Annotated in this window: 222 protein-coding genes, 8 tRNA genes and 2 pseudogenes (2 of these 232 cut by a window edge); 80 read left to right on the top strand and 152 right to left on the bottom strand. The window is 62.3% G+C overall.

Going from position 1 to position 223,613, the window contains the following annotated elements; genetic code table 11:
• Window positions 1-332 carry the start of a phospholipase gene (locus GA0004734_RS10435; protein WP_092933488.1) on the bottom strand. It extends 565 nt beyond the left edge of the window, so the window shows 332 of its 897 coding nt (coding positions 1-332); it begins with the start codon at window positions 330-332; its stop codon lies off the left edge, out of view.
• Between the two features lie 145 nt (window positions 333-477).
• Between GA0004734_RS10435 and parE the strand changes: the two genes are divergently transcribed.
• Window positions 478-2,598: a DNA topoisomerase IV subunit B gene (parE, locus tag GA0004734_RS10430; protein WP_092936165.1), complete on the top strand. Its 2,121-nt coding sequence runs from the start codon at window positions 478-480 to the stop codon at window positions 2,596-2,598.
• 28 nt (window positions 2,599-2,626) lie between these two features.
• Here parE and GA0004734_RS10425 read toward each other — a convergent pair whose 3' ends face one another.
• Window positions 2,627-3,085, bottom strand: coding sequence for a GNAT family N-acetyltransferase (locus GA0004734_RS10425; protein ID WP_092936163.1), 459 nt, complete (start codon window positions 3,083-3,085; stop codon window positions 2,627-2,629).
• Between the two features lie 223 nt (window positions 3,086-3,308).
• Here GA0004734_RS10425 and GA0004734_RS10420 point away from each other — a divergent pair, with 223 nt between their 5' ends.
• Window positions 3,309-3,791 carry a hypothetical protein gene (locus tag GA0004734_RS10420; RefSeq protein WP_245292390.1) on the top strand — a complete coding sequence of 161 codons (483 nt, stop codon included), beginning with the start codon at window positions 3,309-3,311 and terminating at the stop codon, window positions 3,789-3,791.
• 34 nt (window positions 3,792-3,825) lie between these two features.
• Here GA0004734_RS10420 and GA0004734_RS10415 read toward each other — a convergent pair whose 3' ends face one another.
• Both GA0004734_RS10415 and GA0004734_RS10410 read right to left on the bottom strand, forming a co-directional pair.
• Complete coding sequence (locus GA0004734_RS10415) at window positions 3,826-4,848, bottom strand: NAD-dependent epimerase/dehydratase family protein (RefSeq protein ID WP_092933486.1); 1,023 nt, start codon at window positions 4,846-4,848, stop codon at window positions 3,826-3,828.
• 144 nt (window positions 4,849-4,992) lie between these two features.
• Window positions 4,993-6,120, bottom strand: coding sequence for a DUF2336 domain-containing protein (locus GA0004734_RS10410; protein WP_092933484.1), 1,128 nt, complete (start codon window positions 6,118-6,120; stop codon window positions 4,993-4,995).
• 75 nt (window positions 6,121-6,195) lie between these two features.
• Here GA0004734_RS10410 and GA0004734_RS10405 point away from each other — a divergent pair, with 75 nt between their 5' ends.
• Window positions 6,196-6,858 (top strand): hypothetical protein, encoded by a 663-nt coding sequence (locus GA0004734_RS10405; protein ID WP_092933482.1) that lies wholly within the window; start codon window positions 6,196-6,198, stop codon window positions 6,856-6,858.
• A 32-nt stretch (window positions 6,859-6,890) separates the two neighbouring features.
• Here the strand turns inward: GA0004734_RS10405 and GA0004734_RS10400 are convergent, their stop codons facing one another.
• Both GA0004734_RS10400 and GA0004734_RS10395 read right to left on the bottom strand, forming a co-directional pair.
• Complete coding sequence (locus GA0004734_RS10400) at window positions 6,891-7,493, bottom strand: flavin reductase family protein (protein WP_092936159.1); 603 nt, start codon at window positions 7,491-7,493, stop codon at window positions 6,891-6,893.
• Window positions 7,494-7,503: 10 nt separating this feature from the next.
• On the bottom strand, window positions 7,504-8,088 hold the full coding sequence (locus tag GA0004734_RS10395) for a nitroreductase family protein (protein ID WP_092933480.1): 585 nt from the start codon (window positions 8,086-8,088) through the stop codon (window positions 7,504-7,506).
• Window positions 8,089-8,437: 349 nt separating this feature from the next.
• Here GA0004734_RS10395 and GA0004734_RS10390 point away from each other — a divergent pair, with 349 nt between their 5' ends.
• The gene (locus GA0004734_RS10390; protein WP_092936157.1) at window positions 8,438-9,427 is read left to right on the top strand and encodes a hypothetical protein; all 990 of its coding nucleotides are present in this window, start codon (window positions 8,438-8,440) and stop codon (window positions 9,425-9,427) included.
• 121 nt (window positions 9,428-9,548) lie between these two features.
• Here the strand turns inward: GA0004734_RS10390 and thrS are convergent, their stop codons facing one another.
• The 3 genes from thrS to GA0004734_RS10375 all read right to left on the bottom strand — a co-directional run bounded on the left by thrS (window position 9,549) and on the right by GA0004734_RS10375 (window position 12,521).
• Entirely contained in the window at window positions 9,549-11,540 is a 1,992-nt protein-coding gene (gene thrS / locus GA0004734_RS10385; protein WP_092933478.1) for a threonine--tRNA ligase, read from the bottom strand.
• Window positions 11,541-11,700: 160 nt separating this feature from the next.
• Window positions 11,701-12,054: a membrane protein insertion efficiency factor YidD gene (yidD, locus tag GA0004734_RS10380; RefSeq protein ID WP_092933476.1), complete on the bottom strand. Its 354-nt coding sequence runs from the start codon at window positions 12,052-12,054 to the stop codon at window positions 11,701-11,703.
• Between the two features lie 2 nt (window positions 12,055-12,056).
• Entirely contained in the window at window positions 12,057-12,521 is a 465-nt protein-coding gene (locus GA0004734_RS10375; RefSeq protein ID WP_092936155.1) for an iron-sulfur cluster assembly scaffold protein, read from the bottom strand.
• A gap of 370 nt (window positions 12,522-12,891) precedes the next feature.
• On the opposite strand from GA0004734_RS10375, the gene folE reads away from it, so the two are divergent.
• The 3 genes from folE to GA0004734_RS10360 all read left to right on the top strand — a co-directional run bounded on the left by folE (window position 12,892) and on the right by GA0004734_RS10360 (window position 15,250).
• Window positions 12,892-13,509 (top strand): GTP cyclohydrolase I FolE, encoded by a 618-nt coding sequence (gene folE, locus GA0004734_RS10370; RefSeq protein ID WP_092933474.1) that lies wholly within the window; start codon window positions 12,892-12,894, stop codon window positions 13,507-13,509.
• A 174-nt stretch (window positions 13,510-13,683) separates the two neighbouring features.
• Window positions 13,684-14,136 carry a phosphoribosyl-AMP cyclohydrolase gene (gene hisI / locus GA0004734_RS10365; protein ID WP_092936153.1) on the top strand — a complete coding sequence of 151 codons (453 nt, stop codon included), beginning with the start codon at window positions 13,684-13,686 and terminating at the stop codon, window positions 14,134-14,136.
• Between the two features lie 127 nt (window positions 14,137-14,263).
• Entirely contained in the window at window positions 14,264-15,250 is a 987-nt protein-coding gene (locus tag GA0004734_RS10360; protein ID WP_175386308.1) for a patatin-like phospholipase family protein, read from the top strand.
• Between the two features lie 29 nt (window positions 15,251-15,279).
• Here GA0004734_RS10360 and GA0004734_RS10355 read toward each other — a convergent pair whose 3' ends face one another.
• The gene (locus GA0004734_RS10355) at window positions 15,280-15,708 is read right to left on the bottom strand and encodes a CBS domain-containing protein (RefSeq protein WP_092933470.1); all 429 of its coding nucleotides are present in this window, start codon (window positions 15,706-15,708) and stop codon (window positions 15,280-15,282) included.
• A 107-nt stretch (window positions 15,709-15,815) separates the two neighbouring features.
• Window positions 15,816-16,718, bottom strand: a complete 903-nt coding sequence (locus tag GA0004734_RS10350) for a rhomboid family intramembrane serine protease (RefSeq protein WP_092933468.1) — start codon at window positions 16,716-16,718, stop codon at window positions 15,816-15,818.
• A 279-nt stretch (window positions 16,719-16,997) separates the two neighbouring features.
• Here GA0004734_RS10350 and GA0004734_RS25945 point away from each other — a divergent pair, with 279 nt between their 5' ends.
• From GA0004734_RS25945 to GA0004734_RS10320, 6 genes are all read left to right on the top strand, one after another.
• Window positions 16,998-17,639 carry a PAS domain-containing protein gene (locus tag GA0004734_RS25945; protein ID WP_175386306.1) on the top strand — a complete coding sequence of 214 codons (642 nt, stop codon included), beginning with the start codon at window positions 16,998-17,000 and terminating at the stop codon, window positions 17,637-17,639.
• A gap of 71 nt (window positions 17,640-17,710) precedes the next feature.
• Window positions 17,711-18,319, top strand: a complete 609-nt coding sequence (locus GA0004734_RS10340; protein ID WP_092933466.1) for a PilZ domain-containing protein — start codon at window positions 17,711-17,713, stop codon at window positions 18,317-18,319.
• A gap of 532 nt (window positions 18,320-18,851) precedes the next feature.
• Window positions 18,852-19,463 carry a transglutaminase-like cysteine peptidase gene (locus tag GA0004734_RS10335; RefSeq protein ID WP_092933464.1) on the top strand — a complete coding sequence of 204 codons (612 nt, stop codon included), beginning with the start codon at window positions 18,852-18,854 and terminating at the stop codon, window positions 19,461-19,463.
• A gap of 299 nt (window positions 19,464-19,762) precedes the next feature.
• The gene (locus tag GA0004734_RS10330) at window positions 19,763-20,518 is read left to right on the top strand and encodes a hypothetical protein (protein WP_245292389.1); all 756 of its coding nucleotides are present in this window, start codon (window positions 19,763-19,765) and stop codon (window positions 20,516-20,518) included.
• A gap of 167 nt (window positions 20,519-20,685) precedes the next feature.
• On the top strand, window positions 20,686-22,134 hold the full coding sequence (locus tag GA0004734_RS10325; RefSeq protein ID WP_092933460.1) for a D-alanyl-D-alanine carboxypeptidase: 1,449 nt from the start codon (window positions 20,686-20,688) through the stop codon (window positions 22,132-22,134).
• 118 nt (window positions 22,135-22,252) lie between these two features.
• Window positions 22,253-22,522 (top strand): hypothetical protein, encoded by a 270-nt coding sequence (locus tag GA0004734_RS10320; RefSeq protein ID WP_092933458.1) that lies wholly within the window; start codon window positions 22,253-22,255, stop codon window positions 22,520-22,522.
• A gap of 76 nt (window positions 22,523-22,598) precedes the next feature.
• Here the strand turns inward: GA0004734_RS10320 and GA0004734_RS10315 are convergent, their stop codons facing one another.
• Both GA0004734_RS10315 and GA0004734_RS10310 read right to left on the bottom strand, forming a co-directional pair.
• Complete coding sequence (locus tag GA0004734_RS10315) at window positions 22,599-23,027, bottom strand: DUF1489 family protein (protein WP_092933456.1); 429 nt, start codon at window positions 23,025-23,027, stop codon at window positions 22,599-22,601.
• A 50-nt stretch (window positions 23,028-23,077) separates the two neighbouring features.
• The gene (locus GA0004734_RS10310; protein WP_092936149.1) at window positions 23,078-24,478 is read right to left on the bottom strand and encodes an L-serine ammonia-lyase; all 1,401 of its coding nucleotides are present in this window, start codon (window positions 24,476-24,478) and stop codon (window positions 23,078-23,080) included.
• 169 nt (window positions 24,479-24,647) lie between these two features.
• Here GA0004734_RS10310 and GA0004734_RS10305 point away from each other — a divergent pair, with 169 nt between their 5' ends.
• Window positions 24,648-25,331: a DUF599 domain-containing protein gene (locus GA0004734_RS10305; protein ID WP_092933454.1), complete on the top strand. Its 684-nt coding sequence runs from the start codon at window positions 24,648-24,650 to the stop codon at window positions 25,329-25,331.
• A 51-nt stretch (window positions 25,332-25,382) separates the two neighbouring features.
• Window positions 25,383-26,381: a heparan-alpha-glucosaminide N-acetyltransferase gene (locus GA0004734_RS10300; protein WP_092933452.1), complete on the top strand. Its 999-nt coding sequence runs from the start codon at window positions 25,383-25,385 to the stop codon at window positions 26,379-26,381.
• Window positions 26,382-26,449: 68 nt separating this feature from the next.
• On the opposite strand, the gene GA0004734_RS10295 is transcribed toward GA0004734_RS10300, so the two are convergent.
• Together GA0004734_RS10295 and mgtE are read right to left on the bottom strand one after the other, a co-directional pair.
• Complete coding sequence (locus tag GA0004734_RS10295; RefSeq protein ID WP_092936147.1) at window positions 26,450-26,836, bottom strand: MerR family transcriptional regulator; 387 nt, start codon at window positions 26,834-26,836, stop codon at window positions 26,450-26,452.
• A 108-nt stretch (window positions 26,837-26,944) separates the two neighbouring features.
• Window positions 26,945-28,372 carry a magnesium transporter gene (gene mgtE, locus GA0004734_RS10290; RefSeq protein WP_092933450.1) on the bottom strand — a complete coding sequence of 476 codons (1,428 nt, stop codon included), beginning with the start codon at window positions 28,370-28,372 and terminating at the stop codon, window positions 26,945-26,947.
• Window positions 28,373-28,712: 340 nt separating this feature from the next.
• On the opposite strand from mgtE, the gene GA0004734_RS10285 reads away from it, so the two are divergent.
• Entirely contained in the window at window positions 28,713-29,213 is a 501-nt protein-coding gene (locus GA0004734_RS10285) for a peptide deformylase (protein WP_092933448.1), read from the top strand.
• A 79-nt stretch (window positions 29,214-29,292) separates the two neighbouring features.
• Here the strand turns inward: GA0004734_RS10285 and GA0004734_RS10280 are convergent.
• A tRNA-Leu gene (locus GA0004734_RS10280) sits at window positions 29,293-29,377 on the bottom strand.
• Between the two features lie 283 nt (window positions 29,378-29,660).
• Here GA0004734_RS10280 and lipB point away from each other — a divergent pair.
• Complete coding sequence (gene lipB / locus GA0004734_RS10275; protein WP_092933446.1) at window positions 29,661-30,416, top strand: lipoyl(octanoyl) transferase LipB; 756 nt, start codon at window positions 29,661-29,663, stop codon at window positions 30,414-30,416.
• Here lipB and GA0004734_RS10270 read toward each other — a convergent pair.
• Window positions 30,379-31,263 carry a DMT family transporter gene (locus GA0004734_RS10270; protein ID WP_092936145.1) on the bottom strand — a complete coding sequence of 295 codons (885 nt, stop codon included), beginning with the start codon at window positions 31,261-31,263 and terminating at the stop codon, window positions 30,379-30,381. The genes lipB and GA0004734_RS10270 overlap by 38 nt on opposite strands.
• A gap of 294 nt (window positions 31,264-31,557) precedes the next feature.
• On the opposite strand from GA0004734_RS10270, the gene GA0004734_RS10265 reads away from it, so the two are divergent.
• The 10 genes from GA0004734_RS10265 (at window position 31,558) to GA0004734_RS10220 (ending at window position 38,549) form a co-directional block, all read left to right on the top strand.
• Window positions 31,558-31,953, top strand: a complete 396-nt coding sequence (locus GA0004734_RS10265) for a helix-turn-helix domain-containing protein (RefSeq protein WP_092933444.1) — start codon at window positions 31,558-31,560, stop codon at window positions 31,951-31,953.
• A 78-nt stretch (window positions 31,954-32,031) separates the two neighbouring features.
• Window positions 32,032-33,159, top strand: a complete 1,128-nt coding sequence (locus tag GA0004734_RS10260; protein WP_092933443.1) for an S-(hydroxymethyl)glutathione dehydrogenase/class III alcohol dehydrogenase — start codon at window positions 32,032-32,034, stop codon at window positions 33,157-33,159.
• Window positions 33,159-33,641: a GNAT family N-acetyltransferase gene (locus GA0004734_RS10255; RefSeq protein WP_092933441.1), complete on the top strand. Its 483-nt coding sequence runs from the start codon at window positions 33,159-33,161 to the stop codon at window positions 33,639-33,641. The genes GA0004734_RS10260 and GA0004734_RS10255 overlap by 1 nt, the downstream gene beginning before the upstream one ends.
• Entirely contained in the window at window positions 33,638-34,081 is a 444-nt protein-coding gene (locus GA0004734_RS10250; protein ID WP_092933439.1) for a YaiI/YqxD family protein, read from the top strand. The genes GA0004734_RS10255 and GA0004734_RS10250 overlap by 4 nt, the downstream gene beginning before the upstream one ends.
• A 4-nt stretch (window positions 34,082-34,085) precedes the next feature.
• Entirely contained in the window at window positions 34,086-34,751 is a 666-nt protein-coding gene (locus GA0004734_RS10245) for a DUF1345 domain-containing protein (protein ID WP_092933437.1), read from the top strand.
• Window positions 34,752-34,784: 33 nt separating this feature from the next.
• The gene (fghA, locus tag GA0004734_RS10240; protein WP_092933435.1) at window positions 34,785-35,618 is read left to right on the top strand and encodes an S-formylglutathione hydrolase; all 834 of its coding nucleotides are present in this window, start codon (window positions 34,785-34,787) and stop codon (window positions 35,616-35,618) included.
• Window positions 35,619-35,679: 61 nt separating this feature from the next.
• Window positions 35,680-36,057, top strand: coding sequence for a fluoride efflux transporter CrcB (gene crcB, locus GA0004734_RS10235; RefSeq protein WP_092933433.1), 378 nt, complete (start codon window positions 35,680-35,682; stop codon window positions 36,055-36,057).
• A gap of 65 nt (window positions 36,058-36,122) precedes the next feature.
• The gene (locus tag GA0004734_RS10230; RefSeq protein WP_092933431.1) at window positions 36,123-37,109 is read left to right on the top strand and encodes an RluA family pseudouridine synthase; all 987 of its coding nucleotides are present in this window, start codon (window positions 36,123-36,125) and stop codon (window positions 37,107-37,109) included.
• The gene (locus GA0004734_RS10225) at window positions 37,109-37,765 is read left to right on the top strand and encodes an HAD-IA family hydrolase (protein WP_092933429.1); all 657 of its coding nucleotides are present in this window, start codon (window positions 37,109-37,111) and stop codon (window positions 37,763-37,765) included. Before GA0004734_RS10230 ends, GA0004734_RS10225 begins: the two co-directional genes overlap by 1 nt.
• Window positions 37,758-38,549 carry an ATP12 family chaperone protein gene (locus tag GA0004734_RS10220; RefSeq protein WP_092933427.1) on the top strand — a complete coding sequence of 264 codons (792 nt, stop codon included), beginning with the start codon at window positions 37,758-37,760 and terminating at the stop codon, window positions 38,547-38,549. The genes GA0004734_RS10225 and GA0004734_RS10220 overlap by 8 nt, the downstream gene beginning before the upstream one ends.
• A gap of 3 nt (window positions 38,550-38,552) precedes the next feature.
• On the opposite strand, the gene sugE is transcribed toward GA0004734_RS10220, so the two are convergent.
• The 34 genes from sugE to rpsL form a co-directional block, all read right to left on the bottom strand.
• Complete coding sequence (gene sugE / locus GA0004734_RS10215) at window positions 38,553-38,867, bottom strand: quaternary ammonium compound efflux SMR transporter SugE (protein ID WP_092933425.1); 315 nt, start codon at window positions 38,865-38,867, stop codon at window positions 38,553-38,555.
• Between the two features lie 101 nt (window positions 38,868-38,968).
• Window positions 38,969-40,285 carry a replication-associated recombination protein A gene (locus GA0004734_RS10210; protein ID WP_092933423.1) on the bottom strand — a complete coding sequence of 439 codons (1,317 nt, stop codon included), beginning with the start codon at window positions 40,283-40,285 and terminating at the stop codon, window positions 38,969-38,971.
• A complete protein-coding gene (locus GA0004734_RS10205) occupies window positions 40,282-41,610 on the bottom strand; it encodes a DegQ family serine endoprotease (RefSeq protein ID WP_092936143.1) in 1,329 nt (442 codons plus the stop codon). Before GA0004734_RS10205 ends, GA0004734_RS10210 begins: the two co-directional genes overlap by 4 nt.
• Before the next feature lie 469 nt (window positions 41,611-42,079).
• Window positions 42,080-42,505, bottom strand: coding sequence for a 50S ribosomal protein L17 (gene rplQ / locus GA0004734_RS10200; RefSeq protein ID WP_092933421.1), 426 nt, complete (start codon window positions 42,503-42,505; stop codon window positions 42,080-42,082).
• Between the two features lie 191 nt (window positions 42,506-42,696).
• Window positions 42,697-43,707, bottom strand: coding sequence for a DNA-directed RNA polymerase subunit alpha (locus tag GA0004734_RS10195; RefSeq protein ID WP_092933419.1), 1,011 nt, complete (start codon window positions 43,705-43,707; stop codon window positions 42,697-42,699).
• Window positions 43,708-43,807: 100 nt separating this feature from the next.
• On the bottom strand, window positions 43,808-44,197 hold the full coding sequence (gene rpsK, locus GA0004734_RS10190; RefSeq protein WP_062468256.1) for a 30S ribosomal protein S11: 390 nt from the start codon (window positions 44,195-44,197) through the stop codon (window positions 43,808-43,810).
• Between the two features lie 232 nt (window positions 44,198-44,429).
• On the bottom strand, window positions 44,430-44,798 hold the full coding sequence (rpsM, locus tag GA0004734_RS10185) for a 30S ribosomal protein S13 (protein ID WP_062596570.1): 369 nt from the start codon (window positions 44,796-44,798) through the stop codon (window positions 44,430-44,432).
• A 242-nt stretch (window positions 44,799-45,040) separates the two neighbouring features.
• Entirely contained in the window at window positions 45,041-45,637 is a 597-nt protein-coding gene (locus GA0004734_RS10180; RefSeq protein ID WP_092933417.1) for an adenylate kinase, read from the bottom strand.
• Window positions 45,634-46,974, bottom strand: coding sequence for a preprotein translocase subunit SecY (gene secY / locus GA0004734_RS10175; RefSeq protein ID WP_092933415.1), 1,341 nt, complete (start codon window positions 46,972-46,974; stop codon window positions 45,634-45,636). Before secY ends, GA0004734_RS10180 begins: the two co-directional genes overlap by 4 nt.
• Window positions 46,975-47,290: 316 nt before the next feature.
• Window positions 47,291-47,773: a 50S ribosomal protein L15 gene (gene rplO / locus GA0004734_RS10170; protein WP_092933413.1), complete on the bottom strand. Its 483-nt coding sequence runs from the start codon at window positions 47,771-47,773 to the stop codon at window positions 47,291-47,293.
• A gap of 13 nt (window positions 47,774-47,786) precedes the next feature.
• A complete protein-coding gene (gene rpmD / locus GA0004734_RS10165) occupies window positions 47,787-47,987 on the bottom strand; it encodes a 50S ribosomal protein L30 (protein ID WP_092933411.1) in 201 nt (66 codons plus the stop codon).
• Window positions 47,988-48,000: 13 nt separating this feature from the next.
• Complete coding sequence (gene rpsE, locus GA0004734_RS10160; RefSeq protein ID WP_062468268.1) at window positions 48,001-48,570, bottom strand: 30S ribosomal protein S5; 570 nt, start codon at window positions 48,568-48,570, stop codon at window positions 48,001-48,003.
• Window positions 48,571-48,761: 191 nt separating this feature from the next.
• Window positions 48,762-49,124: a 50S ribosomal protein L18 gene (rplR, locus tag GA0004734_RS10155; RefSeq protein WP_062468270.1), complete on the bottom strand. Its 363-nt coding sequence runs from the start codon at window positions 49,122-49,124 to the stop codon at window positions 48,762-48,764.
• Window positions 49,125-49,136: 12 nt separating this feature from the next.
• Window positions 49,137-49,670: a 50S ribosomal protein L6 gene (gene rplF / locus GA0004734_RS10150; protein WP_092933409.1), complete on the bottom strand. Its 534-nt coding sequence runs from the start codon at window positions 49,668-49,670 to the stop codon at window positions 49,137-49,139.
• 42 nt (window positions 49,671-49,712) lie between these two features.
• Complete coding sequence (gene rpsH / locus GA0004734_RS10145; RefSeq protein ID WP_062468274.1) at window positions 49,713-50,111, bottom strand: 30S ribosomal protein S8; 399 nt, start codon at window positions 50,109-50,111, stop codon at window positions 49,713-49,715.
• A 12-nt stretch (window positions 50,112-50,123) separates the two neighbouring features.
• Complete coding sequence (rpsN, locus tag GA0004734_RS10140; protein WP_062596576.1) at window positions 50,124-50,429, bottom strand: 30S ribosomal protein S14; 306 nt, start codon at window positions 50,427-50,429, stop codon at window positions 50,124-50,126.
• A gap of 31 nt (window positions 50,430-50,460) precedes the next feature.
• The gene (rplE, locus tag GA0004734_RS10135; protein WP_092933407.1) at window positions 50,461-51,021 is read right to left on the bottom strand and encodes a 50S ribosomal protein L5; all 561 of its coding nucleotides are present in this window, start codon (window positions 51,019-51,021) and stop codon (window positions 50,461-50,463) included.
• On the bottom strand, window positions 51,021-51,323 hold the full coding sequence (gene rplX / locus GA0004734_RS10130) for a 50S ribosomal protein L24 (protein ID WP_062596578.1): 303 nt from the start codon (window positions 51,321-51,323) through the stop codon (window positions 51,021-51,023). The genes rplE and rplX overlap by 1 nt, the downstream gene beginning before the upstream one ends.
• A gap of 13 nt (window positions 51,324-51,336) precedes the next feature.
• Complete coding sequence (rplN, locus tag GA0004734_RS10125) at window positions 51,337-51,705, bottom strand: 50S ribosomal protein L14 (RefSeq protein WP_062468282.1); 369 nt, start codon at window positions 51,703-51,705, stop codon at window positions 51,337-51,339.
• A gap of 443 nt (window positions 51,706-52,148) precedes the next feature.
• Window positions 52,149-52,385 carry a 30S ribosomal protein S17 gene (gene rpsQ, locus GA0004734_RS10120; RefSeq protein WP_062596579.1) on the bottom strand — a complete coding sequence of 79 codons (237 nt, stop codon included), beginning with the start codon at window positions 52,383-52,385 and terminating at the stop codon, window positions 52,149-52,151.
• Between the two features lie 12 nt (window positions 52,386-52,397).
• The gene (rpmC, locus tag GA0004734_RS10115) at window positions 52,398-52,598 is read right to left on the bottom strand and encodes a 50S ribosomal protein L29 (protein ID WP_092933405.1); all 201 of its coding nucleotides are present in this window, start codon (window positions 52,596-52,598) and stop codon (window positions 52,398-52,400) included.
• Window positions 52,599-52,609: 11 nt separating this feature from the next.
• Window positions 52,610-53,023 (bottom strand): 50S ribosomal protein L16, encoded by a 414-nt coding sequence (gene rplP, locus GA0004734_RS10110; protein ID WP_062601052.1) that lies wholly within the window; start codon window positions 53,021-53,023, stop codon window positions 52,610-52,612.
• A gap of 38 nt (window positions 53,024-53,061) precedes the next feature.
• A complete protein-coding gene (rpsC, locus tag GA0004734_RS10105) occupies window positions 53,062-53,793 on the bottom strand; it encodes a 30S ribosomal protein S3 (protein ID WP_062468290.1) in 732 nt (243 codons plus the stop codon).
• Window positions 53,793-54,182 (bottom strand): 50S ribosomal protein L22, encoded by a 390-nt coding sequence (gene rplV, locus GA0004734_RS10100; protein WP_092933403.1) that lies wholly within the window; start codon window positions 54,180-54,182, stop codon window positions 53,793-53,795. Before rplV ends, rpsC begins: the two co-directional genes overlap by 1 nt.
• Before the next feature lie 2 nt (window positions 54,183-54,184).
• Window positions 54,185-54,463 carry a 30S ribosomal protein S19 gene (gene rpsS / locus GA0004734_RS10095; RefSeq protein WP_092933401.1) on the bottom strand — a complete coding sequence of 93 codons (279 nt, stop codon included), beginning with the start codon at window positions 54,461-54,463 and terminating at the stop codon, window positions 54,185-54,187.
• Between the two features lie 16 nt (window positions 54,464-54,479).
• Window positions 54,480-55,316, bottom strand: a complete 837-nt coding sequence (rplB, locus tag GA0004734_RS10090; RefSeq protein ID WP_062596582.1) for a 50S ribosomal protein L2 — start codon at window positions 55,314-55,316, stop codon at window positions 54,480-54,482.
• 59 nt (window positions 55,317-55,375) lie between these two features.
• On the bottom strand, window positions 55,376-55,669 hold the full coding sequence (locus GA0004734_RS10085; RefSeq protein ID WP_062468296.1) for a 50S ribosomal protein L23: 294 nt from the start codon (window positions 55,667-55,669) through the stop codon (window positions 55,376-55,378).
• The gene (rplD, locus tag GA0004734_RS10080; protein ID WP_092933399.1) at window positions 55,666-56,286 is read right to left on the bottom strand and encodes a 50S ribosomal protein L4; all 621 of its coding nucleotides are present in this window, start codon (window positions 56,284-56,286) and stop codon (window positions 55,666-55,668) included. Before rplD ends, GA0004734_RS10085 begins: the two co-directional genes overlap by 4 nt.
• On the bottom strand, window positions 56,286-56,981 hold the full coding sequence (rplC, locus tag GA0004734_RS10075; protein WP_062468299.1) for a 50S ribosomal protein L3: 696 nt from the start codon (window positions 56,979-56,981) through the stop codon (window positions 56,286-56,288). Before rplC ends, rplD begins: the two co-directional genes overlap by 1 nt.
• Before the next feature lie 173 nt (window positions 56,982-57,154).
• A complete protein-coding gene (rpsJ, locus tag GA0004734_RS10070; RefSeq protein WP_003507767.1) occupies window positions 57,155-57,463 on the bottom strand; it encodes a 30S ribosomal protein S10 in 309 nt (102 codons plus the stop codon).
• 140 nt (window positions 57,464-57,603) lie between these two features.
• Window positions 57,604-58,779 carry an elongation factor Tu gene (tuf, locus tag GA0004734_RS10065; protein ID WP_092933380.1) on the bottom strand — a complete coding sequence of 392 codons (1,176 nt, stop codon included), beginning with the start codon at window positions 58,777-58,779 and terminating at the stop codon, window positions 57,604-57,606.
• A gap of 69 nt (window positions 58,780-58,848) precedes the next feature.
• Window positions 58,849-60,948 carry an elongation factor G gene (fusA, locus tag GA0004734_RS10060; protein WP_092933397.1) on the bottom strand — a complete coding sequence of 700 codons (2,100 nt, stop codon included), beginning with the start codon at window positions 60,946-60,948 and terminating at the stop codon, window positions 58,849-58,851.
• Between the two features lie 30 nt (window positions 60,949-60,978).
• The gene (gene rpsG / locus GA0004734_RS10055; RefSeq protein ID WP_018325882.1) at window positions 60,979-61,449 is read right to left on the bottom strand and encodes a 30S ribosomal protein S7; all 471 of its coding nucleotides are present in this window, start codon (window positions 61,447-61,449) and stop codon (window positions 60,979-60,981) included.
• Between the two features lie 57 nt (window positions 61,450-61,506).
• The gene (gene rpsL / locus GA0004734_RS10050) at window positions 61,507-61,878 is read right to left on the bottom strand and encodes a 30S ribosomal protein S12 (protein WP_003507760.1); all 372 of its coding nucleotides are present in this window, start codon (window positions 61,876-61,878) and stop codon (window positions 61,507-61,509) included.
• 549 nt (window positions 61,879-62,427) lie between these two features.
• Between rpsL and GA0004734_RS10045 the strand changes: the two genes are divergently transcribed.
• Window positions 62,428-62,724, top strand: a complete 297-nt coding sequence (locus tag GA0004734_RS10045) for a transcriptional regulator (RefSeq protein ID WP_092933395.1) — start codon at window positions 62,428-62,430, stop codon at window positions 62,722-62,724.
• Between the two features lie 102 nt (window positions 62,725-62,826).
• Here GA0004734_RS10045 and rpoC read toward each other — a convergent pair whose 3' ends face one another.
• From rpoC to tuf (GA0004734_RS09985), 12 genes are all read right to left on the bottom strand, one after another.
• Window positions 62,827-67,032: a DNA-directed RNA polymerase subunit beta' gene (gene rpoC, locus GA0004734_RS10040; protein WP_092933393.1), complete on the bottom strand. Its 4,206-nt coding sequence runs from the start codon at window positions 67,030-67,032 to the stop codon at window positions 62,827-62,829.
• Between the two features lie 193 nt (window positions 67,033-67,225).
• Complete coding sequence (rpoB, locus tag GA0004734_RS10035; RefSeq protein ID WP_092933391.1) at window positions 67,226-71,365, bottom strand: DNA-directed RNA polymerase subunit beta; 4,140 nt, start codon at window positions 71,363-71,365, stop codon at window positions 67,226-67,228.
• A 265-nt stretch (window positions 71,366-71,630) separates the two neighbouring features.
• The gene (gene rplL / locus GA0004734_RS10030; RefSeq protein ID WP_092933389.1) at window positions 71,631-72,008 is read right to left on the bottom strand and encodes a 50S ribosomal protein L7/L12; all 378 of its coding nucleotides are present in this window, start codon (window positions 72,006-72,008) and stop codon (window positions 71,631-71,633) included.
• Window positions 72,009-72,067: 59 nt separating this feature from the next.
• Window positions 72,068-72,589: a 50S ribosomal protein L10 gene (rplJ, locus tag GA0004734_RS10025; protein ID WP_092933387.1), complete on the bottom strand. Its 522-nt coding sequence runs from the start codon at window positions 72,587-72,589 to the stop codon at window positions 72,068-72,070.
• A 329-nt stretch (window positions 72,590-72,918) separates the two neighbouring features.
• Complete coding sequence (gene rplA / locus GA0004734_RS10020; protein WP_062693455.1) at window positions 72,919-73,617, bottom strand: 50S ribosomal protein L1; 699 nt, start codon at window positions 73,615-73,617, stop codon at window positions 72,919-72,921.
• A 1-nt stretch (window position 73,618) separates the two neighbouring features.
• Window positions 73,619-74,050, bottom strand: a complete 432-nt coding sequence (rplK, locus tag GA0004734_RS10015; protein WP_092933386.1) for a 50S ribosomal protein L11 — start codon at window positions 74,048-74,050, stop codon at window positions 73,619-73,621.
• A gap of 229 nt (window positions 74,051-74,279) precedes the next feature.
• Window positions 74,280-74,810, bottom strand: coding sequence for a transcription termination/antitermination protein NusG (gene nusG / locus GA0004734_RS10010; RefSeq protein WP_062594498.1), 531 nt, complete (start codon window positions 74,808-74,810; stop codon window positions 74,280-74,282).
• Between the two features lie 16 nt (window positions 74,811-74,826).
• A complete protein-coding gene (gene secE, locus GA0004734_RS10005; RefSeq protein WP_062594489.1) occupies window positions 74,827-75,027 on the bottom strand; it encodes a preprotein translocase subunit SecE in 201 nt (66 codons plus the stop codon).
• Window positions 75,028-75,263: 236 nt separating this feature from the next.
• Window positions 75,264-75,339 (bottom strand) — tRNA-Trp (locus tag GA0004734_RS10000).
• A 148-nt stretch (window positions 75,340-75,487) separates the two neighbouring features.
• Window positions 75,488-76,147 carry a hypothetical protein gene (locus GA0004734_RS09995; RefSeq protein WP_092933384.1) on the bottom strand — a complete coding sequence of 220 codons (660 nt, stop codon included), beginning with the start codon at window positions 76,145-76,147 and terminating at the stop codon, window positions 75,488-75,490.
• Window positions 76,148-76,420: 273 nt separating this feature from the next.
• Window positions 76,421-77,335 (bottom strand): NAD-dependent epimerase/dehydratase family protein, encoded by a 915-nt coding sequence (locus GA0004734_RS09990; RefSeq protein WP_092933382.1) that lies wholly within the window; start codon window positions 77,333-77,335, stop codon window positions 76,421-76,423.
• Window positions 77,336-77,530: 195 nt separating this feature from the next.
• On the bottom strand, window positions 77,531-78,706 hold the full coding sequence (gene tuf, locus GA0004734_RS09985) for an elongation factor Tu (protein WP_092933380.1): 1,176 nt from the start codon (window positions 78,704-78,706) through the stop codon (window positions 77,531-77,533).
• Window positions 78,707-79,076: 370 nt separating this feature from the next.
• On the opposite strand from tuf (GA0004734_RS09985), the gene GA0004734_RS09980 reads away from it, so the two are divergent.
• Complete coding sequence (locus tag GA0004734_RS09980; RefSeq protein WP_092933378.1) at window positions 79,077-79,316, top strand: DUF378 domain-containing protein; 240 nt, start codon at window positions 79,077-79,079, stop codon at window positions 79,314-79,316.
• Window positions 79,317-79,416: 100 nt separating this feature from the next.
• Here the strand turns inward: GA0004734_RS09980 and GA0004734_RS09975 are convergent.
• Both GA0004734_RS09975 and GA0004734_RS09970 read right to left on the bottom strand, forming a co-directional pair.
• Window positions 79,417-79,490, bottom strand: a tRNA-Gly gene (locus GA0004734_RS09975).
• 25 nt (window positions 79,491-79,515) lie between these two features.
• Window positions 79,516-79,600: transfer RNA gene (locus GA0004734_RS09970), tRNA-Tyr, on the bottom strand.
• 233 nt (window positions 79,601-79,833) lie between these two features.
• Between GA0004734_RS09970 and GA0004734_RS09965 the strand changes: the two genes are divergently transcribed.
• Window positions 79,834-80,712, top strand: a complete 879-nt coding sequence (locus GA0004734_RS09965; RefSeq protein ID WP_092936141.1) for a TrmH family RNA methyltransferase — start codon at window positions 79,834-79,836, stop codon at window positions 80,710-80,712.
• 68 nt (window positions 80,713-80,780) lie between these two features.
• Window positions 80,781-80,856 (top strand) — tRNA-Thr (locus GA0004734_RS09960).
• Between the two features lie 201 nt (window positions 80,857-81,057).
• Here the strand turns inward: GA0004734_RS09960 and GA0004734_RS09955 are convergent.
• Entirely contained in the window at window positions 81,058-81,525 is a 468-nt protein-coding gene (locus GA0004734_RS09955) for a hypothetical protein (RefSeq protein WP_092933375.1), read from the bottom strand.
• Window positions 81,526-81,709: 184 nt separating this feature from the next.
• On the opposite strand from GA0004734_RS09955, the gene GA0004734_RS09950 reads away from it, so the two are divergent.
• The 4 genes from GA0004734_RS09950 (at window position 81,710) to GA0004734_RS09935 (ending at window position 84,584) form a co-directional block, all read left to right on the top strand.
• Window positions 81,710-81,931: a hypothetical protein gene (locus GA0004734_RS09950; RefSeq protein ID WP_092933373.1), complete on the top strand. Its 222-nt coding sequence runs from the start codon at window positions 81,710-81,712 to the stop codon at window positions 81,929-81,931.
• Window positions 81,932-82,093: 162 nt separating this feature from the next.
• Complete coding sequence (locus tag GA0004734_RS09945; RefSeq protein ID WP_175386302.1) at window positions 82,094-82,957, top strand: SDR family oxidoreductase; 864 nt, start codon at window positions 82,094-82,096, stop codon at window positions 82,955-82,957.
• 284 nt (window positions 82,958-83,241) lie between these two features.
• Window positions 83,242-84,015: an NAD kinase gene (locus tag GA0004734_RS09940; RefSeq protein WP_092933369.1), complete on the top strand. Its 774-nt coding sequence runs from the start codon at window positions 83,242-83,244 to the stop codon at window positions 84,013-84,015.
• A 95-nt stretch (window positions 84,016-84,110) separates the two neighbouring features.
• A complete protein-coding gene (locus GA0004734_RS09935; RefSeq protein WP_245292503.1) occupies window positions 84,111-84,584 on the top strand; it encodes a hypothetical protein in 474 nt (157 codons plus the stop codon).
• 72 nt (window positions 84,585-84,656) lie between these two features.
• On the opposite strand, the gene prfB is transcribed toward GA0004734_RS09935, so the two are convergent.
• The 3 genes from prfB to GA0004734_RS09920 all read right to left on the bottom strand — a co-directional run bounded on the left by prfB (window position 84,657) and on the right by GA0004734_RS09920 (window position 89,968).
• A protein-coding gene (prfB, locus tag GA0004734_RS09930; protein WP_165910660.1) for a peptide chain release factor 2 occupies window positions 84,657-85,788 on the bottom strand; the annotation gives its coding sequence in 2 pieces (ribosomal slippage) (window positions 84,657-85,718 and window positions 85,720-85,788; 1,131 coding nt in all).
• A gap of 97 nt (window positions 85,789-85,885) precedes the next feature.
• Window positions 85,886-88,339 carry a penicillin-binding protein 1A gene (locus GA0004734_RS09925; protein ID WP_092933363.1) on the bottom strand — a complete coding sequence of 818 codons (2,454 nt, stop codon included), beginning with the start codon at window positions 88,337-88,339 and terminating at the stop codon, window positions 85,886-85,888.
• 453 nt (window positions 88,340-88,792) lie between these two features.
• A complete protein-coding gene (locus GA0004734_RS09920) occupies window positions 88,793-89,968 on the bottom strand; it encodes an N-acetylmuramoyl-L-alanine amidase (RefSeq protein WP_245292502.1) in 1,176 nt (391 codons plus the stop codon).
• Window positions 89,969-90,817: 849 nt separating this feature from the next.
• Between GA0004734_RS09920 and GA0004734_RS09915 the strand changes: the two genes are divergently transcribed.
• On the top strand, window positions 90,818-93,979 hold the full coding sequence (locus GA0004734_RS09915) for an Rne/Rng family ribonuclease (RefSeq protein ID WP_092933359.1): 3,162 nt from the start codon (window positions 90,818-90,820) through the stop codon (window positions 93,977-93,979).
• Between the two features lie 227 nt (window positions 93,980-94,206).
• Here the strand turns inward: GA0004734_RS09915 and GA0004734_RS09910 are convergent, their stop codons facing one another.
• Window positions 94,207-95,367, bottom strand: a complete 1,161-nt coding sequence (locus GA0004734_RS09910) for a pyridoxal phosphate-dependent aminotransferase (RefSeq protein ID WP_092933357.1) — start codon at window positions 95,365-95,367, stop codon at window positions 94,207-94,209.
• Between the two features lie 223 nt (window positions 95,368-95,590).
• Between GA0004734_RS09910 and GA0004734_RS09905 the strand changes: the two genes are divergently transcribed.
• The 5 genes from GA0004734_RS09905 to aat all read left to right on the top strand — a co-directional run bounded on the left by GA0004734_RS09905 (window position 95,591) and on the right by aat (window position 99,496).
• Complete coding sequence (locus tag GA0004734_RS09905) at window positions 95,591-96,358, top strand: DsbA family protein (protein WP_092933355.1); 768 nt, start codon at window positions 95,591-95,593, stop codon at window positions 96,356-96,358.
• Window positions 96,359-96,487: 129 nt separating this feature from the next.
• Window positions 96,488-96,931, top strand: coding sequence for a type II 3-dehydroquinate dehydratase (gene aroQ / locus GA0004734_RS09900; protein ID WP_092933353.1), 444 nt, complete (start codon window positions 96,488-96,490; stop codon window positions 96,929-96,931).
• 18 nt (window positions 96,932-96,949) lie between these two features.
• Window positions 96,950-97,405: an acetyl-CoA carboxylase biotin carboxyl carrier protein gene (gene accB / locus GA0004734_RS09895; protein ID WP_092933351.1), complete on the top strand. Its 456-nt coding sequence runs from the start codon at window positions 96,950-96,952 to the stop codon at window positions 97,403-97,405.
• Window positions 97,406-97,409: 4 nt separating this feature from the next.
• Entirely contained in the window at window positions 97,410-98,759 is a 1,350-nt protein-coding gene (gene accC / locus GA0004734_RS09890) for an acetyl-CoA carboxylase biotin carboxylase subunit (protein WP_092933349.1), read from the top strand.
• Between the two features lie 122 nt (window positions 98,760-98,881).
• Complete coding sequence (gene aat, locus GA0004734_RS09885; protein WP_092933347.1) at window positions 98,882-99,496, top strand: leucyl/phenylalanyl-tRNA--protein transferase; 615 nt, start codon at window positions 98,882-98,884, stop codon at window positions 99,494-99,496.
• 144 nt (window positions 99,497-99,640) lie between these two features.
• Here aat and GA0004734_RS09880 read toward each other — a convergent pair whose 3' ends face one another.
• From GA0004734_RS09880 to GA0004734_RS09845, 8 genes are all read right to left on the bottom strand, one after another.
• Complete coding sequence (locus GA0004734_RS09880; RefSeq protein ID WP_245292501.1) at window positions 99,641-100,045, bottom strand: DUF2155 domain-containing protein; 405 nt, start codon at window positions 100,043-100,045, stop codon at window positions 99,641-99,643.
• Between the two features lie 345 nt (window positions 100,046-100,390).
• Window positions 100,391-100,786, bottom strand: a complete 396-nt coding sequence (locus GA0004734_RS09875; RefSeq protein ID WP_092933345.1) for an NADH:ubiquinone oxidoreductase subunit NDUFA12 — start codon at window positions 100,784-100,786, stop codon at window positions 100,391-100,393.
• A gap of 136 nt (window positions 100,787-100,922) precedes the next feature.
• Window positions 100,923-101,417 carry a GNAT family N-acetyltransferase gene (locus GA0004734_RS09870; RefSeq protein ID WP_092933343.1) on the bottom strand — a complete coding sequence of 165 codons (495 nt, stop codon included), beginning with the start codon at window positions 101,415-101,417 and terminating at the stop codon, window positions 100,923-100,925.
• 2 nt (window positions 101,418-101,419) lie between these two features.
• Window positions 101,420-102,922: an Asp-tRNA(Asn)/Glu-tRNA(Gln) amidotransferase subunit GatB gene (gene gatB / locus GA0004734_RS09865; protein ID WP_092933341.1), complete on the bottom strand. Its 1,503-nt coding sequence runs from the start codon at window positions 102,920-102,922 to the stop codon at window positions 101,420-101,422.
• Between the two features lie 120 nt (window positions 102,923-103,042).
• A complete protein-coding gene (locus GA0004734_RS09860) occupies window positions 103,043-103,543 on the bottom strand; it encodes a GNAT family N-acetyltransferase (protein WP_092933339.1) in 501 nt (166 codons plus the stop codon).
• Between the two features lie 39 nt (window positions 103,544-103,582).
• Complete coding sequence (gene gatA / locus GA0004734_RS09855) at window positions 103,583-105,064, bottom strand: Asp-tRNA(Asn)/Glu-tRNA(Gln) amidotransferase subunit GatA (protein WP_092933337.1); 1,482 nt, start codon at window positions 105,062-105,064, stop codon at window positions 103,583-103,585.
• Window positions 105,065-105,131: 67 nt separating this feature from the next.
• Entirely contained in the window at window positions 105,132-105,419 is a 288-nt protein-coding gene (gatC, locus tag GA0004734_RS09850) for an Asp-tRNA(Asn)/Glu-tRNA(Gln) amidotransferase subunit GatC (protein ID WP_092933335.1), read from the bottom strand.
• A gap of 99 nt (window positions 105,420-105,518) precedes the next feature.
• On the bottom strand, window positions 105,519-106,223 hold the full coding sequence (locus GA0004734_RS09845; RefSeq protein ID WP_092933333.1) for a metal-dependent hydrolase: 705 nt from the start codon (window positions 106,221-106,223) through the stop codon (window positions 105,519-105,521).
• A 131-nt stretch (window positions 106,224-106,354) separates the two neighbouring features.
• Here GA0004734_RS09845 and ruvX point away from each other — a divergent pair, with 131 nt between their 5' ends.
• Window positions 106,355-106,846: a Holliday junction resolvase RuvX gene (gene ruvX / locus GA0004734_RS09840; protein ID WP_092933331.1), complete on the top strand. Its 492-nt coding sequence runs from the start codon at window positions 106,355-106,357 to the stop codon at window positions 106,844-106,846.
• Here ruvX and GA0004734_RS09835 read toward each other — a convergent pair.
• From GA0004734_RS09835 to GA0004734_RS09830, 3 genes are all read right to left on the bottom strand, one after another.
• Window positions 106,786-107,121, bottom strand: coding sequence for a DUF6105 family protein (locus GA0004734_RS09835; protein ID WP_092933329.1), 336 nt, complete (start codon window positions 107,119-107,121; stop codon window positions 106,786-106,788). The genes ruvX and GA0004734_RS09835 overlap by 61 nt on opposite strands.
• Window positions 107,118-107,291 (bottom strand): hypothetical protein, encoded by a 174-nt coding sequence (locus GA0004734_RS25940; protein ID WP_175386300.1) that lies wholly within the window; start codon window positions 107,289-107,291, stop codon window positions 107,118-107,120. The genes GA0004734_RS09835 and GA0004734_RS25940 overlap by 4 nt, the downstream gene beginning before the upstream one ends.
• Before the next feature lie 129 nt (window positions 107,292-107,420).
• Complete coding sequence (locus GA0004734_RS09830; protein ID WP_092933327.1) at window positions 107,421-109,070, bottom strand: acyl-CoA dehydrogenase family protein; 1,650 nt, start codon at window positions 109,068-109,070, stop codon at window positions 107,421-107,423.
• Window positions 109,071-109,280: 210 nt separating this feature from the next.
• Here GA0004734_RS09830 and GA0004734_RS09825 point away from each other — a divergent pair, with 210 nt between their 5' ends.
• Genes GA0004734_RS09825 through dprA form a run of 4 tightly spaced genes read left to right on the top strand, consistent with a single transcriptional unit; the run spans window position 109,281 to window position 113,340 of the window.
• Window positions 109,281-110,240, top strand: a complete 960-nt coding sequence (locus GA0004734_RS09825) for an aspartate carbamoyltransferase catalytic subunit (RefSeq protein WP_092933325.1) — start codon at window positions 109,281-109,283, stop codon at window positions 110,238-110,240.
• Window positions 110,237-111,523, top strand: a complete 1,287-nt coding sequence (locus tag GA0004734_RS09820; RefSeq protein ID WP_092933323.1) for a dihydroorotase — start codon at window positions 110,237-110,239, stop codon at window positions 111,521-111,523. Before GA0004734_RS09825 ends, GA0004734_RS09820 begins: the two co-directional genes overlap by 4 nt.
• A 23-nt stretch (window positions 111,524-111,546) precedes the next feature.
• Window positions 111,547-112,161, top strand: a complete 615-nt coding sequence (gene plsY / locus GA0004734_RS09815) for a glycerol-3-phosphate 1-O-acyltransferase PlsY (RefSeq protein ID WP_092933321.1) — start codon at window positions 111,547-111,549, stop codon at window positions 112,159-112,161.
• Between the two features lie 6 nt (window positions 112,162-112,167).
• The gene (gene dprA / locus GA0004734_RS09810; RefSeq protein WP_092933319.1) at window positions 112,168-113,340 is read left to right on the top strand and encodes a DNA-processing protein DprA; all 1,173 of its coding nucleotides are present in this window, start codon (window positions 112,168-112,170) and stop codon (window positions 113,338-113,340) included.
• On the opposite strand, the gene GA0004734_RS09805 is transcribed toward dprA, so the two are convergent.
• Window positions 113,269-113,526, bottom strand: coding sequence for a hypothetical protein (locus GA0004734_RS09805; protein WP_092933317.1), 258 nt, complete (start codon window positions 113,524-113,526; stop codon window positions 113,269-113,271). The genes dprA and GA0004734_RS09805 overlap by 72 nt on opposite strands.
• Window positions 113,527-113,935: 409 nt before the next feature.
• Between GA0004734_RS09805 and topA the strand changes: the two genes are divergently transcribed.
• From topA to rpmG, 6 genes are all read left to right on the top strand, one after another.
• Entirely contained in the window at window positions 113,936-116,653 is a 2,718-nt protein-coding gene (topA, locus tag GA0004734_RS09800) for a type I DNA topoisomerase (protein ID WP_092936139.1), read from the top strand.
• A gap of 138 nt (window positions 116,654-116,791) precedes the next feature.
• Complete coding sequence (rnr, locus tag GA0004734_RS09795) at window positions 116,792-119,029, top strand: ribonuclease R (protein ID WP_245292500.1); 2,238 nt, start codon at window positions 116,792-116,794, stop codon at window positions 119,027-119,029.
• 80 nt (window positions 119,030-119,109) lie between these two features.
• The gene (locus tag GA0004734_RS09790; protein WP_092933315.1) at window positions 119,110-119,517 is read left to right on the top strand and encodes a DUF983 domain-containing protein; all 408 of its coding nucleotides are present in this window, start codon (window positions 119,110-119,112) and stop codon (window positions 119,515-119,517) included.
• Complete coding sequence (locus GA0004734_RS09785) at window positions 119,517-120,221, top strand: NUDIX hydrolase (RefSeq protein ID WP_092933313.1); 705 nt, start codon at window positions 119,517-119,519, stop codon at window positions 120,219-120,221. Before GA0004734_RS09790 ends, GA0004734_RS09785 begins: the two co-directional genes overlap by 1 nt.
• A gap of 9 nt (window positions 120,222-120,230) precedes the next feature.
• The gene (locus tag GA0004734_RS09780; protein ID WP_092933311.1) at window positions 120,231-121,415 is read left to right on the top strand and encodes an MFS transporter; all 1,185 of its coding nucleotides are present in this window, start codon (window positions 120,231-120,233) and stop codon (window positions 121,413-121,415) included.
• Window positions 121,416-121,505: 90 nt separating this feature from the next.
• A complete protein-coding gene (gene rpmG, locus GA0004734_RS09775; protein WP_062468365.1) occupies window positions 121,506-121,673 on the top strand; it encodes a 50S ribosomal protein L33 in 168 nt (55 codons plus the stop codon).
• A 555-nt stretch (window positions 121,674-122,228) separates the two neighbouring features.
• Here rpmG and GA0004734_RS09770 read toward each other — a convergent pair.
• On the bottom strand, window positions 122,229-123,596 hold the full coding sequence (locus GA0004734_RS09770) for a PleD family two-component system response regulator (RefSeq protein WP_092933309.1): 1,368 nt from the start codon (window positions 123,594-123,596) through the stop codon (window positions 122,229-122,231).
• Between the two features lie 121 nt (window positions 123,597-123,717).
• Window positions 123,718-124,089 carry a response regulator gene (locus tag GA0004734_RS09765; protein ID WP_062468369.1) on the bottom strand — a complete coding sequence of 124 codons (372 nt, stop codon included), beginning with the start codon at window positions 124,087-124,089 and terminating at the stop codon, window positions 123,718-123,720.
• Window positions 124,090-124,248: 159 nt separating this feature from the next.
• On the opposite strand from GA0004734_RS09765, the gene GA0004734_RS09760 reads away from it, so the two are divergent.
• From GA0004734_RS09760 to GA0004734_RS09750, 3 genes are all read left to right on the top strand, one after another.
• The gene (locus tag GA0004734_RS09760) at window positions 124,249-124,524 is read left to right on the top strand and encodes a DUF3572 domain-containing protein (RefSeq protein ID WP_092933307.1); all 276 of its coding nucleotides are present in this window, start codon (window positions 124,249-124,251) and stop codon (window positions 124,522-124,524) included.
• A complete protein-coding gene (locus tag GA0004734_RS09755) occupies window positions 124,521-125,186 on the top strand; it encodes a hypothetical protein (RefSeq protein WP_175386296.1) in 666 nt (221 codons plus the stop codon). The genes GA0004734_RS09760 and GA0004734_RS09755 overlap by 4 nt, the downstream gene beginning before the upstream one ends.
• Before the next feature lie 170 nt (window positions 125,187-125,356).
• Window positions 125,357-126,598, top strand: a complete 1,242-nt coding sequence (locus GA0004734_RS09750; protein WP_092933305.1) for a L,D-transpeptidase family protein — start codon at window positions 125,357-125,359, stop codon at window positions 126,596-126,598.
• 81 nt (window positions 126,599-126,679) lie between these two features.
• On the opposite strand, the gene dnaE is transcribed toward GA0004734_RS09750, so the two are convergent.
• On the bottom strand, window positions 126,680-130,189 hold the full coding sequence (dnaE, locus tag GA0004734_RS09745; RefSeq protein WP_092933303.1) for a DNA polymerase III subunit alpha: 3,510 nt from the start codon (window positions 130,187-130,189) through the stop codon (window positions 126,680-126,682).
• A gap of 327 nt (window positions 130,190-130,516) precedes the next feature.
• On the opposite strand from dnaE, the gene GA0004734_RS09740 reads away from it, so the two are divergent.
• Window positions 130,517-130,903: a VOC family protein gene (locus tag GA0004734_RS09740; protein ID WP_092933301.1), complete on the top strand. Its 387-nt coding sequence runs from the start codon at window positions 130,517-130,519 to the stop codon at window positions 130,901-130,903.
• 16 nt (window positions 130,904-130,919) lie between these two features.
• Here GA0004734_RS09740 and GA0004734_RS09735 read toward each other — a convergent pair whose 3' ends face one another.
• The 24 genes and pseudogenes from GA0004734_RS09735 to GA0004734_RS09625 form a co-directional block, all read right to left on the bottom strand.
• On the bottom strand, window positions 130,920-131,606 hold the full coding sequence (locus GA0004734_RS09735; RefSeq protein WP_092936134.1) for an ABC transporter ATP-binding protein: 687 nt from the start codon (window positions 131,604-131,606) through the stop codon (window positions 130,920-130,922).
• A 13-nt stretch (window positions 131,607-131,619) separates the two neighbouring features.
• Window positions 131,620-133,008 carry a lipoprotein-releasing ABC transporter permease subunit gene (locus GA0004734_RS09730; RefSeq protein WP_245292388.1) on the bottom strand — a complete coding sequence of 463 codons (1,389 nt, stop codon included), beginning with the start codon at window positions 133,006-133,008 and terminating at the stop codon, window positions 131,620-131,622.
• 9 nt (window positions 133,009-133,017) lie between these two features.
• Entirely contained in the window at window positions 133,018-134,346 is a 1,329-nt protein-coding gene (gene proS / locus GA0004734_RS09725; protein WP_092933299.1) for a proline--tRNA ligase, read from the bottom strand.
• Window positions 134,347-135,044: 698 nt separating this feature from the next.
• Window positions 135,045-135,314: a DUF1467 family protein gene (locus GA0004734_RS09720; RefSeq protein WP_175386477.1), complete on the bottom strand. Its 270-nt coding sequence runs from the start codon at window positions 135,312-135,314 to the stop codon at window positions 135,045-135,047.
• 134 nt (window positions 135,315-135,448) lie between these two features.
• On the bottom strand, window positions 135,449-137,119 hold the full coding sequence (locus GA0004734_RS09715) for a ribonuclease J (RefSeq protein WP_092933295.1): 1,671 nt from the start codon (window positions 137,117-137,119) through the stop codon (window positions 135,449-135,451).
• A 19-nt stretch (window positions 137,120-137,138) separates the two neighbouring features.
• Window positions 137,139-137,879, bottom strand: a complete 741-nt coding sequence (locus GA0004734_RS09710; protein WP_092936131.1) for a biotin--[acetyl-CoA-carboxylase] ligase — start codon at window positions 137,877-137,879, stop codon at window positions 137,139-137,141.
• 23 nt (window positions 137,880-137,902) lie between these two features.
• Window positions 137,903-139,342: an NADH-quinone oxidoreductase subunit NuoN gene (nuoN, locus tag GA0004734_RS09705; protein WP_092933293.1), complete on the bottom strand. Its 1,440-nt coding sequence runs from the start codon at window positions 139,340-139,342 to the stop codon at window positions 137,903-137,905.
• Between the two features lie 18 nt (window positions 139,343-139,360).
• Complete coding sequence (locus GA0004734_RS09700; RefSeq protein WP_092933291.1) at window positions 139,361-140,872, bottom strand: NADH-quinone oxidoreductase subunit M; 1,512 nt, start codon at window positions 140,870-140,872, stop codon at window positions 139,361-139,363.
• Complete coding sequence (gene nuoL, locus GA0004734_RS09695) at window positions 140,872-142,869, bottom strand: NADH-quinone oxidoreductase subunit L (RefSeq protein ID WP_092933289.1); 1,998 nt, start codon at window positions 142,867-142,869, stop codon at window positions 140,872-140,874. The genes GA0004734_RS09700 and nuoL overlap by 1 nt, the downstream gene beginning before the upstream one ends.
• A gap of 6 nt (window positions 142,870-142,875) precedes the next feature.
• Window positions 142,876-143,184 carry an NADH-quinone oxidoreductase subunit NuoK gene (nuoK, locus tag GA0004734_RS09690; RefSeq protein ID WP_062468393.1) on the bottom strand — a complete coding sequence of 103 codons (309 nt, stop codon included), beginning with the start codon at window positions 143,182-143,184 and terminating at the stop codon, window positions 142,876-142,878.
• A 30-nt stretch (window positions 143,185-143,214) separates the two neighbouring features.
• Window positions 143,215-143,829 carry an NADH-quinone oxidoreductase subunit J gene (locus GA0004734_RS09685; RefSeq protein ID WP_062596635.1) on the bottom strand — a complete coding sequence of 205 codons (615 nt, stop codon included), beginning with the start codon at window positions 143,827-143,829 and terminating at the stop codon, window positions 143,215-143,217.
• A gap of 144 nt (window positions 143,830-143,973) precedes the next feature.
• Window positions 143,974-144,465 (bottom strand): NADH-quinone oxidoreductase subunit NuoI, encoded by a 492-nt coding sequence (gene nuoI, locus GA0004734_RS09680; RefSeq protein WP_092933287.1) that lies wholly within the window; start codon window positions 144,463-144,465, stop codon window positions 143,974-143,976.
• 64 nt (window positions 144,466-144,529) lie between these two features.
• Window positions 144,530-145,573 (bottom strand): NADH-quinone oxidoreductase subunit NuoH, encoded by a 1,044-nt coding sequence (gene nuoH, locus GA0004734_RS09675; protein ID WP_062596636.1) that lies wholly within the window; start codon window positions 145,571-145,573, stop codon window positions 144,530-144,532.
• Window positions 145,574-145,593: 20 nt separating this feature from the next.
• Window positions 145,594-147,675 carry an NADH-quinone oxidoreductase subunit NuoG gene (gene nuoG, locus GA0004734_RS09670; RefSeq protein ID WP_092933285.1) on the bottom strand — a complete coding sequence of 694 codons (2,082 nt, stop codon included), beginning with the start codon at window positions 147,673-147,675 and terminating at the stop codon, window positions 145,594-145,596.
• Window positions 147,676-147,846: 171 nt separating this feature from the next.
• On the bottom strand, window positions 147,847-148,566 hold the full coding sequence (locus tag GA0004734_RS09665) for a hypothetical protein (protein WP_092933283.1): 720 nt from the start codon (window positions 148,564-148,566) through the stop codon (window positions 147,847-147,849).
• A gap of 4 nt (window positions 148,567-148,570) precedes the next feature.
• The gene (gene nuoF, locus GA0004734_RS09660) at window positions 148,571-149,875 is read right to left on the bottom strand and encodes an NADH-quinone oxidoreductase subunit NuoF (RefSeq protein ID WP_092933281.1); all 1,305 of its coding nucleotides are present in this window, start codon (window positions 149,873-149,875) and stop codon (window positions 148,571-148,573) included.
• Between the two features lie 298 nt (window positions 149,876-150,173).
• Window positions 150,174-150,962 (bottom strand): annotated as a pseudogene (gene nuoE, locus GA0004734_RS09655) (NADH-quinone oxidoreductase subunit NuoE); the annotation flags it as partial.
• 17 nt (window positions 150,963-150,979) lie between these two features.
• The gene (locus GA0004734_RS25935; protein ID WP_165906706.1) at window positions 150,980-151,150 is read right to left on the bottom strand and encodes a hypothetical protein; all 171 of its coding nucleotides are present in this window, start codon (window positions 151,148-151,150) and stop codon (window positions 150,980-150,982) included.
• A complete protein-coding gene (locus tag GA0004734_RS09650; RefSeq protein ID WP_092933277.1) occupies window positions 151,150-152,340 on the bottom strand; it encodes an NADH-quinone oxidoreductase subunit D in 1,191 nt (396 codons plus the stop codon). Before GA0004734_RS09650 ends, GA0004734_RS25935 begins: the two co-directional genes overlap by 1 nt.
• A 67-nt stretch (window positions 152,341-152,407) precedes the next feature.
• Complete coding sequence (locus tag GA0004734_RS09645) at window positions 152,408-152,791, bottom strand: four helix bundle protein (protein ID WP_092933275.1); 384 nt, start codon at window positions 152,789-152,791, stop codon at window positions 152,408-152,410.
• A 58-nt stretch (window positions 152,792-152,849) separates the two neighbouring features.
• Entirely contained in the window at window positions 152,850-153,449 is a 600-nt protein-coding gene (locus tag GA0004734_RS09640; protein ID WP_092933273.1) for an NADH-quinone oxidoreductase subunit C, read from the bottom strand.
• Between the two features lie 77 nt (window positions 153,450-153,526).
• Window positions 153,527-154,105, bottom strand: coding sequence for a NuoB/complex I 20 kDa subunit family protein (locus GA0004734_RS09635; protein WP_092933271.1), 579 nt, complete (start codon window positions 154,103-154,105; stop codon window positions 153,527-153,529).
• A complete protein-coding gene (locus GA0004734_RS09630) occupies window positions 154,096-154,461 on the bottom strand; it encodes an NADH-quinone oxidoreductase subunit A (RefSeq protein ID WP_062468417.1) in 366 nt (121 codons plus the stop codon). The genes GA0004734_RS09635 and GA0004734_RS09630 overlap by 10 nt, the downstream gene beginning before the upstream one ends.
• Before the next feature lie 343 nt (window positions 154,462-154,804).
• Window positions 154,805-154,881 (bottom strand) — tRNA-Asp (locus GA0004734_RS09625).
• Between the two features lie 444 nt (window positions 154,882-155,325).
• Here GA0004734_RS09625 and GA0004734_RS09620 point away from each other — a divergent pair.
• Window positions 155,326-155,401: transfer RNA gene (locus GA0004734_RS09620), tRNA-Val, on the top strand.
• A 96-nt stretch (window positions 155,402-155,497) separates the two neighbouring features.
• On the opposite strand, the gene GA0004734_RS09615 is transcribed toward GA0004734_RS09620, so the two are convergent.
• The 7 genes from GA0004734_RS09615 to GA0004734_RS09590 all read right to left on the bottom strand — a co-directional run bounded on the left by GA0004734_RS09615 (window position 155,498) and on the right by GA0004734_RS09590 (window position 162,212).
• On the bottom strand, window positions 155,498-157,102 hold the full coding sequence (locus tag GA0004734_RS09615) for an ABC transporter ATP-binding protein (protein ID WP_092933269.1): 1,605 nt from the start codon (window positions 157,100-157,102) through the stop codon (window positions 155,498-155,500).
• A gap of 1 nt (window position 157,103) precedes the next feature.
• A complete protein-coding gene (locus tag GA0004734_RS09610) occupies window positions 157,104-158,246 on the bottom strand; it encodes an ABC transporter permease (protein WP_092933267.1) in 1,143 nt (380 codons plus the stop codon).
• On the bottom strand, window positions 158,239-159,162 hold the full coding sequence (gene oppB / locus GA0004734_RS09605; RefSeq protein ID WP_092933265.1) for an oligopeptide ABC transporter permease OppB: 924 nt from the start codon (window positions 159,160-159,162) through the stop codon (window positions 158,239-158,241). The genes GA0004734_RS09610 and oppB overlap by 8 nt, the downstream gene beginning before the upstream one ends.
• A gap of 129 nt (window positions 159,163-159,291) precedes the next feature.
• Entirely contained in the window at window positions 159,292-160,902 is a 1,611-nt protein-coding gene (locus tag GA0004734_RS09600; RefSeq protein WP_092933263.1) for a peptide ABC transporter substrate-binding protein, read from the bottom strand.
• A 386-nt stretch (window positions 160,903-161,288) separates the two neighbouring features.
• On the bottom strand, window positions 161,289-161,447 hold the full coding sequence (locus tag GA0004734_RS25930) for a hypothetical protein (protein ID WP_092933261.1): 159 nt from the start codon (window positions 161,445-161,447) through the stop codon (window positions 161,289-161,291).
• A gap of 42 nt (window positions 161,448-161,489) precedes the next feature.
• Window positions 161,490-161,909, bottom strand: coding sequence for a DUF4174 domain-containing protein (locus GA0004734_RS09595; RefSeq protein ID WP_092933259.1), 420 nt, complete (start codon window positions 161,907-161,909; stop codon window positions 161,490-161,492).
• A 24-nt stretch (window positions 161,910-161,933) separates the two neighbouring features.
• Window positions 161,934-162,212 (bottom strand): hypothetical protein, encoded by a 279-nt coding sequence (locus GA0004734_RS09590; RefSeq protein ID WP_139056256.1) that lies wholly within the window; start codon window positions 162,210-162,212, stop codon window positions 161,934-161,936.
• 325 nt (window positions 162,213-162,537) lie between these two features.
• Here GA0004734_RS09590 and GA0004734_RS09585 point away from each other — a divergent pair, with 325 nt between their 5' ends.
• The 3 genes from GA0004734_RS09585 to GA0004734_RS09575 all read left to right on the top strand — a co-directional run bounded on the left by GA0004734_RS09585 (window position 162,538) and on the right by GA0004734_RS09575 (window position 164,756).
• Entirely contained in the window at window positions 162,538-163,977 is a 1,440-nt protein-coding gene (locus GA0004734_RS09585) for a sensor histidine kinase (RefSeq protein ID WP_245292387.1), read from the top strand.
• A complete protein-coding gene (locus tag GA0004734_RS09580) occupies window positions 163,970-164,326 on the top strand; it encodes a response regulator (protein ID WP_092933253.1) in 357 nt (118 codons plus the stop codon). The genes GA0004734_RS09585 and GA0004734_RS09580 overlap by 8 nt, the downstream gene beginning before the upstream one ends.
• Before the next feature lie 199 nt (window positions 164,327-164,525).
• Window positions 164,526-164,756, top strand: a complete 231-nt coding sequence (locus tag GA0004734_RS09575) for a hypothetical protein (RefSeq protein ID WP_092933251.1) — start codon at window positions 164,526-164,528, stop codon at window positions 164,754-164,756.
• A 41-nt stretch (window positions 164,757-164,797) separates the two neighbouring features.
• Here the strand turns inward: GA0004734_RS09575 and GA0004734_RS09570 are convergent, their stop codons facing one another.
• From GA0004734_RS09570 to GA0004734_RS09560, 3 genes are all read right to left on the bottom strand, one after another.
• Window positions 164,798-165,178, bottom strand: a complete 381-nt coding sequence (locus GA0004734_RS09570; protein ID WP_092933249.1) for a CAP-Gly domain protein — start codon at window positions 165,176-165,178, stop codon at window positions 164,798-164,800.
• Window positions 165,179-165,419: 241 nt separating this feature from the next.
• Window positions 165,420-168,914, bottom strand: coding sequence for an ATP-binding protein (locus GA0004734_RS09565; RefSeq protein WP_092933247.1), 3,495 nt, complete (start codon window positions 168,912-168,914; stop codon window positions 165,420-165,422).
• Window positions 168,914-170,188 (bottom strand): metallophosphoesterase family protein, encoded by a 1,275-nt coding sequence (locus tag GA0004734_RS09560; RefSeq protein WP_092933245.1) that lies wholly within the window; start codon window positions 170,186-170,188, stop codon window positions 168,914-168,916. Before GA0004734_RS09560 ends, GA0004734_RS09565 begins: the two co-directional genes overlap by 1 nt.
• Before the next feature lie 282 nt (window positions 170,189-170,470).
• Here GA0004734_RS09560 and GA0004734_RS09555 point away from each other — a divergent pair, with 282 nt between their 5' ends.
• Window positions 170,471-170,950, top strand: coding sequence for a MarR family winged helix-turn-helix transcriptional regulator (locus tag GA0004734_RS09555; protein ID WP_092933243.1), 480 nt, complete (start codon window positions 170,471-170,473; stop codon window positions 170,948-170,950).
• Window positions 170,951-171,049: 99 nt separating this feature from the next.
• Here the strand turns inward: GA0004734_RS09555 and GA0004734_RS09550 are convergent, their stop codons facing one another.
• From GA0004734_RS09550 to lon, 3 genes are all read right to left on the bottom strand, one after another.
• Window positions 171,050-173,242, bottom strand: coding sequence for an esterase-like activity of phytase family protein (locus GA0004734_RS09550; RefSeq protein WP_092933241.1), 2,193 nt, complete (start codon window positions 173,240-173,242; stop codon window positions 171,050-171,052).
• 291 nt (window positions 173,243-173,533) lie between these two features.
• Window positions 173,534-173,809 carry a DNA-binding protein HupB gene (gene hupB / locus GA0004734_RS09545; protein WP_062468444.1) on the bottom strand — a complete coding sequence of 92 codons (276 nt, stop codon included), beginning with the start codon at window positions 173,807-173,809 and terminating at the stop codon, window positions 173,534-173,536.
• Between the two features lie 276 nt (window positions 173,810-174,085).
• Window positions 174,086-176,506 carry an endopeptidase La gene (lon, locus tag GA0004734_RS09540; protein WP_245292386.1) on the bottom strand — a complete coding sequence of 807 codons (2,421 nt, stop codon included), beginning with the start codon at window positions 176,504-176,506 and terminating at the stop codon, window positions 174,086-174,088.
• Window positions 176,507-176,859: 353 nt separating this feature from the next.
• On the opposite strand from lon, the pseudogene GA0004734_RS09535 reads away from it, so the two are divergent.
• Window positions 176,860-177,081 (top strand): annotated as a pseudogene (locus GA0004734_RS09535) (hypothetical protein); the annotation flags it as partial.
• Window positions 177,082-177,116: 35 nt separating this feature from the next.
• Here GA0004734_RS09535 and clpX read toward each other — a convergent pair.
• The 4 genes from clpX to GA0004734_RS09515 all read right to left on the bottom strand — a co-directional run bounded on the left by clpX (window position 177,117) and on the right by GA0004734_RS09515 (window position 181,993).
• Window positions 177,117-178,394 (bottom strand): ATP-dependent Clp protease ATP-binding subunit ClpX, encoded by a 1,278-nt coding sequence (gene clpX / locus GA0004734_RS09530; protein WP_062596659.1) that lies wholly within the window; start codon window positions 178,392-178,394, stop codon window positions 177,117-177,119.
• 292 nt (window positions 178,395-178,686) lie between these two features.
• Entirely contained in the window at window positions 178,687-179,319 is a 633-nt protein-coding gene (locus tag GA0004734_RS09525) for an ATP-dependent Clp protease proteolytic subunit (RefSeq protein ID WP_092933239.1), read from the bottom strand.
• Window positions 179,320-179,468: 149 nt separating this feature from the next.
• The gene (locus GA0004734_RS09520; protein ID WP_092933237.1) at window positions 179,469-181,025 is read right to left on the bottom strand and encodes a phospholipase D family protein; all 1,557 of its coding nucleotides are present in this window, start codon (window positions 181,023-181,025) and stop codon (window positions 179,469-179,471) included.
• 53 nt (window positions 181,026-181,078) lie between these two features.
• Window positions 181,079-181,993, bottom strand: a complete 915-nt coding sequence (locus tag GA0004734_RS09515) for an endonuclease/exonuclease/phosphatase family protein (protein WP_092933235.1) — start codon at window positions 181,991-181,993, stop codon at window positions 181,079-181,081.
• A gap of 384 nt (window positions 181,994-182,377) precedes the next feature.
• On the opposite strand from GA0004734_RS09515, the gene GA0004734_RS09510 reads away from it, so the two are divergent.
• Window positions 182,378-183,643 (top strand): cytochrome P450, encoded by a 1,266-nt coding sequence (locus GA0004734_RS09510; RefSeq protein WP_092933233.1) that lies wholly within the window; start codon window positions 182,378-182,380, stop codon window positions 183,641-183,643.
• 6 nt (window positions 183,644-183,649) lie between these two features.
• Here the strand turns inward: GA0004734_RS09510 and GA0004734_RS09505 are convergent, their stop codons facing one another.
• The 4 genes from GA0004734_RS09505 to GA0004734_RS09490 form a co-directional block, all read right to left on the bottom strand.
• Window positions 183,650-183,994, bottom strand: a complete 345-nt coding sequence (locus tag GA0004734_RS09505; RefSeq protein ID WP_092933231.1) for a cupin domain-containing protein — start codon at window positions 183,992-183,994, stop codon at window positions 183,650-183,652.
• Window positions 183,995-183,998: 4 nt separating this feature from the next.
• A complete protein-coding gene (locus GA0004734_RS09500; RefSeq protein WP_092933229.1) occupies window positions 183,999-185,279 on the bottom strand; it encodes an O-acetylhomoserine aminocarboxypropyltransferase in 1,281 nt (426 codons plus the stop codon).
• Between the two features lie 270 nt (window positions 185,280-185,549).
• Window positions 185,550-186,410 (bottom strand): transglutaminase domain-containing protein, encoded by an 861-nt coding sequence (locus tag GA0004734_RS09495; protein ID WP_245292385.1) that lies wholly within the window; start codon window positions 186,408-186,410, stop codon window positions 185,550-185,552.
• A 128-nt stretch (window positions 186,411-186,538) separates the two neighbouring features.
• Window positions 186,539-186,967 carry a CoA-binding protein gene (locus tag GA0004734_RS09490; protein ID WP_092933227.1) on the bottom strand — a complete coding sequence of 143 codons (429 nt, stop codon included), beginning with the start codon at window positions 186,965-186,967 and terminating at the stop codon, window positions 186,539-186,541.
• A gap of 237 nt (window positions 186,968-187,204) precedes the next feature.
• Here GA0004734_RS09490 and GA0004734_RS09485 point away from each other — a divergent pair, with 237 nt between their 5' ends.
• Entirely contained in the window at window positions 187,205-188,041 is an 837-nt protein-coding gene (locus tag GA0004734_RS09485) for an EamA family transporter (RefSeq protein WP_175386293.1), read from the top strand.
• 6 nt (window positions 188,042-188,047) lie between these two features.
• On the opposite strand, the gene GA0004734_RS09480 is transcribed toward GA0004734_RS09485, so the two are convergent.
• Window positions 188,048-188,869, bottom strand: coding sequence for an enoyl-CoA hydratase-related protein (locus GA0004734_RS09480; protein WP_092933223.1), 822 nt, complete (start codon window positions 188,867-188,869; stop codon window positions 188,048-188,050).
• A 360-nt stretch (window positions 188,870-189,229) separates the two neighbouring features.
• On the opposite strand from GA0004734_RS09480, the gene rplM reads away from it, so the two are divergent.
• The 4 genes from rplM (at window position 189,230) to argC (ending at window position 192,294) form a co-directional block, all read left to right on the top strand.
• On the top strand, window positions 189,230-189,694 hold the full coding sequence (rplM, locus tag GA0004734_RS09475; protein WP_062596672.1) for a 50S ribosomal protein L13: 465 nt from the start codon (window positions 189,230-189,232) through the stop codon (window positions 189,692-189,694).
• Window positions 189,695-189,696: 2 nt separating this feature from the next.
• Window positions 189,697-190,170, top strand: a complete 474-nt coding sequence (rpsI, locus tag GA0004734_RS09470) for a 30S ribosomal protein S9 (RefSeq protein WP_092933221.1) — start codon at window positions 189,697-189,699, stop codon at window positions 190,168-190,170.
• 147 nt (window positions 190,171-190,317) lie between these two features.
• Entirely contained in the window at window positions 190,318-191,310 is a 993-nt protein-coding gene (gene speB / locus GA0004734_RS09465; RefSeq protein WP_092933219.1) for an agmatinase, read from the top strand.
• Between the two features lie 51 nt (window positions 191,311-191,361).
• Entirely contained in the window at window positions 191,362-192,294 is a 933-nt protein-coding gene (gene argC / locus GA0004734_RS09460) for an N-acetyl-gamma-glutamyl-phosphate reductase (protein WP_092933217.1), read from the top strand.
• Between the two features lie 86 nt (window positions 192,295-192,380).
• Here the strand turns inward: argC and GA0004734_RS09455 are convergent, their stop codons facing one another.
• Window positions 192,381-193,463 carry a COX15/CtaA family protein gene (locus tag GA0004734_RS09455; protein WP_245292499.1) on the bottom strand — a complete coding sequence of 361 codons (1,083 nt, stop codon included), beginning with the start codon at window positions 193,461-193,463 and terminating at the stop codon, window positions 192,381-192,383.
• A gap of 227 nt (window positions 193,464-193,690) precedes the next feature.
• On the opposite strand from GA0004734_RS09455, the gene GA0004734_RS09450 reads away from it, so the two are divergent.
• The 3 genes from GA0004734_RS09450 (at window position 193,691) to GA0004734_RS09440 (ending at window position 196,067) form a co-directional block, all read left to right on the top strand.
• Entirely contained in the window at window positions 193,691-193,906 is a 216-nt protein-coding gene (locus tag GA0004734_RS09450; RefSeq protein WP_092933213.1) for a DUF2842 domain-containing protein, read from the top strand.
• Window positions 193,907-193,916: 10 nt separating this feature from the next.
• Window positions 193,917-194,660, top strand: coding sequence for a metallophosphoesterase family protein (locus tag GA0004734_RS09445; RefSeq protein WP_092933211.1), 744 nt, complete (start codon window positions 193,917-193,919; stop codon window positions 194,658-194,660).
• Between the two features lie 144 nt (window positions 194,661-194,804).
• A complete protein-coding gene (locus GA0004734_RS09440; RefSeq protein WP_092933209.1) occupies window positions 194,805-196,067 on the top strand; it encodes a GNAT family N-acetyltransferase in 1,263 nt (420 codons plus the stop codon).
• 7 nt (window positions 196,068-196,074) lie between these two features.
• Here the strand turns inward: GA0004734_RS09440 and GA0004734_RS09435 are convergent, their stop codons facing one another.
• Window positions 196,075-198,312, bottom strand: a complete 2,238-nt coding sequence (locus GA0004734_RS09435) for a GumC family protein (protein ID WP_092933207.1) — start codon at window positions 198,310-198,312, stop codon at window positions 196,075-196,077.
• 201 nt (window positions 198,313-198,513) lie between these two features.
• Here GA0004734_RS09435 and GA0004734_RS09430 point away from each other — a divergent pair, with 201 nt between their 5' ends.
• The 5 genes from GA0004734_RS09430 (at window position 198,514) to GA0004734_RS09410 (ending at window position 204,581) form a co-directional block, all read left to right on the top strand.
• Window positions 198,514-199,089, top strand: a complete 576-nt coding sequence (locus GA0004734_RS09430; RefSeq protein ID WP_092933205.1) for a polysaccharide biosynthesis/export family protein — start codon at window positions 198,514-198,516, stop codon at window positions 199,087-199,089.
• A 4-nt stretch (window positions 199,090-199,093) separates the two neighbouring features.
• Window positions 199,094-200,272 carry a glycosyltransferase family 4 protein gene (locus tag GA0004734_RS09425; protein WP_245292384.1) on the top strand — a complete coding sequence of 393 codons (1,179 nt, stop codon included), beginning with the start codon at window positions 199,094-199,096 and terminating at the stop codon, window positions 200,270-200,272.
• Window positions 200,273-200,462: 190 nt separating this feature from the next.
• Window positions 200,463-202,025 carry an undecaprenyl-phosphate glucose phosphotransferase gene (locus tag GA0004734_RS09420; RefSeq protein WP_092936128.1) on the top strand — a complete coding sequence of 521 codons (1,563 nt, stop codon included), beginning with the start codon at window positions 200,463-200,465 and terminating at the stop codon, window positions 202,023-202,025.
• Entirely contained in the window at window positions 202,022-203,290 is a 1,269-nt protein-coding gene (locus GA0004734_RS09415; RefSeq protein WP_092933201.1) for an O-antigen ligase family protein, read from the top strand. Before GA0004734_RS09420 ends, GA0004734_RS09415 begins: the two co-directional genes overlap by 4 nt.
• Window positions 203,291-203,312: 22 nt before the next feature.
• Window positions 203,313-204,581: a glycosyltransferase family 4 protein gene (locus GA0004734_RS09410; protein WP_245292383.1), complete on the top strand. Its 1,269-nt coding sequence runs from the start codon at window positions 203,313-203,315 to the stop codon at window positions 204,579-204,581.
• 139 nt (window positions 204,582-204,720) lie between these two features.
• On the opposite strand, the gene GA0004734_RS09405 is transcribed toward GA0004734_RS09410, so the two are convergent.
• Window positions 204,721-205,245: a BA14K family protein gene (locus GA0004734_RS09405; protein WP_092933199.1), complete on the bottom strand. Its 525-nt coding sequence runs from the start codon at window positions 205,243-205,245 to the stop codon at window positions 204,721-204,723.
• Window positions 205,246-205,472: 227 nt separating this feature from the next.
• Between GA0004734_RS09405 and GA0004734_RS09400 the strand changes: the two genes are divergently transcribed.
• Window positions 205,473-205,549: transfer RNA gene (locus GA0004734_RS09400), tRNA-Pro, on the top strand.
• 387 nt (window positions 205,550-205,936) lie between these two features.
• On the opposite strand, the gene GA0004734_RS09395 is transcribed toward GA0004734_RS09400, so the two are convergent.
• From GA0004734_RS09395 to GA0004734_RS09365, 7 genes are all read right to left on the bottom strand, one after another.
• The gene (locus GA0004734_RS09395) at window positions 205,937-206,335 is read right to left on the bottom strand and encodes a hypothetical protein (protein ID WP_092933197.1); all 399 of its coding nucleotides are present in this window, start codon (window positions 206,333-206,335) and stop codon (window positions 205,937-205,939) included.
• Between the two features lie 472 nt (window positions 206,336-206,807).
• Entirely contained in the window at window positions 206,808-207,350 is a 543-nt protein-coding gene (locus tag GA0004734_RS09390) for a MerR family transcriptional regulator (protein ID WP_092933195.1), read from the bottom strand.
• Between the two features lie 203 nt (window positions 207,351-207,553).
• The gene (locus GA0004734_RS09385; protein WP_062468629.1) at window positions 207,554-207,892 is read right to left on the bottom strand and encodes an integration host factor subunit alpha; all 339 of its coding nucleotides are present in this window, start codon (window positions 207,890-207,892) and stop codon (window positions 207,554-207,556) included.
• Window positions 207,893-208,009: 117 nt separating this feature from the next.
• Complete coding sequence (locus tag GA0004734_RS09380; protein WP_092933193.1) at window positions 208,010-208,981, bottom strand: beta-ketoacyl-ACP synthase III; 972 nt, start codon at window positions 208,979-208,981, stop codon at window positions 208,010-208,012.
• A gap of 7 nt (window positions 208,982-208,988) precedes the next feature.
• Window positions 208,989-210,047 (bottom strand): phosphate acyltransferase PlsX, encoded by a 1,059-nt coding sequence (gene plsX, locus GA0004734_RS09375; RefSeq protein ID WP_092933191.1) that lies wholly within the window; start codon window positions 210,045-210,047, stop codon window positions 208,989-208,991.
• 217 nt (window positions 210,048-210,264) lie between these two features.
• Window positions 210,265-210,816: a YceD family protein gene (locus GA0004734_RS09370; RefSeq protein ID WP_092933189.1), complete on the bottom strand. Its 552-nt coding sequence runs from the start codon at window positions 210,814-210,816 to the stop codon at window positions 210,265-210,267.
• Window positions 210,813-211,406 (bottom strand): ubiquinol-cytochrome C chaperone family protein, encoded by a 594-nt coding sequence (locus tag GA0004734_RS09365; RefSeq protein ID WP_092936124.1) that lies wholly within the window; start codon window positions 211,404-211,406, stop codon window positions 210,813-210,815. Before GA0004734_RS09365 ends, GA0004734_RS09370 begins: the two co-directional genes overlap by 4 nt.
• 141 nt (window positions 211,407-211,547) lie before the next feature.
• Between GA0004734_RS09365 and GA0004734_RS09360 the strand changes: the two genes are divergently transcribed.
• A complete protein-coding gene (locus GA0004734_RS09360; protein WP_175386291.1) occupies window positions 211,548-212,084 on the top strand; it encodes an outer membrane protein assembly factor BamE in 537 nt (178 codons plus the stop codon).
• Between the two features lie 130 nt (window positions 212,085-212,214).
• On the opposite strand, the gene GA0004734_RS09355 is transcribed toward GA0004734_RS09360, so the two are convergent.
• Entirely contained in the window at window positions 212,215-214,350 is a 2,136-nt protein-coding gene (locus tag GA0004734_RS09355; RefSeq protein WP_092933185.1) for a sodium-translocating pyrophosphatase, read from the bottom strand.
• Window positions 214,351-214,644: 294 nt separating this feature from the next.
• Here GA0004734_RS09355 and GA0004734_RS09350 point away from each other — a divergent pair, with 294 nt between their 5' ends.
• Window positions 214,645-215,610 (top strand): bifunctional helix-turn-helix transcriptional regulator/GNAT family N-acetyltransferase, encoded by a 966-nt coding sequence (locus tag GA0004734_RS09350; protein ID WP_092936122.1) that lies wholly within the window; start codon window positions 214,645-214,647, stop codon window positions 215,608-215,610.
• 54 nt (window positions 215,611-215,664) lie between these two features.
• Here the strand turns inward: GA0004734_RS09350 and nusB are convergent, their stop codons facing one another.
• Together nusB and ribH are read right to left on the bottom strand one after the other, a co-directional pair.
• Window positions 215,665-216,150 (bottom strand): transcription antitermination factor NusB, encoded by a 486-nt coding sequence (gene nusB / locus GA0004734_RS09345; protein ID WP_092933184.1) that lies wholly within the window; start codon window positions 216,148-216,150, stop codon window positions 215,665-215,667.
• A complete protein-coding gene (ribH, locus tag GA0004734_RS09340) occupies window positions 216,147-216,608 on the bottom strand; it encodes a 6,7-dimethyl-8-ribityllumazine synthase (protein ID WP_092936120.1) in 462 nt (153 codons plus the stop codon). The genes nusB and ribH overlap by 4 nt, the downstream gene beginning before the upstream one ends.
• A gap of 170 nt (window positions 216,609-216,778) precedes the next feature.
• Between ribH and GA0004734_RS09335 the strand changes: the two genes are divergently transcribed.
• Window positions 216,779-217,297 carry a GNAT family N-acetyltransferase gene (locus tag GA0004734_RS09335; protein WP_092933182.1) on the top strand — a complete coding sequence of 173 codons (519 nt, stop codon included), beginning with the start codon at window positions 216,779-216,781 and terminating at the stop codon, window positions 217,295-217,297.
• Between the two features lie 18 nt (window positions 217,298-217,315).
• Here GA0004734_RS09335 and GA0004734_RS09330 read toward each other — a convergent pair whose 3' ends face one another.
• From GA0004734_RS09330 to GA0004734_RS09295, 8 genes are all read right to left on the bottom strand, one after another.
• Window positions 217,316-217,933 (bottom strand): riboflavin synthase, encoded by a 618-nt coding sequence (locus GA0004734_RS09330; protein WP_092933180.1) that lies wholly within the window; start codon window positions 217,931-217,933, stop codon window positions 217,316-217,318.
• Window positions 217,933-219,039 (bottom strand): bifunctional diaminohydroxyphosphoribosylaminopyrimidine deaminase/5-amino-6-(5-phosphoribosylamino)uracil reductase RibD, encoded by a 1,107-nt coding sequence (gene ribD / locus GA0004734_RS09325; protein ID WP_245292498.1) that lies wholly within the window; start codon window positions 219,037-219,039, stop codon window positions 217,933-217,935. Before ribD ends, GA0004734_RS09330 begins: the two co-directional genes overlap by 1 nt.
• 138 nt (window positions 219,040-219,177) lie before the next feature.
• Entirely contained in the window at window positions 219,178-219,651 is a 474-nt protein-coding gene (gene nrdR / locus GA0004734_RS09320; protein WP_092933176.1) for a transcriptional regulator NrdR, read from the bottom strand.
• A gap of 12 nt (window positions 219,652-219,663) precedes the next feature.
• Window positions 219,664-220,962 (bottom strand): serine hydroxymethyltransferase, encoded by a 1,299-nt coding sequence (gene glyA, locus GA0004734_RS09315; protein ID WP_092933174.1) that lies wholly within the window; start codon window positions 220,960-220,962, stop codon window positions 219,664-219,666.
• A 129-nt stretch (window positions 220,963-221,091) separates the two neighbouring features.
• Entirely contained in the window at window positions 221,092-221,286 is a 195-nt protein-coding gene (locus tag GA0004734_RS09310) for a type II toxin-antitoxin system HicA family toxin (protein ID WP_092933172.1), read from the bottom strand.
• Window positions 221,286-221,528, bottom strand: a complete 243-nt coding sequence (locus tag GA0004734_RS09305; RefSeq protein WP_092933170.1) for a DUF1902 domain-containing protein — start codon at window positions 221,526-221,528, stop codon at window positions 221,286-221,288. The genes GA0004734_RS09310 and GA0004734_RS09305 overlap by 1 nt, the downstream gene beginning before the upstream one ends.
• 127 nt (window positions 221,529-221,655) lie before the next feature.
• Complete coding sequence (locus tag GA0004734_RS09300) at window positions 221,656-222,978, bottom strand: L,D-transpeptidase family protein (protein ID WP_092933168.1); 1,323 nt, start codon at window positions 222,976-222,978, stop codon at window positions 221,656-221,658.
• Window positions 222,979-223,474: 496 nt separating this feature from the next.
• Window positions 223,475-223,613: the 3' portion of a transcriptional regulator LdtR gene (locus GA0004734_RS09295; protein ID WP_092933166.1), read on the bottom strand. It continues 398 nt past the right edge of the window; only the last 139 of its 537 coding nucleotides appear in the window; its start codon lies beyond the right edge, outside the window; it ends in the stop codon at window positions 223,475-223,477.

The raw sequence follows: 223,613 nt of genomic DNA, 5'->3' as shown, positions 1-223,613 counted from the left end.
GCGCCCACCCGGAACACATCGAGCCCGCGCCCGCCAATATCGACGGTCTCGTTCGCCTGCACGCGCTTGATTCCCAGAGAGACATAGGGCCGCTTGACGCGTCGTTCGGGGATCTCGTCCCGGCCATTGATGTCACGCATCTCGTCGTAGTCTACCGTCAGCCAGTTTCCGTCGTCGCGTGATTCCAGAATGCGACCATATCCGAAAAGGTCGTCCTTGAACGGCTTCAACGTCGCAGCGCCCGCCTCGGTGAAGCCCATGGCAAGGGCAAAAACCAGGGCAAGAGCGCGCGATGCGGCGATGCGTTTCAAAGAAAGTGTGGACCGGGCCATGTCTTGTTCCCTTTTTGATCTCTTTGGCGCGCTTGGCTCTTTCGCCGGACGGCCGGCCCTTGTATGAAGAGGCGGGCAGACGACGGACAGGCGATGCCCGACCTACAGGATCAGCCGACACATCGAAAGACGTTTGACGCACCAGATGACGGACAGCAACGACCTTTTCGCGAACACACCGCCCGCTCCCCGGAAGCCCTCCGAGCCGAAGACGCTCGACCCGACGTCGTCTGCCGGTAAGGCAGCGGATGCAAAACCCGGCGCCCCGGCGAAGGCAGAGGAACCGAAAGCAGCCACGCGTGCTCCGGGAACCCCCGCCTCTCAGCTGAAGGCCGACACGGGCGATTACAACGCGTCTGCTATCGAAGTTCTTGAAGGCCTCGAGCCGGTCCGCCGTCGCCCCGGCATGTATATCGGTGGCACGGACGAGAAGGCGTTGCACCATCTGTTCGCCGAAGTCATCGACAACTCGATGGACGAAGCCGTGGCGGGCCACGCCAATTTTATCGACGTCCATCTCGACGCCGAAGGGTGCCTCGCGGTGACCGACAATGGTCGCGGCATCCCGGTCGAGAACCATCCGAAATTTCCGGGCAAGTCGACGCTCGAAGTGATCATGACCGTGCTCCATGCCGGCGGAAAATTCGACAGCAAGGTCTACGAGACATCCGGCGGTCTGCATGGCGTCGGCGTGTCGGTCGTCAACGCACTGTCCGATGTGCTGGAAGTGGAAGTCGCGCGCAACCGGCGGCTCTATCGCCAGCGTTTCTCTCGCGGCATCCCGCAGGGCGGCCTTGAGGAACTGGGCGACGTACAGAACCGGCGCGGCACCCGCGTGCGTTTCCATCCCGACCCGGAAATCTTCGGCCCCCACGCCAAGTTCGAACCGGCACGGCTCTTCCGCATGGCCCGCTCCAAGGCCTATCTCTTCGGTGGCGTCGAGATCCGCTGGTCGTGCGATCCGGCGCTGGTCGAGGGAACGGACACGCCTGACAAGGCGGTCTTTCACTTTCCCGGCGGCTTGAAGGATTACCTCAAGGCGACGATGGGTTCCGAGTTCACGGTGACGCGCGAGATCTTCTCCGGCAAGACGGAAAAGACCGGCGGCCATGGCGCGCTCGAATGGGCCGTGACGTGGTATGGCGGCGATTCGGTCGTCCACTCCTATTGCAACACCATTCCGACGCCCGAGGGCGGGACGCATGAAGCGGGCCTGCGCATCGCGCTGACCAAGGGTCTCAAGGCCTATGCGGAGCTGACGCAGAACAAGCGCGCGGCGATCGTCACCACGGACGACGTGATGATTTCCGCCGCCGGCATGCTGTCCGTGTTCATCCGCGAGCCGGAGTTCGTCGGTCAGACCAAGGACAAGCTCGCGACGGTCGAGGCGCAGCGCATCGTCGAGAACGCGATCCGCGATCCGTTCGACCATTTCCTCGCCGGCAATCCGCAGGAAGCGGCAAAGCTTCTGGAGTGGGTGATCGAGCGCGCAGACGAGCGCGTCCGACGCCGCAAGGAAAAGGAAGTGACCCGCAAGAGCGCGGTGCGCAAGCTGCGCCTGCCGGGCAAGCTTGCCGATTGCTCGCAGAACTCGGCACTGGGTGCCGAACTGTTCATCGTCGAAGGCGATTCGGCCGGTGGCTCGGCCAAGCAGGCGCGCAACCGCTCCAACCAGGCGATCCTGCCGCTGCGCGGCAAGATCCTCAACGTCGCCAGCGCCGGTCGCGAAAAGCTGGGCGCAAACCAGCAGATCTCCGATCTCGTGCAGGCGCTCGGTTGCGGCACGCGGTCGAAATATCGTCAGGAAGACCTGCGCTACGACCGCGTCATCGTGATGACCGATGCCGACGTGGACGGAGCGCATATCGCCTCGCTGCTGATCACCTTCTTCTATCAGGAAATGCCGGAACTGATTCGCGGCGGTCATCTCTATCTCGCGGTGCCCCCGCTTTATCGCATGACGCAGGGGACGAGGACGCTCTATGCGCGTGACGACATCCACCGGGTCGAGCTGATGGAGAAGGAATTTACCGGCCGCGGCAAGGTCGAGATCGGACGCTTCAAGGGCCTTGGCGAGATGATGCCGGCGCAGTTGAAAGAAACGACGATGGATCCGGCAAAGCGCACGCTCCTCAAGGTCTCCATCGATGATGTCGATTTCGAGGGAACGCGCGACGCTGTGGACAATCTCATGGGAACCAAACCGGAAGCCCGCTTCCGCTTCATCCAGGAACGGGCTGTCTTCGCCGAAAACCTCGACATCTGATCGGCAACGTTGTGTCCGTCCCTTTTGATCAGGCGACGATCTTTTCCATGAAAAGGCTGAGCGGATCGGGCTTGTAGCTTCCGAACGGCTCGATGTCGCGGTAGCCCGCCTTGCGGTAAAGACTGATGGCTTCCGGCTGGTAGATCCCGGTTTCGAGCCGGACCGTCGTCAGTCCGGTGTCCCGCGCGGTCTGCTCGATCGCGTCCAGGAGAGACCGTCCTGCGCGCATGCCACGCGCCTTCGGGTCGACGAACATCCGCTTGATCTCGCCGCTGCCATCACCGGCCGCCACCAGCGCGCAGCAGCCGATGATGGCGCCGTCATGCCGCGCGACGAGAAACGAGACTTCCGGCTTTTCCAGCGTCTCAAGATCGACCAGATGGTTGCTCTCCGCCGGGTAAAGCGACTGGGCGTAGGCGTCCGACTGGTTGAGAAGATCGATGACGTCAGGTTGACGCGGGGGTTCTTTTCGAATGTCCAGAGTCACTTGGCTTCGTTTCCTGAGAAAGAGAATCTGCAAGGTGAAGAGCAGCAAAAGCTGCTTCAGCTGTTTCTATACCGATTCTGACAGCGATCCAGAGGGTACGATGACGGCTTGTGCGTGCTGCGGTGAAGCCAAAACGAAATCGATGACCGCTGGGATGTTCGCGCCATAATTCCGAGCTACGATTTGTTTACCATCGTCTTCGAAACAGGAGAGAGAACAGATCATGGTGACTGCAGCGCTTGTCGTGATGACGATTCTCGGATGTGACGACAGCGTCAGCCAGTGCCATTACGTCGATACGGTAAAGGGCTCATGGGAAACGGTGGCCGCCTGCGACGACCAATCCCAGCGAAAGCTCCCCGCCTATTCGAATGCCAGTTATCCGGTGATCGTCGCCATGTGCGAGAAGACCGTGGACGCATCGATTGCAACGGCAGCGGAAAACGACACCGTCGCTCCTTCCACACCCCCGCTCGCCTCCACGCCCTCGCCGGCATCCCTCCCGACAGCAGCATCTGCGAACGCACCACCCGCTCCACATCCGGCCGATGCCGCCTCTGGAGAGCGTCAGCCGCTACCCCAGCGGGCTTACGCAATGATCCGCGGCGTGTTGCCGGACACGCAGAAGATCCGCCATGCGATGTCCGTTCCCGTTCACTATCTGGGTGACGGCTATTCCTGGGTTGCAACGCGAATCGCCCGTTGACGTCCGGCGAACGGCGCCCTCGACGTGCCTGCGGTCAGATGATCAAGCCGGCAGCAATCAGGCTTGTGGCGGTTCCCGCGATGGTCTCGCGCTCCGGGCGCGTCGTCCAGCCGAGCAGGCGTCGTGCCTTTTCGCTGTTCACGCGGTTGTCGCGTCCAAGCTCCTTCACGATCATGGCAAGGCCGGGATGCATGGAGGCTGCAGCCTTGGCCGTCCAGTTCGGAACGGTCATCCCGGGCAACTTCCCCCCTCTCTCGGGAACCGCCTCGCGGAGAATGGCGACGATGTCCGCGATGCTCAGCGACTGCCCGGCGATGATGAACCGCTCGCCGATCGCGGCCTCGGTCTGGAGCGCCAAGACATGCGCCGTCGCGACATCGCGGACATCGACGATGGGCACGGAAAACTTGGGCATGGCGGGATAGCGGCCGTTCAGCAGATTGCGCACGGTCCCGACCGAGGTCGCCACCGTCTTTCCGATCATCGGACCGAGGATCATGCCCGGGCAGAGCACCGTCAGGTCGAGACCCAGCGCTTCGGCCTCGGCCCAGGCGGCGCGCTCGGCGAGCGTCTTCGACGCGTAGTAGACGGTGGCGAACTTGCCGTCCGCGTCCGTCCAGTTGCGCTCGTCATAGGGGGCCACGCCATCGCCATACATGACGGCGGCAATCGATGAGGTCAGCACGACGCGGCGAATACCGGCGTCGGCCGCTGCCCTTAAGACGCGCCGGGTGCCCTCGACAGCCGGCCGAATCACGTCCTGCGGATCGTCCGGCGTCTTGGCCGGAAAAGGCGATGCTGTGTGGAACAGAGCATCGGCACCGTTCAGCGCCGCCGACCAACCGTCATTGGATTCCAGATCCGCGAGGGCGACAGTGAGATTGTCGGCGGGCTGTCCGTGCATCTCTTCAAGAGCCATCCTTGCCTGCTTGCCGCGAACGGCCGAGCGAAAGGTTCCGCAGACAGCATAGTCCTGCCGCAAGAGGGACAGCGTCAGATGGCGGCCAAGAAACCCACCCGCACCGGTGACGACGGCTCGCCGATTCGCTTCGGACATGGAGCTTCTCCTTGTGCAATAATCTTCGCCATTTCCGGCGTCACCCATGCCTTACAGTATCCCGTCAGCAATCGGAATTCGTTGCCGGACGAAAGCCTTCCGACATGCGGCGTACTCGAGCCGATGGGACGACGCGCGCCTGTGTCAGGCCGCCTGTCGTGCAGCCAGTTGCGCGTAATCGCGGGCGAAGCGCCGCTGCTCGGCGATGGCGAGCTTTTCCACACATTCCGACAAGCCGGAGCTATCCGGCGTCTGGCGCAGGCGATGGACGAGGACTGCGGCGATGGACGCTGCGGGGAGATGGCTGCCCTGTCGTCGCTCTCTCCGCCAGATCAGGATGGCTTCTGCGAAAAGCGCACCGATCTCGCGACCAAGACCGCCCGATTCGAACAGAGCCTGGAGCGCTTGCGTCCGTCCGTCCGAGAGAATGGAGCGCACCCGCTTTTCGCCAACATGGGTCAAGTCCACGATGGCGGCTGCGAAGAAGTCGATGCGGCCATGGCAAAGTGCGTTGACCAGCAAGGCAGGCGTCAGGCGTCCGGTCGTGCGGAGTTCCGCGATCAAGGCTTTGATATCCACGTCCGCGACCTCGCCCGCCATGTCGATGGCGGCGGTTTCGCAGGCCTGCCGAGCTACACGCTGTAGGCGTTCGGTCCCGACCACGGCTTGGAGGAAAGCCACGCCGTTCAGCGCGGTGCCCACATGCTCGACCAGAACCTGCCGCGCATCTGCCGGCAGATCCTCGCGCTCCAGAAGCATGTTGCGCACGGTGCAAACATCTCCATGACGATCCGCGAGACGCTTCAGGGTTCGGCGCGAAATGTCGGCCGAGGAATTTTCGAGGAGGATCACGACCTCCGGCACACCGCCGATTTCGCCGATGGCAGCCGCCACAGTGCGAGATACCGTTTTCCGGGAGGCGATGAAGGCGCGCAGCTCGGGCGTTCCGCGCGCCGCAAGATCGATCAGATCGTCATCGGAGAGAACGGGGGAGCGGGTGGCGACGGCGAAGGCGATCTCCGGCTGGTCTTCGGCCAGCGACAGAATGATTGGACGTGGGGCGTCCCTCGCCGACGCCAGCGCTTCGGCAAGGGCCAGACGCACCTTTGGTGAGGGATCGTCCAGAAGAAAGGTCATCGCCATATCGGCTGCATGCCGGTCGATCCGGTTGCCATCCTTCGCACAATAGGCGCGCGCCAGGGCGCTGGCAGCGCGGGCGCGGTCCGTTGCCTTTGCGGTTTCGACCCAGCGGAGAAATGCTTGTATGATCACCGACGCCCCACTACGCAAAACGAACAAATGCTGATGTCGTCACGTTAAATGCGAAACGTTTAAGATTGGTTCACCATGTCGATTAACGCCAGCGAAACCGGTCCGATCGTGCGGCTGACCCCGGGCGATACGCCAGCTGACGCAGCTTTTGCCGTCGTGATCGGGTTGGAAGACCCTGTTCCGACACCGCGCCCGCAGCGTCTGCTCCTCGAGGTTAGCCTCGATGCGGTTGAGCGAGACGATACCATAGCCGTTTTCGAAACGCTCCGCCCGGATGGGATCTTGCTGCCAGACTGTCGGGGACGCGCCGATCTGCAGGCGGCGGACATCGCGCTCGGCGTGATCGAGGCCGAAGCGGGCCTTGGGGCCGGCAGTCTTTCGATCCTTGCTGTCTTCGGCACGTCACCGGCAAGTTTCCTCGGTACCGAACGCCTGTCCGGCGCGTCGGCGCGCCTGATCGCGCTGGTGCTGGACGAGGACGCACTTGCCGATGCCCTCGGCCTGCCGGGAAAGGCGGCTCGGTCCACATCCCCGGCCGTCATCATGGCGCGTGGCTACATGATTCTGCAGGCTGTGAGCGCCCGCGTACCCTGTTTCTGGTCCCTGCCCTCGGGAGAAACCGATGGGTATGCGCTGGAGCGCCTGCGCGATTCCGCGCTGGATCACGGATTCCGGAACGTGCTTTTGCGGACGGCGGCGCAATGGGTAACGCTGGGGCAAGACAGCCGCGCGGACTGATATTTTCGAGCGGGGCGTCCAACTCCTACAGCTCAGCGCTTCGGGCGAAACAGTTCGAAGACATCGCCGGCGTCGGCATAATCCATGTAGCCGAGCCGACCGACCGGACGCGCCTTCGCCATGTCGAAGCGACCGTCTCGCAAGGCTTCCTCGCGGATGTGGATGCCGACCACCTGCCCGATGACCACATGGTTTTCGGCGGGCTCGCCGGACAAGGTCTTCGGCCGGAACATCTCCGTCATCCGGCATTCGAGCGCAGCATAGGCCTCGCCGACGAACGGCGCCTGGACGAGGTTTCCATCGACCGGCGTCAGGCCGGCGGCGGCGAACTCGCTTTCCCCGTGCGGCAACGGGGCCGAGGAGCGGTTCATCGGGTCGATGAGGTCGCGGCTGACGAAGCTTGCGGTGAAGACGCCGGTCTCCTCGATATTGCGGACCGAGTCCTTCCAGCCGGAGGACGAGAACATCACCATCTTCGGCTTATCGCAGATGGCGTTGAAGAAGGAGTAGGGCGCGAGATTGAGGCTGCCGTCCTCTGCCCGCGTGCCGATCCAGCCGATCGGCCGCGGCGAGACAATGGCCTTGAACGGATCGTGCGGCAGGCCGTGGGCGTTGGTTTCGGTGGGATAAAACATCATAGAGCCCTTACGCGTCGCTGCCGACCCAGGTGACGATGTCGGAGAGTGCCGGACGCGGACGCTCCGTCGGCGGCACCTGCGGCGAGCCGACATGGATGAAGCCGGCAACCTTCTCATTGTCCCGAATGCCGAGAACCGGAAAGGCGCGCTGATCGAATGCGAACCACTCGCTCAGCCAGTTCGAGCAATAGCCGAGCGCATTGGCAGCCATCAACAGGTTGAGGCAGACGGCGCCGGCCGACATGATCTGTTCCCACTCTGGCACCTTGGCATGCGGCGCGGCCGTGCTGACGACGGCGACGACGACCGGCGCGCGGGTCAATCGCGTGTTTTCGACCTTGATCATCTCCTCGGAAAGATCCGGTTTCGCCTCCAGCGCCAAGCGGGCAAGATCCGCACTGATACGGCCACGTTCTTCGCCGCGATAAACGATGAAGCGCCACGGCGCGAGCTTGCCGTGATCGGGAACGCGCGAGGCGAGCGTCAGCATCTCCTCGATCTCCGCCTGCCCAGGTCCGGGTTCGCACATCTGAAAGGCGGGGATGGAGCGGCGCGTTGCGAGGTAGTCCTTGAGGCCGGGAGCCGTCGTCATGTCGGTCACTTTCACGGAAGCGGTCCTGCGACGGAGGCCGTCGCATGCCGGAATATCGTCTGCTGCCGACGTTATCCGCCGGCCGGAATGGCTTGGCACGAAGGCCCGAGCGTGGCGCCGCCTACCGATATGCACAACGGAAGTGCTTTAACCTTGCGCAACCCTGTACCGGTCCTGCACATTATGCAGTAGGTTGCCGCAGATGATGTCCATTGCCGGCAGCCACGAATTCGCCATACCGGCGTCTCAAGTGGAGCTACCTCGTCAGGAAGTCAACCGTATCATGCGTTACCCGGCTCTTCTTACCTGCCTGCCCTCGGCCCCTCGTCCGGGCCTTGCCCTTGCTGCCATGATTGTTTTCGGCGCGGCTGGTGGCATGGCTGGCAGCGCATGGGCGCAGGACGTGCAGGACGATCCCTTCAAGAGCTTCCCCTCGATCTCCGCTCAGCCAAAGATGCCCAAGCTAAACAGTTTCAGCCCGGTTATTCCGAGCGAAGCCGCGCACGGACCGACCACCCGCGACGTGCGGCTGGAGGCACTGCTGAAGGACAAGGGCGGCGCCGTGGAGCAGGGACTGACGTGGCGCGTGTTCAGCCCCATCCCCGGGTCCGACGGAAAGCTGCCGCTGGTGGCGACGTCGCAGGGCGGCTCGGCCGCATTCCAACTGGTGCCGGGCGAGTATTTCGTCAACGTCGCCTTCGGGCGCGCCGGCGCCACACGCAAGATTCGCGTTGCGGAAACCGGCAGCTTCGAGCGACAGGTGCTGGTGCTCGACGCAGGCGGCGTCACGCTCAACGCCGTCTCCGGCGCGGACGTGCGTATCCCGCAGGGCGAGCTTTCCTTCTCGATCTTCTCTTCCGATGTGAAGGAGGACGGCGAGCGGGCGCTGGTGGTGGCGGATGTGAAGCCCAGCACCGTCGTGCGGCTGAACACCGGCACCTATCACGTCGTGTCGAATTACGGGTCCGTGAACGCGGTTATCCGCGCCGATATCCAGGTGGAAGCGGGCAAGCTGACCGAAGCGACGATCCAGCACCGGGCGGCAAAACTGACCTTGAAACTGGTCGCTGAACCGGGCGGTGAGGCGATCGCCGACACAGCCTGGTCAATCCTAACGGCATCCGGCGACGTGGTCAGCGAAAGCGTCGGCGCCTTTCCGACGCTGGTGCTCGCCGAAGGCGACTACAGCGCCGTGGCGCGCAACAATGAGAAAATCTACCAGCGCGACTTCACCGTGACGGCGGGCGTGAATGCCGATGTCGAGGTGCTGCTATCAAACACGGCGGCGCAACCGGGCGCCCAGTCCGCAGCCGTCGCACCGGGCAACGCTCAGGACTGAGTGGCGTACGTCGCCCGCGACCTACCCCATTTTCCCCGCAACCTCCCCCACGCGCTATCTGATGTGAAAAGCCGGACCTCCCGGCCCGGCTTTTCCTTCATCTCATTATCTGTTCGAGCACTCAGACCGCTGCTGCGGCGCGTGCTTTCCTCGCTTCGGCTTTGCGGCGAAGGTCTGGCGGTGTCGCTTCTTCCACGAGGCTTGCGATCGCTTCATCGAGCGTCATCGGCGTCTGAGCCTGCGAGCCCAGACGGCGGATGTTGACCGTGCGTTCTTCCGCTTCCCGCTTCCCGCAGACGATGATGACGGGCACCTTGGTGACGGAGTGTTCGCGGACCTTGTAGTTGATCTTCTCATTGCGGAAGTCGGTCTCGACCGTGAGACCTGCCTCGCGCAGGAGTTCGGCCACTTCCTCGCCGTAGGCATCGGCCTCGGAGGTGATGGTGGCGACGACGATCTGCAGCGGCGAGACCCAGAGCGGCATGTGGCCGGCGAAGTTCTCGATGAGAATGCCGAGGAACCGCTCCATCGAACCACAGATGGCGCGGTGGATCATGACGGGCTTCGTCTTCTCCGAGTTGCTGTCGATGTAGAAGGCACCGAAGCGCTCTGGCAGGTTGAAGTCGACCTGCGTCGTGCCGCACTGCCATTCGCGGCCGATGGCGTCCTTGAGCGTATATTCGAACTTCGGGCCGTAAAAAGCGCCCTCGCCCGGCAGGATGCCGGTCTTGATGCGGCCTTCCGACTGCGCCTCGATGGTCTTCAGCACCTCCATCATCACGCTCTCGGCGCGATCCCAGAGTTCGTCGGAACCAACGCGCTTTTCCGGGCGTGTGGAAAGCTTGACCACGACCTCGTCGAAGCCGAAATCCTCATAGACCGAGAGGATGAGGTCATTGATGCGCAGGCATTCGGCAGCCATCTGCTCGTCGGTGCAGAACACATGCGCATCGTCCTGCGTAAAGCCGCGCACGCGCATCAATCCATGCAGGGCGCCGGACGGTTCGTAGCGGTGAACATTGCCAAATTCCGCAAGCCGGATGGGCAGTTCGCGGTAAGACTTCAGGCCGTGCTTGAAGATCTGCACATGGCCCGGGCAGTTCATTGGCTTCAGCGCGAAGACGCGATCGTCATCCGTATCGTCGCCCGCGACCGTCACCTTGAACATGTTGTCGCGGTACCAGCCCCAGTGACCGGACGTTTCCCACAGCGACTTGTCCAGAACCTGCGGTGCGTTGACCTCCTGATAGGTGCCGGCGAGGCGACGACGCATGTAGGCGACGAGCGTCTGGAAGATGCGCCAGCCCTTGCCATGCCAGAAGACAACGCCCGGTCCCTCTTCCTGGAAATGGAACAGATCCATTTCGCGGCCGAGCTTGCGGTGATCGCGCTTTTCGGCTTCTGCCAAAACATTCAGATAGCGGTCGAGGTCTTCCTGGGTATGCCAGGCCGTGCCGTAGATGCGGGTCAGCATCGGGTTGTTGCTGTCGCCGCGCCAGTAAGCGCCGGCGACCTTCATCAGCTTGAAGGCCGTGCCAATCTGGCCCGTGGATGCCATATGCGGCCCGCGGCAGAGATCGAACCAGTCGCCCTGATAGTAGATCTTGAGGTCCTGTCCCTCGGCGATCGCATCGACCAGTTCGACCTTGTATGCCTCACCCTTATCGGCAAACACTTGACGGGCTTTGTCGCGCGGCCAGACTTCCTTGGTGAAAGGCTTGTTGCGCTGAATGATCTCCTTCATCCGCTTTTCGATCTTCGGCAGATCGTCGGGCGTGAAGGGCTCGGCCTTGGCGAAGTCGTAATAAAAACCGTTCTCGATGACAGGTCCGATCGTCACCTGCGTGCCGGGCCAAAGCTCCTGCACGGCTTCCGCCATGACGTGGGCGGCATCGTGACGGATCAGTTCCAGCGCGCGCGGGTCTTCGCGGGTGACGATCTCGAGGCGGCCGTTTTCGACCGGATCGGACAGATCGCGCAACGTACCGTCGAGCGCGATGGCGACGGCCTTCTTGGCAAGCGATTTGGAAATCGACTCAGCGACCTCCCGGCCGGTCGTGCCGGGCGCAAATTCGCGAATGGAGCCATCGGGGAATGTGAGGGCAACGGACATGCTGTTTCTCCTATCCAGTCCCGCCAACGAATGCGGGTGGGTATGCAATGAATGGGACCGCTTGCGGCCGGTATGCGGGTGCAAGCGGTTCTTCTCTACGAACGCGCGCGGTATAAAGGCATTTGCCGAAAGTGGAAAGAGGCTGGGATTGCCGCAGACCTCAGGATCGGCGGCGCCAGGGTGCCAGCCACCGAAGTTTGCCGACAAGCTGTGGCGGCACCGGATCGAGCCCCCCCTTGCCGCCGGGGCCGCAACGGGCGATCCGGTAGAGCGTCATCCAGCTGCCGGGCCAGAGGCCGTGGCGGGCAATCGCCTCATAGCCGTACTCCGAACAGGTCGGGATATGGCGGCAGCCGTTGCCGATGAAGCTCGACAGGGTTAGCTGATAGAGGCGGATCAGAGCCATGCCGGCAAGGCGTCCCGGCGTGCGTGGGAACGGACCCCGCCAGTTGCGGCCGCGATAGGGGCCTCGTTGCCCGGCATCATGCCGGCAGTCGGCTTTGCCGTCGCACATGGTCAGGCGGTCGCCTTATCCATTTCGGACGTCTCGGATCGGGCGGCTTCCACCTGGCCGATGGCGTCCACGACCGCGTCGAAGGTCAGCATGGTCGATGCGTGCCGGGCCTTGTAGTCTTTGACGGGTCGCAGAATGCGCATGTCGGCGAACCGTCCGTCCGGCCCCTCGCCGTCTGCCTTCAGCATGGCGAGCATCGCGTCGCGCGCCGCCCGCACCTCCTCCACGCTGGCGCCGACGATGTTGCGCGCCATAATCGATGACGAGGCCTGGCCCAGCGCACAGGCTTTGACATCGTGGGCGAAATCCGTGATGTGCCCATCGACCATCCGGATGGTCACCTTGACCTTGGAACCGCACAGTTTGGAATGCGCGGAGGCCTCCGCGTCGGCGGGATCGAGCCGTCCGCTGCGAGGAATGTTTCCGGCAAATTCGAGAATGCGGCTGTTGTAAATGTCATCCATGATACGGCCATCCCGCTGGCAGGTCCGTCCGCAGGTCGAACGGGCGCAATCGATATGATTTCGCGTGGATATAAGAAGCAGGCGGAGGATTTTCTCCACCATAGCGGAAAAAAGAACCAGGGCGTCGCGTCCGGCTCTTTTACACACCTTGGCTTATATTATATGGTAGCGACGGAAAAGGCGACAGGGCAGAGCCGCTGCTGTCGCCTGTTGTTTGGGGAACCGTGCCGAACGGGAGAGAGCTTTGACCTCTCTTTCTGCAAAGCCCCGGAGCCCGCCAACGGCAGCCGAAGCTTGGCAACAGGCGACCGGTGAGTGGCGAGTTGTCCGTAAAGATCAACGTCAAGCTACGCGCCACGCAGCAGAGGCCATCATGGATGCCATCGTGAAGAATTTTCCGTCGCAAACGGACGTGGACGGTCGGCCGTCGCAGGAGGAAGCCGAGGACGCCGTTCGCGTTCTCCTGCGTTGGGCCGGCGACGATCCGCAGCGCGAAGGCCTGCTCGACACGCCGAAGCGCGTGGTGAAAGCCTATAAGGAACTCTTCTCCGGCTACGATCTCGCTGCCGAGGACGTGCTCGGCCGCACCTTTGAGGAAGTCGCCGGCTTCGATGATATCGTGCTGGTGAAGGACATCCCCTTCCATTCGCATTGCGAGCATCACATGCTGCCGGTCGTCGGTCACGCGCATGTCGCCTACCTGCCGGAAGGTCGCGTTCTCGGCCTCTCAAAAATCGCCCGCGTCGTCGATATCTTCGGTCGCCGGCTGCAGACGCAGGAAACCATGACGGCGCAGATCGCCAGTGCGATCAACGAAACACTGCGCCCGCGTGGCGTCGCCGTGATGATCGAGGCCGAGCACATGTGCATGGCCATGCGCGGTGTGCTGAAACAGGGTTCGACCACACTGACGACCACGTTCACGGGGGCCTTTAAGACGGATGCAGCGGAGCAGGCACGCTTCCTGTCGATGGTGCGCGGGTTTCGCTGATTCAGCATAGACGCAGAGTGGAGACAGGGCCGGCAACGCACTGCGTGCCGGCCGTCTTCATGTTTGGTCGCATCCTTGTCGAGCGCCATTGTCGCGCTCGCTGGCAGGCTGTAAAATCCTCGAATGACGCGCATCCGCACAGCGCGCTTGTTCGATTCAGCCGGAGTTTCCGTCATGCCTCTCGTTTTTGCCCAGCCGTCGTCCGATCATAACAAGGTTGAAGAAGGGCTCGCCTTTACGCCCCGGTTCGATTCGCACGGGCTGATGACGGCTGTCGTGACGGATGCGGAAGACGGGATGCTGCTGATGGTGGCGCACATGAACGCGGAAGCGCTGGCGCTCACCGTCGAGACCGGCATTGCGCATTACTATAGCCGCTCCCGCAAGACGCTGTGGAAGAAGGGCGAAACGTCGGGTAATCTTCAGACGGTGGTCGAACTGAGGACGGACTGTGATCAGGATGCCGTGTGGCTGAGGGTCAAGGTCGCAGGCCACGATGCGACGTGCCACACCGGACGGCGCTCGTGCTTCTACCGCTCCGTTGATATTGCCGATGGTGCGGTGACGCTCACCGTCCGCGACGATATCAGGCACTTCGATCCCGATACAATCTACGACAAGAAATGAGCATCTGCTTTTATTTAAGACAGTTCTTGCGGCTTTAAACGAAGTTTCAACGCAGTTGGCGCTGTAATGAATCAGGATAGGTCAATGTCTTCGGTTAGGCTGGGCCGTTTTGGTGGACAGGTGCCCCATGCTGAACTGGACATTCTCTCGACATGGAACGGGTGCGGAAAATCCGGCACCGCATGACGGTATGGGCAGCGCGCCTGTCCGCCACAAGCAGGAAGGAACCGGCCAGGCCTTGACCGTCGCTCCGGAAAAAACACGGATCGCGCTTGCGCTGGGCGGTGGCGCTGCCCGCGGGTGGGCGCATATCGGCGTGCTGCGCGCGCTGGACGAGGAAGGTATTCCCGTCGGCATGATCGCGGGTACCTCCATCGGCGCCCTCGTCGGCGGCTGCTATCTCGCGGGCAAGCTGGATGAGCTGGAGGCCTTCGCCCGATCTCTGACGATGCGGCGCATCGCCGGCCTGCTGGACCTAGCCATAGGCGGCGGCGGGTTGTTCGGCGGGCTGCGGCTGACCAGGCGGATGCAGGAGCATCTGGACGATGTGCTGATCGAAAATCTCGGGCGCCCTTTCGTCGCCATCGCCACCGACATCAAGTCCGGACACGAAGTCTGGCTCACTGAAGGGTCGCTGATCACAGCCTTGCGGGCATCCTACGCTTTGCCCGGCATTTTCGAGCCGATCCGCTGCAACGGCCGCATGCTGGTCGATGGCGCACTGGTCAATCCGGTTCCGGTGTCGGTGTGCCGCGCCTACGAGCAGCCGCTCGTGGTGGCCGTCAATCTGCAGTATGATCTTTATGGTCGTTCGGCGGTCATCAAGCTGCGGGCCGGCGATCCCGTCGCGCATCCCGAACCCCAGCAGACGGCGACGCCCGTCGCGCGCCTTGGCATGACCAGCGTCATGGTCCAGGCCTTCAACGTCATCCAGGATCGCATCTCGCGCGCGAAGCTCGCCGGCGATCCGCCGGACCTGTCGCTGCATCCGAAGCTGAGCGATATCGGACTGTCGGAATTCCACCGTGCCGGCGAGGCTATCGATCGCGGCTATGTCGAGACCAAGAACCGCCTGACCGAACTCAAGCGCCTGCAGGAGACCGTGCTGCGCTGATCGCGTGCCACGGCCTCCCCTTTCTCCAGTCAGCCGGCGATGTAGGCCTTGATCTCGCGAGTCTCATGCTCGATCGCGCGGATATGGCTGCGAACCGCATCCCCGATCGAGACGATGCCGACGAGGCGGCCGTTACGGGCGACAGGCAAGTGGCGGGCGCGGCGACTGTTCATGATCTCCATTACAGCCTCGATCTCCATCTCCTCTTCGCAGGTGTGGACATCCCGGCACATGACCTCTGCCACGGTCCGGTCAAGGCATTCGGCGCCATACCGCGCGACGGCGGCGACCACGTCGCGCTCTGCCAGCAGACCCGTAATCGCTTGCGCATCATCGAGCACCACGATGGCCCCGATCCGGTTTTCGGCAAGAAGCGCGACGGCTTCCCGCACCGCCATGTCCGGTGCGATGGTCACGACCTTGCGGCCCTTCTCGTCCAGTATCCTCTTCACCGTCATTCGAAACCTCCCGTTTCCGACGCGCCTGAGACAGTTTGACGCATATGGAGAATACTCCATCCGTCGTGAAAACGGAAACGCGGGCGACCGAAATTCAGGTCGGGCTTTCAGTCCTGCTGCTCGCGCTCGTTATATCCGGTCGGTGGGTCGATCAGACCGAAGAACAGGAAGCCGAAGAGGAAGCCACCGATATGCGCTTCCCAGGCAATGCCGGCACCACCATCCAGAGTGAACAAGCCAAGCCCGATGAGAAGGTTCGTGGCAAACCAGACGCCTGCAAAGAAGAGGACTGATCGATTGGACAGAGCCTCCCTTATGCTGAGGCGCGGGTTGCGATGAGCGAACTGGCGGCTGATGCGGCCGCTTGGCGAGAAGACGAAACGAGCGGCCGCCCCCATCAGGCCGGCGACGACGCCGGAAGCGCCGATGACGACCGTCATGTCGCCCCAGTGAAGCGCGAGGTGCAGCCCGACAGCCGCGATGGCGGAAAGACACCAAAAAATCGCCAGTCTGCCGGCGCCAATCCGGCGAACGACCGGCGCGCCGAAAGCGAGCATCCAGAAGGCGTTGAAGATGAGGTGTTCCCAGGATCCGTGCAGGAAGGAATAGGTGATCGGCGTCCAGAGCCATGCAAGCCCCTGCTCCGTGAGCGCATGATCGTAACGGGCGGGCAGGAAGGCGAAGTTGAAGATCAGCTCGTCATCGATCTCGACCGAGAGAAGATACATGCGCACAGCATGGATGACAACGAGAACCGTCAGTATCCAGGCGAGGCTCGATGGCAGGTTGAAGGCTGGCTCTCGAGCCGCTGTTTCAAGCGCGGGTGGTGCCGAATCATATCCGGCTTCGCTCGCACGGTCAGCCGCCTCGCGGGCCTGCCCGTCCGGAGCGCTCTTATCTTTCAGGTGCGGCTGCGGCGTGTCTCCTCCCGCGATTGCGCGTCCGTCACTCGTGTGAACTCCGGGATGTCGCGGCGTGCCGGGCGGTGGCACGTTGTCTTGGTCGGTCATGGCAATATGCTTTCGATCGTCGGATGCGAGCGGCGGTTATCTCCTGCCCGGCTGCGGCTGGCAAGCACTGCTCTCTCGCGTGGACACGCCCGTGCGGAAGACGACCTTTCCCGAGGCAATGGGTCTCTCGGCCAACTCCCGCACCGCCCCTCGCTTGACCGCTTCGTTATCCTTAACAGCCCTGTGGCACGGGACTTGCGAGGCTACAGCTGCAGAGCGCCAATACGTCCCCCATCGCTCCGATTCGGGACGGTTGTGCACCAAAGCGGGACGATCCATATGAAGACGCGCACATCCGCCGACATTTTCCGGTACTGGCAAAGCCTTCGCAACAACGGCCGCATTCCGTGCCGCGATCAGCTCGATCCCGGCGCGATCCGCCACGCCCTGCCGGATGTCTTCATCCTCGAGGACGCCGAGGCTACGCATGGCCGCGTCAATTCTCCCCGATTCCGTCTGGCGGGTACGCGCCTCTGCTCCCTGTTCGTGCGCGAACTGCGCGGCGCACGGCTCGACAGCCTCTGGTCTGCCTCTGATATGGAAGAGCTGTCCGCCGTCACGCGTCGGGTCATGATCGCAGGTGAACCCGCCGTGATCACCGCATCCGGCACAACGACGCAGGGCGAGCAACTGAATATGGAACTTGTCCTTCTGCCGCTCCGGTCACGCGATGGCCGGACCGACCGGATCTTCGGCTCGCTGACCCCCCTCTCGCGACCGGTCTGGATCGGCGCTCGCCCTCTGCCTTTCCTCTCGCTCGATCACATCAACTATCCGGATCGGAACGCGCCCGTGGCCGAGGTCGCGGCACGTGCAACGGTGGCGCGCAGCTTCGCGTCACAGACGCGCGATTCGGCGCTTCGGCAAGTGATCGCCCGGGTCATGCACCTCTCGGTTATGGACGGCGGCAAGGGTCGATAAGGTTGCATTCGAAGACTCTATTAACCCGTGTCTAGTATTCGTTATGACGCAAGGTCCATGGGCGCGTCGCGATGTTCAATTTCAATCAATCTCAAGCCGCGACGTCAAAGCCGCATGATGAAGGCGCGTTTCAGCGCGTCACCGTGAACCTCAGCGGCCGCCTGATGCTGGCCAGTCACGATGAATATGATTGTGTTGCTACGGAAATGTCGCCCGGCGACGTTTTCCTCGCCACCACCGCGCGTCCGCGGATCGGCGAACGCGTGATCGCCTATGTCGATCACGTTGGCCGCATCGAAGGTCTGGTATCACGGCTGGCCGACGGCTTCTTCACGGTCCGCATCAACGCGACCGAGCGCAAGCGCGACAAGCTTGCGGCCCAGCTCACCTGGATTGCCAACAAGCACGAACTCGGTCTGCCGGAAGACCGACGCCACGACCGACTGGCGCCGCGCAAGACCCATACGGATATCACACTCGAAGACGGCACGCGTTACGCCTGCCGCATCATCGACCTTTCGCTTTCCGGTGCCGCCGTCGATACGGAATTCCGTTTCGAACTCGGCACGCCCATGCTGCTCGGCAACATGCGCGGACGCATCGTGCGTCACTTCCAGGAAGGCGTCGCCATCGAGTTCCTGGGCGTCCAGTCCCGCGATACGCTGCGCGAATTTCTCTAAAACTCTCTTATCGACATCCGACGGATATCATCCGTCTTTGTATCGCGCGCGTTCGAACCACGCGCTGTGCGACCGGGACCGCCTGTCGACCGATAGGGATCTGACGCGCCTTTGCGGGTATATCTCATCGGTGCGGACGATGCGTCCGTGAAAAGGCAGAAAATGGCCTTTCCAGTTTATCCTAACCAGATCATGAACAAAAACGCGGCCTGTTTCCCATGACTGGACGTGAGCTTTCTTTAGAAAGTACGCACTTCCGTAGCACGGCCTCGGACGGACGGCGGACATAGGCCCTTCGGCATTTACCATTTTCCATCATCGTATCAGTGACTTACCTAAATGCCGCAGGCTCCCGCTTACCTGGATGGATCAAATTTTCGAAAAAATCGCTTCAAATACCGCTCAAATACAGATCAAATTTTCTGCGTATTTTATATTTAGTTGATCTGTATTTGTACTTTGTTTTACTTCGCATTTTTGGCTGAGGTCAAAATGTCCATGTCATTCTGTGCCTGTAACGGGGACACAGACAATGACAAAAACAAAAAGCTTCAAGGCAGGCATCTTCGGCGCACTCGGATTTCTCGCCTTGGCGACCTCCGCATTCGCATTCCCAGCCAACATGGAGACCGAGGGTCCGACCAACCCGCCTGTCGGCCATTATGAATTCTGCCGCACGGCACCGGACGAATGCCGTGCCAATCCGACCAAGGCCGCGCCGCTGGCGCTGACGCGCGAGACCTGGAAGACCATTCTCGAGGTCAATTACGACGTGAACGAACAGATCACTCCGATGACGGACAAGGAAATCTACGGTGTCGAAGAGCACTGGGCCTACCCGGATACCGTCGGCGACTGCGAGGATTATGTTCTTCTGAAGCGTCGCGAACTGATGCAGGCGGGCATCGCGCCGGGCAACCTCCTGATCACCGTCGTGCTCCAGCCGAATGGCGATGGCCATGCCGTGCTGACCGTGCGCACGGACCGTGGCGACTTCATTCTCGACAACATGCGCAGCAAGGTGCTGATCTGGTCGGATACCGAGTACACCTACCTGAAGCGCCAGGCGGTGGACAATGCCGGCCGGTGGGTGAAGCTTCAGGACGGCCGCGCCGTCGCTGTCGGCAGCGTCCAGACCCAGTAGGACCTCGACCACGCTTACTTCTACGACCCTGAGTTTGGGTCTGCATGGTGATCCCCGTCACCCGCGGCCCTCTCGGCCGGCTCCGCTGTCCCCGGAGCCGGCCTTTTTCATGCCCGGTCTCCTTTCATGCCCGGTCTGCTTTCATGTCCGGTCTGCGGCGCATCGGATTTACGTAAAATTAACCTTCTTGCCCCAGCCTGATCCGGTATCGATTTGTGGTTCGTTCATCCGTGCCCATCGATCCTGTGTCGACATGACACAGGCGCGCGCCGCGCCGGGAGGGATGCTGGGACGATCGGATGACCACTTCATCAGAGCTCGCTGCACCATCCGGAGTATCCGGCTCTGCCCTCGGGAATCCGGGCTCGCGCCTTCTCCTGCGCGCCGGCCTGATGCTCGGTCTGCTTGCTTGCCTCACGGTGGCGATCTGCGTCGGTGGGGAGCGCATCGGCACGACGCTTGCGCTCGGCGGCAACACCACCACTACGGACGACCACAATATCGTGATCGGAACGGATCACTTGCGCCTGCCATCCAATCACATCCGCTTTGCCGAGCAACGCCAGACAGGCGCTGCCGAGCGTGTCGACATCTATGCGACGTGGCCGGAGATGCAGGGCTATAGCGACGCGACGCGGAGCCGTTTCAACGATGTCACACGCACGGACGGCCTGATCTTCCTGCAGATCTCCCAGAGCACCATGTCGCGCGATATGTCGGGCCGGATCGGGCCGATCTACAGCCATCTGTTCGAGGGAAACCCGTCTGCAGGGCCTGCGGGGCTGACGGCGCACCGCATGAAGGCCGGATCAGGCTACGGCGCGGAAATCTTCTTTACCGGACCTTCCGGCGCTCCGGGTACGTCTGGAGATTACGGTGTTCGCTGCATCCTGCCGGAACGTGCGGAGCTTGCGACCAGCGCGGACTGCCAGCGCGACGTTCACGCCGGCCAGGACCTTGTTGTGCTTTACCGGTTCTCCAGCCAATTGCTGCCACAATGGCGCGCCATCGACGAGGCCGTTCTCCGTTTCGTCGAGGCGAAGCTGGTTCGCTGACGGTCATCGGCGCAGCATCGCAGCATCTGTGCCGATTTCGAAACCAATCCTTCATCATAAACCGATTGGTAACGCTGTGAGGATAATGTCTGGGGAACGGTCGTCCGTAGGGGGGCGATGCCCGGACGACAATTTTTGATCTGAGAATGAAGAGAAGCGTAGTGTCCATGCCAACATTGAACGGTTCCACCGAGCGTCAGCCGACCCCATTCTTCAAAGCGGCTTCACGTATGATCGTTGCCTCCGTCGTGGCGGTCTGTGTTTTCGCAGCACCCGCCCTGGCTGCCAATTACGCCGGCATCGTCGTCGATGCGAAGACCGGCAAGGTGCTCTACAGCGAGGATGCCGATAGCCTGCGCTATCCTGCTTCGCTGACGAAGATGATGACCCTCTACCTCACCTTCGAAGCGCTGGAAGCCGGTAAGGTCCGCAAGGACACGCCTGTTCCCTTCTCCAAGAAGGCCTCCGCCGAACCACCGTCCAAGCTCGGCGTGCGCGCCGGCCAGACGATCACTGTCGAGCAGGCCATCCAGGCGCTGGTCACGCGCTCCGCCAACGACGCTGCCACGGCACTCGGCGAGCTTCTCGGCGGCTCGGAAGACCGCTTCGCCCGGATCATGACCAGCAAGGCCCGGGCGCTCGGCATGACGCGCACCACCTATGGCAATGCCAACGGCCTGCCCAACGACCGACAGATGACGACGGCCCGCGACCAGGCACGCCTCGGCATGGCACTTCGCCAGCATTTTCCACAGTATTACAGCTATTTCTCGACCCGCAGCTTCCGCTTCGGCAAGCAGGTCATCGGCAATCACAATCGGCTTCTCGGCAATGTCCGCGGCGTCGACGGCATCAAGACGGGTTATACCCGTGCCGCCGGCTTCAACCTCGTAACCTCGGCCCAGGCCGATGGCCGCAGCATCGTCGGCGTCGTGCTCGGCGGCAAATCGGGCGGTGCCCGCGACGCCCAGATGCGGGCTCTCGTTGCCAAGTACATGCCGGCAGCCTCGCGCAGCGGCAGCGGCAATCTCGTTGCGGAGACGCAGGATGCGCCGACCCTTTCGGAAACCGAACAGCGCGCCGTCTCGACGGCAGCTGTCACCGGCGGCAGCTTTAACCTGCCCAACAGCGGTCCTCTGCCTGGCGCACGCTACAGCGAAGAAACGACCCGTAGCGTCGAAGTCGCCTACGCCGCCGAACCCAAGGTCAGCGCCAACCCGGTTCTCGCCGCCAAGCCGAACACGCTGGAAGCCCAGAGCCAGAAGCTCGCCTCCCTCGGCACCAACGCCCCGATCGACCGTCAGGTCACCAATTCCGTTGCCAAAAAGGTCTCCGAGCCCGTCACCGAAGACGAGGTCGTTGCACCGTCTTCCGGCTGGATCATCCAGATCGGCGCAACACCGGACAAGGGCCAGGCCGTGACCCTTCTCGGCAATGCCAAGGAAAAGGGCGGCAAGGCACTGTCTGCCGCAAAGCCCTTCACCGTCGCCGTCTCCAGCGGCAGCAGCCAGCTTTACCGCGCTCGCTTCGGCGGCTTCTCCAGCCAGGACAAGGCCATCAATGCCTGCTCCGCCCTGAAGAAGAAAGGCTTCGCCTGCTGGGCTGCCGCTCAGTAAACCTATCGCTCAAGGGCAGGCCGGCGTTGACGCCGACCTTCCCCGTCTTTCGAGCACCGGCACGTCCCAGTTTTGCCGGTCTCCTCCTCGGATTTGTTTTGCGTAAACGGGGTCAGTCATGTCGATGAATGAGAATGGCTCGGGAGCACCTCTGGTTCCCGACAACAAGGTCCGCCGCGCGCCGCGCCGGGGACTTCATCCGCTCCACGAGGCGGCGATGCGGATTGCAGAACTCGGGGCCAAGCCCCGATCGAAAACCAAGGATCTGGTGGGAATGCTTCTTACCCATGGCGCCCGGGCCTGGCGCTCGACGCAGCCGGATGTTTCGATCCACCTCCACGTCACGGCGCCCTCCTCACGCCGCCCGGTAAGACTTCGGATCAAGTAGCATCCGGTCAGAAGCCAACAAGAAACGCCCGCCGCGTGGTTTCCGCCGGCGGGCGTTTTCGTTCAGGTGATGTTGTTCAGAGAAGGCCGAGTTCGGTCAGTTCGCGGCGCAGCTCGCTCGGCATATCTGCCGTCTCGGAAGCGAGATCGCGCGGCGCGTCGGCTTCGGTCAGGTAGCGCCAGCCCTGAAAGGGACGCCTTGGCTGGAAATCCGTATCGATGACCTCAGGCCCGAGGATGAGATTGCAGCGCCCGATGCCTTCGCCGTCCGTGAAGGTGGTGATGTCGAGCAGGCGCTGGCGGGCCTGCACCTGGCCCTTGATAACCCAATAGAGGGAGCCGCCGTCCAGCAGTTCCTCCATCCGCTTCGGCACCATGCGGGTGGTGTGGAAGGAGTGCGGCGCGTGGCCGGCGGACATCGCGTTCAGCGCCCGGTGGGCGACCCATTCGCGCAGATCGTCGATCGACGTCGCGCCGACGCAAAGCTTGAGAAGATGCAAGGCCATGATGCCGCGTTCAACACCCTTGGCGCCGCCCCGTCAAGAGGCGTGCGTCCTCAGCACTCGACCACGTTGACCGCGAGACCGCCGGTCGAGGTCTCCTTGTACTTGTCGTGCATATCGACGCCGGTCTGGCGCATGGTTTCGATGCAGGCATCCAGCGGCACGAAATGGCTGCCGTCGCCTTTCAGGGCGAGCGACGCCGCTGTCACCGCCTTGACGGCACCGAGCGCGTTGCGCTCGATGCAGGGCACCTGCACCAGCCCTCCGACCGGATCGCAGGTCATTCCCAGATGATGCTCCAGCGCAATTTCGGCCGCGTTTTCGATCTGCTCCGGTGTCGCGCCCATGACGGCGGCAAGGCCAGCGGCAGCCATGGCCGAGGCGGAGCCCACCTCCCCCTGACAGCCGACTTCGGCACCCGAGATCGAGGCGTTGAACTTGATGATGCCACCGATAGCGGCAGCCGTCAGGAGATAGTCGCGAATGCCGTGATCATCCGCATCCTCGTGAAAATGCAGGTAGTAACGAATGGTCGCTGGCACGACGCCGGCCGCGCCGTTGGTGGGCGAGGTCACCACCCGGCCACCGGCCGCATTCTCTTCGTTGACGGCCATGGCGTAGACGCTCAGCCAATCGTTGGCCAGCAGCGGATTGACCTTGTTGGAGCGCCACTCCTGCTCCAGCTTGTCATGGATCATTCCCGCGCGGCGGCGAACCTTCAGCCCGCCCGGCAAAATACCTTCCTGCGCGAGCCCTCGCTCGATACAGCTCTTCATCGCGGCCCAGATCCGGTCGAGGCCCGCATCCAGCTCCTCGCGCGACATGGAACATTCCTCGTTCGCGCGCTTCATCTGCGCGATCGAGAGACCCGACCGCGCCGCCATCTCCAGCATCTGCTTCGCATTGGCGAAGGGATAGGGCACCTTGACGCCGCCCGGCTTGGTCTTGGAAGCGCGGATGGCTTCGAGTTCCGTGTCCGTCACGACGAAGCCGCCGCCGATGGAATAGTATATCCGCTTCAGCAGCAGGCGACCGTCCTTGTCGAAAGCCGAGAAGGACATGCCGTTGGCATGGCCGGGAAGCGGCACTTTCTTGTCGAAGACCAGATCGATCCTCGGCTGGAACCGGTAGGTCGGATGACCCGGCGGCGTGATCTCTCCCGTCCGCTCGACGGCGTCGATGATCGCGTCCATGCGGTCGGGATCCACCCTGTCGGGACGCTCGCCCATCAAACCCAGGACGACCGCCCTGCCCGAACCGTGGCCGATACCGGTATAGGCGAGCGAGCCGTGCAGGCTTGCGGTGATGGAGGCCACAGCGGCACCGGCCGGACGTGGCCAGTCCGGGGACAGGATCAGCTCCAGAAAGCGGTTGGCCGCTGACATCGGCCCCATTGTGTGGGAGCTCGACGGTCCGATGCCGATCTTGAAGACGTCGAAAACCGAAAGAAACATCGAAACCCCGATCTGCGCCGGATCTGCGCATTCCTCATGGCCGACCATAGGCCATTGCCGGCCTCTTCGGGCGGTGATCGACCGACATCCGGTGAGGCGCGCGCGACATGCAGATCCGCCCTGCTTTGCAGCATATTGCTTTTTCGGGCGAGCATGCCACAAGAGCCGCATGGTTCTGGTCGATTATATCGCGCTTATCGTGTTCGCGGCTCTATGGGGCGGCTATGTCTGGGTGACGGACCGACGCACCGTCTTCGGCCGGACGAGCCTGTCGCGGCTGATGATCGAACGCCGGCGCCGCTGGATCCTCAATTCGCTCAATCGCGACCTGAAGATGATCGACACCCAGATCATCGCCGGCCTGCAAGCCGGCACCGCCTTCTTCGCATCCACCTGCATCTTCGCGCTCGGCGGCTGCTTCGCCCTGCTCGGCCGGGCGATGGAGGCGCAGGCAATCTTCAACGACCTTCCCTATGTCTTCCAGGGTGGCCGCACGGCCTTCGAGCTTAAGGTCGGCGGTCTCACCTGCATCTTCGGCTATGCCTTCTTCAAGTTCGGTTGGTCCTACCGGCTGTTCAACTATTGCTCGATCCTGATCGGCGGCATTCCCATGCTGTCGGAAACGAAGATGGACCGGGCGTTTGCGGAACGCGCGGCCGAGCGGGCAATCCGGATGAACGTGGTGGCCGCCAAGCACTTCAATGCGGGACTGCGCAGCATTTTCCTGTCCATCGGTTATCTCGGCTGGTTTGTCAGCCCTTACATCCTGATGGGCGCCACCTGCGTCGTCATCGTCGTCCTTTTCCGCCGCCAGTTCTTTTCCGAGGCGCGGGAGGCGCTGCTGGAGCCCTGATGTTATAGGGTAAAATCCACACGTCTTTTCCCCGACTTTCGAGAATGCTCCATGTCGCAGACCTCGCCCAAAACCTCCTCGTTGCCACCGGCAGAAACGCGTCCCGCGCGCCGTCGTCTCGGCTGGCTGGATGTCGTTCGCGGCATCGCTATTCTCGCCATGGCGAGCTATCATTTCTCTTGGGATCTGGAATATTTCGGCTATCTTGCGCCGGGAACCGTCGGCACCGGGCTGTTCAAGTATTATGCGCGGGGCATTGCCAGCAGCTTCCTGCTGCTTGCCGGCTTCAGCCTCGTGCTCGGCCATTTCCCCCGCTTTCGGGGCCGACCGTTCCTGATCCGCTTTGGAAAGATTATCGCTGCCGCCGCCGTGATCAGCATCGCCACGTGGTTCGCCTTTCCCTCAGGCTTCATCTTCTTCGGAATACTTCATTCGATCGCCGCAGCCAGCCTCATCGGTCTCCTGTTTCTCCGCCTCCCGGTCGCGGTCACGCTCGTGGCGGCCGTCGCCGCATTCGTCGCGCCGCTCTACCTCCGCTCGGCTTTCTTCGATACGCCGGCGCTCTGGTGGGTCGGGCTATCGGAAACGCTGCCACGGTCGAACGATTACGTCCCGCTCCTCCCCTGGCTTGCCCCGTTCCTGACCGGCATCGCACTCGGCCGCATCGCGCTCGCCTCGAAATGGCTCGACCGGGCTGCACCTCCAGAAGGTCAGCCCAACAGACTCGCACACGGCCTTGCCTTCGCCGGCCGGCACAGCCTACCGATCTACCTCATCCATCAACCGCTGCTGTTCTCGCTGGTCGCCCTCGTCGCCATGGTCTATCCGGCACCCCGGCCCGATCCGCGACCGGCCTTCCAGTCCAGCTGTATGGCAACCTGCACCGGCGATCAGACGCAGGCTTTCTGCACGCGCTTCTGCGGCTGCACGCTCGACAGGCTGGTGGAACAGAACCTGCTCGACCCACTGGACCGGGGTCTGATCGATGGGCGCACGGATGCGCGGGTCGCCGACATTGCGGGGCAATGCACGATGAAGGCCCAGGAATAGCATCGCAAACGAAAACGCCGCGACAGACGTCTGTCGCGGCGAAAGTCATGTAACGATATTGGGCGGGATCAGGTGCCGACGCCGATTTCAGCCAGCCGTGTCAGGCAGGCTTCCTCGACATTGCTCATTTCCTCGAGCGTTTCCTCGATGTCGCGGCGCTTCTGGATGAGTTCTGTGCGCTTGTCCTCAAGCCGCTTCATCATCAAGCGGAGTTGCCCGGCCTCGCCCGGCGGCTCCTTGTAGATCTGTATGATTTCCCGGATCTCCGCAATGCTGAAGCCGATCCGCCGTCCGCGCAAAATCTCCTTGATCAGATGCCGGTCCGTCGAGCGGAAAAAGCGCGTTCGACCGCGCCGCTCGGGATGGATCAGCCCTTCGTCCTCATAAAAACGAAGCGTGCGTGTCGAGACACCGAATTCCCGTGTCAGTTCCGTAATGGTATAATACTTGTCCAAACCATGCCTCATCTGCCAGATGGAAATCTTGAGCGACATTTACGTAAAAGTCAATGCGCACGAACAGATCGACATGTATCTGCGAGAACCGCCGCGTCATGCCTCAATCTAGTGAATACCGAACCACCATGAGGCGAGGCCGAGGAACGCGAAGAAGCCGGTGACATCCGTCACGGTCGTCACGAAGACGGCCGAGGACACGGCAGGGTCCGCGCCGAACTTGTCAAGCAGCAGGGGAATGAAGATCCCGGCCAGCGCTGCGGCGATCATGTTGATCAGCATGGCTGTGGCGATGATCCCGCCGATCTCGGGGCTTTGGAACCATGTGCCCGCGGCAAGACCGATGAGGAGGCCGAACAGAGCGCCGTTGATGAGGCCGACGCCTGCCTCGCGCCGGATGACGCGGAAGGCGTTGTGGATGTCGAGATCGCGTGTCGCGAGCGCACGCACCGTCACCGTCATCGTCTGCGAACCCGCATTGCCACCCATGCCGGCGACGATGGGCATGAGAACGGCGAGCGCGACGATATGCTCGATCGCCTTGTCGAAGAGACCGATGACGGAGGCGGCCAGCATGGCCGTGAACAGGTTGACCATCAGCCAGACGACGCGCGAGCGCGACGTATCCAGGACCGTGTCGGACAGTTCTTCGTCACCGACGCCGCCGAGGCGCATGATGTCCTCCTCGGCCTCTTCCTGGATGACGTCGACGACGTCGTCGATGGTCAGCACGCCGACGAGGCGCTGATTCTCATCGACGACGGCGGCCGAAAGCAGGTTGTACTGCTCGAAAACCTGCGCCGCCTCTTCCTGGTCCATCTCGGCCGGCACCGGGTGGTTGGTTTCGCGCATGATCGATTCGATCTTCACCGAGCGCTTGGTGCGCAGGATGCGGTCCAGGTCGATGGTACCGAGCAGGCGAAAGGTCGGGTCGATCACAAAGATCTGGGTGAAGCTTTCGGGAAGCTCCGTGTCCTCGCGCATGTAGTCGATCGTCTGACCGACCGTCCAGAACGGCGGCACCGCGACGAATTCCGTCTGCATGCGCCGGCCGGCGGTCGATTCGGGATAATCGAGCGAGCGGCGCAGACGCACGCGTTCCGTAAAGGGCAGCTTTGCGAGGATCGCTTCCTGATCCTCCTGGTCCATGTCCTCGAGAATGTAGACGGCGTCGTCCGAATCCATCTCGCCGAGCGCCGCGGCGATCTGTTCGTTCGGCAGGTGCTCGACGATATCCATACGGATCGCCTCGTCCACCTCCGTCAGGGCCGAGAGATCGAAATCGTCGCCCAGCAGCGAGACCATGGCGCGGCGCTGTTCGGGATTGATGGCTTCGAGAAGGTCGCCCATTTCGGACGCGTGCAGACGCGCCACGTGCTGGCGAAGATACAGCACATCGCGGTCGGCGATCGCGGCGCCGACATGCATCAGGTAATCGGAGCGGACCGATCCGTCCTCGGCATAGATGTCGGCCCCATCATAGGCATCGTCCGCCTCGAGAACGCGCGTGTCCATGTCGTCGCCGGTGTTGCTCATCTGCCCGCCTCGCGATCGTTCAGCCGTTCCGGGCGCCGGAGCGATGCCCGGGGCTTGAGGGAAGGCTCTGCCAGTGTGTCGATGGTTACAGACCGGAAACCAGGGCCGGCCGCACTCCCTGCTAGACCATGAAAAGGCGTGGGTCTACCGAAGATGACGCGCATGCGCGCCATATCGGACAGATTTGTTCAAGCTGTTGCAAGACCTCACAAATCACCTCCGAATTTGCCTTCGCGTCTTCACAGGGCGAGGATGTCGATACGCACCGGGCACCCCGGTGATATAGGGACGAGTGGAAGCCGGCACACGTGCCGTATCCTCACGACTCCGGAGCCTTCGCATGACGATCAGACCGATCATCCCCTACCCCGACACCCGACTGAAGACGGCGGCAGAGCCTGTCACCACCTTCGACAGCGACCTCGCCGCGCTCGCCGCAGATCTGCTCGACACCATGCGCGCCGCCCCCGGCATCGGCATCACCGGCCCGCATATCGGCATCCTCAAGGCAATCACCGTCATCGAGACAGATGAGAAGACGGGTCCACGGATCTTCATCAATCCGGAGATCGTCAGCGCCTCCACGGCGACGACGCGCCACATGGAAGGCAGCGTCTCCATGCCGGGCTTCACCGACGAGGTGGAGCGGCCCACAACCGTGATCGTGCGTTATCAAACACTTGAGGGCGTCCGGCGCGAGGAGGAAGCGCAAGGTCTGCTCTCCGTCTGCCTGCAGCACGAAATCGACCAGCTCAACGGCCTCTTCTGGCTGCAGCGCCTGTCGCGACTGAAGCGGGAGAGGCTGGTGAAGCGCTATGAGAAGGCTTTGAAGATAGGATGACGGAGGTACCAGCCAATGGCATGATTGGGTCTAACCCAATGACAAGACACAAAAAAACCGGCGCAAGCCGGTTTCTTTTTGGTGCGGTCGAGAAGACTCGAACTTCCACGGGTTGCCCCACAGCGACCTCAACGCTGCGCGTCTACCAATTCCGCCACGACCGCATCGTGGTAGATGCCGAATTGCTCCGGCAGGGGTGCGTTTAGCAAAAGGATTTCGGGGGCACAAGGGCGTAATGCGGAAAAGTTGGCGGCGGTGAAAACTATTTCCGAGGTCTGTGGACAGAGCCCGGAAATGCGCCTTTAACCCTTGGTGAACACGCCCCATCTACAGGGCTGATCGGTTAGCCGGATCGCTTTTCGCAAGAGCCGTCGCTGATTTTCACTCCAATGAGCCTGCACGGCATGAGATCGCTTCGCGCCGACCGCAGCATATTCAGGACAGACCATGCAGCGCGACGCTCTCGACAGTCGTTTTCTTGCCGGGGGCGACTGTCCTCCGGTTCGGTGGCGGATCGCGGAGGGCCTGGTGCCCTATGAGGCGGCCGTGGAGACCATGGAGCGCGAGGTAGCGGCCATTGCCTCCGGCGAAGCCGACGAGCTCGTCTGGCTGGTCGAACATCCGCCGCTCTACACCGCCGGCACCAGCGCGGATGCGGTCGATCTGGTGATGCCAGATCGCTTCCCCGTCTACGCGACCGGGCGCGGCGGCGAGTACACCTATCATGGCCCAGGGCAGCGCGTGGTCTATGTCATGCTCGACCTCAAGCGGCGGCGGCAGGACGTACGGGCCTTCGTGGCGGCGCTTGAGGATCTCGTCATCCGCACGCTCTCCAGCATGAACGTCACCGGCGAGCGGCGCGAGGATCGCGTCGGCGTCTGGGTGCGCCGGCCGGAAAAGGTGCCCCTGCCCGATGGCACGCCCGCTGAGGACAAGATCGCGGCGATCGGCATCCGGCTGCGCCGCTGGGTGAGCTTTCACGGCCTGTCGCTGAATGTGGATCCCGACCTCGACCATTTCGGCGGGATCGTACCCTGCGGCATCCGCGGCCATGGTGTGACCAGTCTTGTCGATCTCGGCCTGCCGGTGATGATGGAGGACGCCGACATGCGGCTTCGGGATGCGTTCGAAGCGGTCTTCGGGCCGACGGTTGCGGATGCGGCTGTCAGTGCGCCGGCTGGCGACGCTCCCGCCAGATCATGAAGAGGCCGGACCCGACGATGATGGCGACGCCCAGCCATTTGGAAGCCGTCGGGAACTCGCCGAAGACGAGATAGCCGAGCGCCGTTGCCGCGATGATCTCGAAATAATGCAGCGGCGCCAGCACTGAGGCAGGCGCGGCCTGGAACGCCTTGACCACCATAAGGTGCCCGTAGCCCGAGATCGCGCCGAGCGCGATGACGAGCACCCAGCCGAGCGGCGTGTGTGGCAGCGACGGCACGAAATCCGCAGCCCCCATGCCATGGCCGATGGCAATCGTCGCTATCATGAACAATGTGCCGCCGACACCGGCGAAGGTCTGCATGGCGAGCGGACTGTCGGCAGCGCCGGAGGCACGGTTCATCAGGAGATAGCAGGCGAAGAGAAAGGCGCAGGCGACCGGCATCAGCGCGGTGAGACCAAACACCTGAAAGCTCGGTTGGATGACGATCATTGCGCCGAAAAAGCCGATGCCGATCGCCACCCATCGTCGCCAGCCGACCTTTTCGCCAAGGACCAGCGCCGACAGGCAGGTGAGGATGAACGGCTCGACGAAATAGATCGCGAAGACGTCGGCAAGCGGCATGTATTTGACCGACACAAAGAAGAACAGCGACGCGGCCGCGAGCAGAAGGCCGCGCAGCATGTTGTACCACGGCCTCTGCGGCACGAGGGCCTTTGGGCCGCCGAGCCGAAGCAGCATCGGCAGGGTCGCGACGAGCTGGAAGAAGAAGCGGTAGAACGTCACCTGCGCCGGCGACATGCCGAGTTCGACGGCCATATATTTGGCGATGGCATCCATGCAGGGCAGGATCATCATGGCGGCGAGCAGCAGGAGGACCCCCTGCATGACCGTGGCCGGCAGGACCATTGTGGGTCGAGCGGACGGAGATGGATGTGTCATGCGAATCAGGCTCCAGGTCCGGTGTCGGACGTGCTTATGGCAATGCCCTTGCACGGCTTTCCGCAAGGCGTGTCTCGACAGATAATTGACGCTGCAGGCTCTTTTCTTTCCCTGTCGCGGCTGTAGGCTCAGGCATAAGGAAGGCTCCGTGCATTCGCGGTCAGGAACGCGTTTCAACGGGCTCAACGCGTCGTTCCAAGGTAGTCGGCGCGGTGCCGGAGCACGATCAGGGAGAACGCCATGCGCGTATCGACGGAAGCCATGATGACAATGCTGCGGCAGCCCCGCGACACGGATACGCCCGGTGGGCGGCTCTTCCGCGCACGCGGCGCGCTCAACCTCAGCCTTGCCGATCTCGCGGAACGCCTTGTCGTTTCGCCCGATATGGTTTCGGACTGGGAACGTGACCGGAGCGAGCCGGAGGGCGAAAAGCTGGCGCTGCTCGCCGACCTGCTGGGCGTCACACCGAAATGGCTGATTGCCGGTATCGCCGAACCCTCCGGCGTCATGCTTTCACCATCGGTCGCGCAGTCCCTGCTCGATGAGTTGGCCACCGCCAAGGCGTTGCATGCGCAGACCGGCAAGGCGATAGACGTGCTTGAGACCTCGCTTCGCCGCGTCCTAAAGGGTATCTGAATCGCAAGCCCCGAATCGTGGACTTTGGTCCGCGTGACGCCACGACCAACCAAGACCTTCAAATCCAGGAGACATTTCATGGACGTTCGCGCTGCTGTCGCCGTTCAGGCCGGCAAACCCCTCGAGATCATGACCGTACAACTGGAAGGCCCACGGGCCGGCGAAGTGCTGGTCGAGGTCAAGGCTACCGGCATCTGCCATACGGACGAGTTCACCCTCTCGGGTGCCGATCCGGAAGGCCTGTTTCCCGCCATCCTCGGCCATGAGGGTGCCGGCATCGTGGTCGATGTCGGGCCTGGCGTGACGTCACTGAAGAAGGGCGACCACGTCATTCCGCTCTACACGCCGGAATGCCGCGAATGCTATTCGTGTCTGTCGCGGAAGACGAACCTCTGCACGTCCATCCGCGCAACGCAGGGCCAGGGCCTGATGCCGGACGGCACGTCGCGGTTCTCGATCGGCAAGGACAAGATCTTCCACTACATGGGCTGCTCCACCTTCGCGAACTTCACGGTCCTGCCGGAAATCGCGCTCGCCAAGGTCAACCCGGACGCGCCGTTCGACAAGATCTGCTACATCGGCTGCGGCGTGACGACCGGCATCGGTGCGGTCATCAACACGGCGAAGGTCGAGATCGGCTCGACCGCCATCGTCTTCGGCCTCGGCGGCATCGGCCTCAACGTGCTGCAGGGCCTGCGTCTGGCCGGCGCGGACATGATCATCGGCGTCGACATCAACAACGACCGCAAGGCCTGGGGCGAAAAGTTCGGCATGACGCATTTCGTCAATCCGAAGGACGTCGGCGACGACATCGTGCCCTATCTGGTCAACCTGACGAAGCGCAACGGCGACACGATCGGCGGCGCCGATTACACCTTCGACTGCACCGGCAACACCAAGGTCATGCGACAGGCGCTCGAATCGTCGCATCGCGGCTGGGGCAAGTCCATCATCATCGGCGTCGCCGGCGCGGGCCAGGAAATCTCCACCCGCCCTTTCCAGCTGGTGACCGGCCGGAACTGGATGGGCACCGCCTTTGGCGGCGCGCGCGGCCGCACGGACGTGCCGAAGATCGTCGAATGGTACATGGAGGGCAAGATCCAGATCGACCCGATGATCACCCACACGATGCCGCTCGAGGACATCAACAAGGGCTTCGACCTGATGCATTCGGGCGAAAGCATCCGCGGCGTCGTGGTCTACTGATGTCAAAGCCCGCCTACAGGGTCGATCTGCGGACGATGGATGCCTTGTCCGCAGCCGACCTTTACGCCCTGCTGAAGATGCGCGTCGATGTGTTCGTCGTGGAGCAGGAATGCCCCTACCCGGAACTCGACGGCAAGGATCCGGCCGCTTTGCACCTGCGGCTGATCGAGGGCGACGCGCTCGTCGCGTCCGCCCGGCTCGTCAAGCCTAGGCAGCCGGGCGATCCGGCCCGCATCGGCCGCGTCGTCGTGTCGCCGGAGCATCGCGGGAAGCGGCTCGGAGACGCCTTGATGCGCGAAGCGGTGTCTGCCTGCGAGCGCGTATTTCCGGGCGTGCCAATCGCGCTTTCGGCGCAGAGTCATCTGCACGCGTTCTACACCGGTTTCGGCTTCGTCGTAACATCCGACGAATATCTTGAAGACGGCATTCCGCATGTGGATATGCTGCGGCCCGCCTCACACCGATCCACGGACATCTCATGATCTACGTCGATGCCGATGCCTGCCCCGTCAAGCCCGAGATCCTCAAGGTCGCCGAGCGGCACGCCCTGCCGGTTACGCTGGTCGCCAATTCCGGGCTGCGGCCATCGCGCGATCCGATGGTGACGCATGTCATCGTGTCGTCCGGCTTCGACGCGGCCGACGACTGGATCGCGGAACGCGCAGGCCCGGGCGATGTCGTCATCACGGCCGACGTACCGCTGGCCGGGCGCTGCGTTGCCAAGGGCGCGCTGGTGACCGGGCCGACGGGCCGCGTCTTCGATGTCGCGAATATCGGCATGGCAACCGCCATGCGGGATCTCGGCGCGCATCTTCGCGAGACCGGCGAGAGCCGCGGCTTCAATGCCGCCTTCACGGCGCGAGACCGCTCGGCCTTTCTCGAAACGCTCGACCGGCTCTGCCGGCGGGCAAAGCAGGTCTGAGGTGATGGCGCGCGCAGACAGCGGTCTCGTTCCCCGGCGGCACCTGCCCTTCGCGCTGGGCGCAGTCGTCGCCGCCCTGTCGCTGCCGGTCGGCTTCATCGAGAGCGAGCGATTCGCGATAGAACTTGCCGCCGTTCTCTTCTTTCTCGTCTACCTCGTGATGATCGCAATCCGTATTCCCAAGCTCAGCGGCGCCTATCTCAAGGAGAACGCTGCCGGCACGGACGAGCCGGAGATCGTCATCCTCGGCGTCACGCTCGCCGCCGTCGTCATCTGCCTCGTCTCCCTGTTTCAGGCGTTGAACGAGAAGGACGGGGCGCCCCTTCCCGAGCAGATCCTCGCCTTCGCCTCGGTGGCGCTCGGCTGGATGACGGTGCATACGATGGCGGCCATTCATTATGCGCACCGCTACTGGAGCCCGGAGCTTTCCGATGTCAGTGCAGGGGAGGACGGCGATTGTCGCGGGCTCGATTTTCCGGGCACGGACATGCCGGGGATTTTCGATTTCCTCTATTTCTCCTTTGTCATCGGCATGACGGCGCAGACGTCCGATGTCGCGATCAACACGACGGCGATGCGCAAGATCAACCTGCTGCACGCCATCGTCTCCTACTTCTTCAACACCGTGCTCATCGCCGTAGCGGTCAATGCCGCGGTCGCCCTGCTTTGACGCATCTTCCGGTTTGCCCCAAGGGAGTCTCCCATGAAAGTCCTGTCCCAGAACGTCGCCTTCGGTGGCATGCAAGGCGTCTATTCGCATCGCTCGGAAGCCTGCGACTGCGATATGACCTTTGCCGTCTTCGTACCGCCGCAGGCGGTCAGCCAGCCCTGCCCGGTCGTCTGGTACCTCTCCGGCCTGACCTGCAGCCATGCCAACGTGATGGATAAGGGCGAGTACCGGCGACTGGCGGCCGAACTCGGCCTCATCATCGTCTGCCCGGACACCAGCCCGCGTGGCGACGACGTCGCGGACGAAGCGGCGAACTGGCAGATGGGCAAGGGCGCCGGCTTCTATCTCGATGCGACGCAGGAACCCTGGGCGCGCCACTATCGCATGGAAACCTATATCACGCAGGAACTGCCGGCGCTGATCGCCTCGCAGTTTCGCGCCGACATGAACCGACAGGCGATCTTTGGCCACTCCATGGGCGGGCATGGTGCGATGACGATCGCTCTCAAAAACCCGGATCGCTTCCGCAGCTGCTCGGCCTTCGCCCCCATCGTCCAGCCCTCCACAGCCGATTGGTCCGTCGGTGCTTTCGAGAAATATCTCGGCGCCGACAAGGCCGCGTGGCGCGCCTACGATGCCTGCGCGCTGGTCGAAGACGGCGCGCGCTTCCCCGAATTCCTGATCGACCAGGGTACGGCCGACGGGTTTCTCGAAAGCGGCCTGCGTCCCTGGTTGTTCGAAACCGTGATCGAAGGCACAGGCATTGCTCTGACGCTGCGTATGCAGGAGCGTTACGACCACTCCTATTACTTCATCTCGACCTTCATGGACGATCACCTGCGGTGGCATGCGGAGCGGCTGGCCTGATGCCGGGGACGACGGCAGTCCTCTCTCCCGCGTCGGTCCATCAGCCCGGAGGATCCGGGCGATGCTGAACGTTCTCCTCGTCGCAGTGGGCGGAGCTCTCGGCTCCGTCCTCCGTTATCTCTGCGGCGTCGCCAGCGTCCGGCTGATGGGTGCCGGCTTTCCTTGGGGCACGCTGTTCGTCAACATCACCGGGTCGTTCCTCATCGGCGTTCTTTCCGAGGTCATCGCCCGGCGTTTCGGTGCCTCGCCGGAGTTGCGCCTCTTCCTCGTCACCGGCGTTCTCGGCGGTTACACCACCTTCTCGGCCTTCTCGCTCGATGCCGCGATGCTTGCCGAACAGGGTCATTTCGGCTCGGCGGTGCTCTATGTTGCCCTCAGCCTCGTGCTTTCCGGCCTCGGCGTCTTTGCAGGTCTGGCCCTGATGCGCGCAATCGTCTAAAGCGGGCGCTTGAAGACGATGATGGATGGCAGGCCTTTGGCCGCCGAGGACGAAAGACCAGGGACATGGCGGGTATCGAGCACAAGACGGTGGAAGCCGACGAAAACGGCATGCGCCTCGATCGCTGGTTCAAGGTGCATTATCCCGGTCTCGGGTTCGGGCCTTTACAGAAGCTGCTCCGCTCCGGTCAGGTTCGCGTGAACGGCGGGCGTGTCAAATCCGACTTCCGCGTGGAAGCGGGTCAGTCCATCCGCATTCCGCCGATGGATGTCGATGAAAACCGCAAGACGGGACCGATCCCGAACCACGATCTGAAGCATTCGTCCGACCACGAGCTTCTCTCCCGCATGCTGCTGCATGAAGATGCCAAGGTGATCGTGCTGAACAAGCCGCCGGGCATCGCCGTGCAGGGCGGCTCCGGCCTCAACCGGCATATCGACCAGATGCTGGAAGCCTGGACGAGCCCGAAGGGCGAAAAGCCGCGGCTCGTGCACAGGCTCGACCGCGACACATCAGGTGTTCTGGTCGTTGCCCGTACCCGCGGCGCTGCCCAGAAGCTGACGGCCGCGTTTCGCGAGCGCGACACGAAGAAGACCTACTGGTCGCTGGTCAAGGGCGTTCCGCGCAAGCGCGAGGACAAGGTGTCCAGCTGGCTCGTCAAGGAGCAGACGCCCGATGGCGACCGGATGCGCATCGCTCGCCATGGCGACGACGGTGCGGACCATGCGATTTCCTACTACCGGGTTCTGGAGCAGGCGGGTCAGAACTTTGCCTGGCTGGAGATGGAGCCTTACACCGGCCGAACCCACCAGCTGCGCGTCCACGCCCTCCATATCGGCAATCCCATTATTGGCGACCCCAAGTACTTCGACGACGCTCCCGGCTGGAATTTCCCCAGCGGCGTCCAGAACCGCCTTCACCTTCACGCGCGCAAGATCGACATTCCCCATCCCGATGGCGGACGTCTGACGATCACGGCGCCGATGCCCCAGCATATGGTCCAGACCTGGAACCTCTTCGGTTTCGACATGGCCAATGCCGGAGAGGAATGATGCGACTCGTCCTGTTCGACTGCGACGGCACGCTGGTCGATAGCGCCGGCGTGATCCACGCGACGATGGCGCGAACATTCGAGGCCTTCGGCCTTACGCCGCCGGCACTCGAGGACACGAAATCGATCATCGGCCTGACGCTCGATATCGCGATCTCCCGGCTGACCGGCGAACCGCATGTCAACGACCAGGCACTCGCGATGACCGCGCATTACAAGGACATCTATACGGACGTCCGGGCCTCCGGCATGTCCGAGCTTCCCTTCCCAGGCATCGCCACCATGATGGAAACGCTCTCGCAACGCGACGATCTGGTGATCGGTGCCGTCACAGGCAAATCCCGGCGCGGGCTGGATATCATCCGCACATCACATGGCTTCAATTTCACCGTCTCGCGCACCGCTGACGACTGCCCGTCCAAGCCGCATCCCGCCATGGTGAGCGAATGCTGTGCGGAAGCCGGTTTCGATGCCCGCGCCACGCTTGTCATCGGCGATGCAATTTACGATATGCAAATGGCAAAGAGTGCGGGAGCGACGGCCATCGGCGTTTCCTGGGGCTATGCGCCCACAAGCGCCCTCCTTGCCGCCGGCGCCGACCATATCGTCCAGACGCCGGACGATATTCTTGCCCTGCTGGAGACTGCGCATGTCTGATATCCGCGACGAATTCACGAACACGTTCAGCGATCCTGACCCGGTTCGCCGGGCGCAAATCCAGATGCTGAAGCCTTTGCCGAAGCGTTTCTACAAGGAGGTCTCGATCGGCCGCGGCGAGGGCGACAGTTTCGCGATCCTGCTCGACGGACGCCCGGTTAAGACGCCTGCCAAGCAGGTACTGGCCGTGCCGACCGAGGGACTGGCGGAACTTCTGGTGGCGGAATGGGATGCACAGGTCGAGAATATCGATCCCGGTCTTATGCCGGTCACGCGTCTGGTCAACAGCGCGCTGGATGGCGTGGCGAAGGACATTCGCGGGGTGTTCGAGGACATTTTGAACTTTGCCGGAACCGACATGCTCTGCTACCGCGCCGACCAGCCGGAAGGGCTCGTGGGCCGCCAGCAGGCGCAATGGGATCCCATCCTCGCCTGGATGTCGGAAACGTTCGGCGCTCGTTTCATCCTTGCAGAAGGCGTCATCCACCAGCGCCAGCCACAGGCGGCCATCTCGGCCTTTGCCGAAGCGCTGCGGGCCTATGCGACGCCGCTCGGGCTCTCCGCCATCCACGCCATGACCACACTCACCGGCTCCGCCATCCTGCCGCTCGCCATTGCCGAGCGTCGCCTGAACGTGGATGAGGCCTGGGCGCTCGCCCATCTCGACGAAGACTGGCAGATCGAGCATTGGGGGACGGACGACGAAGCCTTCCAGCGCCGCGAACTTCGCTGGCGCGACATGCAGGCAGCCAATGCCGTGCTCGATTCGCTGCGAACGGCCTGAGACTCAGGCCGTCAGCTTCAGACCGGCGATACCGGCGACGATGAGGCCGATACAGCCGAGCCGAAGTGCCGTTGCGGGCTCTGCAAACAGGACGATACCGAGAATGACGGTTCCAACCGTGCCGATGCCGGTCCAGATCGCATAGGCGGTTCCAAGCGGCAAAGTGCGCAACGCCATGCCAAGGAGCGCGATGCTCGCCACCATGGCGGCAATGGTCAGGATGGTGGGAAGCGGCTTCGAGAAGCCCTCGGTATACTTAAGGCCGATGGCCCAACCGATTTCGAACAGTCCGGCGAGAAAAAGCAGAAACCAAGACATGGAGATCACTCCGGTGAGGAGCGAGGCCGTCCCCGCATTGGTTTGATCTCGCGGTCGTCCGCTGCGCACTTTATGCCATATCCTGCGAGATTGCGCAATCTTCAGCGGTCGCCGCCCCTCTCCTTGCGCAGCTTATCCCACCATTCCAGCCGCTTGCGGATGTCGCGCTCGAAACCGCGCTCGGGCGGATCGTAAAATGTCTGGCGCCCCATCTTCTCAGGAAAATAATCCTGACCGGAGAACGCGTCGGGCTCGTCATGATCGTAGCGGTAGCCATCTCCGTAACCCTCGCCCTTCATGAGCTTGGTCGGGGCGTTGAGAATATGCTTGGGCGGCAGCAGCGAGCCGTTCTGCTTGGCCGCCCGCATCGCCGCCTTGTAGGCCGTGTAGATGGCATTCGATTTCGGCGCCGTCGCAAGATAAACGCAGGCCTGCGCCAGCGCCAGTTCACCCTCCGGCGAACCAAGATAGTCATAGGCATCCTTGGCGGCATTGCAGACCACGAGCGCCTGCGGATCGGCCAGACCGATATCCTCGACAGCCATACGCACCAGACGTCGACCGAGATAGAGCGGGTCCTCCCCGGCATCGAACATGCGGCAGAGGTAGTAGAGCGCCGCGTCCGGGTCCGAGCCGCGTACGGCCTTGTGAAGCGCCGAGATCAGATTGTAGTGACCATCCTGCCCTTTGTCATAGACCGGCGCCCGACGCTGGACCACGTCCTGCAGTCCGGCAACGTCGAAAGTCTCGCCCTTCCGCGCAGCGCGCCAGACCTCTTCGGCCAGCGTCAGCGCCGCGCGCCCATCGCCATCCGCCATCCGGATCAGGCTGGCCCGCGCGTCCCTGTCGAGCGGCAACGGTTTGCCCTCAGTCGCCTCTGCGCGGCCCAAGAGTTCCGCCAGGCTGTCCTGATCATGGGAGCGGAACGTCAGCACGCGGGCGCGTGACAGGAGAGCCGCGTTGAGCTCAAAGGACGGGTTCTCCGTGGTGGCGCCGACAAGAATGATGGTGCCGTCTTCCATGACCGGCAGGAAGCTATCCTGCTGCGCGCGATTGAACCGATGGATCTCGTCCACGAAGAGCAGGGTCTGACGGCCGGACATGCGGCGGGCGCGGGCCGTCTCGAAAACCTTCTTCAGATCGGCCACGCCGGAAAAGATCGCCGAAATCTGCTCGAAAGCCAGCCCCGTCTCGCCGGAAAGAAGCCGGGCAACGGTCGTCTTGCCCGTGCCCGGCGGACCCCAGAAGATCATCGAGCCGAGGGAGCCCGAATCGATCATGCGCTGCAGCGCGCCGTCTTCCCCGGTCAGATGGGTTTGACCCGTGACGTCGGCCAAAGTTTGCGGTCGCAGTCGGTCTGCCAGCGGCCGCTTCGCCTGCATTCCCTCCGGCTCATGCGGCGCGAACAGATCGCTCATCGGAAGAACTGACGAATCCGCTGCCCATCGCGCAGGATCTCGACCCGCCAGAATGCCGGATCATCCGCCGTCGCCTTCACCAACGTCTCGGTCTTGTCGATCGGCACGCCATTGACGGCAAGGATGATGTCTTTCGGCGCGAAGCCGACACGAGCGGCGGGCGAACCCCGATTAATCGCCGTGATCACGACGCCTTCCGACGTCGCCGGCATGCGGAGCTCATCGGCAAGACGTGGCGAGAGGTTTCCGACGACGGCGCCGGCAAACGGCGTGCGGCCCTCGATTAGCCTCTCATCACGCGGTGCCGTCTCCGGCGCCCGCTCGAGCCGGAGCATGACGTCGCGCACCTTGCCGTTATCGGCGACGCTCAATCGCGCATCCTTGCCGATGCCAACGGTGGTCAGGCGATAGCCGAGTGCGTCAGGATGTTCGACCGGAATGCCGTTGACGGCGGTGACGACCTCGCCGGGGCGGATGCCGGCCTTCTCGGCCGGGCCGCCTTCAATGACGGAACTGACGAGAGCACCGCGCGCGCGATCGAGACCGAGCGCGTCGGCGACTTCCGATGTTACGGGCTCGAAGCTCGCGCCGATGAAGGGCCGCACGAAGCTCCCGGTTCCACCCTTTGCCGATTCAATGAAAACCTTGACCAGATTGGCAGGAATGGCGAAGCCGACGCCATTCGATCCACCACCGCGCGAGAAGATGGCGGTGTTGATGCCGATGAGTTCGCCCTTCATGTCGATCAGGCCACCACCTGAGTTCCCCGGATTGATCGCTGCGTCCGTCTGGATGAAGAAGCCGAAGTCGCTGCCCGGCGTCACCTGGTTGCGCGCAAGCGCAGACACGATACCGCTCGTCACCGTCTGCCCGACGCCGAAGGGGTTGCCAATCGCGAGCACAAGATCGCCCACCTCCACGCTATCCGAATCACCGAGCGGAATCGTCTGGAACGGAACATTTCCTTCAATCTTCAGCACAGCGAGATCCAGACGGTCGTCCTTCAGCACGACCTTGGATTCGAACTCACGGCCATCCGCCAGCGCAACCTTGATATCGTCAGCGCCCTCGATGACGTGATTGTTGGTGACAACGATGCCATCTGCCCCGACGATCACACCGGACCCCAGCGACGACTGCTTCTCGGAGCGGTTCGGCATGCGCTGGCCGAAGAACTGCTGCAGGAAGGGGTCGTCGGCCAGTGGAGACCGGCTCTCGACCAGCTTCTCGGCATAGACGTTCACAACGGCATTCGCCGTCTGCTTGACGAGCGGCGAGAACGACATCTGCATATCCGCCCGGCTTTCGGGGACCGCCTTCGTCATCCCGTCCGTGGCCGTGCTGGTGGCAGCTACCGGCGTCGTGACCGCACTGGTCTCCACCTGATCCACCGTTGGATAGGACACGCTAAGATCGGTCGGCGCCACAAAATGCGCAAGGAACATGATGATGACGAGGCCGGCGATACCGGACAGGACGAGCGACAATGGCGAGCGACGCATGGAGGAACCCCTGGTGAAACGAGGACTGGCCGGAGCGATTCGGATGAACGCGTGTCCACGCGAAAACTCCGGGTCGTTGTTCTATGGCATTGTCCGACGGCGAAGCGAACGCGTTCCATCCGGAAATGCTCTTGGGATGAGAAATAGGATGAAGCGCTTGGAAAGCAAAGACATCGTCTGCGGCAAAAACAAGACGCGCATTGTTCTGCCAGCCATCACCCGCGAGCAAGTCCCCAAACGAAAACAGCCGGACTTTCGCCCGGCTGTTTTCAAATGCAAAGACCTGAATCAATCAGGCCGCTTCAGCGGCTTCCGTTTCTGCGACGACACGGGCCTTGTCGGCCGCGCCCTTCGCATCAACGTCGCGATCGACGAACTCGATGACAGCGATCGGTGCGTTATCGCCCTGACGGTAGCCGGCCTTCATGATGCGAAGGTAGCCGCCATTGCGGGTGGCGTAGCGCGTTGCGATGGCATCGAACAGCTTGGCGACGACGGTGACGTCACGGATCTGCGAGATGGCCTGACGACGGGCGTGCAGGTCGCCGCGCTTGCCGAGCGTGACAAGCTTTTCAACGATCGGACGGATTTCCTTGGCCTTCGGCAGGGTCGTGATGATCTGCTCGTGCTGGATCAGCGAAGCCGCCATGTTGGCGAACATCGCCTTGCGGTGGCTGGCGGTACGGTTCAGCTTGCGGCCGGCTTTCTTGTGGCGCATGGCTATTCTCCTTTATGCAGGTGTCACTCTCTCTGGAGGACCTGCCGTTTCCTGGCACATACAGGCACCAAACCGTCTCCGGCCGGGCCTGCTGTTTGACGGGGAAAGGCAGAGTTTGGACCTGCCTTGTCTATTTTTCAAATCGCGGAATGCGAGCGGAAAACCGCTGCACAATTTTCCTCATCCCGCGATCAATACTGGTCTTCGTAACGCTTTGCGAGATCTTCGATGTTCTCGGGCGGCCATGCGGGCACTTCCATGCCGAGGTGCAGGCCCATGGAAGCGAGAACTTCCTTGATTTCGTTCAGCGACTTGCGACCGAAGTTCGGAGTCCGGAGCATTTCGGCTTCCGTCTTCTGAATGAGGTCGCCGATGTAGACGATGTTGTCGTTCTTCAGGCAATTTGCCGAGCGAACGGACAGTTCGAGTTCGTCCACCTTCTTGAGAAGCGCCGGGTTGAACGCGAGTTCGGTAACGGCTTCCTCTTCGGCTTCCTTCTGCGGCTCGTCGAAGTTGACGAAGACGCCCAGCTGATCCTGGAGAATACGCGCTGCGAAAGCAACGGCATCTTCGCCGGTCACGGAGCCGTCGGTCTCGATGGTCATGGACAGCTTGTCGTAGTCGAGAACCTGGCCTTCACGGGTGTTTTCCACCTTGTAGGACACTTTCTTGACCGGCGAGTAGAGGCTGTCGACCGGGATGAGTCCGATCGGTGCATCTTCCGAACGGTTGCGATCCGCCGGAACATAGCCCTTGCCGTTGTTGACCGTGAACTCCATGCGGATCTCTGCGCCCTCGTCGAGCGTGCAGATGACATGGTTCGGGTTCAGGATCTCGATGTCACCGACCGTCTGAATATCGCCAGCCGTGACCACACCCGGGCCTTGCTTGCGAACGACCATGCGCTTGGCATCGTCGCCGTCCATCTTGATCGCGATTTCCTTGATGTTCAGGACGATGTCGGTGACATCTTCGCGAACACCCGGGATCGACGAGAACTCATGCAGAACGCCGTCGATCTGCACGGCCGTGACGGCGGCGCCGCGAAGCGACGAGAGAAGAACGCGGCGCAGCGCGTTGCCGAGGGTCAGACCGAAGCCCCGTTCCAGCGGTTCCGCAACCAGGCTAACCTTGGTGCGACCGGAAGACGCGAACTCGACCTTGTTCGGCTTGATCAGTTCCTGCCAGTTTTTCTGAATCATATGTTTTGCCTTCCGTTCATTGCCACCATCCAGTCGTGGCAACGGAGCCCTGAAGCGCCGGCGAGAGCGATCTCCCGCCGGACCTGATGACGAGTGCGTATCAGACGCGGCGCTTCTTGCGCGGACGGCAACCATTGTGCGGGATCGGCGTCACGTCGCGGATGGATGTGATCATGAAGCCGGCGGCCTGCAGAGCACGCAGAGCCGATTCACGGCCGGAACCCGGGCCGGTGACTTCGACTTCGAGCGTCTTCATGCCGTGTTCCTGCGCCTTCTTGGCAGCATCTTCAGCGGCGATCTGAGCGGCGAACGGCGTCGACTTGCGCGAGCCCTTGAAGCCCTTCGAGCCGGCCGACGACCATGCAATGGCATTGCCCTGCGCATCGGTGATGGTGATCATCGTATTGTTGAACGACGAGTTCACGTGCGCGACGCCCGTCGAGATATTCTTGCGTTCGCGACGACGTACGCGTGTGGCTTCCTTGGCCATGTTTACCTTTCACGGATCTCTGCACCGCCGTAATTCCAGCGGCTACACCGGGGAGCCCTGCTCCCCACTTTCATCAGCAATGCCGGAACCCTTCATGGGCTGCCCGCCATCGCGGCGATATCAACGCTGCCGTATTTCCAGCAACTCCACCGAATGATGGCCAAGCCATCTTCGACATACCAAAAAGAGGCCGGTGCTTCGCACCAGCCCCCTCACCCCCGTTACCGGGAGATTATTTCTTCTTGCCGGCAATCGCCTTTGCCGGACCCTTGCGGGTGCGGGCATTGGTGTGCGTGCGCTGGCCGCGAACGGGCAGCGAGCGGCGATGACGCAGACCGCGATAGCAGCCGAGGTCCATCAGACGCTTGATGTTCATCGACGTCTCGCGACGCAGGTCGCCTTCGACCTGGTATTCACGGTCGATGGCTTCGCGGATCTGAAGAACTTCAGCATCCGTGAGCTGATGCACACGACGTTCAGCCGGAATACCGACCTTTGCGACGATTTCCTGTGCGAATTTCGGTCCGATCCCATGAATATAGGTCAGCGCGATAACAACGCGCTTTGCCGTCGGGATGTTGACGCCAGCGATACGAGCCACGTCTGTTCTCCTTGCTTCCAGTTGCCATCCGGCAATAGGTGCTTCTATGCAGCCTTGAATAGCCGTCAGTTTCAATTTTCGTTCGGAACACGGGACAAATGCCGAGCCCGGACTTCACTTGTGAAATCCGCGCCATTCCCCTGCATGTTGCGAGTTAGCGCGGTCTTTAGACGGAATCGGCCGGAAAAGTCAACTCCCGGCCAGTCCTTTTCTTGCCCAACAAGGCTTTGCGCCCGGTATCGTCAGGCCTCAGCCGCAGCCGAAGCAAGAATCTCGTTGATCTGTCGGGTAACAGTCTCGACAGGCGCCATTCCATCCAACGTCTTCAGCTGGCCGGTCTTTGCGTAATGCTGCGAAAGCGGCGCCGTCTTCTCGCGATATTCCACGAGACGCTTCTTAACCGATTCTGGATTGTCGTCCGAGCGAACTTTGCCGCCGGCCGCCAAGGTTTCAGCGACCCGATTCTCGATCCGGCGCAAAAGAGCCGCTTCATCGACCTTAAGCTCGATAACGGCATCCAGCTTCAGCCCCTTGCCCTCGAGCATCTGCCCGAGGGCGACCGCCTGCGGAACCGTCCGCGGGTAGCCGTCCAGAATGAAGCCATGCGCACAGTCGGGAGCGTCGATGCGATCCGAAACGATCTCGTTGACGATCTCGTCCGACACGAGCTGCCCCGCATCCATGACCGCCTTCGCCCGCTTGCCGACGTCGCTCTCCTCCGCAACGGCGGCCCGCAGCATGTCACCGGTCGACAACTGGGGAATGCCGAAGCGTTCCGTCAGAAGCTTGGCCTGCGTCCCCTTGCCGGCCCCGGGCGGCCCTAAAAATATCAGTCTCATCGGCCCCTCTTCCCTCCACGCAACTTCGACTTCTTGATCAGACCCTCATATTGCTGGGCGATCAGATGACCCTGGATCTGTGCTACAGTATCAAGCGTTACGCTGACAACAATCAAAAGCGATGTACCACCAAGGTAGAAGGGCACGCCCGTCTGCGCGATGACGAATTCCGGCAGGATGCAGACGAAGATCAGGTAGATCGCACCGACGACAGTGATTCGCGTCAGGACGTAGTCGATGTATTCGGCCGTGCGTTCGCCCGGACGGATACCGAGGATGAAGCCGCCGTGCTTTTTCAGGTTGTCGGCCGTATCCTTCGGATTGAACACGATCGCCGTGTAGAAGAAGGCGAAGAACGCGATCATAGCGGCATAGAGCACCATGTAGAGCGGCTGTCCGTGGGCAAGCGAGCCGACGATGGTGGTTGCCCAGCCCGGAAGCGTGGCGCTGTCTGCGAAGCCCGCAAGCGTTGCCGGCAGCAGCAGCAGCGACGAGGCGAAGATCGCGGGAATAACGCCGGCCGTGTTCAGTTTCAGCGGTAGGTGCGACGTGTCGCCCTGGAACATGCGGTTGCCGACCTGGCGCTTCGGATACTGGATCAGCAAGCGACGCTGCGCGCGTTCCACGAAGACGATGAGCGCGATAACGCCGACGACCATGATGATGATGCCGAGAATCAGCGGTGTGGACAGGGCGCCCGTGCGGCCGAGCTCGAGCGTACCGGCGAGGGCCGTCGGCAGGTGCGCGACGATACCAGCGAAGATGATCAGCGAGATGCCGTTGCCGATACCGCGCGAGGTGATCTGTTCGCCGAGCCACATCAGGAACATCGTGCCGCCGAGCAGCGAGATGACCGTGGAGATGCGGAAGAACCAGCCTGGATCGTTCACAAGACCGCTGCCGCTCTCAAGGCCGACGGCGATGCCGTATGCCTGCAGCAGGCCAAGCAGCACCGTCCCGTAGCGCGTGTACTGGTTGATGATCTTGCGGCCCTGCTCGCCTTCCTTCTTCAGCTGTTCCAGCGAGGGAACAACCGAGGTCATGAGCTGGACGATGATCGAGGCGGAGATATAGGGCATGATCCCGAGCGCGAAGATCGCCATGCGCGAAACCGCGCCGCCAGAAAACATGTTGAAAAGGCCGAGGATGCCGCCGCTCTGCCCCTGAAAGGCCTGGGCGAACGCATCAGGATTGAGGCCCGGCAGCGGGATATAGGTGCCGAGCCGGTAGACCAGCAGCGCGCCGAGCGTAAACCAGAGGCGCTTCTTGAGGTCCTCCGCCTTCGCGAACGTTCTGAAATTGAGATTGGAGGCGAGCTGTTCCGCTGCAGAAGCCATGCGATTCTCCGCGTAGCCAGTTCCGAACCCGCGGCGTCAGACCCGGCCGACTCCGGAAAAGCTTGAATTACGTTTCTGCACGACGTCTTAGAACCAAATCGATTGAAAGAGCAATCATGCGCTTGTCGATATCTCCGGGCATATCGTCACATCCGCCAAGCAGATGTCGTTCGGTCGCCTTTGGAGATCCGGCCCGGAGATGCCGGCCAACTGACCCACCTCCCCTGCCTTCTACGCCTCGCCCGCGCCTCTCGCGCGTCCTCCAGACGCAATAAACCGCCCGGTGTGTAACACCCCGGGCGGTCCGTCTTCAAGATTATTCGCTGGCAGCGACTGGCTTGGCAGACAGCAGCTTGATGGAGCCGCCGGCCTTTTCGATCTTCTCGATCGCGGACTGCGAGGCACCAGCCACTTCGATCGTCACCTTGCCCGTGAGTTCGCCGTCCGAGAGAACGCGAACGCCATCGCGAGCGCGACGGATGATGCCGGCAGCCTTCAGGGCAGCTGCATCGATCGTGGCGGTGGCGTCGAGCTTCTTGGCGTCGATTGCGGTCTGGATACGGCCGAGCGACACGACAACAAAGTCCGAACGGAAGATGTTGTTGAATCCGCGCTTCGGCAGACGACGGTAGATAGGCATCTGACCGCCTTCAAAGCCGTTGATCGCGACGCCGGAACGGGCCTTCTGACCCTTGACACCACGACCGGCCGTCTTGCCGGAGCCGGAGCCGATACCACGACCCAGACGCTTGCGCGAATGGGTGGCACCTTCGTTGTCTCTGATTTCATTCAGCTTCATAATGGTATCTCCCTCACTTCTCGTCGATAACGCGGACGAGGTGCTGGACGGACCGGATCATGCCGCGAACGGAAGGCGTATCTTCCAGCGTGCACACCCGGTGCATCTTGTTGAGACCCAGGCCGATCAGCGTTGCACGCTGGCTGGCGGGGCGGCGGATGGGGCTGCCGATCTGCTCGACAGTAACCGTCTTACCGGTGGTTTCAGTGGCCATCGTACGGACTCCCTTATTCTTCCGACGTGACGCCAGCCGCTTCGCGACGGGCCTGCAGCGTGGCGAACTTGAGGCCGCGCTGTGCCGCGATATCCTTCGGGTGCATCTGGTTTTTCAGAGCATCGAAGGTGGCGCGGATCATGTTGTAGGGGTTGGACGAACCGGTCGACTTGGCAACGACGTCGTGCATGCCGAGCGTTTCGAAAACAGCGCGCATCGGGCCGCCGGCGATGATGCCGGTACCAGCCTTGGCCGAACGCAGCAGGACCTTGCCGGCGCCGTGGCGGCCGTGAACGTCATGATGCAGGGTACGGCCGGAGCGCAGCGGAACGAAGATCAGTTCGCGCTTTGCAGCTTCGGTGGCCTTGCGGATTGCTTCCGGCACTTCACGCGCCTTGCCGTGACCGAAGCCGACGCGGCCCTTCTGGTCGCCGACGACGACGAGAGCAGCAAAGCCGAAACGACGGCCGCCCTTCACCACCTTGGCGACGCGGTTGATAGCAACGAGCTTGTCAACGAATTCGCTGTCGCGCTCTTCGCGGTTCTGGCGGTCGTCGCGAGAACCTCTTCTTTCTTGTGCCATTGTCCTTTTCCTTTTTCTTTTCCGGGTGCAATCGGCAGATTGATCGGTGCCGCCCCTCGGATGTTCGAGAGAACGGCGAATTCCCGACATGGCTTCGGCCCGGATGTACCGGGCCGGCCCGTCGTGGAAATGGGAGCCTTACTTGTCTAAGTCAGATTCGGAAAGCCGGTTCTCGACTTTCCTCATCAAACTTAGAAGTTGAGGCCACCTTCGCGGGCGGCTTCAGCCAGGGCCTTGATACGGCCGTGATAGATGAAGGCGCCACGATCGAAGACGACGTCCTTGACGCCGGCTTCGGATGCACGCTCCGCGAGGAGCTTGCCGACGGCAGCTGCTGCTGCCGTGTCCGCGCCTGTCTTCAGAGACGTGCGCAGACCGGTGTCGAGCGTCGAAGCGGACGCCAGCGTCGTGCCGGCGACATCGTCGATGACCTGTGCGTAGATGTTCTTCGACGAGCGATGAACCGACAGGCGCGGACGGCCGTTGGCGACCGCCTTGATTTGACGACGAACGCGCGAAGCGCGACGTACAAGATTATCTTTCCTGCTAGCCATTTCGCGTGATCCTTACTTCTTCTTGCCTTCTTTGCGGATGATCCGCTCGCCCGCGTACTTCACGCCCTTGCCCTTGTAGGGCTCGGGGCCGCGGTATTCGCGAATCTCTGCGGCCACCTGGCCGACCTGCTGCTTGTTGATACCCGTGACGACGATTTCCGTCGGCTTGGGAACAGCGATCGTGATGCCTTCCGGCGTCTGGTAGACGACGTCATGGCTGAAGCCGAGTGCCAGCTGCAGGTTCTTGCCCTGCAGGGCCGCACGGTAACCGACGCCGTTGATTTCAAGCTTGCGCTCGAAGCCATCCTTCACACCCTTCAGGATGTTCTCGACCATCGTGCGGGACATGCCCCACTTGGAACGAGCATCCTTGGACTGGCCGACCGGCTCGACAACAACGGCGTTGTCTTCCAGCTTTACAGAGACTTCGTCGTTCGCGACGAAGAAAAGTTCGCCCTTCGGGCCCTTTGCCGTCACCTTCTGTCCATCGACAGTCGCGGTGACACCAGCGGGAACCTGAACGGGCTTTTTACCGATACGAGACATGTTTCAATCCTGTCTGTTCGTTCTGGAGATCCCTATTCCGTATTAGAATACGGAGCAGAGAACCTCGCCGCCGACGTTCTGTTCACGAGCCTGGTGATCGGCCATCACACCCTTCGGAGTCGAAAGGATGGTGATGCCGAGACCGTTCGCGACCTGCGGAATGGACTTGACCGAGACATAGACCCGGCGGCCCGGCTTGGACACGCGGCCGATCTCACGGATCACCGACGCGCCTTCGTAGTACTTCAGCTCGATGTTGAGCTCCGACTTGCCGTTGTCGAAATCGACTTCGGAGTAGCCGCGGATGTAGCCTTCCGACTGCAGCACGTCGAGAACGCGGGCGCGGAGCTTGGAAGCCGGCGTCGTTACGTTCGTCTTGCGGCGTGCAGCGCCGTTACGGATACGGGTGAGCATATCGCCCAAGGGATCAGTCATTGTCATTTGCCCGTCTCCTTACCAGCTCGACTTCACGATACCCGGAATCTTGCCGAAATTGCCCAATTCGCGCAGGGCGATACGGGACATTCCCAGCTTCCGGTAGTAGGCGCGCGGACGGCCGGTGACTTCGCAACGGTTGCGAACGCGGGTCTTCGACCCATCACGCGGCAGGCTTGCCAGTTTCAGAGTTGCCTTGAACCGCTCTTCGATCGGAAGAGACTGGTTCATGATGGTCGCCTTCAGCTCGGCCCGCTTGGAGGCCTGCTGGGTAACCAGCTTGCGGCGGCGCTTGTTCTTTTCAACTGCGCTCGTTTTCGCCATGAAACGTAATCCTTCTGCTTGTCGTTACGGCTTACTGGCGGAACGGGAAGTTGAACTCTGTAAGCAGAGCCCGCGCTTCGTCGTCCGTCGTAGCCGTCGTGCAAACGATGATGTCCATGCCCCACATCTGATCGACCTTGTCGTAGTTGATCTCAGGGAACACAATGTGCTCCTTCACGCCCATGGCGAAGTTGCCACGGCCGTCGAAGGACTTCGGGTTCAGGCCGCGAAAGTCGCGAACGCGCGGAAGCGCGATGTTGATCAGGCGGTCCAGAAATTCATACATGCGTGCGCCGCGCAGAGTAACCTTCGCGCCGATCGGCATGTCTTCGCGCAGCTTGAAGCCGGCGATAGAGGTGCGGGCTTTGGTGACGACCGGCTTCTGGCCGGCGATCGCTGCAAGGTCGGCAGCCGCAATCGTAGGCTTTTTCGAGTCAGCCGTCGCTTCGCCCACGCCCATGTTGATGACGATCTTATCGAGCTTCGGGATCATCATTTCGTTGGCGTAGGAGAACTTCTCCCGGAGCGCCGGACGAATGCGAGCATTGTACTCGCTCTTGAGCCGCGGCTCATAGGTCTTGGTCTCAGCCATCAGATAACATCTCCCGAACGCTTGGCCACGCGAACCTTCTTGTCGCCATCGATGCGGAAACCAACGCGGGTGGCCTTGCCGTCCGTGTCAGCGATCGCGATGTTCGACAGGTGGATCGGGGCTTCCTTGTTGATGATGCCGGCTTCCTGGCTCTGGGTCTGGCGCTGGTGACGCTTCACCATGTTGACGCCACGCACGACAGCCTTGTCGTCCTTCGGCATGACCTGGATGACTTCGCCGGTCCGGCCCTTGTCCTTGCCGGCGAGTACGACGACCTTGTCGCCCTTACGAATCTTGTTCATCTCTAATCGCCCCTTACAGTACTTCTGGAGCCAGCGAGATGATCTTCATGTGGTTCTTGGCGCGAAGCTCACGCGGAACCGGTCCGAAGATACGGGTGCCGATCGGCTCTTTCTTGTTGTCGATAAGAACGGCTGCGTTGTTATCGAAGCGGATGACGCTGCCGTCCGGACGACGGATGTCCTTGGCGGTGCGTACGACGACCGCCTTCATCACATCGCCCTTCTTGACGCGGCCGCGCGGGATGGCTTCCTTGATGGAAACGACGATGACGTCGCCCACGGAAGCGTACTTGCGCTTGGAGCCGCCCAGCACCTTGATGCACATGACACGACGTGCACCGGAATTATCCGCCACGTCGAGGTTTGTTTGCATCTGAATCATGTCAGGTCGCCTTCTTGTTGTGACCGAACCGGTTGGGATCTCCTCATCGTGAAGGAGAGCCCCCTGTTCCGGCTTATGAAAATTTGCATGCGGCGCGCTGCACCCTCTTGCGAAGGGCGGCACGCCACAATGCTTTCAATGGCATTCCCAGTCCCTCGCCTCTCAAGAGAAACGGGCGGGACATGATGCGACAGCGCGGGATCGGTCTTGCCAGGGTGGTTTCCTGAAGACAGGACCTTCCGTGCGCTCAAAGCAAAAGAACGCTCGTAACCCCGAGCGTTCCGTGGCTGCTTCATACAGAGATTCTCGCCGATTACAAGAGGCGACGTCCCAAACCCCAGCCAAATTGACCAGAAGCAGGACGACCCTCGCTCTTACGAAGACGCCGCGCTTCCGTGTCTTGCGACACTGCGCGGCGCCATCGGCGTAACGTCTGGTCGAAATTAGGCCTGGGCGGAAATGACCGTCCAGGTCTTGTCCTTGGAGATCGGCGCGCATTCCTGAATGGAAACAAGGTCGCCGACCTTGAACTGGTTCTTCTCGTCGTGCGCCTTGTACTTTTTGGAGCGACGGACGGTCTTCTGGAGGATCGGGTGCGCAAAGCGGCGCTCGACCCGTACGACGACGGTCTTCTCGTTCTTATCGGAGACGACGGTGCCCTGCAGAATGCGTTTCGGCATTTTTCTTGGTCCTTAAGCCTTGGCTTCTGCCGCCTTCTGGCGGGCAATTGTTTTGATGCGCGCGATGTCCTTGCGGACCTCGTTGATGCGCGACGACTTTTCAAGCTGGCCGGTCGCCTTCTGGAAGCGCAGGTTGAACTGCTCCTTCTTCAGCTTGGCAAGCTCGTCGTTGAGCTGGTCGGCGCTGAGCGCCCGAACGTCATTGGTTTTCATGGGGCTTCTCCTTACTCCGCAATGCGCTGAACGAAGCGCGTCTTGACGGAGAGTTTCGCAGCACCAAGACGAAGGGCTTCGCGTGCGAGCTCCTCGTTGACGCCATCGATCTCGAACATCATACGACCAGGCTTGACCTTGCACGCCCAGTATTCGACGGAGCCCTTACCCTTACCCATGCGGACTTCGGTCGGCTTCGCGGTAACCGGAACGTCCGGGAATACGCGGATCCAAACGCGGCCAGCACGCTTCATGTGACGCGTGATCGCGCGGCGGGCCGCTTCGATCTCGCGCGCATTGACGCGGTTCGGTTCCAAGGACTTCAAGCCGAATTCACCAAAAGCAAGATCAGATCCGCCCTTGGCTACGCCCTTGATGCGGCCCTTGAATTGCTTGCGATACTTCGTACGCTTTGGCTGCAACATTTTTTTAATTCTCCGATATTGGCTGCCAAACGCGACTGTTACGCGTTTTCACGACGGCGATCACGATCGCGATCGCGATCACGTCCACCACTACCCTGACTGTCACTCTCGCTCGCACGGCGCTCGGAGGCCATCGGATCGTGTTCAAGGATTTCGCCCTTGAAGATCCAGACCTTGATGCCGCAGATGCCGAATGCCGTCACAGCTTCGGCAACACCGTAGTCGATGTCGGCGCGCAGCGTGTGAAGCGGAACGCGACCTTCGCGATACCACTCGGTACGGGCGATTTCGGCGCCACCCAGGCGACCGGCGCAGGTGATCTTGATGCCTTCGGCACCCAGACGCATGGCCGATTGAACCGAACGCTTCATCGCGCGGCGGAAAGCTACGCGGCGCTCGAGCTGCTGAGCGATCGACTGAGCGACGAGCGTCGCGTCGACTTCCGGCTTGCGCACTTCAACGATGTTGAGGTGCGTTTCCGAGTTCGTCATTTCCGACAGCTTGCGACGCAGCTTTTCGATGTCCGCGCCCTTCTTGCCGATGATCAGACCCGGGCGAGCCGAGTGGATCGTGACGCGGCACTTCTTGTGCGGACGCTCGATGACGACCTTCGAGATCCCGGCCTGCTTCAGTTCGTCCATCAGATACTTGCGGATCTTCAGGTCTTCGTGGAGCAGCTTGCCGTATTCGGCATTGTCAGCGAACCAACGGCTATCCCACGTCCGGTTGATGCCGAGACGGAAACCGATTGGATTGATTTTCTGGCCCATTATGCGGCCTCCCCTTTGGCTTCCACTTCACGAACAATGATCGTCAAGTGTGCAAACGGCTTTTCGATCCGCGATGCACGGCCGCGACCACGAGCGTGGAAGCGCTTCATCACCATCGACTTGCCAACGAAAGCTTCCGCAACGACGAGCGAGTCGACGTCGAGGTCGTGGTTGTTCTCGGCGTTTGCGATGGCCGATTCCAGGGTCTTCTTGACCGTGCCGGCGATACGCTTGCGGGAGAATTCAAGTTCGGCCAGAGCACGGTCGACCTTCTTGCCGCGGATCATCGCGGCAACGAGGTTGAGCTTCTGGGGGCTGACGCGGATCGTGCGCGCAACAGCCTGCGCTTCATTATCCGCCAGCCGACGTTCGGCTTTTGCCTTACCCATCGTTACTTCCTCTTTGCCTTCTTGTCCGCACCGTGACCGTAGTAGGTCCGGGTCGGAGAGAATTCACCGAACTTGTGACCGACCATGTCTTCATTGACATTGACGGGAACATGCTTGGAACCGTTGTAGACGCCAAAGGTCAGACCGACGAACTGCGGCAAGATGGTGGAGCGGCGGCTCCACATCTTGATGACCTCATTGCGCCCGCCTTCGCGAACCTTCTCAGCCTTCTTGAGAAGATAGCCGTCGACGAACGGACCTTTCCATACTGAACGAGCCATTTGTGACTACCTCTTCTTACTTCTTGCGCTGATGGCGCGAACGCATGATGAACTTGTCGGTCGACTTGTTCGAACGCGTGCGCTTGCCCTTGGTCGGCTTGCCCCACGGAGAAACCGGGTGACGGCCGCCCGAGGTACGGCCTTCGCCGCCGCCGTGCGGGTGGTCGACCGGGTTCATGACAACACCGCGGTTATGCGGGGTCTTGCCGCGCCAGCGTGTACGACCGGCCTTGCCGTCGTTAATGTTGCCATGATCCGGGTTGGACACGGCGCCGATCGATGCGAGGCAGCTCGCATGAACCAAGCGCTGTTCGCCGGAGTTGAGGCGCAGGATCGCCATGCCCTGGTCACGACCGACGAGCTGCACGTAGGTGCCTGCCGAGCGCGCCATCTGGCCACCCTTTCCGGGCTTCATTTCCACGTTGTGGATGATGGAGCCGACCGGGATGAACTGCAGCGGCATGGTGTTGCCGGGCTTTACGTCGACAGCCTTCTCGGAGGCGATGACCTTGTCACCTACGGCGAGGCGCTGCGGCGCGATGATGTAGGCCTGCGTGCCGTCTTCGTACTTGATCAGCGCGATGAACGCCGTACGGTTCGGGTCGTATTCGAGACGCTCGACCGTGCCATCAACGTCGAACTTGCGACGCTTGAAGTCGATCAGGCGATAAGTCCGCTTGTGACCGCCGCCGATGAAGCGAGCCGTGATACGGCCGAGGTTGTTACGACCACCGCTTTTGGTGAGACCCTGTGTCAGCGCCTTAACCGGCTTGCCCTTATAGAGCGAGGACCGATCGACGATGACCAGCTGACGCTGGCTCGGGGTCGTCGGATTGAAACTTTTCAATGCCATTTTCTTGTTCCCTTTTGGGTCTTTACCCGGGGGTTATGAAACCGCTCTGGGTTTAACCTTTAGAGTCCGGTGGAGACGTCGATGGACTGACCGTCAGCAAGTGTGACGATCGCCTTCTTGACATCTCGCTGCCGGCCAGCGAAGCCACGGAAGCGCTTGAGCTTGCCCTTGCGGAGAAGCGTGTTCACTGCCGTAACCTTGACGCCGAACAGAGCTTCGATCGCAGCCTTGATCTCAGGCTTCGATGCGTCCTTGGCGACGTTGAAGATGATCTGGTTCTGTTCAGAAACCAGCGTGGATTTTTCAGTGATCGACGGAGAGAGGATCACATCGTAATGGCGAAGATCCGTCACTTGAACCGCTCCTCCAGAGCCTCGATCGCATCCTTGGAAAGCACGAGCTTGCCGCGGCGCAGAATGTCGTAAACGTTGATGCCCTGGATCGGGAGAACGTCCACGTTCGGGATGTTCTTGGCCGCGAGCTTGAAGTTGTTGTCGAGCTCGGCGCCGCCGATGAACAGGGCGTTGGTCAGGCCCAGCGATGCGAATGCACCGGTCAGGGACTTCGTCTTGGCTTCCGTCGCAACCAGGCTGTCGATGATGATCAGTTCATCGGCCTTCAGCTTGGCAGAGAGGGCGTGACGCAGGCCGAGCGCGCGAACCTTCTTGGGAAGGTCATGCTCGTGGCTGCGCGTGACCGGGCCGTGAGCCTTGCCACCGCCGCGGAACTGCGGAGCGCGTGCGGAATGGTGACGAGCGCGGCCCGTACCCTTCTGCTTGTACATCTTGGCGCCGGTGCGGGAGACTTCGCCGCGCGTCAGGGTCTTGTGCGTGCCCTGTTGCTTCTTGGCGAGCTGCCAGCGGATGACGCGGGCGATCAGGTCCTTACGGACATCCAGGCCGAAGATGGCATCGGACAGGGAAACCGTGCCTGCGTCCTTACCATCCAGTGTGGTGACGGTGAGATCCATTATTCGGCTCCCTCATGTGCTGCTGCGCGGACGCCGGCCGGACGCGGAGCGTTTTCCGGAATGCCGGCCTTGATGGCGTCGCGGACGACGATCCAGGAGCCCTTGGAGCCGGGTACGGCACCCTTGACGAGGATCAGACCGCGGTCTTCATCGGTGGATACGACTTCGAGGTTCTGGGTGGTGATGCGCGTCTGGCCCATATGACCAGCCATGCGCTTGCCCTTCCAGACGCGACCCGGATCCTGATTGGAACCGGTCGAACCATGCGAACGGTGCGAGACCGAAACGCCGTGCGTCGCACGCAGACCACCGAAGTTGTGGCGCTTCATGGCGCCGGCAAAGCCCTTACCGATCGAGGTGCCGGTGACGTCAACCAGCTGGCCGGTGACGAAGTGGCTTGCCGTCAGCTCGGAGCCGACGTCGATCAGGTTTTCCGAGGTTACCCGGAACTCGACCAGCTTCGCCTTCGGCTCGACGTTTGCGGCGGCGAAGTGGCCGCGCATCGCCTTTGGCGTGTTCTTGACCTTCGCCTGGCCTGCGCCGAGCTGCACGGCGACGTAGCCGTTCTTTTCTTCCGTGCGCTGGCCCACCACCTGGCAGTTTTCCATCCGCAACACGGTCACTGGAATGTGCTCGCCGGCGTCGTTGTAGACCCGGGTCATTCCCACTTTCTGTGCAATCACACCTGAACGCATCGGTTCATTCCTCTTCAGAGTCCCTGTCGGGGGAAACCCCTTCAGCCTCTTTGTTCAAGGCTTCCGTCCGGCATTCGCGCCATTGGTCACCCGTTTCTGGAAGTCGTTGGACGGAATGTCCACGTACCTTCCTTGTTATATCCACCCGGTCCGAAGCGTTCCGGGAGGGGCCTTTAGAGCTTGATCTCGACGTCGACGCCGGCGGCCAGATCGAGCTTCATCAGGGCGTCGACCGTCTGCGGGGTCGGGTCGACGATATCGAGAAGACGCTTGTGCGTGCGCATCTCGAACTGTTCGCGGCTCTTCTTGTCGACGTGGGGCGACCGGTTGACCGTGAACTTTTCGATACGCGTGGGCAGCGGCACGGGGCCACGGACGCTGGCGCCCGTACGCTTGGCCGTCGACACGATTTCGCGCGTGGAGGCATCGAGGATCCGGTGATCAAACGCCTTGAGGCGGATGCGGATATTCTGGCCGTTCATTCGACTAGTCCTTTTTTCCGTATGGGCAACTGGCCATACGCCAAATCTTCAATTGTTACGGTCGGCCGCGTCTTGTCAAAAAGCGCAGGAACCGGGTTGTTAGCGCCCGGTCCCTGCTAGGTCAACGGCCCAGCCGCTGATTACTCGACGATCGAAGCCACGATGCCGGCGCCGACGGTACGGCCGCCTTCGCGGATTGCGAAGCGCAGCTTTTCTTCCATCGCGATTGGAACGATCAGCTCGACGGCGACGGTGACGTTGTCGCCCGGCATGACCATTTCCGTGCCTTCCGGCAGCGTCACGATGCCCGTCACGTCCGTTGTGCGGAAGTAGAACTGCGGACGATAGTTCGTGAAGAACGGCGTATGACGGCCGCCTTCTTCCTTCGTCAGGATGTAGGCTTCGGCCATGAACTTCTTGTGCGGCTTGACCGAACCCGGCTTGCACAGGATCTGGCCACGCTCGACGCCGTCACGGGTGACGCCGCGAACGAGAGCGCCGATGTTGTCGCCGGCCTGGCCCTGGTCGAGCAGCTTGCGGAACATTTCGACGCCGGTGACGGTGGTCTTGGACGTCGCACGGATGCCGACGATCTCGACTTCTTCACCGACCTTGACGATGCCGCGCTCGACGCGACCGGTCACAACCGTACCACGACCCGAGATCGAGAACACGTCTTCGATCGGCATCAGGAACGGCATGTTGATCGGACGCTCAGGCGTCGGGATGTACGCGTCGACAGCGGCCATCAGTTCGCGGATGGCGTCTTCGCCGATCTTCTTGTCCGAATCTTCGAGAGCGGCCAGAGCCGAGCCCTTGACGATCGGAATGTCGTCGCCGGGAAAGTCGTAGGACGACAGGAGTTCGCGAACTTCCAGCTCGACAAGCTCGAGAAGTTCTGCGTCGTCAACCTGGTCGACCTTGTTGAGGAACACGACGATGGCGGGAACGCCGACCTGACGGGCCAGCAGGATGTGCTCGCGGGTCTGGGGCATCGGGCCGTCGGCTGCCGAGCAGACGAGGATCGCGCCGTCCATCTGCGCCGCACCGGTGATCATGTTCTTGACGTAGTCGGCGTGGCCGGGGCAGTCGACGTGCGCGTAGTGGCGAGCCGGCGTCTCATATTCGACATGTGCCGTCGAGATGGTGATGCCGCGGGCCTTTTCTTCCGGAGCGGCGTCGATCTGGTCGTACGCCTTGTATTCGCCGAAGTACTTCGTGATCGCTGCCGTCAGCGACGTCTTGCCATGGTCGACGTGACCGATCGTTCCGATGTTCACGTGCGGCTTGTTGCGTTCAAACTTGCTCTTTGCCATTTTCGGCTCTCCATCTGTGGCCCCTTGCGGGGTTCAATTCTGTTTTAACGGGCGTCAGTCAAGCTCCGGTCACTTCTGACCGGAGTACTTCGCCTGGATTTCGGTTGCGACGTTCGACGGAACCGGTGCGTAGTGATCGAAGACCATCGAGTACTGCGCGCGGCCCTGGCTCATGGAGCGCAGGTTGTCGACGTACTTGAACATGTTGGCCAGCGGCACGTTGGCAGCGATTACCACGGCGATACCGCGGCTTTCCTGGCCCTGGATCTGACCACGACGCGAGTTCAGGTCGCCAATGACGTCGCCGACGTAATCTTCCGGGGTAACGACTTCAACCTTCATCATCGGCTCGAGCAGCTGAGCGCCGGCCTTGCGCGATGCTTCACGGAAGCAGGCACGCGATGCGATTTCGAAGGCGAGGACCGAGGAGTCGACATCGTGGAAGGCACCGTCGATGAGCGTCGCCTTGACGCCGAGCATCGGGAAGCCCGCCAGCGGGCCGGAAGACAGAACGCTTTCGATGCCCTTCTGAACGCCGGGGATGTATTCCTTCGGAATGGAACCACCGACGATCTTGGACTCGAACTTGAACTCGTCGCCATCCGGGTTGGGTTCGAAGACGATCTTGACGCGCGCGAACTGGCCGGTACCACCGGACTGCTTCTTGTGCGTGTAGTCTTCCTCGTGCTTCTTCGTGATGGTCTCACGATAAGCAACCTGCGGCGCACCGACGTTGGCTTCGACCTTGAACTCGCGACGCATGCGATCAACGAGAATGTCGAGGTGAAGTTCGCCCATGCCGGCAATGATCGTCTGGCCGGACTCTTCGTCCGTCTTGACGCGGAACGACGGGTCTTCGGCAGCCAGACGGTTGAGCGCGAGGCCCATCTTTTCCTGGTCGCCCTTGGACTTCGGCTCGATGGCGATCTGAATGACCGGCTCGGGGAATTCCATGCGCTCGAGGATGACCTGCTTCAGGGGATCGCAGAGCGTGTCACCCGTCGTGGTTTCCTTGAGGCCAGCGAGAGCGACGATGTCGCCAGCGAAGGCTTCTTCGATGTCTTCACGGGAGTTGGAATGCATCTGCAGCATACGGCCGACGCGCTCGCGCTTTTCCTTGACCGTATTCATGACCGACGTGCCCTTTTCGAGCTTGCCGGAATAGATGCGGGCGAAGGTGAGCGAACCGACGAAGGGATCGTTCATGATCTTGAACGCGAGCATGGACAGCGGCTCTTCGTCCGTTGCATGACGCTCGATTTCGGCTTCCGTCTTGACGTCGATACCCTTGATGGCAGGGATGTCGGCCGGCGACGGCAGGTAGTCGCAGACGGCGTCGAGCAGGGGCTGAACGCCCTTGTTCTTGAAGGCCGTGCCGCAGAACATCGGGTGGAACTTGACGTCGATGGTGCCGCGACGAACGAGAGCACGGATCTGATCGTTGTCAGGCATGACACCGTTCAGGTAGTTCTCCATCGCTTCTTCATCGATATCGACAACCGTCTCGATCAGGAGCTCACGATATTCCTGAGCCTTGTCCTTCATATCGTCCGGAATTTCGACGACGTCCCACTGGGCGCCGAGCGATTCGTCACGCCAGACGAGAGCATTCATCTCGATCAGATCGATGACGCCCTTGAATTCGGTTTCTGCACCGATCGGCAGCTGCATGACGACCGGGATCGCGCCGAGACGCGACTTGATCATGGATACCGAGCGATAGAAGTCAGCGCCCGTCTTGTCCATCTTGTTGCAGAAGATCATGCGCGGAACGTTATACTTCTCAGCCTGGCGCCAGACGGTTTCCGTCTGCGGCTCGACACCGGCGTTGGCGTCGAGAAGAGCGATAGCGCCGTCAAGAACGCGCAGCGAACGCTCGACTTCAATTGTGAAGTCGACGTGGCCGGGTGTGTCGATGATGTTGAAGCGACGCATGGTGCCATCGCGACCCTTCCAGTAGGTCGTGGTCGCAGCGGACGTGATGGTGATGCCGCGTTCCTGCTCCTGCTCCATCCAGTCCATGGTGGCAGCGCCGTCGTGCACTTCGCCGATCTTGTGCGACTTGCCTGTGTAGTAAAGAATCCGCTCGGTGGTCGTGGTCTTGCCGGCGTCGATGTGCGCCATGATCCCAAAATTGCGGTAGTCTTCGATTTTATATTCGCGAGCCATGATGGACTGCCTTTCGAAAATGTACGTCGATTACCAGCGATAGTGCGAGAAAGCGCGGTTGGCGTCGGCCATCTTGTGCGTGTCTTCGCGCTTCTTTACTGCGCTACCGCGATTGTTCGCGGCGTCCATGAGTTCGCCGCAGAGGCGATCGATCATGGTCGTTTCGTTGCGCTTGCGAGCTGCGGCGATCAACCAACGGATGGCGAGAGCCTGACGGCGCTCCGGACGAACATCGACCGGAACCTGGTACGTCGCACCGCCAACGCGGCGCGAACGGACTTCTACGTGCGGAGCGATGTTGTCGAGAGCCGAATGGAACACGGCGACCGGCTCCTGCTTCAACTTGCCCTGAACGGCATCGAAAGCACCGTAAACGATGTTTTCAGCAACCGACTTCTTTCCATGAAGCATGATGGCGTTCATGAACTTGGTGACAACGAGATCGCCGAACTTGGGGTCCGGATTGATCTCACGCTTTTCTGCACTATGGCGACGGGACATATGTTTCGTCTCTCAACTTTATCTTTGTTTACCCAGCGAAATGGCGCTGGCGGTCGATTACTTCGGACGCTTCGCGCCGTACTTCGAACGGCGCTGCTTACGGTTCTTGACACCCTGGGTATCGAGAACACCACGGATGATGTGGTAGCGAACGCCCGGCAAGTCCTTGACGCGGCCGCCGCGGATCATCACGACGGAGTGTTCCTGCAGGTTGTGACCTTCGCCCGGGATATAGCCGATGACTTCGAAGCCATTGGTCAGGCGGATCTTGGCAACCTTACGAAGTGCCGAGTTCGGCTTCTTCGGGGTTGTCGTGTAGACGCGTGTGCAAACGCCGCGCTTCTGCGGATTTTCCTGAAGCGCCGGTACCTTGTTGCGCTTGACCTGTGCCTGACGCGGCTTGCGGATCAGCTGGTTTACGGTAGGCATATAACCATCCCTTGCAAAATCTTCGTTACCCTCTCGGGCGGATCAATGCCGTCTCCGGCTTTTGCGTACGCGTGGAAATGCGCGAACAAGGGCCGATCCGCGTTTCAGCAGATGCCCCATGAAAAGCAGAGGACGCCGTTTTCCGGCGTCTTGCGTGCAGCATTCTTGGTCTTCGGCGTGCGTTTGAACCTTGTTTGAGGCGAACTCCAGAACGTGTCGTTCCGAACCAGCCAGCCTCACATGGGCTCCGATGAGGCGGGGTGTACTGTTTTACCCCCCTCCCGTCAAGGGCAAATCCTAAAGATTCTCCCCTCCTGTCCGGCCGAAACCCCGCAAATGCGGGGTTTCCGACGCGGGGGGACGGGTTGCGAGACGGAGTCCAGGGCAGCACGTCATCGTCCGTCATGAGAATCGGCAACAGCTTGCAGAAAGAATCGCTTCTGCTCGAAGATGCCGCGGGAACGAATTGTCGGGACCGCCGCTTTTGATATAGATCACTTCATTGGCGCTCAATGCTGCATTTTCAAAGACCCGACAAGAGGAGTCTCCATGACGGTCCTGCCCGACAACGACAACAATTCCGACGATCCCATGGTCTTCATCATCATCGGCAAGGCCTTTGAAGAGGACGGCGGCGGAGAAGGTGTCGATATTCACGTCGTGCTCCGTGCGGCCGACGATGACTCCGCTGTCCGTGAAGCTCTGAACGCTCTGGCCGAGGAAGGCTTCCTCGAGGCGGACCTCGACCAGATTGGGATGCTCGAAGGCGTGCCGGAAGATGAGCCGCATGCGTCCGCTTACAAGGGTGCGCTGGAGGGAGAGGTGGCGATCATCCGGTTCAACTGATCACGCCCGAAGTCTGAACCGCCCTCACCTTCTGAGACTTCCAAACGTCAAAAGCCGCCCGGATCGCTCCGGGCGGCTTTTTTTAGGGGTCGCGTCTGACGATTACTCGGCAGGCGCGTTCTCGCTGGCCATATCGGCGAGCATAGGCGTTGCCGTATCCGCTCCGGTCGACTTGCGGCGTTCCTCGAGGATCATCTCGTCGCGCGCCGTGGCGATGCGACGGATCTGCGTCATGGTGCCGCCGGTGCCGGCCGGGATGAGGCGGCCGACGATGACGTTTTCCTTGAGGCCCTGGAGACCGTCGGTCTTGCCGGCGATCGCGGCTTCCGTCAGCACCTTGGTCGTTTCCTGGAAGGACGCGGCCGAGATGAAGGACGGCGTTTGCAGCGACGCCTTGGTGATGCCGAGCAGGACGGGATCGCCGTAAGCCGGCTTCTTGCCCTGTTCGATCAGCTGGTCGTTGACGTCTTCCAGTTCGATCCGGTCCACGCTGTCGCCGACGATGTAGGTCGAGTCGCCGGCGTCGGTGACTTCCACCTTTTGCAGCATCTGGCGAACGATCACCTCGATGTGCTTGTCGTTGATGACGACGCCCTGCAGGCGGTAGACTTCTTGGATCTCGTTCACGAGGTAGGAAGCCAGAGCCTCCACGCCCTTGATCGCCAGAATGTCGTGCGGCGCCGGGTTACCGTCGAGGATGTAGTCACCCTTTTCGATATAGTCGCCGTCCTGAAGGTGAAAGGGCTTGCCCTTCGGGATCAGGTACTCGACCGGCTCGACACCGTCTTCCGCCGGCTCGATCAGCACGCGACGCTTGTTCTTGTAGTCGCGACCGAAACGGATCGTCCCGTCGATCTCCGCGATGATCGCATGGTCCTTCGGACGACGCGCTTCGAAGAGCTCGGCAACACGCGGCAGACCACCGGTGATGTCCTTGGTCTTGGCGCTTTCCAGCGGCGAACGTGCCAGCACATCACCCTGAGACACCTTCGTACCGGGCTCCACCGACAGGATCGCATCGACCGAGAGCAGGAACCGGGCTTCGCCACCGCGCGACAGCTTGGCAACGACGCCGTTCTTGTCCTTGATGACGATGGCCGGCTTCAGGTCGATACCCCTTGGCGTCGAACGCCAGTCGATAACCTGACGCTTGGTGATGCCGGTCGCTTCGTCGGTCGCTTCGAGAACGGAGATACCATCGACGATATCCTCGAAGTGAACCGTCCCTTCGACTTCCGTCATCATCGGACGCGTATAGGGGTCCCACTCTGCGAAGCGCTGACCGCGACGAACCTTGTCACCGTCATCCACGAAGATCTTCGAACCGTAGGCCACACGCTGCGAGGACCGTTCCACGCCGCGCTCGTCCAGGATCTGGATCGCCATATTACGGCCCATGGCGATGAGGATGCCATCGGAGTTGCGCAGCATGTTGCGGTTCTTGATCTGGATCGTGCCTTCGTACGATGCTTCCAGGAACGACTGGTCAACCACGTTTGCCGTGCCACCAAGGTGGAACGTACGCATGGTGAGCTGCGTGCCCGGCTCGCCGATCGACTGGGCCGCGATGACACCGACCGCTTCGCCCATGTTGACAGGGGTACCGCGGGCAAGGTCGCGACCGTAGCAGACGCCGCAGACGCCGGTCTGGATTTCGCAGGTCAGGGCCGAGCGGATCCGGATCGACTGGATGCCTGCCTTTTCGATCTCGACGACGTCGGCTTCCAGGATCATGCGGCCAGCATCGACGATGCGCTCACCCGTGACCGGATGATCGATGTTGTCGAGCGCCGTACGACCGAGAACGCGGACGCCAATGGAGGCAACGACCTGACCGGCATCGACAATGGCGGTCATGGTGAGGCCGTTTTCGGTACCGCAATCGACCGAGTTGACGATGCAATCCTGCGCAACGTCAACGAGACGACGCGTCAGGTAACCGGAGTTCGCCGTTTTCAGGGCGGTGTCTGCGAGACCCTTACGGGCGCCGTGGGTTGAGTTGAAGTACTCGTTAACGGTCAGACCTTCCTTGAAGTTCGAGATGATCGGGGTCTCGATGATTTCGCCCGAGGGCTTGGCCATCAGACCACGCATCCCGCCCAGCTGACGCATCTGGTTCGGAGAACCGCGCGCGCCGGAGTGCGACATCATGTAAATCGCGTTCATTGGCTTCTGACGGCCGTTGTCGTCGAACTCGACGGCCTTAATGCGGGCCATCATGTCTTCGGCGACCTTTTCAGTGGCCTTGCCCCAGGCGTCTACAACCTTGTTGTACTTTTCGCCCTGGGTGATCAGGCCGTCATTGTACTGCTGTTCGTATTCCTTCACCAGCGACTCGGTGTCGCCGACGATCTTCGCCTTGGTTTCCGGAATGACCATGTCGTCCTTGCCGAACGAAATGCCGGCGCGGCAGGCGTGGGCAAAGCCGAGCTGCATGATGCGGTCGCAGAAGATGACCGTGTCCTTCTGGCCGCAATGGCGGTAGACCGTGTCGATCATCTTGGAGATGTTCTTCTTGGTCAGCTCCTGATTGCAGACGTCGAACGGCACGTTGACGTTCTTCGGCAGGAGTTCGCCGATGAGCATGCGGCCGGGGGTCGTTTCGAAGATCTTGGAGAGCGGCTTGCCGTTTTCATCGACCGACTTGAAGCGACCGCGGATCTTGGCATGCAGCGTGACCGACTTGTTGTCGAGCGCGTGATGCAGCTCCCCGATGTCGGAGAAAGCCATGCCTTCGCCCGGCTCGTTCTGGTTCATGATCGACAGGTAGTAGAGCCCGAGAACCATGTCCTGCGAGGGAACGATGATCGGCGCGCCGTTGGCCGGGTGCAGGATGTTGTTGGTCGACATCATCAGCACGCGGGCTTCGAGCTGGGCTTCGAGCGACAGCGGCACGTGAACGGCCATCTGGTCGCCGTCGAAGTCGGCGTTGAACGCCGTGCAGACGAGCGGATGCAGCTGGATGGCCTTGCCTTCGACCAGCGTGGGTTCGAAGGCCTGGATGCCCAGACGATGCAGCGTCGGCGCGCGGTTCAGCAGAACCGGATGCTCGCGGATAACCTCGTCCAGGATATCCCAGACTTCCGGCTTTTCCTTCTCGACCAGCTTCTTGGCCTGCTTGACGGTGGACGAGAAGCCCTTGGCGTCGAGGCGAGCGTAGATGAACGGCTTGAACAGTTCGAGCGCCATCTTCTTCGGCAGGCCGCACTGGTGCAGCTTCAGTTCCGGACCGGTCACGATGACCGAACGGCCGGAATAGTCCACGCGCTTGCCGAGCAGGTTCTGGCGGAACCGGCCCTGCTTGCCCTTCAGCATATCGGACAGCGACTTCAGCGGGCGCTTGTTGGCACCCGTGATGACGCGGCCGCGACGGCCGTTGTCGAACAGCGCATCGACGGATTCCTGCAGCATGCGCTTTTCGTTGCGGATGATGATGCCGGGTGCGCGCAGTTCGATCAGCCGCTTCAGGCGGTTGTTGCGGTTGATGACGCGGCGGTAGAGATCGTTCAGGTCGGACGTCGCGAAACGACCACCGTCCAGCGGCACGAGCGGACGCAGGTCCGGCGGGATCACCGGAACGACCTTCATGATCATCCATTCCGGGCGGTTGCCGGATTCCATGAAGTTCTCGACGATCTTCAGGCGCTTCATCAGCTTCTTCTGCTTCAGCTCGGACGTGGTGTCAGCCATGTCCTGGCGCAGATCGCCGGCGATCTTCTCGAGATTCATCGAGGCGAGCATCTCGTAGATCGCTTCCGCGCCGATCATCGCCGTGAACTGATCTTCGCCGAACTCGTCGACGGCGATCATGTACTCTTCTTCCGAGAGAAGCTGGTTCTCTTTCAGAGAGGTCAGGCCCGGCTCAGTGACGATGTAGTTTTCGAAGTAGAGAACGCGTTCGATATCCTTCAGCGTCATGTCGAGAAGCGTCGAGATGCGGCTCGGCAGGGACTTCAGGAACCAGATGTGGGCTACAGGGGCAGCGAGCTCGATGTGGCCCATGCGCTCGCGGCGAACACGCGACAGCGTGACTTCCACGCCGCACTTTTCGCAGATGATGCCCTTGTACTTCATGCGCTTGTACTTGCCGCACAGGCACTCGTAGTCCTTGATCGGCCCGAAGATGCGCGCGCAGAAAAGGCCGTCGCGTTCCGGCTTGAACGTACGGTAGTTGATGGTTTCCGGCTTCTTGATCTCGCCGAACGACCACGAGAGAATCTTCTCCGGCGACGCGATCGAGATACGGATCGAATCGAAGGTCTGTGCAGGCATCTGCGGATTGAAAAGGTTCATGACCTCTTGGTTCATGCCTATCTCCTTTGGGGCAAGGCCCCTTATCATGAGCGCGGGTGGCCGGCATTTCCCGGGACGCCGGCCCCTCTGCTCGTCAAACGGATAAAACCGCATCGGGTGCGGCTCAGCGCCCTGCCCCGTCACCCCTTAGAAGGATGACCGGCAGGACCTGCGCGCGCCTGGTCGCGGCGCGCGCGTCAATCGCGTTTTATTCAGCGGCGTCCGGCAGCTGCGTCGGCTGGAGCTCTTCAAGCTTCGAGTTCTCAAGCTCGACGGACAGGCCGAGGGAGCGCATTTCCTTGACGAGAACGTTGAAGCTCTCCGGAATGCCTGCCTCGAACGTGTCGTCGCCGCGCACGATCGCCTCGTAGACCTTTGTACGCCCGGCCACGTCGTCCGACTTCACCGTCAGCATTTCCTGCAGGGTGTAGGCGGCGCCGTAGGCTTCCAGAGCCCAGACTTCCATTTCCCCGAAGCGCTGACCGCCGAACTGGGCCTTGCCGCCAAGCGGCTGCTGGGTGACGAGCGAATAAGGACCGATCGAACGCGCGTGGATCTTGTCGTCCACGAGGTGGTTCAGCTTCAGCATGTAGATGTAGCCGACTGTCACCTGACGGTCGAACTGGTCCCCTGTGCGGCCGTCGTAAAGCGTGGACTGACCGGAAACGTTCAGGCCTGCCTGCTCCAGCATTTCGTTGACGTCGGCTTCCACCGCGCCGTCGAAGACCGGCGTCGCGATCGACACACCGCGGCGTGTCTGCTCGGCCAGACGAACGATGCTATCGTCGTCGTAGTCCTTGATCGGCTCGCCCTTCGGACCGGATCCGATGACGCTGTCGATGACATCGCGCAACGGCTGGATTTCAGCCCCTGCCTTATAGGCATCGAGCATCGCGCCGATCTTGCGACCCATGCCGGCGCAAGCCCAGCCGAGGTGCGTCTCGAGGATCTGGCCGACGTTCATGCGCGACGGCACGCCCAGCGGGTTCAGAACCACGTCCACATGCGTACCGTCTTCCAGGAATGGCATGTCTTCGATCGGAACGATGCGCGACACGACACCCTTGTTGCCGTGACGGCCGGCCATCTTGTCGCCCGGCTGGATCTTTCGCTTCACAGCGACGAAGACCTTGACCATCTTCATGACGCCCGGAGGCATTTCGTCGCCGCGCTGGACCTTTTCGACCTTGTCCATGAAGCGATGCTCGAGCAGCGACTTCGACTCGTCGTATTGACCCCGCAGAGCTTCGATCTCGCCCTGAGCCTTTTCGTCCTCGACGGCGAACATCCACCACTGCGAGCGGGGATATTCGGAGACGATCGCGTTGGTCAGCTCCGTGCCCTTCTTGAAGTTCTTCGGACCTGCAACGGCGGCGTGGCCGCGCAGCATGTCGATCAGACGGGCATAAACGTTGCGGTCGAGGATCGCCTGTTCGTCGTCGCGGTCCTTCGCGAGACGCTCGATTTCCTCGCGCTCGATCGCCATCGCACGTTCGTCCTTTTCAACGCCGTGGCGGTTGAAAACGCGAACTTCTACGATGGTCCCGAACGTGCCCGGGGGCATACGCATGGACGTGTCGCGGACGTCGGAAGCCTTCTCGCCGAAGATAGCGCGCAGGAGCTTTTCTTCCGGCGTCATCGGGCTTTCACCCTTCGGCGTGATCTTGCCGACGAGGATGTCGCCCGGCTGCACTTCCGCACCGATATAGACGATGCCGGCTTCGTCGAGGTTCTTCAACGCCTCTTCCGAAACGTTCGGAATGTCGCGCGTGATTTCTTCCGGACCCAGCTTCGTGTCGCGCGCCATTACTTCGAATTCTTCGATGTGGATGGAGGTGAACACGTCGTCGCGCACGATGCGCTCGGACAGCAGGATCGAGTCCTCGTAGTTGTAGCCGTTCCAGGGCATGAACGCGACAAGCGCGTTGCGGCCAAGTGCGAGGTCGCCGAGGTCGGTCGAAGGACCGTCGGCGATGATGTCGCCCTTGTTCAGGATGTCACCGACGGTAACCAGCGGGCGCTGGTTGACGCAGGTGTTTTGGTTGGAGCGCTGGAACTTCTGCAGGCGATAGATATCGACACCGGACTTGCCGGACTCGAGATCTTCCGTTGCGCGGATAACGATACGCGTCGCGTCCACCTGGTCGACGACGCCGCTACGGCGAGCCGCGATGGCAGCGCCCGAGTCGCGGGCAACGACAGGTTCCATGCCGGTGCCCACGAACGGCGCTTCGGCGCGCAGCAGAGGCACGGCCTGACGCTGCATGTTCGAGCCCATGAGCGCACGGTTCGCATCGTCGTTCTCGAGGAACGGGATGAGAGCGGCGGCAACGGACACGAGCTGCTTCGGCGAGACGTCCATCAGGTTGATCTGGTCGCGCGGCGTCAGCATGACTTCGCCCGAGTGACGGCAGACGACGAATTCTTCCTCGAATTCGTTCTCGGCGTTCAGCACGGAGTTGGCCTGTGCGACGTGGTACTTGGCCTCTTCCATCGCGGAAAGGTAGACCACTTCGCGCGTCACCTTGCCGTCCACGATCTTGCGGTACGGGCTTTCGATGAAGCCGTACTTGTTGACGCGGGCGAAGGTTGCGAGCGAGTTGATCAGACCGATGTTCGGGCCTTCCGGCGTCTCGATCGGGCAAATACGGCCGTAGTGGGTCGGGTGAACGTCGCGGACTTCGAAGCCTGCGCGCTCGCGGGTCAGACCGCCCGGTCCAAGAGCCGAAAGACGGCGCTTGTGGGTGATTTCCGAGAGCGGGTTCACCTGGTCCATGAACTGCGACAGCTGCGAGGAACCGAAGAACTCGCGCACGGCGGCAGCTGCCGGCTTCGCGTTGATCAGGTCCTGCGGCATGACGGTGTCGATCTCGATCGACGACATGCGTTCCTTGATGGCGCGCTCCATGCGGAGAAGGCCGAGACGATACTGATTTTCCATCAGCTCGCCGACGGAACGAACGCGGCGGTTGCCGAGGTTGTCGATGTCGTCGATTTCGCCCTTGCCGTCACGCAGATCGACCAGCATCCGGACCACGGCAAGGATGTCTTCCTTGCGCAGAACGCGGACCGTATCGGCAGCATCGACGTCGAGACGCATGTTCATCTTCACGCGGCCGACGGCGGAGAGATCGTAACGCTCCGAATCGAAGAACAGCGTGTTGAACATGGCTTCAGCCGAATCCATGGTCGGCGGCTCGCCCGGGCGCATGACGCGGTAGATATCGAACAGAGCGTCCTGACGGTTCTCGTTCTTATCGACGGCAATGGTGTTGCGGATGTAGGCGCCGACATTGATGTGGTCGATGTCGAGAACCGGGATCTCATCGAAGCCCGCGCCCAGGATCACGCCGAGCGTCTTCTCGTCGATCTCGTCACCGGCTTCCAGGAAGATTTCGCCCGTTTCCATGTTGACGAGGTCTTCGGCAAGATAGTTGCCGTAGAGATCGTCGTCGGAAGCCTTGATAGCCTTCAGACCCTTCTCGGTCAGCGAACGCAGCAGACGCGGCGTCAGCTTCTTGCCGCTTTCCACGACGACTTCGCCGGTGTCGGCGTCGATCATCTCGGTGATGGCCTTCTGGCCCTTGAGGACCTCCGGCTGGAACGGAATCCGCCAGCCCTTGCCGTCACGCTTGTAGAAGGACTTCGTGTAGAACGTCTCGAGGATCTCCTCGCCATCCATGCCGAGTGCCATCAGCAGAGAGGAGACGGGGATCTTGCGGCGACGGTCGATACGTGCGTGCACGATGTCCTTGGCATCGAATTCAATATCGAGCCAGGAACCGCGATATGGAATGACGCGTGCAGCGAACAGCAGCTTACCAGACGAGTGGCTCTTGCCCTTGTCGTGGTCGAAGAACACGCCCGGCGAACGGTGCATCTGCGAAACGATGACGCGCTCGGTGCCGTTGACGATGAACGTACCGTTGTTCGTCATGAGCGGCATGTCGCCCATGTAGACGTTTTGTTCCTTGATATCCTTGACGGACTTCGCGCCCGTATCTTCATCGATATCGAACACGATGAGGCGCAGCGTCACCTTGAGCGGCGCTGCATAGGTCAGGTCGCGCTGACGGCATTCATCGACGTCGAACTTCGGGGGCTCGAACTCATAGGAGACGAACTCCAGCATGGAGGCGCCGGAAAAGTCGCTGATCGGGAAGACGGACTTGAAAACCGACTGCAGTCCCTCGTCAGGACGGCCGCCAGCCGGCTCCTTGACCATCAGGAACTGGTCGTAGGACGCCTTCTGAACCTCGATAAGGTTCGGCATTTCTGCGACTTCGGGGATTTTGCCGAAAAACTTGCGTACGCGCCTGCGACCGTTAAACGTAAGGGTCTGAGCCATCGTCGCTCCTTCAATATGTGCATCCGGGCCTGCAACGGACGGGGACCGATGGCCAGTCGACCCCGTCTAAGATGGATTGCTCAATCTCGTCTCGCGGCCCAGGACACAAAGCGCGGAATGCCGTGTCGTCCAGGTGCCGGGACCATCCTCTTGAAGAACCCATTACCAAAAAGCCGATTATGTGGGGGCTTTCGGGTAATACGTTCGAAAAACGGTCAAAGAGAGGCAGCCCTCTCGGGCCGCCTCTCTCTGTCACAAAGCCAGATTACTTGACGTCGACCTTGGCGCCAGCATCTTCGAGCTTCTTCTTGAGGTCAGCAGCTTCAGCCTTGGTGACGCCTTCCTTGACGGCCTTCGGAGCAGCTTCGACCAGGTCCTTGGCTTCCTTGAGGCCGAGGCCGGTGATCGCGCGGACTTCCTTGATGACGTTGATCTTGTTAGCGCCGGCTTCAGCCAGGATAACGTCGAACTCGGTCTTTTCTTCTTCGACGGGAGCAGCAGCGCCAGCACCGCCGGCAGCAGCAACAGCTACCGGTGCAGCAGCGGAAACGCCCCACTTTTCTTCGAGAAGCTTCGACAGTTCTGCAGCTTCCAGAACGGTCAGCGAGGAGAGGTCTTCAACGATCTTAGAGAGATCAGCCATAGTCATAGTTCCTTTTGTTCAATTCGAACCGATGTTGATATAAACAGCGAAAAACCGCCTTATGCGGCTTCTTCGTCCTTCTTGGCGTAGGCCGCGAACACGCGGGCAAGCTGGCTTGCCGGTGCTGCAACAACGCTTGCGATCCGGGTAGCCGGCGTCTGGATCATGCCCAGCAGCCTTCCACGCAGTTCGTCCAGCGAAGGCAGGGTCGCAAGCGACTTGACGCCTTCCGCATTCAGCGTTGTGGTGCCCATGGAACCACCGAGAACAACGACCTTGTCGTTGGTCTTGGCAAAATCCACGACGACCTTGGGAGCCACGATCGGATCAGTGCTGTATGCAATCAGCGTCTGACCCTTGAAGAGATCGATGATCCCTTCGGACTCCGTACCCTGAAGGGCAATCTTGGCCAGGCGGTTCTTCGCGACTTTGACGGTGCCGCCAGCTGCGCGCATCTTCGAACGAAAATCGTTCATTTGCGCAACGGTGACGCCGGCATAGTGGGCCACGACGACCGAACCGGAAGCCTTGAAGACTTCGTTCAGCTCCGTGACGAATTCGCGTTTTTCCGCTCTTTCCACTGCCTATCTCCAGTTGGCAGACCGCAATCCTGCAGGCCTGCCGGGTTTGCCTTTGCCGCGCGGGATACAAACGATCCCGCGCGACGCTCGAGGATCCTGTCCCCTGCGAAGCGCTGCGAGGCGCTCACAAGGCAAGCCGAGGTTCGAACCGATGTTTCCCTCAGCCGGAGCCTCGGGACAAATTCGGGTCTCACCCGTCTCATGCAGGCATCAGTGATTAAGGGATAACCACCTGCAATCTCGGACAGGAGTTCCGGGCCGAAGCCCGGAGATCCGGTCCCGAAGGACCGGAATTCACGTTCGGAAAGGCTTGCGCCCCACCGAAAAAATCAGGCGACGCTGAGCGTCGACAGATCGATCTTGACGCCCGGACCCATGGTCGAGGAAATCGCGATGCGCTTGACGTAGTTGCCCTTGGCACCTGCCGGCTTCGCCTTCACGACGGCATCCGCAAATGCACGGATGTTTTCTTCCAGAGCGCCCGGAGCGAACGATGCCTTGCCGATACCGGCATGGATGATACCAGCCTTCTCGACGCGGAACTCGACAGCACCACCCTTGGAAGCCTTGACGGCGCCGGTGACGTCCATGGTCACGGTACCGACCTTCGGGTTCGGCATCATGCCACGGGGGCCGAGAACCTTGCCGAGACGGCCGACGAGCGGCATCATGTCCGGGGTCGCGATGCAGCGATCGAAATCGATCTTGCCGCCCTGGACGATCTCGACGAGATCTTCGGCGCCGACGACGTCTGCGCCAGCAGCGCGGGCTTCGTCAGCCTTGGCGCCACGTGCGAAAACGGCGACGCGAACGTCGCGGCCGGTGCCGTTCGGCAGGTTGACAACGCCGCGGACCATCTGGTCGGCGTGACGCGGGTCAACGCCGAGGTTCATGGCCACCTCGATGGTTTCATCGAACTTGGCGATCGCCCGTTCCTTAACCATGCCGATAGCGTCCGACAGGCTGTAGATCTTGGTGGGATCGACGCCTTCGCGGGTCTTCTGTACGCGCTTTGCAAGCTTTGCCATCTTACGCCACCACTTCCAGACCCATGGCGCGGGCGGAGCCCTCGATCATGGTCATCGCGCCTTCGATATCGGCTGCATTGAGGTCCTTCATCTTGGCTTCGGCGATCGAACGGATCTGAGCCTTGGTGAGGGTCGCGGCAGCGCCGCCCTTGCCCGGGGTCTTGGAGCCCGAGGTGATCTTTGCTTCCTTCTTGAGGAAGTAGCTGACCGGCGGCTTCTTCATCATGAAGGTGAAGGACTTGTCCTGGAAGTAGGTGATGACGACCGGGATCGGCATGCCCTTTTCCATTTCCTGCGTGGCAGCGTTGAACGCCTTGCAGAATTCCATGATGTTGATGCCGCGCTGACCAAGTGCAGGACCGATCGGCGGGGACGGATTTGCCGACCCTGCCTTCACCTGGAGCTTGAGGTGGCCCATAACTTTCTTAGCCATTACTCTCTGCCTTTTCTCTGTCCGACCCTCGTATGCACCGTGAAGGCGCACCGTGAACCGGGCGTTCGACCGGTTTCCCGGTCACGGATGCCGTATCTCGATGAAATGCGGCGGCTGCGGTTGCGTGGTGCGGTTCCCGGATCCGGCTAAGAGCCCTTCCCCTTCCACGCGGTGGCGGCGATATCGCCGCCTGAAGATCCACCCTCAGGCGGACCGTCATTACGTCGGCTCAGACCTTTTCGACCTGAGCGAATTCAAGATCGACCGGCGTTGCGCGACCGAAGATCGAAACTTCGACCTTGAGACGAGCCCGCTCTTCGTCGACGTCCTGAACAATGCCGTTGAACGACGCGAAGGGGCCATCCGAAACACGAACCTGCTCGCCGACCTCGAAAGAAATCGAGGGCTTCGGCCGGTCCACGCCGTCCTGGACCTGACCGAGAATGCGTTCGGCCTCATGGTCGGGGATCGGAACGGGCTTATTGTCGGAACCGAGGAAGCCGGTGACCTTCGGTGTGTTCTTGATGAGATGATAAGCCTCATCCGTCAGGTTGGCGCGAACCATCACGTAACCCGGAAAGAACTTGCGCTCGGCATCGACCTTACGGCCGCGACGGACTTCGACAACCTTTTCCGTTGGAACGAGGATCTTTTCAAACAGATGGCTCAAGCCCTTTTGCTTGGCCTTCTCTTCGATCGACTCGGCAACCTTTTTCTCGAAGTTCGAATAGGCGTGAACGATATACCAACGCGGAGCCATGTTCATTCCCACTCGATTAGATGCCGACATTGAGGACGAGGCCGATGAGCCAGCCCATCAATTGATCCGCAGCAAAGAAGAAAGCCGCAGAAATGATGACCATGATAAACACCATCAGCGTGGAGATCACAGTTTCCCGGCGGGAGGGCCATGTCACTTTTGCCGTCTCGGAGCGAACCTGCTTCAGAAACGTTACGGGATTTGTCTTCGCTGCCATTGAATGCTCACGCCTTGACGGCCCGTAAAGCTGAATGCTCAGCCCCACGCGCCGCGTGTCTGTTGGACCCTACATAAAGACCGATTCTGAAAATCACAAGGACTTTCCGATCTTTTAAGCGAATTATGCCACCCAACACCGAGGGCGTCCGGCGGACTTTTTAACACGTAAAGCGCCGTCGCTTCGACAGTTACGACGCGTTTCGCCGCTATGGAATGACGCAATCACATGTGAAATGGCAGGGGCAGCCGGGCTTGAACCGACGACCTGCGGTTTTGGAGACCGCCGCTCTACCAACTGAGCTATACCCCTTTACGGCGCAGACGGAACAACTCCTGGGAGCGTATCGTCGTCGTGTCGACCGTGCGCTCCTTTAAGACGGGCGGGGCGGATTGGCAAGAGCCCTTTTCATCTTTTCGGCCGGGACCACACCCTCCGTCGAGGAATTGAACGCGCAGCCCTACCAGTTGAACGCGTAGGACAGGCTGATGCTCGCTTGTCGTTCCGTCTTGAACGGCGCAGCAAGCGCGGCTGTAACGTTCATCTTCCGCGTGACCTTCTGCTCCACGCGAACAATGTTGGAGAAGTCGAGGGTCGCGGAGGAGTAGTTTGCTTCCGCGACAAGCGCCGTTCCCGTTGCCACGGCCGACAAACGGGCCGACTGGCTAAGAACGACATTGTCGCAGCGCTTGAGATGCGCGTTGCAAAAGACGTTGACGCTGCGGCCGCGCTCCAGATCGAAGCTTTCGGTGAGGATTCGCTTTCGATCCATGCCGACATCCAGGTTGCCATTCCCCGTCCTTGGGTCGAACACACCGTCAATGGTGCGGCTGGTAACCACGGCCGTGCTCGTGCCGCGGCGAACGGCAATGCGCGCCCAGACATCGACCGGTGTGTCCTCCACGCGGCCGGAGCGGCTGGCGGCTACCGCCACGTCGGCGCCTGCGCTCGCCTCTCCTGTCACCGGAAGCTTGATACCCATCCGCAGATGCATGCCATTTTCGCCCGACTTCGTCGGCTGCCAGATCAAGCGATCCTCTGCCTGCGCAGTATAAGGGAAACTGAACGCGACGAGCGCATAGCAAGAAGCGGCAAGAGCCGTCCGGGACATCGTGATCATTTATGTGTTCCACCGTTCGGGGCGGCCAATCGATTTCCATCGACGGACAGGCCCTGTCGAAAATCCACCACCTGGAACGCGGACCGCACAGGAGACGTTGATACCGCTCGCTTCGGATGGTCCGGCGGCGGACACTTCGGGACGCAATCGTGCGTCAAAGCTTTCTTAGGATAGTCTCGGCATCTCCATCGCGAAACCCCAAAAACTTGGGGGTCATTCTCCGAATCGCGGGGCGCGATCGAACCGCGCCACGCGATGGTTAAAGTAAAGGCATCAGCTGGCAATCGGCACGTATTTCCGCCAGTCATGCTCCTGGTTGAAACCAAGGACGTCGCGGATTTTCCGGTTCGACAGGAGACTCTCATAGGTCCCGAGTTCACGCGATACCGACACATTCGGGAAGAAATCCCGAAGAAGGTCCGCCGTCGGCGTATTGGCGGACGTCGTATCGTTGGCGGCGTTGAACACCTGGAAGCCAAGGCCGTCCTTCTCGATACCGAGCTTGCAGATCTGCCCGAGATCCCGTGCATCGATATAGCTCCAGGCGATTCGCTTGCGGATGGTCGGATCGGCAAACCACGTCGGGAACATGGCATATTCATGGGGCTCGATGACGTTGCCGATACGGATCGCGTAGATATCGATCCCGAAGCGCTCGGCAAAGGCCCGTGCCGTCTTCTCGTTCAGCACCTTTGACAGGCCGTAGCTGTCCATGGGGCTGACATCGTCGTCCTCCTCCAGCGGGAACCTGCCAACGTCGCGATGCCCCTCGGCAAAGCAGATGCCGTAAGTCGTTTCGCTGGAGGCGACGAGAATCTTGCGAACGCCGAATTTCGTGGCGGCTTCGATGACGTTGTAGGTTCCGATCGTGTTGATGCGGAATGTTTCGTTGTCAGGCTTGATCAGGATGCGCGGAATGGCCGCAAAGTGGACGACGGCATCATAGGGCTGCATGCCCCTGCCCTTGCCGATCGCCGCGCGATCGAGATCGGGCATGTCGGCGTGCATGGACAATGCGTTGAAGACCTGCCCGCTATCCGTGATGTCGACAATGAGATTGGTGACGCCGGGATGCTCCAACGGTACGAGGTCGAGATTGTGAACCTCATAGCCGGCGTCCAGCAGGTACGGCACGACATGCCGGCCGGCCTTGCCGGCGCCGCCGGTAAACAGAATGCGTTTCTTCACGGTATATCCTCCAGAATGGCAAGGCGGATTTAACGCATTGTTGGCCAAGAGCAAGCGGGAGGAGACAGGCGCGTTCGAACATCCGCGTTTCCCGCTCTGAAACGAGAAAAGCGCTACCCGAAGGCAGCGCTTTCCCTGATGTCATCTGTCGATCAATGGAGCGGCATAAAAATGCCGCGCCATCGTCGTTCAGGATTACTCGACGATCGAAGCCACGATGCCGGCGCCGACGGTACGGCCGCCTTCGCGGATTGCGAAGCGCAGCTTTTCTTCCATCGCGATTGGAACGATCAGCTCGACGGCGACGGTGACGTTGTCGCCCGGCATGACCATTTCCGTGCCTTCCGGCAGCGTCACGATGCCCGTCACGTCCGTTGTGCGGAAGTAGAACTGCGGACGATAGTTCGTGAAGAACGGCGTATGACGGCCGCCTTCTTCCTTCGTCAGGATGTAGGCTTCGGCCATGAACTTCTTGTGCGGCTTGACCGAACCCGGCTTGCACAGGATCTGGCCACGCTCGACGCCGTCACGGGTGACGCCGCGAACGAGAGCGCCGATGTTGTCGCCGGCCTGGCCCTGGTCGAGCAGCTTGCGGAACATTTCGACGCCGGTGACGGTGGTCTTGGACGTCGCACGGATGCCGACGATCTCGACTTCTTCACCGACCTTGACGATGCCGCGCTCGACGCGACCGGTCACAACCGTACCACGACCCGAGATCGAGAACACGTCTTCGATCGGCATCAGGAACGGCATGTTGATCGGACGCTCAGGCGTCGGGATGTACGCGTCGACAGCGGCCATCAGTTCGCGGATGGCGTCTTCGCCGATCTTCTTGTCCGAATCTTCGAGAGCGGCCAGAGCCGAGCCCTTGACGATCGGAATGTCGTCGCCGGGAAAGTCGTAGGACGACAGGAGTTCGCGAACTTCCAGCTCGACAAGCTCGAGAAGTTCTGCGTCGTCAACCTGGTCGACCTTGTTGAGGAACACGACGATGGCGGGAACGCCGACCTGACGGGCCAGCAGGATGTGCTCGCGGGTCTGGGGCATCGGGCCGTCGGCTGCCGAGCAGACGAGGATCGCGCCGTCCATCTGCGCCGCACCGGTGATCATGTTCTTGACGTAGTCGGCGTGGCCGGGGCAGTCGACGTGCGCGTAGTGGCGAGCCGGCGTCTCGTATTCGACGTGTGCCGTCGAGATGGTGATGCCGCGGGCCTTTTCTTCCGGAGCGGCGTCGATCTGGTCGTACGCCTTGTATTCGCCGAAGTACTTCGTGATCGCTGCCGTCAGCGACGTCTTGCCATGGTCGACGTGACCGATCGTTCCGATGTTCACGTGCGGCTTGTTGCGTTCAAACTTGCTCTTTGCCATGGGTATGTTTTCCTGTGATCAATGAGATACGGCCCGGCAGGCCAGTATGCCGCCGGCCGGTTTGGGGAGGCGTTTAAGGGTTTCGAAAGAATTGCGCAAGGCCTATTTGCGCGAGAGGGAATGGCCATCGTGTCGCCCGCGAGGTGCGGGCTTTCGAGGCTGTAAATGGTGGCATGCCTTGGGGAATGCAATGCCGCCGAAACTGCCGGCAGACCGCGCCGTGTGGAGACCTCGAAAGGCCTAGGCCTGCGACGCGACGGCTCCCGCCTGTCAATACAACGGATCACGTGTGGCGTGATCCTGCGAATTGGGCGGGAACAAGGCGGGAATGCCTTAGTTCGAAGAGCACGCAACCAAGAAGGAGAACGACATGCGTGCACTCAATCTCATTACCCTCATCCTGGTCATCGTCGGTGGCGTAAACTGGTTGCTGGTCGGTATCGCCAGCTTCGATCTTGTCGCCGCGATCTTCGGCGGTCAGGATGCCGCCCTCTCCCGGATCGTCTATGTGCTGGTCGGTCTGTCCGCCCTTTGGCAGATCATGCCGCTCTCCAAGGCCTTCTCGATCGGCGAACCCGCCGCCGAAGCCGGCCACTACACCCGCACCTGATATCCGACGCAACGCTCGCAGACGGCCGCCCTTGCCCACGCATCGGCGGCCATATGCGTTGAAGCAACGGCACGAAGACGAGAAATGGGAATGGCAATGCTGGAGCGGGTAGCGGGAATCGAACCCGCGTATTCAGCTTGGAAGGCTGCTGCTCTACCATTGAGCTATACCCGCGGGGGTCTTGATCCGTGCGACAGAATGGTGGAGGGAGTTGGATTTGAACCAACGTAGGCTGAGCCAACGGATTTACAGTCCGTCCCCTTTAACCACTCGGGCATCCCTCCAGTATTCCGTCGGGATCAAGCGACCAGTTCGATCTTCGGAAGCGGTTGTTTGTGCCGCCCCTTGATCTGCGCCGGGTATATGACCGCCTCGTTTCCTCCTGTCAACACGACGTCACCAGTTTTTTCAAAAGTTGGAAATCTTCCACAGGCGATACCGGAGGCATGCTGCCAATAGGCGCGTGAGCCGCGGGAAAATGGTTTCCCTGCCAGCCCTTGCCCGATATACATTCGGCATGAGCAAAGATCCTTCCGGCGACAAGAGCGCCAAAGACACCCATTACGCAACGCTGCGCCGGGCACATCGCGATCAGAAGCGCGAGCGCGGGGAAATTCCGACGCCGCCCGAAGATCGCCGCGGAAAGGGGGGCAAGGGAGAGTGGCAGGCGCCACCGCTCGCGCCCGATCAGGTCCAGCTTTACGGCATCCATACGGTCAAGGCGGCGCTGGCCAATCCCGAACGCAAGATCGTCAGCCTTTCGGCGACCCTGAACGCGCTTGTGCGCCTGGAAATCAAGAATACTGAATCTTTGCCCTTTCCGGTGGAGATCGTTTCGCCACATGATCTCGACAAGATCCTCGGTCCCGACGCGATCCACCAGGGCGTCATGCTGGAAACGAAGCCCCTGCCCGTGCGCCGGCTTTCCGCACTGAAGGACAGCCCGCTGATCCTTGTTCTCGATCAGATCACCGATCCGCACAATGTCGGCGCCGTCCTGCGCTCGGCCGTGGCGTTCGATGCCGGTGCCGTCATCACCACCATGCGCCACAGCCCGACCGAATCGGGCGTCATGGCGAAATCCGCCTCCGGCGCCATGGAACTGATCCCCTACATCCAGATCACCAATCTTGCGGAGGCGCTCGAAGAGCTGCACGGCCTCGGCTTCCACTCGATCGGTCTTGACTCGGAAGGTCCGGCACCGCTGGAAAGCACCTTCGTCGGGGATCGCGTCGCGCTTGTTCTCGGCGCTGAAGGAAGAGGGTTGCGCCAGAAGACACGCGACACGGTCTCGGCCCTCGCCCGCCTCGACATGCCCGGCCCCATCAAATCCCTCAACGTCTCCAACGCCGCCGCCATCGCCCTCTACGCCGCACGCGCCCATCTGAAACAGTAGGCAAGCACGGCACCGGCAAACATTTCCCACTTTACACGCCGGAGGAATCTGCTAATTCCTCCGCAGCTGCCCTTATAGCTCAGTTGGTAGAGCACCTGATTTGTAATCAGGGGGTCCCGGGTTCGAGTCCTGGTGGGGGCACCACAATCTTTTATATTCTGTAAAAAAATGATAGTCGGCGCCCGTGCCCTAGTTTGGGCCGTCTGCATGCCCTGGATTTCCAATTGGCCTCGTCGGAACGGTGATTACGATCGAGGTCGTTCCATCGAACAGAACTTATCAGCCACACGAGATAGCTGCCTAGTGTTCAGCATGTTCGCAGGGCATTTTTGATCGGCAGACGGCTCACAACTCCGAAATATCCGGCCGCTGATCCCGTTCATGGTACCGCATCTTCCAATGAATGATGTCGCTGTTTTGATGCAGGACGACGAGAAACCATGAGATGGAGACCGCGCCGACGGTAACGGAAACCACCGTGGCGGCGATGTCATTGAACTCCTTAACCAGGCACTTGGCGTCGGCATCGTAGTCCACGCCGCCATCCACCTCATATGCGAAGAACGTATCGTCCGGCGTTGCAACACCGAGCAAGGCGCCACTCAGCTGATCCGCCCCCACGAGCCGGGTCGGTCTTGTCTCGGACTGTCCGTAAGCCTGAACCTGCTGAAAGCTCCAGCCATAGATGTCAATCGCGCCGCTGGCCTTCGGGTTCTTTCGCGAATAGGTGCGAAGCGTGACGGATGCCGTTCCTTTCGCGATATCGCCGACCATGGCGACGGCTTTCGGCCAATCCACTATGCGCAGGAACATGCCTTCTCCATTTTTCAGCGTCTGCCGCAGAAAACCTCGCGGCACGGACGTTCAAGGTAACGCACTCCCTGCAAAAGCATAGATGCGCTCACTCTACCCGCCGTCATACCCACGTGCCTCCGCTTGCACACAAGCCTCGCTTCAGCATTGCGGGGTAATCCTCTCCCGACAATGGGAGAGACCTGTGGCTTCAGACGATATCTGGCAGACGGCGTGGGCCATCGTTGCCGAGCATATGACGCGGGGCGAGACGGACCCGACGAAGATGGTCGCCGATGGCATTCAGCGGGAACGCGACAGCTGGCATCGCGCCAGACAAAATACGGTCTCAATTTGCGGCGAGGAAGCACGGCATGAAGAATGCCTCGTTGATCGTCACCGCCTTCGTGGCAACAGCAGCAATTAGTTATGTCGTCTTTCGGTTCGCGTTGGCGCTGGCATAGTCTCGTTTCGAGGGACAGCAGCGGAACGCTTGCCCGACGTCTCTTGCCTCGTCTTCAGAGGTCACATTGCCTGGAACGTTGTGGGGATGTTGTCGTTAGCGTCGGAACGCTTAAAGGAGACACCCATGTCAGACGCAAGTAAACCGACGCCGCCCCATCCCGAACAGCAGCAGGCCCCTCCCGGGCTGACACGACTGATGGATCCTTTGCCGGATCACGGGGAGAAGACCTACAAGGGAAATCATCTCCTCAAAGGCAAGGTTGCCCTGATCACCGGCGGCGATTCGGGCATTGGGCGGGCCGTGGCCATCGCCTATGCCCGGGAAGGCGCCGATATCGTCATTTCGTATCTGAACGAGGATGAGGATGCGGAGGAAACAGCAAAGTGGGTTCGTGAAGCCGGCCGCAAATGTGTCGTCGTGCGCGGCGATATCCAGTCAGAAGATCACTGCATCTCGCTGATCGAGAAAACCGTTGGAGAACTTGGTCGCATCGATATCCTTGTGAACAACGCCGCCTTCCAGCGAACCTATGCGGACATTTCCGACATTACCGCGGAAGAATGGGACACTACCTTCCGGACCAATATCTACGCGTCGTTCTTCCTTTCGAAGGCCGCCGCACCGCACATGAAACCGGGCAGCGCAATCGTCAATACGACGTCGATTCAGTCAAGGCAGCCCTCGCCGCAGCTTTTGGCCTATGCATCCACAAAGGGCGCGATCTCCAACTTCACGGCGGGTCTCGCCGAGATGCTGGCCGAGAAGGGCATTCGCGTGAACGCCGTTGCGCCCGGACCGATCTGGACGCCCCTCATTCCCTCGACCATGCCGGCGGAGAAGGCCGCAGAGTTCGGCAAGCAGACATTGCTCGGCCGCGCCGGACAGCCGGGCGAACTTGCGGGCGCCTATGTGTTGCTCGCATCTGATCTCGGCAGCTACATGACCGGTGCCGTGATCCCAGTCACCGGCGGCGAGATCATGATATAGGCAACTCCGTCACGCTGGCTTTCACAGACGATGCGGCCGATTTCGGCGCATCGTCTTTGGTCCCTTGCGGCAACACCGTACGCTCCGGAAACGCGTGGTGTCTCTGGTTCTACGCATGGGTGGAGACTGTAGCCGCCCGTGAGACCCTTCTGAATCCCTTCCCATGAGACGTCCTTTCTTTTCGCTATCCCTTTCATACTGTGGGATTTTATGCATGATGACCCTCGGCCGGCGTCGGCCCCGGTCGCCCTTGGCGGCTTGTCCAGGCAATGGCAAGGCACATTATGCTCCGCACCTTCGAGACGATCGCCTTTGCTCCATCCCAGACGGAAGAAGCGCAGAAGGCGGCTGCGGAACTGACGGCCATCTACGGCAATGCAGATCCTGAGGCAGCCGACGTCATCGTCGCCCTTGGTGGCGACGGGTTCATGCTGCAGACGCTTCATAAGACGATGAACACCGGCAAGCTGGTCTACGGTATGAACCGCGGCTCCGTTGGATTTCTGATGAATCGCTACAGCACCGAAAACCTGCGCGAACGGCTGGAAAATGCCGTGGAGAACGCCTTCCGGCCACTGGAGATGCAAACGCGCGACAGCGAGGGGCAAACCTTCAGTGCGCTCGCGATCAACGAAGTCTACCTCTTTCGGCAGTCCTATCAGGCTGCCAAGCTGAAGATCACGGTCGATGGCCGCGTGCGGCTGGAGGAACTGATCTGCGACGGCATCCTGCTCTCCACCCCCGCCGGATCGACCGCCTACAATCTCTCCGCGCACGGCCCGATCCTGCCGCTCGAAGCCCCGCTTCTCGCCCTGACGCCGGTCAGTCCTTTCCGGCCTCGCCGCTGGCGCGGCGCCCTGTTGCCCAACAAAGTCACGGTGGAGATCGAGATTCTCGAGACGGACAAGCGGCCGGTCAATGCGGTGGCCGATCATGTCGAAGTGAAATCCATCGTCTCCGTGCGCATTGCCGAATCTGAGGAGATGACGGCACGGATCCTGTCGGACCCGGATTATTCCTGGTCGGATCGTATTCTCGCGGAGCAGTTCTCCAACTGATTCGATTCGAGATGAATTTTATGGCAGGCTTACGCAACCGAGTGGAATCGCCTGCGGGACGAGGTCGTCTGATGATGCGTAAAGTTTGGATCGCCATGCTCGCCGGAACGACGGCTTTCTGTCCGGTAGCCCTTCGGGCGGACGACGTGCTGCCGGCGAACGTCACCTTCGTGACAAGCTCCGGGTTCTGGGAGGACAGCGGCGATCCATCCGCTGGTCTCGATCCCCGGGGCAAGGCATCTCCTGCACCTGCAAGCCCTGCGCAGAAGGGCTATTATAAGCTGATCGCCCTCCGTCAGCCTGACGGTACAGCCCATATCGTGCTGCAACAGATCGCACTCGACCCGGCCGGACCGAAGATTGTATCGTCCGCCGAGCTCGATGAATTTTCGAAAATGAAGGCGTTCGTGACCGACATCCGGCCGGAGACATCCGACGGCGTGACACAGCAGCCGGGACTGTTTGCGACCGTCTATCTGCGCACGAACCCTGCGGCGAGCGATATCGAGACCTGGACGGTGCTGATCGATGAACTCGGCGACATCCGCATCGAGCGCGAATCGAATTAGCTCTGATTGGAGCAGACAGCGTGTCGCAGTCCGCCAAGAACGCGTGGCCGCGCTTTCGCGCGGCCACCGGTATCAGTTCAGATCGTCGACCGCAGCGTCGGCACCGCCGTTCACACGGTGTGCAAGCGCTGCTTCCATGAAGTCGTTCAGCTCGCCATCGAGCACATCCGAGGGAGCCGTGCTTTCGACGCCGGTCCGGAGGTCCTTCACCAGCTGGTAGGGCTGAAGGACGTAGGAGCGGATCTGGTGGCCCCAGCCGATCTCCGTCTTGGAGGCCGCCTCGGCGTTGGCCGCTTCCTCACGTTTCTTCAGTTCCGATTCGTACAGACGGGCGCGCAGCATGTCCCAGGCCTTGGCCTTGTTCTTGTGCTGCGAGCGCTCCTGCTGGCACTGAACCACGATGCCCGAGGGCATGTGGGTGATGCGGACGGCAGAGTCGGTCGTGTTGACGTGCTGTCCACCGGCGCCGGACGACCGGTAGGTGTCGATGCGGCAGTCGCTCTCGTTGATATCGATCTGGATCGAATCATCCACGACCGGATAGACCCAGACGGAAGAGAACGACGTGTGACGGCGGGCATTGCTGTCATAGGGCGAGATGCGTACGAGGCGGTGAACGCCCGACTCGGTCTTCATCCAGCCATAGGCGTTGTGACCCTTGACGAGAAGCGTGGCGGACTTGATGCCCGCTTCTTCCCCGTCATGGATTTCCATGAGTTCAACCTTGTAACCCTGCCGTTCCGCCCAGCGCGTGTACATGCGGAGAAGCATGTTGGCCCAGTCCTGGCTCTCGGTGCCGCCGGCGCCGGAGTGAACTTCGAGATAGGTGTCGTTGCTGTCGGCCTCGCCGGACAGCATGGCCTCCACCTGACGGCGGGCCGCTTCGGTGCGCAGGCCCTTCAGCGTGTCCTCGGCATCGCGGATGATATCGGCATCACCCTCTTCCTCGCCGAGTTCGATGAGCTCGATGCAGTCCTTCAGTTGCTGCTCGAAGGCGCGCACACTATTGATGCCCTCGTCCAGCCCCTGGCGCTCGCGCATCAGCTTCTGTGCTTCCGCGGCATCGTTCCACAGGGTCGGATCTTCCGCCTTGTTGTTCAACCAGTCCAGTCGTCTTACCGCCTGATCCCAGTCAAAGATGCCTCCTCAGCAGGCTTACGGCCTGCTTGATCTCGTCGACGATATTCTCGATTTCGTTGCGCATTGTCTCTTTTTCTTGATCGTGCCGGATTACGTGCCCGTGAAATAGCGACGCCCGCCGCCGATGTAAAGGCAGCGGGCGCATCGCGATCCAGCGTGGGCTAGAACAGGCCGTTGGAGCCCGATGTGACGGCCTGGTTGGCCTGCGGCGAGGTGCGCAGGATCTCCTCCGGCGGCACATAGGCATCGGCGCCGCCGATGACCGAGAAGGTGGCAGCGGGGCCGGTGCCCGGCTTGAACGCCTCGATGATCGTATCCGGATCGCCTTCGGCTGCCGCCATGCCGGTCTTCCGGTTGACGGGCACGAGGCTCATGCCCTCGGGCGGGATGAACTTGGTGGGGCGGGTTCCCGCGAGAGCTGCCTGCATGAACTCGTTAAAGACCGGGGCCGCGAGGCTGCCCCCGGTGCCGCCGCGCCCGAGCGGGGCCGGGTTGTCGAAGCCGAGATAGAGGCCGGCCACAAGGTCGGGCGTGTATCCGACGAACCAAGCATCCTTCTCGTCGTTGGTCGTGCCGGTCTTGCCGGCCACCGGACGATCGAGCGTGACCTTTCCGGCCGCGGTCCCCCGCTGCACAACGCCTTCCATCATGGACGTGATCTGGTAGGCCGTCATCGGGTCGAGAACCTGCTCGCGATTGTCGGTCAGCGTCGGCTCGTCCTGCTCCTGCCAGTCGGGTGCATTGCAGGTTTCGCAGGTCCGCTCTTCGTGGCGGAAGATGGTCTTGCCGTAGCGGTCCTGAATGCGGTCGATGAGAGACGGCTTGATCTGCTTTCCGCCATTGGCGAGGACCGAATAGGCCGAGACCATACGCATGACGGTAGTCTCACCGGAGCCGAGCGACATGGCGAGAACCGGCAGCATCTTGTCGTAGATGCCGAAGCGCTCGGCATATTCGGCGACGATGGGCATGCCGAGGTCGTTGGCAAGACGCACCGTCATCAGGTTGCGCGACTTCTCGATGCCGAGACGCAAGGTGGACGGGCCTGCCGAACCTCCGCCATAGTTTTCGGGACGCCAGACCTGGCCGTTCTGAGCCAGTTCGAACGGCGCATCGAGAATGACCGATGCCGGCGTATAACCGGTGTCGAGCGCGGCCGCATAGACGAAGGGCTTGAAGGAGGAGCCCGGCTGGCGCATGGCCTGCGTTGCACGATTGAATTCGGATTGGCCATAGGAAAAGCCGCCGACCATCGCGAGCACGCGGCCGGTCTGCGGGTCCATGGCGACGAGGCCGCCCTGAACCTTCGGTGGCTGACGCAGGCGATAGTCGCCATCCGTCTCCAGCGCCTCGACATAGACGACGTCGCCCGGGCCGACCACGCCTTCCGGCGAGCGCGCCGTGCGGCGATTGCCCTCGGACGAGCGATAGGCCCACTGCATGTTCTTTGCCGAGATCTGGCCGGTGACGCGGTCGGGGCCGACCTTACCGGCGCCGTCCTTGGACGGCTGAATGCCGATCTCGGCACCCTTTTCATCGACCGCAAGCACGACGGCGAGCTTCCACTCGGGAACGTCGGAGAGCGCGTCTAGCTTTCCGAGGGCAACGCCCCAATCGCCACCGATCTCGATGCTTTTCAGCGGACCGTGGAAACCACGGCGCTCGTCATAGTTGACGAGACCATCCTGCAGAGCCTTGCGGGCCTCCACCTGGATCTTCGGATCGAGCGATGTGCGAACCGAGAGACCGCCTTCATACAGCGCATTGTCGCCATAGCGCTGGATGATCTGACGGCGGACTTCCTCGGCGAAATAGTCGGACGCAAAGAGATGCGAGCCACCACGGCGCACGGAAACGCCGAGCGGCTGGGTCTTTGCCTCGTCTCCGTCCGCCCGCGTCACGTAACCGTTCTCGACCATGCGGTCGATGACCCAGTTGCGGCGCTCCAGCGCTGCGGCCTCGTGACGGAAGGGATGGTAATTCGATGGGCCTTTCGGCAGGGCCGCGAGATAGGCTGTTTCGGCGATGGTCAGTTCGGTCACCGACTTGTCGAAATAGGTCAGAGCCGCGCCGGCGATGCCATAGGAGTTCAGGCCGAAGAAGATCTCGTTGAGGTAAAGCTCGAGAATGCGGTCCTTCGAATAGGCCTGTTCGATGCGGAAGGAGAGGATGGCTTCCTTGATCTTGCGGTCGATGGTCTGGTCGGCGGAAAGAAGAAAGTTCTTGGCGACCTGCTGCGTGATGGTCGAGGCGCCCACGGGACGGCGGCCGGAGCCCATGTTCTGGACGTTGACAAGGATCGCACGGCCGAGACCCATGAGATCCACGCCGGGATGCTGGTAGAAGTTCTTGTCTTCCGCCGAGATAAAGGCCGCTTTCACGCGGTCGGGGATGGCCTGGATCGGCAGGTAAAGGCGGCGCTCGCGGGCATATTCGGCCATGAGTTCGCCATTGCCGGCGTGGACGCGTGTGGTAACCGGGGGCGCATAGCTGGCCAGCACCTCGTAGTCCGGCAGGTCCTTGTTGAGGTTGCCGAGATAGAGGGCCGCTGCCGCCGCTGCGATGAGGACGAGAAAGGCGCCGGCGCCGAAGAAGTATCCAATCAGTCTGATCATCGGTTGGCTACCGGTCCCTTCGTCGTCGCTATCAAATGAAAGGCAGCGATCTCGCCGCATCCTTCCGCATGTCGTCACCCGCAGCGTCGCGGCCTATGGGCTGCGATGTCTTCGCCGCAGAACTCAAGCTCGCCCCGCATCCATGCAGACAAAAGGCAGCCGAACACACAATCCGGGTCGACATCGCGTCGATGCCATCCGTTCCGGCCTATCGGCCTCTGCCAGTCGAGCATTCATACCCGTCTGGCGATTCCCGGGCCGTCAATTTAGGCTTGAGGGATAGCGACGGGAATGTGAGGAAAATAGGGCTCTTGATCCAGTTTAGCCCGTTCGGCGTGCGGATGCCACTGCGCCTGTGGCCCGGGCGACACGAAAAAATGCAAGTCATCCTTAATTTTAAGGTCACGTCCAGTAAAGCATCCGCATCCTGACGACGGCGGCCGTCGTCACTGATCAACCACCGTCGGCCATGGCACCGCCCCGGTAGCGCCGGACGGCGGCGGCGATGCGCTCGGAGACCTTCTTGCGCCAGGCCGGATCGACCAGCAACTTCTCGTCCTCCTTGTTGGACATAAAGCCGAGTTCGAGCAGGATGGAGGGCACGTCGGCCGCCCGCAGGACCTGAAAGCCGGCGAAGCGATGGGGATTGTTGATCAGGTTGATCTGCCCTTCGAACGACGCGATGATGGAGCGTGCGAGATTGACCGAGAAGGCCTGCGTCTCGCGCCGCGTCAGGTCGATCAGGATGTCGGCGACTTCGGCCGGCTCATCGGCCAGCGGCACGCCGGCTATTTGATCCGACAGGTTTTCGCGTTCGGCGAGGCTTGCCGCCAGATGGTCGGAAGCCTTGTCCGAGATCGTGTAGACGGTGGCGCCCCGGATATCGTGCTGCTTCAGCGTGTCGGCATGCAGCGAAATGAACAGCTTCGCCTGCTTCTGACGGGCGATGAGCACGCGCTCCGAAAGCGAGAGGAATTCGTCGTCGTCGCGCGTCAGCACGGCCTTGATGCCGGGCTCGCGGTTCAGCGTCTCCGCCAATTCCTTGGCGAAAGCCAGCGTGACGGCCTTCTCTTCCATCTTTGTATCGACGCCGATCGCGCCGGTATCGATGCCGCCATGACCGGCATCGACCGCGATGACGAAGTCGCTGGAGGCGGGCGCCGGCTCATCGACCCGCGGCGCCTTGGTCAGCGCGACGCTGCCGGTCCAGGTCTGCTCGGTCAGAAGTTCGGCGAAGCGCTTCTTATCGACGCGCTCGGCATCCAGCACGAGACGAAAGCTCTTGCCGCCATCGTCGGTCTTCACGTCGGCCACGGTGATCTCGACAGGCTTCGTCGCCGTGAGGACGATGCGGGCGCTGCTTGCGCCCATGGCGCCGAATCGGATGTCCTTGAAGAGCCCCCTCGCCTGCGCGTCTTCCGGCTTCACGCCGAAGGAGGTCTCGGGCAGATCGACGATGACGCGGGGCGGATTGTCGACATAGTGAACGAAGATGTCGGGCTTCCGGTCGAAATCGACGACGACGCGCGTGCGGGCATCGTCACCGGCGATGCGCATGCCATAGGCCAGAAGCGGGCCTTGTCCGGTGACCGGTTCCGCCTGAAGAGCACCGGCCGTTCCCAACGCGATGACGACGCTTGCGAGAAGCGCCGCAAGCGCGGACGACAGGCGCGAACGAGGTTCATGACCCGATGAGGCTCGCCCTGCCTTCGGTTGTCCGCTCGTTTTCCGCCCCGTCTTCCGCTGCAAAACGCTCTCCTTGCGAACACCTCGTCCAACCCAGTTGGCCGGCACACGCCGTCCGACGCGCAGCCGTGCCGCCCGTCCGATCCGCATCCTTGCCGCATCGAGGTTAATCAAGTCTTACCGAAAGGTTTTGGCCGGCTCGGCGTGCACGAGCGAGCGCAATGCCACTGCGCCAAAACGAGACAAGCAATTCCATCAATATTAAGGCGCAAGGGCTTTTCTCTTGCCATTGTGACATGAAAACCATAAACGTAGCAGAGGTAAAAAGTGTTGACGGGATAGATTCCACGACCGGGCAGCCAAGGGGCAAAACCCTGGCGCCAGAGCATGATCGGGAAGCGGACTACGCGCTTCCGGCCGTCATGTCCTCGCAGCAAGCGTGTTTCATCCGCCGTCGCTTCACTTTTCATCGCATTCCGAATCGAGAACAATCCGGCGGTGGCCGGAAGATACGGTGTCTGACACCACGCCCCGCAAAGGGCACACTCATCGGGCCACAAGGCCTATGACTTTGGCATTCCTTGTTTGGTATCTCATGTTGACGCAGCAGGATCGGTCAGAAGCGGAAAGCACCGGAAACGGAACGCTTGCCTCTGCCGTCCGGCTGTTTGCCCATGACCGGTATCCTTCGGGAATTTATCTATCCGGCGAACGCCGTGACCTGCGTGGGGAACCGCCTCCGGGACGTCCTTTTCCTGCCCTGTCACGCTCACGCCGAGGAGCACAACCTACATGGCAGAGAAAATGCTTATCGACGCGTCTCACGCTGAGGAGACGCGCGTCGTTGTCGTACGTGGCAACCGCATAGAAGAATTCGACTTCGAGTCGGAACACAAGAAACAGATCCGCGGCAACATCTACCTGGCGAAGGTAACACGCGTCGAACCTTCGCTTCAGGCCGCGTTCGTCGATTACGGCGGCAACCGCCACGGCTTCCTGGCTTTCGCCGAAATCCACCCCGACTACTATCAGATTCCGCTGGCAGACCGTCAGGCACTGCTGCGCGCGGAAGCTGAAGACGCCCGTCGCGACGACGATATCGAGCATGTCGAGACCGGCACGGACCTCGACTCCGATGACGATGCTTCGGAAGACGAGGCAGCAGACGACGCCGAAGAGCGTTCGCCCGCTGCTGCCGTCGAAGCCTCGCCTGCCGAAGCGGAAGTGCAGGACGAAGCAGAAGCCCCGGCTGAAACGGCCGCGTCCGACTTTGCCGTTTCCGATATTGCCGATGGCGCGGCCGCCGATGCCATCGAAGGTGTCGTGCAGAGCGAAGCCCCCGCCGAAACGATCGCTGCCGAGCCGGCCGCCGTCGAAGAAGCGCCCAAGGCCAAGCCGAAGCGCGCTCGCCGCTCCAAGAAGGCCATCGCCGCTGAAGCTGCCGAGGCGGAAGCTGCTGCCGAAAGCGTTTCGACCGCCGACGGCCCAAATGCCGACAATGTGGAGACCGATGAGGGCCGCGGCCCGAACGGCGAAATGGCCGCCATGGTCGATGCCGACACGATTTCTGAAGCGCCGAGCCGCCGTCGCGGCCACGACGACGACGATGACGACGGTCACCACGAGGAAAAGGAAGTCATCGAGTCGGTTGGCGCCGAAGATGCGATGGAAGAAGTGCCGGACCGGAAGGAACGCCGCCCGCGCAAGCAGTACCGCATCCAGGAAGTCATCAAGCGTCGCCAGATCCTGCTCGTTCAGGTCGCCAAGGAAGAACGCGGCAACAAGGGCGCGGCACTCACCACCTATCTGTCGCTTGCCGGCCGCTATTCGGTTCTGATGCCGAACACGGCACGTGGCGGCGGCATTTCCCGCAAGATCACCAACCTGCCGGACCGCAAGCGCCTGAAGGAAATCGCCCGTGCGCTCGACGTTCCCCAGGGCATGGGCGTCATCCTGCGCACGGCCGGTGCCAATCGCACCAAGGTCGAGGTCAAGCGCGATTTCGAATATCTGATGCGCCTTTGGGAAAACGTTCGCACGCTGACGCTGGCGTCCACGGCGCCGTGCCTCGTCTATGAAGAGGGATCGCTGATCAAGCGGTCGATCCGCGACCTGTACAACAAGGATATCAGCGAGATCGTCGTTTCCGGCGAGGAGGGCTATCGCGAAGCGAAGGCCTTCATGAAGATGCTGATGCCGAGCCACGCCAAGGTGGTCCAGCCGTATCGCGACGTGCATCCGATCTTCTCGCGCTCCGGCATCGAAGCGCAACTCGACCGCATGCTGCAGCCGCAGGTGACGCTGAAGTCGGGTGGCTATATCATCATCAACCAGACCGAAGCGTTGGTCGCCATCGACGTCAACTCGGGCCGTTCGACCCGAGAGCACTCGATCGAGGACACGGCGCTCCAGACGAATCTGGAAGCCGCCGAAGAGGTCGCCCGCCAGCTTCGCCTGCGCGACCTTGCCGGTCTCGTCGTCGTCGACTTCATCGACATGGAAGAGAAGCGCAACAACCGCTCGGTCGAAAAGCGCCTCAAGGATCACCTGAAGAACGATCGTGCCCGCATTCAGGTCGGCCGCATCTCGCATTTCGGTCTTCTGGAAATGTCGCGCCAGCGTATCCGGGCGTCGGTTCTCGAATCGACGACGCAGGTCTGCGCACATTGCGCCGGTACCGGTGTCGTGCGGTCGCAGTCCTCCGTTGCCCTGCATGTCCTGCGCGGCGTCGAGGAATATCTCCTCAAGAACACGACCCATGACATCACCGTGCGTGCCACGCCGGAGATCGCGCTCTACCTGCTCAACTACAAGCGCTCCACGATCACCGATTTCGAGGCCCGCTTCGGCGTCGCCATCGTGGTCGAGGCGGATGCGCATGTCGGCGCGCTGCACTTTGCGATCGATCGCGGTGAAGCCGTCGAGAACCCGGTGAAGATCGAGCAGATTCTCCAGTTCGAAGCCCCTGTCGAAGACGAGGACGACGATATCGTCATCGAGGACGAGATCGAGGACGACGAGGAACTGCTGGTCGAGGCGAAGCCCGAAAAGGCCGAGCGTGCGGATCGCACAGAGCGCGAGAATGGCGACGATCAGAACGGTCGTAAGCGCAAGCGCCGTCGCCGCCGTCGTGGCGGTCGTGATGGCGAAGCCGAGACATCTGCCGATGCGGCAGGCTCCGATGTCGCTTCGGATGACGACGCCGACGACGGTGACGACGAGGACGAGGCAGATGATGCCGTGTCCGCGGATCAGATCGATGGTGTCAGCAGCGAAGACCGCCAAAAGCGCAAGCGCCGTCGTCGCGGCAAGCGCGGTGGTCGTCGCAACAAGGATGGCGAGATCGAAGCCGGGTCGGACGAAGCAGCAGCGGCGGATGCCGGTGACGCTGGCGCCAGTACCGACGCCCTGTCGCTTGCCGATGCCGTCGATGATGCGGGACACTCGGAAGAGGATGCCGTTGAGGATCAGGCGATTGCTGCGGAAGCAGACGGTCTGGCCGACGATGCGGTTGCCGAAACCGACGATCGCGGTGAAGCACCCGTTGCGCGCAAACGGAGCCGCCGCCGTCGTTCGCCACAGGATCTGGTAACGGATGTCGTTGCCCAGCCTGTGGCAGACACTGGCGAGGGTTCGACGGACGAAGCGGCGCAGGCTGCGGTCGAAGCCACGCCGGACGCCGTTGCCAGCGAAACGGCACCCTCCTCCGAGGAAGCCCGCACAGAAGAGGCATCCGCCTCTCTCGGCGAGAGCGACGAGGCCCATGTGGCGGTGGAGACGGCGGACGAAAGCCTGTCTGAAGCCTCGGACGACAAGCCGGTACGCAACAACCGTAACATCGAGACGATCGCCAGCGAACCGCTGGTCCGCTCCTCGGCAGCCTCCACCGATGAAGCGACCGAAGAGACGAAGCCCAAGAAGGGCGGCTGGTGGCAGAAGCGCGGTTTCCTCTAGGCCGCTGATGTTTGCTGAATGAACACAAAGGCCAGCCGGAGCGATCCGGCTGGCCTTTCTTGTTCTGCGCTCTCGGACTGCTGCGTGAAACCGATGAACGTTGGCACGCGCCTTTTGGCCCTGGAGTCCATGAGCTGGACGGTTACGGGCGCCTGCCGTAAACCTCAGGCTTTGAATCAAGTGGCTCCCGATCTGATTCCGCCAGTCCGTCGAACCCTTTGACCCCGTTAGGTTTTCAACCAACCCGCCATGCGCTCGATCGCGGTCTCTATGTCCGCCGGCGCGCCCGCATAGGAGAACCGCATGGCGCGGTGACCTTCGACAGGATCAAAGTCGCGGCCGGGTGTGGCCGCCACATTGATCTCGGCGAGCATCCGATGGGCGAAGGCCATGCTGTCATTGGTAAAGCGGCTGGCATCGACATAGGCATAGAACGCACCGTCCATCGGTGAGGCGATGGTAAAGCCGAGTTCCGGCAGGCGCTTGAGAAGAAGCGCGCGGTTGACCGCGTAGCTTTCCTTGTAGAGTTCAAGCTCGGCCGATGCGCCCAGCGCGGCCTCGGCGGCGATCTGCGACAGTTCCGGCGGCGAAATATAGAGGCTCTGCGCGATCCGCTCGAAGCCCCGCACCTTGTCCTCCGGCAGCACCATCCAGCCGATCCGCCATCCGGTCATGCAATAGTATTTGGAGAAGGAATTGATGATCACGGCGGCATCCGTCACGGCGAGCGCCGTCGTCTCTTTGCCGACGAAGGTCAGGCCGTGATAGATCTCGTCGGAGATGAAGGCGATGTCCTTGGCGGCACAGTAATCCGCCAGCGCCTGCAATTGCCGCCGTCCCGTCACGGTCCCGGTCGGGTTCGCGGGGCTTGCCAGCAGCACACCGCGGATCGGCCCGCCCTCGCGCAGCTCGGCGTCCACCAGCCCTTCTGGCGTCAGCGTAAAGCCGTTCGAAGCATCGGCATCGACCTCCACGACCTTGAGCCCGAGAGCGGCGAGGATGTTGCGATACGCGGGATAGCCCGGCCGCGCGATAGCGACCCGATCGCCCGGATCAAACAGCGCGAGAAAGGCGAGGTTGAAACCCGCCGACGAACCGGTCGTGACCGCAATGCGCCTTGGATCGACGGAGATGCCGTAATGCCGCTGGTAATGATCCGATATCGCGGTGCGCAGCGAAAGCGTGCCGAGCGCATCGGTATAGCCGAGCCGCCCGTGTTCCAGCGCCGCACGGGCCGCGTCGAGCGCTGCCTTGGGGGCAGGATGGCTCGGCTGTCCCACCGCCATGGAGATGACCGGGAAGCCGGCATCGCGCCGCCGTGTCGCCTCCGCCAGCACATCCATGGCATGAAAGGGTTCCACGGCGCTGCGGTGGGAAAGCGTGGTCATGGCGGCATCCTCGTTTCGCTCGGTGGATCAGGACGTCGAAGACATCCCGGTCCCGGCAGATCGCCATGGATTGCCCCAAGCGCGCCGGCTTCACAAGAGCAGCTTGTGACAAGGCGCATGCTCTCGACGTTTTGTTTTCCCCGTGCGTGTGCATGTGCTATCGCACGGAGATCGTACGCTGGCGTTTTCTCCGCGTCGGCAGCGCCATCTCAGCGAGGACCGCATGACCTTCCCCGTACGCCGACTGATCGCCGCATCGTTCCTGCTTGTCTCCACCATCGGCACCTTTGTCACCCCCGCACTGGCGCTGGACGACAAACAGAAAGCCGAGTTCGGTGCCTTCATCCGCGAATATCTGACCGCCAATCCGGAGGTCATGCTCGAGGTACAGGAGGCGCTGAAGGCAAAGCAGGCGCTGGCGCAGCAGCAGGTCGCCGAATCGGCGATCAGCGCGAACAAGGACACGATCTTCAACTCGAAATACGACGTGTCGCTCGGAAATCCGAACGGCGACGTGACCGTCGTGGAGTTCTACGACTACAATTGCGGCTATTGCAAACGAGCGCTTCCCGACATGGAAGCCATTCTCGAAGCCGACAAGAACGTTCGCTTCGTCCTAAAGGAACTGCCGATTCTCGGTCAGGAATCGCTCGACGCTCATCGGGTCAGTTCGGCCTTCCGGAAGCTCGCTCCCGAGAAGTACGGCGATTTCCACCGGGCGCTTCTGGGCGGTGAGGACCGCGCGACGGAGGAAACGGCGATGGCCGTTGCGACACGTCTCGGCGTGAAGGAAGCGGATATCCGTGCCAAGATGGTCGATCCGAGCCATGACGACGAGGTTCGCGAATCCTATACGCTCGCCAATGCGCTTGGCGTTACCGGCACGCCGTCCTACATCATCGGCAACGAGGCTGTCTTCGGCGCCGTCGGTGCCGACGATCTGGCGGCAAAGATCGCCAACATGCGCACCTGCGGCAAGACAGCCTGCTGACCTCGAGGCGACATGCCTTGTGGACAAGGCCTTAGTGAAGCGCTCGCAGCCATGCGGCGGACCCAAAAGGCTTTTTTTCAACGGACCAAACGTCTATAGCTGACGGCACGACGATAGGATGCTCACGAAATGCCAACGATTTTCGTCCTGAACGGCCCCAACCTCAACATGCTGGGCAAGCGCGAGCCCGGCATCTATGGCGGCCAGACCCTTGCCGACATCGAGGCAATGTGCGTTGCGGAGGGCGAGAAGCTCGGCCTGACGATCGACTTTCGCCAGACCAATCATGAGGGTGTGCTGGTCGATTGGTTTCACGAAGCCAGCGATAGCGTTGCCGGCATTGCCGTCAACGCCGGTGCCTATACCCACACATCGGTCGCCCTGCACGATGCGACGCGCGCCATCGGCATCCCGGTGGTCGAGCTTCATCTCTCAAACGTTCACGCGCGCGAGGAATTTCGCCATAAATCCATGCTTGCCCCAGCGGCGAAAGGCGTCATCTGCGGCTTTGGCGCGCAGAGTTACATTCTGGCGCTCAATGCGCTAAACACACTCCTTCAAACACAGAAATAAAAAGAACAAGAGGCTCTCATGGCTGACAAGAAGACCGGCATCGATCAGGCACTGATCCGCGATCTCGCCAATATTCTAAACGAGACCGACCTGACCGAGATCGAGATCGAGCAGGAAGACCTGCGTATCCGCGTCTCGCGCGCCGGAACGCCGCAATACGTGTCCGCACCGGTTCCGGCCGCCGCCCCCGTGGCTGTCGCGGCTGCTGCCGCCGCACCGGATGCCGCAGCCCGGATTTCCAAGAACGCGCTGACGGCCCCCATGGTCGGCACAGCGTATCTCTCGCCCGCCCCCGGCTCGCGTCCCTTCATCGAAGTCGGCGCCACGGTGAAGGAAGGCCAGACCGTCCTCATCATCGAAGCCATGAAGACGATGAACCAGATACCGGCGCCGCGCGCCGGCAAGGTCGTCGAGATCCTCGTGGAAGACGGCGCACCGGTCGAGTACGGCGAAGCGCTCGTGGTCATCGAGTAAGCCCATGCCCCTCATCTCCAAGGTTCTCATCGCCAATCGCGGCGAAATCGCGCTCCGCGTCCTTCGCGCCTGCAAGGAACTCGGCATCGCCACCGTTGCCGTGCACTCCACGGCCGACGCCGACGCCATGCATGTGCGCCTGGCGGATGAAAGCGTCTGCATCGGCCCGCCGCCCTCGCGCGACAGCTACCTGAACATCCACCAGATCGTCGCGGCCTGCGAAATCACCGGCGCCGACGCCGTCCATCCCGGCTACGGCTTCCTGTCGGAGAACGCGAAGTTCGCAGATATCCTCGATGCGCACGGCATCACCTTCATCGGGCCGACCGCGGACCATATCCGCATCATGGGCGACAAGATCACGGCCAAGGAAACGGCCAAGGCGCTCGGCATTCCCGTCGTACCCGGTTCGACCGGCGAAGTGCGTCCCGAAAACGCCCTGGAGATCGCTCGCGAGATCGGCTTCCCTGTCCTGATCAAGGCGACAGCCGGCGGCGGTGGTCGCGGCATGAAGGTCGCGCGCAACGAGGACGAAGTCGAGGAAGCCGTTTCCACGGCCCGATCCGAAGCGGCAGCCGCCTTCGGCAATGATGCCGTCTATATGGAAAAATACCTCGGCAAGCCGCGCCATATCGAAATTCAGGTCGTGGGCGATGGCGAGGGCAATGCCATCCACCTCGGAGAACGCGACTGCTCCTTGCAGCGGCGCCACCAGAAGGTGTGGGAAGAAGCCAACTCGCCGGCTCTCAACGTCGAGCAACGCATGAAGATCGGCGAGATCTGCGCCGATGCCATGCGCAAGCTGAAATATCGCGGTGCCGGCACGGTCGAGTTTCTCTACGAGAACGGCGAGTTCTATTTCATCGAGATGAACACCCGCCTTCAGGTGGAGCATCCCATCACCGAGGCGATCACGGGGATCGACCTCGTCCACGAACAGATCCGCGTCGCCTCCGGCGCTGGCCTGTCCGTCACGCAGGACGAAATCGTCTTCCAGGGCCACGCCATCGAGTGCCGGATCAACGCCGAGGACCCGCGCACATTCGTGCCCTCGCCCGGCACGATCACGCACTTCCACGCTCCGGGCGGTCTGGGGGTTCGCGTCGATTCGGGCGCCTATCAGGGCTATAAGATCCCGCCTTACTACGACAGCCTGATCGGCAAGCTGATCGTGCACGGGCGCACCCGCGTCGAATGCATGATGCGCCTGCGCCGGGTTCTCGACGAATTCGTCATCGACGGAATCAAGACGACGCTGCCGCTGTTTCAAGACCTGATCAACAATCAGGACATCGCAAATGGCGACTACGACATTCACTGGCTGGAGAACTATCTCGCACAGCCCGCGGAATAAAACTTCATCGGAGCGCTATCCCACCCTTTCGGGTTGTGGCGCTCCGGCTTCGCAAACGCGCTGCCCGATCCATCGGCCTTTGACCGGCACTGAGGCCTCGGGTGTGCAAACAGAGGCACAGCATGAGAGGCAGCCGCCGCAAGCAACAGGATATCACTCCCGATCTGCTGCTGCGCGCCTATTCGATCGGCCTCTTTCCGATGGCCGATTCGGCCGACGATCCCGAGATCTTCTGGGTCGAACCCGAGATGCGCGGCGTCATTCCGCTCGATGATTTCCACATCTCCCGCAGCCTTGCCAAGACGATCCGGCGCTCGCCTTTCAGCATGCGGCGCAACACTGCCTTCGAAGCCGTCATGGATGGCTGTGCCGCGCCAGCGCCAGATCGGCCCACCACCTGGATCAACGGCACGATCCGAGGGCTGTACACGGCCTTGCACATGATGGGCCATGCCCACTCGGTCGAGGTATGGGACGGCGACGAACTCGTCGGTGGACTTTACGGCGTCTCGCTGGGTAGCGCCTTCTTCGGCGAAAGCATGTTTTCCCGCCGCACCGACGCCTCCAAGATGTGCCTCGTCCACCTTGTCGAACACCTCCGCGACCGCGGCTTCATTCTGCTGGATACACAGTTCACCACGGATCATCTGAAGACGTTCGGCGCGATCGACGTGCCGAAGGCGGAATATGCCGGCATGCTCGCCGAAGCTATTGCCCAGCCGCACGCGCGGTTCTGACGCACGCCCGACAATTTCTACTGATGTAAAGAGGGTTCAGCGACAAACGCTGGTGATGTCACGTTCGATGAACGAATGAGGATTGCATCGACATACACCGCGACCAGGTGATGCGCAGTCGAGGGTCGAGTATGGAGTTAACCATTACTGGCTGTTTGAGGCACTGTCCGGGGGCGGAAGGTCGGACTTGGCTTTGCAGCTTTGCAGCCAAACATCGTAGACGGGATGCTCCACAGCATTGAGCCCAGGGCTGTCAGCGAACATCCAGCCGGTGAAGATGCGGCGAATCTTACGGTCGAGGGTAATTTCCTCGACTTCCACGAACGACGTGGTCTTTTGGGCCTCCGTGTCGTCGCGGCTGTAGCAGACGCGAGGGGTGACCTGAAGCGCACCGAACTGGACGGTTTCGCCGATATAGACGTCGAAGGTGGTGATGCGGCCGGTGATCTTGTCGATGCCCGAGAAGACGGCGACGGGATTGGCCAGACGCGCCGCATTCGTCGGAGGCGTGGTCATCACAAAAGCGGCGGCGGCGGTGGAAAGCAACAGGACAATGCGGTCGAAGGACTTGCGGCAGGTCACGACTTTGCGGTTTATCGACACGTTCCGGGTTATCCTGTTCACTGCCATTTCAGTCTCTCGCCAACGCCGACGTCCGGATCTGGTCGCTACACCCCGACGTCGCCCGTGCAAGCCCGGTTAATGTGCACCGTCCGTTTCGGCCAGCCTTTCAGATCGCGTGCACCGTGACCGTCCACGATGCTCGAGGATGGTCCCGTCGATGTAACAAGATACGGTGAGACTGCGCACGGAGCAATCTCAGCACCGGATGTAGATGCCAATCATGGCCGCGAGATGATGGTTCCGGCACATCGGCCGGAAACCGACAGTGCTTTACGAGCGGGGCGTCCACGCATCGTAGTCGCCTGTGACGCGCGGGCGTTCGCCCGGCTGGGCAAGCGAGCCCGGCGGGCGATAGGCTTGTGCCGTGCCGGTCATATTGAGGCGGTGCGGCTTCTGCCATTCGCGGGCGGCATAGGTCTCGTCGGCCGGCGAAACATCCGTGCGATGATGCATCCAGCCGTGCCAGCCCGGCGGGATCGCCGATGCCTCGGCATAGCCGTTGTACATGACCCAGCGGCGTGTCCGGCCTTCGGAGTCCTTGCCGCCTTCATAATAGGTGTTGCCGAGCTCGTCCTGCCCGACCCTCTTGCCGAAGCGCCAGGTATGAAACCGCGTCCCGATCGTCGAGCCGTTCCACCAGGTGAAAATCTGCAGAAAAGTCTTCATCGAACCGTCCTTGGACCGGCGCACGAAAGCCGCGCGCGGATGCCTTATGATTGCTTCTGCTTATGGCCTGCCGAACCGATCTTGTCCAGCCTGCCGCGTTTCTCGCAGCGTGTTTGCACTGTCTTAGCGAGCGCCCTCAGCGGGCGTCGTCCAGAACCTTTTCCATCTCCACCGTCGGCATGCCCCAGGCTTCCGAGCCCGGGCCGATCTCGGTGAAACCATGCGCCGCGTAGAACGCGATGGCAGGCGCGTTGTCGGTGACGACCTCTACCCGCATGTGTCCCGCATAGGGAAAGCAGGTTTCGAGTTCGGCGAACAGATCGCGGGCGATCCCCTGTCGCTGGAATGCCGGAAGCACGTAAAGCTGATGGAGGATGGCCGTCTCGTGCAGGGTTGGCGACATCGACGCATAGGCCATACCGCCAATGCGCTTGCCGTCGTCGGCCACCACGAACTCGCTGCCCTTGCGCTGCAGGTTCGCTTGGAGCGCCGCCACCGAGTGCCACTTGGCCGTCATCTCCGCGACCTTGTCGCCGCCATAAGTGGCGTCATAGGTCGCGTGCGCGGTCTCGCCCAGGAGGACACTGATCGCGGCAAGATCGCGTTCCGTCGCCGAGCGGACGAAAAACATGGCTACTCCTCGAGCCCGAGCTTCGCCTTGACCAGCGCCTGTACGGCCTGCGGGTTGGCCTTGCCGCCGGTGGACTTCATGACCTGCCCGACGAACCAGCCGGCCAGCGAAGGCTTGGCCTGCACCTTGGCAACCTGATCCGGGTTGGCGGCGATGATCTCGTCCACGGCTTTCTCGATGGCGCCGGTGTCCGTCACCTGCTTCATGCCGCGGGCCTCGACGATCTCGGCCGGGTCGCCGCCCTCGTTGAAGACGATCTCGAACAGCTCCTTGGCAAGCTTTCCGGAGATGACCTCGGACTTGATGAGGTCGAGGATGCCGCCGAGTTGCGCGGGGGAAACCGGAGTCTCTTCAATACCTTTACCGGCTTTGTTCAAGGCGCCCAGCAAGTCGTTGATGACCCAGTTCGCAGCCGCCTTGCCGTCGCGTCCGGCAGAGACGACCTCGAAATAATCGGCGATCGCTTTTTCCGACACGAGCACTGAAGCATCGTAGATCGACAGGCCGAGATCGCGCACGAAGCGCTCCTTCTTGTCGTCGGGCAGTTCCGGCAGATCGACCCTCAGCGCCTCGACGAAAGCCTCGTCGAATTCGAGCGGCAGGAGGTCCGGATCCGGGAAGTAGCGATAGTCATGCGCATCTTCCTTGGAGCGCATGGATCGCGTCTCGCCCTTGTTCGGGTCGAACAAGCGCGTTTCCTGATCGATCTTGCCGCCGTCTTCCAGAATCTCGATCTGCCGACGGGCCTCATATTCGATGGCTTGGCCGATGAAGCGGATCGAGTTGACGTTCTTGATCTCGCAACGTGTGCCGAACGCCTCGCCGGGGCGGCGCACGGAGACGTTGACGTCGGCGCGCATCGAGCCTTCATCCATGTTGCCGTCGCAGGTGCCGAGATAGCGCACGATGGAGCGCAGTTTCGTCATATAGGCCTTCGCCTCGTCGGACGAGCGCATGTCGGGCTTGGATACGATCTCCATCAATGCAACACCCGAGCGGTTGAGATCGACATAGGACATGGTCGGATGCTGGTCGTGCATCGACTTGCCGGCGTCCTGCTCCAGGTGCAGGCGCTCGATGCCGATTTCGATATCCTCGAAATTGCCTTGCCGATCGGGGCCGAGCGAGATGACGATCTGGCCTTCGCCGACGATCGGGTCCTTGAACTGCGAGATCTGGTAGCCCTGCGGCAGGTCGGGATAGAAGTAGTTCTTCCGGTCGAAGATCGAACGATGGTTGATCTGCGCCTTGAGCCCGAGCCCGGTGCGCACCGCCTGGCGAACGCATTCCTCGTTGATGACGGGCAGCATGCCCGGCATGGCCGCATCGACCAGTGAGACGTTGGCATTAGCGGCATTGCCGAAGGTCGTGGAGGCCCCGGAGAAAAGCTTCGAATGGCTCGTGACCTGCGCGTGCACCTCCAGGCCGACGATCACTTCCCAGTCGCCGGTGGCGCCGGGGATGAAGCGTTTCGGATCGGGCGTGCGAACGTCGACTAGGGTCATGGAAAAGCTCTTCCTGCAGGCTTCTTTTAGGTAGGTCCGGGTTAGAACAAATGCTTGAGGGGTGCAAGACGGGCGAGAATGTCCGACAGCGGTTTCAGGCGGGTCAGGCGGTCGGCAGCGTCACATGTCCCCGGCGCTTTCGACCTCGCGCAGTGTCCGGGCAAGGCCCACCTGCTCCACATCCCGATCCAGCCGAGCGAGGTAAGCGGTGGAGAACCAGGCGATCCGGAAGCCGTGATGGCGGAAGAAGGCGATGGCCGGCGCATTGCCTGCATGGGTCCGCGCCGTCATTTCCGGCAGTCCGGTGCCTTCCATATCGCGGCGTAGCGCCTCGGCCAGGGCGCTACCCAGTCCCTGGCGCTGGTGCTCCGGCATGATCCAGAGGTCGCTGACCTCGACATCCTCGTTCTCCCGCGCCGCCCAGCCGACGCTCGCGCCGCCCGTCTCGACCACGAGGGTGCGCGGCCAGCTATCGCGCAGGAAAGAGCCGAAGGAGTATTCGGCCGTGGTGCGCATCTTGGTCACATCGGCAAAGCCAACCACCGCCTGCTCCCAGGCGGCAAGGCCGATCTTCACCAGCCGAGGCACTTCATCCTCGCGTGCACCGCGTATCAGCACCATACCGTGTCCGATCCCCCACCGGTGCAAAGATCGCGCAGCCTACCACCACTTGGGCGGCGTGAAGCGTCCGGCGGCCTGCTCGATGACATGCGCGGTCTTGAACAATGTTTCCTCTTCGAACGGCTTGCCGATCAGCTGAAGGCCGAGCGGAAGACCCTTGGCGTCGAGGCCCGCGGGAACGGCGATGCCCGGCAGACCGGCCATGTTCACCGTTACGGTGAAGATGTCGTTGAGATACATCTTCACCGGATCGGCCGCGAGGTCCTGATCGGCGATGCCGAAGGCGGAGGATGGGGTGGCAGGCGTCAGGATCGCATCGACACCGGCATGGAAGGCGGTCTCGAAATCTCGCTTGATCAGCGTACGGACCTTCTGGGCGCGCAGGTAATAGGCGTCGTAGTAGCCGGCCGACAGCACATAGGTGCCGATCATGATGCGGCGCTTGACCTCCTGACCGAAGCCGGCCGCCCGCGTCTGCTCGTACATGTCGGCAATGTCCTTGCCGTCCACACGCAGGCCATAGCGCACGCCATCATAGCGGGCGAGGTTCGAAGACGCCTCGGCCGGCGCGACGATATAGTAGGCCGGCAGAGCGTATTTCGTATGCGGCAGGGAAATATCCACGATCTCGGCACCGGCATCCTTCAGCCAAGCGATGCCCTGACGCCAGAGCGCCTCGATTTCCTCCGGCATGCCTTCGACGCGATATTCCGCCGGTATACCGATCTTCATGCCCTTCAGCGACTGACCGATGGCCTTCTCATAATCCGGCACGGGCAGATCGACGGAGGTCGTATCCTTCGCATCGACGCTCGCCATCGACTTCAAAAGGATTGCCGCATCGCGGACGTCGCGCGCGATCGGCCCTGCCTGGTCGAGCGAGGAGGCAAACGCCACAATGCCCCAGCGCGAGCAGCGGCCATAGGTGGGCTTGATGCCGACCGTGCCGGTGAAAGCCGCCGGCTGACGGATGGAGCCGCCCGTGTCAGTGGCCGTGGCACCGGCGCAGAGGAAGGCCGCGACGGCTGCGGCCGAGCCGCCCGACGAGCCGCCCGGCACCCGATCATCCGTCGAGCCGGTCGCGCGCCAGGGGTTCTTCACCGGGCCGTAGTACGAGCTCTCGTTGGAAGAGCCCATGGCGAACTCGTCCATGTTCAGCTTGCCGAGCATCACGGCACCGTCGTTCCACAGGTTCTGCGTCACGGTCGACTCGTAACGTGGCGCGAACCCATCGAGAATGTGGCTGCAGGCCTGCGTGTGGACACCCTCGGTGCCGAACAGGTCCTTGATCCCGAGCGGAATGCCCTCCAGCGCGCCGGCCTTGCCGGCCGCAAGCCGCTCGTCGGAGGCCTTCGCCATCGCGCGCGCTTTCTCCGGCGTCACGGTGACATAGGCGTTCAGGGCGCCGTTCGCCGCGTCGATGGCGGAGAGATAGGCGTCGGTCAACTCAATGGCCGTGATGTCGCGGGCGGTCAGCCGGTCGCGGGCTTCGGCGATGGTGAGGTGGGTAAGTTCGGTCATGGCGAACGGGACTTTCGTAAACGGCAGGCGGGCGAAACGGACTTCGGAACGTGAGCAGGTCGGTTGTCTATTCGACGACCTTCGGCACGAGGAAGAAGTTCCGGTCGGAATTCGGCGCATTGGCGACGATATCGTCGGCCTTGTCACCGTCGGTCACGATGTCGTCGCGCTTCTTCATCGCCATCGGCGTGACCGATGTCATCGGCTCGACGCCGGTGACATCGACTTCGCCAAGCTGTTCGACGAAGCCGAGGATCGCGTTCAGCTCGCCTGTCATACGGTTGGCGTCGTCTTCGCTGACGGCGATGCGGGCGAGATGCGCGACGCGCTTGACGGTGGCGAGATCGACGGACATGGCGGACTCCGGGCCTGACGGGAAATGATCCCCCGCTATACTGACCGCGACGGGAGCGCGCAACGGGGGATTCCCTTCAAGACGCCGTTCGCGGCCGGATCAGACCGTGACCACACCGCCGACAGCGGGGACTTCGACCTTGGTGGTGGCCGGTTCCATAGCGGCGATGAAGAGGTCGGGTGTCTGGTCCACGATCGGGAAAGAGCCGTAGTGGCAGGGCAGTACGGTGCCGAACTTGAAGTAGCGCTGGCAGGCGAGCGCAGCCACGGCACCGCCCATCGTGAAGCGATCGCCGATCGGTACGAGGCCGATATCGGGCTGGTGGAGTTCCTGGATCAGCGCCATATCCGAGAAGATGTCGGTGTCGCCCATGTGGTAGAGCGTCGGTGCGTCATCGAAATGCAGCACGAGGCCGTTGGCACTGCCGAGCGAGTGCGAGACGCCATCCTCCGTGATCTGCGCGGAGGAATGCAGAGCATTGACAAAGGTCGAGGAGAAACCCTTGAGGTGGATCGTGCCGCCGGTGTTGCCCATTTCGAGCGCTGACACGCCACGTGAACCGAGCCAGGCGGCGAGGTCGGCATTTGCGACAACGGTCGCGCCGGTTTCCTTGGCAAGCGCGATGGTATCGCCAACATGGTCGCCATGCCCATGCGTGAGCAGAATATAGTCAAGACCTGCGGCCGCATCCTTGCGGGTCGATTCGTCGAAGGACGGGTTGCCCGAGAAAAACGGATCGATCAGGATTTTGGCTTTTGTCGTCTCGATATGGAAAGCGGAATGGCCGAGCCATTTGATCTTCATGACATATCTCCTGTCATCTGTAGCGGGCGCGCCCCGAACGCCAGCGGTAAAAGCTCGCTGGTGAAATTGGTGCCCGCGGAGCATATGGAACATCGACAGGCAAAGACAAAGGCCGCCGGAGAGGATTCAGCATGAGCGTGATGACAATCGAGGAGCTTGCGGGCGCGCTGTTGCCGCGTCAGGCGGTTGCCGGGCTCGATCTGGGCACCAAGACGATCGGCCTCTCGGTATCCGACCTCGGCCGGGGGCTGGCGACGCCGCGAACGGTGATCAAGCGAACGAAGTTTACGCTCGACGCGGTCGCGCTGCTGGCATTCGCCGACAAGGAAAAGATTGCCGCCTTTATCATTGGTCTTCCCGTCAACATGGACGGTTCGCTCGGTCCGAGGGCACAGGCGACACGCGCCTTCGTGCGCAATATGGAGCAGAAAACCGCCCTGCCCTTCGTCTATTGGGACGAGCGCCTGTCGACGGTGGCTGCCGAGCGGACGTTGATCGAGATGGACGTGTCGCGCGCCAAGCGGGCGGAGCGGATCGATTCGGCGGCTGCGTCCTTCATTCTTCAGGGCGCGCTGGACAGGCTTGCGTCGCTCGCTCGCGCCGCAGCGTCCTTGGACGATTGATCGCGCCTGCGACGATACCAGGAGAGAAGCGCCTTGCGCTTGCGCAGCGCTATCAAGCCAAAGACGACAAAGCTGTCGAAGATCATCGCGCGCGCCACGAGCGGCGGAATCGTCTCCGGCTCGATGCCGAGCACATTGCCGTACATCTGGAATACGAGGTCGTTCGCCTCCCGCGAGAGCATGAAGATGCCGAAGCTGATGTCGTTATAGGAGAGCGTGTACCAGCTCGTCAGGAACAGGACCGGCCCGCCCCAGAGGATCAGAAGCCACTTCATATCCGGTCTCCTCTCATGATCGCTGCGCCACGGGCTCCCAAGGCGCCGATCGATGCCACACCGCCAGTGGCAAGGACACAGGCGAGAAGAACGAATGCCGGCACGGCCACGTCCAGCGCGACAATCGCAAAGATCGACATGGGAATAAACGTCAGGGCTGCGCGCATCATGCGGGCTCCGTGCGGTTGCGATCCACAACACATGGCTCGTTAACCCTGTCCCGGCAACGTCAACCTTTTGTTAAGGTTAACGGGCGCGGAGCCGGCGCGGCATGCCGATCCATTCGTTCCAATCGATGCTCAGCTGGAAGCGGGATAGAGAAGATCGACGATCATCGCGCTGTCGAAACGCGAATCGAGCATGCCGTAGGTGGAGCGCCAGCCGGCTGCGAGCCGCGATTCCATGAAGGCATCCGCGATGCGTCCGGCACCGAGCCGGTAGAGCTCGGCGGCAGCGGCGGCAAGCGCGAGCTGCTCGACCAGCAGACGAGCCGCCCCCTCGTCGCGCTCGCAGAGCGAAATAGCAGCGCGCAGCACATCGATGGTCTTTCGCGCGGCGGGGCCGAGGTCCCGGCCGATGATCTCGAACAGGGCTTCGAACAGCTCGCGACCACGCTTCAGCACGCGCAGCACGTCGAGCGCCATCACATTGCCGGAACCTTCCCAGATCGCATTGACCGGCGCCTCGCGGTAATGCCGGGCAATCGGTCTTTCCTCGACATAGCCATTGCCGCCCAGGCACTCCATCGCCTCGGCGATAAGCGTCGGTGCGGTCTTGCAGACCCAGTATTTGACCACCGGCGTCATGATACGGGCATAGGCCGCTTCTTCCGCGCTGTCGCGTGCGCGGTCGAAGGCATCGGCAAGCCGGAAGGAGAGCGCGCTTGCGGCCGCCACATCCAGCGCCATATCGGCAAGCACGCGCGTCATCATCGGTTGCGCGACCAGCGGACGGCCAAGGACGGAGCGTCCGCGGGTGTAATGCACAGCTTCGGCGAGGCTGGCGCGCATCATGCCGGCCGAGGACAGGGCGCAATCGAGCCGCGTCAACGTGACCATGTCGAGAATCGTGGTGATGCCCCCATCGGGCGCGCCGAGGATGAAGCCGAAGGTTTCCGAGAATTCGACCTCCGAGGAGGCATTCGAGCGGTTGCCGAGCTTGTCCTTCAGCCGCTGGAACCGCAGGCCGTTCGCCGACCCGTCCTCCAGCAGGCGGGGAACGAGGAAGCAGCCGAGCCCTTCGCGCGTCTGGGCCAGCATGACGAAAGCGTCGCTCATCGGCGCGGACATGAACCACTTGTGGCCGGAAAGCCGGTAGATACCCTCGCCCACCCGCTCGGCTGTTGAGACATTCGCGCGAACGTCCGTTCCGCCCTGCTTCTCCGTCATGCCCATGCCGATGGTGACGGCGGACTTCTGCATGAAGGGCCTGTTCGAAGCGTCGTATTTTCGCGACAGGATTTTCGGCGCCCATTCCTTCTGCACCATCGGCGTCGCGGCCATGGCGGCCAGCGAGGCGCTGGTCATCGTCAGCGGGCAAAGATGGCCGCTTTCAAGCTGCGCGGTGAGGTAGAACCTTATGGCGCGGCTCTTGTGGTTGTGGCCGCGCTCGTCGGGCACGTTTTCCCAAATCGAGGAATGCAGACCCGCCGTCATGGAGCGGCGCATCAGCGCATGCCAGGCGGGATGGAAATCGACCACGTCGAGCCGCTCGCCGCGCGGCCCGTGGGTGCGCAGTTGCGGCACGCCCTGATTGGCCATGCGCGCGAGATCCTGCGCTTCCGGCGAGGTTACATAACGGCCGAGCCCGTCGAAATCGTCGCGCAACACCTTCGGCAGTCCGCTCGCGACGTCTGTCAGCAGGGGATCGGAACGATAGGCGTTGATGCCCGACCAGGGTTTCGGCTGGTTGAGGTCGTCAGGTGTCTGGTCAGGTCGAGTCACGGTCATGATCCGGTTCTAGCCGAAGTCCGGAACGTTAGGAACAGCACCGGATGCGCCCTCCCGCAAAATCGAATGTTGCCGTGATATTCGCCTTCGCGGCGCCGATGCGTGGGTGCCCCGAGCCATTGTCCTCACCTGTTCTCACGCGCTGCCTTGCCGCTCACCCGCACAGGCTCTATAGAGCGCGGCAACGCGACCATCTGAGGCGGGCTTCCCATGGATTTCTTTCCGCATCGCCATCTTCTCGGCATCAAGGGCCTGAACGAGCGCGATATCACCGGACTTCTCGATCTGGCCGACGAGGCGGTCAAAATTTCCCGTCAGCGCGAGAAGAAGACTTCGACGCTTCGCGGTCTCACCCAGATCAACCTCTTCTTCGAAGCCTCCACGCGGACGCAATCCTCCTTCGAGCTTGCCGGAAAGCGGCTCGGGGCGGACGTCATGAACATGTCCGTCGGCAATTCCTCGGTGAAAAAGGGCGAGACGCTCATCGATACCGCGATGACGCTGAACGCCATGCACCCCGACGTGCTGGTCGTGCGCCACTCCTCGGCCGGTGCCGCCGCTCTGCTGGCGCAGAAGGTTTCCTGCTCGGTCATCAATGCCGGCGACGGCCAGCACGAGCACCCGACGCAGGCGCTGCTCGATGCGCTGACCATCCGGCGGGCCAAGGGCAAGCTGTCGCGCATCATCGTCGCCATTTGCGGCGATGTGCTGCATTCTCGTGTCGCCCGCTCCAACATCCTGCTTCTCAACCAGATGGGCGCACGCGTGCGCGTGGTCGCACCGGCAACGCTTCTGCCGTCCGGCATCGCCGACATGGGCGCGGAGGTCTACCACTCGATGGAAGAGGGCCTGAAGGACGCGGATGTCGTGATGATGCTGCGCCTGCAACGCGAGCGCATGGCCGGCGCCTTCGTGCCCTCGGTGCGCGAATATTTCCGCTATTACGGTCTCGACGCTGAAAAGCTGAAAGCCGCCAGGGAGGATGCGCTCGTGATGCATCCCGGCCCTATGAACCGCGGCGTCGAGATCGCCTCCGAGATTGCCGATGGACCGCAGAGCGTCATCGAGCAGCAGGTCGAAATGGGCGTTGCCGTCCGCATGGCCGTGATGGAAGCGCTGCTCGTCTCGCAACAACAGGGCGGCCTCAACAACCAGGGTTCCCGCGCATGACCGATCTCGTCCTCACCAACCTGCGCATCATCGATCCCTCGCGCAACCTCGACGAAACGGGCGCGATCCTCATTCGCGACGGCGTGATTCTCGCCGCCGGCGGCGACGCGGCCAGCCAGGGCTCGCCTGAAGGCGCGACCGTTGAGGATTGCCGGGGCCTCATCGCCGTTCCCGGTCTCGTGGACGCCCGCGTTTTCGTCGGGGAACCCGGCGCCGAACATCGCGAGACCATCGCGTCTGCCGCGCAGGCGGCCGCTGTCGGCGGCATCACATCCTTCATCGCCATGCCGGATACCGATCCTGTTATCGACGATATCGCCCTGGTCGAGTTCGTCATGAAGACGGCCCGCGACAAGGCTGTCGTCAACGTCTACCCCGCTGCCGCGCTGACCAAGGGCCTGCACGGCACCGAGATGACCGAGTTCGGCCTTCTCAGCGAAGCCGGCGCCGTCTGCTTCACCAATGGCCGCGAGGGCCTGCACGATACGCTCGTGCTCCGTCGCGCGATGACCTATGCCCGCGAGTTCGGTATGGTGATCGCGCTGGAATCGCGCGACCAGTATCTGGGCGCCGGTGGCGTCATGAACGAGGGTCTGCTGGCGAGTTGGCTCGGCTTGTCCGGCGTGCCGCGCGAGGCGGAAATCATTCCGCTGGAGCGCGACCTGCGCGTCGCGGGCCTTACCCGCGCCGCCTACCACGCCGCGAAGATTTCGCTGCCGGAATCGGTCGATGCCATTGCGCTCGCCAAGACCCGCGGCGTCAACGTGACCTCGGGCATCTCGATCAATCATCTGTCCCTGAACGAAAACGACATCGGGGAATACCGCACCTTCTTCAAGCTGACGCCGCCGCTGCGCGGTGAGGACGACCGCAAGGCCATGGTCCAGGCGCTGGCAGACGGGCGGATCGACATCATCGTCTCCTCCCACGATCCGCAGGATGTCGATACCAAGCGCCTGCCCTTCGCCGACGCGGCCGACGGTGCGATCGGGCTGGAGACGATGCTCGCGGCCGCGCTGCGGCTTCATCATAGCGGCGAAGTCTCGCTGATGCGCCTGATCGACGCGCTCTCCACGCGGCCGGCGCAGATCTTCGGGCTCGATGCGGGTACGCTGAAGCCCGGCGCGAAGGCGGATATCACGCTGATCGATCTCGATGAGCCATGGATCGTCTCCAAGGAGGCCATCGTCTCGCGCTCGAAAAACACACCGTTCGAAAATGCCCGCTTTACGGGCCGCGCGGTTCGCACCTATGTTGCGGGAAAGTGCGTGTACAGCCTGTAGGAGGCTGACGCGAGGGGACATTCATGGACGTTTTCATGTGGCCGCTGCCGGCTCTGCCGACGCTCGGCTTCCTTCTTTTCGGCTATCTGCTCGGCTCGATCCCGTTCGGCCTCATTCTAACGCGGGCGGCCGGGCTCGGCGATGTGCGCAAGATCGGCTCCGGCAATATCGGCGCCACCAATGTGCTGCGCACAGGCAACAAGAAGCTCGCGGCCGCGACCCTGCTGCTGGATGCGCTGAAGGGTACGCTGGCCGCCGCTGTCGGTTATCATTTCCTCGGCCCGGAGGCCGGTATCGCCGCAGGGTTCGGGGCCTTTCTCGGGCATCTCTTTCCGGTCTGGCTCGGCTTCAAGGGCGGCAAGGGCATCGCGACCTATATCGGCGTGCTGCTCGGTCTCGCGCCTCCTGTCGTGCTCGTCTTTGCCGCCTGCTGGCTGATCGTCGCCAAAATCACGCGCTATTCCTCGCTGGCAGCGCTCGTCGCCACCGTCGTCGTCCCGGTAGTGCTCTTGGTCGCCGGCTATGGGCGCATCGGCCTTCTTTTCGTGGTCCTGAGCGTGATCACCTGGATCAAGCACCGCGCCAATATCGAGCGGCTGATTGCGGGAACGGAAAGCCGGATTGGCCAGAAGGGATAAGCTGCGATGAGCGACAGCGCGAAAGGCCAGACAAGCAAGGGCATCGCGCTGACGGATCGTCAAAGGATAGCCTGGCTGCGCCTCATCCGCTCCGACAATGTCGGCCCCGTCACCTTCCGCGACCTCATCAACCATGTCGGTTCCGCCGAAACGGCGCTGGAGATGCTGCCGGAACTCTCGCGCCGTGGCGGTTCAACGCGCGCCATCCGCATCGCCACGGTCGCGGAAGCCGAACGGGAACTGACGATCGCCGCCCGTTGCGGCGCGCGATTCGTCGGTATCGGCGAACCGGACTATCCGGCAGCCCTTCGCCAGATCGACGGCGCGCCGCCGCTTCTTGCCGTCAAGGGACGTGCGTCCACCGGCACCGCACCTGCGCTCGGCATCGTCGGCGCCCGCAACGCCTCCATCAGCGGCGCCAAGTTCGCCGCCATGATCGCCCGCGATGTCGGGCGGGCAGGCTATACGATCATCTCCGGGCTTGCCCGCGGCATCGACACGGCCGCCCATCGCGCGAGCCTCGACACCGGGACCATTGCGGTGCTCGCTGGCGGCATCGACAAGCCCTACCCGCCCGAAAACATAGCCCTGCTGGAGGAAATCACGCAAGGTGCGGGCCTTGCCATCACCGAGATGCCATTCGGATGGGAGCCGCGGGCGCGCGACTTCCCCCGCCGCAACCGGCTGATTGCCGGCGTGGCGCTCGGGCTCGCCGTCGTGGAGGCCGCAAGCCGGTCCGGATCGCTGATCACGGCACGCTACGCCGCCGATTTCGGACGTCTCGTCTTTGCCGTACCGGGGTCGCCGCTCGATCCCCGCTGCCACGGCACCAACGGTCTCCTGAAGGACGGCGCCGTGGTGACGACGGAAGCGCGCGACATTCTGGAGGCGCTTGCGCCGCTCAGCCGCATCGATCTGTTCGACCAGCCTCAGGCGCGCGAAGCGGAGAACGACATGGACATCGGCACCGAGAGGCGGCCCGTCGCTGTGCTACCCGGCGACCGGGAGCGCGAGGCGATCGTCGATGCGCTCGGGCCGACGCCGGTCGAGACCGACGACATCATCCGCCATACGGGCTTTGCCGCCTCGGCCGTCTATCTCGTCCTGCTAGAGCTTGATCTTGCCGGCCGGCTTCACCGCCACCCCGGCGGCCTCGTTTCTCTTGAGCCCCTTGGCTGACAGGGCGCGGCGGCCGGAAAGGAGGTCGCCCGCCTCGACATAGGCCATCTCCAAGAGGTAGCAGAGCATGTCAGCACCCTTTTCGTCCGCGACGCCACGCAGTTCTGCAAGCATCTGACGAATATAGGCAAGGCTCTCGTCGTCAGGTGTCGCGGGAACAGTAGCGTCTTTATGTACGGGCACCATGAATACGTCCTGTTGGGCTTGGCCTCGATCCCGAGCGGGCAACCGACAGCGTATGCGGCAACAACTTGTGCGGCCATCACCACTGCCTGTCCGTCGGTGCACTCTCTTCTCTCCCGCCGACGATAAAGCAAATATTCCTAATTGCAATAATAACATTATCCCTTAAAGGTTGTGGTGCGTTGTATTCCAGGCTGGCGAGCCTTCTGCCGCGACACCTTGTCGAAAGATCGTAAAACGCCTGCAAATGAACAGGTTGCGGGTCTATCGACCGTCCATGCAAACTGGCTAATTTCATGGTCGCCACTTGACCGCGACGAAATCCCCCTCCATGTCGGGGCTTCAAAAGTTCCCGGCGTGACGGCTGAGGGAAGTCCGTCACCCCTCTCTATGGTTGCTGAATCCTATGACCATGAATGTCGTCGTCGTTGAATCGCCGGCCAAAGCAAAGACCATCAATAAATATCTCGGCCCCGGCTACACGGTTCTGGCCTCGTTCGGTCACGTTCGCGACCTTCCGGCCAAGGACGGCTCGGTCAAGCCTGACGAAGACTTCGCCATGCTCTGGGAGGTGGACAGCGCGTCCGCCAAGCGCATGAACGATATCGGCGCTGCCCTGAAGAACGCCGACGGCCTCATTCTCGCGACCGACCCGGATCGCGAAGGCGAAGCGATCTCCTGGCATGTGCTGGATCTTTTGCGCAAGAAGAAGCTGATCGGCGACAAGCCTGTCAGCCGGGTCGTCTTCAACGCCATCACCAAGAAGGCCGTGCTCGACGCGATGGCCAATCCGCGCGACATCGACGTTCCCCTGGTGGATGCCTATCTGGCACGCCGCGCGCTCGATTATCTCGTCGGCTTCAACCTGTCGCCCGTCCTGTGGCGCAAGCTGCCTGGCGCCCGTTCGGCCGGCCGCGTCCAGTCCGTCGCGCTGCGCCTCGTCTGCGACCGCGAGTCGGAGATCGAGCGGTTCGTCTCCGAAGAATACTGGAACCTCTCCGCCATCCTGAAGACACCGCGTGGCGACGACTTCGAAGCACGCCTTGTTTCGGCCGACGGCAAGCGCCTCCAGGCGCGCTCGGTCGGCAACGGCGAACAGGCAGGCGACCTCAAGGCCCTGCTCGAAAGCGCGTCCTACGTCGTGGATACGGTTGAGGCAAAACCGGTCAAGCGGAACCCATCGCCGCCCTTCACCACCTCCACGCTGCAGCAGGCTGCATCCTCCAAGCTCGGCTTCTCCGCTTCGCGCACCATGCAGGTCGCCCAGCGGCTTTATGAAGGTCTCGACCTCGGCGGCGAGACGGTCGGTCTTATCACCTATATGCGTACCGACGGCGTGCAGATGGCCGCGGAAGCGATCGACGCCGCCCGCAGCGCCATCGGCGACCAGTTCGGCGCGCGCTACGTGCCGGAGAAGGCGCGCCTCTATTCGACCAAGGCGAAGAACGCACAGGAAGCCCACGAGGCGATCCGGCCGACGGACTTCACCCGCACGCCCGACCAGCTGCGCCGCTTCCTTGATGCCGACCAGCTGCGCCTCTACGACCTGATCTGGAAGCGCGGCATCGCCAGCCAGATGGCGTCTGCCGAGATCGAGCGGACGACGGTCGAGATTCTTGCCGAAAGCGGAGACCGCAAGGCCGGCCTGCGCGCCGTCGGCTCCGTCATCCGCTTCGACGGCTTCATCGCCGCCTATACGGACCAGAAGGAAGACGGCGAGCAGAGCGACGACGGCGAGGACGAAGGCCGCCTGCCGGAGATCAAGGCGCGGGAGACCGTCGCCAAGCAAAAGGTCAATGCGAGCCAGCATTTCACCGAGCCGCCGCCGCGCTATTCGGAAGCGAGCCTCATCAAGCGGATGGAAGAACTCGGAATCGGCCGTCCCTCGACCTATGCCTCGACGCTCGCAACCCTGCGGGACCGCGAATATGTCGTCATCGACAAGCGCAAGCTGATACCGGAAGCCAAGGGGCGTCTCGTCACGGCCTTCCTCGAAAGCTTCTTCCACCGCTATGTGGAGTATGATTTCACGGCCTCGCTCGAGGAAAAGCTCGACCGGATTTCGGCTGGCGAGCTGAACTGGAAGGACGTGCTTCGCGACTTCTGGAAGGACTTCTTCGCGCAGATCGAGGACACCAAGGAACTGCGCGTCACCAACGTGCTCGACGCCCTGAACGAGGAACTCGCACCGCTCGTCTTCCCCAAGCGCGAGGACGGCAGCGATCCCCGGATCTGTCAGGTCTGCGGCACCGGCAAGCTGTCGCTGAAACTCGGCAAGTACGGCGCGTTCGTCGGCTGCTCGAACTATCCGGAGTGCAACTTCACGCGCCAGCTGTCGTCCGATGGTGATGCAGAAGCGCAGGCATCGAACGAGCCGCAGGCGCTGGGCAAGGACCCGCATACGGACGAAGAGATCACGCTTCGCAACGGCCGTTTCGGCCCTTACGTCCAGCGGGGCGAGGGCAAGGAAGCCAAGCGCTCCAGCCTGCCGAAGGGATGGACACCGGCGAGCATAGACCATGAGAAGGCCCTCGCGCTTCTGTCGCTGCCGCGCGACATCGGCCAGCACCCGGAAACCGGCAAGATGATCTCGTCCGGCCTCGGACGCTATGGCCCGTTCATCCTGCATGACGGGAAATATGCCAATGTCGAGACCATCGAGGACGTGTTCTCGATCGGCCTCAACCGCGCCGTCTCGGTGCTGGCGGACAAGGCATCCAAGGGGCCAGCGGGTCGCGGGGCGGCTGTTGCCGCGCTGAAGGAACTCGGGGAGCATCCGGATGGTGGCGCCATTACCGTTCGCGATGGGCGCTATGGACCCTATGTCAACTGGGGCAAGGTGAACGCGACCCTGCCCAAGGGCAAGGATCCGACATCGGTGACGCTCGAAGAAGCCCTGCCGCTGCTGGCAGAACGCGCCGGTAAGGCGAAGCCCGTGAAGGCCAAGGCTGTCAAGGCGAAGGCTGCAAAGCCTGCCAAAGCCAAGGCTGCGACGGACGGCGACGGCACTGAGAAGGTTGCGAAGCCAAGAGCCGCCGCCAAGGCCAAGCTTGCGGCGAAGACGACGACAAAGACGAAGGCTGCTGCAAAACCCAAGACTGCGGCTGCCGCCAAGGCACAGAAGGGATAGACCGTGAGCAAATCGCCCCGCATCGGCATGAGACGGACCGCAAAACCTTCGGTCCGGCTGGCCCGTGCGGGCACGGCCCTGCCGCCTGCCGATGACACACCGATCATCCACGGCGCCGTGCCACCGCGTGACGTGCTCATGCGTTTCATCGCGGAAAATCCGGACAAAGCCTCCAAGCGCGAAATCTCAAGGGCGTTCGGCCTGAAGGGCGAAGCGCGCATCGAGCTCAAGGCGGCTCTGCGGGATCTCGAAGACGACGGTCTCGTGGAGAAGAAGCGCAACGCGCTCGTCCGGCCGGGCGCCCTGCCCCCTGTCACCGTTCTCGACATCACCACGCGCGACAAGGACGGCGAGCTTGTCGCCCGTCCGGCCGAGTGGCCCGACGATTCCGGTGTCGCACCGGCCGTTCTCATCCGCCAGTCGAGCGTTGCCAAAGCCAAGGGCAAGATGCCCGTCGGCGGCATCGGCGACCGCGTGCTGGCCAAGATCTTCCCCTCCAAGGAGCCGACCGGCCCCGCCTATACCGGCCGCATCGTCAAGGTGCTCGATCGCCGCCGCAGCGCCAATGCGGCACTCGGCGTCTTCCGTGAGATGCCGGCCGGCACCGGCCGCATCATGCCCATTGACAAGCGCGGCGAGGAGATGGACGTCGAAGCGAGCGGCGTCGGCGAGGCCAGGGACGGCGATCTGGTTGAGGTCGAAATCGTCCGCTCCGGCCGGTTCGGGCTTGCCAAGGCCGAAGTGAAGTCGATCATCGGTTCGGTCTCTTCGGAAAAGGCGATCTCCATGATCGCCATTCACGCACACGGCATTCCCTATATCTTCCCCGACAGTGTCATTCGCGAAGCGGAGGCCGCCGGTCCTGCGACGATGTCGCACCGTGAGGACTGGCGCTCGCTGCCGCTGATCACCATCGACCCGGCCGACGCCAAGGACCATGACGACGCCGTGCACGCGGAACCGGACACATCACCGGAGAACGCGGGCGGCGTGATCGTCACCGTCGCGATCGCCGATGTCTCCTGGTATGTGCGGCCGAAATCGGCGCTGGACAACGAGGCGCTGAAGCGCGGCAACTCCGTCTACTTCCCGGACCGTGTCGTCCCCATGCTGCCCGAGCGTATCTCGAACGAACTGTGCTCGCTGAAGGAGACAGTGGACCGGCCGGCGCTTGCGGTGCGCATGCGCTTTACAAGCGAAGGCCGGAAGATCGGACACACCTTTCATCGCATCATGATGAAGAGTGCGGCCAAGCTCTCCTACAACCAAGCCCAGGCGGCGATCGACGGCGCGCCCGATGACAAGACCGGCCCTCTGCTGGAGCCCATCCTCAAGCCGCTCTGGGACGCCTATCGCATCCTCACCATCGGGCGGAACCGACGCCAGCCGCTCGAACTCAATATGCCCGAGCGCAAGATCCTTCTCAAGCCGGATGGCACGGTCGATCGCGTCTTCGTGCCGGACAGGCTCGATGCGCACAAGCTGATCGAGGAGATGATGATCCAGGCGAACGTGGCGGCCGCCGAAACGCTGGAGATCAAACGCCAGCCGCTCGTCTATCGCGTCCACGATGCGCCGTCACTCGCCAAGCAGGAGACGCTGCGCGAATTTCTGGCGACGCTCGACCTGACGCTGGTCAAGGGCGGCAACATGCGCGCCAACCACTTCAATGGCATTCTTGCGAAGGCCGAGGACCAGCCCTACGAGACCATCGTCAACCAGATGGTGCTTCGCTCGCAGAGCCAGGCGGTCTACAGTCCCGAGAATATCGGCCATTTCGGCCTGAACCTGATGAAGTACGCTCACTTCACCTCGCCCATCCGGCGCTATGCCGACCTTATCGTGCATCGCGCGCTGGTAGGATCGCTGGGGCTCGGCGAAGGCGCCATCACACCGGCAGAAGAAGGCGCGCTAGAGGATATCGCTGCGGAGATCTCGACTTTCGAGCGGCGCGCGATGGCGGCCGAGCGTGACACGATCGACCGACTGATCGCCCATCATCTGAGCGGCCGCGTGAACGAGGAGTTCGATGGCCGCGTGTCCGGCGTCACGAAGTCAGGCCTGTTCATCTCCCTGCCGCAATATGGCGCTGACGGTTTCGTGCCGATCTCGACGCTCGGGCGTGACTATTTCATCTTCGACGAGGCGCATATGGCGCTGGTCGGCGACAAGACCGGTCTCGGCTACCGCCTCGGCGACGAGGTGCGGGTAAAGCTCGTGGATGCCGTGCCGTTGGCCGGCGCCCTGCGTTTTGAAATGCTGGACGAGGGCCGCAAGATGCCGACGGCGACGCGCTCCTTCCACAAGGCAGGACGCCGGGACAAGGCCGCTGCCCGCAAGGCGCCCGGCACCCGGCCACCGCGTGGGCGGCGCTGATTCCGATGACGAATGGTGGTGACATGAGTGAGAGTGGCGCACGACCGGGGGCAGAAACGCTACATCTCGGCGATGCCCCTATGACCGACCGTCCTGTCGGGCGCTCGATCCGGCGCGGGCTTCTCAACCGGTGTCCGAACTGCGGCCAAGGGCGCATGTTCGGTCGGTTCCTCAAGGTCAACGACACCTGTTCCGCCTGTGGAGAAGCGCTGCATCATCATCGTGCCGACGATTTTCCGCCGTATATCGTCGTCACGATCGTCGGCCACCTGGTGCTCGGAGGCTTCATGATGACGGAAATGCTGGTGACGCTGTCGAACTGGCAGCACCTCGCCATCTGGGTGCCGATCACGATTGCCGGCTCGATAGCCCTCATGCAGCCGGTCAAGGGCGGTGTCGTCGGGCTGCAATGGGCGTTGCGCATGCACGGCTTCGGCGGACACGAGGATCGGCCGGAAGACGAATTGCCGTCGCAGGACCGCACCTGATGCGCAGCGATGATGCCGCAACCGGCGGCACGTCCGAGGCGGTCATCCCGGCGACAAAAGCTCTGCGGCCGCGGCTTGCGGCCTCCCTCCTCCTTCTCGACCGGAGCGGCGATACCGTCCGCGTGCTGGTGGGCCGGCGCAACACGAAGCATGTTTTCATGCCCGACCTTCATGTCTTTCCCGGCGGGCGACGGGATCCGGGCGATCACAGGATCGCCTTTGCGAGCGACCTCCCGGCACCGCTGATCGATCGCCTTGTCGGCATCTATCGCGGACGCATGTCCGTATCCGCCGTCCGTGCGCTCGCGCTTGCCGCCATGCGGGAGTTGCACGAGGAGACGAGCCTTGCCGTGGGGCCGCCCTGTTCCGGCATCCTTCCCTTCCGCCCCGAACTCGACCGCCTGCGCTATGTCGCCCGCGCACTGACGCCGCCGGGGCATGTCAGGCGATTCGACACCCATTTCTTCGCGCTCTTCACCGACGAGGTCGAACTCGATCTCAGCGGACTGCAGGACAGCCGAGAGCTTGAGGACCTGCGCTGGGTTCCCGTCGGCGACCCCTCGGAGGTTTCCATCCCAGATATTACCGCGCGTATTCTCCAAGCCTTGCACACGAGGCTTGACGCCGACCCTCTGCTCGGCTTTGACGGCACCGTGCCGTATTTCCACGTCCGGAATGGACGACCCATCCGCGATCTTCTGTGAGGACACCGAATGTCTCAGACGACCCCTGGCTCGTCTCGGCCGGTTGAGGATATCCATTGGCTGTCGCTGATCGCGGCCCTTGCCGCCGTCACCACGGTCGGCATCGCCATCGGCCTTGGCGTGCCTCTCCTCAGCTTCATCATGGAACGGCGCGGCGTCTCCTCGACGCTGATCGGCCTGAACTCCACTGTGGCGGGCCTCGCCTCCATGGTCGCCGCCTCCTTCACGACACGGCTGGCACACCGGTTCGGCGTGGCGCAGGTCATGGTGGCTGCCGTGGTGCTGGCAGCTGCGCCCGCGCTCGGCTTCTATTTCGTCGAGAATTTCTGGCTGTGGTTCCCGCTGCGAATCGTCTTCCAGAGCGGCATTACCATTCTCTTCGTCCTCTCCGAGTTCTGGATCAACGCCACGGCCCCCTCGCACCGCCGTGGGCTGGTGTTCGGCATCTACGGCACCGTCCTGTCGCTCGGCTTCGCCGCCGGGCCTCTGCTCTTCTCCCTGCTCGGCAGCGAAGGCATCCTGCCCTTCGCCGTCGGTGCCGGCATTATCCTGCTCGGCGCGATCCCGATCATCATCGCCCGCAAGGAAAGTCCCGATATCGACGAGATGCCGGAGATGCATTTCCTTCGCTACGTTTACATGGTGCCGATGGCGACGGCTGCCGTCTTCGTGTTCGGCGCGGTGGAATATGGAGGCCTGTCGCTCTTTCCGGTCTACGGCACCCGCGTCGGCTTCTCCGAATCACAGGCGGCTCTGCTTCTCACCATCATGGGCGTGGGAAACCTCATCTTCCAGATCCCGCTTGGCCTCCTGTCGGATCGCATGAAGGACCGCCGCAAGCTTCTCGTGGCGCTCACCGTCATCGGCTTTGCCGGCGCGCTGAGCCTGCCCACCCTGTCGACCAACTGGTACGCGCTGGCGGCGATCCTGCTTCTGTGGGGCGGCATCATCTCCGGCCTCTATACGATCGGGCTCAGCCATCTCGGTTCGCGGCTGCACGGGCCGGAGCTGGCCGCCGCCAATGCCGCCTTCGTGTTCTGCTATGCGCTGGGCACCGTGGCCGGGCCGCAGGTCATCGGCGCCTCGATGGATGTCTTCGGCAATGACGGCTTTGCGTGGTCGATCGCCGGATTCTTCGGCCTTTACATCGTGCTTTCCCTGGTTCGCCTGGTTTATAAGCCGAAACAGGGTTGACTTTTCGGGCGCGATTTGTAGTTTCGCGCCAAGCTCGCCGGGACCTTTTTTGTGAAGTCCGGCTTTGTTATTTTAGAAGGCAGGACGACCATGGCGAAAGCTGCAAAAATCAAGATCAAGCTGCTGTCGACGGCCGACACGGGTTTCTTCTACGTGACCTCGAAGAACAGCCGCACCAAGACAGACAAGTTCAGCATGACGAAGTACGACCCGGTCGTACGCAAGCATGTCGAGTTCAAGGAAACCAAGATCAAGTAAGATCTTGTTTCTCTCAATTCAAAAAGGGCGCCGACGGCTTCGTCAGGCGCCTTTTTTGCGTCTGGGGACTTTGCTGAAAGCAGACGCTTCCTGTGCAGCCGCGACGGACATCGACATGCGCAAACGAAAAACGCCGCTCCTGAAAACAGAAGCGGCGTTGAACGGATGCCGGCCGGCACGCAGAGCGGCACGAGGAACCGCTGATACGTACCGGCCGACGACCCCACGACCCAGGAGATGCGGCGGACCTGACATCATGGGGTAACTGATCGGCTTGGGAGCGTAAGACCTCCCCTGAATAAGAACATCGGCGAGATGCAGAAGAAAATCAATGAAATCTTAAAGCTTGGTTCGCTTTGATACAGTCATGGTTAACAAGATCCACGACGTGAAGACCGATTCGGGAGAAATTGCGGCGCTTTTCTGCCGTAATTTGCCAGATGCCGCTGCAGGACCGCACAAGCGCGTGATGACGTGACGTAGCACTGTGCCACGCCTCGATGTCAATTCCGCGACGACCGACGTCCTCGATCTGCGATTCGCCGAAAGGCGGCCTCAGGCCGCGGCACCCACCACCTGGTTTCGCCCGTTGCGCTTGGCCTGGTAGAGCGCCGTATCCGCACGTTTGAGGAAACTATCGGCTGTTTCGCCGGCAGGGTCGAGCGTAGCAATTCCCATGGATGCCGTGATCGTCAGCTCTTTGCTGCGATCCTGCAACTGGAAGGGCGTCGTCTCGATGCTCGCGCGAAGGCGCTCGGCAATGGCGCTTGCGGTGCCCGCATCCGTGTCCGGCATGACCAGCACGAACTCCTCGCCGCCGAATCGGCAGGCGAGATCGGCGCCGCGGACGGTGCTGCGAAGGCGTCGGGCAAATTCGCGCAGCACCTCGTCTCCCGCATCATGCCCATGTGTGTCGTTGACGATCTTGAAGCGGTCGATATCCGTGACGCAGATCGACAGGCTGCGGCCACGCTTCGTGGCGCGCTCGATCAGAAGCTTGAGATGGTTATCGAGATAGCGGCGGTTGTGAAGCCCTGTCAGGCCATCGGTGATGGCCAGTTCGATGGTCTGGTGGACACTGAGGCGCAGGCGATCGTTGCATTGTTTGCGGCGGATCTGCGTGAGCGAGCGCGCGATCAGCTCGTTCGGATCGATCGGCCGCATGATGTAATCGGTTACGCCGAGATCGAGCGCGCGCACCACGAGATCCTCCGCCCCCTGCTCGGCCACCAGGAGAATGGGGATGTAGCGCGTCCGTTCCAGCGAACGCAGCTGCGAGCAGAGCCGCAACGGATCGTAGTCGTCGAAGTTCGCATTGACGATGACAAGGTCGAAGGGCTGCTCCGCCGCTTCGAACAGGGCTGCCTGCGGGTCGCTCATGATCGTCAGGCCGGCCAAGGGCTTGAGGGCGCGGGCGATGCGGTCCTGCGAGCTGGCACGGGCATCCACGAGCAGGACATTTCCCGGCTCGTCCGGACGTTCGGCGTTCGAAAGATCCTCGAAGCCGACGCTCTTTGCCGTTTCGGCGCGCAGGCGCAGCTCGTCGCTGACGTTCTTCAAGCGGACAAGACTTTTGACTCGCGACATCAGCTGGAGATCGTTGACAGGCTTGGTCAGGAAGTCGTCTGCGCCGGCCTTCAGGCCGCGCACCCGGTCGGACGGCTGGTCGAGCGCGGTGACCATGACGACCGGGATATGTGCCGTCTTCGGGTTCGCCTTCAGCCGCTCGCAGACCTCGAAGCCGTCGATGCCCGGCATCATGATATCGAGAAGGATGATATCGACCGGGCGGCTATCGCAGATGGCGAGCGCCTGATAGCCGTCGGAAGCCGTGAGGACGTCGAAATATTCCGCGACGAGCCTCGCCTCCAGCAGTTTAACGTTTGCCGGTATGTCGTCGACGACGAGAATGCGTGCGGTCATGCGGTCCGTCCTGTCCTATCGCCCTTCGTCCTGCTGGGCCAGAATCGGCCGGTGCGAGGGGTTACATGATCACTCGAGCGCACCATCATGGCGGCTGCGTCGCGGCAATCGCAAATGTCGGTCAACCATCGCCAAGGTAGGTCTTGATGGTCTCGATGAATTTCGGCACGGAAATCGGCTTGGAGACATAGGCCTCGCAGCCACCCTGCCGGATCCGCTCTTCGTCACCCTTCATGGCGAAGGCCGTGACGGCGATGACGGGGATGACGTGGAGTTCATCGTCTTCCTTCAGCCATTTGGTCACCTCAAGGCCGGACACTTCCGGCAGCTGGATGTCCATGAGGATCAGGTCGGGCCGGTGCTTGCGCGCTAGGTCCAGTGCCTCCAGTCCGTTTCGGGTCTGGATGGTCGTGTAGCCCGATGCCTCGATCAGGTCGCGGAAGAGCTTCATGTTCAGCTCGTTGTCCTCGACGATCATTACCTGTTTCGGCATATCAGAACCTTCCCGCGTGTACGGCCGTGGCCGGGGGTCATTCCGCCAGCTGCAAGACCAGCATTCGCGCATGACTGGTGAACAGTTAGGCCTATTTGGTTGAAAAAAAGGTAATCATAGGCCAGAAAAGCCGACGTGTTGCGGAATAGGGTGAAAACAGTGACGACAGCGGATGAGACCGCCATTGCCGTGCTCGGCTGGCTTGCGAGCGAACCCGAGCTTCTCGGCCGCTTTCTGGCGCTGACGGGTACCGATCCGACCGGTCTTCGCGGCGCCGTCGGCGATCCGGGCTTCATGGCCGGGCTGCTCGATTTCGTCATGGATCACGAGCCGACGCTGATGCAGTTCTGCGAAGCCACGGGAACCAAGCCGGAAACGGTGGCGCGCGCGCATGCCACCCTCTCCGGCTTTCGCGGCGATACGGGCAGCGCATGACCACTGAGACCCTTGATCCGCTGGCCCCCCTCTGCTTCGACCACATAGAGTTGACCGACCGACCGCTGATCGTCTGCGATATCGACGAGGTGGTCCTCGAATTCGTGACGCCGTTTCAGAGCTTCCTGAAATCCGGCGGACGGGAGCTTTTGCCCCGGTCGTTCCGCCTGCATGGCAACATCATACACTTGGAGACAGGCGAACCCGTGCCGGACGCGATGGTGCCGACGTTGCTGGAGGACTTCTTCCTGACGCAGGACACGTGGCAGACGCCCGCTTCGCAGGTGGCAGAGACGCTCGCCGATCTCTCGAGCGAAGCAGACATCGTCTTCCTCACAGCCATGCCGCCCCGCCACACGGAGGTGCGCCGGCGGCTGCTCGACCGGCACGGGCTGTCGGCCTATCCGCTGCTGGCGACCGAGGCGCCCAAGGGTCCCGTCGTCAAGCAGCTTCATGACGCGCGCGATGTCCCCGTGGCCTTCATCGACGACATTCTGCGCAATCTGGAATCCGTGCGCGAGCATGCCCCAGATTGCCTTTTGATCCGGCTGATGGCCAATGCGGAATTTCTGGCGATGGCCCCCGCACCCACCCAAGGAATCGAGAGTGCCGAGAACTGGGACGACGCCGCCCGGCTCATCCGGCAGCATTTCCTGCGCTGACGGATGTGCGACAAACTTCAGGCGGGATGGCCGTCCGACCGTTTTCCACAGACTTCACCTATTGGTGATTGAAATAGCACGCTTCGCGTTTCATTCCCCACCAGACGGCAAAGCTTCCTTAAATCTCTTTCCGTAGCCTTCACCCTGTTCGAATGATCCGGATGGTGTCGATGGTTTTGCGTTCTACTCTCGGACTCGGGCTTCTGTTGCTCGCTCTCGCCAGCACGACGGCGGTCGCCGCCGATGGAACCTCGCCGCTACAGATCGTGGTATCCAAGGACAAACAGTCCTTGGTCGTCTATGACGGCGACACGGTGGTCGCCACCTCGAAGGTCTCCTCCGGCAAGCGCGGCCATGAGACGCCGACGGGCATCTTCTCCATCCTCGAGAAGCGCCGCTATCATGAATCGAATATCTATTCCAACGCACCCATGCCGTTCATGCAGCGGCTGACATGGTCCGGCATCGCGCTTCATGCCTCCAACAGCGTGCCCTCCTACCCCGCGTCCCATGGCTGCGTGCGGCTGCCGAATGCCTTTGCAAAGTCGCTCTACAAGATGACGGAGCGCGGATTGCACGTCGTGATTTCCGATCGCCAGATCGCACCACAGCCGGTGTCGCACAGCTTCCTCTTCCAGCCGTCCGAGCCGGAACCACAGCTGCTCTCGGATGCTACGCTGCGTCCCGCCATGTCGCAGATCCCGAGCGGCAATGTGGAAGTGGCGATGAGCGAGCCGGCCGTCACAGCCCCAACGTCACCCGTCGCACGCGCCGATGACGATCGAGAGCCGATCCGCATCCTGATCACCCGCCGCGGTGCGCGCGAGCTCAACCTCGATGTGCAAGCGGCGCTGAACAGTCTCGGCTTTGATGCCGGTGTGCCGGATGGTGCGCTGGGTAGCCGGTCGATCGCTGCCATCCGCGCATTCGAACTGGCAGAAGGTCGCGAGCCCAAGGGTCGGGTAACGCCGGAGCTGGTGGACGCGCTCTTCAAGAAAGCCAATCTGCCGCCACCTGCCAACGGGCAACTTCTGGTTCGCCGCGATTTCACGCCGCTCTTCGAAGCGCCGGTGACGATCACGGAGCCGGAGATCGCGCTCGGTGCGCATTTCTACCAGTTCCAGGATATCGATGCGACGACGGGAAAGGGCAACTGGTTCTCGCTATCTCTCGACAACGTCGTCCCCAAGTCGATGAAGACGCGGCTCGGGATCGCCCTGGACGATGATGCGCTCGCCTATAACGCAGCGACACGCGTGCTCGATCGCATCCAGATGACGGCAGAGCTGCGCGAGCAGGTTGAGGACGTCCTTGCGCCCGGCTCGTCCCTCACCGTCTCCGACATGGGCCTCGGCCCGGAAACCGGCCGCGGCACGGACTTCGTGACAATCACACATCCCGCGAAGGGGTAAAGCGAACGTCCCCTCCCGATACCCGACACGGTGTAAAGGCAGGCCTGCTTCCCCGAGCGAACCCGTCAGGTCGAGAAGCCCCTACGAGATCAGTTCGACATCGATCACGCCGGGGGCTGTCTTCAAGGCGGCGGCAATCTCGGCGGAGATGCGATATTTGTCGCCCAGTTCCACCTCGATCTCGCGCTGACCATTGTCCTTGACGATGATGAAGGACACCTGTCCGTCGCCTTTCGTGTTCAGATGCGTGGCAACGGAGCGGAGCGGGCCGCTGTCGCGGACATAGACGCGCAGTGCCTTCTGCATCTGGAACGAGCGCTCCTCCAGGGATTGCAGCGTCTGGATCCGCAGGCCGATCCCCTCCGGACGCTCCTCTGCCTGCACGGTCAGCACCAGCGACTTCCCCGGCTCCAGCAAATCGCGATATTGCTGCAGCATTTCGGAAAACAGAACGGCTTCGAACTGGCCGGACGAATCGGAAAAGGTGACGATGCCCATCTTGTTGCCGGTGCGCGTCTTGCGCTCCTGCTTCGATGTGACGGTGCCCGCAAGACGTCCAGCGGTATTGCCCTTTTTCACCGACAGAGCGAAGTCGGAAAAGGTCTGGCACCGGATCTTCGCCAGAAGCTCATTATAGGTATCGAGCGGATGAGCCGAGAGGTAGAAACCGAGCACCTGGAATTCCCGCTGGAGCTTCTCCGACGCCAGCCATGGCGTGAAATCCGGCAGGCCGATCTTTTCGGGTCCTGTGGCGGCGCCCGCGCCAAACATATCGTGCTGACCCTTGAGCCTGTTCTCGTTGGCAAACTGGGCAAAACCCAGGATCCGATCCAGACCCGTGACCAGCGCGGCCCGGTCATAGCCGAAACCATCGAAGGCGCCGGCGCAGATTAAGCTCTCGAACACGCGGCGGTTCAACAGCTTCGGGTCGATGCGCAGGCAGAAATCCTCAAGGCTTGCAAAGGGCGTTTCGCCCCGCATTGCCACGATATGCTCGACGGCCGCCTCGCCGACACCCTTAAGCGCCGAGAGCGAATAGAAGATACGGTTGTCGCCCGTCTCGAAGCGGCGGAACGAGGTCTGCACCGAGGGTGGCACTACGGTGATGCCGAGCCGGCCGGCATCCTGGCGGAAATCGACCAGCTTCTCGGTGTTCGCCATGTCGAGCGTCATGGACGCTGCGAGGAACTCGACCGGATAATGTGCCTTGAGGTAAGCCGTCTGATAGGAGACGATGGCGTAGGCCGCCGCGTGGCTCTTGTTGAAGCCGTAATTGGCAAATTTCGCGAGCAGATCGAAGATCATGTCGGCCTGAGGCTTCGCCACGCCATTCTTCACGGCGCCATCCACGAAGCGCGCCCGCTGCATGTCCATCTCGGCCTTGATCTTCTTGCCCATCGCGCGGCGCAGCAGATCGGCCTCGCCGAGAGAGTAGCCGGAGAGGACCTGGGCGATCTGCATCACCTGTTCCTGATAGACGATGACGCCCTGCGTCTCCTTCAGAAGGTAGTCGATGGTCGGGTGGATCGATTCGATCTCCTCCTCGCCATGCTTTCGCGCATTGTAGACGGGGATGTTTTCCATCGGACCCGGGCGATAGAGCGCGACGAGGGCGATGATATCCTCGATGCAATCCGGCCGCATGCCGATCAGCGCCTTGCGCATGCCGGCACTTTCCACCTGGAACACGCCGACCGTGTCACCCTTCGACAGCATCTCGTAGGTCTTGGCGTCGTCCAGCGGCAGCGCTTCCAGAGCGACATGGATGCCGCGCTTGGCGATGAAATCGACCGCCGTTTTCAGCACCGTCAGCGTCTTCAGGCCGAGGAAGTCGAACTTCACGAGGCCGGCCTGCTCGACCCACTTCATGTTGAACTGCGTCACCGGCATGTCGGATCGCGGATCGCGGTACATGGGCACGAGCTTCGACAGCGGCCGATCGCCGATCACGATGCCGGCGGCGTGGGTGGATGCGTGGCGGTAAAGGCCTTCGATCTTCTGGGCGATATCGAGCAGGCGGCCGATGACCGGCTCCTTGTCGACCTCTTCCTGAAAGCGTGGTTCGTCCTCGATCGCCTTGGCGAGCGTGACGGGGTTTGCCGGATTGTTCGGCACCATCTTGCAGATCTTGTCGACCTGCCCGTAGGGCATTTCCAGCACACGGCCGACGTCGCGAAGGGCAGCGCGCGCCTGTAGCGATCCGAACGTGATGATCTGTGCCACCTGCTCGCGACCATACTTGGCCTGCACGTACCGGATGACCTCTTCGCGACGGTCCTGGCAGAAGTCGATATCGAAGTCGGGCATCGACACGCGTTCCGGGTTGAGAAAGCGTTCGAACAGCAGCGAGAAGCGCAAGGGATCGACGTCGGTGATCGTCAGCGCATAGGCGACGAGCGAGCCCGCGCCCGAGCCGCGGCCCGGACCGACCGGGATGTCCTGCAACTTTGCCCACTTGATGAAGTCGGCAACGATGAGGAAGTAGCCCGGAAACTTCATGCGCTCGATGACGCCGAGTTCGAAATCCAGCCGCTCGCGATAGTCCGTCTCACTATAGCCCGGCGACAGGCCGAGTGTCTGCATCCGCTCCTCCAGTCCCTCAATGGCCTGGCGGCGAAGTTCGCGCGATTCGGCCCGTTCTGCCTCCGCCGGATCGTCGGACGCGCCGGTGAAGCGCGGCAGGATCGGCGCGCGGGTCTTCAGCACGAAGGTGCATCGCCGCGCAACCTCGATCGTGTTGTCGAGCGCTTCCGGCAGATCGGCGAACAGCTTCGCCATCTCCTGGCGGCTCTTCAGATAGTGGTCGGGCGTCAGGCGGAAGCGCGTGTCGTCGGAGACCATGGCGTTGTGCGCCACCGCCATCAGGGCGTCATGCGCATCGTAGTCGCCCGGCGTCGGGAAGAAAGGTTCGTTGGTCGCCACCAGCGGCAGTTCCAGCCGGTAGGCGAGATCGATCATCCGGTTCTCGTGCCGCTTGTCGTAGCGCCCGTGACGCTGCAACTCGACATAGAGCCGATCGCCGAACAGCTCCATCAGGCAGCGCGCCCGCGCCTCGCCGAGCGCCGTGTGCCCTGAGCGGATCGCGATGTCGATCGGCCCGCCGGATGCCCCCGTCAGAGCGATGAGGCCGTCTGTCCCGATCTCCTTCAGCCAGGACAGGCAGATGCGGACGCTCTGGTTGCCCTCCCCGCCGAGATAGGCGCGGCTGACGAGATCGACGAGATTGACATAGCCTGCATCCGTCGCTGCAATCAGCACGATGGCCGGAAGCTTCGCGAGGTGCTGAGCATGCCCGCGCTTCTCGCCTTCGACCTCATCCTCCATATCGAGCGACAGCTGGCAGCCAATCAACGGCTGGATGCCGTCGTCCATGCATTTCAAAGAGAATTCCAGCGCCGCGAACAGATTGTTCGTGTCGGCGATGCCGATGGCCGGCTGCGCGTCGGAGACCGCCTTGCCGATGATCTTCTTGATCGGAAGAGCGCCTTCCAGCAGCGAGAACGCTGAGTGGGTTCTTAGATGGACGAACTGCGGCCCCGGCTTGTCGCCATTGCCCGTCCCACCCGCAAAGCTCACGCCCGCATCCGCCATAGGTCACTCCGACTCTTGCATGAGATGAAAGCATACGCTCTTCAGGCTGACGAAGCGACAACGGCGTCGCGTTTCTCCCCCGGAACTTGCCGAGAGAGACCTGTGCCGTCTCAGAGACCGAGCAGAAGAATGGAAAAACTGGCAACGAACATGGCGACAGAGGTCAGTGCGGCGAGATCACGGAGGAAGTCAGACATGGCATGCTCCTTTTGGTTATGTTCTTTTTATGTACTCTTTTTGTTCCTTGATCAAGAGAGCATTTTCGGCAATGGTTAAGAAAATGCGGCGGACTCGAGGCAGCATTCCAAACCTGAAACGGAGACTATCATGCTCGACCATATCGGCTTTCCCGTTCGCGATTTCGTACGCGCTGCGGCCTTCTACGACGCGGCGCTGGCACCGCTCGGCATTGCGCGGCAGTTGGAGGTTACCGTGGAGATGAGCGGCAAGGAGGCACATCTCGGCTACGGAACGCCCGGCAGTCCATTCTTCTGGATCAGCAGCGGCAAGGCGATGTCCGGCGGGCTGCACGTGGCCTTTGCGGCGCAGAATCGCGGCCTCGTAGATGCCTTCCACGCCGCAGCCATCGCGGCCGGCGGGCGCGACAATGGCGCGCCCGGTCTACGGCCGCATTATCATGCGGATTATTACGGCGCGTTCGTGCTCGATCCGGATGGATATAATATCGAGGCCGTGTGCCACGGGGCGGCATAAGGCCGCGCGGCGCACCTCAGTCCAGTTCGACGACCTTGCCGTCCTGCAGCGTGATGCGGCGGTCCATCTTGGACGCCAGGTCGTAATTGTGGGTGGCAATCATCGCGGCAAGGCCGGATTGCTTGACGAGGGCTTTCAGCGCCTCGAAGACGTAGCCGGCCGTCTCCGGATCGAGATTGCCGGTGGGCTCGTCGGCCAGGAGCACGAAGGGCGCATTGGCGACGGCGCGGGCAATCGCCACGCGCTGCTGCTCGCCGCCCGAGAGCTCCGACGGCCGATGGTCGGCACGGTGGCCGATGCGCATGTAGTCGAGCAGAGCCGAGGCGCGTTCGCGCGCTTCCTTCTTGGAGAGGCCGGCGATCAGCTGCGGCATCATGATGTTTTCGACGGCCGTGAATTCCGGCAGCAGATGGTGGAACTGGTAGACGAAGCCGATCTCGTTACGGCGGATGGCGGTTCGCTCGGTATCGCCGAGCGAACCGCATGCGCGACCATTGATCGAGACCTCACCGGCATCGGGCCGCTCCAGCAGGCCGGCCAGATGCAGCAGCGTCGATTTGCCGGTGCCCGATGGCGCGACGAGCGCGACGGTCTGCCCGCCGAGAAGGCGAAAGTCGGCGCCCTTCAGGATCGAGAGCGCCTGTTCGCCCTGGCTGTAATGGCGCTCGACGCCGGAAAGCTCTAGTGCCACGCGAGGGGCCATCATATCGTTCCTGTCACTCGTAACGCAGCGCCTGGACCGGATCCAGTCGCGAGGCCCGCCAAGCGGGGAAGATGGTTGCCAGGAACGACAGTCCGATGGCCATGCCGACGACCGCGACGGTCTCGCCGAGGTTCATATCGGCGGGCAGCTGACTGAGGAAGTAGAGTTCCGGATTGAAGATCGTCGTGCCGGAGATCCATGAGAAGAACTGCCGGATGGATTCGATATTCAGGCACACGACGACGCCGAGCGCCACACCCGCCAGCGTTCCGACGATGCCGATGGCCGCGCCCGTCATGAAGAAGATGCGCATGACCGCGCCCGAGGACGCCCCCATGGTCCGCAGGATGGCGATGTCGCTGCCTTTGTCCTTCACCAGCATGATCAGGCCCGACACGATGTTGAGTGCGGCGACCAGAACGATCAGGGTCAGGATCATGAACATGACGTTGCGCTCGACCTGCAAGGCTGAGAAAAAGGTCTTGTTCCGGTCACGCCAGTCGCTGATCAGCACCTGCCTCTGGGCCGCGTCTTCCACCGGCTGGCGCAGGCTGTCGACGAGGTCCGGCTTCTCCACGAAAAGCTCGATGGATTGCGCGATTCCCTCTGCATTGAAGTAGAGCTGCGCCTCCTCCAGCGGCATGAAGATGATCGACGCGTCATATTCCGACATGCCGATCTCGAAGATCGCGGAGACGGTATAGGACTTCACGCGCGGATTGACGCCCATGGGCGTCACATCGCCTTCAGGCGCCACCAGCGTGATGGTACTGCCAGCCTGGAGACCAAGCTGATCGGCCATGCGAGAGCCGATGGCGACGCCGCCGCCCGTCGCATAGCCGGTGAGGTCACCCGATTTCAGATGATCGGAGATCGACTTCATCTTCACGAGATCGTCGGCGCGTACGCCGCGCACGAGTGCGCCCGTCCCTGCCCCGCCGGGGCCGGAGGCCAGCGTCTGCCCCTCGATCATCGGGATCGCCATGGTGACGCCCTTGATGCCGGAAAAGCGCGTGGCCAGATCCGCGTAATTGTCCAGCGGGCCATCCAGCGGCTGCACGATCATGTGGCCGTTGATACCGAGAATGCGGGAGATGAGCTCCGTGCGAAACCCGTTCATGACAGCCATGACGATGATGAGCGTGGCCACGCCGAGCATGATACCGATGAAGGAGAAGCCGGCGATGACGGAGATGAACGCTTCCTTGCGGCGCGAGCGCAGATAGCGCCAGGCGACCAGCCGCTCGAAGGTCGAGAACGGACGGCTGGATGCAGCCTTCGACGGTTTGTCACCGGACGGCGTTTCCCTCGGCGGCGCGCCCTTCGAGGCTGTCTTCAGTCCAGCCTTGGGCGGCGTTGCCGATGCCTTTGCCGGTCTCGGGTCCGTGGAAGGGGCGCTCATGCCTTGTCCTTATTTCGCAGCGGTCAGCTTGTTGATCGCAGCTTCGATGGTCATGGTCTCGCGCGCACCGGTCTTGCGGTCCTTCAGCTCGACCTCGCCAGCCGCAACCGCGCGGGGTCCCGCGATGATCTGCGTGGGCACGCCGATGAGATCGGCCGTCGCGAACTTGGTGCCCGCCCGGTCGTCGGTGTCGTCGTAAAGCGTGTCGATGCCGGCCTTGGCAAGGGCCGCGTAGATCGTCTCGCAGGCAGCATCGCAGGCTGCATCGCCAGCCTTCATGTTGATGATAATGGCATCGAACGGCGCGACGGAGGCCGGCCAGATGATGCCATTCTCGTCATGCGACGCCTCGATGATCGCCGGCACAAGGCGCGTCGGCCCGATGCCGTAGGAGCCCATATGGACCAGATGTTCCTTGCCATCGGGGCCTTGAACCTTGGCGCCCATGGGCTCGGAGTATTTCGTACCGAAGTAGAAGATGTGGCCGACCTCGATGCCGCGGGCCGAAAGGCGCTCGCTTTCGGGAATGGCATCGAAGGCTGCCTCGTCGTGCATTTCCGACGTTGCGGCATAGACGGAAGTCCACTGGTCGAAGACAGCCTGCAGAGCAGAGACGTCATCGAAGTCCGTCGTTTCCGCCGGGATATCGAAGTTCACGAAATCGCGGTGGCTGTACACCTCGGACTCGCCGGTATCGGCAAGAATGATGAACTCATGGCTGAGATCGCCGCCGATCGGGCCGGTATCCGCCCGCATCGGGATGGCGCGCAGGCCGAGCCGCGAAAAGGTGCGCAGGTAGGCGGTGAACATCTTGCGATAGGAATGCTCGGCACCTTCCTTGGTGAGGTCGAAGGAGTAGGCGTCCTTCATCAGGAACTCGCGCGAGCGCATGGTGCCGAAGCGCGGACGGATCTCGTCGCGGAACTTCAGCTGGATGTGATAGAGGTTCAGCGGCAGGTTCTTGTAGGACTTGACCGACGAGCGGAAGATGTCGGTGATCATCTCCTCGTTGGTCGGGCCGTAGAGCATGGGGCGCTCCTGCCGGTCCTTGATGCGCAGCATTTCCTTGCCATAATCGTCGTAGCGCCCGCTTTCCTGCCAGAGTTCTGCCGACTGGAGCGTCGGCATGGAGAGCTCGATGGCGCCGGCGCGGTTCTGCTCCTGGCGGATGATGCCATTGACCTTGTCGAGCACGCGCTTACCGAGCGGCAGCCAGGAATAGATGCCTTGGCTCTGCTGGCGGATCATGCCGGCGCGCAGCATCAGGCGATGCGAGACGATCTCCGCTTCCTTGGGGTTTTCCTTCAGGATCGGCATGAAATAGCGGGACAGACGCATGAACAGGTTCCGGAGTGGCGCCTTCCGTCTAAGCACGGATTCGGGCGAAATGAGGTTTGCTTACGACCTGTGCCTTGTGCGGGGCCGTATGGACGAACAGCGGACGATGCGATCCGATCTTCGAATCCCGCAACACCCACGCTGCAGGTCTTAAACGCTTCGCGGCGGGATGAAAACCCGTGTGGGGCCGAGTGGCGCGCAGAGCCTGCGGCATAGGCAACCTGCCCGCTTTCTGCGACAGATCGAAGCAGGAAAAGGGAGCGCGAGTAACGGCAAATGACCTCTTCATGTCAATGAATATTTTTTGCTGGACTGTAGCATAAATGCAAAAAAATCAGATGACACTCGGCGGGATTTGAGTTAGTTTCAGCCCACAAAACAGGCAGGAAGATTAAATTCTTGTCGACGTCGCGGAAAAAGTCTTGGGAGGATCAGATCTTAGGCGCGGTCATACGCAGCCACCGGCAACGGTTACGGGTCACGCGATTGCTTAAAGAACAAGGCTTTTAGCCTTGTTTTTTTTTGCTTTTCGACATCTGCTTAGGGAATGATGGGCAGCGATCATCCGCCGTATGCCGACACAAGCGCCCCCTTTGCATCCGCCCGAGTATCTGCCAAACTATTGGGCAAATGCTTGGACGCGAAAAAGATCATTCAATCAGCACAAGGTTACTCGCCCTCGCCCGTTGGCTGCTTCCTCAATAGAACTTCGGTGCGAATTGCGGGATCGCGTCGATCCCGTATCCGTAGCGAACGGACAGCACATACCAGACGATATGAATCACGGCAGCCAAGATCGTCGTTAGTCCGAAAATGCGCAATGCGCGAAACCGTGCGGGAGCGCTTTCCACACTTCCAGGCACCACATCGCTCTCGTCTGCCTGCGTGCGCAAACCGATCGGCAGAACGATGAAGAGCGTCATCCACCAGATGATGAAGTAGATGGCGAAGACGGAAAAGATCGGCATGACGACATCCCGGTTAAGAACCTGACCGCTCTTATACGCCGTGGCGGGCCACGCCGGAAGTCGGACGTACATGAAAAGGCCTCCGGTGCTGCCGCGCCGGAGGCCTTTTCTGATTCACGCAGAACAGCTTGGCGTTAGGACATGCGGTTAATGAAGACGGTGACGACCGGCTTCTTGCCCCAGACATCGTTCGCCGTGCCGCGAATGGCGCGACGAACCGCTTCCTGCACCATGGCGAGATCCTTGCGACGCGCGCGCGGAATGCTCTCGACTGCGCCGAGGACCGCGTCGTACAGCGTATCGTTCATGTCCTCGCCCTCGTCGTCGAACTCGGGCAGACCGATCGGCACGACGATCGGGTCGGAGGCGAAGTCGTAGCGCGCATCGAGCACGACATTCACAGCCACGTGGCCGGCAAAAGACAGCTTGCGGCGGTCGCCGATGCCCATCTCCTGGAAGTCGCCGATCAGCCCGCCATCCTTGAAGATGCGGCCGTGCGGTGCTTCGCCGATGACCTGCGCCATGCCGGGTGCGAGCCGCAGGATGTCACCGTTGCGGACACGCGGCACATTCGCGATGCCGGACTGGAGCGCAAGCTCCATCTGCCCGACGAGGTGTGCCGCTTCGCCGTGCACCGGCACCAGCAGCTTCGGGCGGATCCACTGGTACATCTGCTTCAATTCGTTGCGGCGGGGGTGGCCCGACACGTGCACGAGCGCATCGCTATCGGTAACGATCAGGATGCCCTGTTCGATCAAGCCGTTCTTTATCTCGTTGATGGCCTTTTCGTTGCCGGGGATGGCGCGCGAGGAAAAGACGACGGTGTCGCCGGCGGTGAAGGCCACATTGCGCATCTCGTCTCGGGCGATCTTGGCCAGCGCGGCGCGGGGCTCGCCCTGGCTGCCGGTGAGGATGACCACGACCCGGTCGCGCGGGATGAAGCCAAACTCGTCTTCGCTGATGAACGGCGGAATGCCTTCCATCAACCCGACGTCCCGGGCGACCTGCACCACGCGCTTCATGGACGAGCCCATCAGCAGCACTTCGCGGCCGGCCCCCGCCGCGGCCTTGGCGATCGAACGGATACGGCCGACATTGGACGAGAACGTCGTGATCGCCACACGGCCTTCCGCTGCGCGGATGACCTTTTCGAGGCTGACGGACACTTCCTCTTCAGAGGGCGAGACGCCGTCGCGCAGCGCGTTGGTCGAATCGCACATCAGCGCCAACACGCCTTCGTCGCCCACAGCCGTGAACCGGTCACCATCCGTCAAAGGTCCGAGCGACGGCGCGTGGTCGATCTTCCAGTCGCCCGTGTGGACAAGATTGCCGAGCGGCGTGCGGATGACAAGCGCCATCGGCTCGGGGATCGAGTGATTGACGCCAACGGCCTCGACCTCGAACGGGCCGATCTGAAGGCGGTCGCCCTGCTTGAAGATGGTGATCGGCACCTCGTTGCGGCTGCGCTCGTATTGGCGCTTCGCCTCCAGCATGCCGGCCGTGAAGGGCGAGGCATAGACGGGAACATTGAGGCCCGGCCAGAGGTCGGACAGGGCGCCGTAGTGATCCTCATGCGCATGCGTGATGACAATGCCCTTGAGGCTCTTGAGCTTGTCGGCAAGGAAGCGGATGTCAGGCAGGACGAGGTCCACACCCGGAAGGTCCGGCCCCGGGAAGGTCACGCCGCAATCGACCATGATCCATTCGCGGTTGGCCGCGGGGCCGTAACCATAAAGTGCGAGGTTCATGCCGATTTCGCCTACGCCGCCGAGCGGCAGGAAAACCAGTTCGTTTTTCTCAGTCATCAGAGAATTATGCCTTGTTTCATCCGAAAAAGACATCGCCGGCGGCTATGTGCCGGCGCATGCCATTTTCATCCGTGAGAATTAATTGGCCGGAGCCGTCGATATCGTCAAAACGTCCATGGATGGACCGATCCGGAAGGTTGACCGTGATGGGACGACCGATGCCCACGGCATGCTGCCGCCAGCGCGCGATGATGTCGCCGATCCCGAGACCGCCATTCCAGATGCCGAGCGTTTCGGCCATGGTCATGAAAAGATGTGCGAAGAGTTCCTGCGGCGAGGCGGAAGACCCTTCGCTGCGCAGATAGGTCAGCGGATAAAGACCGTGGTCCGGCGCGCTGACGACGTTGATGCCGCAGCCGATCACCAGAGCATATCGCCCATCCGTAAGACGTTCGCCTTCGAGCAGAATGCCGCAGGTCTTCTGCCCGCCGATCAGGATGTCGTTCGGCCACTTGATCTCCGCAGCCCGTGCGCCTGCTGGCAGGACGGCCTGCATCGCATTGCGAACGGCCACGGCGACCGCAAGCGGTAGCGACTGGATCATCTCCAGCGGCGCGGGGTCGATCAGGAGCAGTGAGGAATAGAGATTGCCGGGTTCCGAACTCCAGGCACGACCACGCCGGCCGCGACCATCGGTCTGCCGGCCGGCTGTGATCCAGAGGTTCCCCGGATCGCCTGCGCGCGCACGCGCAAGGCACTCGGTGTTGGTGGAGCCCACCTCGTTCAGGGCGACGTGGCGGAAGTCGTCAACGGACATGCGGGTGAGCCGGCTCTGGCCGCTCAAAAGAATGTCCGGGCAGCAGCCTCGGCCGCTGCACCGATCGGTCCGCCGACGATAACATAGCCGACGATGAAGAGTCCGGAGAGGCCATAGACCAGCTTCAGCGAACCGGACGGGCGGGCGAACTCGCCGGCCGGCTCATCGAACCACATCAGCTTGATGACGCGCAGATAGTAGTAGGCACCAACGACGGAGGCGAGAACGCCGATGACGGCAAGCGCATAGAGCTTGGCTTCGATCGCCGCCATGAACACGAAGTATTTGGCGAAGAAACCGGCCAACGGCGGAATGCCGGCGAGCGAAAACATCAGGATCGTCAGCACAACGGCCATGAAGGGGTTCGTCTGCGACAGGCCAGCGAGATCGTCAACCTGCTCGACGTGGTGACCTTCCTTGCGGCGCATGGCGAGGATGCACGCGAAGGTGCCGAGCGTCATGACCATGTAGATCAGCATATAGAGAACGACACCGCGCACGCCCGCCATGGAACCGGCGGACAGGCCGACCAGCGCATAGCCCATGTGGCCGATGGAGGAATAAGCCATCAGGCGCTTCAGGTTCTTCTGGCCGATGGCGGCAAACGAGCCGAGCACCATGGAGGCGATGGAGATGAAGACGATGATCTGCTGCCAGTCGAGCTGGATGGGCTCGAACGCGGTGATGACGACGCGCACCAGCATAGCGATCGCGGCAATCTTCGGGGCGCCGGCGAAGAAGGCGGTAACCGGCGTCGGCGCACCTTCGTAGACGTCCGGCGTCCACATGTGGAACGGCACGGCCGAGATCTTGAAGGCGACACCGGCAAGCACGAACACAAGGCCGAAGACAAGGCCGAGCGAGCGGCCATCCGCCGTCAGTGCCGTTGCGATTTCCACGAAGCCGGTGTGGCCGGTGAAGCCGTAGACCAGCGACATGCCGTAGAGCAGCATGCCGGAGGAGAGCGCACCGAGGACGAAGTATTTTAGGCCGGCTTCGGTCGAACGCAGATCGTCCCGGTTCATGGCAGCGACGACATAGGCTGCGAGCGACTGTAGTTCCAACGCCATGTAGAGCGACATCATGTCGTTGGCCGAAATCATCAGCAACATGCCGAGAGTCGCGAGAACCACGAGAACCGGATATTCGAACCGGTCGAGACCGAAGATCTTCGCCTGCCCTGCCGACAGGAAGAGCGCGACGATGGATGCGAACAGGGTCAGCATCTTCATGAAGCGGGCGAAGGGATCGGCGACGAAGGCGCCGTTATAGGCGACGCCGTCGCCCGTGTTCGCCAGCAGAACGCCCGCAACGACCAAGAGCGCGATCGCTAGCCAGGTAACGAGACCGGAGGACCGTTCCCCCGTGAAGACGCCGATCATCAGGAGCGCGAGCGCACCGATGGCGAGCGTCACTTCCGGAAGCGACAGATGGAGACTAGCGATCAGAATATCAGCGTTCATGTTTCTCTCGCCCCGTCGTCAGTTTGCCGAGAGCGCAAGGGACTGCGCTGCCTGAACGGCGGTCGTGTAGTTATTGACCAGCACATCGACGGAAGCCGCCGTGGCATCGAAGACAGGCGCCGGATAGACGCCGAAGAAGATAGTGAGCACCGCGAGCGGGTAGAGGATCACCTTTTCGCGCGGCGACAGGTCGAGCAGAGCCTTCAGCTTTTCCTTCTCAAGCGCACCGAACATCACGCGGCGATAAAGCCACAGCGCGTAGCAGGCCGAGAGAATGACGCCGGTCGTGGCGAAGAAAGCGACCCAGGTGTTTGCCTGGAAGGCGCCGAGCAGGGTCGTGATTTCCCCGACAAAGCCGGAGGTGCCGGGAAGGCCGACATTCGCCATGGTGAAGATCATGAAGATCACGGCGTATTTCGGCATGTTGTTGACGAGCCCACCATAGGCCGAGATCTCGCGGGTATGTAGACGATCGTAGACTACGCCGACGCAGAGGAAGAGCGCGGAGGAAACGATGCCGTGCGACAGCATCTGAAAGATCGCACCTTGCACGCCCTGCACATTGGCCGCAAAGATGCCCATCGTCACATAGCCCATATGGGCGACCGAGGAGTAAGCAATCAGCTTCTTGATGTCCTGCTGCATCATCGCGACCAGCGAAGTGTAGATGATGGCGACGACGGACAGGGTGAAGACCAGCGGCGCAAACTGATCGGATGCGAGCGGGAACATGCCGAGCGAGATGCGGACCATGCCATAGCCGCCGAGTTTCAACATGACACCGGCAAGGATAACGGAACCAGCCGTCGGCGCCTGAACGTGCGCATCCGGCAACCAGGTGTGCACGGGCCACATCGGCATCTTCACGGCGAAGGCCGCAAAGCAGGCGAGCCAGAGCCAGGTCTGCATACCAGCGGGGAAGCCGGCCTTCAGAAGTTCGACCATGTCAGTTGTGCCGGTCTGCCAGTACATCGCCATGATGGCGAGCATCATCAGCACCGAGCCGAACAACGTGTAGAGGAAGAACTTGTAGCTCGCATAAACGCGCTCCTTGCCGCCCCAGACGCCGATAATGACGAACATCGGGATCAGGGTCGCTTCGAAGAACACGTAGAAGAGAACGATATCCAGCGAGACGAACACGCCGGTCATGACGACCTGCAGCAACAGGAAGGCAATCATGTAGGACTTGATGCGCTTTTCCACCGAATGCCAGCTGGCCAGCACGCAGAAGGGCATCAGGAAGGTCGTGAGGATGACGAACAGCATGGAGATGCCGTCGACGCCCAGATGGTAGGAAATGCCGGTGCCGAGCCAGGCGTGCCGCTCGACCATCTGGAAACCGGGGTTCGCATTGTCGAACCCGGCCCAGATGAACAGGGACAGCAGAAAGGTGACGACCGTCGTTGCGAGCGAGATGTTGAGCACGTTGCGGCGACCGGCGGCGCTGTCGTCGCGCATCAGAAGCAAGAGCACAACGCCGACCAGCGGCAGGAAGGTGACCGCCGAGAGAATGGGCCAATCGGTCATCAGAAGGAGCTCCCGAGCATCATCCAGGTAACGAGTGCGGCAATGCCGATCAGCATCACGAACGCATAGTGATAGAGGTAACCGGTCTGCAGACGCACGACACCGCGCGTGACGTCCATGACCCGGGCGGCAACGCCGTTCGGACCGAAGCCGTCGATGACCCGACCGTCACCTTCCTTCCACAGGAAGGTGCCGAGGCGCTTGGCGGGGCGCACGAACAGGACGTCGTACAGCTCGTCGAAGTACCACTTGTTCAAGAGGAACTGATAGAGGCTGCGATGCTGGCGCGCCAGCGCCTTCGGCGTTTCCGGCGACTTGATGTAGAAGTACCAGGCCGTGACGAACCCGAGCACCATGGCGATGAACGGGCTGAGAGCAACCAGAGCCGGAACATGGTGGAATTCCTCCAGCAGTTCGTTCTCAGGCGAGGTAAACAACGCACCCTGCCAGAACTCAGCATATTCGTGGCCGTAGAAATAGCCTTCGCCGAGGACACCCGCGACGACGGCGCCGAAGCCGAGCACGAACAGCGGCAGCAGCATGACCATCGGCGATTCATGCACATGATGCATGACCTCGTGGCTAGCGCGCGGCTTGCCGAAGAAGGTCATGAACATCAGGCGCCAGGAATAGAAGCTCGTGAACAGCGCGGCGATGACCAGCAGCGTGAAGGCGAAGCCCGACAGCGGCGAGTGCGATGCGTAGGTCGCCTCGATGATCACGTCCTTGGAGAAGAAGCCGGCAAAGCCGACCGGTGTGAAGGGAATGCCGACGCCAGTGATGGCGAGGGTTCCGATCAGCATCATCGCAAACGTGATTTTGATGTGCGGGCGGAGGCCGCCCATGTGACGCATGTCCTGCTCACCATCGACGGCATGAATAACCGAGCCGGCGCACAGGAACAAAAGCGCCTTGAAGAAAGCATGCGTGAAGAGGTGGAACACGGCCGCGCCATAGGCACCGACGCCGAGTGCGACGAACATGTAGCCCAGTTGCGAACAGGTCGAATAGGCGATGACGCGCTTGATGTCGTTCTGCACCAGACCGACGGTGGCTGCGAAGAAGGCGGTGATCGCACCGATCAGTGTCACGACCGTCAGGGCGGTCGGCGACAGTTCGAACACTGGCGACATGCGGGCGACGAGGAAAACGCCGGCGGTGACCATGGTCGCGGCATGAATGAGCGCGGAGACCGGGGTCGGGCCTTCCATGGCGTCCGGTAGCCATGTGTGCAGCAGAAACTGTGCTGATTTACCCATGGCGCCCATGAAGAGCAATAGTGCAACGCCGGTGACGGCATCGGCGCGATCGAGATGCATGCCGAACAGGGTGATGACCGGCTCGGCGGCGTTGGCCGCACCTTCGGCCGGCAGGTAGGTCGCGGCCGTTGCGAAGATCGTTTCGAACGAGATCGAGCCGAAGAGAACGAAGACGCCGAAGATGCCGAGCGCGAAGCCGAAGTCGCCGACGCGGTTGACGATGAACGCCTTCATGGCCGCAGCACTTGCCGATGGCTTCTTGTACCAGAAGCCGATCAGCAGGTAGGACGCGAGACCCACGCCTTCCCAGCCGAAGAACATTTGCAGCAGATTGTCGGACGTCACCAGCATCAGCATGGCGAAGGTGAAGAGCGAGAGGTAGGCGAAGAACCGCGGGCGGTGCGGATCGTGGTGCATGTAGCCGATCGAGTACAGGTGCACGAGGAACGACACCGTGTTGACGACCATGAACATGACCGCCGTCAGCGTGTCGACGCGGAACGCCCATTCCGCATCAAAGCTGCCGGTCTGGATCCAGCGCATGACGAAGACTTTGATCATCTCCGTTTCGCCAAGACCGACGTGGAAGAAGACGACCCAGGAAAGGACGGCAACGATGGCCATGAGGCCGGTGGTCACGTACTCCGAAGCCTTGGCGCCGATCTTCGTTCCGAAGAGCCCCGCGATCAGGAAGCCGATGAGCGGCAGGAAGACGACCGCTTTGATGATGGTATCCATGGCCGATCAGCCCTTCATCATGTTGACGTCTTCGACCGCGATGGAACCGCGGTTACGATAGAAGACGACGAGAATTGCAAGTCCGATGGCAGCTTCCGCCGCGGCAACCGTCAGAATGAACAGCGCGAACACCTGGCCGGTAATATCGTTGAGGAACGACGAGAAGGCGACCATGTTGATGTTGACGGCGAGCAGGATGAGCTCCACCGACATCAGGATGACGATGATGTTCTTGCGGTTGAGGAAGATGCCGAAGACGCCCAGCGTGAACAGGATGGCGCTGACGGTCAGATAGTGGGAAATACCGATTTCCATGATGTGATGTCCTTGACCTTCAGTACCGGCTCAGAGCCCCTGCCCCGGCTTGACCTTCACCACCTCGACGGCGGTGGCGGGCACGCGGGCGACCTGTTCGGAAATGTTCTGGCGCTTGATGTTCGGGCGATGGCGCAGCGTGAGCACGATCGCGCCGATCATGGCGACGAACAGCACGAGACCGGCAATCTGGAAGTAGTAGATGTAGTGGGTATAGATGACGTCGCCGAGGGCGGCGGTATTGGTACGGTCGGTCACGGCCGGGATCGGCATTGACACGGTCTTGGCGATCTCCGGCGAGAAGGTGCTGCCCGCAACGACGATGATCAGCTCGGCCGCAAGGATCAGACCGACGAGCGCGCCCACCGGAGCATAATCGAGCACGCCCGAACGCAGTTGATTGAAGTCGATGTCGAGCATCATCACGACGAAGAGGAAGAGGACCGCGACGGCGCCGATGTAGACGACGAGCAGGATCATCGCGAGGAACTCGGCCCCTGTCAGCAGGAACAGACCTGCCGAGTTGAAGAAGCACAGGATGAGGAACAGGACCGAATAGACGGGGTTCCTGGCCGAAATCACCATGAACGCCGATGCGACGGCGATGAAGGCGAAGAGATAGAAGAATAGAGTCTGCAGACCCATGACCGGTGCCTTTTTCGTCTTCCCCGGAACGGCGTACCTTTGCGCAATCCGTTCCCGGCCGACCGGAGAGGTCCGGTCGACACCCAAATTTTCAGTGTCTCGCCGCCCGGGCGGGCGACGCTTCGCCGAGATGGCGCCGTAGCCTCAGCGGTACGGCGAGTCCATGCCGATGTTGCGGGCGATTTCGCGCTCCCAACGGTCGCCGTTCGAAAGAAGGCGGTCCTTGTCGTAGTACAACTCTTCGCGCGTCTCGGTGGCGAATTCGAAGTTCGGCCCTTCGACGATGGCGTCGACCGGGCAGGCTTCCTGGCAGAAGCCGCAATAGATGCACTTCACCATGTCGATGTCGTAACGCACCGTGCGGCGGGTGCCGTCATTGCGGCGCGGGCCGGCCTCGATGGTGATGGCCTGGGCGGGACAGATCGCCTCGCACAGCTTGCAGGCGATGCAACGCTCTTCCCCGTTGGGGTAGCGACGCAGAGCATGCTCCCCGCGGAAACGCGGGCTGATGGGACCCTTTTCGAACGGGTAGTTCAGCGTCGCCTTCGGTGCGAAGAAATAGCGCATCGACAGGAAGAACGCGCCAACGAACTCCTTGAGGAACAGCGATCTGACGGCTTGCGAAATGGCGGCCATCATTTACCTCCGAATGAGCTGGCCCGGGAGACGCCAGCGACTGTCGCGAAGCTGCGGACGGGCATCAGGCCCATCCGCCGAGCTTCAGCGTAATTGCAACGATAAAGACCATGACGAGCGACAGGGGCAGGAACACCTTCCAGCCGAGACGCATCAGTTGGTCGTAGCGGTAGCGCGGCACGAATGCCTTGACCATCGCGAACATGAAGAACACCAGAGAGGCCTTCAGCACGAACCAGATGATGCCAGGTACCCAGTTGAGGAACCAGACGTCCACCGGAGGCAGCCAGCCGCCGAGGAAGAGGATCGTGGTGAGGGCGCACATCAGGCAGATGGCAGCGTACTCGCCGAGCATGAACATCATGTAGGGGGTCGAGCCGTACTCGACCATGAAGCCGGCGACGAGTTCGGACTCGGCTTCCACCAGGTCGAATGGCGGGCGGTTCGTCTCGGCCAGCGCCGAGATGAAGAACACGATGAACATCGGGAACAGCGGCAGCCAGTACCAGTCGAGGAAAGAGCCCGGCAGGCCCATCATCGTACCCAGGCCGTCACGCTGCGAATTGACGATGTCGGTCAGGTTCAGCGAGCCGACGCAGAGCAGCACGGTGACGATGACGAAGCCGATCGAAACCTCATAGGACACCATCTGTGCCGCCGACCGAAGTGCCGACAGGAACGGGTATTTGGAGTTCGACGCCCAGCCACCCATGATGACGCCGTAGACTTCGAGCGAGGAGATGGCGAGCACGTAGAGGATGCCGACATTGATGTTCGCCATCACCCAGTTGTCGTTCAGCGGAACGACGGCCCAGGCGGCGAGCGCGAGCGTCACTGATACCAGCGGCGCCAGAAGGAAGAGAACCTTGTTGGCGCCGGCGGGAATCACCGGCTCCTTGACGACGAACTTCAAAAGATCGGCGAAGGACTGGAAAAGGCCGAAGGGACCCACCACGTTGGGACCACGGCGCAGCTGCACCGCTGCCCAGATCTTGCGGTCCGCCAGGAGGATATAGGCGATGAAGATCAGGAGAGCGACCAGCAGCAGAAGCGACTGGCCGATCATGATGGCCGCCGGCCAGACATAGGTCGAAAGAAAACCGTCCATGGTGCCTTATTCTCCCGCGCTCATTCCGCTGCCGCTTTGAAATTATTGCGAGCCAGCGCCGAACATTCGGCCATGACCGCAGAAGCGCGCGCTATCGGGTTCGTCAAATAGAAGTCTTTCACCGGAGACGCAAACGCGGATTTGGTCATCTCACCGGCTTTTTGTGCGAGTGCGGCAATTTCGCCGTCAACGGCCTCGGCAATCGCGTCGACGTCGCCGAAATGCGGGAATTCTGAAACCAGCTTGCGACGCAGCTCAGTGAGCGAATCGAAAGGCAGCTTTTTACCCAGCACGTCGGAGAGAGCGCGCAGGATCGCCCAGTCTTCGCGGGCCTCGCCAGGTGCAAAGCCGGCACGGTTGCCCATCTGGACGCGACCCTCGGTGTTGACCCAAAGGCCCGACTTTTCGGTATATGTCGCGCCGGGAAGAATAACGTCGGCACCATGGGCGCCATTGTCGCCGTGCGAGCCGATATAGACCGTAAAGCCGCTGGCGCGCGCTGCCAGATCGATCTCGTCGGCGCCGAGCAGGAAGAGCACGTCCGTGCCGGTCACCATCTCATGCGCCGTCTTGCCGTTTGCGCCGGGTACGAAACCGAGATCGAGGCCGCCGACGCGGGCTGCCGCCGTATGCAGCACGGCAAACCCGTTCCACCCTTCGGAAACAGCGCCGATCGCACCGGCAAGCTTTGCAGCGGACGCGAGAACGGACGCGCCGCCTTCGCCAATCAGGGCGCCCTGCCCGATGATGATCATCGGACGCTCGGCCTTCGTCAGAACTTCATAGAAGCTGCCACGGCCGGCCAGCAGTTCGCCGAGCGAATCCGTGCCGGCGCCGAGATACTCGTAGGAATAGCGCAGTTCTGCCGCTTCGCCGATGACGCCGATCGGGAACGTGCTCATGCGGAAGCGCTTGCGAATGCGCGCGTTCAGCACAGAGGCTTCGAAGCGCGGATTTGCACCGATGATCAACAGAGCGTCAGCGTTTTCAATGCCTTGAATGGTGGGATTAAACAGATAGCTCGAACGGCCGAGCGCCGGGTCGAGCGCTGCACCGTCCTGACGGCAATCGATATTCGCGGAACCGAGCGCCGTCATCAGGCCCTTCAGCGCATACATTTCCTCGACGGATGCGAGGTCGCCGGCAATCGCGCCGATACGGTCGCCGCTGGTCTTTGCCACGGCAGCCTTGATGGCGGCGAAGGCCTCGCCCCAGTTCGCGGGCTGAAGACGACCGTCCTTCTTCACGTAAGGTCGATCGAGACGCTGCGTCTTCAGGCCATCCCAGATGAAGCGGGTCTTGTCGGAGATCCACTCTTCGTTGATCTCCTCGTTGATCCGCGGCATGACGCGCATGACCTCACGGCCGCGCGTATCGACACGGATGGCCGATCCCACGGCGTCCATGACGTCGATCGATTCGGTCTTGCCGAGCTCCCATGGACGCGCGTTGAACGCATAGGGCTTGGAGGTCAAGGCGCCCACTGGGCAGAGATCGACCACGTTGCCCTGAAGCTCCGACGTCATCGCCTGCTCGAGATAGGTCGTGATTTCCGCGTCTTCGCCACGGCCGATAAGGCCGAGTTCGGCGATGCCGGCGACTTCGGTGGTGAAGCGGACGCAGCGCGTGCAGTGAATGCAGCGGTTCATCACCGTCTTGACCAGCGGGCCGATATACTTGTCTTCGACGGCGCGTTTGTTCTCGTTGTAGCGGGTCGAGTCGACACCGAAGGCCATGGCCTGGTCCTGCAGGTCGCACTCGCCGCCCTGGTCGCAGATCGGGCAATCCAGCGGATGGTTGATCAGCAGAAATTCCATGACGCCTTCGCGGGCCTTCTTGACCATTGGGGTGGTCGTGAAGACTTCCGGGGTCTCGCCATTCGGGCCGGGGCGCAGGTCGCGCACGCCCATGGCGCAGGACGCCGCCGGCTTCGGCGGACCGCCCTTCACCTCGATCAGACACATGCGACAATTGCCGGCAACCGACAGCCGCTCGTGAAAACAGAAGCGCGGAACCTCGGCGCCGGCTTCCTCGCATGCCTGAAGCAGCGTGAAATGATCCGGGACTTCGATCTCTTTTCCGTCGACTTTCAGCTTTGCCATCTTCGCACTCAATCCTGTCCTCTTCCGCCGGTCTTCAAGCGACGGATCGATCGTCAAAGGGCCTTATCGGCCCAATCTGTCCCGAGGCCATCGGCCTCGATCATCCCTGTGGGCCACGGCCCCTAAAGCTTTGGCCGCCGTCGCCGAAACATGTCGGTTCGGCATCGGCTCTCAACTCTTTGCGAGCACCTTGGCCTGTTCGATCCACCGATCCCTAACGATACGGCCGCTCGCGCTCAACTCTCGGTCGAACCGGGCAATATCGCTCTCGTCCCAAGCCGCAATTTCGCTGAACCGCGTGACATCGAGACTTTTCAGAACCTGCTCCAGCTTCGGGCCGATGCCGGAAATCTTTTTCAGATCGTCTGCGGCCTTGCCGCGGCGGGCACGCGCAGACTTTGCAGCCGGGCTTGCCCCCTTCGCGGCCCGCGGCGAAGCCTTGGCGACGGCGGCAGAGGCTCGTGCCACCACGGCAGCCGTCGCTTCCGCAGCATCAGCCACGAGATCGGCGACCGGCTTTTCCGCAGCCTCGGCATCCGCTTTCGGCTTCTCCACCTCGGCCACGTCACCGGCAGGTTCCGTCGTCTCGGTTGCGGCAGATGCCACCCCCTGCCCTGCCTGCCGCTCTGCCTCGGCGGCTGCCTTTTGCGCCGCCTCCATGAACCCCTGCATAGCACCGAGCATAAAGCCGGCGAAGTGGCTTGCCATTCCGAAGCCCATCGCCGCTGCCGCCGCAACCGAAGCCGTGGGGTGTTGCATCAGAGGCGGCAAGGGCGGCCCGCCCTCTTTCGTCCAGCCGGCAAAGCCCGCGGGATCGCCCTTTGACGACGAAGAAGAGCCCTGCGCGTCCGCGGGACCGGCCTGCTCATCGTCATAAGGCGATGTTGACATCCTGTTACTCCGCGGCTTGCAGAACAGCGCCATGCGTGGAGGCGTTGCGGGTGTATTCATCGATCCGCGCTTCCATCTCGGGACGGAAGTTGCGAATCAGGCCTTGGATCGGCCACGCCGCTGCGTCGCCGAGCGCGCAGATCGTATGACCTTCGACCTGTTTCGTCACGTCGAACAGCATGTCGATTTCGCGCTTCTGCGCGCGACCCTGAACCATGCGTTCCATAACGCGCATCATCCAGCCGGTGCCTTCACGGCATGGTGTGCACTGGCCGCAGCTCTCATGCTTGTAGAAGGCTGCCAAGCGCCAGATGGCCTTGATGATGTCGGTCGAGCGATCCATGACGATGATCGCAGCGGTACCAAAGGACGACTTGACGTCGCGCATTCCGTCGAAATCCATCGGTGCATCGATGATATGTTCGGCTTTTACCACAGGACAAGACGAGCCGCCCGGAATGACCGCCAGCAGATTGTCCCAGCCGCCGCGGACGCCGCCGCAATGGCGCTCGATCATCTCGCGGAACGGCGTTCCCATCGCGTCCTCGAAGGTGCACGGCTTGTTGACATGGCCGGAGACCATGAACAGCTTCGTGCCGACATTGTTCGGACGGCCGATAGACGAGAACCAGCCCGCGCCGCGACGAAGGATCGTGGGTGCAACCGCGATCGATTCGACGTTGTTGACCGTCGTGGGGCAACCGTAGAGACCCATGTTCGCCGGGAACGGCGGCTTCAGACGCGGCTGGCCTTTCTTGCCCTCCAGGCTTTCGAGCAGAGCCGTTTCCTCGCCGCAGATATAGGCGCCGGCGCCATGGTGAACGAAGATCTCCATGTCCCAGCCGAGCTTGTTGTTGGCGCCGAGGAGGCCCGCATCGTAGCATTCGTCGATCGCGGCCTGCAGCGCTTCGCGTTCACGCATATATTCGCCGCGCACATAGATGTAGGCAGCATGTGCACCCATGGCGAAGCTGGCGATGACACAGCCTTCGATCAGCGTGTGCGGATCGTGACGCATGATGTCCCGGTCCTTGCAAGTGCCGGGCTCGGATTCGTCGGCATTGACGACGAGGTAATGCGGGCGTCCGTCGCTTTCCTTCGGCATGAACGACCATTTGAGACCTGTCGGAAAGCCGGCGCCGCCGCGACCGCGCAGACCGGAGGCCTTCATCTCGTTGATGATCCAGTCACGACCTTTTTCCAGGATCTGCTTGGTGCCGTCCCAGTGGCCGCGCGACATCGCGCCCTTCAACGACTTGTCGTGAAGGCCGTAGAGATTGGTGAAGATGCGATCTTTATCGTCAAGCATGGCTCAGTCCGCCGATTCTTCGAGAATATGGATCCGCCGTCAAAGCGGGTCAGTCCTTGCGTCCATTGGTCAGGCTGCCGTCGTCCGCCTCTTGGCACCGGTCGTCGGCGGCTGCCGATCCTTCCGGTGTACAAGGCTTCGCAGCCCGTGGCCAGAGCCACCGTGCGCCGGACCCGGCGCGAGGTGCCCAGCCGTTATATCATTTTGCCTCGGGCGCCGGCTTGCCGGCACCGGCCGTCAGGTCGGTCTTCTCGCCGCCTTCGGGCGTGTCCACGGATGCAGCATCCTTGGTCTCGCCACCTTCCTTCTTGGAATTGGCGGCCGACTCACTCTTGGCGGTGGCCGGCGTCTTCATCGTCGGATTTGTTTCGGCATCCGTGCTCTTCGGGCGGCCGGCTTCCGACGGGGGAACCGAAGCCCCCTCCTGCGGCGCGGGCGGTGCCGGGGGCTCGGTCACCTGATTGCGCTGCGGCGTCGGCTCTTCGGTCAGCGTCGTCAGGCCGTCGATCGGAGCGGAAAAGATGCGGTCGATCTGCGGGCCAGGGACGATCTCCGCGCCACGGCCGGCGTCGAACGTATCGATGATCTCTTCCAGACGCTCGACCGTGAGGTCTTCGTAGCTGTCCTTGAAGATCATCACCATCGGCGCATTGACGCAGGCGCCCTGACACTCGACCTCTTCCCAAGAGAGCGTGCCGCTCTCGTTCTGGGTCAGCGGCTGGCCGTGGATCTTGCGCTTGCAGAGCGCGATCAGCTCTTCCGAACCGCGCAGCATGCAGGGCGTGGTGCCGCACACCTGGATATGCGCCCGGGTGCCGATCGGCTTTAGCTGGAACTGGGTATAGAAGGTCGCGACTTCGAGAACGCGGATGTAGGGCATGTCAAGCATGTCGGCGATACTCTCGATCGCGGCCTTGGTGACCCAGCCGTCCTGCTCCTGCGCCCGCATCAGAAGCGGGATGACAGCGGACTGCTGGCGGCCTTCCGGGTACTTCCGGATCGTGGTCTGCGCCCAAGCAGCATTCGCATCGCTGAACGCGAACTGCTGCGGCTGGACGGCTACATCGGCTAGTCGACGAACGGACATTGTTACCGCACCCTATTTCAGTTTCTCGATCCGGCGAACATGCTGTTGAACAGCGGCTCGGGTCCGGAGGAATTTTGTTCGCGGCGATCGGCCGCAGCGGAAGACTGCCCGTTCGTGGCCGACTGGGCCAGGAGACGGTCGAGCGTCTGGATGACGAAGCGGCGGGCGGCGACGGAGCGGTCCAGCATCAGCGATCCACCTCCCCGAACACGATATCCAGCGAGCCGAGGATGGCCGAAACGTCGGCAAGCTGGTGGCCACGACAGATATAATCCATCGCCTGCAGATGGGCGTAACCCGGCGCACGGATCTTGCAGCGATATGGCTTGTTGGTCCCGTCCGACACGAGATAGACGCCGAACTCGCCCTTCGGCGCTTCGACAGCGGCGTAAACTTCGCCGGCCGGCACATGGTAGCCTTCGGTATAAAGCTTGAAGTGGTGGATCAACGCTTCCATCGACCGCTTCATCTCGCCCCGCTTCGGCGGAACGACCTTGCCGTCGAGCGAGGAGACCGGGCCGACCTTCGCGTCGCCCAGAAGACGATCCACGCACTGGCGCATGATCTTTGCCGACTCGCGCATCTCGATCATGCGGATGAGATAGCGATCGTAGCAGTCGCCGTTCTTGCCGATCGGAATGTCGAAATCCATGTCGGCGTAGCACTCATAAGGCTGCGACTTGCGCAGATCCCATGCGGCGCCCGAACCACGGACCATGACGCCCGAGAAACCCCAGGCCCAGCAGTCCTCGAGGCTGACGACACCGATATCGACGTTGCGCTGCTTGAAGATGCGGTTGCCGGTCAGGAGTTCGTCGATATCATCGACGGTCTTCAGGAACGGATCGATCCACTTGCCGATATCCTCGACCAGTTCGTGCGGCAGATCCTGATGCACGCCGCCCGGTCGGATGTAGGCCGCATGCATGCGCGAGCCGGAGGCGCGCTCATAGAATACCATCAGCTTCTCGCGCTCTTCGAAGCCCCAGAGCGGCGGCGTCAATGCGCCAACGTCCATGGCCTGCGTGGTCACGTTCAGCAGATGCGACAGGATGCGGCCAATTTCGGAATAGAGCACGCGGATCAACTGCCCACGGATCGGCACCACCGTGCCGGTCAGCTTTTCCACGGCGAGCGAGAACCCGTGTTCCTGGTTCATCGGCGCCACGTAGTCGAGGCGGTCGAAATATGGCAGAGCCTGAAGATAGGTCTTGGCCTCGATCAGCTTCTCGGTGCCGCGGTGCAGCAGGCCGATATGCGGATCGACCCGCTCGACGATCTCCCCGTCAAGCTCCAGCACCAGGCGCAAAACGCCATGCGCCGCCGGGTGCTGTGGCCCGAAGTTGATATTGAAGTTGCGGATGTTGTGTTCGTTCATTCGCTTCGCGCTCCGCAGTGATCAGTAAGCCGTAAGTCGTAAGCAGAGAAGTGTCGTTTCATCGAAATCACTGCTCGTTCTCCTTGCGCTGAACCGCGCGAATGAGACCACTGATCATTTTACCATTCTCTTCGCACTGTTTCAGCATTTCCTCTGAAGCATAGGCATCCATCAATCCAACGCGTTGGCAGATGATCAGATGCGTCTCGAGCTCCTTAAGAGATCCTTGTGCAACCTTCAGAAACTGAACAAAAGAACCACGGCTGTTTCGGCCATACCCTTCTGCGATATTCGCTGCGACCGAGACCGACGACCGCCTCATCTGGCTGGCCATACCGTAAATTTCCGACTTCGGAAAATCGTTGGTCAGCGTGTAACATTCGACACTGAGGTCTATAGCGGCTTGCCACACCCTGAGATCGCGGTAGGATTTGATCTCTTGGCTCTCCACGGCGGCAATTCACCCTCGTATCAAACGATCCTACTCACAACTTACGGCTCACCGAACATCACTTCGCCTTCTCATCCCCCGGCAACACATAATCCGTCCCCTCCCAGGGAGACAAAAAATCGAAGTTGCGAAATTCCTGCTTGAGTTCGACCGGCTCGTAGACCACGCGCTTGGCTTCGTCGTTGTAGCGCACTTCGACATAGCCCGTTAGCGGGAAATCCTTGCGCAGCGGGTAACCCTCGAAGCCGTAGTCAGTGAGGATACGGCGAAGGTCCGGGTGGCCGGTGAAAAGGATACCATACATGTCGTAGGCTTCGCGCTCGAACCAGTCGGCGCCGGGAAAGACGCTGCAAATCGAGGGAACGGGCTCTTCTTCCGACGTTGCGACCTTGACGCGAATGCGGAGGTTCTGTTTCGGCGACAGGAGGTGGTAGACCACATCGAAGCGCTCGGCACGCGCGGGATAATCCACGCCGCAGACGTCGATGATGTTGACGAAACCGCAGCGGGCGTCGTCGCGCAGGAAGGTCAGAAGCGCGACGATGTTCTCGCCGGTCGTCGCCAGCGTCAGATCGCCGAAAGCGATCGTCGCTTCAGCGAAAAGGGCGCCCTTGGTTTCCCGAAGGTAGGTCGCGAGGCTGTTCAGAGCTTCACTCATTTCGTGTCCTTATCCGGATGACCATCGAGACTCAGCCCCATGTGGCCTAGAATCCCCTGATCGAAGACCCCGAGGGCCTAGCGTTCGATCGTGCCCGTGCGGCGGATCTTCTTCTGCAGCAGGAGCACGCCGTAAAGCAGCGCTTCTGCCGTGGGAGGACAGCCCGGCACGTAGATATCGACAGGCACGACGCGATCGCATCCGCGCACCACCGAGTAGGAATAATGATAGTAGCCGCCGCCATTGGCGCAGGAGCCCATCGAAATCACGTAACGCGGTTCCGGCATCTGATCATAGACCTTGCGGAGCGCCGGCGCCATCTTGTTGGTCAGCGTTCCCGCGACGATCATCACATCGGACTGGCGCGGCGAGGCGCGCGGCGCAAAGCCGAAGCGCTCGGCGTCGTAACGCGGCATGGACATCTGCATCATTTCGACGGCGCAACAGGCCAGACCGAACGTCATCCACATCAGCGAACCGGTTCTGGCCCAGTTGATCAGCTCGTCGGTCGAGGTGACGAGAAAGCCCTTGTCGGCAAGTTCATTGTTGATTTCGCCGAAAAACGGATCGTTCGCGCCGACCGGCTTGCCGGTCGCGGGATCGATGATGCCCTTGGGGGCCTCGGCCACCATGGTGTTCGTGGTTGCTACTCCCATTCGAGTGCTCCCTTCTTCCATTCATAGATGAAGCCGATGGTCAGCACGCCGAGGAAGGCCATCATGGACCAGAAACCGAACCAGCCCATGCCCTTGAACGCGACGGCCCAGGGGAACAGGAAGGCGACCTCCAGATCGAAGATGATGAACAGGATCGACACGAGATAGAAACGAATATCGAACTTCATGCGCGCGTCGTCGAACGCATTGAAGCCGCACTCGTAGGCCGAAAGCTTTTCGTCGTCCGGCGCCTTGAAGGCGACTGCGAACGGCGCAGCAAGAAGCGCCAGCCCAATGACCAGCGAGATGCCGATGAAGATGGCGATCGGGATATAAGAACCGAGAAGGTCTGTCATTGTTTTGTCCCTGCCCGCGGCCGCGCCGGTGAGGCGCGGTTGGCGTCTGCCTGCAGGCCGAAAAATGTTGCAACGCCAAAGTCGTTAGCGCAGCCCGCGCCATGGCGCAAGCCTCGCATCTTGTTTTCATCCGCTCGTCCAAGCGAATGAAGAGTCTGCATATTCTGCGGTTCCGATCCACCCGTACGGCTCGCATCCGAAGCAATAGCGAGTTGCAACCTACATAGCGGTTTTCGTGGAAATTACCAGTCTTGGAGAACCCTCGAAGGGTGGAAGGGCAAAATGTCGCGGCCCTCTTTCGAGGACCGCTGATCGACATTTTCATTTTACTCTGAGAGTAAAATGGCGCGAGTGACGGGGCTCGAACCCGCGACCTCCGGCGTGACAGGCCGGCACTCTAACCAACTGAGCTACACCCGCGCATTGTTTGGAAAACCGTTCTTTTCAGTCCGTCTTCCGTGACCGTTCAGCGTTGCGCCGTTCGATGAGCGGCTGTTTACGGGGGGTTTCGGGGAGTGTCAAGCACGTTGAAATACAAAATCATGACAAACGCGAATTTCTTATCGACAACCGGTCAGTGTCTGCTCGCCTCTCCCTTCCCAAACGCCTGAAAATCAGGGCTTAGCGGCAAAAAACCTCTCTTTTTCCAAGTCTTAGAAAAAGATGCGGCTTTTCCACTATACGGGTCTCTCTCCGTAACGACCGGCAGAGAGACGCGAAAACAGGCGCTTCAACATGGTGAAAACGCGCAGAATCCCTGAAAATAGGCGCATCGGGACCAAGCCGGCAAAAAAGTTCGAAAAACCGCACCTGCGGCCTTGCGGTTTCCAGCAGTTCCGAATACATCACGCCCACCAACACGGCGGGCGATTAGCTCAGTTGGTAGAGCGCCTCGTTTACACCGAGGATGTCGGCGGTTCGAGTCCGTCATCGCCCACCATTCTTCCCCGCTTTTTTACCTCTCTTGTTTTGGCGTTATGAGCGCGGCATCGGTGCACGGCTCGCGAACGCGCGTATGCGCGTCGGTCTTGTCACATCACACCGCCGTGTAGGCGGCGCTGAGCAGGGTTTGCGTATAGGCCTGACGTGGCGCCGCAAACAGGGCGTCGGTCTCTCCTTCCTCCACAATCTCACCGTCCTTCATGACGATGACATAGTCCGCCATGGCCTTGATGACCGCGAGGTCGTGGCTGATGAAGATGTAGGAAAGCCCATGGGCATCCTGAAGGCTCCGCAGGAGGTCGATGACCTGTCCCTGCACCGAGCGATCGAGCGCCGAGGTTGGCTCGTCCAGAATGACGAGGCGCGGTTTGAGAATCATGGCCCGGGCGATTGCGATGCGCTGCCGCTGGCCGCCGGAAAACTCGTGCGGATAGCGGTTGCGGGCCTGCGGATCGAGACCGACCTCCTTCAGCGCTGCTATGGCGCGCTTGTCGCGATCGGCGCGGCTGAGAGCTGGTTCGTGGACGTAAAGCCCTTCGGTGATGATCTCGCCGACCGTCTGGCGTGGTGAGAGCGAACCGAACGGGTCCTGGAAGACCAGCTGCATCTCCCGCCGGAGCGGGCGCATCGCCTTTCGGTCGAAGCCGGCGATATCCTGCCCGTCGAAGCGGATGATGCCGGAAGCGGGAACGAGTTGCAGCAGCGCCCGCCCGAGCGTCGATTTTCCCGAACCCGATTCGCCCACGACGCCGATGGTCTGCCCTTCCCGCAGGCGGATGCTGACCTTGTCCACGGCACGAAACGTTCCGGAGCGGCTGGAGAAGAGGCCGCCACCCGTCGCGTAATCGACGGAGACACGCTGTCCGTCGAGGAGGATGGGCGCCGAGGCCTCAACCGGCGGCTTTTCGCCACGCGGTTCCGCGTCCAGCAGCATCTTCGTGTAGTCGGCCTGCGGGCGCTCGAAGATATCTGTCGTCAGCCCCTGCTCCACCACCTCGCCCCGCCGCATGACGACCACCCGATCGGCGACGTGACGTACCACGGCGAGATCATGGGTGATGAGAACCACCGCCATGCCGAATCGTGTCTGCAGCGACTGGAGGAGATCGAGGATTTGTGCCTGGATCGTCACATCGAGAGCGGTCGTCGGCTCGTCCGCAATCAGGATGTCGGGATCGTTGGCGAGCGCCATCGCGATCATGGCGCGCTGACGCTGCCCGCCGGAGAGTTCGTGCGGATAGCTGTCGATGCGCCGCCGCGGGTCGGGAATGCCGACGAGTTCGAGCAGTTCGAGGACGCGTGTCCGCGCCTGCCGGAAGCTGCCGCCGCGATGGTGGACGATCGGCTCGGAGATCTGCCGGCCGATGGTGTAGAGCGGATCGAGCGAACTCATCGGCTCCTGAAAGATCATGGTGATCTTCGCGCCGCGCACCGTATTCAGCGCCTTTATCGGCAGGCCGATCAGGTCCTGCCCACGATAGGACGCCTTTCCCGTCACCCGGCCGTTTGCGGCCAGCAGCCCCATGATGCCCATCATCGTCTGGCTCTTGCCGGAGCCGCTCTCGCCGACCACGGCGAGCGTTTCGCCGGCGCGCACGTCGAGATCGATCCCCTTGACCGCCTCGACCGGCCCATCCGGCGTATCGAACGTCACCTTGAGATCGCGGACGTCGAGAATGATGTCTTTTGGTTCCGGCATGTCAGCGGTCCCTCGGATCAAGTGCGTCGCGCAACCCGTCGCCCACAAAGTTCAGCGAGAACAGGGTGAGGACGAAGAAGATGGCGGGGAAGATGAGCAACCAGGGCGCCGACTGGATGTTGTTCGCCCCTTCCGAGATCAGCGCGCCCCAGCTCGTCAGCGGCGCCTGCACGCCGAGGCCGAGGAAGGAGAGGAAGCTTTCGAGCAGGATGACCTTGGGAACGACGACGGTGACGAAAACGACGACCGGGCCGATGGTGTTGGGGACCACGTGCCGGCGGATGATCTGCCAGTCGGTCAGCCCCAGCGCCTGCGCGGCCGCCACGAACTCCCGGCGCTTCAGCGCCAGCGTCTGACCGCGCACGATTCGCGCCATATCGAGCCACTCCACCGCGCCGATGACGAGGAAGATGAGAATGAAGGACCGGCCGAAGAAGACCACGAGCACGACGACGAGGAACACGAAGGGCAGCGAGTAGAGGATCTCGACGAAGCGCATCATGATGTTGTCGACCCTGCCGCCGAGATAGCCCGACGTCGCCCCGTAGAGGACGCCAATGCCGAGCGAGACGAGACTGGCGAGCAGGCCGACGGCCAGCGAGATCTGGCCGCCCAGCATGACGCGTGCAACGAGGTCGCGACCGTTCGAATCGGTGCCGAACAGGAAATATTCGCGTGACACGCGGCCCTCGACCACGATCGTCCGGCCGTCGTCCCGCGTTTCCGTGACCGTCGTGTCGTCGAACTCGTTGGCGCGGTCGATGTAGCGGGTCGTGCGGGGATCGATGGCCGCGTCGGAGGTGAAGGTCGCAGTGAACGTCTGCCCCTCGACCTCGAAGGCCTGAAGCGTGACGCGCGCCCGCGTCGCTGCCGATGAGATCGCGCCCTGCAGGCTGTCGGCACCCGGCCGCGGCTCGAGGCTCGGCGGCACCGAGACGTAGGAGGGAAACACCTGATCGTAGCTGTGGCTGATGAACAGCGGCCCGACAAACGAGAACAGCGCGACCAGTACCAGCACGACGCTGCCGGCCATGGCCGCGCGGTTGCGCCGGAAGCGCATCGCGGCAAGCTGGAACAGGCTGCGGCTGGCCGCTTCCGGCTGAACCGCCGGCTGTACGTTCGGCATTCGGGCAAGATCACTCATGGCGAACCCTCGGATCGAGCAGGCCGTAGAGAATATCGACCACAAGGTTGAAGACGATGACGAAGACCGCGATCAGCACGACCGTGCCCATGACCAGCGTGTAATCGCGGTTGATGGCGCCGAGCACGAAGAAGCGGCCGACACCGGGAATGGTGAACAGCGTTTCGATGACGGCCGATCCGGTGAGAAGGGCTGCGGCGCAGGGCGCGAGATAGGAGACGACCGGCAGCATGGCGGCCCGCATCGCATGCGTCACCACCACCGTTCGCGCCGGCAGGCCGTAGGCGCGTGCGGTGCGGATGTGGTCGGTGTGCAGCGCCTCGATCATGGCGCCGCGCGTCAGACGCGCAAAGACGGCCAACTGCGGCAGGGCGAGCGCGATCATCGGCAGGATCAGGTATCGCAGCGAGCCATCGCCCCAGCCACCGGCCGGCAACCAGGACAGGGTAACGGCGAAGACCAGTGTCAGCACGGGGCCGACGACGAAGTTCGGCACCGTCACGCCCACCGTCGAGAGCGTCATGATGGCGACGTCAATAAAGCTGTTCTGCCGCAGAGCCGCGAATGTGCCGGCGGCAACGCCGCCCACCAGTGCAACGCCCAACGCCCAGAGGCCGAGCTCGATCGAATAGGGCAACCCCATCCCGATCAGCTGATCGACCGTATTGTCGCGGTAGATGTAGCTCGGGCCGAAATCGCCGCGCACGACGTTGCCGAGATAGCGCAGATATTGCTGCCACAGCGGCAGATCCAGCCCATAGGCTTTGTTGAGATTGGCCATGGTCTGTGGCGAGAGCGGCCGTTCGAGGTTGAATGGGCCGCCAGGGGCAAAGCGCATGAGGAAGAACGAGATCGTGACGACGATGAAAAGGGTCGGCACAGCGCTCGCCAGTCGGCGAAAAACGAAGGATAACATGGCCTTCTCCGATGGGAGGCATCTGGTTGAAGGAACCAACCGGACCGCAAGTCTTCTCCCGCCTGTGGGGGAGAAGACCCGGGGCTTCGTCGGCATTCCCTAAAAGAGCACCTCGGGAAGCTGGCGCAATTATTCCGCAATACTCAGGTATCGGCTCGGGTGTTCGTTATTGGCGTTGTCGACCCAGCCCTTGACCTTCTTGGAAACGAGCCAAAGCTCGTTCTGGTAAAGGAGCGGCGCAACGGGCTGTTCTTGCATGAGGATCGTCTCGGCCTCGTGCAGCAGCTTGGCGCGGGCTGCCGGGTCCTTCTCGTCGTTCGACTTCGCCATCAGCGCGTCGTAGTCGGCATTGCTCCACTTGGCATAGTTGAAGGTGACGTTGCTTGTGGTGTTCATGGCGAGGAAGTTTTCCGGATCGCCGTAATCTGCCGTCCAGCCGGCACGCGCAACGGAGAACTTGCCGCCCTCCTGAAGGTAGGCGTAGTGCGAGGAGACGTCGAGATTGACCATCGTCACCTTGGCGTTGAACGCCGTCTTCCACATATCCGCGACGGCGGTCGCGACCCGCTCGTGGTTGGGGTTGGTGTTGTAGCGGATCTCGATGTCGAGCGGCTTGCCGCCCTCGCCATAGCCAGCCTCCTTCAGGAGCGCCAGAGCGTCGTCCTCGCGGTCGAGCTGGCTCTTCGTCGCGAAGTCGGCAACCGACGGCGTACCATAATCCGGCAGGCCCGGAGGAACGAAGCCATAGGCCGGCTGCTGTGAGCCGCTGTAGATTTCCTTTGCGAGGAAGTCGCGATCAATGCCCATGGAGAGCGCGCGGCGCACACGGACGTCGTCCATCGGTGCGGTGCGTGTGTCGAACACATAATAATAGGTGGCGAGCGCCGGCGAGATATGCACCTCGTCGCCGACCAGGGTCTTCAGCCGCGCGATCTGATCGGCGGAGAAATTATAGTTCACATGAAGCTCGCCCGCCTCGTAGCGACGCACGGCAGCGGCCTGATCCTCGAGCGGGTAGAAAACGACCTTGTCGAGCTTGATGTTGGCGGCGTCCCAGTGTTGCTCGTTCTTGCTCAGCGTCAGGTGATCGTTGGCAACGTGCTCGGTCAGCTTGAAGCCGCCGTTCGACACCATGATGCCCGGCTTGACGAAGTCCGTGCCGTTCTTCTCGAAGCTTGCCTTGGAAACCGGCAGAGCCGTCTGATGAGCGAGGAGTTCCAGGAAGTAAGGCGTCGCGCGCTCGAGCGTGATCTCCAACGTCTTCGCGTCGATGGCCTTCACGCCCAGCTGATCAAGAGCCAGGCCACTCTTGTTAATCTTCTCGGCATTCTTGATGGGGTAAAGGATGTTGGCATAGCCGGCCGCTGTCTTCGGATCCTCGATGCGCGACAGCGAGAAGACGAAGTCTTCCGCCGTCACCGGCGATCCGTCCGACCATTTGCCGTTTTCACGCAGCTTGAAGGTGTAAACCGTCCCGTCGTCCGAAACCGTCCAGCTCTCGGCCGCACCCGGCACGATCTCGCCCTTGGCATCATGTGTTGTCAGGCCTTCGTAAAGGTCCTTGAGGATGAACGCCTCGATGTTGATCGACGTATGGGCCTGATCGAGCGTCTGTGGCTCGCCGGCATTGCCGCGGTTCAGTACGGCCTCGGCAAGCGCAGGGCTTGCACCGAGCAAAAGCGAGCTGATCAGGGCAGCGCGTCGCAGGTGTCGTGTCACGGCAGTCAGGGGTGCGGTCATCGGTGATCTCCTTGCCCGTTTGCGCCATCAAGCTGGCGCCAAAGCGACAACAAAGGCGAAAAAATGCATAAAGGCAACCCTCTTGCAGCGCTGGATCTCCATGGACGCCGGAAGCGAAATCTCGGGTTTACAGTCCAAGCGGTTGCAGGATCGTCTTCAGGGGATATCCTCATCGTTTCCATGCTCTACGCCACGAACCGCACGAAGGCACGCTTGCACCTTACGTCAAAAGCCGTCTCTCCCTTCGCACTGATGAGACGGACGGATCTCGCTTCGCGCAGACACAGAAATGCGACAGCCGGTGGTTGCTGCCGCGTTCCTTCCGGCTTTTCGCCGACCTGAGACGTCGGACCGACGACGTGTAGGCAAACGCTGTCCGACAAAACTCACACCGACAGCGGCGGTGCGTCGTTTTCATCTGGATTGGGATTCGGCGTTTCGTCGGGCAGCCGATCGGGTTCCGGTTCCGTGATCGGCGGCATGGGTGTCGGAATCGGCGGATTGCCGGGGTTCGGCGTGGGAATGGGATCAGGCACGTTAGACATGATGTCTCCTGTCAAAATGGGTTTTGCAGCCGGTTGGACGGGCTATCGTTGGATTTCGGCCTGCCGCATCGGCATGCTGTCGATTTCGGCGAAAAGCACATCGGGATCGACCACGTCGTCAAAGCGGCTTTTCACGTGGCCGTCCTTGCCCACCAGTACCAGGGCGAAGGTACCGGGAGCGCAGGCCAGTTCCTTGCGCAACGTATGAGCCTGCGGAACGACGTCTGAGCCGAACTCGGGACGAACGTCGTTGCCATCCACCGTAAAGATCGCCAGATCGCGGTGGCGAAGCGCATCCTTGTCCCCCATCAGGACATGAAGCTGGGTATCCGACTTGAAGCCGGCAGGGTCCGCGAAGATCACGAGCACGCGTTTTTCCCACTGCAGATCGTGCAGGTTGCCGGATGTTTCTTCCGGATGAGGGCCGACGCCAAAAATCTCGGTCATCAGGGATTTCAGCATGGTCGTCTCCTTTGCTTTCACGTGTCAGTCGAACGAAGCACCGCGAGCGCCCAGCAGTTCACGCGCCAATTGACGGATCGCTTCCTCCGCCACGTCGCGATGCCAGCCTGATGCCTCAGCCTGTTTGATCAACTCCTGAAGTTCGCCCGGGATTTCAGCGCCAGCAGCCGAACCCATGCTCACTTCGCCGCTCGTCGTCACCGCGTGGAAGGCATCGCCAAGTGTTGCCTTGCAGGCCTCGACGTCCCTGTTACCCTCCATCGTTCCATGCCCGAATGTCCTCGGTTCCACATTGCTGCTCATGACCTTTAACCTCCCGCGCGCATCGGCGCACCACGCGCGCCTGCGTTACCTCTGCAACACTTGGATCGACACGATTGTTCCGGATGGCACCCGGATGGCGCCAAGAGTTGTCATGACAGCATCTTGCCAGATGACGCCGGATTGCTATTTCGTCATACCAATGAGACGAGCGCCGGTGCTGCCGCCGTCTCACCAAAAGACGGACGGACAAACGGTGGTGGGAATGGCCGAGAACAATCGGGCCGACGGGGCTGGAGCCATAAGTGGTGCAGAAGCTCCACAAGACGCATTCGCCTTCCTGGGAAAAGGCGGAGAGATCCGGCAGTTGATCCGCGAATTCGACTGGAGCGCCACGCCGCTCGGACGGGTCGAGACGTGGCCAGGAAGCCTTCGCACCGCGACCGCCCTCCTTCTTCAGTCCCCGGTGCCGATCGTCATGCTCTGGGGCGAGCACGGCATCATGATCTACAACGACGCCTACTCGGGCTTTGCTGGCAAGCGTCACCCGCAGCTTCTGGGTTCCCGGGTGCGCGAAGGCTGGGCCGAGATCGCCGATTTCAACGACAATGTGATGAAAGTCGGGCTTGCAGGGGGGACACTGGCCTATCGCGATCAGGAACTGACGCTGCATCGGCGCGGCGTACCGGAACAGGTCTGGATGAACCTCGATTATTCTCCTGTGCTCGACGAGACGGGAACGCCTGCGGGCGTCATCGCCATCGTGGTGGAAACGACGCGAGAGGTTCTGGCGCGCCAACGAATCGCCCGCGAGCACGAGCGGCTGCTCCAACTCTTCGCGCAGGCGCCGACCTTCATGGCCATGCTGCGGGGAGAGAACCACGTGTTCGAGCTGGTCAACCCGAACTACCAGGCGCTGATCGGCAACCGGGACGTGATCGGCAAGCCGGTCAGCGAAGCACTGCCGGAGCTTGCCGACCAGCGTTTTGGCGATCTCCTTGATGAGGCCTATCGCTCCGGCGAGCCTGTCAGTCGCTGGTCCGAGCGAATCGTTCTCGTCCGCTCACGGGAAGCGGGACCGGAAGAGCGCTTTGTAGATTTCGTCTATCAACCCATCACGGTCGACAGCGGCGAGGTTACGCATATCTTCGTGCAGGGATCCGACGTGACCGAGCGGGTGATTGCCGAGCATCGGCAGCGCCTGCTGGTCAACGAACTCAATCACCGTGTGAAGAACACGCTCGCCTCCGTGCAGGCGATCACGTCGCAGACGCTTCGCGGCGCCATGTCGCTGAAAGAGGCATCCGATTCCATCAACGGGCGCATTCTCGCGCTCTCGCGTGCCCACAACATGCTGACCGCGCAGAACTGGACCGGAGCCGATCTCAACGAAGTGCTGGAGACAGCGCTTGCGACGCATGACGATCCGGACCATCCCCAGCTCGACGTAACCTCCCCACCCTTGCGGCTGGAGCCACATGCAGCGCTTTCCCTGGCGCTGGCGCTCCACGAGCTCGCCATCAACGCGGCGAAGTTCGGCGCGCTATCCCGCACGGAGGGTCGCGTGGAGATCATTTGCGAGACGAGCGTGGTAGAGGACCGGGACGTCTTCCGAATGACATGGCGCGAGATCGGCGGACCGCCGGTGCACGCGCCGCAGCGGCGCGGTTTCGGGTCCCATCTCCTCGAGCGTGCCCTGCCTGCCGAGCTTTCCGGACAGGTACACATCCATCACAGGCCGGATGGCCTCGTCTTCGAACTGGCCGCTCCGCTTTCCGCCATCCGCGAAGGCGTCGGCCTTGGATAAGCTTGCCGGAAAACGCGTGCTGATCGTGGAGGACGAGATGCTGGTCGCGCTCCTTATCGAGGACTTCATTCTCCAGCTCGGCTGCGAGATCGCCGGAATGGCCATGCGGCTGGAGCCGGCCCTAGACCTTGCCCGCACGATCGATCTCGATGTGGCCATCCTCGACATCAACCTCGCGGGGAAACCGTCCTTCCCCATTGCCGAAACGCTGTTGGGGCGCGGCATACCGTTCGTCTTTGCGAGCGGCTATGGCGCGGCGGGCCTTGATGGCTCCGGCATCTCGGCACCGGTTCTGCAAAAGCCGTTCGATGTCGGCGATGTCAGACGCCTGCTGACGGCGGCACTCTGACGCCCTTCCTGTGCCGCGCTTCCGGCCCACCTGCAATGTCACGAAACGGTCATTTCCGCGTCATTGCCGTCACGTATTATCTTTCAGAACGCTTCGAAAAATTCATCGGCTCTATGATGATTGATAGGCCAGTTCTTGGAATCGCCAAGGGCGATCTGTCCTGTACAATCGCATGCCAGTCAAACCTGTGGAGATCATCATGACCACAAGGGATTTCGGTCTTGGTGCCGACAGATGCCCGGATGCTCGGCATGCCCCTCGCGGCGGTCATGCGCTGCAGCGCGTCTTTGAGGACCATTGCACGGCCGGCGCCGAAACGGGCGACGTCGCGGCGGCGCGCAGAATCCACGTCTTCCAATGCGGCATGATCAGCGAAGCCGCGCTGCAGGACCTCCTGCAGGATAGCGACCGCCGCAAACAGCGGCGATGAAATGACATGCCGCCCGACGATAGGCGCGGGCCGCGTCCTCTTCAGGTATCGACCTTTTCCTTTTCCCGCTTCGGCGCAGCGCGCTTCGGCTCTTCGGGAGCGGGCGGCGAATACGGCGTTTCGCCCTTCGGCGTCGGCGCCAATAGGTTCTTCAGCGACGAAAGGCGATCTTTGAGCAGAGGGCGGAACCGCGTTGCGCGGTAGGGCATGTCGGCTGCGCCGTAGCCTTCCGGGCCGTCGTCATTGCCACGGTTGATTTCCTCCAGCTTCACGCCGATGAATTCACCGTCGATGTAATGGCTATACGGGCCGACCCAGCGGATCGTGTAGATCTCGCCCTTGCGGATCAGCTGGTCGATCGAGACGTTCTTGAACTTGTCGTCGATGCAGACGACCTTCTGGCCGACATGGAAATTGTTCATCGCTGCCTCCGGCCCGAATGGCCACGCTCGAATGAGAAAAGCCTGCCACGCATGCGTGCTCCGGCTTCTCCTTGCAGTCACCGCCTCGTCGCAAATGCCGCAAGCGATAGCATTGAGGCAGGACTATCGTCCACGGCAGCCATGGAGATGAAAGCCGGTACGGTGCATCCGTATAGTGCCTGATGGCATCCGCCCGCAAGTCCGGCGCAGGACGTGACCTGCCGCCGGCGTCTGCATGCCCTCATAGCCGGTGCAACACCACATCCGGGCAGGCCTTGCGGGCGATCTCACAGAGGTGTTCGTGATGAGTCAGGTAGATGACCTGGCCGACGCCCGCCATATCCGCCATGAGCCGGAAGGCGTGGAAGGCGCGGGCGTCGTCGAAGGTCTCCATGATATCGTCGGCAATGAAGGGCAAGGCCTCGCGCTGGGCGCTGATCTCGTGGAAACCGGCCATGCGCAGCGCGAGATAGAGCTGGAAGCGCGTGCCTTTAGAAAGGTCTTTCGCAAGCTTGGTTGCACCCGAAGCGGAGCGGACCAAAAGGAACTCCGCCCCTTTCTCCATCTCGGTCGAGAGACCCTCATATTCCCCGCCGCTGATGGTGGCGAAGGCCGTGGACGCCCGCTGCATCATGGCGCTGCGGTGCCGCTCCCGATAGAGGCGCAACGCCATGTCGGCGGCGAGCAGGCCGGAACGCAGCCGGAGATAGGCAAGCGCCTGCTCCTCGATATCGGCGAGCACCGTGCGCCGACGCTCCTCGATATGAGCGGCCGCATCGTCGCCCGCGGCCTTTTCCAGGCCGCGCTCCGCATCGCGCAGTTCGGCATGGCGATCCTGCACCATCCGGTCGGCCTCCTCATGGCGCGCGGCGAGTTCGGCCGCCTCGCGGCGAAGCCCGTCCTCGTCCAGAGCGACGAGAACCATCTCGGCCTCATCCGCCGTGCCGACGCGCAAACGGGCGGCAAGGTCGGCCTCGGTTTCCACAATGCGTTCGCGCAGGCGCGTCCGCGCCTTTGCGCTTTCAAGGTGGGCGGCGACATCGCCGAGTTCCGTGCAGCCGAAAAAGGCAAGCATGTCGCGCTTTCCGGCCTCATGCCGCTCCAGCTTTTCGGCCAACGCCCGCGCCTCGCGTTCCCGCTCCTCCAGCTCCGTCGACAGACGGTCGAACAGCGCCTCCACATGCTCGGCGCTTGCCATCCGCCGCTGTAGCGCGGTGAAGATCGCAAGCGGATCGTCGCCGGAGGTATCGTCGATAGATGGCGAACCCAGCCGCGCGCAGCAGCTGGCGATGACGTTCGCGAATGCTGTCTGGTCGCGGCCCATCGCCTGAATGCGGTGGTCGAAATCGTTGCGCCGCTGAACCAGACGGTCGATCTCGGCAAGCACCGCAAGCGTCGGCATCACTTCGGCCAGGCTCGGCACCTCGCCGTGCGGCGCAAGCCAGAGGCCGGAGAGACGCTCGCCCCAGGCATCCGCCCATGCCGCCATCGCCGCATCGGCCGCGTCCGCATCGCCGCGGCGCGATGCAAGCGCCGCCTCCGTTCGCTTCAGGTTGTCCGAAAGGGTCCGCCCCTCGGCCGCCTCGGCCTGCGCCGCCATTAATACCCGCTCGCCAAAAGCCAGCGCCGTCTCGAAATCATCCGGCAGCGAAGCCCCATAAGCGAAAGCCGCGGCGAGCCGGGCCATGGCTCGCGCCTCGTCGGCATCCGCCTGGGCCGATTTCTGGCGCATGGCACGCAATGCGGCGCGTGTTTCCAGCGTCTTCAGCCGGCGTTGCAGCCAATCCTCCAGCCGCGCCAGCGACACATCCGCAGGGAGATTGCAGGCGGTGGCCGCAGTATTGATGGTGGCCTCCAGCACGCTACGCTCCGCGAGCAGGTCCGCGCGCTGCCGGTCGTACGCCGCCTGTCGTGCGGTCAGGTCGGCGATCGTCACCGCCAGAGCGCGGCTGCGGGCGATATGTTCGGTCTGGGTCAGCCGCAGGGCGCTCGCCTGATCGTCCTTGTCGAGCGCGCTTGCGAACCGATCGGCCGTTTCCGGCGTCAGCGCCCCCCGGTGCGACTGCCAGGCCGCATCGCGCGCAAGGCGCAGCGCCGCCACCCGCGCATCGTCGGCAAACTCCGCCTGCGCCAGAAGCGTATTCCGCTCGGCCTCAGCGGTGGCCATTTGCAGCGCGACGTCGGCGCGGCGCTCGTCGAGCCGGCGCAGGCGCTCGCTCACCGTCTCGGTCTTGAACGACCAGTCAGCCAAATCGCCTTCCGCCGGAACCGGCGCGCGTGCAAGGCTTTCGGCATCGTACCGGCCCGGCAGGGCTGCCAGCTGGTCGGCGAGAAGATCCTCGAGCCGCGCCGCTTCCTCGCGCGCGGCCTTCTGGCGGAGCGGAAAATCCTCGCGCCTCAGAGCCCGCAGCAAGTCGGACAGCGCCTGTGGATCGGCGGTCGTCTGCATCGCCGAAGCCTGTCCTGGCGGCCTCTCGCCAACCGTCCCGGCTCGCTCGACCGCGTCGCGATGAGCAGCCTCCGCCGTTGCGAACTCCCGACGGGCCGCCTCCTGCCGCTCGGACAGGCGCGCATGCGTCTCGGCCAGCGCGCGCAGCTTGCCGACGGTTGCTGCCGGAATCAGAAGCGTGGCAGGGTCCTCGTCCTCGCCGCGTCCGAGTTGCAGCAGCCGCGCGGCGAGGTCGGCGGTTACCGCCGCCCTTTCTTGCGTGCGCGAGGGCATGTCCTGCGCTGCCGTCCGGTAACGGGCTTCGAGGCCCGAGCTTTCCAGATGGCGCAGGTCGGCGCGCAGCGCGAGCACGGCCTCGTCGCGCGCGAGCAGGTCTCGCTCCTGCGTGCGGCGGGCGATATCCGCCGCGATCTGCGTCAGGCGCGTGCCGATCTCGGTTTCCGCCCGCATCAGCTCCGGCAGCATCTGATGCCAGACGGCGGGCGGGTCCGGAAGGTCGCTGAGCGTCGCAAGCTCGCCACGCAGCGTCCGCAGCCGCAGAAGGAGCGGCAGACCGTCGAGCTTCGCCTTGACCCCGTCCCACTGGACGCGCAGCCCGGCGCGGGCGGCGAGCGCCGCCTCGTGCCGCTCCGTCGCCAGATCGCGCGTCTTGCGCAGCGCGGTGTATTCCCGCTGGCTGACATCGATGGCGGCCCGCTCGTCCTTCAGCGCATCCAGCTCCGCCTTCAGCTCGGCCAGCCGGTGCTTGCGCGCCTGCGGGCGATAGAAGGCGTCTGTCCGGCCCTTGAGCTCCGCCATGACGCCGGTGAGGTCCGGCAGGCCCGAACTGGCGGAAAACAAGAGAGACCCAAGCTCGCCTTCGCTCCGCAGGATGCTCTCGCCGCCCTTTTCGATGCTGTCGTCGTCGAGCGAGAACATCAGCTGATAGGTCGCGCGATCCACCGTGCCGAAGGCATTGGCAAGAAGCCCTTCGGGCAGCGGCTGCTCGTTGGCGTCGATCAGCGTGTTCTGCTGGCGCTTGACACGAAACAGGGACTGGCCGCGTCCACCGGTTTCCACCGTCGCGCCGATGCGCATGGCGGGGTATGGATGCAGAAAATTGTAGGGGCTGCGGCCTTCGATGCCGAAGAACAGGTCGAGCACCGCCGAAAACAGCGTGGACTTGCCCGCCTCGTTCGGTCCGTAGACCAGATGCAGGTCCGGCTTGCCGGGCCGGGCCGGGCCGAAGTCGAGCTGCTTGCCGGTGAACTTGCCGTAGCGGACGAGATCGAGCGCGGACAGACGCATTATTGACCTCCCTCGCCGGCCCGCACATGCGCGAGCACCTCGTCGCTGCCGTCGCGCGCGATCTCCGCCAGAAGCGCTGCAACAGTCGCCTCGTCCGTTCCAAAGGTTTCCCGCAACTCGCGCGGCAGCTGGCCCAGAAGCTCGGCCATGAGATCGGCCGCCTGCTGGCGGAACGCGTGCGAGGCGAGCACATCGCCGTGGATCAGCGCCGACAGTTCGGCTGCGGGATCAAGACCGGGATCCGCCTCACCAACCATCTCCGGCGCGTGGCAGTCGATCTCGATCTTCTCCACCCAGCAGCCCGGCAACGCGTTGGCAAGACCCGTCACCTCATCCATCAGGAAGGCCGGATCGCGCTTCAGGCGGAAGGCGAGCGGCGTCGCGCCCGTCAGGTGCAGGCGCAGGATCAGCTGCTCGGCACCGGCCGCCGCCACGCGGCGTGCGAGCTCGTCGCTGATGCGGGCCAGAAGCTCGCGCCATTCCGCGACACCGGTAAGGCCGATCGTCGCCCGCTCGAACACCGCGCCGCCGATGCGGCGCTCGGCGTGGTGGATCTCACCGCCGGCCTCGATCGTCACAAGCGTCACGCTCTTCGCGCCCGCTTCGTTGATATCGCGGCCCTGAGGCATTCCGGGCATGACGATCAGCGGCGTTTCGCTGTGCACCAGGCGATGATGCACATGGCCAAGCGCCCAGTAGTCGAAACCATGTGCGGCAAGCTCCGCCACGCTGCAGGGCGCGTAGAGATCGTGCCCCGGCGCGCCGGCAAGGCTCGTGTGCAGCATGCCGATGTTGATGCTGTCTGCCTGCGGACCCGGGAAGGACGGCAGCAGACTGTCCGGCGCGTGCGGCTGGTCGAAGCCGATGCCGTGAATGTAGACGGCGCGGCCATCCGGTAGCATCGCTGCCTTTACTGATTTCGTGCGGTTGGAGAACACATGCACATTGTCCGGAAAGGTCAGCTCGCGGCGGATGGCGGACTGGTTGTCGTGATTGCCGCGAATGACGAAGACGCGCACCCCGGCGGCCTCCAGCCGACGCATCTCGCTCATCAGGAACAACGCCGTGTTCATCGAGGTCTGCGAACCGTCATAGAGATCGCCCGCGATCAAGAGCGCATCGACCGCCTCCGCGATACAGAGATCGACGATGGCCGTCAGCGCCGCACGGGTCGCCCCGCGGACATGCTCGGCAAGCTCGCCGTTGCGAAGCGCCAGACTGCGGAGGGGAGAATCGAGGTGGAGGTCTGCGGTGTGAACGAAGCGGAAAGCCATGCCCGACCATGGGCCTGCCGATGCATCGACGTCAATCGTTTCGGCCTGGGCGGCCCCGTCTTTCCACGGCGTCGTGCAGCTAATCGAGTGTCGATCACAGGAACCGACAGGTTCCTGTCATCGAGACCTGATATCCAGGCCAGGCCAGTGCGGAACCGACCAAGCGAGCCCCATCACAATGGCTGTGGCGCTTCCGACACCGCCGCAGGGTTTCGCGCGGCCCGCCTTGACATCCCTGTGATCGGATTTGACATGGACCCTCATAACGTCCATCTCCAGTCTATGAAAACGACCTTCGACGTCTCCGACAAGCTGTTCGAGCTCTATCATCGCGTTCATCGGCTCATCAACCAGTCGATGACGGAGGAAGGCGTGTCGCTGGCCCGCAGCAAATTTCTGTTCTTCCTGAACAAGCTCGGCCCCTGCCGCTCGACGGATATCGCCTGTGCGCTCAATTTCGCGCCGCGCACCGTGACCGAGGCGATCGACGGGCTGGAGCGCGACAAGCTCGTGGCGCGTCAGCCGGACCCTGAGGATCGCCGCGCAAAGATCGTTTCCATCACCGATGTCGGGCGTATCGCGCTGGAGGCGGCCGAGCACCCGCGCAAGCAGCTGATCGAGGAAATCTTCTCGGCACTCGATGACGAGCAACTCGATCAGTTGCATGAGATCGTCAGCAAGCTCGTCCGCCGCACCGACGAGATCCGCGAGCGGCGCGAGCAGGAAGAGGCCGTCAGGCCGGCAACGGCCGCAGAAGCCTGAGATCAGCCGCCAGGCATATATCTCACCGGCCTTGGGAGATCGGACCTGCTGCACACAGGCCCGACCTTGTGGACCCCGACGTTGCCGGGGCACTTCTCGTTACATCGCGTCGATCTTGCCGATGCTCCAGAACATCGTCTCGCCCGAGCTGTCGTCCACGCCGTCATTGTCCGTCACGACGAAGCCGGTTCCGGTTTCATCGACGGCAAAGCCCTCCACCTTGTCGAGAACATAGCCGTTCAGCGTCTTCAGGTCCGGAAGCAGATCGCGGAACTCTTCCTTGGCGACGACCGGCAGCGGGCCGCCGAGCTTGGCGGGCTTCAGCTCGGTCAGCGCCACGCGATAGATCTTCTTCAGCTTTGCTGCCTGGCCGACGAGGTTGTCGCGCTCGATGACATAGGCATAGTTGCCGTGAATGGTGATTTCGGACAGACCGACCCAGCCCTCGCCCTTCTTCTCCAGCGGATAGCGCACGGCGCCCCATTCCTCGGACTTCGGATTGTAGGAAACGAGCTTGACGAAGCCCTTCTCGTCGTCCTTCCATTCGCGCTGCACGGCCATCCACAGCGTCGTGTCATCGCCCTCGCCTGTTACCGTAATCCCCTCGAAGCCGAAGCGGGTCTCGCCCGCACGCAGGGCTTCCGGCAGGGCGATCTCCTTCTTGATCTGGCCCTTTGCATTCACCTGATAGAGCGCATGCGGCACCAGCTTGTCGGAATTGCCTTCGGAGGCGAGCCAGAAGCCGTCGGCCGTTGCGACGATGCCCTCGATATCAAGCTTCTGCGCCGGCGCGCCGTCGCGGGTGATCGTCAGAGCGTCGATGATCTCGGCCGGGCTCTTGGTCGTGTCGATGGTGAAGATGCGCGGTTCGGCGCCATAGACCGAGTCGCTGACCACATAGAGCTTGCCAGGCTGGCCCGGAACGGCCGCAAGACCGGACAATGCGCCGAAGCCGATCGGCACACCGTCCTTCTCCACGGAGCGGATCTGCGGATAAGCCGGTTTGCCCTCCTTGCGCTCGTAGATCATCACATGCGAGCGCGCCGCACCGTCCTCAATCAGATCGGCCTCGTTGGCGGTTACCAGCAGGTTGCGAGCAGGAATGGCGACGCCGCCTTCCGGCGAGATGCCCGAGGGCAGCAGTTGCAGCAGTTCGGGTTCGGCGCCCGTGTCCTTGTAGACGCCGACGAGCGATGCGCGCTCCGCCAGCACGAAGAACAACCGGTCTTGCCCGAACGTCGCAGCTTCCAGACCCTCCGGCTCGATGCCCTTGGCGGCAGAACGCTTCTCAGGGTAATGCCCGATGGCGGCAGCGGCATGCTCGAAACTTGCACCGGCCTCGTAGAGCACCTTGCCGCTCGTGTCGAAGATGGTGAAGCTGCGCGAGCCGCCCTTCCAGTCGCCCTCGTTCGCCACGACCAGCCTATCGTCATCCAGCCACTTCACGGCGTCCGGCTCCCGGGTCACGCCCTTCAGCGACCCGGTGAAGGAAAGCTTGCCGTCGCGCTTCGTATCGACCTTGTCGAGATCCACCGTGCCAGCGGAGAAATGCGAGACGATGTCGCCCGAGCGGCCGTCGAGAATGACGATATGGTTGTTCTCCTGCAGCGTCAGCGCGATCTGATCCTTGCCGTTGAACGAGACGAATTCCGGCTCAGGATCGTCTCCTCCGACATCGGCGAGACCCGTCAACGAGACGTGACGGATCGTAGCGCAGTCCGGCGTGCCCTCGGTGAGCTTCACGATGACGAGGTCGCCCGCCGGCATCTGCGGCAGCGCTCCGTCGTTCACCTTCTCGTCGCGCTCGTTTTCGATGGCGATGGCGGCGAGCGTGCGATCCTTGTTGACGGCAACCGAATCGGGCTGGCCGCCGAGTTCGCAGCTTGAAGTGACCGTACGCCCGGCAATATCGACGGCGGCAAGCATGCCCGATGGGTTGGCACGGTCGGGGCTCGTGTTAACGGCGACGAGTGCCTTGGTGCCGGCCACCGTGACCGATGTGGGCTCGCCCTCGAAGGAGACGATGCCGCCGGCCCTGGGCGCCACGGCATCCGTGATGTCGATGAAGCCGATCGCTTTCAGCGGGCTGTCGGAATAGATCAGCGTGTTGCCGTCATCCGTTGCGGTGACGATCTCGGCCGAGGTCACGGTCTTGCGGTCGGTCCCGGCCGGCAGATTGTCCGCGACGGCGAAGGACGAGATGCGGTTGAAGACGGGCTCGGCATAAGCACTGCCAGCGACCGAGGTCGCAAGAAGGGCCGCGAGTGCGGCGGTGACGGATATGGTTTTCATGAGACATCCCCTCGGCGTTCACACGGCGGTTCGGGCCGCGTCGCCGCTTGCATCGATGCACGCGGCACAATCCCGGAGTTTGTGAAGCGCCCGCATAACAGAGGAATGACAGAGACGAAAAAGGCCCGGGAAAACCCGGGCCTGAAGGTAAGGAGCGCGGCGTGAGCCGTCTCCTCTCGCGCAGCAGCGCTTTGTGGTGTTGGAGCAGCCAGTCGGCCTCCCCGATAGGGATGCGCGGCGCTCGGCTGTGACCATGGCAAGGCGAAGCGAGCCGCTTCGTCCAGATATGCCTTAGGAGTTCACAGCGTCCTTGAGGCCCTTGCCGGCCGCAAACTTCGGAACGTTGCGAGCAGGGATATCGACTTCCGCACCGGTGGAGGGGTTGCGGCCCTTGGAGGCTTCGCGGCGGCTTACGGTGAAGTTGCCAAAGCCGACGAGGCGAACGTCGCCGCCGTTCTTCAGTTCACCCTGGATCACGTCGAACAGCGCTTCGACAGACGCAGCTGCCTCTTTGTTCGTGATGCCGGCCTTTTCGGCAACAGCCGATACGAGCTCATTCTTGTTCATGTTTCCACCCTTTCAACTTGGTCCGAAACGACTTGTTTTCGGGCGGCCGCGCCAGTGTCGCAGCGGTCGCCTTGGCAACCCAATCGCGCCGAATGCCCGCAATTGCAAGGCTTTGCGGTGCATTTTACGAAAAAAGACCGGCGCAAGGGCCGGTCTTCCACTGTTTAAGCGATGAACAACGTTGCGAGGACACCCTCATCGAGCCCGAAAATCACTCGCGCCGCGCGTTCAAGGGGCTCCGGGAAAGCGGTGTTGCCACTCTCCCGGAATGCGTCCTCAATGGGCGAAGCCGGTCGTCGTTTCGTCCGTGTCCGCCGCGACCTTCACCGGCGTAACGTTCTTTGCCGGATCCCACTCGATGGCTTCCGGCATGCGAACCAGAGCGTGCCTCAGAACCTCGCCGATCATCGACACCGGGATGATCTCCATGTTGTTCTTCACATTGTCCGGAATCTCCGCCAGGTCCTTGGCATTCTCCTCCGGAATGAGCACCTTCTTGATCCCCCCACGAAGCGCTGCAAGCAGCTTTTCCTTGAGGCCGCCGATGGGCAGAACCCGGCCGCGCAGGGTGATTTCACCCGTCATGGCTACGTTCTTATCGACGGGAATGCCCGTCATGATCGAGACGATGGCCGTTGCCATTGCAACGCCGGCCGATGGACCGTCCTTCGGGGTTGCCCCTTCGGGAACATGGACGTGGATGTCGCTCGTGTCGAAACGCGGCGGCTCGATGCCGAAGTCGATAGCGCGCGAGCGGACATAGGATGCCGCTGCCGAAATCGATTCCTTCATCACATCCTTCAGGTTGCCCGTCACCGTCATACGGCCCTTGCCGGGCATCATCACGCCTTCGATCGTCAGCAGTTCGCCGCCGACCTCGGTCCAGGCCAGACCCGTGACCACGCCCACCTGGTCGGTGCGCTCGGCTTCGCCATGGCGGAAGCGCGGAACGCCCAGATAGTCGTTGATGTTCTCGGCCGTCACCTGGATGCTCGTGGCCTTGCCCTTGAGAATTTCGGTCACCGCCTTGCGGGCGAGCTTCATCAGCTCGCGTTCGAAAGAGCGGACACCGGCTTCGCGGGTGTAGGTCTGGATCACCGCCATCAGCGCGCCGTCCGTCACCGAGAATTCGGCCGGCTTCAGGGCGTGGTCGGTGATGGCCTTCGGCAGGAGGTGCCGTTTGGCGATCTCCAGCTTTTCCTCTTCGGTGTAGCCGGCGATCCGGATGACTTCCATACGGTCCATCAACGGCGCAGGGATGTTCAGCGTATTCGCCGTCGTAATGAACATCACGTTCGAAAGGTCGTATTCGACCTCCAGATAGTGGTCCATGAACGTTGCGTTCTGTTCCGGATCGAGCACCTCGAGAAGCGCCGACGACGGATCGCCACGGAAGTCCTGGCCCATCTTGTCGATTTCATCGAGCAGGAAGAGCGGGTTGGACTTCTTCGCCTTCTTCATCGACTGGATGACCTTGCCGGGCATCGAGCCGATATAAGTGCGGCGGTGACCGCGGATTTCCGCCTCGTCCCGAACGCCGCCGAGCGCCATGCGGATATATTCGCGGCCGGTGGCCTTGGCGATCGAGCGGGCGAGCGAGGTCTTGCCGACACCCGGAGGACCGACGAGGCACAGGATCGGCCCCTTGATCTTCTGCGAACGCGCCTGCACGGCCAGATATTCGACGATGCGTTCCTTGACCTTGTCGAGGCCGAAGTGATCGAGCTCAAGCACCTTTTCGGCGGCATTGAGGTCGGTCTTGACCTTCGACTTCTTGTTCCAAGGAATGCCCGTCAGCCAGTCCAGATAGTTGCGCACGACGGTGGCTTCGGCCGACATCGGGCTCATCTGACGCAGCTTCTTCATCTCGGCGTCGGCTTTTTCCCGCGCTTCCTTGGAGAGCTTGGCCTTGTTGATCTTGTCTTCCAGTTCAGCCATCTCGTCGCGGCCTTCCTCGCCGTCGCCGAGCTCCTTCTGGATCGCCTTCATCTGTTCGTTCAGATAATATTCGCGCTGTGTCTTCTCCATCTGGCGCTTGACGCGCGAGCGGATGCGCTTCTCGACCTGGAGAACCGAGATCTCGCCTTCCATGAAGCCGAGCGCCTTTTCCAGACGTCCCTTCACGCTCGTCGTTTCCAGCATTTCCTGCTTTTCGACGATCTTGATGGACAGATGCGACGCAACCGTATCGGCCAACTTCGAGTAGTCCTCGATCTGGCTGGCGGCCCCGACAACCTCGGGCGAAATCTTCTTGTTGAGCTTCACGTAGCTTTCGAACTCGGAGACGACGGAGCGCGAGAGGGCCTCGATCTCGACCGGGTCCTCGGCCGGTTCGGCCAGCGGATGCGCCATCGCCTCGTAGAATTCCTCGCGGCGCGTATAGCCGTCGATTTCCGCACGCGAGCGCCCCTCGACCAGCACCTTTACGGTGCCGTCAGGCAGCTTCAAGAGTTGAAGCACGTTGGCGATGGTGCCGATCTGGTAGATCGCAGAGGGCTCCGGATCGTCGTCGCCGGCATTGATCTGGGTGGCAAGCATGATCTGCTTGTCGGTACCCATGACCTCTTCCAAAGCACGGATCGACTTTTCGCGACCCACGAAGAGGGGCACGATCATATGGGGGAACACCACGATGTCACGCAGGGGAAGGACTGGGAAGGTCCCGCTCTCGGCTGCCGGAGACGTTTTGTTCGTCATGTCATTTCCTTTCCGTCCCGTTTCCGGGAGCGTTACCCGAAGCACGTCAAGGGTGCTTCCGGTCATCACTTTTTCCACTGTCAGAAGTGGAGGTTGCGAGACCCGTTTTCAACCCTCCGACGGCCCGACCCAGCGGCAATCGAAGCGTATCGAACAGTAGAGGCTACGTTGCTGTCGCGGACCTTGCCGCGCAACCACAAGCCTCATGATTCGAACCACCGTCCCAGACACGAACCCGTCATATCATCGCGCTGCCGGGATGATTTAGCAATGGTGGAATGAGGGGTCGAGAGAGCCTTGCACCGTGCGGCCGGATCTGCAACCGAGCGCCGTGAACATCCTGCCCGCCCCCTGGCGCGGTCCGTCGCTACATCTTCACCGTTCACGCGCTCGGCGTCGAAAAACCGACTCTGCCGAAAGACGCCGGCAACGCTCTGGCCGGCTTCATGATCGGCAGCACCGCGCTTGCGACGGCCCGCCTGACCGCCGTCTACAACAGATATGCGCCGATACAGACCGACGACGAAAAAGGGCTCGCATCGCTGCGAGCCCTTCATGCATTCGGTCATTCATAGGGTTCCGGCTGATCGCTTCGCGAGCTGGAAACAAATCACGCCGAAACGTTGGCCTTCTCGTCCGTGCGCTCCGAGTAGATGTAGAGCGGGCGGGCGGAACCCTTGACGACTTCGTCGGAGATGACGACTTCGCGCACACCTTCGAGCGTCGGCAGTTCGAACATCGTGTCGAGCAGGATCTTCTCCATGATCGAACGAAGGCCACGGGCGCCAGTCTTGCGGATGATGGCGCGCTTGGCAATTTCGCGCAGCGCGTCTTCGTGGAAGGTCAGTTCCACGTCTTCCATCTCGAACAGGCGCTGATACTGCTTGATCAGGGCGTTCTTCGGCTCCGACAGGATCTGAATCAGCGCGTATTCATCGAGGTCCTCAAGCGTTGCCAGCACGGGCAGACGGCCGATGAACTCGGGGATGAGGCCAAACTTCACCAGGTCCTCCGGCTCCAGCTCGCGCAGGACCTCGCCGACACGGCGATCTTCGGGAGACTTGACCGACGCCCCGAAGCCGATCGACGTCTTCTCGCCACGGGCGGAGATGATCTTATCGAGGCCGGCAAAGGCGCCGCCGCAGATGAACAGGATGTTGGTCGTGTCCACCTGCAGGAATTCCTGCTGCGGATGCTTGCGTCCACCCTGCGGGGGAACGGAGGCGACCGTGCCTTCCATGATCTTCAGCAGCGCCTGCTGCACGCCCTCGCCCGAGACGTCCCTGGTGATCGAGGGATTGTCGGACTTGCGCGAGATCTTGTCGACTTCGTCGATATAGACGATGCCGCGCTGGGCGCGCTCGACATTGTAGTCGGCGGACTGAAGCAGCTTCAGGATGATGTTTTCAACGTCCTCACCGACATAGCCGGCCTCGGTCAGCGTCGTTGCATCGGCCATCGTGAAGGGCACGTCGATGATGCGGGCCAGCGTCTGGGCGAGATAGGTCTTGCCGCAGCCGGTCGGGCCGACGAGCATGATGTTCGACTTGGCCAGCTCGATGTCGCTGCCCTTGGCGGAATGCGCCAGGCGCTTGTAATGGTTGTGCACGGCGACCGACAGGATGCGCTTGGCCTGCTGCTGGCCAATCACGTATTCGTCGAGAACCTTGATGATTTCCTGCGGCGTCGGAACGCCATCGCGGGACTTCACCATCGAGGTCTTGTTTTCCTCGCGGATGATGTCCATGCACAGTTCGACGCATTCATCGCAGATGAAAACGGTCGGCCCGGCAATCAGCTTCCGGACTTCGTGCTGGCTCTTGCCGCAGAAGGAACAATACAGGGTATTCTTAGAGTCACCGCCGTTGCTGCCGCTGACTTTGCTCATTTCACTTTCCTTCCAGCACGCCGCGCGTCCCCTGCGGGACGCAACGAACCACTCAAACCGCTCCGCAGACTGGCGCGCCGTTCAGCGTCAGTGCTTTGCTTCCGGGAGTACGAACCGGCCGCATTCTCACGCGGACCGGCGGCAACTTCTCTCCCACCGAAAACCGAATGCTAAAACGCGAGAACTCAACATAGCATTAACGGTCGATAGTAACGGCTTTGGTCTCGGGATAAAGACCCTTGAAAGTTACAATTGTGTCACAAATGCATCATTTGCGACACAAAAGCCATGATCAACTTTCGACGGCTGCTTCCATGGCCTCGCGAGAGGTGATGACCTTGTCGATCACGCCCCAGGCGAGCGCCTCGTCCGACGTCATAAAGTGGTCACGATCAAGCGTCTGTTCAACCTCTTCGTAGGTCCGTCCGCAATGCTTCACGTACACCTCGTTCAGGCGGCGCTTCATCTTCAAGATGTCGCGGGCATGACGCTCGATGTCGGAGGCCTGACCCTGGAATCCGCCGGAGGGCTGGTGCACCATGATGCGGGCGTTCGGCGTGGAAAAGCGCATGTCCTTGTGGCCGGCGGCCAGCAGCAGCGAGCCCATGGAGGCGGCCTGGCCGACGCAGAGCGTCGATACGGCCGGCTTGATGAACTGCATCGTATCGTAGATGGCCATGCCGGCCGTCACCACGCCGCCCGGCGAGTTGATGTAGATCGCGATTTCCTTCTTCGGGTTTTCAGCCTCGAGGAAGAGAAGCTGGGCGCAGACCAGAGTCGCCATATGATCTTCCACAGGGCCGGTGAGGAAGATGATGCGCTCCTTCAGGAGGCGCGAAAAGATGTCGTAGGATCGTTCGCCACGGTTGGTCTGCTCGACGACCATCGGCACGAGCGCCATAGCGGTATCAACGGGATTTGTCATGTCAGCCCTTCGTCTCATGAATGCGCGAACACTTCGCGTATCGGAATCATTCGAATATCTCTGCCCCTTTACATAGAGTGTCAGAGGTAGGCACTTCAAGTCGGCTGCCATCTATAACGTTAACGAGAGCCGCTTGCCCGAAAGTGGCGTCAAAGCTGGGATTCGATGGGAAGGTAGCCGATGATCGCGGCCGTCACCCGGCGCCAGAAACCGGCATCCGGCTCACGTTCCAGCATGCGGGAGCAGTGCTGCGCCTCGTCGTTCCAGCAGAGCTTACCCTTCTCGAGCGAAAGCCGGAAACTCGTGCCCGGATGGGTTTCGAGCGCGAAGATCGCATCGACATCCGCCACCAGCGACGGGCAGGTGAAAAGCACGCCCATTTCGGTGTTCAGCGAGGCGGAACGCGGATCGAAATTCATGGAGCCGACGAAAGCGCCCTTGCCGTCGATGGTGAAGGCCTTGGTGTGGAGGCTCGCGCCGCGCGACCCGAAGAGCGAGATGCGCTGCGTCTCCGTCGCTTCCTGCACCGCCTTCAACTCATAGAGTGTGACGCCCGCGGCCACGAGCTTGCGGCGGTAGTTGGCATAGGCGCCGTGGACCGCGGCAACATCGGTCGCGGCAAGCGAGTTGGTAAGGATCGCCACATCGACGCCTTTCTCCACCAGTCCGCCCAGCGCCTTCACGCCATCGGCACCGGGAATGAAATAGGGCGAGATGATCTTCACGCTCTGGCCCGCCGCCGTGATATGCGGCAGCAGTTCCTGCATCAGCCAGTTCTGGCGGCGCTCCAGATGCGCCTTTTCCGGTGGATCGGCCTTGATGGTGATGTCGCCGGTAAACCGCAGTTCGCCATTGCCGTGGAACAGGCCGGGTTCGGCTGCCGCCTGCTCCACATGGCCGAGATAATGCCGACCGCCCTTGCCGCGCGCGAGTTTGGCGAGCTTGCGGCGCAGGCGCGGAAGGTAGTGGCGATGCGGGGTGCGCAGCGAGCCGATCGGCAGCACCATGGAGCTATTCCAATAGTCGTCGAACACGCTGGCTGCCTCCTGCGCGATCGGGCCGAGCATCCACATGTCGAGATCGCGGAAATTTGCCTGCTCGGCCGCGTCGAAATAGGCATCGCCGATATTGCGTCCGCCGGCGATGACCACGCGACCATCGGCGATCCAGGTCTTGTTGTGCATGCGCCGCGTCGCCCGCAGCGGCCGCAGCATCATTTCCAGCCCGCGGCGGAACCGGTCGTTGCGTGCCCGGCTGGGGTTGAACAGCCGCACCTGAATGTTTTCATGCGCGTCCAGCGCCAGGCAGAAGCGGTCATGCAGGCCGGCATTGATGTCGTCCAGCAGAAGGCGCACCTTCACGCCGCGGTCGGCCGCCGCCAGTACCTCGCCCGCCAGAAGCCGCCCGGTGAGGTCGCGCCGCCAGTAGTAATATTGCAGATCGAGGCTGCGTCCCGCTTTGCGGGCCGAGATGGCGCGAACGGAAAATGCATCCAGGTTGTCGGACACGAGCGTGACAGCGCTCTGCCCGTCTTTCCCTGTCAGCAGCGGCACGCTCTCACGGTCGATCTCCGTCTGCCCCTCCACGGGCTCGATCGCCTTTGCCGGCTGGCCGTAGAGATGCCGGCCGAAGCGGCCATAGACGTAGATGGTGCCGAGCGCCGCCAGCACCGCCAGGATCGCAAGGGAGATGATCAGCCATTTCATGGAGCAGACGCGGGCCTCTGGGTGGGTCTGGCAGTCGGGATCGTCACGGGTGCCTATCGGGCCTGCAACGTCGTGTCCGTGGAAATCGCCTCTGTCTGTGGTGCGGCCCCCTCAGCGAGGTCTTTCCGGGTCGAAAGCGCCGCTTGCAGATCGATATGCGCCTTCAGCGGCAGATGGTCGGATGCGACGCGAGAGAGAGTCGAGTTGTGCACCTCCACATGTGTCACCAGCGTATGCGGGCTGCCCATCACCCGGTCAAGCGCCAGCAACGGGTAGCGCGAGGGGAAGCTGGGGACGGCCGAAATGGAATGGTCGAAGATGGGGCTGAGCAGCGACAGCGCCGAGCGCTTGCCGATCCGCCATTCGTTGAGGTCGCCGATCAGCAGCGTCGGTCGTTCCTCGGCCTCTTCGATGGCCGCGAGAATGGCGCGCGCCTGCTGGCTACGGGAATGCCGCAACAGACCGAAATGGGCGGCGATGATGCGCAGCGGCCCGTGCTTCAGGTCGAGATCGACCACCAGCGCACCGCGCGGCTCGACACCCGGCAGCTTCAGCTGACTGACCTTGGCGACGGCCCCTTCGCGCACCAGCAGCAAATTTCCATGCCAGCCATGGCCCTTCGGCGAGAACGCCGCGATCGGCACCGACAGCAGGTGGCAATCGCGATGCAGCCGCTCGAGATCGAGAAGCCCTGCCCGCTCGCCGAAGCGCTGGTCGGCCTCCTGAAGCGCGATGATATCGGCATCGATTTCGCAGATCACATCCATGATGCGGCCGGGGTCGAACCGCTTGTCGGTGCCGACGCATTTGTGAATATTGTAGGACGCGACCACCGTATCGCCGCGCGCACCCCCGGACGCCTCCCGCCCGGCCAGCGGTACACGACGAGCCCGCAGGGCCGCAAGCAACCCACCGGCCGTCTTACCGGCTTTCAGGACTCGGGTGGGCTTGGCTGGCTTTTGCGACATGGCGGGGCTCACCTTGGCTCTGGAATACTTCGGGTCGGGGTGGTCGTGTCCGTGTCTCTGGAGATAGCGAGGACCTGGCGCAAGACAAGGCGGCGGCAGTGCGTAGAGAGCGGCATTCCGAACATCACCAACGGCCGACGGATGCACCCGCACGACAAAACCCGTGACGCAACAGGCCGCCCGAAGGTGGGCAAGACCGTGCAAGCGGAAAGGCTGATCTTGACAAGCAACCGATCCCGACCGCCTTCTATCGCACGACCAACATTCCGGGAGCTTTGGCGCGCGCAGGCTCGACGATGCATCCTTATCTCCCGATCAAGGTCTCCTCTACCGCATCCGACCGCAAACATTCCGCGGCCCTCGCCCATACATACTGGACATGCCATGCCGACTGCCACGCTCTCCGCCCCGGCTCCCGCCATCATCGACGCTGCCACGCGGCGCGTGCGGCTCGATATCCGCGATCCCGCCTTCTACCGCGATCCGCTGCCGACCTATGCCGCCCTGCACTCCGCCTGCCCCGCCTTCTACTGGGAAGAGCCCGGACAATGGTTCTTCACGGGCTATGACCAAGTGAATGCACTGTTGCGCGACCGCCGTTTTGGTCGCCAGATCCTGCATGTAGCGACGCGCGAGGAGCTGGGCCTCCCCGATCCGAAGCCGCATCTCGCTGATTTCGACCGGCTGGAGCATCATTCCCTGCTGGAGCTTGAGCCGCCGGCGCACACCCGTCTTCGCACGCTCGTCAACCGCGCCTTCGTCTCGCGGCATGTGGAGGCGCTGCGGCCGGAGATCGCCGCGCTCTGCCACCGGCTGATCGACGGCTTCGAGAAAGATGGGCGTGTCGAACTACTGAAGACCTATGCCGAGATCGTGCCCGTCACGGTGATCGCGCGCATGCTCGGCGTGCCGCTCGACATGGCACCGAGCCTGCTTGATTGGTCGCACCGCATGGTGAAGATGTACGTCTTCAACCCCTCGGAGGAGACCGAGCACGACGCCAATCGTGCGTCGGCAGAGTTCGACGCCTATCTCCGCGGCATCATCGCCTGGAAGCGCGACAATCCCGCCGACGACCTGCTGACCCACATGATCACTTCCGAAAAGGATGGCGAGCGATTGACGGATGACGAGCTGGTCTCGACCGCTGTTCTCCTGTTGAACGCGGGCCATGAGGCAACCGTGCACCAGCTCGGCAATGCCGTCGCGACCATCCTCCAGACGGGTGCCGACCCGGCCGCACTGTTTGCCGACGACACCGCCACGGAGCGGACGGTGGAGGAATGCATGCGCACCGCCGCACCGCTCCACATCTTCCAGCGCCATGCTTTGTCCGATATCGAGCTTGAAGATGGCATCTCGCTTAAGAAGGGCGACCGTATCGGCCTCATGCTCGCGGCTGCAAATGTCGATCCGCGCCGGTTCAGCGATCCCTCGATCTTTCGCCCGGACCGCAACGAAGGCCCCCACCTCTCCTTCGGCGCCGGCATCCACTTCTGCATCGGCGCGCCGCTTGCCCGGCTGGAACTCAAGCTATCCCTGCCGATCCTCTTTCAACGCTTGCCTGGGCTGCGACTTGCGGAGACACCTGCCTTCAAGGACAGCTATCACTTCCACGGGCTGGAGCGACTGGATCTGACGTGGGGATGACGCTTCTCAAACCCGGATCACATAGTCCTTGCGAGTCGTTTCAAGCACTTCCCAGGTTCCCTTGAAGCCGGGCCTGAGGATGAGGCTGTCGCCGGTCTTCAGGTCGAAGGTCTGGCCGTCCTCGCTGGTCACCACCGAATGCCCTGAGAGGATGTGGAAATATTCCCACTCCTCATAGACGATCCGCCACTTGCCAGGCGTCGCTTCCCAGATGCCGGCATAGATGCCACCCGGGGCTTCCTCGATGTTCCGGGTGCGAAATTCCGGGTCGCCGGAGATCAGGCGATCCTCGGCCGGAGCGCCGATATCCGGCTGGATGCCGGTGACGTCGAAGGTGAGCGAAACCGTCATCAGGTCAGACCTTTGCGAGCGATTGTTCGAGATCGGCGACGATGTCGGCGGCGTCCTCGATGCCGATGGACAGGCGCACGACCTCGGGTCCCGCGCCGGCCGACACCAGCTGCTCGTCGTTCAGCTGGCTGTGCGTGGTGGAGGCCGGGTGGATGACGAGCGAGCGGGTGTCGCCGATATTGGCAAGATGCGAGAGCATCGAGACGCCTTCCACGAAGGCCTTGCCCGCGGCATAGCCGCCCTTCAGGCCGAAGGTGAACACGGCACCTGCCCCGCGCGGCGCATAACGCTGCTGCAACGGATGGTTCGGGTCGCTTTCGAGGCCCGCATAATTCACCCAAGCCACCTTGGCGTGTCCGGCGAGATAGCGCGCGACGACCAGCGCATTGTCGCAGTGGCGCTGCATGCGCAGCGGCAGCGTCTCTATGCCGGTCAGCAGCATGAAGGCGTTGAACGGCGAGATTGCCGGCCCGAGATCGCGCAGGCCAAGCACGCGGGCTGCGATCGCGAAGGCGATATTGCCGAAGGTCGTGTGCAGCACCATGCCGTTATAATCCGGTCTCGGCTCTGATAGCGCGGGATATTTTCCGGAGGCCGACCAGTCGAACGTGCCGCCATCGATCAGAATGCCGCCCATGGAATTGCCATGGCCGCCCATGAATTTCGTCAGCGAGTGCACGACGACATCCGCGCCATGCTCGATGGGCCGAACGAGGTAGGGGGTCGCCATCGTATTGTCCACGATCAGCGGCAGGCCGTTGCGATGCGCGATCTCGGCGATGGCCTCGATATCGACGAAGGTGCCGCCGGGATTGGCGAGACTTTCGATGAAGATCGCCTTCGTCCGCCCGTCGATTTCAGCTTCGAAGCTCTCGGGCGCTGCCGTATCGGCCCACCGCACCTGCCAGTCGAAGGATTTGAACGCCTGTCCGAATTGGTTGATGGACCCGCCGTAAAGCCTGCGCGCGGCAACGAAGTTGTCGCCCGGCGACATCAGCGTGTGAAACGCGATCAGCTGGGCCGCATGGCCCGACGCCACCGCAAGCGCCGCCGCCCCGCCCTCCAGCGCCGCCACGCGCTCCTCCAGCACGGCCTGTGTCGGGTTCGTGATGCGGGTGTAGATATTGCCGAAGGCCTGGAGCCCGAACAGGGACGCCGCATGATCGGCATCGTCGAAGACGAAGCTCGTCGTCTGGTAGATCGGCGTGGCCCGCGCCCCCGTCGTCGGATCCGGCTGCGCCCCTGCGTGGATAGCCAGCGTGTTGAACCCCGGTGCGTTCGTCATGTCTCGTCCTCCCTGTGGCGGGCGTGGTGTTGGGCCGCCCGATGGTGCGTCGCAAGATCGACAGACGGCCGTCGCCCCGTTCCGCCTTTGAACTGATCCTGTCCACGACACTATTCCAGACCCGGAGCTGGATCGGAAGGGGCAAACAATCGGAGCTTGGGGCGCATATCGACTTGATAGAATTGTATAGATCGTGCCGGACGCTTAGGGGCCTATGCAAGCAAAGGTTTAGGTGTCGGAATCGGTCGTTCGGCAGATGAGGCAAGCCCATCAGTCACGCAACTTGACAAAAACCGCCTCACCTTTCGGGAAACTGGTAACGCACTTTGGGAGAGGCAAGTCGGCCAAATCTGTTGGCGCTCCGACTCCCTCAAGTTCGGCATTCTTGAGTCGCGAAGCCAGTTGGTTCAGGGTTTCCCGTGACTCCCGAGACCACTCGGAAGAAAGGCGGGAAAGGTTCTGTGATATTCCCCAATAATCCCACGGTTTTAATTCCAGTCTTCGAAGGGCGGCGATTTCACGCAACAGGCTCCCGGCGAGGAACCATTCGCCACGAAGATCGAGGCTCGACACACCGAACCGCAAGGAGATCTCCGGCTGGTCTTTGATCAAGAACCAAGCATCGCTTGCCGTTAGGAACCGCTCGCATGGCACGTTCAGCGGATCGAAATCAACCACATCTAGAGCCGCAAACTCCACATCAAGCCGCTTCCATTGTCCACCATCCCACCATTCGCAGAGCCAGTGATCTTCCCAGTGTCCCGGCACCAAGTAGTCGGCAAACCCTACACGAAGGCGAGCCGGGATGCCTGCCTCACGGAATCTGCTTACTGCCAGTATAGCGAAATCGCGGCATACTCCCCCAATTTTGTTATTCGAAGGTTTTCCCGAAAATAAACCACGTTTCATTGCGAGAGACAGGATATCCGCCACAGAACGAAGTTCCAGATCGTCGACCTGCTCCGAGGCGAAACCGCGTTCCTTTGACTCAGGCCCGCGGGGATGTTGCATGAATGAGCTGACCCACTGAGCAACCACCTTAGGATCGGCATCAACGCGCGTTAGCGTTTCACTGCACGAGCCAGGTGCTGAATATATGCTTTGGGCTACATAGAAGGTTTTATGCATCATCGTCTCGTTCCACCTGAGGACCAAGACACGACAACGAGGGCAAATTTTGAGATTTTGTCAATCAGGTATTCAGCACGAAGGCCTCGATGACACCGGATGCTCCATCTACTTGGCGCATTACAACCCAATCACCCCACAAGCCTTGGATACTCAATCGCCGGGCACCGATCCATTACCACCTTGATACCACGCGCTTCGGCCGTCGCCGCCGCCGCGTCGTCGCGGACCGAGAGCTGGCCCCAGATCACCTTCGGCAGGGGATCGAGCGTCAGGATTTCGTCCACCAGCGCCGGCAGGACATAGGCGGCGCGGAAGACGTCGATCATGTCGATCGGCTCCGGGATATCGGCCAGGCTACCGTAGACGGTGCGGCCCTGAAGCTCGCGGCCGGCGATGCCCGGGTTAACAGGGTGAACGATGTAGCCCTTGCGCAGCAGAAAGCCCATGACCCGGTAGCTCGGGCGCTCGGGGTTGGCCGAGGCGCCGACGAGCGCGATCGTCCGCGTCGAGCGCAGAATGTCCTTGAGGTAGATGTCCGGGTACTGGTCGTGGTTCATAATGGCCTCCTACCCTCTTTCTGGCGTGCCTTCTTGATCTTTCCAACAGAAAAGATGACCCCGCCACCGCTGTTTCCGAAAAATTGTGCTGAGCGCCGGCAAAATTCCTGCTCACGCACGCAATCTGACAATCCCGTCATAAAACTGTCGTCCGGGCGCCTTCCGACGCTTGCGAACCTGCTTCCCTCTTGCCACAACGGACAGGCGCTTCCGCCACCCCTGCCCTTCGGTTTTCCCGTGCCGCTCGACGTCCTCCTCTTCGTTCTCTTCGGCGCCCTGCTGCATGCCGGGTGGAATGCGATGGTGAAGGCCGGGACGGACAAGTCGCTGGATGCGGCGATGATCGCGCTCGGCGCTGCCGTCATAGCCCTGCCGTTTCTGCCCTTCATGCCGCTGCCGGATGCGCGGGCGGTGCCGTTTCTGCTCGCCTCCGCCATGTTGCAGTTCGGCTATTTTCATCTCGTGGCCGCCGCCTACACCGCCGGCGATATCGGGCTCGTCTATCCGCTGATGCGCGGCGGGGCACCGCTGCTCATTGCCGCGACCAGCAGCTTGATCGTCGGGGAAAGGCTGTCCCAGGGCGCCTCCCTCGGCATCCTCGCCATTTCCGCTGGCATCTTCACGCTGGCCTTCGAGGCGCGCCGAAGCGGAACACGGGCCATCGTGATCGCGCTCGTCAATGCGCTCTTCATCGCCGCCTACACCTATGTCGATGGCATCGGCGCGCGCATTTCCGGCAATGCCATTTCCTATACGCTGTGGATGGCGCTGCTCCCGCCCGTCCTGCTCTTCGGCTGGGCGATTTCGCAACGGGGTGCCGCACCCGTGCTGCGCCACATCCGGCACAATGGGTGGCGTGGCCTTGTCGGCGGTGCCGGCTCCATCGGCTCCTACGGCATCGCGCTCTGGGCCATGACCAAGGCGCCGGTCGCAACCGTTGCCGCCCTGCGCGAAACCTCGATCCTCTTTGCGATCGTGATCTCCGTCACCGTGCTGAAGGAGCGCATCAGCGCCTTCCGTATCGCAGCCGCCTGCCTCATCGCGCTCGGCGCCCTGCTCCTGAAGCTCGCCTGACAGTTGCTAAGAGCCGGGCCAGACAGGCGTACGATTCGCCAGAAACGCCTCCATCCCCTCGACGGCATCCGGCGTCAGCGCGCTTTTGGCTTCCGCGCTTGCGGCCTCGGCATAGGCCGCCTCGCGCGACATCGACGCCTGCCGGTCGAAGGCGCCCTTCACCCCACGCTGCGCATCCTGCGATTTTGAGGCGATGACGGCGGCGTATTTGTCCACCACCTGCCGCAGATATTGCTTCGGCACGATACGGTTCACGAGGCCGAAATCCTTCGCCGTGGAAGCGTCGATCGTCTCGCCCGTCAGCAGCATTTCCATCGCCTGCTTGCGGTTGGCCGCACGGGCCAGCGCCACGACCGCGCCCATGGGCGCAACGCCGATATTGACACCCGGCGTGCAGAACGTCGCCGTATCCGTGCAGATGGCGAGATCGCACGCCGCCACCAATTCGCAGCCCGCCGCCGTTGCCAGCCCGTCGATCTCGGCGATGACAGGCTGCGGAAGCGCCGAGATCGTCGTCATGAGCCGCGCCGAAAGCGCAAAGGCCGCCACGAACGCATCATGGCCGGCATCCTCGTCTGCCCGCCGCCGGGTCAGCTCATCCAGATCGAGTCCCGCCGAGAACACCGCTCCGGTCGCCGCGAGAATGATGACGCGCACCGAGGTGTCTTCAGCCGCTGCGTCAAGTTCACCCAGCAGCGCCTCGATGACCGCGGTCGAGAGCGCATTGAGCGGCGGGTGGTCCAGCGTCAGGCGCAGCACGCTGCCCTCGCATTCCCGCAAAACGAGGTCGCGGGGCTCCTGCCGGCGCAGGGAAACGATATCGGCCATGTCGGCTCCTTTTCAGGGTGCGGAAATTCGACCTCCAGCTACGCCGCCCACTTCCGGCTTTCAAGGCAAGCGGCACCAGATGCGCTTCAAAGACGGCGGCACGCACGCGAAATATACCAGATTTATTGTGGTATTATAAAACCACATAGATAACCTATTGATTTTGCTCACTGCATCTTGGAAGCTTGTCATCCGCACCTCTTGACGTGCAAACCGGCCTGACTTTATAAGCCACCTTGTTCGGGGACGGTGACGTCCGCGTTCTCTTTGCGGGTGTTCCCTTCGGGGCTGCCACCGCAAATCAAGCAACAAAAAACGCCCGGCGGCAACGTATCGGGTCCCAAACGAAAGAGTTTCATCATGTCAACCTTCGTTCAGAAGCCTGCAGAGGTGGAGAAGAAGTGGATCCTCATCGACGCCGAAGGCCTCGTTGTGGGTCGCGTCGCGACCATCATCGCCAACATCCTGCGCGGCAAGCATAAGGTCACCTACACTCCGCATGTCGACGACGGCGACAACGTCATCGTCATCAATGCCGAGAAGGCCGTGCTCACCGGCAAGAAGTACACCGACAAGAAGTACTACTGGCACACCGGCTACCCCGGCGGCATCAAGGAGCGCACCGCGCGCCAGATCATCGAAGGCCGCTTCCCGGAGCGCGTTCTCGAGAAGGCTGTCGAGCGCATGGTTCCCCGCGGCCCGCTCGGCCGTCGCCAGATGAAGAACCTTCGCGTCTACGCCGGCACGAATCATCCGCATGAAGCCCAGCAGCCGACCGTCCTCGACGTCGCCAAGCTGAACACGAAGAACGTAAGGAGCGCCTGATCGTGGCCGACCTCTCCTCTCTGAAAGAACTTGGCACGGTCGTGGAAGCCAGCAACGCTGCTCCCGTTCATGTCAAGAAGATCGACGCCCAGGGCCGCTCCTACGCGACCGGCAAGCGCAAGAACGCCGTCGCCCGCGTCTGGATCAAGCCGGGCTCCGGCAAGATCACCATCAACGGCAAGGCTTATCCCGAGTATTTCGCGCGTCCGGTTCTGCAGATGATTCTGCGCCAGCCGATCTTCGCAGCTGCTCGTGACGGCCAGTTCGACATCGACGCCACGGTTGCCGGCGGCGGTCTGTCCGGTCAGGCCGGTGCCGTTCGTCACGGCATTTCCAAGGCGCTCACCTACTACGAGCCGGGCCTGCGTCCGGTTCTCAAGAAGGGTGGCTTCCTGACCCGCGACAGCCGCGTCGTCGAGCGTAAGAAGTACGGCAAGGCGAAGGCCCGTCGTTCGTTCCAGTTCTCCAAGCGTTAATCGCTTCGGACATCTCGGAATTGTCAAAGGCGGGGCTTCGGCTCCGCCTTTTTCGTTATTATGGCAAGCTACAATGAATATCCGGGATCTCCCTTCCCGACGACGGCGCTGATGCGGTAGTCTTCTGCGAAATCCCTTGGAGTTTCCATGACCGGCAAATCGATCGATCACGCCATCACAGCCGGTTCGCTGTTCAGCGCTGCCAGCGACCCCACCCATGCGGGCGTCCTGTCCTTCATGCGCCGCCGTTACAGCAAGACATTCACGGGTGTCGATGCCGTCGTCTGGGGCATACCGTTCGATGCGGCGACGTCCAACCGGCCGGGCGCCCGCTTCGGGCCGCAGGCCATCCGGCGCGCATCGGCTATCTTCGACAATGATCCGCAATATCCGTTCCAGCGCGACCTCTTTGCCGAGATGGCCGTGGTCGATGCCGGCGACTGCCTGCTCGACTATGGGCGTCACGACAAGACACCGGCCACGATCGAACGGGAGGCGGCCGGCATCATCGGGTCCGTGCCGTATCTGCTGACGCTCGGCGGCGACCACTTCATCACCTTGCCGCTGTTGCGGGCACATGCCGCCCGGCACGGGCCGCTCGCTCTGGTCCAGTTCGACGCACATCAGGATACGTGGCCCGACGCGGAAGGACGGATCGATCACGGCTCGTTCGTCGGAAGCGCCGTGCGCGAGGGTCTTATCGATCCCGCACGCTCGATACAGGTCGGCATCCGCACCCATGCGCCGGAGGATTTCGGCATTCGCATTCTCTATGGCGATGCCGTCGAGGAGATGAGCGCCTCGGCCATCGCGGCAAAGATCCTCGCGCAGACCGGGGGCGCCGCCGCCTATCTCACCGTCGACATCGACTGCCTCGATCCTGCCTTCGCGCCGGGCACGGGCACACCGGTCTCCGGCGGGTTTTCGAGCGCGAAGCTCCTGTCGGTCCTGCGGCAGCTGGCGCCGCTCGACATTCGCGGGTCCGACGTGGTCGAGGTGGCGCCCGCCTACGACCATGCCGATATCACCGCCATTGCCGCTTCCACCGTCGCGATGTATATGCTCGGCCTGCGCGCAGAGCGGCTTGCAAGCGGGCGGTCATCGTCGCCGGTCTGTTATCAAACTGAATCAACGACGTGATAGACTGAGTCCGGGCTTGCGCCCAACCCCTTGAACCGACGGGACAAAGACATGACGGCTAAGATCTTCATCGATGGCGAACACGGCACCACAGGGCTGCAGATCCGCGCCCGTATGGCCGATCGCAAGGATGTCGAGCTCCTGTCGATCCCCGCGGCGGAACGGCGCAATGCGGCCTTGCGCGAAGACCTTCTGAACAGCGCCGACGTCGCCATTCTCTGCCTTCCGGACGATGCCTCCAAAGAGGCTGTCGCCATGCTGGCCGGCAACAACAGCGTCCGCATCATCGACACGTCGACCGCTTACCGCGTGGCGCCCGACTGGGCCTATGGCTTTGCGGAAATGGATGCCGCCCAGGCCGACAAGATCCGCGCCGCACGCCTCGTCGCCAATCCCGGGTGCTACCCGACCGGCGCCATAGGCCTCGTGCGGCCGCTGCGGCAGGCAGGCATCCTGCCGGAGACCTATCCGGTCAGCGTCAACGCGATCTCCGGCTATACCGGCGGCGGCAAGCAGATGATCGCGCAGATCGAAGACCCAGCGAACCCCGATCCCATCACCTCGCCCGGCTTCCTCTACGGCCTGCCGCTGAAGCACAAGCATGTGGCCGAGATGAAGACCCATGGCATGCTGGGACGCACGCCGCTGTTCTCGCCCTCCGTCGGCAAGTTTCCGCAGGGCATGATCGTGCAGGTTCCGCTGTTCCTCGAAGACGTCGGCAACGGTGCGACGCTTGAGAGCATCCACGGCGCGCTCTTTGAGCATTATGCGGGCCAGTCGATCGTGGAGGTCGTACCACTGGAAACCAGTGCCGCCCTGCCCCGCGTCGATGCCGTCGAACTCGCGGGTACGGACCGCATGAAGCTCTTCGTCTTCGGCACGCCGGGCGGCGAGCACGTCAACCTCGTGGCGCTGCTCGACAATCTCGGCAAGGGCGCCTCGGGCGCGGCCGTGCAGAACATGGACCTGATGCTGTCGGCCTGAGGAGCAGCGCTCCGACTTTCGGCCGCCGCACGTCTGATCGCCTCGGAGCCCAAGCGGCACCGGGGCGTTTTTTCTTGCGGAAACGGCTACCCCCGCACCATCCGGGTTTCCGGTGGATATTCGCCGACGAAGCCGCGCCAGTGCGCGATGGCGAAGCAGAGTACGAAGAGCGCGCCTGCTTGATGCGCGACACCCCAGACGATCGGCACCTGCAGGATCAGCGTCATGATGCCGATCGAGGCTTGCATCAGGACCAGACAGGCGAGAACGACGGAGCGGCGGGCGTGGGTGGAATGCGGCGCCAGACGCAGATTGGCGATCATGTGGATCACGACCAGCGCGAGCAGGACATAGGCGCCGCAGCGGTGAACGAATTGCACGGTCTTCGGGTTTTCGAAAAGATTGCGCCAGCCAGGGCTCTGGATGAAAAGGTCGCCGGGGATCAGCGCGCCATCCATCAGCGGCCATGTGTTGTAGCTGAGGCCCGCATCCAGACCGGCGACGAGCGCACCGAGATAGATCTGGAACAGCGCCATCACTGCGATGCCGGCCGCGACCAGAATCGAATATCGCGTCGGCGGCGCGTCGTTTCGGTGCGGCGAAAGGCCCCGCAGGATCCACAGACAGGCCGAGAAGATCAGACAGGCGATGATGAGATGGGTCGCCAGCCGGTACTGGCTGACATCCGTGCGGTTGACGAGGCCCGACGAGACCATCCACCAGCCGATGAAGCCCTGAAAGCCGCCAAGGGCGAGAATACCGAGAAGCGGCAGCTTCAGCCGCCGCTCGATGCGGCCCGTCAGCCAGAAGACGGCGAGCGGCAGTGCGAAGATGACGCCAATGGAGCGCGCCAGCGCCCGGTGCGCCCATTCCCACCAGAAGATCGTCTTGAAGCCCTCGACGGTCATATCGCTGTTGACTTGGGAATATTGCGGGATCTGCTTGTAGAGCGTGAACTCCTCGTCCCACTCCGCCTCCGAAAGCGGCGGGATGACGCCGTGGATCGGCTTCCACTCGGTGATGGAGAGGCCCGATTCGGTCAGACGTGTCGCACCGCCGACAAGGACCAGCGCGAACAGCGCAAACACGACGACACCGAGCCAGATGCGGATCTGGCGACGATTACGCCGGGCGGTGTCCATCTGCCGCGTCAGCCGTTCTTCTATCATGATAGGGTTGGCACTGGTCATCGCGCTGCTCCGTTCGCCTTGCTGGCGGTCGCCGGGGACGGAAAGAGGGTGTCGTTCCGGTACAGCGTTGATTTGCATCAGTCAGGCTGGCATGACAAGGAGTGGCTTTGCGGCATGCCGTCGCGCCCCATACCGCACTGGCACCTGCGCGCGTCCTTGTGATCGTGTACAGAGCATGACCAACACTTCTGAAGGAGATTGAGACAATGCCGGTGCGCCTTCGCAAGCTGATCGGGACGATTCTCATCATCGCGCTCGTCATTTCCTACGCGCTCATCGCCACCACCTTCGCCGAACTGCTGCTTGGCGCATCGCCGTGGTGGGTGCATCTCCTCTACTTCTTCTTCACCGGCCTTCTCTGGGTGCTGCCGGCCATGCTGATCATCAAGTGGATGGAGAAGCCCGCCAAGCCGCGCTCGTGAGGTCGCGCCCATGAAGATCGCCGTCATCGCAGATATCCACGGCAATGCCCCGGCGCTCGAAGCCGTGCTTGCCGACATCGACAGCCAGGGCATCCGCGAGATCGCCAATCTCGGCGATCATCTCAGCGGCCCCATCGACCCGGCCCGCACGGCCGATCTCCTGATGGCGCGCAATATCGTCTCGATCCGCGGCAATCACGACCGCGCGCTGATCACGCTTGCCCCTGACGCCATGATCGCGACCGATCGCTTCACGCATGCAGCGCTCGATGATCGCCACTTTGCCTGGCTGCGCACGCTTGCGCCAACGCGGCACATGAATGAGCAAGGCCTTTTTCTCTGCCACGGCACGCCGGAAAGCGATCTTGTCTACTGGCTGGAGGACCTGACCGCGGCGGGTGTCGTGCACCGAGCGGATGCGGCGCGCATCGAACGCCTTGCGGCCGGCATTGACGTGCCCGTGCTCCTTTGCGCGCATACGCATATTCCCCGCCTCGTCACGCTGTCCGACGGACGGCTCGTGATCAATCCCGGCAGCGTCGGCTGCCCGGCCTATGCGGACGATGAGCCCGTGGCCCATAAGGTGGAAACCGGAACGCCGCGCGCATCCTATGCCGTGATTGACAAGCGTGCGGATGGCAGCACCGATGTCGCCTTCCGGCTCGTGGCCTACGACCACGTCTTGGCCGCCCGTCTTGCGGAGGGGAACGGCCGCCCGGACTGGGCGCGGGCGCTTGCCACAGGTTGGGTGTAACGAAGCGGCACGCCTTAACTCTGCGATAACCCCGTCTTCGGATATCGCAGCGAAGCCGCGCGAATGCGCGCAGGCTTAAGCAAACGTCAGAGGCTTTCCGGGCTAGATGCAGGCAACGCGTTTCAGACGGAGGGCTCTTTCGTGATGAATGCCCATATCAGTGCTTTTTCGATCGACACCCCGCTCGCGGGCCTACGCAGCGAAGCCAATACCGACGTGACCACAGGCGTGCCTTCGGATCTCATCGTGTCGGTGCATGTTCTGATGTCCGCGCTGGAAACGGACTGGCGGGCGCTGGAGGCCTCCAATACCGTTTCGCTGCACCAGAGCTTCGACTGGTGCGCAAGCTGGGTGGCGACGCATGTCGAGCGGCCGCTTCTGCTGCGCGGCTGGCTTGGCGATCGCACCATCTTCATCCTGCCGCTCGAGCTGGTGCGCAACGGGCTGTTCCGCACGGCCCGCTTCATCGGCGCGCCGCACAGCAATATCAACACTGGCATCTTCGCCGAGGACCTGGGCGGCCTGCCGCGCGAGACACTGGCGGAATGGGTCCGGCAGGAACTCGTCACCAAGCTTGCCCATGTCGCCGACATCGTCACGCTGGAGAAGATTCCCCTGGAATGGCGGGGCCAGCCCCATGCGCTCGCTTCCCTGCCCTCCATCCGCAACCAGAATGCCTCCTACCAGTTGCCACTGCTGCCGGATTTCGCAGCCACGCTCGCGCAGCTCAACGCCAAGCGCCGCCGCAAGAAGTTCCGCGTGTCCGAGCGGCGCATGGAGACCTATGGCGGCTATGACTACATCATCGCCGAAGGCCTCGACGAGCGTCGCGCGATTCTTGACGTGTTCCTGGCCCAGAAGGCCGCACGGTTCGAGACTCTGGGGTTGCCGAACGTCTTTCGGGACGCGCCGACGCAGGCCTTCTTGCGCGCGGCGATTTCCCATGACGGAACGGCCGAAAGCCGCCCGCTGGCGCTGCACGCGCTGCGCCTTCGCAGCGAAGCCGACACCCGCATCGTGGCCATCGCCGGCGTATCGCGCAAGGGCGACCACATGATCTGCCAGTTCGGGTCGATCGACGAGACGCTGGCCGCAGATGCGAGCCCGGGCGAACTCCTGTTTTACAGGATCATCGAGCGGGCCTGCGGCGAAGGCGTCCGCCTGTTCGATTTCGGAATCGGCGACCAGCCCTACAAGCGTTCCTGGTGCACGGTCGAAACGGCGCAATACGATATCATCCTGCCCCTCACGCTTCGCGGCCGGGTCGCGGCCGGCGTCCACCGGCTGATCGTGCGCGCCAAGCGTGCCATCAAGTCGAACCGCCAGATCTATTGCGCCGTCCAGCGGTTCCGCCAGAAGCATCAGGGCAAGACGGCGTCGGTATCGGCAGACATCGACGGGGACTGAATGCGCCTTACGCGGCGCGGCGGTCGGGCTCCGGCAGGGGCTGATCGGCAAGCTGCGCATCCATGATGTGGATGTGGTCGTAGCCGGCTTCCGCAAATTCCGTGATGATCTCGACGATGTCCTCGGCGGAAACCTCGGGCACCGAAAAGATGATCTCGACATCATGGGCGCGCGCGAGACGCGACACCGCTTCCGCGTCCGCGTCTGCACATTCGACCAGCACGAGGTCGTAGGCATCCGTCAGGGCTTCGATGACGATCTGGAGACGGTCGATCGCCTGTATGGCCACCGCCGGGTCGGCATCGCCGCGCGGAACGATATGCGCGTCCGAGCCGCGGTCCGCATGGAGCGCATCGGAAAAGGCAATCTCGTCGGCGAGCAGATTGGTGATTCCGGGCAGGTTTGCGGACATCGCCATCCAGGCCGTCGGGCAGCCGGACGCGGTAAGATCGACCAGCACGACGCGCCGCCCCTCCTCCGAGACCATCCGCGCCAGCGCCACCGTCTGACGGGAACCGGTATCGCCCGTCGGGGATACGATGAAGGCGAGCGGTACGCGATCGACGATCAATGCGGCCGCCACGTTCTCCACGAAGAAGCCGTCGATTGGCACATCGGTCGCCAATTCCTGTTCCCGAACATCTGAGGAAGATGCGGAGGAGGAGGCGACAGTGGGAACGTCGCGGGCGACCGTGTGCTGCACCGTCCCGCGCGCACTCCCGACGATCGCGGCATCCCGCCGAAAGCTCCAGCCGCGCTTCGTCCGCGGTTCCGGCGTGTTCGGCGGCACAGGCGGCATGGGTTGCGCGGAGACCGCGACCGGCACCGCGGCGGGTCCGCCGACCGGGCGCAGGGCGCGGCCGCTGAAAAGCTCCTGCAACATGATGACGACGCAGCTCAGGAGAAAGGCCGCCATTGCCGCGACGATGGTGATCGGCAGGATCTTCGGGAAGCTCGCTTCCGTCGGTTCGACGGCGCTGGAGATCACGCGCGCATCGGCCGGCGCAGCGCTGGCGCCGGTGCGGGAGCTCGCCTCGCGGTAGCGCGACAGGTATGTTTCCAGAAGCTGGCGCTGGGCCGCGGCCTCGCGTTCCAGCGCGCGCAGGCCGACCTCGTCTTCGCCGGCCTTGGCGGAAGAAGCCTTGAGCGTGTTCATCTGCTGGGTCAGCTGGCGCTCGCGCAGTTCGCCGACCTTCGCCTCGTTTTCGAGGCTTGCCAAAATCTTCTGCGTTTCCTCGCGGATCTGCGCGCGGATGCCCGTCAGCTGAGAGCGCAGAGCCTTGATTCGGGGATGGCCGTCGAGCAGCGTGGTCGACAGGTCGGCCATTTGGTTCTGGATCTGTGATTCGGACTCCTTCAGGCGCTGAATCATCGCGGAGCCCACGACCTCGTTCAGGGTCTCGGCGCCGCGGCCGCTGGACAATGCAGCGCGCACGTTCTCTGCCCGCGCCTCGGCCGTCGCCCGGTCACCGCGCACGCGGGCGAGTTCCGTCGAGATATCAGTGAGCTCGCGCGTGGCAAAGGTGCCGCTGTCACCGGAGGGCAGCAGATCGGAACTGGAGCGGTATTCGGCGATCTTCGCTTCCGCGGCCCGCACCTTCTCCCGCAGGTTGGCGATCTCGGGCTCCAACCAGCGGCTCGCCTCCGTGTTGGAATCGAGCTTCGCGCCGGCCTTGAGCGAGAGATAAATCTTCGCCATCTCGTTGGGAATGGCGGCGGCAAGCGCACTATCCTTCGAGGTAAACTGGATGCCGATGACCCGCGATTTCTCGACCTGATAGACCTGCAGCTTTTCCTGAAACTCCTTCAGCACCCGTTCTTCCGGCGGCATATCGAGCGGATTGCGCTTGAGGCCGAGCATCACGAGGATATCGGAGATGGCGGACGGGTCGGCGGTCGGGTCAAACTCCTTCAACTCGTGCAGCCGCATGTTGCGCGCCACCTGCTTGATCAGGTCCACAGACCGCAGCAGTTGGACCTCGCTCGAAATACCCGGCTCGTCGAAGGATGTGGCGCTGGCGGCGGAAGGTTGCAGTGTCATCGAGCTGAATTCCGGCTCGCGCGGCTCGATCAGCAGCCGCGCCTCGCTGTCGTAGCGGGGCGAGATCATGTGCGCTGCGGTGAAAGCAAGTGCGGCCACGGCCACCGTGGTCAGGAGTACCCGCGTCCGGCGACGCCAGATCGCACGGAACAGACCTCCGAGGTCGATATCCACGTCCTGTTGACGGTCGCTAAAGCCTGACATCCACGCACCTGCACACGAGCATTGTTGCCGCACAGGGTAAAGAAAGATGGTAACCCGAGCGTTAACGCGTGGGTGGCATAAGTCTTCCATATACTATTTTAGCGATCTCCGATTTGCACCGACCTATCGGTTCCTTTACCGGCTGTTAACCCTAACGGATCGATAACAAGATCACGTTCGTCCTTGAAACGCGAGAATCGCATGACCTTCGCACGATTGAAGTCAGGTCTGGCTTTGGGTATCGCCCTGCTGTCGATCACGATGGCAGGGTGCAGCAGCTACGAGCCCGCGCCCCGCGCCTTCAGCGAAGCCACCATTCAGCCCTACCGGCTGGATAGCGGCGACCGTCTGCGCATCAGCGTCTTCGAGCAGGCAGGTCTCACCGGTTCCTACACCGTCGATCAGGCCGGCTACGTCGCCTTCCCGCTCATCGGCTCGGTCCCCTCGCGCGGCCATACGCTGAGCGAGATGGAGACCATGATCGCGCAGAAGCTGCGCGCCGGTTATCTGCGCGACCCCGACGTGACGATCGAGGTCGATCGCTATCGTTCCGTTTTCATCATGGGCGAGGTCGGGCAGTCGGGTCAGTATTCCTACGTGCCCGGCATGACGGTGCAGAACGCTATCGCGGTCGCCGGCGGCTTCTCGCCGCGCGCCAACCAGCGGACGGTCGATGTCACCCGCAAGATCAATGGCCGCATCATCACCGGCCGCGTCTCGATTTCCGATCCGATCATGGCGGGCGACACCGTCTATGTTCGTGAGCGACTGTTCTGAGCCTATGCCGTCAACGACACAGCCCATCGAGCCGCCATCGCAAGGAAGGCCCCTCCGGATCATTCATTGCTTCCGCTCGCCGGTCGGCGGCATCTTCCGGCATGTGCGCGATCTCGCGGCCGCCCACGCAGCCGAAGGCCATCATGTCGGCATTCTCTGCGACAGCTCCACGGGCGGCGCACACGAGGAACGCCTCTTCGAGGAGATCCGGCCCCATCTGGCTCTCGGGCTCGTGCGCCTGCCGATTCGGCGCTCCATCGGTCCTTCGGACGCCAGGGCGCTCTGGGCGAGCTACAAGGAACTGCGCCAACTCCGGCCCGATATCCTTCACGGCCATGGTGCCAAGGGCGGTGCCCTTGCCCGCATGATCGGCACCGTCTTGCGGATCAACGGGTCCCGCGTCGCGCGTCTCTACTCGCCCCATGGCGGCAGCCTTCACTACGATCGCAAGACCCTGAGGGGAAAGGGCATTCTCGCGCTCGAGCGCTTTCAGGAGCACGCGACGGACGCACTCGTCTTCGTCTGCGACTTCGAGCGGCGCACCTATGAGGCAAAGGTCGGCCAGCCTCGCCCGCCGGCCGTGACGATCTACAACGGCGTCGAGGATGCCGAGTTCGTTCCCGTCGAGCCAGGGCAGGATGCCGTCGATTTCCTCTATATCGGCATGCTGCGCGACATGAAGGGTCCCGACATCTTCATCGATGCGCTGGGACGCACGGAGCGCCTTGCGGGCAGACCCTTGAGCGCCATGATGATCGGCGACGGGCCACAGCAGGAAGACTACCTGCGCATGAAACTCCATCGCGGGCTCGGACAGCGGATCGGTATGGCGCCTGCGATGCCGGCCCGGGAGGCTTTCTCCAGAGCGCGCTTCGTGGTGGTGCCCTCGCGAGCGGAGTCGATGCCCTATATCGTGCTTGAGGCCGTTGCGGCCGGCCGACCCGTCATCGCCGCGCGTGTCGGGGGAATGCCGGAGATCCTCGGGGCCGACAGCGCAGCCCTGGCCGAACCCAACGATGCGCAGTCGCTAGCCGGCATCATGCACCGCGCCCTGACGGAAGACGGCTGGGCGACCCGCACCATGCCGGATCCGGAAGCCTTCAGGGCGACCTTCTCCTCGTCGACGATGGCCGCGTCAATGATGCAGCTCTACCGGCGACTGGCGAACGACGCCGGCGGCTGAGCCTGCATGTCGGAACGACCGTTCTGCAACACCGGCGATGTCGTACGGCGTCTCACTGCACCCTGTTGAACTGACGCGGTTATTTCCCTTAACCCATTTTAGAACGGGTCGCATTGCAGTCGCTGCCGTAAACGTTTCTTAGGTCCTCCCTGCTAAGTCTTTCCGAGCCAACGGCAGGATGGGCAGCATCATGAACCAGATCGAGAAGCCGGAAACCTTCGACCCAGAGGCTTTGCGACGGCAGATCTCTGAAATCCGGACGATCTCGCGCGACGAGGTGCGCCCGGTCGAGCCGCGCAAGGAGCTGAACCCGCTGGCGCGGCGGATCGCGGCGCAGTTCCGCACCGACACCTACTCGCCCACCATGGTGCTCGGCTGTCTGCGTCTCTTCGAATTCGCAGCCCTCTTTATCATCGGCTACATCATCAACAGCCTCTACGTGGCACCGGAGTTCGGCCGCTGGGTCGAATATTGCGTCATGCTTGCCGCCAGTTCGGCGCTGACGGTCGTCTTCCTGCAGTTTTCGGACGGCTACCAGATCCCCATCCTGCGCTCGGTACCGCGTGCCCTGCCGCGTCTGCTGGGCGCCTGGACCCTCGGTTTCGGCGTCATCACCATCGTCATGTTCTTCTTGAAGACCGGCGACGCCTATTCCCGCCTGTCCTTCGGCATCTGGTTTCTCGCCGGCACGACCTTTCTCCTGATCGAGCGGGCCGTCATCGCCTTCTCCATCCGGCGCTGGGCGCGCAACGGCATGATGGAACGCCGCGTCGTCATCGTCGGCGGCGGCCAGCCGGCCAAGGACCTCATCCGCGTCCTCGAGCAGCAGACGGATAACGACATCCGCATCTGCGGCATCTTCGACGACCGCGACGAGCGCCGCTCGCCCAACATCATCGCCGGATATCCCAAGCTCGGCACCTTTGCCGAACTCATTGATTTCGCCCGCCTCGCCCGCATCGACATGCTGATCATCGCACTGCCGCTGTCGGCCGAGCGCCGTATTCTCGAACTTCTGAAGAAGCTCTGGATCCTGCCCGTGGACATCCGGTTGGCCGCCCATGCCGCCAACCTCCGCTTCCGCCCGCGCAGCTACTCCCATGTCGGCCAGGTGCCGATGCTCGACATCTTCGACAAGCCGATCGCCGACTGGGACTCTGTTGCCAAGCGCATCTTCGACGTCGTCTTCAGCATCGTCGCGCTCGTGCTCCTGTGGCCGGTTTTCATCGGCGCGGCCCTCGCCGTCAAGCTGAGTTCCCCCGGCCCGATCATCTTCAAGCAGATGCGCCACGGCTTCAACAACGAGCAGATCGAGGTCTACAAGTTCCGCTCCATGTACACCGATATGAGCGACCCCAGCGCTCGCAACGCCGTGACCAAGGGCGACCCGCGCGTCACCCCCGTCGGCCGCTTCCTGCGCAAGTCCTCCATCGACGAGCTTCCGCAGATCTTCAACGTGCTGCGCGGACAGTTGTCGCTTGTCGGCCCCCGCCCCCACGCCGTCGCCGCGCAGACGGCCGACCGGAACTATAGCGATGTCGTCGAAGGCTACTTCGCGCGCCACCGCGTGAAGCCCGGCGTCACCGGCTGGGCGCAGATCAACGGCTGGCGCGGCGAGATCGACAATGACGAGAAGATCCGCTTCCGCACCGCCTTCGACCTGCACTACATCGAGAACTGGTCGCTCTGGTTCGATCTGAAAATCCTGTTCCTCACGCCCATCCGCCTTCTCAACACGGAAAACGCATATTGAGCGCGATCGCCGCCCCTGTCGGTGTGTTCCGGCCGCAGCTGGCCGCGTTCGGGCTCATCGGCTCGGCGGCGGTTGCGTTCGGCGTATTTCTCCAGGGCTTCGTCATCGTCGAACCCGCGCCGCACGAGCTCTTCGTTGCCGGCCTCATCGGGGTCTGGGCGTTCTGCGGCCTGCGCATCTCGCGCTCCACGGCGCCGCTCTTCACGCTTCTGGTGCTTTTCATGACGGGCGGCCTCATGTCGCTGACGGTCATGGACGATCTCGACGTCGCGCCGATGTACATGGCGATCTCGGGCTTCCTCGCGATCACCTCGATCTTCTACGCCGCCATCATCGAGGCCCGCCATGAGCGGCTGAAGCTGATGTTCCGGGCCTGGGTCGCCGCTGGCGTCGGCACGGCCACGCTCGGCATCCTCGGTTATTTCGGCGCCATCCCCGGCGGCGAGGCCTTCACCCGATACGACCGCGCCATGGGCGCTTTTCAGGACCCGAACGTCTTCGGTCCCTTCCTCGTCGCCCCGTCGCTCTTTCTCATTCACGGGGTGCTGAAGGGCCGGATGATCGACCTGCCGCTGCGTGCGGTCGGCATTCTCATCATGGCGTTCGGCCTGTTCCTGTCCTTCTCGCGTGCCGCCTGGGCGCTTTATCTCTTCTCCGCCTGCATGCTCGTCTTCATCATGCTGCTGAAGGAGCGGACCGGTGCCTTCCGCCTGAAGATCTTCGTCATCGCGCTCGGCGGCGTCATCCTCATGGTGACGTCGCTGGTGGTGGCGCTGCAGATCCCGCAGGTCGCCGACCTGTTTTCCAACCGCACGCAGCTCGTCCAGGATTATGATGGCGGCCATCTCGGTCGCTTCGAGCGCCACCGCATCGGCTTCCTGATGTCCATGGAAAAGCCGCTCGGTATCGGACCTATGATGTTTTCCAAAATCTTTCCGGAGGATGAGCACAATATCTGGCTGAAGACCCTGACCTCCTATGGCTGGCTCGGCTTCGTCTCCTATGTGACACTGATCGTCTGGACGCTTTCCATCGGTTTCCGCTTCATGCTGCTGGAACGGCCGTGGCAACCCTATATGATGATTGCCTGGATCGTGCTGCTCGGGCATGTCGGTATTGGAAATGTGATCGATACGGATCACTGGCGCCATTTCTTCCTGCTTCTCGGCATCATCTGGGGTTGCGGTGCGCTCGAATACCGCTACAGCAGACGGTCGCGGGCACAGGGTCCGCACAAGACGACTTCAGAAGGCGCAGCGGCCTGACATGCCACCGCGATCGAACCTCATGACCATCCCGACCTCGACGACGGAAACGAAGGCTATCGACATGCAGGCGACCCATAGGCCGGCGACCGAGAGGCCAGAGGGATCGGCAACGCCAGCGACCGGTCCTGCCGGACTGCCGGAGACCGACGCGGATCGCGCCTCGCTGTCGATCCTACAGGTGCTGGAGCCGTCCGGCGGCGGCTCGGGCCGCCACTTCCTCGATCTCTGCCACGGGCTGTCGCGGCGCGGGCACCGTGTCGAAGCGGTCTTCTCACCGCTTCGCGCCGAGGAAAGCTTCGTGCGCGAACTGAAGTCGCTCGGCCTTCCCGCCATCCACAAGGTCGAGATGACCCGTTCGCCCGGCCGCGCCGATATCGCCTCGTGGAAGAAGCTCAACCGAATCATCTCCCGCGGCGGTTTCGATATCGTCCATGGCCACAGCTCCAAGGCCGGAGCGCTCGCGCGCCTGCGCCTCCCCGGCCGGCACGTGCCGCGCATCTACACGCCGCATGCCTTCCGCACGATGGATCCGACGCTCGGCTCCAGCGGCCGCAAGTTGTTCGGCTCGGTCGAGACCTTTCTCGGCCGTTTCCTCACCGATCACCTCATCTGCGTCTCGGAGGACGAGTATCGCCATGCCGTCGCGCTCGGCATTCCAGAGAACCGGATGTCGGTGATCGTCAACGGCGTTTCGCAGCCCGTGAAAGACATGGCGATGACGGTGCGAGCGAGCTTCGGCATCACGCCGGAAACCTTCGTCTTCGGCTTCGTCGGCCGGCTGTCGCACCAGAAGGCGCCCGAGCGCCTCATCGAAGCCTTCCGTCACGCGGCGGCAAAGCTGCCGGAAGCCCATCTCATCATGATCGGCTTTGGCGAACAGGATGCGCCGGTGCGTGCAGCCATCGCCGCGAGCGGCCTGCAAAGCCGCATCCACCTCACATCCGCCTTCTCAGGCCCGCAGGCCATCCCCGCTTTCGACTGCCTCGTCATGCCAAGCCGCTACGAGGCCATGTCCTATGTCATGCTCGAGGCCGCCGCTGCCGGCCGGCCGATCATCTCCACCGCCGTGGGCGGTGCGACGACGGCGGTGGAGGAAGGTGCGACCGGCATCATCGTTCCCAATGACGGCGACTCCACAAAGCTCGCCAGCGCGATGATAACGCTCGCCGAGCCCGCCAAATACCAGGCCTTCCGCGCTGCCGCCGATCATGCCCGCGCCCGCTTCGCCCTCGATGTCATGATCGACAAGACGGAAGCCGTCTACAAGATGCTCGGCACCCGTCGCTGACGCTGCGGGTGGCCCAATGGCCGCCTCTTCGCCTAGACGTCGCCGACCTTTTTGCCTTCCGGAAACGCAAAACGCCTGCCGTACATGCGGCAGGCGTTTGCTGTTTTGTCGGATAGCTCGTTCCAGCTCTCCGTTAGTCTTAATAGGGCGAGTTGCACAGACGGCGTGGGCCATTATAGGGCTGGTAGCTATTGTCATAGGCGCGATACGACCGATAGCGTGCCTGGCACCATGCGACGTGCGAGTTGCCGCCATAAGCACGTGTATAGCCGGGACGGACGTAACGCGGCTGCGAGTTGAGCGCACCGCCGATGATCGCACCGGCAGCAAGGCCGCCTAGCGCAAGTCCAACGCCGCGATCCCGGTAATAGCCATTGCGATAGTAGCGGTCACGGTAACGGCGATCATAGCGGTAGCCGCGGTTTCCCCGCCAATCGCGGTGGCCGTTCAGCGTGCGAAACGCACGATCACCCCGCCAATGGCCACGGTCACGGTTCCAATTCCCACGCCCGTGGTGGCGGCGGATGATAACACGATCGCGAACCTGCTGGACGTCCGTTCTCGTCTGAACCGGCTCTGTTTTCGCCAACGGCATGGCGTTCACTGGCCCGATGCCGGAAAATGCGGTGACGAGCGACACGAATGCAATGATAAGTTTCTTCATGGATGTCTCCTTCCGTAGTACGGAAGTTAGAACGCGAAGGAAGCGAAACAATATGTCGATCGCCGCCAAGACCATCACAATAGCGCGACCGGCCCCTCTTGCCCGTGGGCATCTCGACATCGGAGCCGGAAACTCCAGAGAGCCGAGCCCCAATCCACCATTTTCTCAAGCCCGGCCTATTTTCTCCTTGCACCTTCAAGCCTGAGAATATAGGCCTTCCCTCGGAACGGAATGTAGCGCAGCCCGGTAGCGCACTTGACTGGGGGTCAAGGGGTCGTCGGTTCGAATCCGGCCATTCCGACCATTTAGATCAGCCATTCGATTGGTTGAATCGAGCTCCCCCAGAGCTCGTGCCCTATACCGGGTCGTGGCCAGATCCTCTTGGCTTTTCCATATTATGACAATCGGGTGCTTGGGTGTGGAGTCTGCCTGTCGTGGAATCCGGGCGGGCGGACACACTATTTTTCAGCATAATACCGTCATTATCGCTGTATTCACACCCCCCGGCTCAGACATGGGCGAACAGGTCTTTGCAACTCCCGGATTTCCAGAAGCACTTTTCCTGTCACGGCGTCTATGTCGCTGACGGAAACTTTTCTACGCGTGAACTGTGCAGCCTCCATGACAGCAGCCCCGGGGTGACCTTGTGCCAGTCCCGGGGCGCCGAAGTCCGTAGAGCGGTGAGCGCTCGTTACGGCGTGGTGCACTTCGCGCCGGAAGCTGTCGTCGTTGCACCGGCCGGGCATGGCTGGTCTCCCGTCATCGGCGCCGTGGAGGCCGGCGGAGCCTCTGTTCCGGTACTCATCGCACCTGTGCCCGATGTCGATCCAGTTGTCCCGCTGCCACCGCTCGTCGTGGGCTGATCGCCGGTCATCGGTGCCGCGTCGTTGTTCATCGTGGCGTTGCCGGTGCCGGTCGCGCCAGCAGTCCCCGCGCCGGACGCATCGCCGCTGCCACTCGTGGTCGGCTGGTCGCCCGTCATGGGCGCAGCCCCGTTCGCGGCGCCGGACGTGCTCGTGCCGGTCTGTGCGACGGCGGTTCCGGCCAGGCTCAGGGCGACCAGTGCGGCCGTTAAATAGGTCTTTACCATTGCTCTCTTCTCCTCTGTTTACCGGCAACGTTGTCGGTATTGAGGCCCGTTTAACCGCGCCAACGGCAAGCTGTTCCGCCCGACCGGCTCTTTTCGGGCCGCTGGCGGGCAAGTGTCGGCAACCGCACCATGCGGAATGTCTGTGGAACTCTTCACTACATGGATTCACGCTCATATGACGGATCGTCGGCACGCTCGCATCGTCGGCCTTGTACGCGGTCGTTCCAACCGCCAGTCTCGCTCCCATGGCCGACCGCTCCAGACGGCGCCAGTATACGAGCCGACGCTCACGGTCGAGTTAGGGTCACCTTGAGGTTCCGGCAGGCATTCTACCGGAGCATCGTTCGCTGGTGTCCGGATCGCGCGAAGCCTGATGCAAAAACACCCTGTCGCATGGGACGCAGCGCATCCGCGCTATCGTCCCTCGCTGCACCCTTCGATACACCATGCGACATTGCCGGTGGCGGCATCGTTACCGCACCTGATCCAGCAGCCGCTTGCACTCCAGAAGGTCGTACAGCGCCTCTTGTAACAGCGCCCGGTCTTCCTTGTTAACGGAGGTCTTGCCGACGGAGACTTCGGGCATGTCGTCGGTGCCGTTGCCGAAGGAGAAAAAGCGGCGGCTGGTGGGGAGTTTCGCGCGGCCGACGATCTGGTCGTCGTCGGGCATGCCGACTTTGGGCTGCTGCTGCGACGGCGCTTCATCGTTGCTGGCTGCAGCCAGTGCCTCGACAGTGGCAAGGTCGCCGCTGGCGATGGCCGCCACGAACTTGTTGCCGTTCATCTTCAGGAGCTTCTGCACGCCCTTGATGGTGTAGCCGTGGTCGTAGAGCAGGTGGCGGATGCCCTTCAGCAGGTCCACATCCTCGGGCCGGTAATACCGTCGGCCCCCGCCCCGCTTCATGGGCTTGATCTGGATGAACCGCGTCTCCCAGAAGCGCAGCACGTGCTGCGGCAGGTCGAGATCGTCGGCGACTTCGCTGATCGTGCGAAACGCATCCGGGCTCTTGTCCATATCGTCCTCAATCACGCCAGGTGCGCCACGAGCCTTGAAAGCCGTGGCCGGGTGCCGCCGCGTCCCGATTCGGGACAGCGATCCGCTCTAGGGGCCATGATCGCACAATCGGGCCGTCTTTCAACGGCTTAGGCGAGGGTTTTCAACCGGAAAAAACGGATACGTCCTTTCGGTGCCGCGAAAACCGCCGGCACGGTTCGCCGTCAAGGTGCCGGTGCGGCCGGCTTCTGCTTGGCCTTGCGGGCCAGATGCGCCTTGAGCACGCGCTGCTTGAGCACATTGGATGCCTTGAAGGTCATCACTCGGCGCGGCGAGATAGGCACCTCCTCGCCCGTTTTCGGGTTGCGGCCGATGCGCTCGTTCTTGTCGCGCACCTGAAAGGTGGCGAACGAGGACAGCTTGACGCTTTCCCCGCGAACGATGGCGTTGCAGATCTCGTCGATGACCGTCTCGACCAGCTCGGCGGATTCAGTACGCGACAGGCCGACCTTGCGAAAAACAGCCTCTGCGAGGTCTGCTCTCGTTACCGTTTTACCGCTCATGATCCCCCACCGATGTTCTGGAATATCGATTGACGGGAAGAGTATTGCCGTTGACCACGTGGGTCAAGGCCTTCATTCCCAACGCTTTTCATCTACCAGCGCCCGCTCGCTTTTCCTCTACCAGCGAATGAGGACGGAGCCCCAGGTGAAACCGCCGCCCATGGCTTCGAGCAGAACGAGATCGCCCGTCTTGATGCGTCCGTCGGAGGCGGCTTCGTTCAGCGCCAGCGGAATGGAAGCCGCGGACGTGTTGCCGTGGAGGTCGACGGTGATGACGACCTTTTCCGGGGGGATGCCGAGCTTCTTGGCCGAGCCGTCGATGATGCGGCGGTTGGCCTGGTGGGGCACCAGCCAGTCAATGTCGTCGGCCGTGGTGCCCGTCGCGTCGAAGGCCTGCTCGATCACGTCGGTAATCATGCCGACGGCATGCTTGAAGACCTCGCGGCCTTCCATGCGCAGATGGCCGACCGTGCCGGTGGAGGACGGACCGCCGTCGACATAGAGCTTTTCGCGGTGGGCGCCATCGGAGCGCAGGTGAGCGGTCAGGATACCGCGATCCGCGATCGTGCCGTCGCCCTCCCCGGCCTCCAGCACCACTGCGCCGGCACCGTCGCCGAAGAGCACGCAGGTGGTGCGGTCGTTCCAGTCGATGATCCGGGAGAAGGTCTCCGCACCGATGACGAGGATACGGCGCGCAAGTCCCCCGCGAATATAGGCGTCGGCCGTGGCCATGGCATAGACGAAGCCGGAACACACCGCCTGTATGTCGAAGGCGGCACCGTGATGCATGCCGAGCCGCGCCTGGATATTGACGGCGCTGGCCGGAAACGTGTTGTCCGGCGTCGAGGTCGCGAGAATGATGACGTCGATGTCCGCCGGCGTCAGGCCCGCGCGGTCGAGAGCTGCGCGTGCGGCGGCTTCGCCGAGCGATGCCGTCGTTTCGCCTTCCCCGGCGATGTAGCGCTGACGGATGCCGGTTCGCTGCACGATCCACTCGTCGGTCGTGTCGACCCTCGCCTCCAGGTCACGATTGGTCACCACTTGTTTCGGAAGCGCTGCCCCGAACCCGCGAACCACAGAACGGATCATGTCTTTGTCAAACCTCACCACCGGCACCCGTCGGCGTCCCCTCGGGGACCCGGGTCGCGCGGTATTTGTCCAAGTCGGTCTCGATCTTGGCTTTCAAACCGTTGCGGACCATGTCGTAGCCGACATCGATCGCTGCTGCAAAACCTTCGGCATCCGCGCCGCCATGGCTCTTGATCACCACACCGTTGAGGCCGAGGAAGACGCCGCCATTGACCTTGCGCGGGTCCATCTTCTCGCGCAGACGGTCGAAGGCGCCTTTCGCCAGTATATAGCCGATCTTGGCCAAAAGAGTACGGGACATGGCCGCGCGCAGATATTCCGCGATCTGGCGGGCGGTGCCTTCGGCCGCCTTCAGCGCGATATTGCCGGAAAAGCCTTCGGTGACAACGACATCCACGGTGCCGCGCCCGATATCGTCGCCTTCCACGAAGCCGAAATAGTCGATGCCGTCGAGATTGGCCTCGCGGATGAGCCGGCCGGCTTCCTTGACGTCCTCCTGACCCTTCATCTCCTCGACGCCAACATTCAGCAAACCGACGGTCGGACGGTCCATCTCGAAGAGTGCCCGCGCCATCGCGCCGCCCATCAGGGCGAAATCCATCAGCTGCTGGGCGTCCGCACCGATCGTCGCGCCGACATCGAGCACGATGCTCTCTCCCTTGAGCGTCGGCCAGATCGCCGCGATCGCCGGGCGCTGGATGCCGGACATGGTGCGCAGGCAGAAGACGGACATGGCCATCAGCGCGCCGGTATTGCCGGCGGAGACGACGACGTCGGCCTCGTTTCGGTTGATCGCATCGATCGCCTGCCACATGGACGCCTTGCCGCGGCCACGGCGCAGCGCCTGGCTCGGCTTCTCGTCCATGGCGATGGCGATCTCGCAGGGGTGGAACGTGCTTGCCGCCTTGACCTTCGGATACTTCTCCAGGATCGGCAGGCAGTCTGCCTCCAGACCATAGAGCACGAATCGGATGTCGGGATGCCGCTCGAGCGCCTTGGCGGCGCCGGGGATGATGACCTGCGGACCATGATCGCCGCCCATCAGATCGAGGGAAATTCTGACCACGTGTTTCCTATCCTGCTGTCCGTTTCGTACCCGCCTGCCCGCCCGCGCCAGATCGCGCTAGCGATCGCGCATGGCGACACGAAGTGGTCCTTAACCGTTCACGCCGGGGAATGCGAGCCGATCCCGCAGTTCGGGCGGCCAGTTTTCCGCCAAAATGCCTGTTTTTTCATAAGTCATACCTGAAAAACCTATGAACAGGCGCAATTCGCTCTCGCTTTCAGTCTTTCTTCCAGTCCTTCAGGGCGGCAAATGGGTTGGGGCGCTTGTCGTCCTTCTCGGTGCTTTCGATGTGGCCCGGAAAGGCGGCACCCGCCTTTTTCGGATAGGGATCGATCGCCATCGCCGCATGCTCGGCCACCGTCTGGCCGATGTCGATCGTGTCGCCGACGAAGATATCGGGCGCATCCGGACCATCGGGATCGACCACCGTCTCGGCAGTCTCGACGGTCAGCGCGCGGGCGAGCTTCGATCCGTCCGGCACGTAGGTTGCTTCCACCGGTTCGTCGATGTGGCTTTCCACCGGCTCCAGCGTCACCACGCATTCCTGCACCAGATCCGCCATCACACGGCCCTTCACCCGTACCCCGTCCTTCTTCCATCGGGCAATCTGCAGGTCGGCCTTGAGGCTGCGGACCTCCGTCACGTTCCACTGGCGCGCCAGTGCTTCCAGCGCCTGCGCGTCGGCCTCGAGACGCAGGTTCGTCAGGCTGGCAGAAAGGGTGCTGACCTTGACCGGATGGGAATAGGCGGAGATTTCATCGGGCTTCACAGGTCATTCCTTTGTCGAGCGTCGTCTGCAGTCAAGGTTTCCGGCATCGGCAGAGCCTCAGGCGTGGGGATCGCCAACACTCCCGTCTCGACCTGATCCTCGCCGGTTGCGGTCAGCACAGCCTCGGCCGACATCATATAGGCGGCAAGGGCTGCCATCGAGGGCGCCGACCCCTCGGCCTTGGGATGAAAATTGCGCCGAAGTGCTGCCTCCAGCGCCGGCTGGTCGGCCTGGTCCAGCGCTGCGGAATAGCTCTCCAGCCGGCCATAGAACATGGAGGCCAGCTTTTTCATGCGCTTGGGCACGCTGACATCGCCGACGCCGAGTTCGCGGATCGAGTGATCGACGTCCTCGAAGAAGGCATCCACGATCTCCTGCGCGATCTCCTGCCCTGCCCGGGCGGAGGCCCGTGTGCGGCGGAAGTAGAGAATCAGCACGGCCGAGACCATTTCGAACCGTCCCATGACGGTATCGGGCACATCCATGCTTTCATAGAGCACAGGCTGGCGCGCTGCGGCCGTCAGATGGTCATACTGACGGGCGACGATCGCGGCATTGCCGTTTTTTTTGCCGAACAGGCCGAAAAACATCATTAAGCCCAACTTTCCCCGCTTCAAACACTCTGAAAGACCGGGGGCACGCGCATCGTGTTGTTGCATGATCGCGGAAGCTGGTTTACCGAAGCAGGCACGAAAAGCAATGGCGCATCTGCCGGCGTATCTTCAAGGGAGATGTCGTTGACGAGACGTTTTTTCAAGTCCGACATGCAGTTTCTAAACCGGGCGGGCCTCGCCGTCACCCTCTGCGCGGGCCTTCTGGCCGGCTGCCAGAGTTCTGGCGACCTGTTCACCGTGTCGCAGACCTATAACCAGGGCTATGTGGTGGATCAGGAGACGCTGGCGCTTGTGCCTGTCGGCTCCAGCCGCGAGCAGGTGCTGCTTTCGCTCGGCACGCCCTCGACCACCGCGACCTTCGACAACGAGGTGTTCTACTACATCTCGCAGAAGCGCCGCCGCCCGGTCGCCTTCATGAAGCCGAAGCTGATCGACCAGAGCATTCTCGCCGTCTACTTCGACAAGGACGGCACCGTATCCCAGCTCGCGCACTACACGCAGCAGGACGGCAAGGTGTTCGACATGATCTCCCGCACCACGCCGACAGGCGGCAAGGAACTCACCTTCCTCAGCCAGCTTCTGACCGGCAACGGCATCGGCAAGGGCATGGCACGTTCCGTTCTGTCGGGCAGCGGCAACAGCGGCGGCCTCTGAGCTTCATCTCGTTTCCCGTCGACAGACCGAGGGGACGACACGATAAGACCCGCAGCGCCGAGGGCACTGCGGGTTTCTTTTTGCCTTTACGCTGCTCATAGGGTTTCGGTCCGATCGACCGGAAACCGTGTCAGGCGAGAACGGCGAGCAGTAGAAGCGCCACGATATTGGTGATCTTGATCGCCGGGTTCACGGCCGGGCCGGCAGTGTCCTTGTAGGGATCGCCTACCGTATCGCCGGTGACGGAGGCCTTGTGGGCGTCCGAACCCTTGAGGTGGCGTTGCCCGTCCTTGTCGACGAAGCCATCCTCGAAGCTCTTCTTGGCATTGTCCCAGGCGCCGCCACCCGATGTCATCGAGATCGCGACGAAGAGCCCGTTGACGATGACGCCCAGCAGCGACGCGCCGAGGGCGGCGAAGGCCGAGGCCTTGGAGCCCGAGATAGCGAGCACGCCGAAATAAACGACCACGGGTGCGAGAACCGGCAGCAGCGACGGCACGATCATCTCGCGGATCGCCGCTTTGGTCAGCATATCCACCGCCCGGCCGTAATCGGGCTTGTCGGTGCCGGCCATGATGCCCGGCTTTTCGCGAAACTGCCGGCGCACCTCCTCTACCACCGAGCCTGCCGCCCGGCCGACCGCCGTCATGGCGATCCCGCCGAAGAGATAGGGGATCATGCCGCCGAAGATCAGTCCGGCGACGACATAGGGGTTGGAGAGATCGAAGGAGATCACGCCGACATCGCCGTAGTAGGGATATTTGTCGCCATTGGCGGCGAAATATTTCAGGTCGTTGGCATAGGCTGCGAACAGCACCAGCGCCCCGAGCCCGGCCGAGCCGATCGCATAGCCCTTGGTCACCGCCTTGGTCGTATTGCCCACGGCATCCAGTGCGTCGGTGGACTTGCGGACTTCCGGCGGCAGATGCGCCATCTCGGCGATGCCGCCGGCATTGTCGGTCACCGGGCCGAAGGCGTCGAGCGCCACGATCATGCCGGCGATGCCGAGCATGGCGGTGACGGCGATGCCGGTGCCGAACAGGCCGGCGAGCTGGTAGGTCGTGATGATGCCGCCGACGATGACAATGGCGGGAAGTGCCGTCGATTCGAGCGAGACGGCCAGGCCTTGAATGACGTTGGTGCCGTGTCCGCTGACGGAGGCCTGGGCGATGGAATTGACCGGGCGCTTGTTGGTGCCGGTGTAGTATTCGGTGATGACGACGATCAGAGCGGTGACCACCAGACCGAGGATGCCGCAGACGAACAGGCTCGTACCGGTGATCTCCTTGCCATCGACGGTGCCGATGACGCCCCAGCCGATGGTCACCGTCGTCGCCAGAGCGAGCCCGACGATCGACAGGAGGCCGGTCACGATCAGGCCGCGATAGAGCGCGCCCATGATCGAGCCGTTGGAGCCGAGTTTGACGAAGAAGGTGCCGATGATCGAGGTGATGATGCAGGTGCCGCAGATGGCGAGCGGATAGACCATGGTAGTAACCAGTGCCGCGCTGCCGGCAAAGAAGATGGCGGCCAGCACCATGGTCGCGACGATCGAGACGGCATAGGTCTCGAACAGGTCGGCCGCCATGCCGGCGCAGTCGCCGACGTTATCGCCGACATTGTCGGCAATGGTCGCGGGGTTGCGCGGGTCGTCCTCGGGGATGCCGGCCTCGACCTTGCCGACGAGATCGCCGCCGACATCCGCGCCCTTGGTGAAGATGCCGCCGCCGAGCCGCGCGAAGATCGAGATCAGCGATGCGCCGAAGCCGAGCGAAACGAGCGCATCGATCACCTCGCGGTCGCCGGGGGCATGGCCGAGCCCGACTGTGAGGATGAGGTAATAAAGGGAGACGCCGAGCAGCGCGAGGCCCGCGACCAGCATGCCGGTGATCGCCCCGGACTTGAAAGCGATATCGAGGCCGGCCGAAAGGCTGACGGACGCCGCCTGCGCGGTGCGCACATTCGCCCGCACGGAGACATGCATGCCGATGAAGCCGGCCGCGCCCGAGAGAACGGCACCGATCAGGAAGCCGATGGCGGCGGTGCCCGACAGCAGCATCCAGGCGGCGACGAAGACGATGGCGCCGACGATGGCGATGGTGAGATATTGGCGTGCGAGATAGGCCTGCGCCCCCTCACGGATATAGCCTGCAATTTCCTGCATGCGGGCATTGCCCTGATCGGCAGCCAGCACGGACCGCGTGGCCCAGATGGCATAGGCCACCGAAACCAGTCCGCAAAGAATTACGCCCAGTAGAACAATCATGTCGAGTGTTTCCTCCTTTGGAGACCCGCGCCGCACATTGCTCCGCTGATCCCGTCCCCGCCCTGCACCGCCTCCTCGCGACGCCGGGCCAAGGTGGAGAGTGCGGTGGAGAATCGGCAAGGTCAAGCGGGGATCGTGGGCCAATGCGGGCGATGAATTTGGAACCTGCCGTGGAAGACTTGAACATCTCCCGATGACGCGCGACTCTGCCTTTCGGCTTGAGGCATAGTCCACGTTTGACACTGACGACATCCTGATAAATAGTTGCACCATACAACTACTTTGGGGATCATCATGATATCGAGAGACATTGACGAGACCATCCGGTCCATCCGCGATGCATCCCGTGGTCTCGTGCGGGAACTCGGTTTCCTTGAGCCGACGCTTGCGGGCACGGATCTGGCGCCGTCCGGCGTTCACGCCCTGATCGAGATCGAGGCACATTCGGCAATGACAGCAAGCGTGCTCTGCACGTTGCTTGGATTGGAGAAATCAAGCGTCAGCCGTCTTGTCCGCAAACTTGTCGATGCGGGAGAGGTCAGGGAGGAAAGCAGCCATGGAGACGGACGCTCGAAATGCCTTAGCCTGACGACAAAGGGACAGGGTACCGTTGCCGCCATCCATGCTTTCGCCACATCGCAGGTTTCCGCCGCCCTCTCCCGGATGGAGGTCGCAGACCGCCTGACGGTGCTCACCGGCCTGCGCACCTATACCGATGCCCTTCATGCCGGCAGGACCGATGCCCCGGGCATCGAGCGTCCCGGCATCACGATCGAAAGCGGATATCGATCCGGCATCATCGGCAGATCGGCCGAGATACATGCGGCCTTCTATCGTCGGGTCGGCTTCGGCGCCTATTTCGAGGCCCAGGTCGCCGCAGGATTGGCCGCGTTCGTCCAGCGGCTAGACAAGCCGGTCAACGGGCTATGGTCGGCTGTGGAAAGCCTAAGAATCGTCGGCACCGTGGCGATCGACGGGGAGGATCTGGGCGCGGGCCTTGCACATTTGCGCTGGTTCATCGTCGATGATGGGCAACGCGGAGGCGGCGCCGGCCGCCGCCTTTTGAGCGAAGCCCTGTCCTTCTGCGACCGCCTGGGCTTTCGCGAAACGCACCTCTGGACGTTCCGCGGACTGGACGCGGCACGCCACCTCTACGAGGCCAACGGCTTTGTGCTTGATGACGAACAGCCCGGGCGGCAATGGGGCGAGGAAGTCACCGAACAGCGCTTCGTCCGCAAGGCGATCAGTTCTGCTCCATAGGCAGAATTCGAGACCCGAACACGGGGACCTCGAAACCTGTCTGAAGCAGGAGGCCTACTTCCGCACGTCCGTCCTGAATTGCCGCGCGATGCGGTCGAGGACCGCGTTGACGAGCTTCGGCTCGTCTTCCTCGAAGAAGGCGCGGGCGATCTCGACGTATTCGGTGACGATGACGGCCACGGGTACGTCCTTGCGCTCCGTCAGTTCGAAGGTGCCGGCGCGCAGGATGGCGCGCACCGTCGAATCCAGGCGCGAAAGCGCCCAGTCGTCCTGTAGCGCCGAACCGATCAGCGGATCGAGCTTGCGCTGGTCGCGCACCACGCCCGAAACGATCGAGCGGAACCAGGAGGCATCGGCCTTCAGGTAGGTGTCGCCATCGATTTCCTGGCCGAGACGATGCGTCTCGTATTCCGCAACGATCTCCAGCACACCGGTGCCGCCGACATCCATCTGGTAGAGGGCCTGCACGGCGGCGAGGCGGGCGGCGCCACGCTGGTTCGCCTGCTTGACGGGCGGCGTCTGTTCGTTCGGGGTGCTCACTGTTCGCCTCCGAGCCTGGCTTTCAGCGCAATCATCGTCAGGGCTGCGCGCGCGGCGAAGCCGCCCTTGTCGCCTTCCAACTTGCGGGCGCGAACCCAGGCCTGCTCGTCGTTTTCGACCGTCAGGATGCCGTTGCCGATGGCAAGGCTCTCGCTCACGGTCAGGTCCATGAGCGCGCGGCAAGACTCGTTGGCGACGATATCGAAGTGATAGGTCTCGCCGCGAATGACCATGCCGAGCGCGACGAAGCCGTCATATTCGGTGGCGCCATTGTCGATGCCGTCGAGCGCCATGGCGATTGCGCCGGGGATTTCGAGTGCGCCGGGCACGGTCACGACGTCATAGGTGGCGCCGGCGTCCTTCAGCGCGGATGTCGCGCCGTCGAGCAGCGCATCTGCCATGTCGTCGTAGAAGCGGGCCTCGACGATGAGGATATGGGGCTTGACGCTCTCGGCCATCGGTTCACCTGTCTGGAAATAGAGGCAATCGGGAATGTGGAAATCGCCGGTCGCGTTGCCGGCAGAGGCACGGGTAAAACCATGGCAGGGCTGGAATGGCAAGCCTTTTCCGATAAGCGGCGCGCAGGGCAGCTTTGCGACAGACGCGATTCGCGTTTAAGAGAGACATCATGCACACCGTCCCGACCCTTGAGACAACCCGCCTCATTCTCCGCCCCTATCGCCGCGACGACTTCCCGGCCTATGCCAGCCTCTTTGCCGATCCGCAGGTCGTGCGTTTCATCGGCGGCGTGCCGTTCTCGCGGGAGCAGGCCTGGACGCGGTTTCTGCGTCAGGTCGGCATGTGGCATTATTTCGGTTTCGGATTCTTCGCCTTGCAGGACAAGGAGAGCGGCGCCTTCATCGGCGAGGCCGGCTTTCACGATCTGCACCGGGTCATCCAGCCCTCGCTCGAAGGCACGATGGAGACCGGATGGGCGCTTTCGCCCGCGGCCCACGGCCGGGGCTATGCCACGGAGGCGGTGTCCGCCGCCCTGAAGTGGAGCGAGCGTACCTATCCCAAGGCCTGCCGCACCTGCCTCATCGATCTCGGCAACATCGCCTCCCTGCGCGTCGCCGCCAAGCTCGGCTTCCGCGAGACGGCCCGCACCGTCTACCACGGCGCGCAGGTCGTTCTCTGCGAGAGATAGTCACGTTTTACGGCAGCGTCAGACGCCCTTTGCCGGAAAGTCGGCCAGCCGCGCGGCATAGCGCGCCATCGTGTCCACCTCGAAGTTAACGCGGTCGCCGGCCTGGCGGTCGCCCCAGGTGGTGACCTCGAGCGAGTGGCGGATGAGGAGCACGTCGAATTCCGTGCCGTTGACGGCATTGACCGTTAGCGACGTCCCGTCGAGCGCGACGGAGCCCTTGGGCGCGACGAACCGGGCGAGATGCTCGGGCGCATTGAGACGGAACCGCGTCGCCTCGCCTTCCGCCTCCACCGACAGAATCTCGGCCGTGCCGTCGATATGACCGGACACGATGTGACCGCCGAGTTCGTCGCCGATCTTCAGCGCCCGCTCCAGATTGATACGCGCGCCCGGCAACCAGCCGGCGATCGTCGTCAGCCGCAGCGCTTCTTCCCAGGCCTCCACCTCGAACCAGCGGTCGTTTGCGCCTGCCTCGGGCAGTGCCGTCACGGTGAGACAGACGCCGGAGTGGGAGATGGAGGCGCCGATGTCGATGGTGGCGGGGTCATAGGCCGTTGCGACCCGCAGCCGAACGCCCTCGTCGAGCGGCGTCACGCTCTCGACCTTGCCGATATCCGTCACGATGCCAGTGAACATCAGGGTGTCCTCTCGTAAATATCCAGGTGGTCAGGCCCAAAGGCCTCGCCAGACGTATGCATGAATGGCGCGGGTACAAGACCGGAGCGAACGGGCGATGCAATCCCTTCTGCGCCGATGGTTGGCGATCCAGTGAAAAGCAGCAGACGATCGACCATGCCCGCCTCAAGGAAGGAGGTGGCAGTGCGTGCGCCCCCTTCCACCAGCAGCGAGGACAGGCCGCGGCTGGCCAGCGCCGGCAGCAGCAGATCGAGCCGGCGCGGGTCCCATTCGAGCACTTCGACCCCCAGCGCCGAAAGGGCATCCGCCCGGGCCTGCCGCCCGTGCGCATCGACATCTGCATCATCCGGCGACAGCACACCAGCCACCGCGATGACCGGAATCTGATGGGCCGTGCGGGCGAGCTTGCTGTCGGGTGAAAGCCGCAGGTTTCCGTCGAGCACGATGCGAACCGGCGAGCGGTCTTCGAGCCCCGGTAAGCGCACGGTCAGTTCCGGATCGTCGGCGATAGCTGTGCCGATGCCGACGAGGATGGCATCCGACCGGGCACGCAGATGCTGCACATAACCCCGGCTTTCCGGCCCGGTGATCGCGACCTGCCCCTGACCCGGCCCGCATGCACGAGAGCCGATCATGCCGTCGCGCGACACAGCAAGTTTCAGCGTTACATGCGGACGGCCGAGGCGCTTGCGCGTGAGGTAGGCTTCAAGCGCACGTTCGCCTTTCGCTTCCAGCACCCCCGTCTCCACGGCTATACCGGCTTCGCGCAGCATGGCGATGCCGCGGCCGGAAACGCGCGTATCGGGATCCACCACCGAGATGACGACGCGGGCGATGCCCGCCCGGATCAAGGCCTCGGCGCAGGGCGGCGTATGACCGTGGTGGGAGCAGGGTTCGAGCGTGACATAGGCGGTGGCGCCCCGGGCCGCCTCGCCGGCTTGCGCCAGCGCCTGCGTTTCCGCATGCGGGCGACCGCCGGGTGCGGTGACGGCAGCGGCGATGACGCGCGGCTCTTCCCCGTCATCACGTACGATCAAGCAGCCAACCGAGGGATTGCTGCCGGTGAAGCCCAGATTGCCGGCGCCGACCGCGATCGCTTCCGCCATCAGCCGGGCATCCGCCTTCTCACCGGCTGAAATTTGACCGATTGCAAGTCCGGGTTTCACGCCATCGACCGCGCCTGCCTCAGGGGCGGCAGGGTCTTGGTTTGGGTCGGTCGAAGGCGTCATGTCTCGGGTTTCCGGTCAGGCGCCGGGGTCGCGGGCGATCTTCGCGGAAAGCTCCGCCATCACCTTCTCGAAATCCTCCGCATGGGAGAAATCGCGATAGACGGAAGCGTAGCGCACGAAGGCGACGTCATCGAGAGCCTTCAGCGCTTCCAGCACCTGCAGGCCGATTTCCTCCGAGGCGATCTCGCTCTCGCCCGAGCTTTCCAGCCGCCGGACGATGCCCGAAACGGCCCGCTCGATCCGCTCACGCTCGACCGGCCGCTTGCGCAGCGCGATCTCGAAGGACCGCATCAGCTTCTCCCGGTCGAAAGGCGCCTTCCGACCGGTCTTCTTCAGCACCATGAGTTCGCGCAATTGCACGCGCTCGAACGTGGTGAAGCGCCCGCCGCAATCCGGACAGATACGGCGGCGGCGAATGGCTGCCCCGTCTTCCGCAGGTCTGGAATCCTTGACCTGACTATCTTCCGATCCGCAAAAAGGGCAGCGCATGGCGTGACAGCCTTACAGGTAGCCGTACATCGGGAAGCGACCGGTCAATGCGACGACCTTCTCGCGGACGCCGGCTTCAACAACCGCGTTACCCTCGTCGGAATTGGCGACCTTGAGGCCGTCCAGCGTCTCGACGATCAGGTTGCCGATTTCGCGGAATTCGGCTTCCTTGAAACCACGCGTCGTGCCGGCCGGGGTGCCGAGCCGCACGCCAGACGTGACGAAGGGCTTTTCCGGATCGAAGGGAATGCCGTTCTTGTTGCAAGTGATGTAGGCGCGGCCGAGTGCTGCTTCCGCCCGCTTGCCCGTCGCGTTCTTCTTGCGAAGATCGACCAGCATCAGGTGGTTATCGGTGCCACCGGAGACGATATCGAGACCGCCATCGACCAGCGTCTGCGAGAGCGTCTTGGCGTTCTTGACGATCTGGGCCGCATAGTCCTTGAACTCTGGCTTCAACGCCTCACCGAACGCAACCGCCTTTGCCGCGATGACGTGCATCAGGGGGCCGCCCTGAAGGCCGGGGAAGACGGCCGAGTTGAACTTCTTCGCCAGATCCTCGTCATTCGTTAGGATCATGCCGCCGCGCGGGCCGCGGAGCGACTTGTGCGTCGTCGTCGTGGCGACGTGGCAATGCGGGAACGGGGACGGGTGCTGGCCACCGGCGACCAGACCGGCGATGTGCGCCATGTCGACCATCAACCACGCGCCGACCTCGTCGGCGATTTCCCGGAAGCGCTTCCAGTCCCAGATGCGGGAATAGGCCGTGCCGCCAGCGATGATCACCTTCGGCTTGTGCTTGCGCGCGCTTTCGGCGACCGCGTCCATGTCGAGAAGGTGATCTTCCTCGCGCACGCCATAGGAGACGACGTTGAACCACTTGCCGGACATGTTGACCGGCGAGCCATGCGTCAGGTGCCCGCCCGAGTTCAGGTCGAGACCCATGAACGTATCGCCCGGCTGAAGAAGCGCCAGAAACACGGCCTGGTTCATCTGCGAACCGGAATTGGGCTGCACATTGGCGAAGTTGACGCCGAACAGCTGCTTTGCCCGGTCGATCGCCAGTTCCTCGGCGATATCGACGAACTGGCAGCCACCATAATAGCGCTTGCCGGGATAGCCCTCGGCATATTTGTTGGTCATGATCGAGCCCTGCGCTTCCAGCACAGCGCGCGAGACGATGTTTTCAGAGGCGATCAGCTCGATCTCATGGCGCTGGCGACCCAGCTCCTTCTCGATCGCACCGAAAATATCCGGGTCGCTATCGGCGAGAGACCGGTTGAAGAAGACGTCGTTGGCGGCTGTATCGCTCATGATCAGGCTCCTGTAGGGCGGTGGCACGGTGTTTATCTCCGTCGCATGCCAAGGGCAACCCGCGCCCCGCGTTTTGCGCCATTTGCCGCGGCGTCTGCGCTATGGTTGGGAGATCCTATGATCGTTGCTTCAGAATGCCTTGGGCAGGCCTGCCTGCTTCAACGTCTCATTGGCCGTGTGACGGGATTTGACGCCGTGATCGACCGTGAAGTACCGTTTGGTGATTGGGCTGAACCAGATCTCATGGTCACCCTTTCCGGCGCGGTGAAAGTGACAGCCGGCCGCCTCCAGCATTGCCTTGAGATCCCTGAGATACCCGCCCATCAGAAGAACGGATTCGGAATCTTTGCGACATGCTCCGCCATGATATGCACGGGTATCTCCGGCAGATCGGACGGCGAGCCATTGAGTTCGATCAGGTCGGCAACGGCAGTGAGAACCTTGGCCTCGAGTTCCTCGACAGAGCCTGCCTCGACCGCGAGGCCATCGATATCGTTGCTCGTGGCAACCCAGACTGAGGCCTCGCCGTCCCAAAACGCACGAACCAGGATCGACATCGACTTCATCCGCGTTCTCCTTGATGTGCTTTCGCAAGTATGCATGAAGCGGTGACGGTTCAACAGTGCCATCCACAAACAAAAACGGCCGCACTCCTAGGAAGCGCGGCCGTCGAAATCATCACATCATCGACGTTTACTGCGCGATGCCACCATCCAGGCCACCGGTGACCGGCTCGATGCCGGCGGTCGTCTGGAGCGCCAGTTCCTGTTCGCCGTCCATCTGGTAGATGTCGTCGCGGAACTGGACGACACCGTCCTTGGCGGCCCAGGCGGTGATGTACTTGAAGTAGACGGGCACTTCGACCGCAAGCTTGATCGGGTTGTTCTGGCCCGAGCGGATGGTCGCCTCGATCTGGCTGCGGGACCAGCCGGGGGTGTCCCGCAGGAGCCAGGTCGTCAGGTCGCGCACATTCTGAACGCGGACGCAGCCCGAGCTTTCGAAGCGGGCGAGCTTGTTGAACAGGCCCTGCGACGGCGTGTCGTGCATGTATTCGTTGTTCGGGTTGTGGAAGTTGATCTTGGTCGATGCCATGGCGTTGATCTTGCCCGGGTCCTGGCGGAACGTCAGGTTCGGCGCCTTCTCGGCGTTCCAGTCGATCGTTTCCGGCGAGACCTCGTTACCCTGCCCGTCGATCAGGCGGATGGCGTTCTTCTTGAGATATTCCGGGTCCTTGCGCATCAGAGGCACTATGTCCTTCTCGACGATCGAGCGCGGCGCGGTCCAGTACGGGTTGAGGATGACCTCGTAGATCTTCGAATTGATGATGTGCGTCGGGCGCGACAGGCGGCCGACGATGGCCGTGTGGCGCTGAACCACGCGGCCGTTTTCCACCGCCTCGATATAGGCCGCGGGAATGTTGACCACGACGTGGCGCATGCCGAGATCGCCCGACATGGACTGCAGGCGCACCAGATTGGTGTTCAGCTGCTGCAGGCGCACATTGGCCGAGATATTCAGAGCCTTCAGCGAGTATTCGCCGAGAACGCCATCCGGTGGCAGGCCGTGGCGGGCCTGAAAGCGCTTGACCGCGCCGTCGACATAGCTGTCGAAGTTGTCGGACATGCCGGACGACTGGTCGAGATCGCCGGCGGCGATCAGGTGCTGACGCAATGCGCGCACCGACGGGTCGGAAACGCCAAGTTCCAGACGCTGCGACGGATTGACCTCGGGCCAGCCGCCGGCTGATACGATCCGCTGATACTGGCCGATTGCCGTCTGCGTGTTGTAGATGGTCTCCATGCTGAAGATCGGATTGTTCGACGAGACAGCCAGCGCGGTGCGCGAAGCCTGTGCGTCGAACTGATCGTCCCACACGCCGCGGCGCGGCGCGTTGATGATGTCCACCAGCGCGTCCTGCGCGAACGCACCACCGGCCCAGGCCGCCGCGCCGAGCGTGGCGGCGGAGCGCAGGAAGGCGCGGCGGCTATGAGCATCGATTCCGTTTTTCTTCGACATGATCCCTACCATCAGATGCTGCGAGGCAAATTTCGCCTCCAGCGCTATCACGATTACGGTTAACAAAGGCAAACCTGCCCGCAGCGGAGTGGCGCTTCGGCGGTTGAAGGAGCCTCAGAGACCCCGCGATGCGGGCGCGCCAGCGCCGAAAACCGCTTCACCGAACCCACATTCCGGGCCGGTTTTTCAGAATTTTACGTCCCATACCAATATGGCCAAACGGTGTCACGCAACCAGCAGGAAAGCGCGCGGAAGTACCGGGAGACAAGGCACTGCGTCCTTCCTGCAACAGCCTTTCCGGCCTTGATTCCGGGGCGGATCGATCCTCGTCGCGGCTTTGGCAGGCAACATCCTCAAGCCCGGATCACGACCGTTGACAACATCGTGACGATGCACGTTGCGGCTGCTATCTCCGGCTGTCGCTCACGGCGGACACACGAAAGGCCGGACGCCATCCCGCGCCCGGCCTTTTTAAAGAGATCGTACCCCGCCAATCTTACATGCGATAGGCAATACTGTCGTTCCAGAAGCGGTCGAGGCGCTGGAGCAGCTTGTTCATCTGGCCGAATTCGTCGGTGCCGATGCCGCCGACCTTGTGGATCGAGCCGATGTGGCGCTCATAGAGCTTGGCAACC

This window comes from Rhizobium sp. 9140, from assembly GCF_900067135.1.
Lineage (GTDB): Bacteria > Pseudomonadota > Alphaproteobacteria > Rhizobiales > Rhizobiaceae > Ferranicluibacter.
This window is presented reverse-complemented; position numbering and strand designations above follow the sequence as displayed.

Excerpts from the sequence above, each read along its gene's own strand:
- parE (WP_092936165.1), top strand. The coding sequence starts at position 478 with ATGACGGACAGCAACGACCTTTTCGCGAACACACCGCCCGCTCCCCGG.
- GA0004734_RS10420 (WP_245292390.1), top strand. The coding sequence starts at position 3,309 with ATGGTGACTGCAGCGCTTGTCGTGATGACGATTCTCGGATGTGACGAC.
- GA0004734_RS10415 (WP_092933486.1), bottom strand. The coding sequence starts at position 4,848 with ATGTCCGAAGCGAATCGGCGAGCCGTCGTCACCGGTGCGGGTGGGTTT.
- GA0004734_RS10405 (WP_092933482.1), top strand. The coding sequence starts at position 6,196 with ATGTCGATTAACGCCAGCGAAACCGGTCCGATCGTGCGGCTGACCCCG.
- GA0004734_RS10400 (WP_092936159.1), bottom strand. The coding sequence starts at position 7,493 with ATGTTTTATCCCACCGAAACCAACGCCCACGGCCTGCCGCACGATCCG.
- GA0004734_RS10395 (WP_092933480.1), bottom strand. The coding sequence starts at position 8,088 with ATGACGACGGCTCCCGGCCTCAAGGACTACCTCGCAACGCGCCGCTCC.
- GA0004734_RS10390 (WP_092936157.1), top strand. The coding sequence starts at position 8,438 with ATGATTGTTTTCGGCGCGGCTGGTGGCATGGCTGGCAGCGCATGGGCG.
- thrS (WP_092933478.1), bottom strand. The coding sequence starts at position 11,540 with ATGTCCGTTGCCCTCACATTCCCCGATGGCTCCATTCGCGAATTTGCG.
- yidD (WP_092933476.1), bottom strand. The coding sequence starts at position 12,054 with ATGTGCGACGGCAAAGCCGACTGCCGGCATGATGCCGGGCAACGAGGC.
- folE (WP_092933474.1), top strand. The coding sequence starts at position 12,892 with ATGGATGCCATCGTGAAGAATTTTCCGTCGCAAACGGACGTGGACGGT.
- hisI (WP_092936153.1), top strand. The coding sequence starts at position 13,684 with ATGCCTCTCGTTTTTGCCCAGCCGTCGTCCGATCATAACAAGGTTGAA.
- GA0004734_RS10360 (WP_175386308.1), top strand. The coding sequence starts at position 14,264 with ATGCTGAACTGGACATTCTCTCGACATGGAACGGGTGCGGAAAATCCG.
- GA0004734_RS10355 (WP_092933470.1), bottom strand. The coding sequence starts at position 15,708 with ATGACGGTGAAGAGGATACTGGACGAGAAGGGCCGCAAGGTCGTGACC.
- GA0004734_RS10350 (WP_092933468.1), bottom strand. The coding sequence starts at position 16,718 with ATGACCGACCAAGACAACGTGCCACCGCCCGGCACGCCGCGACATCCC.
- GA0004734_RS25945 (WP_175386306.1), top strand. The coding sequence starts at position 16,998 with ATGAAGACGCGCACATCCGCCGACATTTTCCGGTACTGGCAAAGCCTT.
- GA0004734_RS10340 (WP_092933466.1), top strand. The coding sequence starts at position 17,711 with ATGTTCAATTTCAATCAATCTCAAGCCGCGACGTCAAAGCCGCATGAT.
- GA0004734_RS10335 (WP_092933464.1), top strand. The coding sequence starts at position 18,852 with ATGACAAAAACAAAAAGCTTCAAGGCAGGCATCTTCGGCGCACTCGGA.
- GA0004734_RS10330 (WP_245292389.1), top strand. The coding sequence starts at position 19,763 with ATGACCACTTCATCAGAGCTCGCTGCACCATCCGGAGTATCCGGCTCT.
- GA0004734_RS10325 (WP_092933460.1), top strand. The coding sequence starts at position 20,686 with ATGCCAACATTGAACGGTTCCACCGAGCGTCAGCCGACCCCATTCTTC.
- GA0004734_RS10320 (WP_092933458.1), top strand. The coding sequence starts at position 22,253 with ATGTCGATGAATGAGAATGGCTCGGGAGCACCTCTGGTTCCCGACAAC.
- GA0004734_RS10315 (WP_092933456.1), bottom strand. The coding sequence starts at position 23,027 with ATGGCCTTGCATCTTCTCAAGCTTTGCGTCGGCGCGACGTCGATCGAC.
- GA0004734_RS10310 (WP_092936149.1), bottom strand. The coding sequence starts at position 24,478 with ATGTTTCTTTCGGTTTTCGACGTCTTCAAGATCGGCATCGGACCGTCG.
- GA0004734_RS10305 (WP_092933454.1), top strand. The coding sequence starts at position 24,648 with ATGGTTCTGGTCGATTATATCGCGCTTATCGTGTTCGCGGCTCTATGG.
- GA0004734_RS10300 (WP_092933452.1), top strand. The coding sequence starts at position 25,383 with ATGTCGCAGACCTCGCCCAAAACCTCCTCGTTGCCACCGGCAGAAACG.
- mgtE (WP_092933450.1), bottom strand. The coding sequence starts at position 28,372 with ATGAGCAACACCGGCGACGACATGGACACGCGCGTTCTCGAGGCGGAC.
- GA0004734_RS10285 (WP_092933448.1), top strand. The coding sequence starts at position 28,713 with ATGACGATCAGACCGATCATCCCCTACCCCGACACCCGACTGAAGACG.
- lipB (WP_092933446.1), top strand. The coding sequence starts at position 29,661 with ATGCAGCGCGACGCTCTCGACAGTCGTTTTCTTGCCGGGGGCGACTGT.
- GA0004734_RS10270 (WP_092936145.1), bottom strand. The coding sequence starts at position 31,263 with ATGCAGGGGGTCCTCCTGCTGCTCGCCGCCATGATGATCCTGCCCTGC.
- GA0004734_RS10265 (WP_092933444.1), top strand. The coding sequence starts at position 31,558 with ATGCGCGTATCGACGGAAGCCATGATGACAATGCTGCGGCAGCCCCGC.
- GA0004734_RS10260 (WP_092933443.1), top strand. The coding sequence starts at position 32,032 with ATGGACGTTCGCGCTGCTGTCGCCGTTCAGGCCGGCAAACCCCTCGAG.
- GA0004734_RS10255 (WP_092933441.1), top strand. The coding sequence starts at position 33,159 with ATGTCAAAGCCCGCCTACAGGGTCGATCTGCGGACGATGGATGCCTTG.
- GA0004734_RS10250 (WP_092933439.1), top strand. The coding sequence starts at position 33,638 with ATGATCTACGTCGATGCCGATGCCTGCCCCGTCAAGCCCGAGATCCTC.
- GA0004734_RS10245 (WP_092933437.1), top strand. The coding sequence starts at position 34,086 with ATGGCGCGCGCAGACAGCGGTCTCGTTCCCCGGCGGCACCTGCCCTTC.
- fghA (WP_092933435.1), top strand. The coding sequence starts at position 34,785 with ATGAAAGTCCTGTCCCAGAACGTCGCCTTCGGTGGCATGCAAGGCGTC.
- crcB (WP_092933433.1), top strand. The coding sequence starts at position 35,680 with ATGCTGAACGTTCTCCTCGTCGCAGTGGGCGGAGCTCTCGGCTCCGTC.
- GA0004734_RS10230 (WP_092933431.1), top strand. The coding sequence starts at position 36,123 with ATGGCGGGTATCGAGCACAAGACGGTGGAAGCCGACGAAAACGGCATG.
- GA0004734_RS10225 (WP_092933429.1), top strand. The coding sequence starts at position 37,109 with ATGCGACTCGTCCTGTTCGACTGCGACGGCACGCTGGTCGATAGCGCC.
- GA0004734_RS10220 (WP_092933427.1), top strand. The coding sequence starts at position 37,758 with ATGTCTGATATCCGCGACGAATTCACGAACACGTTCAGCGATCCTGAC.
- sugE (WP_092933425.1), bottom strand. The coding sequence starts at position 38,867 with ATGTCTTGGTTTCTGCTTTTTCTCGCCGGACTGTTCGAAATCGGTTGG.
- GA0004734_RS10210 (WP_092933423.1), bottom strand. The coding sequence starts at position 40,285 with ATGAGCGATCTGTTCGCGCCGCATGAGCCGGAGGGAATGCAGGCGAAG.
- GA0004734_RS10205 (WP_092936143.1), bottom strand. The coding sequence starts at position 41,610 with ATGACGAAGGCGGTCCCCGAAAGCCGGGCGGATATGCAGATGTCGTTC.
- rplQ (WP_092933421.1), bottom strand. The coding sequence starts at position 42,505 with ATGCGCCACAAGAAAGCCGGCCGCAAGCTGAACCGTACCGCCAGCCAC.
- GA0004734_RS10195 (WP_092933419.1), bottom strand. The coding sequence starts at position 43,707 with ATGATTCAGAAAAACTGGCAGGAACTGATCAAGCCGAACAAGGTCGAG.
- rpsK (WP_062468256.1), bottom strand. The coding sequence starts at position 44,197 with ATGGCCAAGGAAGCCACACGCGTACGTCGTCGCGAACGCAAGAATATC.
- GA0004734_RS10180 (WP_092933417.1), bottom strand. The coding sequence starts at position 45,637 with ATGAGACTGATATTTTTAGGGCCGCCCGGGGCCGGCAAGGGGACGCAG.
- secY (WP_092933415.1), bottom strand. The coding sequence starts at position 46,974 with ATGGCTTCTGCAGCGGAACAGCTCGCCTCCAATCTCAATTTCAGAACG.
- rplO (WP_092933413.1), bottom strand. The coding sequence starts at position 47,773 with ATGAAGCTGAATGAAATCAGAGACAACGAAGGTGCCACCCATTCGCGC.
- rpmD (WP_092933411.1), bottom strand. The coding sequence starts at position 47,987 with ATGGCCACTGAAACCACCGGTAAGACGGTTACTGTCGAGCAGATCGGC.
- rpsE (WP_062468268.1), bottom strand. The coding sequence starts at position 48,570 with ATGGCACAAGAAAGAAGAGGTTCTCGCGACGACCGCCAGAACCGCGAA.
- rplR (WP_062468270.1), bottom strand. The coding sequence starts at position 49,124 with ATGGCTAGCAGGAAAGATAATCTTGTACGTCGCGCTTCGCGCGTTCGT.
- rplF (WP_092933409.1), bottom strand. The coding sequence starts at position 49,670 with ATGTCTCGTATCGGTAAAAAGCCCGTTCAGGTTCCCGCTGGTGTCACC.
- rpsH (WP_062468274.1), bottom strand. The coding sequence starts at position 50,111 with ATGACAATGACTGATCCCTTGGGCGATATGCTCACCCGTATCCGTAAC.
- rpsN (WP_062596576.1), bottom strand. The coding sequence starts at position 50,429 with ATGGCGAAAACGAGCGCAGTTGAAAAGAACAAGCGCCGCCGCAAGCTG.
- rplE (WP_092933407.1), bottom strand. The coding sequence starts at position 51,021 with ATGGCTGAGACCAAGACCTATGAGCCGCGGCTCAAGAGCGAGTACAAT.
- rplX (WP_062596578.1), bottom strand. The coding sequence starts at position 51,323 with ATGAACAAGATTCGTAAGGGCGACAAGGTCGTCGTACTCGCCGGCAAG.
- rplN (WP_062468282.1), bottom strand. The coding sequence starts at position 51,705 with ATGATTCAGATGCAAACAAACCTCGACGTGGCGGATAATTCCGGTGCA.
- rpsQ (WP_062596579.1), bottom strand. The coding sequence starts at position 52,385 with ATGCCGAAACGCATTCTGCAGGGCACCGTCGTCTCCGATAAGAACGAG.
- rpmC (WP_092933405.1), bottom strand. The coding sequence starts at position 52,598 with ATGAAAACCAATGACGTTCGGGCGCTCAGCGCCGACCAGCTCAACGAC.
- rplP (WP_062601052.1), bottom strand. The coding sequence starts at position 53,023 with ATGTTGCAGCCAAAGCGTACGAAGTATCGCAAGCAATTCAAGGGCCGC.
- rpsC (WP_062468290.1), bottom strand. The coding sequence starts at position 53,793 with ATGGGCCAGAAAATCAATCCAATCGGTTTCCGTCTCGGCATCAACCGG.
- rplV (WP_092933403.1), bottom strand. The coding sequence starts at position 54,182 with ATGGGTAAGGCAAAAGCCGAACGTCGGCTGGCGGATAATGAAGCGCAG.
- rpsS (WP_092933401.1), bottom strand. The coding sequence starts at position 54,463 with ATGGCTCGTTCAGTATGGAAAGGTCCGTTCGTCGACGGCTATCTTCTC.
- rplB (WP_062596582.1), bottom strand. The coding sequence starts at position 55,316 with ATGGCATTGAAAAGTTTCAATCCGACGACCCCGAGCCAGCGTCAGCTG.
- rplD (WP_092933399.1), bottom strand. The coding sequence starts at position 56,286 with ATGGATCTCACCGTCACCACACTGGATGGTAAGGACGCAGGCACGGTT.
- rplC (WP_062468299.1), bottom strand. The coding sequence starts at position 56,981 with ATGCGTTCAGGTGTGATTGCACAGAAAGTGGGAATGACCCGGGTCTAC.
- rpsJ (WP_003507767.1), bottom strand. The coding sequence starts at position 57,463 with ATGAACGGCCAGAATATCCGCATCCGCCTCAAGGCGTTTGATCACCGG.
- tuf (WP_092933380.1), bottom strand. The coding sequence starts at position 58,779 with ATGGCAAAGAGCAAGTTTGAACGCAACAAGCCGCACGTGAACATCGGA.
- fusA (WP_092933397.1), bottom strand. The coding sequence starts at position 60,948 with ATGGCTCGCGAATATAAAATCGAAGACTACCGCAATTTTGGGATCATG.
- rpsG (WP_018325882.1), bottom strand. The coding sequence starts at position 61,449 with ATGTCCCGTCGCCATAGTGCAGAAAAGCGTGAGATCAATCCGGACCCC.
- rpsL (WP_003507760.1), bottom strand. The coding sequence starts at position 61,878 with ATGCCTACCGTAAACCAGCTGATCCGCAAGCCGCGTCAGGCACAGGTC.
- GA0004734_RS10045 (WP_092933395.1), top strand. The coding sequence starts at position 62,428 with ATGACGGTCCTGCCCGACAACGACAACAATTCCGACGATCCCATGGTC.
- rpoC (WP_092933393.1), bottom strand. The coding sequence starts at position 67,032 with ATGAACCAAGAGGTCATGAACCTTTTCAATCCGCAGATGCCTGCACAG.
- rpoB (WP_092933391.1), bottom strand. The coding sequence starts at position 71,365 with ATGGCTCAGACCCTTACGTTTAACGGTCGCAGGCGCGTACGCAAGTTT.
- rplL (WP_092933389.1), bottom strand. The coding sequence starts at position 72,008 with ATGGCTGATCTCTCTAAGATCGTTGAAGACCTCTCCTCGCTGACCGTT.
- rplA (WP_062693455.1), bottom strand. The coding sequence starts at position 73,617 with ATGGCAAAGCTTGCAAAGCGCGTACAGAAGACCCGCGAAGGCGTCGAT.
- rplK (WP_092933386.1), bottom strand. The coding sequence starts at position 74,050 with ATGGCTAAGAAAGTTATGGGCCACCTCAAGCTCCAGGTGAAGGCAGGG.
- nusG (WP_062594498.1), bottom strand. The coding sequence starts at position 74,810 with ATGGCTCCGCGTTGGTATATCGTTCACGCCTATTCGAACTTCGAGAAA.
- secE (WP_062594489.1), bottom strand. The coding sequence starts at position 75,027 with ATGGCAGCGAAGACAAATCCCGTAACGTTTCTGAAGCAGGTTCGCTCC.
- GA0004734_RS09995 (WP_092933384.1), bottom strand. The coding sequence starts at position 76,147 with ATGATCACGATGTCCCGGACGGCTCTTGCCGCTTCTTGCTATGCGCTC.
- tuf (WP_092933380.1), bottom strand. The coding sequence starts at position 78,706 with ATGGCAAAGAGCAAGTTTGAACGCAACAAGCCGCACGTGAACATCGGA.
- GA0004734_RS09980 (WP_092933378.1), top strand. The coding sequence starts at position 79,077 with ATGCGTGCACTCAATCTCATTACCCTCATCCTGGTCATCGTCGGTGGC.
- GA0004734_RS09965 (WP_092936141.1), top strand. The coding sequence starts at position 79,834 with ATGAGCAAAGATCCTTCCGGCGACAAGAGCGCCAAAGACACCCATTAC.
- GA0004734_RS09955 (WP_092933375.1), bottom strand. The coding sequence starts at position 81,525 with ATGTTCCTGCGCATAGTGGATTGGCCGAAAGCCGTCGCCATGGTCGGC.
- GA0004734_RS09945 (WP_175386302.1), top strand. The coding sequence starts at position 82,094 with ATGTCAGACGCAAGTAAACCGACGCCGCCCCATCCCGAACAGCAGCAG.
- GA0004734_RS09940 (WP_092933369.1), top strand. The coding sequence starts at position 83,242 with ATGCTCCGCACCTTCGAGACGATCGCCTTTGCTCCATCCCAGACGGAA.
- GA0004734_RS09935 (WP_245292503.1), top strand. The coding sequence starts at position 84,111 with ATGCTCGCCGGAACGACGGCTTTCTGTCCGGTAGCCCTTCGGGCGGAC.
- GA0004734_RS09925 (WP_092933363.1), bottom strand. The coding sequence starts at position 88,339 with ATGATCAGACTGATTGGATACTTCTTCGGCGCCGGCGCCTTTCTCGTC.
- GA0004734_RS09915 (WP_092933359.1), top strand. The coding sequence starts at position 90,818 with ATGGCAGAGAAAATGCTTATCGACGCGTCTCACGCTGAGGAGACGCGC.
- GA0004734_RS09910 (WP_092933357.1), bottom strand. The coding sequence starts at position 95,367 with ATGACCACGCTTTCCCACCGCAGCGCCGTGGAACCCTTTCATGCCATG.
- GA0004734_RS09905 (WP_092933355.1), top strand. The coding sequence starts at position 95,591 with ATGACCTTCCCCGTACGCCGACTGATCGCCGCATCGTTCCTGCTTGTC.
- aroQ (WP_092933353.1), top strand. The coding sequence starts at position 96,488 with ATGCCAACGATTTTCGTCCTGAACGGCCCCAACCTCAACATGCTGGGC.
- accB (WP_092933351.1), top strand. The coding sequence starts at position 96,950 with ATGGCTGACAAGAAGACCGGCATCGATCAGGCACTGATCCGCGATCTC.
- accC (WP_092933349.1), top strand. The coding sequence starts at position 97,410 with ATGCCCCTCATCTCCAAGGTTCTCATCGCCAATCGCGGCGAAATCGCG.
- aat (WP_092933347.1), top strand. The coding sequence starts at position 98,882 with ATGAGAGGCAGCCGCCGCAAGCAACAGGATATCACTCCCGATCTGCTG.
- GA0004734_RS09875 (WP_092933345.1), bottom strand. The coding sequence starts at position 100,786 with ATGAAGACTTTTCTGCAGATTTTCACCTGGTGGAACGGCTCGACGATC.
- GA0004734_RS09870 (WP_092933343.1), bottom strand. The coding sequence starts at position 101,417 with ATGTTTTTCGTCCGCTCGGCGACGGAACGCGATCTTGCCGCGATCAGT.
- gatB (WP_092933341.1), bottom strand. The coding sequence starts at position 102,922 with ATGACCCTAGTCGACGTTCGCACGCCCGATCCGAAACGCTTCATCCCC.
- GA0004734_RS09860 (WP_092933339.1), bottom strand. The coding sequence starts at position 103,543 with ATGGTGCTGATACGCGGTGCACGCGAGGATGAAGTGCCTCGGCTGGTG.
- gatA (WP_092933337.1), bottom strand. The coding sequence starts at position 105,064 with ATGACCGAACTTACCCACCTCACCATCGCCGAAGCCCGCGACCGGCTG.
- gatC (WP_092933335.1), bottom strand. The coding sequence starts at position 105,419 with ATGTCCGTCGATCTCGCCACCGTCAAGCGCGTCGCGCATCTCGCCCGC.
- GA0004734_RS09845 (WP_092933333.1), bottom strand. The coding sequence starts at position 106,223 with ATGAAGATCAAATGGCTCGGCCATTCCGCTTTCCATATCGAGACGACA.
- ruvX (WP_092933331.1), top strand. The coding sequence starts at position 106,355 with ATGAGCGTGATGACAATCGAGGAGCTTGCGGGCGCGCTGTTGCCGCGT.
- GA0004734_RS09835 (WP_092933329.1), bottom strand. The coding sequence starts at position 107,121 with ATGAAGTGGCTTCTGATCCTCTGGGGCGGGCCGGTCCTGTTCCTGACG.
- GA0004734_RS25940 (WP_175386300.1), bottom strand. The coding sequence starts at position 107,291 with ATGATGCGCGCAGCCCTGACGTTTATTCCCATGTCGATCTTTGCGATT.
- GA0004734_RS09830 (WP_092933327.1), bottom strand. The coding sequence starts at position 109,070 with ATGACCGTGACTCGACCTGACCAGACACCTGACGACCTCAACCAGCCG.
- GA0004734_RS09825 (WP_092933325.1), top strand. The coding sequence starts at position 109,281 with ATGGATTTCTTTCCGCATCGCCATCTTCTCGGCATCAAGGGCCTGAAC.
- GA0004734_RS09820 (WP_092933323.1), top strand. The coding sequence starts at position 110,237 with ATGACCGATCTCGTCCTCACCAACCTGCGCATCATCGATCCCTCGCGC.
- plsY (WP_092933321.1), top strand. The coding sequence starts at position 111,547 with ATGGACGTTTTCATGTGGCCGCTGCCGGCTCTGCCGACGCTCGGCTTC.
- dprA (WP_092933319.1), top strand. The coding sequence starts at position 112,168 with ATGAGCGACAGCGCGAAAGGCCAGACAAGCAAGGGCATCGCGCTGACG.
- GA0004734_RS09805 (WP_092933317.1), bottom strand. The coding sequence starts at position 113,526 with ATGGTGCCCGTACATAAAGACGCTACTGTTCCCGCGACACCTGACGAC.
- topA (WP_092936139.1), top strand. The coding sequence starts at position 113,936 with ATGAATGTCGTCGTCGTTGAATCGCCGGCCAAAGCAAAGACCATCAAT.
- rnr (WP_245292500.1), top strand. The coding sequence starts at position 116,792 with ATGCGTTTCATCGCGGAAAATCCGGACAAAGCCTCCAAGCGCGAAATC.
- GA0004734_RS09790 (WP_092933315.1), top strand. The coding sequence starts at position 119,110 with ATGACCGACCGTCCTGTCGGGCGCTCGATCCGGCGCGGGCTTCTCAAC.
- GA0004734_RS09785 (WP_092933313.1), top strand. The coding sequence starts at position 119,517 with ATGCGCAGCGATGATGCCGCAACCGGCGGCACGTCCGAGGCGGTCATC.
- GA0004734_RS09780 (WP_092933311.1), top strand. The coding sequence starts at position 120,231 with ATGTCTCAGACGACCCCTGGCTCGTCTCGGCCGGTTGAGGATATCCAT.
- rpmG (WP_062468365.1), top strand. The coding sequence starts at position 121,506 with ATGGCGAAAGCTGCAAAAATCAAGATCAAGCTGCTGTCGACGGCCGAC.
- GA0004734_RS09770 (WP_092933309.1), bottom strand. The coding sequence starts at position 123,596 with ATGACCGCACGCATTCTCGTCGTCGACGACATACCGGCAAACGTTAAA.
- GA0004734_RS09765 (WP_062468369.1), bottom strand. The coding sequence starts at position 124,089 with ATGCCGAAACAGGTAATGATCGTCGAGGACAACGAGCTGAACATGAAG.
- GA0004734_RS09755 (WP_175386296.1), top strand. The coding sequence starts at position 124,521 with ATGACCACTGAGACCCTTGATCCGCTGGCCCCCCTCTGCTTCGACCAC.
- GA0004734_RS09750 (WP_092933305.1), top strand. The coding sequence starts at position 125,357 with ATGGTTTTGCGTTCTACTCTCGGACTCGGGCTTCTGTTGCTCGCTCTC.
- dnaE (WP_092933303.1), bottom strand. The coding sequence starts at position 130,189 with ATGGCGGATGCGGGCGTGAGCTTTGCGGGTGGGACGGGCAATGGCGAC.
- GA0004734_RS09740 (WP_092933301.1), top strand. The coding sequence starts at position 130,517 with ATGCTCGACCATATCGGCTTTCCCGTTCGCGATTTCGTACGCGCTGCG.
- GA0004734_RS09735 (WP_092936134.1), bottom strand. The coding sequence starts at position 131,606 with ATGGCCCCTCGCGTGGCACTAGAGCTTTCCGGCGTCGAGCGCCATTAC.
- GA0004734_RS09730 (WP_245292388.1), bottom strand. The coding sequence starts at position 133,008 with ATGAGCGCCCCTTCCACGGACCCGAGACCGGCAAAGGCATCGGCAACG.
- proS (WP_092933299.1), bottom strand. The coding sequence starts at position 134,346 with ATGCGTCTGTCCCGCTATTTCATGCCGATCCTGAAGGAAAACCCCAAG.
- GA0004734_RS09720 (WP_175386477.1), bottom strand. The coding sequence starts at position 135,314 with ATGCCGATCTTTTCCGTCTTCGCCATCTACTTCATCATCTGGTGGATG.
- GA0004734_RS09715 (WP_092933295.1), bottom strand. The coding sequence starts at position 137,119 with ATGACTGAGAAAAACGAACTGGTTTTCCTGCCGCTCGGCGGCGTAGGC.
- GA0004734_RS09710 (WP_092936131.1), bottom strand. The coding sequence starts at position 137,879 with ATGTCCGTTGACGACTTCCGCCACGTCGCCCTGAACGAGGTGGGCTCC.
- nuoN (WP_092933293.1), bottom strand. The coding sequence starts at position 139,342 with ATGAACGCTGATATTCTGATCGCTAGTCTCCATCTGTCGCTTCCGGAA.
- GA0004734_RS09700 (WP_092933291.1), bottom strand. The coding sequence starts at position 140,872 with ATGACCGATTGGCCCATTCTCTCGGCGGTCACCTTCCTGCCGCTGGTC.
- nuoL (WP_092933289.1), bottom strand. The coding sequence starts at position 142,869 with ATGGATACCATCATCAAAGCGGTCGTCTTCCTGCCGCTCATCGGCTTC.
- nuoK (WP_062468393.1), bottom strand. The coding sequence starts at position 143,184 with ATGGAAATCGGTATTTCCCACTATCTGACCGTCAGCGCCATCCTGTTC.
- GA0004734_RS09685 (WP_062596635.1), bottom strand. The coding sequence starts at position 143,829 with ATGGGTCTGCAGACTCTATTCTTCTATCTCTTCGCCTTCATCGCCGTC.
- nuoI (WP_092933287.1), bottom strand. The coding sequence starts at position 144,465 with ATGGCCGCCATTTCGCAAGCCGTCAGATCGCTGTTCCTCAAGGAGTTC.
- nuoH (WP_062596636.1), bottom strand. The coding sequence starts at position 145,573 with ATGGACGGTTTTCTTTCGACCTATGTCTGGCCGGCGGCCATCATGATC.
- nuoG (WP_092933285.1), bottom strand. The coding sequence starts at position 147,675 with ATGGCAAAGCTGAAAGTCGACGGAAAAGAGATCGAAGTCCCGGATCAT.
- GA0004734_RS09665 (WP_092933283.1), bottom strand. The coding sequence starts at position 148,566 with ATGTCAACATCGCCTTATGACGATGAGCAGGCCGGTCCCGCGGACGCG.
- nuoF (WP_092933281.1), bottom strand. The coding sequence starts at position 149,875 with ATGCTTGACGATAAAGATCGCATCTTCACCAATCTCTACGGCCTTCAC.
- GA0004734_RS25935 (WP_165906706.1), bottom strand. The coding sequence starts at position 151,150 with ATGCTGGACCGCTCCGTCGCCGCCCGCCGCTTCGTCATCCAGACGCTC.
- GA0004734_RS09650 (WP_092933277.1), bottom strand. The coding sequence starts at position 152,340 with ATGAACGAACACAACATCCGCAACTTCAATATCAACTTCGGGCCACAG.
- GA0004734_RS09640 (WP_092933273.1), bottom strand. The coding sequence starts at position 153,449 with ATGAGTGAAGCTCTGAACAGCCTCGCGACCTACCTTCGGGAAACCAAG.
- GA0004734_RS09635 (WP_092933271.1), bottom strand. The coding sequence starts at position 154,105 with ATGGGAGTAGCAACCACGAACACCATGGTGGCCGAGGCCCCCAAGGGC.
- GA0004734_RS09630 (WP_062468417.1), bottom strand. The coding sequence starts at position 154,461 with ATGACAGACCTTCTCGGTTCTTATATCCCGATCGCCATCTTCATCGGC.
- GA0004734_RS09615 (WP_092933269.1), bottom strand. The coding sequence starts at position 157,102 with ATGCCGGAACCAAAAGACATCATTCTCGACGTCCGCGATCTCAAGGTG.
- GA0004734_RS09610 (WP_092933267.1), bottom strand. The coding sequence starts at position 158,246 with ATGAGTGATCTTGCCCGAATGCCGAACGTACAGCCGGCGGTTCAGCCG.
- oppB (WP_092933265.1), bottom strand. The coding sequence starts at position 159,162 with ATGTTATCCTTCGTTTTTCGCCGACTGGCGAGCGCTGTGCCGACCCTT.
- GA0004734_RS09600 (WP_092933263.1), bottom strand. The coding sequence starts at position 160,902 with ATGACCGCACCCCTGACTGCCGTGACACGACACCTGCGACGCGCTGCC.
- GA0004734_RS25930 (WP_092933261.1), bottom strand. The coding sequence starts at position 161,447 with ATGTCTAACGTGCCTGATCCCATTCCCACGCCGAACCCCGGCAATCCG.
- GA0004734_RS09595 (WP_092933259.1), bottom strand. The coding sequence starts at position 161,909 with ATGCTGAAATCCCTGATGACCGAGATTTTTGGCGTCGGCCCTCATCCG.
- GA0004734_RS09590 (WP_139056256.1), bottom strand. The coding sequence starts at position 162,212 with ATGAGCAGCAATGTGGAACCGAGGACATTCGGGCATGGAACGATGGAG.
- GA0004734_RS09575 (WP_092933251.1), top strand. The coding sequence starts at position 164,526 with ATGACCACAAGGGATTTCGGTCTTGGTGCCGACAGATGCCCGGATGCT.
- GA0004734_RS09570 (WP_092933249.1), bottom strand. The coding sequence starts at position 165,178 with ATGAACAATTTCCATGTCGGCCAGAAGGTCGTCTGCATCGACGACAAG.
- GA0004734_RS09565 (WP_092933247.1), bottom strand. The coding sequence starts at position 168,914 with ATGCGTCTGTCCGCGCTCGATCTCGTCCGCTACGGCAAGTTCACCGGC.
- GA0004734_RS09560 (WP_092933245.1), bottom strand. The coding sequence starts at position 170,188 with ATGGCTTTCCGCTTCGTTCACACCGCAGACCTCCACCTCGATTCTCCC.
- GA0004734_RS09555 (WP_092933243.1), top strand. The coding sequence starts at position 170,471 with ATGAAAACGACCTTCGACGTCTCCGACAAGCTGTTCGAGCTCTATCAT.
- GA0004734_RS09550 (WP_092933241.1), bottom strand. The coding sequence starts at position 173,242 with ATGAAAACCATATCCGTCACCGCCGCACTCGCGGCCCTTCTTGCGACC.
- hupB (WP_062468444.1), bottom strand. The coding sequence starts at position 173,809 with ATGAACAAGAATGAGCTCGTATCGGCTGTTGCCGAAAAGGCCGGCATC.
- lon (WP_245292386.1), bottom strand. The coding sequence starts at position 176,506 with ATGACGAACAAAACGTCTCCGGCAGCCGAGAGCGGGACCTTCCCAGTC.
- clpX (WP_062596659.1), bottom strand. The coding sequence starts at position 178,394 with ATGAGCAAAGTCAGCGGCAGCAACGGCGGTGACTCTAAGAATACCCTG.
- GA0004734_RS09525 (WP_092933239.1), bottom strand. The coding sequence starts at position 179,319 with ATGACAAATCCCGTTGATACCGCTATGGCGCTCGTGCCGATGGTCGTC.
- GA0004734_RS09520 (WP_092933237.1), bottom strand. The coding sequence starts at position 181,025 with ATGAAATGGCTGATCATCTCCCTTGCGATCCTGGCGGTGCTGGCGGCG.
- GA0004734_RS09515 (WP_092933235.1), bottom strand. The coding sequence starts at position 181,993 with ATGTCGCAAAAGCCAGCCAAGCCCACCCGAGTCCTGAAAGCCGGTAAG.
- GA0004734_RS09510 (WP_092933233.1), top strand. The coding sequence starts at position 182,378 with ATGCCGACTGCCACGCTCTCCGCCCCGGCTCCCGCCATCATCGACGCT.
- GA0004734_RS09505 (WP_092933231.1), bottom strand. The coding sequence starts at position 183,994 with ATGACGGTTTCGCTCACCTTCGACGTCACCGGCATCCAGCCGGATATC.
- GA0004734_RS09500 (WP_092933229.1), bottom strand. The coding sequence starts at position 185,279 with ATGACGAACGCACCGGGGTTCAACACGCTGGCTATCCACGCAGGGGCG.
- GA0004734_RS09495 (WP_245292385.1), bottom strand. The coding sequence starts at position 186,410 with ATGATGCATAAAACCTTCTATGTAGCCCAAAGCATATATTCAGCACCT.
- GA0004734_RS09490 (WP_092933227.1), bottom strand. The coding sequence starts at position 186,967 with ATGAACCACGACCAGTACCCGGACATCTACCTCAAGGACATTCTGCGC.
- GA0004734_RS09480 (WP_092933223.1), bottom strand. The coding sequence starts at position 188,869 with ATGGCCGATATCGTTTCCCTGCGCCGGCAGGAGCCCCGCGACCTCGTT.
- rplM (WP_062596672.1), top strand. The coding sequence starts at position 189,230 with ATGTCAACCTTCGTTCAGAAGCCTGCAGAGGTGGAGAAGAAGTGGATC.
- speB (WP_092933219.1), top strand. The coding sequence starts at position 190,318 with ATGACCGGCAAATCGATCGATCACGCCATCACAGCCGGTTCGCTGTTC.
- argC (WP_092933217.1), top strand. The coding sequence starts at position 191,362 with ATGACGGCTAAGATCTTCATCGATGGCGAACACGGCACCACAGGGCTG.
- GA0004734_RS09455 (WP_245292499.1), bottom strand. The coding sequence starts at position 193,463 with ATGATAGAAGAACGGCTGACGCGGCAGATGGACACCGCCCGGCGTAAT.
- GA0004734_RS09450 (WP_092933213.1), top strand. The coding sequence starts at position 193,691 with ATGCCGGTGCGCCTTCGCAAGCTGATCGGGACGATTCTCATCATCGCG.
- GA0004734_RS09445 (WP_092933211.1), top strand. The coding sequence starts at position 193,917 with ATGAAGATCGCCGTCATCGCAGATATCCACGGCAATGCCCCGGCGCTC.
- GA0004734_RS09440 (WP_092933209.1), top strand. The coding sequence starts at position 194,805 with ATGAATGCCCATATCAGTGCTTTTTCGATCGACACCCCGCTCGCGGGC.
- GA0004734_RS09435 (WP_092933207.1), bottom strand. The coding sequence starts at position 198,312 with ATGTCAGGCTTTAGCGACCGTCAACAGGACGTGGATATCGACCTCGGA.
- GA0004734_RS09430 (WP_092933205.1), top strand. The coding sequence starts at position 198,514 with ATGACCTTCGCACGATTGAAGTCAGGTCTGGCTTTGGGTATCGCCCTG.
- GA0004734_RS09425 (WP_245292384.1), top strand. The coding sequence starts at position 199,094 with ATGCCGTCAACGACACAGCCCATCGAGCCGCCATCGCAAGGAAGGCCC.
- GA0004734_RS09420 (WP_092936128.1), top strand. The coding sequence starts at position 200,463 with ATGAACCAGATCGAGAAGCCGGAAACCTTCGACCCAGAGGCTTTGCGA.
- GA0004734_RS09410 (WP_245292383.1), top strand. The coding sequence starts at position 203,313 with ATGACCATCCCGACCTCGACGACGGAAACGAAGGCTATCGACATGCAG.
- GA0004734_RS09405 (WP_092933199.1), bottom strand. The coding sequence starts at position 205,245 with ATGAAGAAACTTATCATTGCATTCGTGTCGCTCGTCACCGCATTTTCC.
- GA0004734_RS09395 (WP_092933197.1), bottom strand. The coding sequence starts at position 206,335 with ATGGTAAAGACCTATTTAACGGCCGCACTGGTCGCCCTGAGCCTGGCC.
- GA0004734_RS09390 (WP_092933195.1), bottom strand. The coding sequence starts at position 207,350 with ATGGACAAGAGCCCGGATGCGTTTCGCACGATCAGCGAAGTCGCCGAC.
- GA0004734_RS09385 (WP_062468629.1), bottom strand. The coding sequence starts at position 207,892 with ATGAGCGGTAAAACGGTAACGAGAGCAGACCTCGCAGAGGCTGTTTTT.
- GA0004734_RS09380 (WP_092933193.1), bottom strand. The coding sequence starts at position 208,981 with ATGATCCGTTCTGTGGTTCGCGGGTTCGGGGCAGCGCTTCCGAAACAA.
- GA0004734_RS09365 (WP_092936124.1), bottom strand. The coding sequence starts at position 211,406 with ATGTTTTTCGGCCTGTTCGGCAAAAAAAACGGCAATGCCGCGATCGTC.
- GA0004734_RS09360 (WP_175386291.1), top strand. The coding sequence starts at position 211,548 with ATGTCGTTGACGAGACGTTTTTTCAAGTCCGACATGCAGTTTCTAAAC.
- GA0004734_RS09355 (WP_092933185.1), bottom strand. The coding sequence starts at position 214,350 with ATGATTGTTCTACTGGGCGTAATTCTTTGCGGACTGGTTTCGGTGGCC.
- GA0004734_RS09350 (WP_092936122.1), top strand. The coding sequence starts at position 214,645 with ATGATATCGAGAGACATTGACGAGACCATCCGGTCCATCCGCGATGCA.
- ribH (WP_092936120.1), bottom strand. The coding sequence starts at position 216,608 with ATGGCCGAGAGCGTCAAGCCCCATATCCTCATCGTCGAGGCCCGCTTC.
- GA0004734_RS09335 (WP_092933182.1), top strand. The coding sequence starts at position 216,779 with ATGCACACCGTCCCGACCCTTGAGACAACCCGCCTCATTCTCCGCCCC.
- GA0004734_RS09330 (WP_092933180.1), bottom strand. The coding sequence starts at position 217,933 with ATGTTCACTGGCATCGTGACGGATATCGGCAAGGTCGAGAGCGTGACG.
- ribD (WP_245292498.1), bottom strand. The coding sequence starts at position 219,039 with ATGGCGGAAGCGATCGCGGTCGGCGCCGGCAATCTGGGCTTCACCGGC.
- nrdR (WP_092933176.1), bottom strand. The coding sequence starts at position 219,651 with ATGCGCTGCCCTTTTTGCGGATCGGAAGATAGTCAGGTCAAGGATTCC.
- glyA (WP_092933174.1), bottom strand. The coding sequence starts at position 220,962 with ATGAGCGATACAGCCGCCAACGACGTCTTCTTCAACCGGTCTCTCGCC.
- GA0004734_RS09310 (WP_092933172.1), bottom strand. The coding sequence starts at position 221,286 with ATGGGCGGGTATCTCAGGGATCTCAAGGCAATGCTGGAGGCGGCCGGC.
- GA0004734_RS09305 (WP_092933170.1), bottom strand. The coding sequence starts at position 221,528 with ATGAAGTCGATGTCGATCCTGGTTCGTGCGTTTTGGGACGGCGAGGCC.
- GA0004734_RS09300 (WP_092933168.1), bottom strand. The coding sequence starts at position 222,978 with ATGTCGAAGAAAAACGGAATCGATGCTCATAGCCGCCGCGCCTTCCTG.